Origin of the sequence: Nocardia yamanashiensis NBRC 100130, assembly GCF_001613325.1 — a bacterium.
Lineage (GTDB): Bacteria > Actinomycetota > Actinomycetes > Mycobacteriales > Mycobacteriaceae > Nocardia > Nocardia yamanashiensis.
This window is the reverse complement of sequence record NZ_BDCD01000013.1, coordinates 57672-288357: the sequence shown is the minus strand read 5'-3', so window position 1 is coordinate 288357 and position 230686 is coordinate 57672. Positions and strand designations below refer to the sequence as shown.

Annotated in this window: 162 protein-coding genes, 1 tRNA gene and 6 pseudogenes (1 of these 169 running past the window's edge); 113 read left to right on the top strand and 56 right to left on the bottom strand. The window is 68.1% G+C overall.

What is annotated here, in order from left to right; all coding sequences use genetic code 11:
* Positions 1 to 190: 190 nt before the first annotated feature.
* On the bottom strand, positions 191 to 1066 hold the full coding sequence (locus NY1_RS14210) for a LysR family transcriptional regulator (protein WP_067712300.1): 876 nt from the start codon (positions 1064 to 1066) through the stop codon (positions 191 to 193).
* Positions 1067 to 1418: 352 nt separating this feature from the next.
* Between NY1_RS14210 and NY1_RS14205 the strand changes: the two genes are divergently transcribed.
* The 4 genes from NY1_RS14205 (at position 1419) to NY1_RS14190 (ending at position 4576) form a co-directional block, all read left to right on the top strand.
* Positions 1419 to 1976, top strand: a complete 558-nt coding sequence (locus tag NY1_RS14205; RefSeq protein ID WP_067712298.1) for a dihydrofolate reductase family protein — start codon at positions 1419 to 1421, stop codon at positions 1974 to 1976.
* Between the two features lie 364 nt (positions 1977 to 2340).
* The gene (locus NY1_RS42895; RefSeq protein WP_157762229.1) at positions 2341 to 2877 is read left to right on the top strand and encodes a hypothetical protein; all 537 of its coding nucleotides are present in this window, start codon (positions 2341 to 2343) and stop codon (positions 2875 to 2877) included.
* A gap of 116 nt (positions 2878 to 2993) precedes the next feature.
* Positions 2994 to 3785 (top strand): ANTAR domain-containing protein, encoded by a 792-nt coding sequence (locus NY1_RS14195; RefSeq protein ID WP_067712292.1) that lies wholly within the window; start codon positions 2994 to 2996, stop codon positions 3783 to 3785.
* A gap of 50 nt (positions 3786 to 3835) precedes the next feature.
* The gene (locus NY1_RS14190; RefSeq protein WP_067712289.1) at positions 3836 to 4576 is read left to right on the top strand and encodes a GAF and ANTAR domain-containing protein; all 741 of its coding nucleotides are present in this window, start codon (positions 3836 to 3838) and stop codon (positions 4574 to 4576) included.
* Between the two features lie 79 nt (positions 4577 to 4655).
* Here NY1_RS14190 and NY1_RS14185 read toward each other — a convergent pair whose 3' ends face one another.
* Entirely contained in the window at positions 4656 to 5147 is a 492-nt protein-coding gene (locus NY1_RS14185) for a hypothetical protein (protein ID WP_067712286.1), read from the bottom strand.
* Between the two features lie 496 nt (positions 5148 to 5643).
* On the opposite strand from NY1_RS14185, the gene NY1_RS14180 reads away from it, so the two are divergent.
* From NY1_RS14180 to NY1_RS41990, 5 genes and pseudogenes are all read left to right on the top strand, one after another.
* Positions 5644 to 6447 carry a transglutaminase-like domain-containing protein gene (locus tag NY1_RS14180; RefSeq protein WP_174567187.1) on the top strand — a complete coding sequence of 268 codons (804 nt, stop codon included), beginning with the start codon at positions 5644 to 5646 and terminating at the stop codon, positions 6445 to 6447.
* 181 nt (positions 6448 to 6628) lie between these two features.
* A complete protein-coding gene (locus tag NY1_RS14175) occupies positions 6629 to 6964 on the top strand; it encodes a hypothetical protein (RefSeq protein ID WP_067712284.1) in 336 nt (111 codons plus the stop codon).
* An 11-nt stretch (positions 6965 to 6975) separates the two neighbouring features.
* Positions 6976 to 7326, top strand: a complete 351-nt coding sequence (locus NY1_RS45390; protein ID WP_369690436.1) for a DUF5994 family protein — start codon at positions 6976 to 6978, stop codon at positions 7324 to 7326.
* Positions 7327 to 7398: 72 nt separating this feature from the next.
* Positions 7399 to 7557, top strand: a complete 159-nt coding sequence (locus NY1_RS14170; RefSeq protein ID WP_157762228.1) for a hypothetical protein — start codon at positions 7399 to 7401, stop codon at positions 7555 to 7557.
* A 34-nt stretch (positions 7558 to 7591) separates the two neighbouring features.
* Positions 7592 to 7853: pseudogene (locus tag NY1_RS41990) on the top strand (response regulator transcription factor); the annotation flags it as partial.
* A 35-nt stretch (positions 7854 to 7888) separates the two neighbouring features.
* On the opposite strand, the gene NY1_RS14165 reads toward NY1_RS41990, so the two are convergent.
* The 3 genes and pseudogenes from NY1_RS14165 to NY1_RS14155 form a co-directional block, all read right to left on the bottom strand.
* On the bottom strand, positions 7889 to 9103 hold the full coding sequence (locus NY1_RS14165) for a fatty acid desaturase family protein (protein ID WP_067712279.1): 1215 nt from the start codon (positions 9101 to 9103) through the stop codon (positions 7889 to 7891).
* A gap of 279 nt (positions 9104 to 9382) precedes the next feature.
* Entirely contained in the window at positions 9383 to 9790 is a 408-nt protein-coding gene (locus NY1_RS44530; RefSeq protein WP_067712276.1) for a DUF5994 family protein, read from the bottom strand.
* Positions 9787 to 10113 (bottom strand): annotated as a pseudogene (locus NY1_RS14155) (SPFH domain-containing protein); the annotation flags it as partial. The pseudogene NY1_RS14155 and the gene NY1_RS44530, both read right to left, overlap by 4 nt.
* A gap of 349 nt (positions 10114 to 10462) precedes the next feature.
* Here NY1_RS14155 and NY1_RS14150 point away from each other — a divergent pair.
* From NY1_RS14150 to NY1_RS14140, 3 genes are all read left to right on the top strand, one after another.
* Positions 10463 to 10717, top strand: coding sequence for a hypothetical protein (locus NY1_RS14150; protein ID WP_067712273.1), 255 nt, complete (start codon positions 10463 to 10465; stop codon positions 10715 to 10717).
* Entirely contained in the window at positions 10714 to 10926 is a 213-nt protein-coding gene (locus tag NY1_RS14145; RefSeq protein WP_067712270.1) for a hypothetical protein, read from the top strand. The genes NY1_RS14150 and NY1_RS14145 overlap by 4 nt, the downstream gene beginning before the upstream one ends.
* Before the next feature lie 1483 nt (positions 10927 to 12409).
* On the top strand, positions 12410 to 13033 hold the full coding sequence (locus NY1_RS14140) for a hypothetical protein (RefSeq protein WP_157762226.1): 624 nt from the start codon (positions 12410 to 12412) through the stop codon (positions 13031 to 13033).
* Here NY1_RS14140 and NY1_RS42885 read toward each other — a convergent pair.
* Positions 12988 to 13512 (bottom strand): annotated as a pseudogene (locus NY1_RS42885) (glutamate-cysteine ligase family protein); the annotation flags it as partial. The gene NY1_RS14140 and the pseudogene NY1_RS42885 sit on opposite strands and share 46 nt — an antisense overlap.
* Positions 13513 to 13917: 405 nt before the next feature.
* Between NY1_RS42885 and NY1_RS14135 the strand changes: the two are divergent.
* The gene (locus NY1_RS14135; RefSeq protein WP_067712265.1) at positions 13918 to 14454 is read left to right on the top strand and encodes a sigma factor; all 537 of its coding nucleotides are present in this window, start codon (positions 13918 to 13920) and stop codon (positions 14452 to 14454) included.
* Between the two features lie 429 nt (positions 14455 to 14883).
* Here the strand turns inward: NY1_RS14135 and NY1_RS14130 are convergent, their stop codons facing one another.
* Positions 14884 to 15348, bottom strand: coding sequence for a DUF5994 family protein (locus NY1_RS14130; protein ID WP_067712263.1), 465 nt, complete (start codon positions 15346 to 15348; stop codon positions 14884 to 14886).
* A 204-nt stretch (positions 15349 to 15552) separates the two neighbouring features.
* Here NY1_RS14130 and NY1_RS14125 point away from each other — a divergent pair, with 204 nt between their 5' ends.
* The 3 genes and pseudogenes from NY1_RS14125 to NY1_RS43710 all read left to right on the top strand — a co-directional run bounded on the left by NY1_RS14125 (position 15553) and on the right by NY1_RS43710 (position 16255).
* Positions 15553 to 15867, top strand: coding sequence for a hypothetical protein (locus NY1_RS14125; RefSeq protein ID WP_067712260.1), 315 nt, complete (start codon positions 15553 to 15555; stop codon positions 15865 to 15867).
* A pseudogene (locus NY1_RS44195) lies at positions 15830 to 16051 on the top strand (RGCVC family protein); the annotation flags it as partial. The gene NY1_RS14125 and the pseudogene NY1_RS44195, both read left to right, overlap by 38 nt.
* A gap of 57 nt (positions 16052 to 16108) precedes the next feature.
* Positions 16109 to 16255 carry a DUF6307 family protein gene (locus tag NY1_RS43710; RefSeq protein WP_169815351.1) on the top strand — a complete coding sequence of 49 codons (147 nt, stop codon included), beginning with the start codon at positions 16109 to 16111 and terminating at the stop codon, positions 16253 to 16255.
* A 47-nt stretch (positions 16256 to 16302) separates the two neighbouring features.
* Here NY1_RS43710 and NY1_RS14120 read toward each other — a convergent pair whose 3' ends face one another.
* The 5 genes from NY1_RS14120 to NY1_RS41970 all read right to left on the bottom strand — a co-directional run bounded on the left by NY1_RS14120 (position 16303) and on the right by NY1_RS41970 (position 18221).
* A complete protein-coding gene (locus NY1_RS14120; protein WP_439956011.1) occupies positions 16303 to 16572 on the bottom strand; it encodes a hypothetical protein in 270 nt (89 codons plus the stop codon).
* The gene (locus NY1_RS42880; RefSeq protein ID WP_067712258.1) at positions 16569 to 17063 is read right to left on the bottom strand and encodes a hypothetical protein; all 495 of its coding nucleotides are present in this window, start codon (positions 17061 to 17063) and stop codon (positions 16569 to 16571) included. Before NY1_RS42880 ends, NY1_RS14120 begins: the two co-directional genes overlap by 4 nt.
* Positions 17060 to 17773: a TetR/AcrR family transcriptional regulator C-terminal domain-containing protein gene (locus NY1_RS14110; RefSeq protein WP_067712254.1), complete on the bottom strand. Its 714-nt coding sequence runs from the start codon at positions 17771 to 17773 to the stop codon at positions 17060 to 17062. Before NY1_RS14110 ends, NY1_RS42880 begins: the two co-directional genes overlap by 4 nt.
* 26 nt (positions 17774 to 17799) lie before the next feature.
* Positions 17800 to 17955 (bottom strand): DUF6131 family protein, encoded by a 156-nt coding sequence (locus tag NY1_RS43705; protein WP_169815350.1) that lies wholly within the window; start codon positions 17953 to 17955, stop codon positions 17800 to 17802.
* Between the two features lie 92 nt (positions 17956 to 18047).
* Positions 18048 to 18221, bottom strand: a complete 174-nt coding sequence (locus NY1_RS41970) for a CsbD family protein (RefSeq protein WP_084534958.1) — start codon at positions 18219 to 18221, stop codon at positions 18048 to 18050.
* Between the two features lie 456 nt (positions 18222 to 18677).
* Between NY1_RS41970 and NY1_RS14105 the strand changes: the two genes are divergently transcribed.
* Positions 18678 to 18893, top strand: coding sequence for a hypothetical protein (locus NY1_RS14105; RefSeq protein ID WP_067712252.1), 216 nt, complete (start codon positions 18678 to 18680; stop codon positions 18891 to 18893).
* Positions 18894 to 18984: 91 nt separating this feature from the next.
* Here NY1_RS14105 and NY1_RS14100 read toward each other — a convergent pair whose 3' ends face one another.
* Positions 18985 to 19725, bottom strand: coding sequence for a TetR/AcrR family transcriptional regulator C-terminal domain-containing protein (locus NY1_RS14100; RefSeq protein ID WP_084534957.1), 741 nt, complete (start codon positions 19723 to 19725; stop codon positions 18985 to 18987).
* A 149-nt stretch (positions 19726 to 19874) separates the two neighbouring features.
* Between NY1_RS14100 and NY1_RS14095 the strand changes: the two genes are divergently transcribed.
* The gene (locus NY1_RS14095; protein ID WP_067712249.1) at positions 19875 to 20294 is read left to right on the top strand and encodes a DUF5994 family protein; all 420 of its coding nucleotides are present in this window, start codon (positions 19875 to 19877) and stop codon (positions 20292 to 20294) included.
* Positions 20295 to 20373: 79 nt separating this feature from the next.
* On the opposite strand, the gene NY1_RS14090 is transcribed toward NY1_RS14095, so the two are convergent.
* From NY1_RS14090 to NY1_RS14080, 3 genes are all read right to left on the bottom strand, one after another.
* A tRNA-Arg gene (locus NY1_RS14090) sits at positions 20374 to 20446 on the bottom strand.
* Between the two features lie 191 nt (positions 20447 to 20637).
* Positions 20638 to 21471, bottom strand: coding sequence for a methyltransferase domain-containing protein (locus NY1_RS14085; protein ID WP_067712246.1), 834 nt, complete (start codon positions 21469 to 21471; stop codon positions 20638 to 20640).
* A gap of 59 nt (positions 21472 to 21530) precedes the next feature.
* A complete protein-coding gene (locus NY1_RS14080) occupies positions 21531 to 22994 on the bottom strand; it encodes a flavin-containing monooxygenase (RefSeq protein WP_067712493.1) in 1464 nt (487 codons plus the stop codon).
* 509 nt (positions 22995 to 23503) lie between these two features.
* On the opposite strand from NY1_RS14080, the gene NY1_RS14075 reads away from it, so the two are divergent.
* Positions 23504 to 25141, top strand: a complete 1638-nt coding sequence (locus NY1_RS14075; protein WP_067712243.1) for a long-chain fatty acid--CoA ligase — start codon at positions 23504 to 23506, stop codon at positions 25139 to 25141.
* A gap of 202 nt (positions 25142 to 25343) precedes the next feature.
* Complete coding sequence (locus NY1_RS14070; RefSeq protein WP_067712240.1) at positions 25344 to 26963, top strand: acyl-CoA synthetase; 1620 nt, start codon at positions 25344 to 25346, stop codon at positions 26961 to 26963.
* A gap of 17 nt (positions 26964 to 26980) precedes the next feature.
* On the opposite strand, the gene NY1_RS14065 is transcribed toward NY1_RS14070, so the two are convergent.
* Together NY1_RS14065 and NY1_RS14060 are read right to left on the bottom strand one after the other, a co-directional pair.
* On the bottom strand, positions 26981 to 27424 hold the full coding sequence (locus NY1_RS14065; RefSeq protein ID WP_067712237.1) for an EF-hand domain-containing protein: 444 nt from the start codon (positions 27422 to 27424) through the stop codon (positions 26981 to 26983).
* Positions 27425 to 27506: 82 nt separating this feature from the next.
* Positions 27507 to 29210 (bottom strand): metallophosphoesterase, encoded by a 1704-nt coding sequence (locus NY1_RS14060; protein ID WP_067712235.1) that lies wholly within the window; start codon positions 29208 to 29210, stop codon positions 27507 to 27509.
* Between the two features lie 110 nt (positions 29211 to 29320).
* Here NY1_RS14060 and NY1_RS14055 point away from each other — a divergent pair, with 110 nt between their 5' ends.
* On the top strand, positions 29321 to 30601 hold the full coding sequence (locus tag NY1_RS14055) for a serine/threonine-protein kinase (protein ID WP_067712232.1): 1281 nt from the start codon (positions 29321 to 29323) through the stop codon (positions 30599 to 30601).
* A gap of 54 nt (positions 30602 to 30655) precedes the next feature.
* Here NY1_RS14055 and NY1_RS14050 read toward each other — a convergent pair whose 3' ends face one another.
* Together NY1_RS14050 and NY1_RS14045 are read right to left on the bottom strand one after the other, a co-directional pair.
* Positions 30656 to 31048: an SCO5389 family protein gene (locus tag NY1_RS14050; RefSeq protein WP_067712229.1), complete on the bottom strand. Its 393-nt coding sequence runs from the start codon at positions 31046 to 31048 to the stop codon at positions 30656 to 30658.
* A gap of 67 nt (positions 31049 to 31115) precedes the next feature.
* Complete coding sequence (locus NY1_RS14045; protein WP_067712226.1) at positions 31116 to 32150, bottom strand: nitronate monooxygenase; 1035 nt, start codon at positions 32148 to 32150, stop codon at positions 31116 to 31118.
* 198 nt (positions 32151 to 32348) lie between these two features.
* Here NY1_RS14045 and NY1_RS14040 point away from each other — a divergent pair, with 198 nt between their 5' ends.
* From NY1_RS14040 to NY1_RS14010, 7 genes and pseudogenes are all read left to right on the top strand, one after another.
* Positions 32349 to 33188: a M23 family metallopeptidase gene (locus tag NY1_RS14040; RefSeq protein ID WP_067712223.1), complete on the top strand. Its 840-nt coding sequence runs from the start codon at positions 32349 to 32351 to the stop codon at positions 33186 to 33188.
* 62 nt (positions 33189 to 33250) lie between these two features.
* On the top strand, positions 33251 to 34231 hold the full coding sequence (locus NY1_RS14035; protein WP_067712219.1) for a helix-turn-helix transcriptional regulator: 981 nt from the start codon (positions 33251 to 33253) through the stop codon (positions 34229 to 34231).
* Between the two features lie 221 nt (positions 34232 to 34452).
* Positions 34453 to 43860 (top strand): non-ribosomal peptide synthetase, encoded by a 9408-nt coding sequence (locus NY1_RS44525; RefSeq protein WP_084534955.1) that lies wholly within the window; start codon positions 34453 to 34455, stop codon positions 43858 to 43860.
* Positions 43861 to 44387: 527 nt separating this feature from the next.
* A complete protein-coding gene (locus NY1_RS14025; protein ID WP_157762223.1) occupies positions 44388 to 63332 on the top strand; it encodes a non-ribosomal peptide synthetase in 18945 nt (6314 codons plus the stop codon).
* 247 nt (positions 63333 to 63579) lie between these two features.
* A pseudogene (locus NY1_RS14020) lies at positions 63580 to 77661 on the top strand (amino acid adenylation domain-containing protein); the annotation flags it as partial.
* 217 nt (positions 77662 to 77878) lie between these two features.
* Complete coding sequence (locus NY1_RS14015) at positions 77879 to 78871, top strand: alpha/beta hydrolase (RefSeq protein ID WP_067712490.1); 993 nt, start codon at positions 77879 to 77881, stop codon at positions 78869 to 78871.
* Positions 78872 to 79076: 205 nt separating this feature from the next.
* Positions 79077 to 80321, top strand: a complete 1245-nt coding sequence (locus NY1_RS14010; protein WP_157762221.1) for an Nramp family divalent metal transporter — start codon at positions 79077 to 79079, stop codon at positions 80319 to 80321.
* Between the two features lie 103 nt (positions 80322 to 80424).
* On the opposite strand, the gene NY1_RS14005 is transcribed toward NY1_RS14010, so the two are convergent.
* Complete coding sequence (locus NY1_RS14005) at positions 80425 to 81219, bottom strand: enoyl-CoA hydratase-related protein (RefSeq protein ID WP_067712211.1); 795 nt, start codon at positions 81217 to 81219, stop codon at positions 80425 to 80427.
* A gap of 126 nt (positions 81220 to 81345) precedes the next feature.
* Here NY1_RS14005 and NY1_RS14000 point away from each other — a divergent pair, with 126 nt between their 5' ends.
* Positions 81346 to 82605, top strand: a complete 1260-nt coding sequence (locus NY1_RS14000) for a TetR/AcrR family transcriptional regulator (protein ID WP_067712208.1) — start codon at positions 81346 to 81348, stop codon at positions 82603 to 82605.
* A gap of 1 nt (position 82606) precedes the next feature.
* Here the strand turns inward: NY1_RS14000 and NY1_RS13995 are convergent, their stop codons facing one another.
* Positions 82607 to 84103 (bottom strand): aldehyde dehydrogenase family protein, encoded by a 1497-nt coding sequence (locus tag NY1_RS13995; protein WP_084534952.1) that lies wholly within the window; start codon positions 84101 to 84103, stop codon positions 82607 to 82609.
* Between the two features lie 307 nt (positions 84104 to 84410).
* On the opposite strand from NY1_RS13995, the gene NY1_RS13990 reads away from it, so the two are divergent.
* Genes NY1_RS13990 through NY1_RS13980 form a run of 3 tightly spaced genes read left to right on the top strand, consistent with a single transcriptional unit; the run spans position 84411 to position 87096 of the window.
* Complete coding sequence (locus tag NY1_RS13990; protein WP_067712205.1) at positions 84411 to 85424, top strand: daunorubicin/doxorubicin resistance ABC transporter ATP-binding protein DrrA; 1014 nt, start codon at positions 84411 to 84413, stop codon at positions 85422 to 85424.
* Positions 85421 to 86233 (top strand): ABC transporter permease, encoded by an 813-nt coding sequence (locus tag NY1_RS13985; protein WP_067712202.1) that lies wholly within the window; start codon positions 85421 to 85423, stop codon positions 86231 to 86233. Before NY1_RS13990 ends, NY1_RS13985 begins: the two co-directional genes overlap by 4 nt.
* The gene (locus tag NY1_RS13980) at positions 86230 to 87096 is read left to right on the top strand and encodes an ABC transporter permease (RefSeq protein WP_067712198.1); all 867 of its coding nucleotides are present in this window, start codon (positions 86230 to 86232) and stop codon (positions 87094 to 87096) included. Before NY1_RS13985 ends, NY1_RS13980 begins: the two co-directional genes overlap by 4 nt.
* Positions 87097 to 87118: 22 nt before the next feature.
* Here the strand turns inward: NY1_RS13980 and NY1_RS13975 are convergent, their stop codons facing one another.
* Positions 87119 to 87817, bottom strand: coding sequence for a hypothetical protein (locus NY1_RS13975; protein WP_067712195.1), 699 nt, complete (start codon positions 87815 to 87817; stop codon positions 87119 to 87121).
* Positions 87818 to 87928: 111 nt separating this feature from the next.
* Here NY1_RS13975 and NY1_RS13970 point away from each other — a divergent pair, with 111 nt between their 5' ends.
* Positions 87929 to 88957, top strand: a complete 1029-nt coding sequence (locus NY1_RS13970) for an SDR family oxidoreductase (protein ID WP_084534951.1) — start codon at positions 87929 to 87931, stop codon at positions 88955 to 88957.
* Here NY1_RS13970 and NY1_RS13965 read toward each other — a convergent pair.
* Complete coding sequence (locus NY1_RS13965; protein ID WP_067712191.1) at positions 88954 to 90171, bottom strand: lycopene cyclase family protein; 1218 nt, start codon at positions 90169 to 90171, stop codon at positions 88954 to 88956. The two genes, NY1_RS13970 and NY1_RS13965, sit on opposite strands and share 4 nt — an antisense overlap.
* 103 nt (positions 90172 to 90274) lie before the next feature.
* Here NY1_RS13965 and NY1_RS13960 point away from each other — a divergent pair, with 103 nt between their 5' ends.
* The 4 genes from NY1_RS13960 to NY1_RS13945 all read left to right on the top strand — a co-directional run bounded on the left by NY1_RS13960 (position 90275) and on the right by NY1_RS13945 (position 93397).
* Positions 90275 to 90649: a hypothetical protein gene (locus tag NY1_RS13960; RefSeq protein WP_157762220.1), complete on the top strand. Its 375-nt coding sequence runs from the start codon at positions 90275 to 90277 to the stop codon at positions 90647 to 90649.
* 4 nt (positions 90650 to 90653) lie between these two features.
* A complete protein-coding gene (locus tag NY1_RS13955; RefSeq protein ID WP_067712186.1) occupies positions 90654 to 90995 on the top strand; it encodes a hypothetical protein in 342 nt (113 codons plus the stop codon).
* The gene (locus NY1_RS13950; protein ID WP_067712185.1) at positions 90992 to 92833 is read left to right on the top strand and encodes an alpha/beta hydrolase; all 1842 of its coding nucleotides are present in this window, start codon (positions 90992 to 90994) and stop codon (positions 92831 to 92833) included. Before NY1_RS13955 ends, NY1_RS13950 begins: the two co-directional genes overlap by 4 nt.
* Positions 92834 to 92932: 99 nt before the next feature.
* Positions 92933 to 93397, top strand: a complete 465-nt coding sequence (locus NY1_RS13945; protein ID WP_067712182.1) for a hypothetical protein — start codon at positions 92933 to 92935, stop codon at positions 93395 to 93397.
* A gap of 42 nt (positions 93398 to 93439) precedes the next feature.
* On the opposite strand, the gene NY1_RS13940 is transcribed toward NY1_RS13945, so the two are convergent.
* Entirely contained in the window at positions 93440 to 93916 is a 477-nt protein-coding gene (locus NY1_RS13940) for a hotdog fold domain-containing protein (RefSeq protein WP_067712179.1), read from the bottom strand.
* 196 nt (positions 93917 to 94112) lie between these two features.
* On the opposite strand from NY1_RS13940, the gene NY1_RS13935 reads away from it, so the two are divergent.
* From NY1_RS13935 to NY1_RS13875, 13 genes are all read left to right on the top strand, one after another.
* A complete protein-coding gene (locus NY1_RS13935; protein ID WP_157762219.1) occupies positions 94113 to 94487 on the top strand; it encodes a hypothetical protein in 375 nt (124 codons plus the stop codon).
* A gap of 489 nt (positions 94488 to 94976) precedes the next feature.
* Complete coding sequence (rpsJ, locus tag NY1_RS13930) at positions 94977 to 95282, top strand: 30S ribosomal protein S10 (protein WP_040804197.1); 306 nt, start codon at positions 94977 to 94979, stop codon at positions 95280 to 95282.
* 14 nt (positions 95283 to 95296) lie between these two features.
* Positions 95297 to 95962, top strand: a complete 666-nt coding sequence (gene rplC, locus NY1_RS13925) for a 50S ribosomal protein L3 (protein WP_067712173.1) — start codon at positions 95297 to 95299, stop codon at positions 95960 to 95962.
* Positions 95959 to 96630, top strand: a complete 672-nt coding sequence (gene rplD, locus NY1_RS13920) for a 50S ribosomal protein L4 (protein ID WP_067712171.1) — start codon at positions 95959 to 95961, stop codon at positions 96628 to 96630. The genes rplC and rplD overlap by 4 nt, the downstream gene beginning before the upstream one ends.
* A complete protein-coding gene (rplW, locus tag NY1_RS13915; protein ID WP_067712168.1) occupies positions 96627 to 96932 on the top strand; it encodes a 50S ribosomal protein L23 in 306 nt (101 codons plus the stop codon). The genes rplD and rplW overlap by 4 nt, the downstream gene beginning before the upstream one ends.
* A 33-nt stretch (positions 96933 to 96965) precedes the next feature.
* Positions 96966 to 97796, top strand: coding sequence for a 50S ribosomal protein L2 (gene rplB / locus NY1_RS13910; protein WP_067712165.1), 831 nt, complete (start codon positions 96966 to 96968; stop codon positions 97794 to 97796).
* Positions 97797 to 97810: 14 nt separating this feature from the next.
* Positions 97811 to 98092 (top strand): 30S ribosomal protein S19, encoded by a 282-nt coding sequence (gene rpsS, locus NY1_RS13905; RefSeq protein WP_067712162.1) that lies wholly within the window; start codon positions 97811 to 97813, stop codon positions 98090 to 98092.
* Entirely contained in the window at positions 98089 to 98487 is a 399-nt protein-coding gene (gene rplV, locus NY1_RS13900) for a 50S ribosomal protein L22 (RefSeq protein ID WP_067712156.1), read from the top strand. The genes rpsS and rplV overlap by 4 nt, the downstream gene beginning before the upstream one ends.
* Positions 98488 to 99291 (top strand): 30S ribosomal protein S3, encoded by an 804-nt coding sequence (gene rpsC, locus NY1_RS13895; RefSeq protein ID WP_067712152.1) that lies wholly within the window; start codon positions 98488 to 98490, stop codon positions 99289 to 99291.
* 3 nt (positions 99292 to 99294) lie between these two features.
* Positions 99295 to 99711 (top strand): 50S ribosomal protein L16, encoded by a 417-nt coding sequence (rplP, locus tag NY1_RS13890; protein ID WP_067519522.1) that lies wholly within the window; start codon positions 99295 to 99297, stop codon positions 99709 to 99711.
* Positions 99711 to 99950, top strand: coding sequence for a 50S ribosomal protein L29 (gene rpmC, locus NY1_RS13885; protein WP_040855205.1), 240 nt, complete (start codon positions 99711 to 99713; stop codon positions 99948 to 99950). Before rplP ends, rpmC begins: the two co-directional genes overlap by 1 nt.
* Entirely contained in the window at positions 99947 to 100243 is a 297-nt protein-coding gene (rpsQ, locus tag NY1_RS13880) for a 30S ribosomal protein S17 (RefSeq protein WP_067712149.1), read from the top strand. The genes rpmC and rpsQ overlap by 4 nt, the downstream gene beginning before the upstream one ends.
* A 465-nt stretch (positions 100244 to 100708) precedes the next feature.
* Positions 100709 to 101281, top strand: coding sequence for a hypothetical protein (locus NY1_RS13875; protein ID WP_067712146.1), 573 nt, complete (start codon positions 100709 to 100711; stop codon positions 101279 to 101281).
* Positions 101282 to 101351: 70 nt separating this feature from the next.
* On the opposite strand, the gene NY1_RS13870 is transcribed toward NY1_RS13875, so the two are convergent.
* Together NY1_RS13870 and NY1_RS13865 are read right to left on the bottom strand one after the other, a co-directional pair.
* On the bottom strand, positions 101352 to 101747 hold the full coding sequence (locus tag NY1_RS13870) for a VOC family protein (RefSeq protein WP_067712143.1): 396 nt from the start codon (positions 101745 to 101747) through the stop codon (positions 101352 to 101354).
* Between the two features lie 18 nt (positions 101748 to 101765).
* Positions 101766 to 102224 carry a MarR family winged helix-turn-helix transcriptional regulator gene (locus tag NY1_RS13865; protein ID WP_067712140.1) on the bottom strand — a complete coding sequence of 153 codons (459 nt, stop codon included), beginning with the start codon at positions 102222 to 102224 and terminating at the stop codon, positions 101766 to 101768.
* Positions 102225 to 102363: 139 nt separating this feature from the next.
* On the opposite strand from NY1_RS13865, the gene NY1_RS13860 reads away from it, so the two are divergent.
* The gene (locus tag NY1_RS13860; RefSeq protein ID WP_067712137.1) at positions 102364 to 103575 is read left to right on the top strand and encodes an MFS transporter; all 1212 of its coding nucleotides are present in this window, start codon (positions 102364 to 102366) and stop codon (positions 103573 to 103575) included.
* 98 nt (positions 103576 to 103673) lie between these two features.
* On the opposite strand, the gene NY1_RS41965 is transcribed toward NY1_RS13860, so the two are convergent.
* Complete coding sequence (locus NY1_RS41965) at positions 103674 to 104324, bottom strand: DUF4232 domain-containing protein (RefSeq protein WP_157762218.1); 651 nt, start codon at positions 104322 to 104324, stop codon at positions 103674 to 103676.
* A 172-nt stretch (positions 104325 to 104496) separates the two neighbouring features.
* Between NY1_RS41965 and NY1_RS44520 the strand changes: the two genes are divergently transcribed.
* Positions 104497 to 107820: an FAD/NAD(P)-binding protein gene (locus NY1_RS44520; RefSeq protein ID WP_084534949.1), complete on the top strand. Its 3324-nt coding sequence runs from the start codon at positions 104497 to 104499 to the stop codon at positions 107818 to 107820.
* Between the two features lie 188 nt (positions 107821 to 108008).
* On the opposite strand, the gene NY1_RS13840 is transcribed toward NY1_RS44520, so the two are convergent.
* On the bottom strand, positions 108009 to 108425 hold the full coding sequence (locus NY1_RS13840) for a DUF5997 family protein (protein WP_067712125.1): 417 nt from the start codon (positions 108423 to 108425) through the stop codon (positions 108009 to 108011).
* A gap of 79 nt (positions 108426 to 108504) precedes the next feature.
* Here NY1_RS13840 and NY1_RS13835 point away from each other — a divergent pair, with 79 nt between their 5' ends.
* The 4 genes from NY1_RS13835 (at position 108505) to NY1_RS13820 (ending at position 112989) form a co-directional block, all read left to right on the top strand.
* Positions 108505 to 109458 carry a LysR family transcriptional regulator gene (locus NY1_RS13835; RefSeq protein ID WP_067712122.1) on the top strand — a complete coding sequence of 318 codons (954 nt, stop codon included), beginning with the start codon at positions 108505 to 108507 and terminating at the stop codon, positions 109456 to 109458.
* 237 nt (positions 109459 to 109695) lie between these two features.
* The gene (locus NY1_RS13830) at positions 109696 to 110205 is read left to right on the top strand and encodes an EXLDI protein (RefSeq protein ID WP_169815349.1); all 510 of its coding nucleotides are present in this window, start codon (positions 109696 to 109698) and stop codon (positions 110203 to 110205) included.
* 37 nt (positions 110206 to 110242) lie between these two features.
* A complete protein-coding gene (locus tag NY1_RS13825; protein ID WP_067712116.1) occupies positions 110243 to 112402 on the top strand; it encodes an MMPL family transporter in 2160 nt (719 codons plus the stop codon).
* A 173-nt stretch (positions 112403 to 112575) separates the two neighbouring features.
* Positions 112576 to 112989, top strand: a complete 414-nt coding sequence (locus NY1_RS13820) for a hypothetical protein (RefSeq protein WP_067712113.1) — start codon at positions 112576 to 112578, stop codon at positions 112987 to 112989.
* A 117-nt stretch (positions 112990 to 113106) separates the two neighbouring features.
* On the opposite strand, the gene NY1_RS13815 is transcribed toward NY1_RS13820, so the two are convergent.
* The 3 genes from NY1_RS13815 to NY1_RS13805 form a co-directional block, all read right to left on the bottom strand.
* Entirely contained in the window at positions 113107 to 113871 is a 765-nt protein-coding gene (locus tag NY1_RS13815; RefSeq protein ID WP_067712110.1) for a CPBP family intramembrane glutamic endopeptidase, read from the bottom strand.
* 68 nt (positions 113872 to 113939) lie between these two features.
* Positions 113940 to 114875, bottom strand: a complete 936-nt coding sequence (locus NY1_RS13810; protein ID WP_067712481.1) for an RluA family pseudouridine synthase — start codon at positions 114873 to 114875, stop codon at positions 113940 to 113942.
* Positions 114876 to 114937: 62 nt separating this feature from the next.
* Entirely contained in the window at positions 114938 to 115417 is a 480-nt protein-coding gene (locus NY1_RS13805) for a TIGR03667 family PPOX class F420-dependent oxidoreductase (protein ID WP_233434327.1), read from the bottom strand.
* 103 nt (positions 115418 to 115520) lie between these two features.
* Between NY1_RS13805 and NY1_RS13800 the strand changes: the two genes are divergently transcribed.
* From NY1_RS13800 to NY1_RS13790, 3 genes are all read left to right on the top strand, one after another.
* Positions 115521 to 117398 (top strand): ABC transporter ATP-binding protein, encoded by a 1878-nt coding sequence (locus tag NY1_RS13800; protein WP_084534948.1) that lies wholly within the window; start codon positions 115521 to 115523, stop codon positions 117396 to 117398.
* Positions 117395 to 119137 (top strand): ABC transporter ATP-binding protein, encoded by a 1743-nt coding sequence (locus tag NY1_RS13795; protein ID WP_067712107.1) that lies wholly within the window; start codon positions 117395 to 117397, stop codon positions 119135 to 119137. The genes NY1_RS13800 and NY1_RS13795 overlap by 4 nt, the downstream gene beginning before the upstream one ends.
* Positions 119138 to 119474: 337 nt before the next feature.
* Entirely contained in the window at positions 119475 to 120761 is a 1287-nt protein-coding gene (locus tag NY1_RS13790; protein WP_067712104.1) for a SidA/IucD/PvdA family monooxygenase, read from the top strand.
* A gap of 4 nt (positions 120762 to 120765) precedes the next feature.
* Here the strand turns inward: NY1_RS13790 and NY1_RS13785 are convergent, their stop codons facing one another.
* A complete protein-coding gene (locus NY1_RS13785) occupies positions 120766 to 121422 on the bottom strand; it encodes a GNAT family N-acetyltransferase (protein WP_067712101.1) in 657 nt (218 codons plus the stop codon).
* A 158-nt stretch (positions 121423 to 121580) separates the two neighbouring features.
* On the opposite strand from NY1_RS13785, the gene NY1_RS13780 reads away from it, so the two are divergent.
* From NY1_RS13780 to NY1_RS13760, 5 genes are read left to right on the top strand one after another with little or no spacing between them, the layout of a single operon-like run.
* Positions 121581 to 122336 carry a thioesterase II family protein gene (locus tag NY1_RS13780; RefSeq protein ID WP_067712098.1) on the top strand — a complete coding sequence of 252 codons (756 nt, stop codon included), beginning with the start codon at positions 121581 to 121583 and terminating at the stop codon, positions 122334 to 122336.
* Positions 122333 to 123640 (top strand): beta-ketoacyl [acyl carrier protein] synthase domain-containing protein, encoded by a 1308-nt coding sequence (locus NY1_RS13775; RefSeq protein ID WP_084534947.1) that lies wholly within the window; start codon positions 122333 to 122335, stop codon positions 123638 to 123640. The genes NY1_RS13780 and NY1_RS13775 overlap by 4 nt, the downstream gene beginning before the upstream one ends.
* On the top strand, positions 123633 to 126857 hold the full coding sequence (gene nbtC, locus NY1_RS13770) for a nocobactin polyketide synthase NbtC (RefSeq protein ID WP_084534946.1): 3225 nt from the start codon (positions 123633 to 123635) through the stop codon (positions 126855 to 126857). The genes NY1_RS13775 and nbtC overlap by 8 nt, the downstream gene beginning before the upstream one ends.
* Before the next feature lie 18 nt (positions 126858 to 126875).
* Positions 126876 to 132080 carry a non-ribosomal peptide synthetase gene (locus NY1_RS13765; RefSeq protein WP_084534945.1) on the top strand — a complete coding sequence of 1735 codons (5205 nt, stop codon included), beginning with the start codon at positions 126876 to 126878 and terminating at the stop codon, positions 132078 to 132080.
* Positions 132077 to 136861 (top strand): non-ribosomal peptide synthetase, encoded by a 4785-nt coding sequence (locus NY1_RS13760; protein WP_067712095.1) that lies wholly within the window; start codon positions 132077 to 132079, stop codon positions 136859 to 136861. Before NY1_RS13765 ends, NY1_RS13760 begins: the two co-directional genes overlap by 4 nt.
* 95 nt (positions 136862 to 136956) lie before the next feature.
* On the opposite strand, the gene NY1_RS13755 is transcribed toward NY1_RS13760, so the two are convergent.
* Positions 136957 to 138327 (bottom strand): SagB family peptide dehydrogenase, encoded by a 1371-nt coding sequence (locus tag NY1_RS13755; protein ID WP_067712092.1) that lies wholly within the window; start codon positions 138325 to 138327, stop codon positions 136957 to 136959.
* Between the two features lie 33 nt (positions 138328 to 138360).
* A complete protein-coding gene (locus tag NY1_RS13750; protein ID WP_084534944.1) occupies positions 138361 to 139386 on the bottom strand; it encodes an ABC transporter substrate-binding protein in 1026 nt (341 codons plus the stop codon).
* A 195-nt stretch (positions 139387 to 139581) separates the two neighbouring features.
* Here NY1_RS13750 and NY1_RS13745 point away from each other — a divergent pair, with 195 nt between their 5' ends.
* The 4 genes and pseudogenes from NY1_RS13745 to NY1_RS13730 all read left to right on the top strand — a co-directional run bounded on the left by NY1_RS13745 (position 139582) and on the right by NY1_RS13730 (position 145175).
* Complete coding sequence (locus NY1_RS13745) at positions 139582 to 140631, top strand: AMP-binding protein (RefSeq protein ID WP_157762217.1); 1050 nt, start codon at positions 139582 to 139584, stop codon at positions 140629 to 140631.
* Positions 140632 to 141090: 459 nt separating this feature from the next.
* Positions 141091 to 142143: pseudogene (locus NY1_RS44190) on the top strand (glycosyltransferase family 4 protein); the annotation flags it as partial.
* Positions 142144 to 142664: 521 nt separating this feature from the next.
* Complete coding sequence (locus tag NY1_RS13735) at positions 142665 to 144791, top strand: amylo-alpha-1,6-glucosidase (protein WP_067712087.1); 2127 nt, start codon at positions 142665 to 142667, stop codon at positions 144789 to 144791.
* A gap of 48 nt (positions 144792 to 144839) precedes the next feature.
* Positions 144840 to 145175: an MmcQ/YjbR family DNA-binding protein gene (locus tag NY1_RS13730; RefSeq protein ID WP_067712081.1), complete on the top strand. Its 336-nt coding sequence runs from the start codon at positions 144840 to 144842 to the stop codon at positions 145173 to 145175.
* 3 nt (positions 145176 to 145178) lie between these two features.
* Here the strand turns inward: NY1_RS13730 and NY1_RS13725 are convergent, their stop codons facing one another.
* Positions 145179 to 147212: a M13 family metallopeptidase gene (locus NY1_RS13725; protein WP_067712079.1), complete on the bottom strand. Its 2034-nt coding sequence runs from the start codon at positions 147210 to 147212 to the stop codon at positions 145179 to 145181.
* A 73-nt stretch (positions 147213 to 147285) separates the two neighbouring features.
* On the bottom strand, positions 147286 to 149361 hold the full coding sequence (locus NY1_RS13720; RefSeq protein ID WP_084534943.1) for a M13 family metallopeptidase: 2076 nt from the start codon (positions 149359 to 149361) through the stop codon (positions 147286 to 147288).
* A 352-nt stretch (positions 149362 to 149713) separates the two neighbouring features.
* Between NY1_RS13720 and rplN the strand changes: the two genes are divergently transcribed.
* From rplN to NY1_RS13700, 4 genes are read left to right on the top strand one after another with little or no spacing between them, the layout of a single operon-like run.
* Positions 149714 to 150082 (top strand): 50S ribosomal protein L14, encoded by a 369-nt coding sequence (gene rplN, locus NY1_RS13715; protein WP_067712078.1) that lies wholly within the window; start codon positions 149714 to 149716, stop codon positions 150080 to 150082.
* Between the two features lie 2 nt (positions 150083 to 150084).
* Positions 150085 to 150399, top strand: coding sequence for a 50S ribosomal protein L24 (gene rplX / locus NY1_RS13710; RefSeq protein ID WP_067543788.1), 315 nt, complete (start codon positions 150085 to 150087; stop codon positions 150397 to 150399).
* 1 nt (position 150400) lies between these two features.
* Positions 150401 to 150967 (top strand): 50S ribosomal protein L5, encoded by a 567-nt coding sequence (gene rplE / locus NY1_RS13705; protein ID WP_067712077.1) that lies wholly within the window; start codon positions 150401 to 150403, stop codon positions 150965 to 150967.
* Positions 150968 to 150970: 3 nt separating this feature from the next.
* The gene (locus tag NY1_RS13700; RefSeq protein WP_029923637.1) at positions 150971 to 151156 is read left to right on the top strand and encodes a type Z 30S ribosomal protein S14; all 186 of its coding nucleotides are present in this window, start codon (positions 150971 to 150973) and stop codon (positions 151154 to 151156) included.
* Between the two features lie 74 nt (positions 151157 to 151230).
* On the opposite strand, the gene NY1_RS13695 is transcribed toward NY1_RS13700, so the two are convergent.
* A complete protein-coding gene (locus tag NY1_RS13695) occupies positions 151231 to 151848 on the bottom strand; it encodes a Uma2 family endonuclease (RefSeq protein ID WP_233434326.1) in 618 nt (205 codons plus the stop codon).
* Positions 151849 to 151910: 62 nt separating this feature from the next.
* On the opposite strand from NY1_RS13695, the gene NY1_RS43685 reads away from it, so the two are divergent.
* The 5 genes from NY1_RS43685 to NY1_RS13675 all read left to right on the top strand — a co-directional run bounded on the left by NY1_RS43685 (position 151911) and on the right by NY1_RS13675 (position 153946).
* Positions 151911 to 152069, top strand: a complete 159-nt coding sequence (locus tag NY1_RS43685) for a hypothetical protein (RefSeq protein WP_169815347.1) — start codon at positions 151911 to 151913, stop codon at positions 152067 to 152069.
* 56 nt (positions 152070 to 152125) lie between these two features.
* Positions 152126 to 152611: a DUF4232 domain-containing protein gene (locus tag NY1_RS43680; protein ID WP_067712073.1), complete on the top strand. Its 486-nt coding sequence runs from the start codon at positions 152126 to 152128 to the stop codon at positions 152609 to 152611.
* A 111-nt stretch (positions 152612 to 152722) separates the two neighbouring features.
* Positions 152723 to 153034, top strand: coding sequence for a hypothetical protein (locus NY1_RS13685; RefSeq protein ID WP_157762215.1), 312 nt, complete (start codon positions 152723 to 152725; stop codon positions 153032 to 153034).
* A 187-nt stretch (positions 153035 to 153221) separates the two neighbouring features.
* Positions 153222 to 153506: a helix-turn-helix domain-containing protein gene (locus NY1_RS13680; protein ID WP_067712069.1), complete on the top strand. Its 285-nt coding sequence runs from the start codon at positions 153222 to 153224 to the stop codon at positions 153504 to 153506.
* On the top strand, positions 153503 to 153946 hold the full coding sequence (locus tag NY1_RS13675; protein ID WP_067712063.1) for an MmyB family transcriptional regulator: 444 nt from the start codon (positions 153503 to 153505) through the stop codon (positions 153944 to 153946). The genes NY1_RS13680 and NY1_RS13675 overlap by 4 nt, the downstream gene beginning before the upstream one ends.
* Here the strand turns inward: NY1_RS13675 and NY1_RS13670 are convergent, their stop codons facing one another.
* The 3 genes from NY1_RS13670 to NY1_RS13660 all read right to left on the bottom strand — a co-directional run bounded on the left by NY1_RS13670 (position 153947) and on the right by NY1_RS13660 (position 155748).
* On the bottom strand, positions 153947 to 154756 hold the full coding sequence (locus NY1_RS13670) for an alpha/beta fold hydrolase (protein ID WP_067712061.1): 810 nt from the start codon (positions 154754 to 154756) through the stop codon (positions 153947 to 153949).
* A 33-nt stretch (positions 154757 to 154789) separates the two neighbouring features.
* Positions 154790 to 155170 carry a hypothetical protein gene (locus NY1_RS42860; protein ID WP_157762214.1) on the bottom strand — a complete coding sequence of 127 codons (381 nt, stop codon included), beginning with the start codon at positions 155168 to 155170 and terminating at the stop codon, positions 154790 to 154792.
* Between the two features lie 104 nt (positions 155171 to 155274).
* Positions 155275 to 155748 carry an SRPBCC domain-containing protein gene (locus NY1_RS13660; RefSeq protein WP_067712056.1) on the bottom strand — a complete coding sequence of 158 codons (474 nt, stop codon included), beginning with the start codon at positions 155746 to 155748 and terminating at the stop codon, positions 155275 to 155277.
* A 232-nt stretch (positions 155749 to 155980) separates the two neighbouring features.
* On the opposite strand from NY1_RS13660, the gene NY1_RS13655 reads away from it, so the two are divergent.
* The 15 genes from NY1_RS13655 (at position 155981) to NY1_RS13585 (ending at position 165494) form a co-directional block, all read left to right on the top strand.
* Positions 155981 to 156310 (top strand): WXG100 family type VII secretion target, encoded by a 330-nt coding sequence (locus tag NY1_RS13655; RefSeq protein ID WP_067712053.1) that lies wholly within the window; start codon positions 155981 to 155983, stop codon positions 156308 to 156310.
* The gene (locus NY1_RS13650; protein WP_067712051.1) at positions 156307 to 156609 is read left to right on the top strand and encodes a WXG100 family type VII secretion target; all 303 of its coding nucleotides are present in this window, start codon (positions 156307 to 156309) and stop codon (positions 156607 to 156609) included. Before NY1_RS13655 ends, NY1_RS13650 begins: the two co-directional genes overlap by 4 nt.
* 3 nt (positions 156610 to 156612) lie before the next feature.
* Positions 156613 to 158001, top strand: a complete 1389-nt coding sequence (locus NY1_RS13645; protein WP_067712048.1) for a WXG100-like domain-containing protein — start codon at positions 156613 to 156615, stop codon at positions 157999 to 158001.
* Positions 158001 to 158249 carry a hypothetical protein gene (locus NY1_RS13640; protein ID WP_067712046.1) on the top strand — a complete coding sequence of 83 codons (249 nt, stop codon included), beginning with the start codon at positions 158001 to 158003 and terminating at the stop codon, positions 158247 to 158249. The genes NY1_RS13645 and NY1_RS13640 overlap by 1 nt, the downstream gene beginning before the upstream one ends.
* Positions 158250 to 158492: 243 nt before the next feature.
* Entirely contained in the window at positions 158493 to 158891 is a 399-nt protein-coding gene (rpsH, locus tag NY1_RS13635; RefSeq protein ID WP_067712045.1) for a 30S ribosomal protein S8, read from the top strand.
* A gap of 14 nt (positions 158892 to 158905) precedes the next feature.
* Positions 158906 to 159445, top strand: coding sequence for a 50S ribosomal protein L6 (rplF, locus tag NY1_RS13630; RefSeq protein WP_067712042.1), 540 nt, complete (start codon positions 158906 to 158908; stop codon positions 159443 to 159445).
* Positions 159446 to 159448: 3 nt separating this feature from the next.
* Positions 159449 to 159856, top strand: a complete 408-nt coding sequence (gene rplR, locus NY1_RS13625; protein WP_067712040.1) for a 50S ribosomal protein L18 — start codon at positions 159449 to 159451, stop codon at positions 159854 to 159856.
* A 31-nt stretch (positions 159857 to 159887) separates the two neighbouring features.
* Positions 159888 to 160532, top strand: a complete 645-nt coding sequence (gene rpsE / locus NY1_RS13620) for a 30S ribosomal protein S5 (protein ID WP_067712037.1) — start codon at positions 159888 to 159890, stop codon at positions 160530 to 160532.
* A gap of 1 nt (position 160533) precedes the next feature.
* Positions 160534 to 160713 carry a 50S ribosomal protein L30 gene (gene rpmD, locus NY1_RS13615; RefSeq protein WP_067712035.1) on the top strand — a complete coding sequence of 60 codons (180 nt, stop codon included), beginning with the start codon at positions 160534 to 160536 and terminating at the stop codon, positions 160711 to 160713.
* Between the two features lie 3 nt (positions 160714 to 160716).
* Complete coding sequence (gene rplO / locus NY1_RS13610) at positions 160717 to 161160, top strand: 50S ribosomal protein L15 (protein WP_067712033.1); 444 nt, start codon at positions 160717 to 160719, stop codon at positions 161158 to 161160.
* A gap of 153 nt (positions 161161 to 161313) precedes the next feature.
* Positions 161314 to 162633, top strand: a complete 1320-nt coding sequence (gene secY, locus NY1_RS13605; protein WP_067712030.1) for a preprotein translocase subunit SecY — start codon at positions 161314 to 161316, stop codon at positions 162631 to 162633.
* Positions 162630 to 163175 (top strand): adenylate kinase, encoded by a 546-nt coding sequence (locus NY1_RS13600; RefSeq protein WP_067712028.1) that lies wholly within the window; start codon positions 162630 to 162632, stop codon positions 163173 to 163175. Before secY ends, NY1_RS13600 begins: the two co-directional genes overlap by 4 nt.
* Positions 163176 to 163976 (top strand): type I methionyl aminopeptidase, encoded by an 801-nt coding sequence (map, locus tag NY1_RS13595; RefSeq protein WP_067712025.1) that lies wholly within the window; start codon positions 163176 to 163178, stop codon positions 163974 to 163976.
* A gap of 79 nt (positions 163977 to 164055) precedes the next feature.
* Positions 164056 to 164874 (top strand): SDR family oxidoreductase, encoded by an 819-nt coding sequence (locus NY1_RS13590; RefSeq protein ID WP_218028355.1) that lies wholly within the window; start codon positions 164056 to 164058, stop codon positions 164872 to 164874.
* 95 nt (positions 164875 to 164969) lie between these two features.
* Entirely contained in the window at positions 164970 to 165494 is a 525-nt protein-coding gene (locus tag NY1_RS13585) for a hypothetical protein (RefSeq protein ID WP_067712017.1), read from the top strand.
* A gap of 16 nt (positions 165495 to 165510) precedes the next feature.
* Here the strand turns inward: NY1_RS13585 and NY1_RS13580 are convergent, their stop codons facing one another.
* Positions 165511 to 166425, bottom strand: a complete 915-nt coding sequence (locus tag NY1_RS13580) for a LysR family transcriptional regulator (RefSeq protein WP_067712014.1) — start codon at positions 166423 to 166425, stop codon at positions 165511 to 165513.
* Positions 166426 to 166496: 71 nt separating this feature from the next.
* Between NY1_RS13580 and NY1_RS13575 the strand changes: the two genes are divergently transcribed.
* A complete protein-coding gene (locus tag NY1_RS13575; RefSeq protein ID WP_067712011.1) occupies positions 166497 to 166916 on the top strand; it encodes a nuclear transport factor 2 family protein in 420 nt (139 codons plus the stop codon).
* A gap of 15 nt (positions 166917 to 166931) precedes the next feature.
* On the opposite strand, the gene dtd is transcribed toward NY1_RS13575, so the two are convergent.
* The gene (gene dtd, locus NY1_RS13570; RefSeq protein ID WP_067712008.1) at positions 166932 to 167375 is read right to left on the bottom strand and encodes a D-aminoacyl-tRNA deacylase; all 444 of its coding nucleotides are present in this window, start codon (positions 167373 to 167375) and stop codon (positions 166932 to 166934) included.
* A gap of 177 nt (positions 167376 to 167552) precedes the next feature.
* Here dtd and NY1_RS44185 point away from each other — a divergent pair, with 177 nt between their 5' ends.
* From NY1_RS44185 to NY1_RS13505, 13 genes are all read left to right on the top strand, one after another.
* The gene (locus tag NY1_RS44185; protein ID WP_218028354.1) at positions 167553 to 169475 is read left to right on the top strand and encodes a PPE domain-containing protein; all 1923 of its coding nucleotides are present in this window, start codon (positions 167553 to 167555) and stop codon (positions 169473 to 169475) included.
* Positions 169472 to 170257, top strand: a complete 786-nt coding sequence (locus NY1_RS13560; RefSeq protein ID WP_067712005.1) for an ESX secretion-associated protein EspG — start codon at positions 169472 to 169474, stop codon at positions 170255 to 170257. The genes NY1_RS44185 and NY1_RS13560 overlap by 4 nt, the downstream gene beginning before the upstream one ends.
* A gap of 92 nt (positions 170258 to 170349) precedes the next feature.
* The gene (locus NY1_RS13555; protein ID WP_157762212.1) at positions 170350 to 170673 is read left to right on the top strand and encodes a hypothetical protein; all 324 of its coding nucleotides are present in this window, start codon (positions 170350 to 170352) and stop codon (positions 170671 to 170673) included.
* Positions 170674 to 170683: 10 nt separating this feature from the next.
* Positions 170684 to 171175 carry a YbaB/EbfC family nucleoid-associated protein gene (locus NY1_RS13550; RefSeq protein ID WP_067711999.1) on the top strand — a complete coding sequence of 164 codons (492 nt, stop codon included), beginning with the start codon at positions 170684 to 170686 and terminating at the stop codon, positions 171173 to 171175.
* Positions 171176 to 171204: 29 nt separating this feature from the next.
* A complete protein-coding gene (locus NY1_RS13545; RefSeq protein WP_067711996.1) occupies positions 171205 to 204804 on the top strand; it encodes a WXG100-like domain-containing protein in 33600 nt (11199 codons plus the stop codon).
* A 98-nt stretch (positions 204805 to 204902) separates the two neighbouring features.
* Positions 204903 to 205175, top strand: coding sequence for a hypothetical protein (locus tag NY1_RS13540; protein WP_067711993.1), 273 nt, complete (start codon positions 204903 to 204905; stop codon positions 205173 to 205175).
* A 2-nt stretch (positions 205176 to 205177) separates the two neighbouring features.
* Complete coding sequence (locus tag NY1_RS13535; RefSeq protein WP_233434324.1) at positions 205178 to 206803, top strand: hypothetical protein; 1626 nt, start codon at positions 205178 to 205180, stop codon at positions 206801 to 206803.
* Between the two features lie 39 nt (positions 206804 to 206842).
* Positions 206843 to 208579, top strand: coding sequence for a hypothetical protein (locus NY1_RS43660; protein ID WP_067711990.1), 1737 nt, complete (start codon positions 206843 to 206845; stop codon positions 208577 to 208579).
* A 5-nt stretch (positions 208580 to 208584) separates the two neighbouring features.
* Positions 208585 to 209361, top strand: a complete 777-nt coding sequence (locus NY1_RS43655; RefSeq protein WP_067711988.1) for an ESX secretion-associated protein EspG — start codon at positions 208585 to 208587, stop codon at positions 209359 to 209361.
* A gap of 10 nt (positions 209362 to 209371) precedes the next feature.
* A complete protein-coding gene (locus tag NY1_RS13520; protein WP_067711985.1) occupies positions 209372 to 209716 on the top strand; it encodes a hypothetical protein in 345 nt (114 codons plus the stop codon).
* 173 nt (positions 209717 to 209889) lie between these two features.
* Entirely contained in the window at positions 209890 to 210195 is a 306-nt protein-coding gene (locus NY1_RS13515; protein ID WP_067711982.1) for a hypothetical protein, read from the top strand.
* Positions 210196 to 210203: 8 nt separating this feature from the next.
* Positions 210204 to 211424: a hypothetical protein gene (locus NY1_RS13510; RefSeq protein WP_067711979.1), complete on the top strand. Its 1221-nt coding sequence runs from the start codon at positions 210204 to 210206 to the stop codon at positions 211422 to 211424.
* Between the two features lie 39 nt (positions 211425 to 211463).
* Positions 211464 to 211772, top strand: coding sequence for a PE family protein (locus NY1_RS13505; protein ID WP_067711976.1), 309 nt, complete (start codon positions 211464 to 211466; stop codon positions 211770 to 211772).
* A gap of 40 nt (positions 211773 to 211812) precedes the next feature.
* Here NY1_RS13505 and NY1_RS13500 read toward each other — a convergent pair whose 3' ends face one another.
* Complete coding sequence (locus NY1_RS13500; RefSeq protein ID WP_157762211.1) at positions 211813 to 217200, bottom strand: WXG100-like domain-containing protein; 5388 nt, start codon at positions 217198 to 217200, stop codon at positions 211813 to 211815.
* A gap of 136 nt (positions 217201 to 217336) precedes the next feature.
* Here NY1_RS13500 and NY1_RS13495 point away from each other — a divergent pair, with 136 nt between their 5' ends.
* Positions 217337 to 217609: a hypothetical protein gene (locus NY1_RS13495; protein ID WP_067711970.1), complete on the top strand. Its 273-nt coding sequence runs from the start codon at positions 217337 to 217339 to the stop codon at positions 217607 to 217609.
* Position 217610: 1 nt separating this feature from the next.
* Here the strand turns inward: NY1_RS13495 and NY1_RS13490 are convergent, their stop codons facing one another.
* Together NY1_RS13490 and NY1_RS13485 are read right to left on the bottom strand one after the other, a co-directional pair.
* Entirely contained in the window at positions 217611 to 218114 is a 504-nt protein-coding gene (locus NY1_RS13490) for a YbaB/EbfC family nucleoid-associated protein (RefSeq protein WP_084534937.1), read from the bottom strand.
* Positions 218114 to 218434, bottom strand: a complete 321-nt coding sequence (locus NY1_RS13485; RefSeq protein ID WP_157762210.1) for a hypothetical protein — start codon at positions 218432 to 218434, stop codon at positions 218114 to 218116. Before NY1_RS13485 ends, NY1_RS13490 begins: the two co-directional genes overlap by 1 nt.
* A gap of 150 nt (positions 218435 to 218584) precedes the next feature.
* On the opposite strand from NY1_RS13485, the gene NY1_RS13480 reads away from it, so the two are divergent.
* The 3 genes from NY1_RS13480 (at position 218585) to NY1_RS13470 (ending at position 221315) form a co-directional block, all read left to right on the top strand.
* Positions 218585 to 219142 (top strand): hypothetical protein, encoded by a 558-nt coding sequence (locus NY1_RS13480; RefSeq protein WP_067711964.1) that lies wholly within the window; start codon positions 218585 to 218587, stop codon positions 219140 to 219142.
* 121 nt (positions 219143 to 219263) lie between these two features.
* A complete protein-coding gene (locus tag NY1_RS45090) occupies positions 219264 to 220910 on the top strand; it encodes a nucleic acid/nucleotide deaminase domain-containing protein (protein WP_067711961.1) in 1647 nt (548 codons plus the stop codon).
* Positions 220911 to 221315, top strand: a complete 405-nt coding sequence (locus NY1_RS13470; protein WP_067711958.1) for a hypothetical protein — start codon at positions 220911 to 220913, stop codon at positions 221313 to 221315.
* A gap of 24 nt (positions 221316 to 221339) precedes the next feature.
* Here the strand turns inward: NY1_RS13470 and NY1_RS13465 are convergent, their stop codons facing one another.
* The 4 genes from NY1_RS13465 to NY1_RS13455 form a co-directional block, all read right to left on the bottom strand.
* Complete coding sequence (locus NY1_RS13465) at positions 221340 to 221570, bottom strand: hypothetical protein (protein ID WP_067711955.1); 231 nt, start codon at positions 221568 to 221570, stop codon at positions 221340 to 221342.
* On the bottom strand, positions 221474 to 221923 hold the full coding sequence (locus tag NY1_RS45620) for a hypothetical protein (RefSeq protein WP_501193561.1): 450 nt from the start codon (positions 221921 to 221923) through the stop codon (positions 221474 to 221476). Before NY1_RS45620 ends, NY1_RS13465 begins: the two co-directional genes overlap by 97 nt.
* Before the next feature lie 138 nt (positions 221924 to 222061).
* On the bottom strand, positions 222062 to 222970 hold the full coding sequence (locus NY1_RS44180) for an SUKH-3 domain-containing protein (RefSeq protein ID WP_084534936.1): 909 nt from the start codon (positions 222968 to 222970) through the stop codon (positions 222062 to 222064).
* Positions 222971 to 223361: 391 nt separating this feature from the next.
* Positions 223362 to 223667: a hypothetical protein gene (locus tag NY1_RS13455; RefSeq protein ID WP_067711952.1), complete on the bottom strand. Its 306-nt coding sequence runs from the start codon at positions 223665 to 223667 to the stop codon at positions 223362 to 223364.
* Between the two features lie 382 nt (positions 223668 to 224049).
* On the opposite strand from NY1_RS13455, the gene NY1_RS13450 reads away from it, so the two are divergent.
* Both NY1_RS13450 and NY1_RS13445 read left to right on the top strand, forming a co-directional pair.
* The gene (locus tag NY1_RS13450; RefSeq protein WP_067712448.1) at positions 224050 to 224901 is read left to right on the top strand and encodes a helix-turn-helix domain-containing protein; all 852 of its coding nucleotides are present in this window, start codon (positions 224050 to 224052) and stop codon (positions 224899 to 224901) included.
* A 2-nt stretch (positions 224902 to 224903) separates the two neighbouring features.
* Positions 224904 to 225251 (top strand): DUF397 domain-containing protein, encoded by a 348-nt coding sequence (locus NY1_RS13445; protein ID WP_067711949.1) that lies wholly within the window; start codon positions 224904 to 224906, stop codon positions 225249 to 225251.
* Positions 225252 to 225342: 91 nt separating this feature from the next.
* On the opposite strand, the gene NY1_RS13440 is transcribed toward NY1_RS13445, so the two are convergent.
* From NY1_RS13440 to NY1_RS13425, 4 genes are read right to left on the bottom strand one after another with little or no spacing between them, the layout of a single operon-like run.
* The gene (locus NY1_RS13440; protein WP_157762209.1) at positions 225343 to 225924 is read right to left on the bottom strand and encodes a hypothetical protein; all 582 of its coding nucleotides are present in this window, start codon (positions 225922 to 225924) and stop codon (positions 225343 to 225345) included.
* A 31-nt stretch (positions 225925 to 225955) separates the two neighbouring features.
* Positions 225956 to 226516 carry an SUKH-4 family immunity protein gene (locus NY1_RS13435; protein WP_067711943.1) on the bottom strand — a complete coding sequence of 187 codons (561 nt, stop codon included), beginning with the start codon at positions 226514 to 226516 and terminating at the stop codon, positions 225956 to 225958.
* 15 nt (positions 226517 to 226531) lie between these two features.
* The gene (locus tag NY1_RS13430) at positions 226532 to 226909 is read right to left on the bottom strand and encodes a hypothetical protein (protein ID WP_157762208.1); all 378 of its coding nucleotides are present in this window, start codon (positions 226907 to 226909) and stop codon (positions 226532 to 226534) included.
* A 4-nt stretch (positions 226910 to 226913) separates the two neighbouring features.
* Positions 226914 to 228218: a hypothetical protein gene (locus tag NY1_RS13425; protein ID WP_157762207.1), complete on the bottom strand. Its 1305-nt coding sequence runs from the start codon at positions 228216 to 228218 to the stop codon at positions 226914 to 226916.
* A gap of 364 nt (positions 228219 to 228582) precedes the next feature.
* Between NY1_RS13425 and NY1_RS42840 the strand changes: the two genes are divergently transcribed.
* Positions 228583 to 228993, top strand: a complete 411-nt coding sequence (locus tag NY1_RS42840) for a hypothetical protein (protein WP_157762206.1) — start codon at positions 228583 to 228585, stop codon at positions 228991 to 228993.
* Here the strand turns inward: NY1_RS42840 and NY1_RS42835 are convergent.
* A complete protein-coding gene (locus NY1_RS42835; RefSeq protein ID WP_157762205.1) occupies positions 228990 to 229505 on the bottom strand; it encodes a hypothetical protein in 516 nt (171 codons plus the stop codon). The two genes, NY1_RS42840 and NY1_RS42835, sit on opposite strands and share 4 nt — an antisense overlap.
* A gap of 146 nt (positions 229506 to 229651) precedes the next feature.
* Positions 229652 to 230686: the end of a DUF8616 domain-containing protein gene (locus NY1_RS13420; protein ID WP_067711935.1), read on the bottom strand. 5124 nt of this gene lie beyond the right edge of the window; the window shows 1035 of its 6159 coding nt (coding positions 5125-6159); its start codon lies off the right edge, out of view; it ends in the stop codon at positions 229652 to 229654.

Below are 230686 nucleotides of genomic sequence, written 5' to 3'. Positions count from 1 at the left end.
GTGCACGACGACACCCGTGGTTGGCGAATCATTGCCGTGCACGCTTCCACGGCCGAGTGATCGGTTTGTGCCCTCGGGGTGGGGCTACTCGTCGGGGTGAGTCGATTTGTGGGTTCCGCTGTCGCCGAACACTTCTCGGTCCTCGGGCATGAGATCGTGGCGTTCGAGCGCCCCGCCGCACGGGTGAGGACTATGGAGCGTCGCTCAGATCACTGATCACTGTCGCGAGTGCGCGTACCGGCTCGCTCTCGGTCCGCCACACCAGCGCGTAGGGCAGCGGCGGCATATCGGTCACTGGAATCCAGCGGACGTGCGTCACCGCCCAGTGGTGCAGTACGTGGGCGGGGAAGGCGTGGACGATGTCGCCGTTGCCGACCCAGTCGATCAGGTCGTCGGGGTTGGTGATCTGCCGACCGCGGGTGATCGGGCGTCCGCTCGGGGTGAAGAACGGGAGGTAGGTCCCCTCCCAGCCGGGTGGCGCCTTCGGCGGCATGGCGTGGAGGTAATCGGCGAAGTCCTCGACCGATACCTCGGACCGGTCGGCCAGTGGGTGATCGTGGCTGACCGCCAGCACCCGGGAATCCCGGAACAGGACGGGCCCCATGGTGAGGTCGTCGTCGACCGGCCCCCACGTCACCAGGGCGTCGTACTGACCGTTGCGCAGGGTATTGAACGGATCGGTGAACGCGAGCCGGTGCAGCCGGAGCTCCCACTGCGGGTGCCGACGGCGAAACTCGGCCCAATACTTGTGCAGCCCTTCGAAGTTGAAGGGATGCAGGGCGACCCGCAGCACCGTCGTCTGCCCGCGGGCGGCCAGCTTGGCCCGCCGTACACTCTGCTCCAGACCTCGGTAGAGCGGTCGCAGGTCGGCGCGCAACTGTTCACCCACCGCGGTCAGCCGCACCACCCGATTGGTCCGTTCGAACAGCAGCGCTCCGATCTGGCGCTCCTGCTTCTTGATCGCCTGCGTGATCCGCGCCGGGGTGACATTGAGCCGCTCGGCGGTCCGCCCGAAATGCAGCTCTTCGGCCAGCGTCAAGAAAATCTCGATGTCGCGTAACTCCACGAAGTCCCTGTCTCGTTAACTCCGCGGTTAATGCGGCATTGCTTTCTTGATCGTTGTTCGGCGGTTGCCGGCCGCTCATTCTAGGACCCGGGCCCGGTGCGCGACTGCCGGCAAGGGCCTGATCACGGTGACCGGAAGGTCCCGATCTCAACCAAGGCGCGGCTATGGAGGTGAACAAATGACCTGGCGTTCCAAACCCTGTGGGTCCCAGCAACCAGAAAAGACTGTTTCCCAACGAATTTCCGAGGCAACAGGACCTCAAGGCTCCCCTGCCCCGCTACCTCAGGAGCTCGGCATGCGCACCACCACCGAGGTCATGGACCGATTCGACAGCCTCACCTAGGAGAACCGAATGACCTTCTCGGCCACCGTTTTCATCGGCACCAGTCTCGACGGCTACATAGCCCGCGTCGACGACGACATCGAATGGCTGACCTCACGCGGCGAGAAAGCCGGGGATCTCGGGTTTCTCGAGTTCCTCGACTCGGTCGACGCCGTGATCATGGGCCGCAACACCTACGACAAGGTCATCGGATTCGGTGCGGAGAACTGGCACTACGGCAACCGCCACGTCGGCGTGCTCAGCACCACCCTGCCCGCGGACGCCGATCCCCGCATCACCGTCTACCGCGACCTCGACAGCATGATCGCCGACCTCGAAGCACGCGAAGTCGCACACGTCTACCCCGACGGCGGCCGCCTGATCCAAAGCTTCCTGCGGGCCGGCCGCGTCGACAAATTCATCATCAGCGTCGCTCCGGTGCTGATCGGAGCCGGCTTCCGCCTCTTCGGCGAACTTCCCGAAGATGTCTCGCTGCACCTGGACTCGGCGGCGGACGTCGGTGGCGGCTTCGCGCAGCTGCGCTACACCGTGGAAAAGACCCATCGGAAACCTGAACCGGGCAAATGACACTCCCGGAAGTGCCCTCGGCGGGGCACTATATGGATGGGAACAGGACCGACCAGCATCTTCTTACTGGTCGACTGGTCATCGAAGCCGATTTCGACCTGAGCACCCTCAAAGCGCCAGGAGGCCAGCGGGGCTGAGACCAGCCGGTGACGACGGTTGGTCCGACCAGTTCGGGCGTGCTGTTGCTGCCGTGACGCCTGCCATTGGTAGAACGCTCCGACGCCACAGTTGGCGCAAACCTCCGAAGTTGCCCGCCCGATCCGGCTCGATACTAGCCAGACCGGTCGGAAATTCGCTTGCCTCAATGTTTTTCGGATCAAGGCATAACCATGCGAGTACACTTGGCGCGACGGCGGACGATCGCATGTCATTCGATATCGAAGCGCACGACCATCGTTCGAGTGCCGCTCCAGACCCCGGCGGATCGACCAGCGATCCGGACAGGGGCAGCATGAATTTCAATAATCACAACATCGGCCCTGACCACGGTCCGCAGCCGCGAACCCCACCTCCTGCCGGCGTTCAGCAATGGTCTGTCAAGGCGGTCACGCGAGGCCCGGAACACTTCGAGCGCATATTGCCGGACATCGTCATCGCGGCCGACGTGAACCTGGCCGCTGAGGCCCTGTGCGACCGGCTCGCCGCACCCGAGTCCCCGGCCGAACGCCGCTATCTGATCGCCACGGTCACCCCCGAGTTCGACGCTGCCGCCACCCGGGACCGCCTGGCGTGGTCGAATCTGCTGACATGGTGCGCAGACGGATGGGCCATGAGCCAATGGCTGCCGGATACATGGCGGCGATCGTGTTCGCCGCCACCGCTTCCCGATCAGGGTCTACCCCTCCTCGGTGACGACGCCCGGGCAGGCCGCATGACCCGGCTCGGTCGGCCAGGGGACTAGTCTGATGGTTCAGACCGCTTACCGACATCTCGCGGTCAGGCCGTGGCGACAGCCGACCACGCCGGACGGGAGCGAGCGATGACCACCGAGCCAGGGGACGACCCCGGCGGGATGTCGTGAACGCCGCACGCTCGGCGTCGGCGCGCTTTCTGTCCGCTCTGCACGATCTGGCCGGTAACGGCCACGACACGCCACTGCGAGGCGGCCGCCTGTGCGAGATCTGCGTGCAGGTGCTCCCGATCTCCGGGGCCACCATCGCCGCTGCGATGCCCGACGGCGGCTGGGATGTCCTCGGCTCGGTCGGCCCCGCCGCCGGATGGCTCGCCGACGCCGAAATCGCCACCGGCGAGGGCCCGGGACCCGACTGCCACCGCGACGGTGCTCCCGTGCGCGTCACGAATCCGGCTGCCACGCTCGCGAGCGGCCGCTGGCCTCTGCTCGCCCAGTGGGATCGGATGCCCACCCTCGGCGCGGTGTGCTCGATCCCGTTGCAGCTGGGAGCGATTCGCGTCGGCTTCCTGGATCTGCTCGACGCCGAGCAGGTACTGCGCAACCCCGCGACATACGCAGACGCGCTGAAGATCGCCGACGTCATCACCACCGCGCTGCTCTCGGCGCTCACTCCGCCTGCCCCACCCGTCGACGACGCGGCGGTGGGACCCTGGTGGGAGCCGACGGTTTCGACCCGAGAGATCCATCAGGCCACCGGCATGGTCGCGGTGCAGCTGGACACGAGCGCGGCGGTCGCCTACGCGCGGTTGATCGGACACGCCTTCACCACCGGCCGTCGACTCGACGAGATCGCAGGCGAGGTGGTGGCGCGGCGCTTGCGGTTCCGGCCCGAGCCCGACGGACGGGACCGCGACCCGGAACCCGGACCGGCACCGCAGCCAAAGCCGGAGCGTTGAGGCGGCCAGTGCGACTCAATAGAATTACCTACAGAAAAGGCGGTCCGAGGATGGCGCAGAACGATGGTGCACTGACAACGGCGCTCATGCGATTGGTGGACACCTTGGTCGTCGACTACGACCCGGTTGAGCTGACACAAGAGCTCGTGGACACGTGTGTCGATCTACTTCCCGCCGACGCCGCCGGACTGCTGCTGGCCGACACCCATGGCACTCTGCAGGTGCTCGCCTCCACCTCCGAGCAACTCCGGCTGCTGGAGTTGCTGCAGATCCAATCCGAGGCCGGGCCGTGTCTACAGGCCTATCGCACCGGCGAGCAGGTCTTGATCGGCGACCTGGCCACTGTCGCAGCCGACTGGCCGTTGTTCTCCGAAAGCGCCGTTGCCAACGGCTTCCACGGGGTCTGCGCGCTACCGCTGCGACTGCGCGAGGAACGCATCGGAGCACTCAATCTCTTCACCCGCACCGCCGATGTCCTCCGCGCCGAAGACCTGCGTGTCGGGCAGGCACTGGCCGACTTCGCCACCGTCGGCATCCTGCACGCCCGCATCCTCGCCGATACGCTGACCGTCAACGAACAGCTCAATACCGCCCTCAACAGCCGCGTCATCATCGAACAAGCCAAAGGCATGCTCGCCGAACGCGCCGACCTCGACATGGACACCGCGTTCCAGATCCTGCGTCGCCACGCCCGCAACCATAACCGCCACCTGTCCGACCTCGCCCGCGCCGTCGTCGACCGCACCATCGCCCTCGACACCCTGCTTACCGACCCGAAGCGCTACTGGTAGACCTCCGGCGCGCGATCGGAATGCGCCATGCCGATCGGCAGCTGCCTTCATGGCGGATTACTCGTCACGGCAACCGGATTCAGCCGAGGAAGACGAACTCGACCGCGGATGCGAGCACCGTGTCGGGGCAGAGTCGTCGACGGGTGGATCGGGGGGTGAGCGGATGTTCCGCGAGCAAGCGCCACCAGTCCAGACGATCGGCGAGTTCGTCGAAGTAGAGTTTGGCCGCCACCAACACCGGCGCGCCCGGGCAGTAGGTCGTCGGCTCACCCGTCTCGGCAGCGGCCGCACACCCCAGATCGATGCTGAACGAGTGTGCACGCCCGTCGGAATCGATCTGCTGGACCTCGCCGCCCGCGACCCCCTCGCGAATCGCGGACCGAGCATAGTGTATTCCGTTGGCGGACAACGGGATACCTGCAACGAACAGACGTGCGGGCAGGCCCGGCGGGCAACGATACGTACCCGTCAACCGCATCAGATACGGGGTGATCAGGCTCGCCCGCGAGTCGACACGGACTCGCGCCGGGCGCACGACGACGATGCCGGAAAGGAGAACACCTTCGCGCATCGGATCTCTCCGAATCAGTCGAGTTGTTGTGCGGCAGACACTTTCAGTTCACCACGAACCACCGGCCCGCGCACGCGACCCGCACCGCTCGAGCGGGTGCGCCGCCGATTCGATCAGGCGTATCGTTGCACTATCGGTGGCCTCTCGAATCCGGTCGCAACCAGACCGGTTCGTCACACGATTCTCGAGAAACCCGGCTGGTCTCGGCCGAGACAGGAGCGTCACCAATGACGCCGCAGCTCACTCGCGCCCGTCACCCGTCGCGCGCCGGCGTCGATCCTGGACTCCGCCACGGTGAACCCACGCCACGGGTCCTGTTGAAACCCCCGGCGTCCGCGGCCACCACGAACAACACCTCTACCGCCGCAGATCTCCTGCAGACCGGTATCCGCAGGCGTCGAGAGCGGAGGCGGCGAACCACCACGACCCGCCGGTGGGCCGGGCACCCGACATCACCCAACTGACCTGGCCGGCAACGATGGATCGCTTCGACTTCGTGAAGAGAGATGTTTCCGCGACTCTCGACATCACGGTCCACGCCGATACGGTGCTCGGATTCCAGATCGCGGTCGCCCACCAGGCCGGAATCGACCTGACCGAGTCGATGGACTTCATTGTCGACAGCCGCGGTCTCCAGCCACGCGAAATCCTGGGAGCGCATGGCACTCGTATTCACCAGGTGAGCTCCCCCGCGGGCGGCCTTCGAGTGTGCTATCGCGCCACGGCCCTGGGGTCGGCGACGGCCGAGCCGGTCTCGGACCATGACCTCTCGATGTACCTGCGGCCCAGCCGATTCGCCGAGTCCGACAAACTTCTCGGTTTCGCCCCAACCGAATTCGGCTGCGGAATAGGCGATCTCGGTATGCCCGCGCGGATCTCCACGTGGGTCGGCACCGGGATCTGCTACCTCGCGGGCTCCAGCGACCCCATCGACGGGGCCGTGGAGACACTGCTGTCCGGTGCGGGGGTGTGCCGCGACTTCACCCACCTCGTCGTCGCGCTGGCGCGGGCCGTCGGAGTGCCCGCGCGGGTAGCGGCCGTCTACACCCCGGGCTGCATGCCGATGGATTTCCATTCCGTCGCCGAGGCTTACGTGGATGGCGGGTGGCAGGCGTTCGACCCTACCTGCCTCGCCCCGCGCGCGGCCCTCCTGCGGATCGCCACCGGCCGCGACGCCTCCGATATCGCCTTCCTCGCCAATCACGGTGGCGACATCAGCATGAACAGCCTGTCCGTGCACGCCACCATCGACGGCCCACTGCCCATGGACGACCTCGGTCGATCCATCGCGATCCGCTGAGCGCGAGCCCCGTAACCGGCGGGGGTGTAGTGTCATTGGCACGGTGATCGCTCGCGCGCCGCCGACCCGGCAGCGTCATCGCCGAGAATCAGACCGCACACGGTCAGACGGGAGCGCCCACCGTGACGCTGCTCCAGCACGGTTCACCTGATCGCTCCGGCCCGGGCCAGGGCTGAGCGCTGTGACCATCCACTCCGGGCGCTTTGCCGCGACGCCCGCCGACGTGACCGATGACGACGTCGGCGTGAGCGCTTTCCTGGTACTCGGCGACGATCTGGTGCGCACCCTGACCGACGCGCTGCAGCGGCTGGACCTGCTTCGCGGCATCCTCGATGACGCTGAATCGACACTGCCGCAACAATATTCGGCCAGAGAAGAGGTTCGCGAGCTGTTCGCGGCCGTCGAGTTCGACGTCAGATCCGCCAAGAACGTCATGCTCTCGATCACCGGCGAGTGGCCGATGTCGGCGGCGGGGCGCTCCGGCCCGCTGGTCATCCGCTCCACGCCCATCCCTTGACCGGCGCATCAATGGCACACGGATGCAAGATAATTCATGGTCAGCCCGTTCTATCAGATCATGTTGTCGCGCCACCGCGACGGCGGCCGACCGAATCACGGAGAGCCGTCCGTCCACGCCGAAGCCTGCCGTGTCGGGCACAGGAGATCCAGTTCATGACACTTCCCTGGACGACCGTGTACGGACCGCGGCGCACCGGCCCACGCCCGCTCCGCCTCTCCCTGCGGGACCCGGCCGCCCCTACGGGGCCCGTCGATGGTGCCTGGTGGCCGAGGTCCAAGCAACCCGCCGCCGAACTGCACGAGTTGGTCGCGGCCGTCGCCGCCCGGCTCGGTTCCATGGTTCGCGTTGGATTCGATTGACGGACAACTGATCCCGATCGTTTCACGCGCCGTGGCACCGCAGCCGTGGCCACGACGAGCAGGGCCGGCATCATGTACCTGTTCGGAAGCAACGGCGCACGCCTCGACGTGCTGGTCATCCCCGCGGACACCCACCCGGACGCGGCCGCGGCCCAAATGCGCTGGGCCTCCGGCAAACCGCAGCCCGGTCCGACAGCCCGGCCGCGGGTGCCGGAGAACACTGTGAAGTGACGAAATCCCGCCACCGGGCACCGGGGATCGGCGCATGATCAAGGTCTTCCCGGCCGATGACCACGAGCTGGTACGCCGCGGGCGGTTCGGCCTGCTCGCCGCCGATCCCGAATCGAGGGTGGTCGGGCGAGGCCCGCACCGTCTCGCACGAGCTGGCTCGAATCCCGGTGCTGCGGCCCGATGTGGCCGTGGTGGATGTGATTCTGCCCGACGGCAACGGCATCGAATTGTGCCGGGACCTGTTGTCGCGCTCGGACGAACCGCGGTGCCCGATCCTGACCGCCCGCACCGCAGAGCTGCACCGCCGGTGGCGGCCGCCCCGGCGGTCACGTCAACGGCCCGAATGTCGGCGAGCCCGTTCCGCGAGTGCGGTGCGCAGGCCGTGACGGCCCGACGGCGAATCGACCGCGGTCCGCGGGTGCGGGCCGAACTTGTCTTCCGACGATGTCTCGGGGGCATCGTCGGAGGTCGCGATCAGCAAATCGTCGGGGAGCGCGAGTTTGCCGATCGTGCGCAGGGTGAGCAGGTATTGCCGGGGCAGCGGGCCGGTGGTGTAGGGCAGATCGTATTTGTCGCAGAGGGCGCGGACGCGCTCGGCGATCTCCGGGTAGCGGTTGCTGGGCAGATCGGGGAACAGGTGGTGTTCGATCTGGTGGGACAGGTGGCCGCTGAGGAAGGCCAGCACCGGGCCGGCGTCGAAGTTCGCGGTGCCGAGCATCTGCCGCAGATACCACTCCGGTTTGGACTCGTGCTCGATCGCGGCGGGCGTGAATTTCTCCGCGCCGTCGGGGAAATGGCCGCAGAAGATCACCACGTACGCCCACAGGTTGCGCAGCGCGTTGGCGGCCGCGTTCGCGGCGAGGGTGCGGCGCCAGCGGCGGCCGCTCAGGGCCGGGAGGAGTAGATAGTCCTTGCCGGTCTGGCGGGCGATCTTGCGCAGCAATGCCCTGGTGTGCGTGGATTTCTCGGCGGCGGTCGCGGCGCGCTCCTGTTCGGAGTACAGGCCGTGCAGCGCGATCCCCCACTCGAAAGTCACTGCCAGGAACAAGTTTTGCAACGGTTGCAGCAGCAGTCGCGGCCGCCACGGCTGATCACGTGTCACCCGCATGACGCCGAAGCCGATGTCGTCGTCGATGCCCAGCACATTGGTGAACACGTGATGGCGGTAGTTGTGCGAGTAACGCCACTGCGACGACACCCCGGCCATATCCCATTCCCAAGTGCTGGAATGGATTTCCGGATCGTTCATCCAGTCCCATTGGCCGTGGCAGACATTGTGGCCGATCTCCATGTTCTCGATGCTCTTCGCGCCCGCCAGCGCCACAGCGCCCAGCGCGACACCGAGTTTCGTTCCGCTGTAGGCGATGACCAGGCGTGAGGTCAGGTCGAGAAGGCGCTGGAAGGCGATCGTCCGGCGAATGTAGGCCGCATCCCGGGCGCCGAGCCGCTGGTCGATGTCACGACGTATCGCGTCGAGTTCACATCCCAGCGCCTCGACGTCCTCCGTGCTCAAATGCGCGTAGGCCGCGATCTGCGTAATCGCCATTCTCCCAGCTTAGATGACGACTACGCTCGATGTCTACGACGTAGATGTACGTTGTAGTGAAGGTTCCCATCGAGAGGCCGAGGAGACCGACGACGTCCTGCGCCTGGTCTTCTACCGTCTCCTGATCGGCGAGTTCCCGCTGCTGCGTGGCCTGGCGCCGCGCTCCCGCAGCAGCAGCCGTGGCGTGCGGGTCGGCGCTGGCAAGGGCCGGGTCCGATCGCAGGCGAACCCATATGGGGCATTCCCATGCGGAAGGCGAACATCTCAGGCCGCCGAGCCCTACAGGATCGCGCGGGCGGTGTCGTGGTCGGTGATCGAGGCGATGACGCGCAGGACGATCATGCCGCCGCCCCAGCCGAAGACGTAGAGGATGTTGCCCAGTTCGAACGGGTAGGCGTCGAGCTGTATCGTTCGCTCCCCGAGGACCAGCCGACCACGGGCCCGTGACCAGCTGGTGCGGTCGTAGACCACTCGTCGCGCCGGTCCCAGCCGACGTGCCAGCGCCATCAGCAAATTCGGCAATTCCGCAGCGAGATCATCGGATCGGGGCCACCAGACGCCGTCGATATAACCGACGTCCTCACCCCGCGGCGCCAACCGCAAGCGGGGCTCGAGGCCGGGCGGGCCCGAGCGTCCGACGGATCGGTCGTGCCACCACTTGCGAAGGACATCTTCGAAGATAATCATGAGCGACTGCCTGCTTTCGACATGTTGACGGCATGCGGTGCCGCGGCGGCGGTTTCGCGAGCCGGGAAGGCGCAGATCTCGCCGATCGCACTCATCAGCGGCGCCGGGAAGACCACGGTGGTGTTCTTGTCCACACCCGGTTCGATCAGGCTCTGCGGATTGCGCAGCCGCAGTGCCGGCGGGTGCGCCATCATGGTGTCCGAGGCGTCGCCGAGCGCCGCGGCGACAGGCGATTCGCCGTCGGCGGCAATGATTTTCGCTCGGTTCTTGCGCTCGTCCTCGGCTTGGCGGGCCATCGCGCGTTTCATGCTGTCGGGCAACTGGCACCCTGATCACGCGTCCGAGCTGGAACAGCACACCCCTCGCGTACTGTGTCACCACCCGAATCGACAGCGCCGACAGAAGCACGGCCACCACTGTGACGGCGATCGCGACACCTAGTTCATTCATGCGAGCTCGGAATGCTCCCGTACGACGTTGCGGACCCGGGCCACTCGCCGCTCGTATCGCGTTGTGATGGCCACTCTCATGCTCCCTCGTAGGCCGCTCTCCCATTCGGCAAATCCCCGGCCAGGCCGTAGACCTCTATTGTAGCTCTACATTGTTGACATCGACAACGCGCGGGCGTGTACTGAACAGACAACGGTCCAAGGCAAGGCATGGAGGATCGCCATGATCGTCATCGTCGGACTCGTCATCCTGGCCGCCTCCGCCGTGCTCATCGGACTGGCCATCCTGCTGGGTGGCGCTCGCCGCGCCGCCCGGCGGGGCGCGGCCGCCCGGGCCGAGCTCGTGGCGTCGCGCCGCGAACTCGCGGCTTCGGACCCGGGGACACCGGACACGCCCGCCCGCTACACCTACACCGGCACCACTGATGCCACGTTTCCCGGAAACCCGACTCGGAATCCCGACCAGGAGCCTCAATGATCAATTTCCTCGTCTTCGTGGCGGGAATCCTCGTCGGCGCGATCGTCGTCATGGCGCTGAACCGCCGGGCGCCCCACCGCCCACCCGGTCCGCGCGACCAACGACCTGAAGACACCGCGATGGGGCGCGACATCGACGAAAACGCCGGTGGCTCGAGGCATATCCGCACCTACCCGAGCTGGCGCGACCGATTCGAACGACGATCCTGATCCCGCCCCCACACGTTCGCGATTCGTGACGAAACGGAGTGAACACCAAGGGAATACGAGACTGGAACAGGGTCTCCTCCCGCGTCCCGATTGACCGCTGATCTCGAGTGCGGCCGCCAGGACCGCGGCCCGGGTGAGTGGGCTGTTGCGGGTGCGAGGGCTTTGCTCGACGGCCCGTCACGTGTTGCGTTCATTCGGCACCTCTCGGCCCGAGTCCTGAACGTCGGGCGACCTTTCGTGGTCGGCGCCCGAACCCGCGAGGCCATCGCGCGTTCGACGCGGTGGGCGGGTGTTGGTCACAGGAAATTGCCGAAGAAGAATCCGCTGCCCATGAGGAGACTTCGAGAACAATCATGACTGAGTACCTGATTTTGGGTGTCGCTGGCGCTGTGCGCGGCGAATGTGTGTGCGGCGCCGGCGATTACGGCGCAGTGCGCGCCTGTTGGGTCAGTGTTTGAACGCGTCGCCGAGGTTGTCGCCGGCCCGTTTGACGTTCCTTGTCTCCACTGGAACGTGGATGCACCTCCAGTAGACGCCACCCCAGGGCCAGTGTCAACGTCGTAGTTCTACATTGGTCGGCCCTGATGTGATGAGTCACCGGTGTTTCTGACTTCGGCCCCGGAACGGTTCGCTGGAAAGTGAGCATCAGCTTCGGCCGTTCTCCGTGACGTCGATGGCAAATTCGCTGTGCGAGATTTGGTTTGCGAATGACGTGGTGTCGAGGACGCGCTGGAGGAGCTATCCACGCGCGGGAGAATGTTGTAGACCTGGGCGGTCTAGGCGTCGTTTCGGAGCTGTGCGAACGTTCCGTTTGCTCTCCGCGCTTCCCGCCCCGGACCCCGGTGGATCAGATCGAGTCCGACCGTGGATCACCATGGGCAATTGGGATTGGATACGCAATGAGGGGTTCTCGAGGTCGAATCGCGTCGACAGTGCGCGCGCACGCGGGATCTGCTGTGGCACTGGACAACCGAACAGTCTGGGTTCGAATGTCCGCGCGATGGTCGCCCTGCCCATCGGGGGTCTTGTCCGGCCGGCGTACTCGACTCGGGGCGCAATGACCGTTGGTGATTCGACCGATCCGCGTGATCGGCTGCTGGGCGACATTCGGCTGGCCGGATACGCCTCACTTGCGCACTTCATCACCAGCGTGCGCGTCGCCCCTGCCGTAGGCCTGGCGATGCCGTCGCCGGCGAACGGTGGAGATACACGCCGGGGCGGTCAGCTCCGTGCTACTTCTCGTGTGATCGCGGACTGGCCTGACGGCACGGGATACGCAGATTCCCCTGGGGTGCTGCCAGATTGAGTCATCGGGGTTCGAGTGCGCGAATGTTCCTTGCGCAGTGGAGTATTCGTACGCACGAACATTCGGACAACGATGCCTGACGCCGAGTGAGGAAGTAGGCTCGCAGGTGTGCCGGGTTGTGCGGCGGCCGTTTCGATGCGGCAGTCGAGCGCGCGGTGGTCGAGTCGGATCCCGTACATGGACGTATGTGGTGCGCTGAATCGAAAGCGCTTGTTGCACAACCATATATCTCATCGAGGCGATTCCATGTCTGAAGATCTTCTCGGTGCTCGTGTCGGTGTGGTGGGCCCGGCGCGGGTCACCGTCGACTCACGGGCGAAACTGATCACCCCTTATCTGGTGCGGATAACCGGCACCTATCGTTGTCCGCCCGGGACGCCCGGGCGTCTGCTGGTGGCCTGTGTTCCGATTCGGCTTGCCGCCGGCCAGGGGGGTAGTGGCACCGGCGGCGGAACGATTGCGGGAGGTGAGGTCGGTCAGGTCGACGCTGACGGGTGCACTCATGCCTTCGTCATCGATCTCGGTCCCGCCGCCACCGACCAGGAAGAAGAGCCCGGGAGATACCGGCGCGGTGGGGTGATGCGCGTTGTGGCGAAGCTGTTCTACGACGAGCTTGCCGATCGATTGGACTGGGAGCGTTTCGTCGCGGATTTCGCGGGGGCAGTCCAGCCGGGAGGGGCAGTCGGGCCCGTTCGCGAGGCGTTGGATGCCCGATTGGCCGGCGCGAGTACGCGAGGTCCGCGGTGGCCTCGCTGTCAGCTGGTGCTCGCGGAGGTGGTCGAAATGGTCGTGGTCGGTTGAGTGCCACATGGATCACGGAGCTGCCTGTGCCAGATACTCGAGGCACCCTTCCGAAGTGGCGGTCGCCAGTTCCAATTCGACATCACCGACATCCCGATGCATGCGGAAGGCATTGAGCCGGCGCCGTTTCCGCGGGCAAGAACAACGGGAATCGTGTCGGTGACGAATGAGCGGTCGCCCAACTCCTCCAAGGCAGGCTCGAGATGGCGGACGAGTTCGGCGAGTAGCGCGGATACCGCCATGATGCGGGCGTTCACGGTATCGACACCGTCGCCGTCGATACCCGTACGTGCGGCCTTCCAGTACGCCGCGCGCAGTATCTCGTCCGATACCACTGGCGCAATTTCCCCTTGTTCCAACGGCATTCGCGCCGTCATCGCCGTGGCCCGCGTCAAGGTTGCCGGCAACGCTGTCTCTTCGACCGTGGCGGGCACATCGGCGACCCGGGTCTCCACGGTCGGAATGGTCAGTGACGGGTGGAAAGAGAAACCTTGTTGGTTACTATCGTAGACCTACGCTGTTGACATAGGTGTGTGAACGGCGTCTACTGAAGGGATCGAAAGGTCCGCGCGAAGACATCGAGGATCACTATGGTCGCCATGATCGAGCTGGTCGTGTTCCGAACCGGCTCGGGCCGCACCGTCGATCGCGCGGTGAGAGCACGTCGCACGCCCTATTTCACCCGCGAGCAGCTCTCGGCTCGCACGGCTCGACGCCGCTCGGTTGTCGGGCAGCGGTCGGTCCGTCGACACTGCGTGCGCCGATCAATGCCGGTTCGCGTGTCCTCGCGGCAGCCCGGCGCTCTCCCTTGGCCCTTCGTCTAACCGGCGCAGGCCCGCGCGGCAATTGAATTCGAGGCAGTACCGATGAGCATTCCATCGACAATGACGCCCACCAGAACGCTGCGTAGACGCCACGGCGGCGACAGCTACGACAATCTCGAGCAACTGTTCGCCCGCCTCGCCACCTGGGACCCCGCCGACCAACGCCGGATTGTCCTGCGGGACGACCTGATCGGGAGATGCCTGCCACTGGCGGAGCGGATCGCCCGCATGTTCGCCGAACGGGACGAGAATTTCGAGGACCTGCTGCGATGTGCTCGCGCCGGGGTGGTGCTCGCCGTCGATCGATTCGACCCCGCTTCCGGTGGTCCGTTCCTGGCTTTCGCGGCGCCGACGATCATTGGTGAGGTACGCCGTTACTCCCGCGACCACATCTCGGCGGTACGGATCCGGCGGCTCGCGGAGATCCACCGAGCCATCGGCCCCGCCGTCGAGACACTGCGCCCGCGCTTGGGGCGCATGCCCTCCGCCACGGAGATCGGCGTCGAACTCGGCCTCGATCGCGTCGAAGTCACCCGTGCGCTCATCGCTCGCACCGCCTTTGCTCTAGCCTGCACTCGCGGAGTCGATTCCGACTGACTTCGACCGCACGGCGAGCTCTGTTTCGAAGGGCGGACACCTGCGAATCAGGAACATAGCCTGACCTAGGCAAATGATGGTACTGCCGGTGCCCTCGGCCGGGGCACGATATGGATGGGAACAGGACCGACCAGCATCTTCTCGCTGGTCGGCTGGTCATAGAAGCTGAATTCGACCTCGGTAGCGGTCAGTGTTGTCAGGCATTTACGCGAGATGTCTCGCGGGCCGCCACCCGAGCCGGCATCGAACGTTTCCGATTGTCCAGCCCACTACGAGCGTCTACGGCTTCGGGCGCGACGCCGGCCGAAGGGGCCGGGTAGGTCCATGGAGGTGGTTTCACGGCCGGAGGTGCTGGTGGTGCGCCGCGGGCCGCCTCGTCCGCCGGTGGTGATCGACATGGAGCCGCGCTTCCGTGATAGTGCGGACTGATCAGCCTGCGATTGTTCGCTCATGCTGCATGTTGCGCTGACTGAATCTCACGTTTGCTCCCGCTCCGCCTTCGGAGTCCCAACGCTGCTGTGCGGCAGCCATTTCGGTGTCGGCGAGCGGTGTGATGATCTGGAGGGTCAGGTGGGTGTCGAAGCCGACTCCGAGGACTTCGAGGGTGCGGGCGGCCATGTGCCGGTAGCCGTCGAGCCGCACCCGGCGTCCACCGAAGTCGAGCTTCCGCGGCGCGGTGGCCCATTCGTCGAGGTGATAGATCACTCGGTGGATCGGGCCGAGTCGGGGTGTCAGCATCGCGAGCAGGTCGGGGAGTTCCGTGGCGAGGTCGCGGCTGTGTGGCCACCAGAACCCGTCGGCGGTTCCGGTGCCGCTGGCGTCGAGTTCGAGCCGCAGCTGGTGGGTGGGTGATGCTTGCCGACTCGGGTTCGTTCGGTTGGGTTGTGACGTCATGATCGACTCCCCTCTCTTGGGTTCTACAACGTTATTCTACGCCGTAGACATTCGTTCTCGCGTGGGTGTCGAGTTTGCGGCAGGCCTGTCAACAATGTAGGACTACACTTGGTGTCTACAGCTCCTTGTCGGTGGAAGAAGGCCGCCGCGCGGCTCTTCACCACCTGGTAACCGCACACCACCTCGAGATCGGACGCCAACATCATGAGGACCTATCTGGATTCCCCGAACTTTCCCTTCCGCCTGCAATTCCCTGCCACCGAATCCGCCGCGGTGGCCGCTGCGGCCCGCGTCTGGATCGCGCGTGGGCAGATCTTCACGGTTGCTCTCACCAGTGAGTCCGGTGCGGTCGAAAACCGGTACCTGCTGGTGAATTTCGGTGCTGTCACCTGTCTGACCGTGCACGATCAGGACACGCTCGACGAACCCGGTCGGCAACCCATCACCTACATCGCATCCCTCACCCAGAGCGGGGGCCTCGATGTCGAAACACACTCACTATCTGCGCACGCCGGCTGATGCCGGTGCGAGGTCCTTGGTCCCATCCGAGCGCTACGACGGCGTGGTGGTGGACTCCGCACGTGGAATCCATGGCGCACCGATCGAATTGCCCTGTGCGGCATGCTCGCACGCCTGGGAATCCCATGACCCGATCGGGGCCAGGTATTGCTCGGCGACGATGGCGCGCGGGCTGGATCGAGCATGCGCCTGCACCCGCCCGGCCGAGCACGAGAACCTACTACCGATAGGAAACAAAGCCATGGCAATCGAAACGCCCTACGAGCGTCGAGTGATCCGCGTCCGGGATGTCGTGCGGACATACTCGGGATTCGACGACAACGCCGCCACCGAACTGGCCGTGCAGGTGCTGCACGCCCTCGACACGATTCCAGAGAAAATTCGCTGAGCGTCGTGGGCGGGGAGAGTCGACCCGCCCAGGTGCGGCCCGGCGGTTCACGGACTGGGTCGCAGGTCCTCGACATCGCAACTGGCGACTGCCGGGTTCACGCCGAGGTAGTTCAGCGGACCGGCGGCGATGGTGACTGCGATCGTTCCGATGCTTGCACAGGTGTCGGGGATGTTCTGGTAGTAGTGGCGTTGCCCGCCGGCGACGGCGCCGATGAGCAGCCACGCGAACAGAATCAATGTGAGGACGCTGGTCCGTCCCGAATAGTAGCCGCGTCGGACGCGCATGTAGCCGTCTTCGTCTTCGTAGGCTCTCATTTCCTGTCTCCGGTGCGGTCGCCGTGTGGGATGGGTGCGGCGGTCGCGTCGTGGCCGGCGGAGCGCCGCAGGAATTGCGGTCTCGGACTGCTGTTTTCGGGTTGCGCGGCAGGTTCGCGACGCGTGGGTGTGATGACGGGGTCGGGTTGTGCGAGAGCGTCATCGCGGGTGCGGATGCGCTGTTGCCAGGTGGATTGATCGCGGCCCGAGCGGCTGACCGGGGCGGGTTTGTAGAACGCGAGTTCGCGGCGGGCCTCGACACCGCGGCGGGCGGTGCGGCGAGTCGCGAGCAGGACAGTGCTCAGCCCGGCCGCACCGAGGGCACCGACCACGATGCCGTAGAGGAACAACACGCCGGTCGAGCCGGTGACATGGTAGCCGAAGACGGCGAAGTTGTCGGTCAGTGCGTGTGTGCTGCCGCCGTTGGCCAGGACGCCGACGACGCCGAGGACGAACGCGACGAACACCACGGCGAGTCCGATGATGGTCATGGTGATTCCTTCGATGGTGGTGGCATATCCGTCGCGAGGCCGGTGAGCAGGATGTCGAGGCCGCGTTCGAGTTCTTCGACGCCGTCGTAGGCGGCCAGGTCCGAGGCGAGACCGCGCAGCAGCGGGAACTCGCCGATCGGCAGGCGGTGCAGGCCCAAACGCAGCAGATCGGTCGACTCCTCGGGGCGTTCGACGATTTCCTGCAGTTCGGTGAGCACGTGGCCGTACAGGAATCCGAACAGGGCGCGGTAGATGTGCAGGGCGTCGGCGCCGGTGTAGTCCGCTTTGGTGAGCAGGCTCAGGATGTGTTCCAGGGGCCGCAGTGTGCCGATCGGTCGCAGTCCGAGTGGGGTGGCCAGTGGATGGGTGACCAATAGCGGCACCACATTCGGGTGCTCGACGGCGATCCGGCGGAAGTCGCGTGCGATCACTCGCAGTTGGTGGCGCCAGTCCGGATCCGAGGCGTCGACGGTGAGCTGTCCGAGCACGATCTCGGCGACACCGTCGAGCACTGCGGCTTTGTTGACGGCGTGCCGGTAGAGCGCCATCGGATCGCGGCCCAGGACCTCGCCCAGGCGGCGCATGGACAGTCGATCGACACCCCCGTGGTCGATGATCTCGAGTGCGGCCGCCAGGACCGCGGCCCGGGTGAGTGGGCTGTTGCGGGTGCGGGGGCTTTTGCTCGACGGCCCGTCACGTGTTGCGTTCATTCGGTAGCTCTCGGCCCGAGTGTCGGTCAGTAGTAGTGGCGGCGGCCACCGACGAGGTGTCCCCTACTGCCCGCGAGCATGAGCACGCCGCCGGTGACCAGAACCAGCATTCCGGTGATATCGAAGAGGAGGTTGCCGAAGAGGAATCCGGCGCCCAGGAGAAGGACTCCGAGAACAATCATGAGTGAGTACCTGATTTCGGGTGTCGCTGGCGCTGTGCGCGGCGAATGTGTGTGCGGCGCCAGCGATTACGGCGCAGTGCGCGCCTGTTGGGTCAGTGTTTGAACGCGTCGCCGAGGTTGTCGCCGGCCCGTTTGACGTTCCCGGCGGCCTGGTCGCGTCGCCCCTCGCGTTGCATGCGCGGGTTTCCGGACGCGCGGCCGAACAGCTTCTTCATCGCGCCCATGGCGGTTTGGGAATGGTGGGACAGTCGTGCGCTGATGCTCATCGGAGCCTTCCTTACCCCCACTGGAACGTGGGTACACCTCCAGTAGACGCCGTCCAAGACCTGCCGTCAACGTTGTAGGTCTACAAAGTTGAACGTGTGGTCGAGACGCTGTGGCAAATCGATGTAGTTCTACAGTGTTGACAACACATTGCGGGCGGAGTCTACTTAGAGGACCAGCCGATCCGAGCGACGGTCTCGAGGAGCGCCATGGCCGGTCATCACCGGACTGTTCCGCCGCACCTCAGCCGCGTGACAATTCACGTACTCCCGAAGCCGGGTAACCGCTCATGATCGTTCTCCGGGTCGTCCTCCTTCTCGTTCGGCACGGCCCCTTGGTCGAGCGGCGGATCCATGGCCGAAACCCGTACCCGCACTGGGGTATTCACCTATACGGAGCAGAAAATGAGAACTTACGACAATGACGGTCCGAGAACGCGTGCAGGGAGGCGTCCGACAATGGGAATCGGCAGGCTGATGGGTGTGCTGTTGCTGGTGTGGCTGATCATCGGTGCCATCGCCGCGGGGCAGCGGGACTACTTCGGCAGCGCACCGACCAACTGCGCCGGCGCCGGAACCATCGCGCTCACCATCGTCGCCGGGCCGCTCAACTACCTGGGGATGAACCCGAAGGTCGATGATTGTCACGTCGACGTGCCGCAACCCAGTCCGTGATCTGCCGTTGAGACCGCTCACCCGCTGACCTCTGCCTTCGGCCTGTTCGGCGATACGTCGTCTGTCTACGCCGTAGAGTCGCGTAGTCGACTCAGTGCTGATCCGCGCCGTTGTCGCGGGGAAGGTTCGCGGCGAGGCCGGTCAGCAGGATGTCGAGGCCCCGTTCGAGTTCGGCCGCGCCGTCGTAGGCCGCCAGTACCGGCGCGAGTCCGCGCAGCAGTGGGAATTCTCCGATGGGCAGGCGGTGCAGGCCGAGTCGCAGCAGATCGTCGGTTTCCTCGGGGTTCTCCACGATTTCCTGTAGTTCGTTGAGCACGTGCCCGTGTAGGAATCCGAACAGGGCTCGATAGATGTGCAGCGCATCGGGTCCGGAGAATCCGGCGCGCGTCAGCAGGGTCAGTACATCCTCCAGCGGGCGCAGCACCGCCTGTGGACGCAAGCCCAGCGGCGTCGCCAGCGGCCGGGTCACCAGCAGCGGCACCACTCGCGGATGATCCAGCGCGAGCTGCCGGAAATCTCGTGCCACCGAACGTAATTGAGACATCCAATCCGAATCCGCGGCATCGACCGACAACTGCGCGAAGACGACCTCGGCTACGCCGTCGAGTACCGCGGCCTTGTTCGGCACATGCCGGTAGATCACCATCGGATCCCGCCCCACCGCCTCGGCCAGCCGCCGCATCGACAGCCCGTCCACCCCGTCCCGGTCGACGATCCGCAGCGCCGCCGCCAGCACCGCCGCTCGAGTGATCGGCCTCTCGCCCCGCCCGTCACCGGCGGGACCGGCGTCGGTGGAGCCGGATCGGGTACGGCTGGTCGGCTTGTCGGCCATGGTGACTACCTCCTCGAGTCGAAGTCGCCTACTGTACTTCAATAAGTAGACCTACAGTGTTGACGCGCTGTTGGCATGCGTGTCTGCTGAGAGGCACGTATAGAGCGGTCGGGTACTTCGGCCCGGCGGCCGATGGCAGGAGTTCCACCATGACACCGACGCGGCTGCACCACCGGCATTCCACGCGTATTCGTCTCCGGCCCGAGTACACGCCTCGACTGCGGCTACGCCCGAAGGGCCGGCCGAACGCCTACATCGACGGTGCCTGGTGGCCCCGATCGGACAACCTCGCCGCCGAACTGCCGGATCTGCTGGCGGTCTTGGGGATTCGGCTGGGGCACGTGCCGCGCGTTGTCTACGATCGGGCGAGCTGGCCGCCGGCGCCCAGGCAGATCACCGTGAACGACCGCCCGGTCCAACTCGACGCCTACCGCTTCGAACTCGGCAACACGATGTACATCCACGGCGGGACCGGCGAAATGATCGTGCTACAGGTCATCTCGTCGACCACCGACGACGACACCGCGCACACGGCCCTCATGGCCGCGGTCGCCCCCACCCCTCCGTAGCGTTCCCCGATGCTCGCAATGTCGTGGTTGTTTCGAAGGGTGGGCATTGCCTGACCTGGGAAAATGACGGTACCGCCTGTGCCCTCGGCAGGATTCGAACCTGCGACACCCGCTTTAGGAGAGCGGTGCTCTATCCCCTGAGCTACGAGGGCTGGACTGGTGGTGCGCTGGGGCGCGGCCAACCGGGACGCGGGGGAGTCTACCGGGTCGGGGGCGATTGAACAGCATGCACGGGGTGGAGGGTGGCGGGGAGGTGGGTCGTCCGGCAGCGGTCGGTCTGCCGGACGACCCCGGGGGCGGGCGCCCCGGACCGTGGAGGACGGGGCGGGGCAGCGCCGCGGGGTCAGGGTTTGGTGGCGGTGGCGATGATGTAGTCGGCCCAGGGGCCCCAGAGGGTGAGGCCGGGGCGGCTGAAGGTGGCGCGCAGGAGGGGGTTGACGCGGCGCATGTCGGGGGCGCGGAGGCGTTTGCCCAGGTGGCGGGCGAGGGAGGGGTAGACGTCGTCGCGGATGGAGTAGACGTCCACGTCTTGGAAACCGGCTTTGCGCAGGAGGTTTCGGTAGTAGGGGAGGTAGGCGCGGGGGGTGATGTCGGCGGTGACGAGTTTGCCGCCGGGTTGGAGGATGCGGTGGGCCTCGGCGAAAAACTTTGGGTAGGAGGGGAAGTGGAAGGCGGATTCGAGGGCGGTGACTTTGGTGCAGGAGGCGTCGTCCAGGGGGATGGCCACCGCGGAACCGTATTGGAAGCGGATGCGGTCGGCGAGGCCCAGTTCGGTGGCGCGCCGGGTGGCTATCGCTATCTGTTCGGTGGCGATATTGAGGCCGATGATTTCCTTGGGGGCGAATTCGCGGGCCCAGAGGAAATCCTGGTCGCCGTAACCGAATCCGACGTCGACTTGGATATCGGAGGGGTTGAGGTCGGCGGTGCGGGCCAGCAGGCGGGCCAGGTCGCGGCTCGCTTCGTCGAGGGTGGCGGGGCGGTCGTGCCAGTAGCCGAGGTTGATGAACAGGGAATCCTCGCCGAAGAGGTTCTGCGGGCCGACTATGTCGTACACGCGGCCGACGCGGCGGCCGGGCGGGAGGAACGGGACTTTCGCCCATTCGAGGCATTCTCGCGCCCAGCGGCCGGTGCGTTCGGGCAGGGTTTCGACGGGGATGGCGGCGGTGGTCTGCGTCATTGGGACCCTCCGATGGTTTTCGGATCTCCCACGAGGCTACCGCGCCTGTCTGAGACAGTCTAGGTGGGCTTGTCGGTGTCGTAGTGCGCCGGATCGAATCGCCTTGTCTTCCAGCGGAACAGGACCGTCGCGCCGGGCCAGTTGTTGGTGATGCGGCCCGAGGCATTGCGATACCAGCTGGAACAGAAGTTCCAAGGGGTGTCCTTCAGGCGGGCCTGCAACCAGTCGTCCCAGGACTGTTCGGCATCCGCCCGCGCGGCCAGCACGCGGCCGGGACGCGCGCCCAGATACTCGACCACCTGGCGGATGTAGCGGGCCTGCGCCTCCAGCATGTAGATGATGGAACCCGAACCCACATTGGTGTTCGGGCCGTACATCATGAACAGATTCGGGAACCCCGGCACCGACATGCCCAGGAACGCGCGCGCCCCCTCCGCGGACCATTCGTCGGCGAGCTTGCGCCCGTTCGATCCGTAGATGTTCATGGGCGCCAGGAATTCGGTGCCCTTGAACCCGGTGCCGTAGACGATGACGTCCACCGGATGCTCCACCCCGTCGGCGGTGCGAATCCCCTTGGGCGTCACCGCTTCGATGGCGGTGGTCTCCACGTGCACATTGGGCTGGGCCAGCGCCGGGAAGTACTCGTTGGAGAACAGCCCGCGCTTGCATCCCGCCGCGTAATCGGGAGTCAGCTTGGCGCGCAACGCCGGATCCGGCACCTGCTGCTGGCGATGCCGGTCCGCGATGGCGATCACCGGTGTCTTGATGGCGGGAATATCGGTGAGCGCCAACGCCATCACCTCGAAGAAGCTCCAGATGGCGAACCGTTCCGCCAGCCGCGTCACCGGCACGTGCTTGAACAGCGCGTGATGCAGCGCGGTGTATTCGGTATCGAATTTGGGCAGCACCCAGGCGGCCGAACGCTGGAACAGGGTCAGCTGCTCGACCTGCGGCTGAATCGCCGGAATGTATTGAATGGCACTGGCTCCCGTGCCGATGCAGGCCACCCGTTTACCGGTCAGCTCCACCGAGTGATCCCATTCGGCGGAGTGGAAGGCCGCGCCCTCGAAGCTGTCGATTCCGGGCAGATTCGGCAGCGCCGGCCGCGAGAGCTGCCCCACCGCCGGAATCAGGATATCGGCGGTGCGGACCTGCCCGTCGGCGCTGTGCACCCGCCAAACCCCTTCGCGTTCATCGAATTCCGCATCGGTCACCTCGACCCCGAATTCGATGGCGGCGGGCAGCTCGTACTTGTCCGCCACCGTCCGCATGTACGCGTGGATGTCGCGCTGCTGCGAGAACCGCCGCGGCCAATCCGATTTCGGCTCGAACGACCACGAGTACAGCGGCGACGGCACATCGCAGGCCGCGCCCGGATAGGTGTTCTCGCGCCAGACGCCGCCCAGATCGGCGGCCTTTTCCAGGATGGTGAAGTTCGTCAGTCCGTGCCGGCGCAATTCCAGCGCCATGCCGAGTCCGGCGAACCCGGCGCCGATGATCAGGATGGACGGCTCTCGCTGCATGCATCGACCGTAGAAGGCGTTCGCGCTGGTCAAGCAGAGAACGCCGGTCACCGAATTGGTATTTTCGGCCAAGTTTGGCGAAGCCGGGTATAGCAAGGTTTGCCGCGACCGCCGGAAATCCGCCTCACCGTCCGATGGCCGGACCGGTGAACCCCGCCTGACCTGCGCCGCTGTCCTCGACTGGACAGCCTCACGTCCCACTACATATATTCACGGAAGATATTGCTCCAATTTGCTTGTCCTGGTTAGTGATTGGCTATTCTGCGGCACCGCAGGGGGTGTCGTCGCAAGCCGACGCTGATCAGGACTTCGAAGCCGGCGGGTCATCGTGTTGGGCGGTGGCCGGTTGGCAACAGGCTGTGGGCGGCGAAGGTGGGGTTCGCCGCCCACAGCCTTTTCTTTAGCTCCGCTTTACCGCCCGTCCTCGGCGGATGTCCGGTTTCGGATATCCTGCCCGCAAGTGACTCAGTTCACTTACTCGTAGTTACATGCAAGGGAGCGGTTGGGAAATGTTGAGCACCATGCAGGACGAGCAGCTGTCACTGGCGACACTGCTGCGCTACGCGTCCACCTTCCAGGGCGACAGCACTGTCTCCACCTGGACCGGGGACGGGGTCCGGACCCAGACCTTCCGGGAAATCGGCCAGGATGCCGCCCGCCTTGCCAATGCCCTGCGTGACCTGGGCATCGGCGTCGGCGATCGGGTCGGCACCTTCATGTGGAACAACAACGAGCACATGGTCGCGTACGTGGCCGTGCCCGCCATGGGCGCCGTGCTGCACGCGCTGAACATCCGGTTGTTCCCGGAGCAGCTGGTCTACGTGGCCAACCACGCCGAGGACCAGGTCGTCATCGTCGACGGCACGCTGCTGCCCATGTTCGCCCAATACCTGCCGAACCTGAAGACCGTCCGCCACGTGATCGTCGCCAATGGCGACGCGGCCGCGCTCCAGGCTCCGGAGGGCGTCACCGTGCACTCCTACGCGGAACTGCTTGCCGCGCAGCCGGACAGCTACGACTACCCGGTCATCGACGAGCGTTCGGCGGCCGGCATGTGCTACACCTCCGGCACCACCGGCGATCCCAAGGGCGTCGTCTACTCGCACCGCTCCAACTGGCTGCACGCCATGCAGGTGTGCCAGCCCAACGGCATGGGCTTCACCGGCGCGGACAATGTCCTCGCCATCGTGCCGCTGTTCCACGCCAATGCCTGGGGTCTGCCGTACGCGGCGCTCATGTCCGGCGCGAATCTGCTGATGCCGGACCGTTTCCTGCAGCCCGCCCCGCTGCTGGAGATGATGGCCGCCGTCAAGCCGACCTTCGCGGCCGCGGTGCCGACCATCTGGGGCGGCGTGCTGGCCGGACTGCAGGCCGCGCCGCAGGACATCTCGCATCTGCGCACCTGCGTGGTGGGCGGCGCGGCCGTCCCGCCGTCGATGATGCGCGCCTTCGAGGAGCGGCACGGCGTCAAGCTGCTGCACGCGTGGGGCATGACCGAGACCTCCCCGCTGGGTTCGGTGGCGCACGCCCCGGCCGGTTCCGAAGGCGACGAGCAGTGGGCCTACCGCTACACGCAGGGCCGTTTCCCGGCCGGCGTGCAGGCGCGCCTGGTCGGCGACGACGGTTCGGTGGTGCCCAACGACGGTGTGGCACTGGGTGAGCTGGAAGTGAAGGGGCCGTGGATCACCGGGTCCTACTACTCGCCGCAGGGCGGGGTCATCGACGGCGACAAGTTCGACGACGGCTGGCTGCGCACCGGCGATGTCGGCAAGATCAGCCCGAACGGGTTCCTCACCCTGGTGGATCGCTCCAAGGACGTCATCAAGTCCGGTGGTGAATGGATCTCCTCGGTGGATCTGGAGAACGCGGTGGTGGGTCATCCGGCCGTGGCCGAGGCCGCCGTCATCGGCGTGCCGGACGAGAAGTGGGACGAGCGGCCGCTGGTGGCCGTGGTGCTCGCGGCGGGCGCGGAGGCCAAGCCGGAAGAGCTGCGCGACTTCCTGGCCGACAAGTTCGCCAAGTGGCAGCTGCCCGAGCACTGGGCGTTCATCGACGAGGTGCCCAAGACCAGCGTCGGCAAGTTCGACAAGAAGCGGCTGCGGGCGCAGTACGCGGATGGCGCGCTGACCGTCACCACGCTGTCCTGATGCTGTCCTGATTCGGAGGCTTGTCCGGCCCTGCTCCGCGTGTCGCGCGCGAGGAGGGCCGGATTCTTCCGCTCGCGTGGGCCGGGTCTTACCGTTAGTTTGAGGGCTGAGACCCAGCAGGGGTGGACAAGGAGGTCCGGGTGGAATCATCACGCGCGCAAGGGGAATCGATGTCCGATTCGAGCGGGTCGGGGGTGGGTGCATGACCCTCGGACTGCTGCGCACGCTGGGGGAGCGGGCCTATATCGAAGTCGAGTCGGCGCGGTTGTGCATGGACACCGGGCTGGTGCGCATGGAATCGCCGCTGCCGCTGCTCACCGCGGCGACCTCCATGCTGCGCTACGGGACCATTGCCGCGGGGCTGGGTTTGTCGGCCGCACGGTATCCGGACCGCACCGCGCTGATCGACGAACTCGGGTCGCTCACCTTCGCCGAACTGGAAGAGCGTTCCAACCGGCTCGCCAATGCCTGGCGCGAGCGCGGGCTGAAACCGCGTGAGGGCGTGGCTATTCTGGCGCGCAACCATCGCGGGCTGCTGGACGCGGTGTTCGCGGCCGCCAAGTGCGGTGCGCGAATCATCCTGCTCAATACCGATTTCGCCGGTCCGCAGATTCGCGACGTGGCCACCCGCGAGGGCACCGATCTGCTCGTCTACGACGACGAGTACGCCCACATGCTCGACGAGGTCACGCCCAAACGCGGCAGCTATCGGGCCTGGACGGCGGAGGAACGCCCGGACAGCCTGGAATCGCTGATCGCCGCGGGCTCGCCGCAGTCCCCGCCCGGTCCCGGTGTGGAACCCAAGATCATCCTGTTGACCAGCGGCACCACCGGCACCCCCAAGGGCGCGCCCCGTCCCGAACCGAAATCCCTCGCCGCCCTGGGCGGCCTGCTGTCCAAGGTCCCGTTCCGCGTGAACGAGGTGACCGAATGCTGCGCCCCCATGTTCCACACCCTCGGATTCGCCTGCGCCATCCTGACTCTCGGCTTCGGCTCCACCCTGGTCGTCCGTCGCCGCTTCGACCCCCAGGTGGCCATCGACAGCGCGGCCGAGCACAAAGCCACCACCATGATCGTCGTCCCGGTCATGCTGGCCCGCATGATGGACCTCGGCGGCAAGGCCCTCACCGGTCGCGACCTGTCCGCCCTGCGCATCATCTTCGTGGCCGGTTCCCAGCTCGGCGCCCAACTCTGCCGCGACGTCACCGCCGCCTTCGGTCCCGTCGTCTACAACCTCTACGGCTCCACCGAAGTCGCCTACGCCACCATCGCCACCCCCGAGGATCTGGCGAAAGAGCCGGGCTGCGTAGGCCGCCCGGTCCTCGGCGCCCGCGTGGAAATCCTCGACGAGGAAGGCCGCAAGGTCCCCGCCGGCGTCACCGGCCGCATCTTCGTAGGCAACGTGATCCAATTCGAGGGCTACACCGGCGGCGGCCACAAGGAAGTGATCCGCGGCCTGATGTCCTCCGGCGACGTCGGCCACTTCGACCGCGCCGGCCGCCTTTTCATCGACGGCCGCGACGACGACATGATCGTCTCCGGCGGTGAGAACGTCTTCCCCGTAGAAGTAGAAGAACTCCTCCACACCCACCCCGCGGTCCGCGAGGTAGCCGTAATCGGCGTAGCCGACGAACAATTCGGCGCCCGCCTCAAAGCCTTCGTCGTAGTCCACGAAGGCGAGTCCTTCACTGCCGAAGAACTCAAAGACTTCGTGAAGTCCAACCTGGCCCGCTACAAGGTCCCCCGCGAGGTCGTCTTCCTCGAAGAACTACCCCGCAACCCCACCGGCAAGGTCCTGAAACGCAAACTCCAGGAGGTCTAGCAGGCTCCCGCGGCGTCTCAGGATTGCTCGGATCCTTCCGCACCGGCCAGCCCGGCCAGCAGTGCGGCGAACTCGGCGCGAGACAGAAACCCGTCGCCGTCGGAATCGGCTGCCGCGAGCAGGCTTTCGGCGGATCGATCGGTCAGGTCCGGGCAGGTGCGCAGGAGGGATTCGAGTTCTTCGAGTTCGATCAGTTCGTTCTGGTTGGTGTCGAAGGTGTCGAAGGCGGCGTCGGGGTCGGTGATTTCGGGGTTGTGGCCGAGGCGGGCGGCTTCGAATTCGGCTCGGGAGATGAGGAAGTCGCCGTCGGTGTCGGCGGCGGCTACCAGGCGTTCCACGGCTTCGGCGTCTATTTCCAGGCCTAGGGCGGTGATGCCGAGGAGGATGTCCTCGGCGGAGATCTGGCCGTCGCCATCGCGGTCCCAGAGTGCGAAGGTGTCGGCGGGGTGGTCGGTCGCCACGGGAGGCTCCTCGGTGCTGGGAATGCGGTTGGTGCCAGGTGGATTCGACAGCACGGGGAGCGCCGGGGTCAAGAGGTGGGGGTCACACGCGGACTTGGCGGCGGTAGGTGAGTTTGTCGAATTCGGTGCCGTATTCGTCCACGGCGACCACGTCCATTTCGGAGGAGAAGAAGCCGGGGCGGACGTCCACTCGCAGGAAGGAGTAGTTGCGGAAGCGGACTCGGGACCAAGGGGCGGATTCGTCTTGTTTCTTGGCGCCGGATTGCCAGACGTAGCTGTTGGGGACGGCGGGGTCGGGGACTTCATGGCCGCGATAGGTTTCGGGGGAGCCGGGCTGGAAGCCGTAGCGGGGGCGGCCGCCGCCGCCGACCGTGTAGTAGACGGTGCCGTCGGATTCGGGGTAGACGATGGCGTTGTCGGTGGCGGCGCGGGTGGGGGAGCTGGCGCGGATGGGGTCGGTGCGTTCGAAGACGTGATTGTGGCCCTGTAGCACCAGATCGACTTGGTACCGGTCGAACAGCTCGCACCAGGCTGCGCGGACGCCGCCGTCGCTGGCATGTGAATCGGTGGTGGAGTACGCGCAGTGGTGGAAGAAGCAGACGATGAAGTCGATGTTCGGGTCGCTCCGGTAGGCGGCGAGAGTGCGCTCCACCCAAGTGTTTTGGGAGCCGCCGGAATAGCCGAAGTTGGCGCGGATCTCATAGGAGACGTCATTGGCGTCCAGTGAGAGGACCGCCAGGTTGCCGTAGGTGAAGGAGTAGGCCGACGGGCAGGCGGCGGGACCGTTGCCGGGGAAGTCCAGCCGGGCGAGATGGCCGCCGTAGCCGCGGGTGTCGTAGGCGGCTTCCATATCGTGATTGCCGGTGGCGAACATCCACGGGGTGGTGGAGGCGCTGGGTTCGATCGCGCCGAAATAGACGTCCCAGACGTAGGGGTTGTACTTGTCGAAGCCGCCCGCGAGAGTGCCGCCGGCGGAGACGAATTGGGGATTCTTGCCGCCGCCGGACGGGTCCGCGTAGGCGATGTCGCCCGCCAGCACATGGAAGTCGGGGCGGCTCGCCACGATCTGGCGCATCACATTGGTGGCGTGCGGGGCGTCCGGATCGTTGTCCGGTTTGTAGTAGCGGTCGTCGTAGTCGCCGCGGACCACCCCGGCGGGCTGGGTGGGGGTTTCGTCGGTGCCTTGATCGCCCATCATGGTGAAACGGAAGGGCAGCACGGCATTCCGCGCGGTGGGCATGGCCGGGGCGGCCGAGCGGACATCGCCCAGGAACCCGTCGGAGGTGCGCCAGCGGTAGAAGTGCGGCAGCCGACCGGCGAGACCGTCCACGGGCGCATGCACGTAGAACTGCTCCGCCGCCAGAATCCCGCCGTCACTGGACGGGATCTGTGTCACCAGGTTCCGCACCTCGGCCTCGATGGTGCCGCCCAGCGCGGGCGTCGGACCGTGGTCGAGAAAGACCTTGCCGTCGCGCGGATTCCGCGACAGCTGCGCCGCGAACCGCAACTGGCTCGACGCGTCGGGTCCGAAACCCACATGCCGCCCGCCGATCGCCAGCTGCCCCTCCTCGGCGTACGCGCCGATGGCGAACGGAGAACACCCGACAGCCGTCACGGCGGCGGTCACCGCCGAGCCGCGCAGGAAGTTACGCCTGGACACCGGATGACGCCGCAGGAAGCTGCGATGCCATTCGTACTGTTCGTCCATGGTGGTCTGGGCGGCGATCTCGGCCGGGATCCCGGTGTCGGGGATATCGCCGGCGTTGCTCAGGTGGTTCGACGGCATGCGAACGAATGCTGGTGCACCGAGGCGGCGCGATCAACCCGCCACCACGGCGTCGCCGCGAATTCTTGGTGAACTCTCGCCGAGCCCCGCCGCTGTCGGTGGTGAGACGTATGCTGACCTCCGCGAAAAGCGGTGAGATCTGGGGAGGGCGCGTGCCGGGTGACGGCGTACTCGGTCACTACCGGCTGCTGAGCCTGCTCGGCCGCGGCGGCATGGGACAGGTGTGGCTGGCCGAGGACACTCGCCTGGGCCGGGAAGTCGCATTGAAGGTATTGCCGCCGGAGTTGGCCCTGGACGACGATTACCGGCGGCGGTTCGAACGCGAGGCGCGGCTGGCGGTCAAACTGCGTGGGCCGCACGTGGTGCCGATCCACTCCTTCGGAGAGCTGGACGGACGGCTGTACATCGAGATGGAGCGGGTCGACGGCCACGATCTCGGGAAGATCCTGCACGAGCACGGCGCGCTCACGCCGGAACGGGCCGTCGATCTGGTGGCGCAGGTCGCCGAGGCGCTGGATGTGGCGCATGCGGCGGGTCTGGTGCATCGCGATGTGAAGCCCTCGAATGTGCTGACGCTGCCGAGTGGTTTCGCGTATCTCATCGATTTCGGGATCGCGCGCGGCGGTGGGCATGCGGCCATCACCTCCACGGGGGTGGCGGTGGGGACGTACGCGTACATGGCGCCGGAACGCTTCTCCGGCGAGGAGGATCTGCGGTCGGACATCTATTCACTGGCCTGCCTGCTCTTCGAATGCCTCACCGGTGAACTGCCTTTCGGACAGACGGGCCCCGCGCAGCAGATGGCCGCGCACCTGACGGCCCCGCCGCCGCGCCCGAGCCTCGGAAACCCGCAGGTGCCCGCCACTTTGGACGCGGTGATCGGCCGGGGCATGGCCAAGTATCCGGCGCACCGGTATGCCAGCGCCGGTGACCTCGCGACCGCGGCGCGAGCGGCACTGCACGGGCAGCGGCAGCCGGCCGCGTCCACCGCGCCGCCAACCGTGAAATGGGCAGCCGCGGACGAGCTTCCGAATCAGCCGTCGGGACCGCTGCGCTATCCGGCCACCGGCTATCCGACACCCCCGCCGGTCCCGTCCGGGCCCGTGCAGTTCGCGCCGAACTGGCACCCGATGCCGGGCGAGATCCGGGCATATCCCGGTCCGCGGCCGGGACAGGTGCGGTGGTGGCAACCGATTTGGTGGACCGTGCTGACCCTCCTGTTACTCCTGTTCGGGGCCTTGACCATCGGCGCCACCGCGGTCTCGCTGAGCGGCGGCTACCGGGTGCAGGACATGATCGTCGCGGCCGTCATCTTCCTGCTGCCGTTCGTCGGTCTCGTCTATCTGGCGATCCGGGAACGCCGGAAGTTCAAGGCGCGGAACCGGATCTGAGCACGGCAAACCGAACGGCGCGACCGGGTTGCGGTCGCGCCGTTTCAGCGTGCGTCAGCAGTTGCGGAGCTCGGGGCTCTGGTTGAGCAACTGGGCGCGGGTGGAGATGAAGGTGCTGTAGGTGTCACCGCCGACCGAGGAGAGCGGGAAGGCCGCTACCCGGTGGCAGTTCTGGAAGGCGAGCTTGATGCCGAAATGGCGTTCCAGGCCGCCGCGGATGGCGTCGGAGGCCATGGCGCGCAGCAGCTGGCCGCGGGCGGTCTCGTCCGGCGGGGCGACGAGATTGTCGGCGTATTCCTCTGTGCCGGAACGCAGGTCGGCGGCCACTCGGCTGACTACCTCGTAGGCGTAGGGCAGCGAGTTCTTCACACATTCGACGAATTCGTCGTCGCTGACTTCACCGCGTTCAGCACGTTCGAGCAAGGCGGTGGGGACGTCGAGTGACATATCGCTCTCCTCATGGGATGGCGGAATGATGTCTGCCGATTCTAGATGACAAAGGTTGTCAATAACACTAGATTCCCCATGAAAGTGCGCGGTTCAGAGCAGATTTCGCATCCTGGGACAGTTGGCGCACCAGCTCGCCGGCCGGTAACTCGGGTGCGAGCGAATGCGCCTGACCTGCCCAGAGATTCACCGCGTCGGCATTGCCCTCGGCCCGGGCGGCGGCGCGCAAAGGCCCGGTGGCGTAATGGATCTCGGGGTAGGCGGCCGGTGCGCCGGTGTGCTCGAGCATGAACTTGTTCACCAGCCCGCGGGCCCGGCGGCCGGTGAAGGCGCGGGTGAGCATGGTGGGGGTGTCGAGGGTGACGGCGGTGCGCACCAGCGGCGCGGTGCCGGCCTCGGGGCAGCGCAGGAACGCGGTGCCGATCTGTGCGGCGGCCGCGCCGGCGGCGAGGGCGGCCGCGAGCCCGGCCCCGGTGGCGATGCCGCCCGCCGCGATCAGCGGGACGTCGACGGCCGCGCGCAGCAGCTGCAAGAGCGCGAGCAATCCCAGCGGATCGGTGACGTCGTCCTCGACCCGATCCGCGAAATTGCCGCGATGCCCACCGGCTTCCGCGCCCTGGGCGATGAGCGCGTCGGCCCCCGCCTCGACGGCCAGCTGCGCCTCGGCCACCGATGTGACCGTCACCCACACCTCGGAACCGACCCCGTGCAGCCGCGCGATCTCCTCGGCCGACGGGCAGCCGAAGGTGCACGACACCACCGGCACCGGATCGGCGAGCAGCAGCGCGAGCTTCTCGTCCCACTCGTCGGTGTCGTGCCGCGCCTCGCCGATCGGGAACTCGCGCGCGATGTCCTCTATATAAGAGGCGAACCGGTCGGTCGGCGTCGGCGCGGACGGATAGAAGAGATTCACCCCGAACGCCTTGCCGGTCAAGGCCCGGGTCGCGGCGATCCGCTCGCCCAGCGCCCCGGTGCTCAGATAGCCGGCCGCCACGAACCCCAGCCCGCCGGCTTCGGAAACCGCCGCCGCGAGTTCCGGGGTGGACGGTCCGCCGGCCATGGGCGCGAGCACGACGGGGGTACCCAATTCGGTGAGAAGCATGCTCCCAGTTTGCCCCTCGGGGTTACCCTCTGTGATCAAGTGTTCGATTGCTCGACCTGGGCATTTCGCCGAAAAGGTTGCGGAATGGTCACAGGCGAGTACAGTTTCCGTCACAGCGATGCCGAATCGTTACCGGATCCCCGAACGCTAGGACGAGCTTTGCCGCACCACCGAGAGACCGCGAATTCCGTATCCGTTATGGACTTGCTTGGTGATTCCGGTGCCGGCCGTGCGGGCCGCCGTCGCCACCGGGCCGAACCCACCACCGTCGATCGCGTGAAGGTCGTCGCCGGAGTCGCGGTCGCCGCGGGCGCCATCATCGGCACCGGCGCCCAGCTGGTTCCCGCCCTCGCGCACGCCGCCCCGCTGCTCCCCGGCCACGACGAGAAGTCGATCGGTGAGGATGTGGCACAGGCGGATTCGGCCACCGAACTCCGCCAGGCCCGCTCCGCCACCGTCGAGGCCGCCGCCCCCGTCGCGGACAATGCCCCGGTCGCGCAGGCCGCCGCCATCGCCGATGCCGGCGCCGCAGCGCCTTTCGGCCTCCAGAACCTCCCCCCGGAGATCGCCAACCCCCTGGCTCAGGCCGAGGCCACGCTGAAGAGCCTGCAGCAGCAGTTCTCTCCGCAGGCCGCGGTCCGCCCGGTGGCCGGCGTGATCAGCTCCGGATACGGCGCCCGCTGGGGCGCCATGCACTACGGACTCGACTTCGCCGACACCATCGGCGCCCCCATCCACTCCGCCATGGGCGGCACGGTGGTCGAGGCGGGTCCCGCCAGCGGTTTCGGCCTATGGGTGCGCGTCCTACAGGACGACGGCACCACCGCTGTCTACGGTCACGTCAATGACATGCTGGTCTCGGCCGGACAGCGGGTCAACACCGGAGACGTGATCGCCACTGTCGGAAATCGCGGCAATTCCACCGGACCTCACCTGCACCTCGAGATCTGGGACGCCGCCGGAAACAAGATGGATCCGCTGCCATGGTTGGCCAGCAAGGGCGTCATCATGCAGCAGCAGTGGGGCCCGGCCCAGTAGACAGGTCACCGGCACCGGTGAACGGGCGGTTCCCCGCGGACCGTCGAGTTCCGGTAGGTGCGGTGACTACTCTCGACGATCTCTTCGACCCGAGTTCCCTGCACGGGCGCGCCTACGCGATTCTCGTGCAGCATCCGCGGTCGACGGCGATCGAAGTAGCCGAGCGCCTGAGCTGCCCTCCCCGCGTGGCCGAGGCCGCGCTGGAAGCACTCTGTCATCTCGAGGCCGCCGTGCGCCTCACCGAAGCCAACGGCACCGTGCGCTGGGACGCGCACGCGCCGGAAGCCCTGTCGGAGGCCGAATCCCGCCGCCGCAATCACGATCTGCTGCGCATGCAGTCGGCCGCCGCGCGCCTGGGCGAGACCTTCCGTTCGGTGCGCCGCACCACCGATGCCGACGGCGCGGTGGTGGCGGTCTACGAACGCCGCCAGCTGCTCGCCGATTTCGAGGATCTGCAGCACACCGCGCACCAGTGCGTGAAAGTGGTGGAGCGCGGCCCGTTCCTGTCCGATGTGGACACCGAGGAGCGGCTGTTCGAGCTCAAGTCCTCGCGCATCACCGCGGGCATCGACTACAAGACGCTGTATCAGGAGACCATCTATCAGGATCCGGAACGGCTGCGGCACGTGCTCGCCACCAATGCGGTGGGCGCGCTGGCCCGCACCCTGCCCGATCCGCCGCTGAAGCTGATCGTCGCCGACGATCGCCGCGCGGTGCTGGTGCTGCACACCGACGAACGCCGCGGCGATCCGATGGGCATCCGGGTCGGCCCGTCGCCCACCCTGGATCTGCTGGTGAAGACCTTCGACGCGCTGTGGTCCATGGCCACGCCCATCTCGGTGAACCCCACCGAGGCGCTGGACGAACGCGACCGGGCGATTCTGACGCTGATGAGCATGGGCGCCACCGACGACACCATCGCCCGCCGTCTGGGACTGTCCCGGCGCACCGTGGTGCGGCGCACCGCCAGTCTGCTGGAACGGCTGGGCGCGAGCACCCGATTCCAGGCGGGGGTGCAGGCCACCCGGCGGGGCTGGCTGTGAACTGTGGTGTATTTCACTCGTGTTCGTGAAGCTGCAACATCGCGGCCCTCTCGTTCCGATGGGTGAGTAGAACTCGGGCGGTCATGCCGCTCCGGTGAGCCCGTATAGGATTGCTCGGACCGCTCCCACTGCCGACGGCATGGCACGAACCGTTGGGCGGAGGCCGAATTCGCATCGGCGCTGGGCGGGACCTGATGAACGCGAGAGGTGAATACACTCGAATGGAAACTGCCCGCCGTTCCGCTCGTGGTAACCGTCGTCGGCGGTCCGGCAGCCAGCTTTTCGGGCAGCTTCTGACCGCTTCGGTCGAGTCGGCTGCCGACTCGGTGGCGATCCGGTTCAACCCGACCGGGGAACCCGCCGACCAGCGTGAACTCACCTACCGTGAACTCGACGAAGCCTCCTCGAGGCTGGCGCGCGAGCTCATCGAACGCGGTGTCGGACCCGGAGACGTGGTCGGCATCGGGATCAGCCGTTCCATCGAATCGGTACTGGCTGTCTGGGCCATTGCCAAGGCCGGTGCGGCCTATGTGCCGGTCGATCCGAAGTATCCGGCCGATCGCATCGAATACCTGCTGTCGGACTCGCGCGCGGTGCTGGGCGTCACCGTGGCCGAGCATCGCGCGGTGCTGGGCGACGGCGTCGAATGGCTGCAGCTCGACGATCCGGCCACCGCGGCCCGGATCGAGGCGCGGCCCGCGCACACCGTCTCCTACGCGGACCGGGTGCGGCCGCTGACCGAACAGCATCCGGCCTATCTCATCTACACCTCCGGCTCCACCGGCAAGCCCAAGGGCGTCGTGGTCACCCACACCGGCCTGGGCGGTCTGGTCGCGGCCGAGCGTGAGCACTACGCGGTCGAGCCCGGCTCCCGCGTACTGCACGTGTGCTCGCCGAACTTCGACGTCTCGGTGCTGGAACTGCTGCTCGCCTTCTCCTCCGGTTCGACCCTGGTGGTGTCGCCGCCGACCGTGTTCGGCGGTGCGGACCTGTCGGATCTGCTGCGGCGCGAACGTGTTTCGCACATGCTCATCACCCCGGCCGCGCTGGAGTCGGTCGACGCCGCGGATCTCGACGACCTGCAGGTCGTCGTGGTCGCCGGTGACAAGTTCGGCCCGGAGCTGGTGGCCCGCTGGGCGGCGCCGGGGCGGGCGTTCTACAACGGCTACGGTCCGACCGAGGCCACGATTCTCGCCACCAGCAGCGCGGCCATGGTGCCGGGCGAACCCATCACCATCGGGTCCGCGATTCCGGGCGTCGGGGCCTTCGTGCTGGACACCCGGCTGCGGCCGGTGCCCGCGGGCGTGATCGGCGAGCTGTACCTGTCCGGTCCCGCGCTCGCGCAGGGCTACCTCGGCCGGCCCGGCCTGACCGCGGAGCGTTTCGTGGCCAGCCCGTTCGGCGGCGAGGAGAATCCGGGCGCGCGGCTGTACCGGACCGGTGACCTGGTGCGGTACAACCGCGAGGACGGGGTCATCGAATACCTGGGCCGCTCGGACTTCCAGGTCAAGATCCGCGGCTTCCGCATCGAGCTGGGCGAGATCGACAATGCCCTGACCGCGCACCCGGACATCGATTTCGCGGCCACCATGGGCAAGACGCTGCCGTCGGGGGCGACCGCGCTGGTGGCGTACGTGCTGCCGGCCGCGGGCCGGTCCGTCGACACCGCCGCGCTGGCCGAGTTCGTCGGGCAGACCCTGCCGCCGCACATGGTGCCGTCGGCGATCATGGTGCTGAGCGAGCTGCCGCTGACCCCGAACGGCAAGCTCGATCGCGCCGCGCTACCCGAGCCGGTCTTCCCGGTCACCACTTCACGCGCGCCGTCCGGCCCGGTGGAAACCCAGCTGGCGGAACTGTTCGCGCAATTGCTGCGCACCGAAGAGGTCGGCGCGGACGACTCGTTCTTCGCCATCGGCGGCGATTCGATCATGTCGATCCAGCTGGTGTCGCGGGCACGGGCGCTGGGCATCGTGTTCACGCCGCAGGACGTGTTCGAGCAGCGCACCGTGGCCGGGCTGGCCAAGGTGGCCGTGGTCGGCGACGAGAACGTGATCGCGGCGCTCGAGGAGCTGCCGGGCGGCGGCACGGGCGAGATCCCGCTGACGCCGGTGCTGGCCGAATACCTGAAAGATGGTGTGTCGGACCGGTTCTCGCAGAGCATGGTGCTGACGCTGCCCGACGGCATCGACCGGGCCGGGATCGCGGACACGCTGACCGCCGTGCTGACCCACCACGATGTGCTGCGTGCGCGCTTGCAGCGCACCGCCGACGGCTGGACCCTGCAGGTGCCGCCCGCCGCCGAGATCGACGCCGGCGCGCTGATCGCCGAGACCGACTTCCCGGCCGGGGTGGAGGGCGCGGAGCTGGCCCGATTGGGCAGCGCCGCAATGGATTCCACCATGGCCGCGCTGGATCCGGTGGCCGGTCGCATGGTCACCGCCACCTGGGTGCGGCGGCCCGACGCGGCCGATCTGCTGCTGCTGGTCGCCCACCACTACGTGATCGACGGCGTCTCCTGGCGCATTCTCATCTCGGATCTGGTGCTGGCCTGGATGCAGCGTGCGGCCGGTCAGCGCCCGTCGCTGCCGGGCGTCGGCACCTCGTTCCGCCGCTGGGCACACGCGCTCACTGAGGCGGCCACCGACGATGCTCGCCGCGGCGAACTCGACTACTGGCGGCAGGCGCTCACCGCGCCCGACCCGCTGCTGGGCGCGCGCGCCCTGGACGCCGCCGTCGACACCTATGCGACGGTGCGCCGCTTCAACATTCAGGTGCCCGCCGAGGTCACCGAAGCCGTGCTCACCGAGGTCCCGGCGCTCTACCGCGGCGGCGTGAACGACGGCCTGCTGGCCGCGCTGGCGCTGGCGGTGCGCTCGTGGCGGGAACGCCGCGGCGTGGACGCGCCCGTCACCCGGGTGCGCATGGAGGGCCACGGTCGTGAGGAGAGCGTCGTTCCCGGCGCGGACATCACCCGCACCGTCGGCTGGTTCACCACCGTCTATCCGGTCGCGCTCGACCTGACCGGCGCGGACACCGCCGCCGCCCTGGAGGGCGGCGCGGCCACCGCGGGCGTGCTGCGCGCGATCAAGGAACAGCTGCTTTCCCTGCCGGACAAGGGGATCGGCTTCGGCCTGCTGCGGCATCTCGATCCGGCCGCGGCCGGCGAGCTGTCCGGACCGGTGGCGCAGATCGGCTTCAACTACCTGGGCCGCGTCTCCACCAGCGAGATCACCGAAGCGCCGGGCGGGGCCGCCTGGCTGCCGACCGACGCGCTCGGCGAGCTGGAGGTCGATCAGGACCTCGCCATGCCCGCGAGCACGGTGGTCGACATCAATGCCATCGTCACCGACGGCGAGAACGGACCCCGCATGTCGGTGTCGTTCCAGTACGCCGCCGAAATCCTCGACGAGGCCGCCGTACGCGAACTGGCACAGGACTGGGTCGCCGCGCTGACCGCGGTCGCCCAGCATGTGAAGGACCCGGCCGCAGGCGGTTTGACGCCGTCCGACGTACCGCTGGTGCGGGCCACCCAGCTCGAGCTGGACTCCTGGCGGCGGGCCTACCCGGGACTGTCGGATGTGCTGCCGCTCTCGCCGCTGGCCGAGGGGTTCTACTTCCACTCCCAGCTGACCGCCGGCGCCGCCGACGATTACGTGACCCAGTTCGCGCTGGAGCTCGCGGGCACCGTCGACCTGGAGCGCATGCGCCGCGCGGCGGGCGCCATCCTGGACCGGCACGCCGCCCTGCGCGCCGCCTTCGTCACCGCCGCCGACGGCACCCCGGTGCAGGTCGTGGTCGATGCCATCGAAACCCCGTGGCAGCTCGTGGAAAACGTTGCCGACGAGGACATTCCGGCCCTGCTGGAACAGGATCAGCGCACCCGTTTCGATCCGGCCGTGGCCCCGCTCATGCGATTCACGGTGTACCGCACCGTGACCGGGCGCATCCACTTCGTGCTCACCACGCACCACCTGCTCTTCGACGGCTGGTCGCTGCCGCTGTTGATGAAGGATCTGCTCATCTCCTACGCGACGCACGGTGACGCGTCGCTGCTGCCGCCGGTCCGGCCGTACCGTGACTACCTGGTCTGGCTCGCGCGCCAGGATCGGGAGGCGACGCTGGAGAAGTGGCGCACCACCCTGACCGGCGCGCAGCCGACCATGGTGGCGAGCGTGCTGGAGCGGCCCGCCGAACCCGAGATCGGTTACGGCGAAATCGAATTCGAGCTCACCGAGGCCGAGACCGCCGCCGTCACCGCCTTCGCCGCGAACGCCGAGGTCACCGTGAACACGGTGGTGCAGTCGGCCTGGGCGTTGCTGCTGGCCGCGCTCACCGACCGCGAGGACATCGTGTTCGGCGCGGTCGTCTCGGGTCGTCCGCCGCAGTTGGACGGCGTGGACGAGATGATCGGCCTGTTCGTCAACACCATCCCGGTGCGGGTGCGCTTCGATGCCGAATGGACCGTGCGGGAACTGCTGAACCGGGTGCAGTCCGAGCAGGCGGGCCTGCTCGAGCACCACTACCTCGGCCTGGCCGAGACCCAGAGCGCGGCCGGTACCGGCGGCGCCTTCGATTCGCTGGTCGCCTACGAGTCCTACCCGGTCGATGCCGAGGGTCTGCAGCAGGCCGGCAGCAATATCGACGGCCTGGAAGTGGCCGGGGTCAAGGGCGTCACCTTCACCCACTACCCGGTGACCGTGGTGGTGGAATCCGGTGCGCGCCTGCACTTCAAGGTCTGGCACCGCCGCGACACCGTCTCCGAACCGGCGGCGCGGGCCCTCGCGGACCTGCTGCGCTCGCTGGTCGGCCGGTTCGTCGGCTTGCAGTCGGATGCCGTTGCCCCGCAGGCGAACTGGTGGGTCGCCACCGCGCCCGCCGGACAGCTGGAACTGCCCGCCGATCGCCTGCGCCCGGCCGTGCCGTCGCGGCGCGGCAACGAACTGCACCTGGATCTCTACCCCGAGGTGCACTCGGCGCTGGATCGCCTGGCACGCCGCCATGATTCGAGCCTGTTCACCGTCGTGCGCGCGGCCTTCGCGGTCCTGCTCGCCCGGCTGTCGGGCGGCGTCCGCGAGATCCCGATGGGCGCCATCACCTCGGAAAGCGCTGCCGCACCGGGGGTTTCGATCGCCGACGCGGTCGTGCTGCGCACCGAGATCGACCCGGCGACGCCGTTCGCCGATCTGCTCGACGAGGTCGGCCGCGCCGACGCCGCGGCGCTGGGCCGCACCGGCGGCGCCGCCGAACGCCTGGCCGATGTGCTCGACTCCGTGCGCGGGGCAGCCGGTCAGCCGCCGTTCCAGGTGCTCATCACCGCCGGAAAAGCGGGCTACAGCAATGGCATCGCGCAGGTCGACCTGCAACTGGACGTGACCGAGCGGGCCGCCGCGACGGGTGTGGCGCTGACCTTCACCTACGCCACCGACCTGTTCGAACCGGCGACCGTGCAGGACTTCGCCGATCGCCTGGCCCGGCTGCTCACCGCGGTGGCCGAGAACGAGCGCGCGGTGGTCGGCGATATCGACCTGTATGCGCCGGGCGAGCGGGATCTCGTACTGCACGAATGGAATACGCCGGGCGCGCCCGTCCCGGACGTGACCCTGGTGGATCTCATCACCGCGCAGGCCCGGCAGCGTCCCGGCGCGCCGGCGGTGCGCTTCGGCGACGAGACGCTCAGCTTCGACGACCTGGTGCGCCGGGCGAATCGGGTGGCGCGGGCGCTCATCGCCTACGGAGCGGGCCCGGAATCGCTGGTGGCGGTGGCCGTTCCGCGAACCGAACAGCTGCCGGTGGCACTGCTGTCGGTGCTGGTCGCGGGCGCGGGCTACCTGCCCATCGATACCGCTTACCCGGCGCAGCGGCTGGAATTCATGCTGGGCGATGCCAAGCCCGCCTGCATCCTGACCACCACCGCCGAACGGGATGCCGTGCCCGCCGGTGATATTCCGGTGGTGCTGCTCGACGAACTCGCGGGCTTCTCCGACGCCCCGGTCACCGATGCCGACCGGCGCGCCCCGCTGCGCTCCGATCAGCTCGCCTACGTCATCTACACCTCCGGCTCCACCGGCGTACCCAAGGGCGTCGGCGTCACCCACCGCAATGTGGTGGAACTGTTCGCGAACACCCAGGCGCACTTCGATTTCGACGAGCACGACGTGTGGACGCTGTTCCACTCCTTCGCCTTCGACTTCTCGGTGTGGGAACTGTGGTGCGCGCTGGCCAACGGCGGCGCGGTGGTGGTGGTCGACCATCTCACCTCGCGGTCGCCGGAACAGTTCCGCGAGTTGCTGATTCGCGAACGGGTCACGGTGCTCAACCAGACCCCGTCCGCCTTCTACCAGCTCGCCGAGGCCGACCGGGCCGCCGCCGCGGAGGACCGCGACTACGCGCTGCGCTATGTCGTATTCGGCGGTGAGGCACTGGATCTGCGGCAGTTGCGCCGCTGGTACGACCGGCATCCGGCGGACGTACCGCGCCTGGTGAACATGTACGGCATCACCGAGACCACGGTGCACGTGTCGTTCCTGGCCCTGGACGAGGAATTCGCCGAGCAGCCGAGCAGCATCATCGGCCGGGCGCTGCCGGGCCTGAGCGCGCGCGTGCTGGATCAGCGCCTGCACCCGGCCCCGGTCGGCGTGGCCGGTGAGATCTACGTCGACGGCAAGCAGCTGTCCCGGGGTTACCTGGGCCGGCCGAGCCTGACCGCGTCGCGTTTCGTGGCCAACCCCTACGGCCCGCCCGGTTCGCGCATGTACCGCGCCGGTGACGTCGGGCGCTGGTGCGGTTTCGGCGGCGAGGCCAACCTCGAATACGCGGGCCGCAGCGATCAGCAGGTGCAGCTGCGCGGTTTCCGCATCGAACTCGGCGAGATCGAGTCGGCGCTGCTGCGGCTGCCCGGCATCAGCCAGGCGGTCGCCTTGGTGCGCACCGACAACGGCGTCGATCAGCTGGTCGGCTACGTGGTGCCGGAGGGCGAACTCGCCATCGATCAGGCCGCCATGAAGACCGCGCTGGGCGAATTCCTCACCGGCTACATGGTTCCCGATGCCCTGGTGGCCTTGGAGATGCTGCCGCTCACCCCGAACGGCAAACTGGACCGCAAGGCGCTGCCCGCACCGGAATTCGGCGGTTCGGCGGAATTCCGCGCCCCGCGCACCGAGACCGAACGGGTGGTGGCGGCCGAGTTCGCCGCGCTGCTCGGCGCGGCCGAGGTCGGTGTGGACGACGACTTCTTCAGTCTCGGCGGCAATTCGCTGCTCGCCACCCGCGCGGTGGCGCGCATCAACGAGGCCCTGGGCGCGAATCTCGCGGTGCGGGACCTGTTCGAGGTGTCCACCGTCGCCGGGCTGGCCGCCAAGGTGGTGGCCGGGGCGGCCGAGCACCGGCCCGCGCTGGTGCGCGGCGAGCGCCCGGAACGGGTGCCGCTGTCGCTGGCCCAGCAGCGCATGTGGATCCTGAACCAGCTCGATCCCGATTCGCCCGCCTACAACATCCCACTGGCGCTGCGGCTTTCGGGCACGCTCGATATCGAGGCGCTGCGTCAGGCCGTGCTGGACGTGCTGGAGCGGCACGAATCGCTGCGCACCCGCTACCCGGTGGACGCGGAAGGCATCGCCTACCAGGAGATTCTGCCGGTCGAGCAGGCGCTGCCCGGCGGTCTCGCGGTCGGCCCGCGCGCCGATGCGCTGCATCGCATGACCGCGGTGCTCTCCGGTGGTTTCGACGTCACCGCCGAGGTGCCGGTGCGGGCGCTGCTGTGCAGCGACGGCGCGGCCGGCACCGAGCACTACCTGGTCGTGGTGGTGCACCACATCACCGGCGACGGCGCCTCGCTGCCGCCGCTGGCCCGCGACCTGGTCACCGCGTATGTGGCGCGCACCCAGGGTGATTCGCCCGCCTGGTCGCCGCTCGCGGTGCAGTACGCGGACTTCGCGCTCTGGCAGCGCGAGGTCATCGGCACCGACGACGACGAGAACTCGGTGGCCGCGGCGCAGCTGGCGTTCTGGCGGGACCGGCTCGCCGGGGCCGGCGGCTCGCTCGACCTGCCGCTGGATCGCCCGCGGCCCGCGGTGCGGACCATGCAGGGCGGCGCGACCACCTTCACGGTGCCCGCCGAGGTGCACGAGGGCCTGCAGCGCATCGCCCGCGAGCACAATGCCTCGCTGTTCATGGTCGTGCACGCGGCGCTGGCCGCGCTGCTGTCGCGGCTGTCGGGCAGCCGGGACGTGGTCATCGGCACGCCCATCGCGGGCCGTGGCGAACGCGTCCTCGACGATGTGGTCGGCATGTTCGTGAACACGCTCGCGCTGCGCACCCCCGTCGATTCGGCGGCCGCCTTCGGCGATCTGGTGGCCGCGGCGCGCGAAACCGACCTGGCCGCCTTCGGCAATGCCGATATCCCGTTCGAGCGCGTGGTCGAGGCCGTCGCCCCGGATCGCGGTGCGCAGGGCCAGGATTCGCTGTTCCAGGTGGTCCTGTCGTTCCAGAACAACGAGCAGGCCAGCCTGGAACTGCCGGGGCTGAACATCACCGCACTCGATACCGGCGCGGTGGCGGCCAAGTTCGATCTGCAGGTGACCATCGATCCGCGGCAGTGGGAGGGCGGGCCGATCGGGGAGATCGCCGGCGCCATCACCTACGCGTCCGACATCTTCGACGAGGCCACCATCCGCACCTTCGGGGAGCGGTTGCAGCGCCTGCTGGCCGCGGTGGCCGCCGATCCGCGCCAGAGCGTCGGGGCCATCGAATTCGGTGGGACGCAGGCGCGTCCGCAGGCCGCCGCGCCGGTCGCCGAGACCGCCGCCGTCACCCGCGGCACCCAGTTGCCGCAGCTGCTGACCGCCGCGGTCGAGGACGATCCGGACGGCCCGGCGCTGGTGTGGGGCGAGGACGCGCTGTCCTACGCCGAACTCGACGCGCGCTCTTCGCGTTTGGCGCGGGTGCTGATCGGCCGTGGCTGCGGTCCGGGCACCGGCGTCGCGGTACGGCTGGATCGCGGGATCGATCTGGTGGTGGCCACCTGGGCGGTGCTGAAGTCGGGCGCCGCGCTGGTGCCGGTCGCGAACCTGGAGACCGAACTGCCGGCCGAGCTGTTGATCAAGGTCGGGCTGACGGCCGCGGCGGGCGCCGCGGCCGACGGTGTGGACTGGCTGTCGCTGGCGGATCCGGCGCTGGTCGCCGAAATCGCCGCCGCCTCACCGCGTCCGGTGACCTACGCCAACCGCACCCGGGCGCTGCAGGGCGCGGACATCGCGTTCGTGCACGGCGCGCGGACCCTCGGCTACGACGAGCTCGCCGAAACGGTGAGCCGGATCGGCGGCGCGACCGAGCTGACCTTCGAATCGCGCACGCTGCGGTCCGGGCGGCCCGATGCGCTGGCCGCCGTGGTCGAGGTGCTCGCGGCGGGCGCGGGCGGGGCGTCGGTGGTGGTCACCCAGATCGAGCCCGGGACCGAACTGGCCGACGTGCTCGCCGAGGAATGGGTGACCCACCTGTTCACGGACGCGGCCGGAGTCGGCGCGGTGGGCGCGGAACCCCTGGAGGATCTGCAGGCCGTCATCGTGGACGAGGGACCGGCGGAAACCGCCGCCGCCCGGGTGCCGTGGGTGGCGACCGTGGTGGCGCTCTGACGCCGCGCTGAACGACCGGCGGGGTATCCGCCATCGAACTTGGTTCTGTGCGATCGCCGATGGTGATCGCACAGAACCAAATTTGTTTAGGACAACATAATTCGGGCCAGTCTATGGAGTAATGGCGAGTATCCCGGTGAGTAAGTTACTCGGGCGGCCAATACCGTGACGGATACGGTGACCGATATAGAGACCTATACACCGGCCTGAAACACGACCGAAATAGTTACCCCTACATAGGAATCGGGGCCGATTCAGTACTCTCCCGAGCCGGATGTGCAGTGGGTCACTGCGATAGTTTTCCCTGATCATAGGCATCGCATCGATCGGCCGTTAAGTCATCGCATCGAGGCTGGTGGTGCGCGGTCGGCCTTTGTTACCGGCTGGAATTGTTTTCGCATTTGCCGGTTTTGGCGCAATAAGTCCCTGCCGTGACATGAATCGTCGTTTGGCGTGAACCGGAAGATTGCCGAAGAATGATGCGCGGTGCAGTATGCCGTGCGCGGCAAGGGACTTGGGGAGAGTTCATGGTTCGGCCAGTGGGTGAAGTGGATTCGATTTCCGGCGGGGGAGCGAAAACGATCCGCTCGGTTCGAACCCGTCCGGTGCGCGCCCGCGGACCCCGGATCCCCACCCTGCCGCGTTTGCTGGCGGCGGCCGTCGAAACCGATCCCGACGCGGTGGCTCTGATCCTCGCGGACGAAACGGCCACTCTCGCCACGCTGACCTACGCGGAGCTCGACGAGCGATCCACCCGCCTGGCGCGGCAGCTGATCGAACGCGGCGCCGGGCCGGGCGATCTGGTGGCCATCGGGATTCCGCGGTCCATCGAATCGCTGCTGGCGGTGTGGGCGGTGGCCAAGGCCGGCGCGGGCTTCGTGCCGGTGGACCCGAAGTACCCGGCCGACCGGATCGCGCACATGGTCGCCGATTCCGGTGCGGTGCTGGGGCTTACCGTCGAAGCCGCGCGACCGGAACTGCCCGGGTCGGTGGAATGGCTGGTCATCGATACCGAGGCAGCGCGGGCGCGGCTGGAATCCGGTTCGACCGAGCTGGTCACCAATGCCGACCGGGTGCGGCCGTTGCGGGCGCATCATCCCGCGTACGTCATCTACACCTCCGGCTCGACCGGCCTGCCCAAGGGCGTGGTGATCTCCCAGGCCGCCGTATCGGTGTACTGCGCGGTGCAGCGTGAGCGCCTGGCCGCCACTTCGGACGCGCGGGTGCTGCACGTGATCTCGCCGTCCTTCGACGTTTCGGTGGGCGAACTGCTGCTGGCGATCGGCGCGTCCGCGACCCTGGTGATCGCCGTGCCGGAGGTGTACGGCGGTACGGAACTGGCGGCCCTGCTGCGCCGGGAACGGGTCAGCCACATGATGATCACGCCGTCGGCGCTCACCTCGGTCGATCCGAGCGGGCTCGACGATCTGCGGGTGATCGTGGCCGCCGGTGAGGCCTGTCCGCCGGAGTTGGTGCGGCGCTGGGTGACCCCGCTCGCGGATGGTGCGGCGCGCCGGTTCGTGAACGGGTACGGGCCCACCGAGGCGACGATCCTGGCCAATACCGCCGATCTGACGCCGGACGGGCCGGTGACCATCGGCGGACCGCTGCGCAGCGTCACCGAATACGTGCTGGACGAGCGCTTGGCCCCGGCCCCCGCGGGTGTCGCGGGTGAGCTGTATCTGTCGGGTGATCAACTGGCTCGCGGGTATCACAACCGGCCGGGGCTCACCGCCGAACGGTTCGTGGCGAATCCGTTCGGCCCGCCCGGTTCGCGCGCCTACCGCACCGGTGACTTGGTGCGGCGGGCAGCCACCGCGGAGCTGGAGTACCTGGGGCGCAATGACTTCCAGGTCAAGATTCGCGGGTTCCGGATCGAGCTCGGCGAGATCGACGAGGTGCTGGCGGCGCATCCGAGCGTGGACTTCGCGGTCACCATCGGTCACGAACTCGCGGGCGGGGCCACCATTCTCGCGTCGTACGTGCACGCGCCCGGCGGGGCGGCGATCGAGGTGGACGAGCTGACGGACCTGGCCGCGCGCCGGCTGCCAGCCCATATGGTGCCCGCCGTGATCACGGTGCTCGACCGGATCCCGCTCACCCCGGTCGGCAAGCTGGACCGCCGGGCGCTGCCCGTACCGCAGCTGCGGGTCGCCGAGTTCCGGGCTCCGGCAGGGCGTTTGGAAGTGCTGGTCGCCGAGGTGCTGACCGAGTTGCTCGGGCCGGCGGATCCCATCGGCGCGGACGACAACTTCTTCGAACTCGGCGGCAACTCGCTGATCGCCGCCCGGGTCGCGGCGCGGCTGGGGGCGCTCATCTCCGCACGAGTGCCCGGCCGGTTGCTGTTCACCGCGCCGACCGTCGCCGCGCTGGCGGCCGAACTGGCCGGACTCGAAGGCGCGGGCGGGCGGGCCGAACTCGTGGCACGGCCACGCCCGGAACGCATTCCGCTGTCGCCCGCGCAGCAGCGCATGTGGTTCCTGAACCAGTTCGATCCGGCGTCGGCGGCGGAGAACCTTTCCTTCGCGCTGCGGCTCACCGGGCCCCTCGATATCGCGGCGCTGCGGGCCGCGTTCGGCGATGTGATCGAGCGGCACGAGGCATTGCGCACCGTGTATCCGGTCGTGGACGGTACCGGGCAGCAGATGATTCTTCCTGCCGTGCAAGTGATTCCGGTGCTCGCCCCACAATCGATCGGAGCCGGGGAACTCGCCGGCTGGCTGGCGGGACACGCGCTCGCCGGGTTCGATGTATCGGCCGCTGTGCCATTGCGCGTGGAACTGGCCCGGCTCGGCGCCGACGATCACGTCCTCGCGATCGTCGTGCACCACATCGCCGCCGACGGCTTCTCTACCGGGCCCTTCGCGCGAGATCTGCTGTCGGCCTTCCTGGCTCGTCGTGACGGCATGGCTCCGAACTGGGCTCCGCTGCCGATCCAATACGCCGACTACACGCTGTGGCAGCGCGCGCTGCTCGGCGACGAGCGGGAACCCGGATCGGTCGCGGCCACCCAGATCGCCTACTGGCGTGCGGTGCTGGCGGGAATTCCGGACCGGCTCGAGCTGCCCACCGTGGGTGTCCGGCCGACCGTGGCATCCGGACGGGGCGCGACCTACGGGTTCGAGATCGGCCCGGAACTGGTGGCGCGGATCGACGAGCTGGCCCATGCCGCTGGGGCATCGCCGTTCATGGTGTGGCACAGCGCTTTCGCCGCGCTGCTGGCCCGGCTGTCCGGCACCGGTGACATCGTGATCGGCACCCCCGTGGCGGGGCGCGGCGAAGCCGAACTGGACGACCTGATCGGCATGTTCGTCAACACCCTGGCGCTGCGCCTGCGCGTGGATGCCGGTGACTCGTTCGCCGAACTGCTCACCGCCGCGAAAGAGGTGGACCTGGCGGCGTTCTCGCACGCCGAGCTGCCCTTCGAACGACTCGTGGAAGTGCTGGACCCGGTCCGCACGCAGGCGCATCATCCGCTGTTCCAGGTGGCGTTGTTCTTCCAGAACCTGGACGCCCCGCGCGCCGAGCTGCCCGGGCTGACGGTGGAGGCCGTCGAACCCGACGGTGCGATAGCGAAATTCGACCTGCAACTGTCCCTGCTGCCACGGGATCACGATGGAATGGGCGGCGTATTCACCTACGCCACCGATCTTTTCGATGAACGCACGGTGGCCGGGTTGGCGGATCGGCTGGTGCGGCTGCTGTCCGCGGCGGTCGCCGACACCTCGGTGGCGATCGGCGATCTCGACTTGCTCGACGCCGCCGAGCGGACGCGAATCCTGCTGGACTGGAACGATACCCGGCATCGGGTGCGCGGGGGTTCATTGCTCGACGGCTACCGGCGCGCGGTGGCCGCCCACCCCGACGCGGTCGCCGTGCACTACGAAGGCGCGGAGCTGACCTACCGGGAGTTCGACTGGCGGGTCAACCGGCTCGCCCGGCTGCTGATCGCGCAGGGCGTCGGCACGGAATCGCTGGTGGGCCTGGCCGTGCGCCGCTCGCTGGACCTGGTGATCGGCATGTATGCCGTGGTCACGGCGGGCGGTGCGTACGTGCCGCTGGATCCCGACCATCCGGCCGAGCGGATCGCGCACATTCTCGGCACCGCGCGACCGGCCTGCGTATTGACCACCACGGCCGACAGCGTCCCGGTTCCGGCGGGCACCGATGTCGTGCTCCTGGACGCCGTGGACCTGAACGCCTACTCTCCGGCTCCGCTGCTGGACACCGAACTGGCGCGGCCGATCCGCCCGGACCATCCGGCCTATGTCATCTTCACCTCCGGATCCACCGGCCGTCCCAAGGGTGTCGCGGTCTCCCACGCGGCCATTCACAACCAGATCAGCTGGATGGTCGCCGAATACGGCATGACCCCCACCGACGTCTACCTGCAGAAGACCGCGACCACCTTCGACGTGTCGCTGTGGGGCTATTTCATGCCGCTGCGGGTGGGCGCGCTGCTGGTGGTCGCCACCCACGACGGGCACCGCGATCCGGCCTACGTGGCCGAAACCATTGCGCGGCAGCGCGTCACCATGACCGACTTCGTGCCGTCCATGCTGACCGTGTTCGCCGCGCACACCGCGCCGGGCGGGCTGGAGACGCTGCGCGAGGTCTTCGTGATCGGCGAGGCGCTGCCGCCGGAGACAGTGGCCGGGTTCGCGGAGATCTCCGCGGCGCGCGTGCACAACCTGTACGGGCCCACGGAAGCCGCGGTGTCGGTGACCGGATGGCAGGCGCGCGGTGACGAGCGGGGTTCGGTGCCGATCGGTTCGCCGCAATGGAATGTCCGGGTGTACGTGCTGGATTCGCGGCTGCGGCCGGTGCCGGCGGGTGTCGCCGGTGAGCTGTATCTGGCCGGTGATCAGCTGGCGCGCGGCTATGTGCGGCGTCCCGATCTGACCGCGGATCGCTTCGTGGCCAATCCGTTCGGATCCGGGGAGCGGATGTACCGCACCGGTGACCTGGTCGTCTGGCGTGCCGCGGGGGATGATCGCCCGGCTCGCCTGGATTACCTCGGCCGCACCGATTTCCAGGTGAAGTTCCGGGGCCAGCGCATCGAGCTGGGTGAGATCGAAACCGTACTGCTGGCGCAGGATTCGGTGAGTGCGGCCGTGGCATCGGTCATGGCCACAGAGACCGGTGATCAGCTGGTCGCGCACGTGGTCGCGGTACCCGGACGGAGCATCGAGAGCGCGGAACTGCTTGCCGCACTCGGTGATTCACTGCCCCGCTACATGATCCCGTCCGCCGTCCAGGTCATGGACGAGTTTCCGCTGAACGCCAGCGGCAAGCTCGATCGCAAGGCGCTGCCCGCGCCCACCTTCGGCGCGCGTGACTTCCGGGCTCCCGCGACACCGCTCCAGGAGATCATCGCGGGCGTCTTCGGCGAGGTGCTCGGTGTCGAACGCGTCGGCGCCGAAGACGATTTCTTCGCGCTCGGCGGTAATTCGCTGGTCGCGACCGCCGCGGCGGCACGGCTCGGCGCGGCCCTCGGCGATCGGGTGGCGGTGCGGGCGCTGTTCGAAGCTCCGACCGTCGCCGGGCTGGCCGCGGCCGTGCAATCGCGGACCCGCCTGGGGCGCGCCCTGGAACTGGGCAGTATCGAACGGCCCGAACAGCTTCCGCTGTCGCCCGCGCAGCAGCGCATGTGGTTCCTCAACCGCTTCGAGGATCACGGCGACGGTGTGGTTTCCGCCGGTTCGGCCGCCTACAACCTGCCGCTCGCGCTGCGGCTGACCGGCAGCCTCGACGTGGCCGCCCTGAGCGCCGCCCTGGACGACGTCGTGACGCGGCACGAAGTGCTGCGCACCGTCTACCCGGAGACGCCCCGGGGCCCGGTCCAGGTCGTGTCGTTCATCGGCGACGCCTCGCTTCCGCGCCTGACCACCGTGCGCCTGCCCGCGGCCGAAATGACAACGGTCGTACACGAACTCGCCATGACGGCCTTCGACGTCACCCGCGAGGTGCCCATCCGGGTGCGCCTGCTGGAGATCGCCGACGCGACCGAGCCGGAGTACGTGCTCGCGGTGGTCGCCCACCACATCGCCGCCGACGCCTCCTCCCTGGTGCCGCTGGTGCGCGACATCATGATTGCCTACACCGCCCGCAGTGCAGGCACCGCACCCGGTTGGACGCCCTTGCGGGTGCAATACGCCGACTATGCGCTGTGGCAGCGCGAACTGCTCGGGTCCGAATCCGACCCGGAATCGATTGCGGCACAGCAGCTCGCGTACTGGAAGCGCGAACTCGCCGACCTGCCCGACCTGCTGGAGTTGCCCGCCGACCGGCCGCGCCCGGCGGTGGCGTCCGCGCTCGGCGCCCGGGTGCCGGTGATGATCGACCCCGAAATCCATGCGGGTGTGGTGCGCCTCGCCCGCGAACACCACGCGACGGTCTTCATGGTCGTCCACGCCGCCTTCGCCGCCCTGCTCGCCCGCCTCTCCGGCTCCGGCGACATCGCCATCGGCACCCCCGTGGCGGGCCGCGGTGAACGCGAACTCGACGACCTCATCGGCATGTTCGTCAACACGGTCATCTTCCGCACCCGCGTGCACGCCGCCGACTCCTTCGCCGAACTGCTCACCGCCCAACGCGAAACCGACCTGCGCGCCTTCTCGCACAGCGACATCCCCTTCGAGCGCCTGGTCGAGGTCCTGAACCCGCCCCGCACCACCGCCCACCACCCCCTCTTCCAGGTCGGCCTGTCCTTCCAGAACATGGCCCGCTCGGCCCTCGAACTGCCCGGCCTGACCATCACCCCCGTCGAGTCGGACCTCGCGGTATCCCAATTCGACCTGCACCTCATCGTCTCCGACGAATACGACGAAACCGGCGCGCCGGTGGGCATCGGCGGCTACCTGACCTACGTCACCGACCTGTTCGACGCCGAAACAGCAGCCGGCTTCGCAGACCGGCTGAACCGCCTGCTTGCCGCCGCCATCGCCAATCCGTCGGTACCCGTGGGTGATATCGACCTGCTCACCCCGGCCGAAAGAGCCGACCTGCTCGAAGCCGAGTCCGCGCCCCCGCAGCCGATCGACCTGGCGGCGACACTGGGATCACTAGTGGACCGAACCGCCGAAACCCGCCCGGCCGCACTGGCGCTCACCGGTCCGGACGGCGAAACCCTCACCTACGCCGAACTGGCCGCCCGCGTCAACCGCCTGGCCCGCAAGCTGGTCGAAGCGGGCGTGGGTCCGGACACCCTGGTGGCCTTGGGCATTCGGCGCTCTGCCGACCTGGTGATCGCGATGTACGCGGTCCTGGCGGCTGGTGGCGCGTACGTGCCGCTGGATCTGGATCAGCCCGCCGACCGAATCGCCTACGTGGTGGAGACCGCGAACCCGGTGGTGGTGCTGACTACCGGGCGTGATGGTTTCGACTTCGCCGGTTCTTCGTCATCCGTTTCTGCCGACACGGAGACACTGCGCATCGATGAGCTGGACCTATCGGGTTACTCCGACGCGCCGCTGACTGACGCGGATCGTGTTGCGCCGCTGCGTGCCTCGAACGCCGCGTACGTGATCTTCACCTCCGGTTCGACCGGTCGCCCGAAGGGTGTGGCGGTTTCGCATGCCGCGGCGGTGAACCAGATTGCGTGGATCAGCAACGAGTACGGTCTCGATACCGACGATGTGGTGTTGTTCAAGACCCCGCAGACCTTCGATGTGTCGGTGTGGGAGTTGTTCGCGCCGATTGCCACCGCCGGCCGCATGGTCATCGCGACCCCGGACGGGCACCGCGACCCGCAGTACCTGGCGGATGTCATCGCGGCCGAGGGCGTCACGCTGACTTCGTTCGTGCCGTCGATGCTCAGCGTGTTCGCGAGCAGTGTGGATGCGGCTCAGCTGACGTCGTTGCGGGCTCTGCTCATCGCGGGTGAAGCGTTCACTTCCGATGTGGTGCAGGCGTTCCGCCGGGTCAGTGACGCGCCGTTGCACAACCTCTACGGTCCGACCGAATTCACCGTCCATGCCACCTACGCGCCGGTCGCGGAGGACGTGCAAGGTGCGGTCCCGATCGGCCGTCCGGTGTGGAATGCGCGTGCGTATGTGCTGGATTCGCGTCTGCACCCGGTCGCTCCGGGTGTGGCGGGTGAGCTGTACCTCGCGGGTGATCAGCTCGCGCGTGGTTACGTCGGCCGGGCGGATCTGACCGCGGATCGTTTCGTGGCCAACCCCCTGGGCAACGGTGAGCGCATGTATCGCACCGGTGACCTGGTGCGCCGTACCGCCGCTGGTGACATCGTCTATATGGGTCGTACCGACTTCCAGGTGAAGCTGCGTGGCCTGCGTATCGAACTCGGTGAGATCGAGTCGGCCTTGACGGCTTTCGATTCGGTCGGCCAGGCGGTCGTGGTCATGAATTCCGACCCGCGTACCGGTGATCGCCTCGTCGGTTACGTGGTGCCCACCGCTGTCGCAGCCGAATCGACCGATACGGCTGCGACGTTGGATATCGACGCGCTGCGGGCGCACCTGGCGTCGCGCCTGCCGTCGTACATGGTCCCGGCCGCGCTCGTGGTGCTCGATGCCATGCCGCTCAATGCGAACGGCAAATTGAATCGAAAGGCGCTGCCGGAGGCGGAGTTCGAAGCCACGGTCTTCCGGGTGCCGTCGACGCCGATCGAGGAGATCGTGGCGGGCGTCTTCGCCGAGTTGCTCGGGGTCGAGCGGGTGGGGGCGGATGACGACTTCTTCGCTCTGGGTGGGAACTCGCTGGTGGCTACGCGGGTTGCGGCGCGGCTGGGGGCGGCGCTGGATACCCGGGTTCCGGTGCGGGTGTTGTTCGAGGCGCCGACGGTTGCGGGGCTTGCGGTGATGGTGGAGCGGCAGGCGGGGCGGGGGCGGCGAGCCTTGACCGGCGGGGCGCGGCCGGAGGTGGTGCCGTTGTCGTTGGCGCAGCAGCGGATGTGGTTTCTCAATCGGTTCGAGCCGGGGTCGGCGGCTTACAACATTCCGGTCGCGGTGCGGTTGAGTGGTGAGCTGGATGTGGCGGCGTTGCGGGCGGCGGTGGGCGATACCGTCGGGCGGCACGAGTCGTTGCGGACGGTTTATCCGGAGGTGGATGGAGCGGCGCGGCAGGTGGTTCGGCCGGTTGCGGAGCTGACGTACGAGCTGGATCCGGTGGTCGTGACGGCGGATTCGGTGCGGGAGCGGATTGCCGGAGTGGTGTCGGAGGGGTTCGACGTGACCCGCGAAGTTCCGTGGCGGGCCGGGTTGTTCCGGGTCGAGGCGGAAGCGGACGCCGTCGGTGATGCCGCGGAATACGTGCTGGTGTTCGTGGTGCACCACATCAGCGCCGACGGCTGGTCGATGGGTCCGTTCACGCGCGACATCATGCTGGCCTATGCGGCGCGGGTGAACGGTGCTGCTCCGGCCTGGAGCCCGCTGCCGGTGCAGTACGCGGATTACACGCTGTGGCAGCGTGAAGTGCTCGGCTCCGAGGACGATCCGGGCAGCCTCCTCTCCGCGCAGGCCGGTTACTGGCGTGCCGCGCTGGCCGGGCTGCCGGACGAACTGAATCTGCCCGCGGATCGGCCGCGCCCGCCGGTGGCTTCGCTGCGTGGCGGCACGGTGAGTTTCGATATCGGCACCGAGGTGCAGCGCGGGCTGAATGCCATTGCGCGGGAACACAACGCGACGCCGTTCATGGTGATGCACACCGCGCTGGCGGTATTCCTCGCCCGGATGTCGGGCACAAGTGATATTGCGATCGGTACGCCGATCGCGGGGCGCGGCGAGGCCGAACTCGACGATGTGATCGGCATGTTCGTCAATACGCTGGTGCTGCGGACCCGCGTATCGGGGCGGCAGTCTTTCGCGGACCTGCTGGCAGAGGTCAAGGACGTGGATCTGGCGGCGTTCGCACATGCGGATATGCCGTTCGAGCGGCTGGTCGAACTGCTGGAGCCGGAGCGTTCCACGGCGCGGAATCCGTTGTTCCAGGTGGCCCTGTCGTTCGAGAACCTGCCCGACGCCGGGTTCGAGCTGCCCGGATTGCGGGTCGGCGCAGTGGATTTCGCCATCGACACCGCGAAATTCGATCTGGAGCTGCGGGTCGTCGGCGCCTCCGAGAACGGGGCGGTAGGCGTATTCACCTTCGCCCGGGATTTGTTCGACGAAGCGACCGTGGCGGTGTTCGCGCAGCGCTTCCTGCGCCTGCTGGCGGCCATCGCGGCGCGGCCGGAGATCGGTGTGGGTGCGATCGACATCCTCGACCACGATGAACGCGCCGATCTGGAAGCCCGATTCGGGCTGCCCGCCCTGCCGGCGCGCACCCTGCCTGACCTCATTGCCGACGCGGTGACGATCGATCCCGGAGCGCCCGCAGTGGTGTTCCAGGGGAGGAGTCTGTCCTACGCAGAATTGGACGCCCGGTCGAATCGATTGGCGCGCTTGCTGATCGAGCGCGGCATCGGAGCCGAAGACCTTGTCGCGGTCGCGGTACCGCGCTCCGACGATTCCTACCTCGCCGAGTGGGCGGTATCGAAGACCGGTGCGGCGTTCGTACCGGTGGACCCGAACTACCCGGCCGACCGTATCGCCCACATGATCACCGATTCCGGTGCGCAGGTCGGACTCACCGTGGCATCGGTGCGAGCCGATCTGCCGGACTCGGTGGCGTGGCTCGTACTCGATGAGCTCGAACTGAACACATTCGCGGACAACAGAATCGAGCCGGTTGATCGAGTTCGATCACTGCGTCCGGAACACCCGGCCTATGTCATCTACACCTCCGGTTCCACCGGCGTGCCCAAGGGCGTCGTCGTCACGCACCAGGGTCTGGTCAACTTCGCCGTGGAGCAGGTCGAGCGCTATGGACTCGATTCCGCCTCCCGGGCACTGCATTTCGCGTCTCCGTCATTCGACGCGTCGATCCTGGAATTCCTGCTGGCCGTCGGAGCCGGCGGCACCCTGGTCGTCGTCCCGCCGGGAACCTACGGCGGTGCGGAACTGGCCGAGCTGATCCGCGCTGAGCAGGTCACTCATGCCCTGATCACCCCGGCGGTCCTCGCCACCCTGGACCCGTCCGGGCTGGATAGCCTGCGGGTGCTCATCGCCGGTGGCGAAGCGCTGTCGGCGGACCTGGTGGGCAAGTGGGCGGTCCCGTTGGCGGACGGCACGATTCGCGCCTTCCACAATGCGTACGGCCCCACCGAAGCCACCATCATGACCAACCTCAGCAACCCCCTGGTGGCGCACGATCCGGTCACCATCGGCCGCCCGATCCGGGGCGTGCACTCGCTGATCCTCGACGACCAGCTCCAGCCGGTTCCCGTCGGCGTCGCGGGTGAGCTGTACCTGTCGGGCGTGCAGCTGGCGCGCGGCTATCACGCCCGCCCGGGCCTGAGCGCCGAACGGTTCGTCGCCAACCCGTACGTCGCAGGCGAACGTATGTACCGCACCGGAGATGTAGTGCGGTGGACCGGGAACGGCGAGGTCGAGTACGTCGGCCGCGCCGACTTCCAGGTCAAGATCCGCGGCTTCCGCATCGAACTCGGCGAGATCGACGCCGCCCTGACCGCACACGAAGCGGTCGGCTTCGGGGTGACGATCGGCCACCGCACGGCGGCCGGCGCCACGATGCTGGCCGCCTATGTCCTGCCCGCCGCCGGCCGGGAGATCGATCCCGCGGCACTCACCGAGCACCTCGCGGCCCGGCTGCCGGAATACATGGTGCCGGCCGCCATCACGATTCTCGATGCTGTTCCCTTGACGCCCGCCGGCAAGCTGGATCGGCGGGCACTGCCGGAACCCGTGCTCGTCCAGCGCGAATTCCTGGCCCCGCGAACGGCTTCGGAACAGGCGGTCGCCGAGGTGCTGGCGGCCGTACTCGGCCTGGAGCGGGTCGGCGTGCACGACGACTTCTTCGCCCTGGGCGGCAATTCGCTGCTCGCCACCCAGGTGGCGGGCCGCCTCGGCGCTGCCCTGGACACCCACGTACCCGTGCGCACCCTGTTCGAATCGCCCGGCGTCGCGGCGCTCGCCCGCGCGGTCGAACCACAGGCGGGGCGCGGCCGCAAGGCGCTGACCGCCGGGCCGCGCGCGCAGCTCGTGCCCCTGTCGTTGGCGCAGCAGCGGATGTGGTTCCTCAACCAGTTCGACACCGGCTCGGCGGCCTACAACATTCCGGCGGCCGTGCGCCTGACCGGCGAACTGGATGTGGCCGCATTGCAGCAGGCGGTGGCCGACACCATCGGCCGCCACGAATCGCTGCGCACGGTCTATCCGCAGCTCGACGGCGCGGCCCGGCAGGTGATCCGGTCCGCCGAGGAGGCGGTGCCCGACCTGACCCCGGTCCCGGTGTCCACCGACGCGCTGCGGGACAGCATCGCGGAGGTGCTGTCGACGGGATTCGATGTCGCGCAGGAGATTCCGCTGCGGGCCGGGCTGTTCCGGGTCGAGCCGTCACCGGAATCCCTGAACGAGGCCGCCGAGTACGTGCTGGTTTTCGTTGCCCACCACATCAGCGCCGACGGCTGGTCGATGGGCCCGTTCACCCGCGACATCATGCTGGCCTACGCGGCGCGCGCGAACGGTGCGGCTCCGGGCTGGCGCCCGCTGCCGGTCCAGTACGCGGATTACACGCTGTGGCAACGCGAAGTCCTGGGCTCCGAGGACGATCCGGACAGCCTCATCTCCGCGCAGGCCGGCTACTGGCGCGACGCCCTGGCCGGATTGCCGGACGAGCTGAACCTGCCGTCGGATCGCCCCCGCCCGCCGGTGGCGTCCCTGCGCGGCGGCACCGTGTCGTTCGAGATCGGCGACGAACTGCATCACGGGCTGCGCAGCCTGGCGCGGGAACACCATGCGACGCTGTTCATGGTCGTGCACGCCGCCCTCGCGGTATTCCTGTCACGCCTGTCGGGCAGCGCCGACCTGGCCATCGGAACCCCGATCGCGGGCCGCGGCGAGGCCGAACTCGACGACGTGATCGGCATGTTCGTCAACACCCTGGTGCTGCGTACCCGCGTCACCGGGCAGCAGACCTTCGAAGATCTGCTCACCGAGGTCAAGGACACCGATCTGGCGGCCTTCGCGCACGCGGATCTCCCGTTCGAACGGCTCGTCGAACTGCTGAACCCGGAGCGCTCCACCGCGCGGAACCCGCTGTTCCAGGTGGCCCTGTCGTTCGAGAACCTCCCCGAAGCCGGCTTCGAACTGCCCGGATTGCGGGTGGGCGCGGTCGATTTCGCGATCGACACCGCGAAATTCGATCTGCAGCTGTCCATCGCGGCAACCGCCGATTCCGGTGCGGCCGGCACCTTCACCTTCGCCCGAGACCTGTTCGACGAGACCACGGTGGCGGTCTTCGCGCAGCGGTTCCTGCGGCTGCTGGCCGAAATCGTCGCGCGGCCCGGCCATCCGGTCGGCGACCTGGAGCTGTTGTCGCCCAGCGAGTTCGAGGACCTCACCGATCGCCGGGGCGGCGCGACCGAACCGGCGCGCACCTGGCCCGACCTGATCGCCGATGCCGTCGCGATCGACCCGGACGCGCCCGCGGTGATGTTCCGGCACGCCGATACCACCCAACCGGCTACGAGTCTGTCCTACCGCGAACTCGACACCCGTTCGAATCGCCTGGCGCGCTTGCTGATCGCCCGCGGCATCGGCGCCGAGGATCTGGTGGCCGTCGCCGTCCCGCGCTCGGCCGACGCCTACTGCACCGCCTGGGCGGTGTCCAAGGCCGGTGCGGCCTTCGTGCCGGTGGACCCCAACTACCCGGCCGACCGCATCGCCCACATGATCACCGACTCCGGTTCGCCGATCGGGCTCACCGTGGCGGCGGCGCGCGCGAGCCTGCCCGACTCGGTCGAATGGCTCGTACTGGAGGACCTGGAGGACGCCGCCGGTGCGGCGAATACGTTCGCGGACACTGCGATAGCCGATACCGAGCGGGTGCGCCCATTGCGTCCCGAACACCCGGCCTATGTCGTCTACACCTCCGGTTCCACCGGCGTACCCAAGGGCGTCGTGGTCTCCCACGCGGGCCTGGCCAACTTCACCGCCGAGCAGGTGACCCGCTACCATCTCGATTCCACCACGCGCGCACTGCAATTCGCGTCGCCGTCCTTCGACGGATCGATGATGGAATACCTGATGGCCCTCGGCCGCGGCGGCGCTCTCGTGGTCGTTCCACCGGGCGTCTACGGCGGCGAGGAACTGGCCGAGGTCATGCGCGGCGGCGGCGTCACGCACGCGTTCATCACCACCGCCGCGCTCGCCACCTTCGGGCCGGAGGGCCTGGATACGCTGCGGGAGCTGGTGGTCGGCGGCGAGGCCGTCCCGGCCGAACTGATCGCCAAGTGGGCGACGCCCCTCGGTGCGGGCAGCACCGTGCGCGCCTTCCACGACGTCTACGGTCCGACCGAAACCACCATCGTCACCACCATCAGCGATCCCCTGATCGCGGGCGATCCGGTCAGCATCGGCGGCCCGATCCGGGGCACGCAGGCGCTGATCCTGGACAATCGCCTGCGTCCGGCTCCGGTCGGCGTGCCGGGCGAGCTGTACCTGGCGGGCATTCAACTGGCGCGCGGCTACCACCGGCGCGCGGGCCTGACCGCCGATCGATTCGTCGCCAACCCGTACGCGCCCGGCGAACGCATGTACCGCACCGGTGACGTGGTGCGCTGGACCGCCGCCCGCACCATCGAATACGTCGGCCGCTCCGACTTCCAGCTCAAGGTGCGCGGCTTCCGCATCGAGCTGGGCGAGATCGACGCCGCGCTGTCCGCGCACGACTCGGTGGACTACGCGGCCACCATCGGCCATCGCACCGACGCGGGCTCCACCATCCTGGCGGCCTACGTGGTGCCCGCGCCCGGCCGCGCCATCGACATCGCGGCCCTCACCGAGCATGTCGCGGCCCGGCTGCCGGAATACATGGTGCCGACGGCCATTACGGTCCTCGACGCCATTCCGCTGAACCCGGTCGGCAAGCTGGATCGGCGCGCGCTGCCGGAACCGGTGCTGACCCGGCGTGAATTCCAGGCCCCGAGAACGGCTTTGGAACGAACCGTCGCCGACGTGATGGCCGCGGTGCTCGGGCAGGAACGCGTCGGCGTGCACGACGACTTCTTCGCCCTGGGCGGCAATTCGCTGCTCGCCACCCAGGTGGTGGCGCGGCTGGGCGCGGCCCTGGATGCCCGGGTGCCCGTGCGCACGCTGTTCGAAGCGCCGACCGTCGGCGCGCTCGCGGCCGGCGTGGCAGCGCTCGCGGGAGCCGGTGGCCGTCCGGCCCTGACCGCGCGACAGCGTCCGGAGCGGATCCCCTTGTCGCTGGCACAGCAGCGCATGTGGTTCCTCAACCAGTTCGACACCGCGTCGGGCGCCTACAACATTCCCGTCGCGGTCCGGCTGTCCGGCGATCTGGAGGTGGCCGCGCTGCAACGGGCCGTCGCCGATCTGATCGAACGTCACGAGGTGCTGCGCACCATCTACCCGGAGCTCGACGGCGAACCCGTGCAGGTGATCCTGCCTGCGGCACAAGCGATTCCGGACCTGACTCCGGTTCCGGTCGATGCCGGGTCGGTGCACGAGCGGATCGCCGAATTCCTCGGCGCCGGCTTCGACGTGACCACCGAACTGCCGTTGCGCGCCCGGCTCTTCCGCGTCGAGGACGACGAGTACGTCCTGGCGTTCGTCGCGCATCACATCAGCGCCGACGGCTGGTCCATGGGCCCGCTCACCCGCGATGTGATGATCGCCTACGCGGCCCGGGGCGCGGGGAACGCGCCCTCGTGGCCGCCGCTGCCCGTGCAATACGCCGACTTCAGCCTCTGGCAGCGCGAGGTGCTCGGCGTTGCGGACGACCCCGCGAGCCTGCTTGCGGCGCAATCCGATTACTGGCGGAACCGATTGGCCGGATTGCCGGACGAGCTGAACCTCCCGGCGGACCGTCCGCGGCCGCCGGTGGCGTCCCTGCGCGGCGGCACGGTGACCTTCGAGATCGGCGCCGCATTGCAGGGCGGACTCAATGCCCTTGCGCAGGAACACAATGCGACCCTATTCATGGTCATGCACACCGCGCTGGCCGTCTTCCTGTCCCGCCTGTCGGGCACCGGTGACATCGCCGTCGGCACGCCCGTCGCCGGACGCGGCGCGGCCGAACTCGACGACGTGATCGGCATGTTCGTCAATACGCTCGTGCTGCGCACCCGGGTATCGGGCCGGCAGACCTTCGCGGACCTGCTGACCGACGTCAAGGACACCGATCTGGCCGCCTTCGCGCACGCGGACGTCCCGTTCGAGCGGCTCGTCGAGTTGCTGAATCCGGAGCGTTCCACCGCGCGGAACCCGCTGTTCCAGGTGGCGCTGTCGTTCGAGAACCTGTCGGACGCCGGCTTCGAACTGCCCGGATTACGCATCGGTGCAGTCGATTTCGATGCCGCTGTCGCGAAGTTCGATCTCCAGTTGACCATCGCCGGTGCGTCCGATTCCGGTGCGACCGGCATGTTCACCTTCGCCCGGGACCTGTTCGACGCGGCCACGGTCGAGCTGTTCGCGCAGCGATTCCTGCGCCTGCTCGCCGATATCGTGGCCCGGCCCGCGCGTCCAGTCGGTGAATTGACGCTGCTGTCGCCCGCCGAGCGCGCGGATCTCCTCGATCGGCGCGGCGGTGCGGCCGAGCCCGCGCGCACGCTGCCGGAGCTGCTGAGCGCCGCGGTCCAGGCGAATCCGTCCGGCCCGGCGGTGGTGTTCGGCGGGCGCAGCACGTCCTATCGGGCGCTGGACGCCCAGTCGAACCGATTGGCGCGCTTGCTCATCGAACGCGGCATCGGCGCCGAGGACGTGGTGGCGGTCGCCGTCCCGCGCTCGGACGATTCGTACCGCACCGCCTGGGCGGTGGCCAAGACCGGCGCCGCGTTCGTGCCGGTCGACCCGAACTACCCGGCCGATCGCATCGCGCACATGGTCACCGATTCCGGTGCGCTGATCGGCGTGACCGTCGCGGCCGTGCGGGCGGACCTGCCGGACTCGGTGACCTGGCTGGTGCTGGACGACCTGGACCAGGCGGTGAGCGGCGCGAATGCGTTCGCGGACACCGTGATCGCCGACGGCGAGCGGGTGCGCCCCTTGCGCCCGGAGCATCCCGCGTACGTCATCTACACCTCCGGCTCTACCGGACTGCCCAAGGGCGTCGTGGTCACCCACGCCGGTCTGGCCAATTTCACCGCCGAGCAGGCGGCGCGGTATCGACTCGATTCCGGTTCGCGCGCACTGCATTTCGCGTCGCCGTCCTTCGACGCGTCGATTCTGGAGTTCCTGCTGGCGATCGGCGGAGGCGGCACCCTGATCGTCGTCCCGCCGGATGTCTACGGCGGCGACGAGCTGGCCGAGCTGATCCACCGTGAGCAGGTCACCCATGCGCTGATCACCCCCGCCGTGCTGTCCACCCTGGATCCGGCCGGGCTCGACAGCCTGCGGGTACTGATCGCCGGTGGTGAGGCGCTATCCGCCGATCTGGTGGGCAAGTGGGCGGTTCCGTTGGCGGACGGCATGATTCGCGCCTTCCACAATGCCTACGGTCCGACCGAGGCCACCATCATGACCAACCTCAGCGACGCCCTGTCCGCGGGAGCGCCGGTCACCATCGGCGGCCCGATCCGGGGCGTACGGGCGCTGGTCCTCGACGACCACCTCCAGCCGGTTCCGGTCGGCGTGGCGGGTGAGCTGTACGTATCGGGTATCCAGCTGGCGCGCGGCTACCACGCGCGCCCGGGGCTGAGTGCCGAACGGTTCGTGGCGAATCCGTACGCCGATGGCGAGCGCATGTACCGCACCGGCGACGTCGCCCGGTGGACCGGCAGCGGCGGCATCGAGTACGTGGGCCGATCCGACTTCCAGGTGAAGATCCGCGGGTTCCGCATCGAACTCGGCGAGATCGACGCGGTGCTGGCCGCGCACGAGGACGTCGATCACGCCGTCACCCTCGGCCGGGCCACCCCCGCCGGGGAAACGGTGCTCGTCTCCTATGTGCTTGCCGCACCGGGACATACGGTCGACACCGAGCGCCTGGCCCGGCACGCCGCCACCCGCCTGCCCGCCCATATGGTCCCGGCGGCCATCGTCCGGCTGGACGAACTGCCCCTGACCCCGGTCGGCAAGCTGGATCGCGCCGCGCTGCCCGCGCCCGAACTGCGGCCGCGCGCCTACCGTGCACCGTCGACCCGGGCCGAGACGCTGGTGGCGGAAGCCTTCGCGGCGGCCCTCGGACTGGAAAGGGTCGGCGCGGAGGACGACTTCTTCGCCGTCGGCGGCACCTCGCTGCTGGCGACCCGGGTGGTGAGCCGGCTCCGGGAGCAGACCGGGGCGCGCCTGACCGTCGCCGACTTCTTCGGTGCTGCCACCGTCACCGGACTGGCCCGCCGCCTCGGCGATCTCGAGCCCGCCGCCGCACCCGATCCGGCGGCCGCGCTCGGCATCGTGCTGCCCATCCGGGCCGAGGGCGATGCCACCCCGCTGTTCTGTATTCATCCGATGGCCGGGCTGTCCTGGTGCTACTCCGGTTTGACCCGGGTGCTGCCGCCCGGCCAGCCGATCTACGGTCTGCAATCCCCGGCGCTGACGGAATCGGGTTTCGCGCCGGAGTCCCTCGCCGAGATCGCCGCGCGCTACGTCATCGAGTTGCGCGCGGTCCAGCCCGAGGGCCCGTACCGCCTGCTGGGCTGGTCGCTCGGCGGCAAACTGGCCCACGCCATCGCGGCGAACCTGCGGGAGCACGGCGAATCGGTCGAACTGCTGGCCCTGCTCGACGCGTACCCCTATCCCGTCCGGGCCGAAGCCCCGCTCCGGGACGCCCTGCGCGAGACCTTCGCCGGCCTCGGACTTCCCGATGCCATGGCCGAACTGGACGATCAGCTCGAACTGAGCGCGGCGGCCGTCGACAGCCTGCAGGAGTTCCTCGAACGGGACTTCGGTGACGTATCCCACGACCTGGTGCGCCGGATGTCCGACACGGTCATCCGCACCGTGGCCCTGGACCGCGACTTCCGGCCCACCCTGCATCGCGGCGAACTGCTGTTCTTCGGCGCGGGTGCAGCCGACCACGCCGAGGCCGGGCGCGGCGCCGCCGACTGGGCGCCCTTCGTCACCGGCGAGATCGTGAACCATCTCATCCCGTCCACCCACGAAGGAATGACCGAACCGGAAGCCCTCGACCGCATCGGCGCGGTACTCACCGCAGCGCTCGAACGCCTGGACCAGGCCCGGGCGGGCACACCGGACCGCACCCCGGTCCTGACACCGCGCGCCGAAGCGGCCTGGGCAACGGACGCCCTCGACCTCGCCGGCATCTCCGTCCGGAGCATCGGCCTCGATATCGCCGACGGGACCCCGGCCGAACGCATCGATTCCGCTGTCCGTTATCTGATGCACCGGCACCCGGGACTGCGCGTCCGCTTGCGATTCGCCGGGCACGACCCGGGCGACGAGGTCGATTACCGAGGTGACGACTGGCGCTGACGCTCGACCGCCGCGGGGAAGCTACCGTATGCAGCGAGACCGTTCCTTGTTGTTGGGTAACGGTTGGCGCAGCTTGATTCGATGGATCAGGATGTGTGCTTCAGCATGCGCGCAGGGTACGACGGCAAGGGATGAGGCAGCGGTTCATGGTTCGGGTGGCCGGGGAACAGTGGAACACGATGTACGCGGGAGCACCGGCATGACCCGCCCGGTTCGCCAGCGGCCCACCCGTACCCGCCGCCCCCGCGTCACCACCCTGCCCCAGCTCATGGCCACGGCCGTGGAAGCCAATCCGAGCGGACTCGCCGTCGTGTACGCCGACGCGGCCGCCACCCTGGGCACGCTGACCTACGCCGAGCTCGACGAGCGCTCCACCCGGCTGGCGCGGCTGCTCATCGATCGCGGCATCGGGCCCGAGGACCTGGTCGCCATCGGCATTCCGCGCTCGCTCGATTCCGTGGTCGCGGTGTGGGGCGTCGCCAAGACCGGCGCGGGCTATGTGCCGGTCGACCCGAACTACCCGGCCGACCGCGTCACCCACATGGTCACCGATTCGCGGGCCGTGCTCGGGCTCACCGTGGGCGCGGTGCGCGCGGACCTGGCCGACGATGTCGAATGGCTGAGCATCGACTCGGCCGAATTCGTGGCCGAGGTGGGGGAGTATCCGGACGAGGCCATCACCTCCGGGGACCGGGTGCGGCCGCTGCGCGCCGAACACCCCGCCTATGTCATCTACACCTCCGGTTCCACCGGCAAGCCCAAGGGCGTCGTGGTCACCCAGGCCGGGCTCTCCGGCTTCTGCGACGAACAGCGCGAGCGCTACCGCACCGGAACCGAATCGCGGGCACTGCATTTCGCCTCCCCGTCCTTCGACGCCTCGGTGCTGGAACTGCTGCTCGCCCTCGGCGGCGCGGGCGCGCTGGTGGTCGCCTCGCCCGACGTGCTCGGCGGTGACGAACTGGCCGCGCTGCTGCGCCGGGAACGGGTCACCCACGCCTTCATCACCCCGGCCGCGCTGGCCTCGGTCGATCCGGCCGGACTGGACGAACTGCGCGTAGTGGTCGCCGGCGGTGAAGCCTGCCCGCCGGATCTGGTGCGGCGCTGGGTACTTCCGCTCGCCGACGGCGGCACCCGCGAGTTCTACAACGGGTACGGCCCCACCGAGACCACCATCATGACCAATATCAGCGCGCCGCTGGTGCCGGGCGAACTGGTCACCATCGGCGGGCCGGTGCGCGGCATCACCGAATACGTGCTCGACGAGCGCCTGGTGCCGGTGGTGGACGGCGTGGTCGGCGAGTTGTACATCAGCGGTGCGCAAGTGGCGCGCGGCTACCACGAACGGGCCGCGCTGACCGCCGCGCGCTTCGTGGCGAATCCCCTGGACCCCAGCGGCGCCCGGCTCTACCGCACCGGCGACCTGGTGCGGCGCACGCCCTCCGGCGATGTGGAATACCTGGGCCGCAACGACTTCCAGGTCAAGATCCGCGGCTTCCGCATCGAACTCGGCGAGATCGACGCCGTGCTCGGCTCGCACGACAGCGTGGACTTCGCCGTCACCGTCGGCCACAAACTCGACACCGGCGCAACCATTCTGGCCGCCTACGTGCACGCCGCCCCGGGTTTCACCGTCGACGTGGACGAGCTGACCGCCTACGCCGAGCAGAGCCTGCCCGCGCACATGGTGCCCACCACCATCATGGTCCTGGACGTCATTCCGCTGACCCCGGTCGGCAAGCTGGATCGCCGCGCGCTGCCCGAACCGCAATTGCGCACCAAGGAATTCCGGGCCCCGGCGGGCAAACTGGAAGAACTGGTCGCGGGCGTCTTCGCGGACCTGCTGGACCCGGCCGACCCGATCGGCGCCGACGACGACTTCTTCGAACTGGGCGGCAACTCGCTCATCGCCACCCGGGTCGCGGCCCGGCTGGGCCAGGAGATCTCCGCGCGCGTACCCGCCCGCGTCATCTTCACCGCCTCCACCGTGGCCGCGCTGGCCGCACAGCTGGAACCCCTGGTCGGCGCGGGCGGGCGGCCCGCCCTCACCCCGCAGCCGCGGCCCGAACGCATTCCGCTGTCCCTGGCCCAGCAGCGCATGTGGTTCCTCAACCAGTTCGACACCGCCTCGGCGGCCAACAACATCCCGTTCGCCATCCGGCTGCGCGCCACCGAACCCGGCGCCGACGCACTGGATATCGCGGCGCTGCGGGCGGCCATCGCCGATCTGGTGGAACGGCACGAAACCCTGCGCACCGTGTACCCGGCCGTCGACGGCACCGGCTACCAGGTGATTCTGCCCGCCGCACAGGCGATTCCGGACCTGACGCCGAAACCGGTCGCGCCCGAGGAGATTCCGGGCTGGCTGACCGCGCTGGCCGTGCGCGGCTTCGACGTCGCCGCCGAGGTGCCGTTGCGCATCGAACTGGCCGAGGCCGGGCCGGGCGATTACGTGATCGCCGTGGTCGTGCACCACATCGCGGCCGACGGCGCGTCGGTCGGACCGTTCATGCGGGACCTGCTCACCGCCTACTTCGCGCACCACGCCGGCGCGGCCGTCAGCTGGGAACCGCTGGCGGTGCAGTACGCCGACTACACGCTGTGGCAGCGGGCGCTGCTCGGTGACGAGCACGAGGCCGGATCGCTGGCGGCCACCCAGATCGATTACTGGCGTACCGCTTTGGCGGGTATTCCGGACCGGCTCGACCTGCCCGCCGATCGCCCCCGGCCCTCGGTGGCCAGCGGCGCGGGCGCGGTGCACAAGTTCGAGATCGACGCGGCCCTGCACGCGCGGCTGGACGAACTCGCCCAGCGCAGCGGCGCTTCGCCGTTCATGGTCATGCACAGCGCGCTCGCGATCCTGCTGGCGCGGCTGTCCGGCGGCGACGACATCGTGATCGGCACCCCCGTCGCGGGGCGCGGTGAACGCGAACTCGACGACCTGATCGGCATGTTCGTCAACACCCTGGTGCTGCGCACCCGCATCGACCCCGCCGACACCTTCGCCAACCTCCTGGAAACCGCGAAAGAGACCGACCTGGGGGCGTTCTCGCACGCCGAACTGCCCTTCGAGCGCCTGGTGGAGATCCTCGACCCGGTCCGCTCGCAGGCCCACCACCCGTTGTTCCAGGTGGCGCTGTTCTTCCACAATATCGAGACCCCGCGCATGGACCTGCCGGGCTTGACCGCCGAAGCCGTCGAATTCGACGGCGCGGTGGCGAAATTCGATCTGCAGCTGTCGGTGCTGCCGCGTGAACGCGACGGCGCCGCCGACGGCATGACCGCCATGTTCACCTATGCCACCGAGCTTTTCGACGAAGCCACCGTGGCCGGGTTCGCCGATCGCCTGGTGCGGTTGCTCACCGGCATCGCCGACGCGCCCGACACCCGGCTCGGCGACTTCGAACTGCTCGACGGCGCGGAGCGGGATCGAATCCTGCTGGGCTGGAACGATACCCGGCATCCCGTCGCGCCGGAACTGCTGCTCGACGGGTATCGCCGGGCGGTCGCGGCACATCCGGACGCCGTCGCCCTGCACTACGAGGGCACCGAACTCACCTATCGCGAATTCGATCAGCGGGTGAACAAGCTGGCCCGGCTGCTCATCGCCTACGGCGTCGGACCGGAATCGCTGGTCGGGCTGTCGCTGCGGCGGTCGCCGGAACTGGTCATCGGCATGTACGCGGTCATCGCCGCGGGCGGCGCGTACGTGCCGCTGGACCCGGACCATCCGGCCGAGCGCATCGCGCACATTCTCGATACCGCGCAACCGGTCTGCGTGCTCACCACCATCGCCGACGCCGTCCCGGTGCCCGACGACACCGGCGTGGTGTTCCTCGACGTGCTCGACAACAGCGTGTTCAACGGTGCGCCGCTGGCCCCGTCCGAACTGCTCGGCAAGGTGCGGCCGGACCATCCCGCCTACGTCATCTTCACCTCCGGCTCCACCGGCCGCCCCAAGGGCGTCGCCGTCTCGCACGGGGCCATCCACAACCAGACCACCTGGATGCTGGCCGAGTACCCGATGGGACCGGGCGACGTCTACCTGCAGAAGACCGCCACCACCTTCGACGTGTCGCTGTGGGGCTACTTCATGCCGCTGCGCACCGGCGCGACACTCGTGGTCGCCACCCACGACGGGCACCGCGATCCGCAGTACGTGGCGGAAGCCATTGCGCGGCATCAGGTCACCGTCACCGACTTCGTGCCGTCCATGCTCACCGTCTTCGCCGCGCACACCGCGCCGGGCGGGCTCGGCAGCCTGCGCGATGTGTTCGTGATCGGCGAGGCGCTGCCGCCGGAGACCGTGGCCGCCTTCGCGGCGGTCTCGGATGCCAAGGTGCACAACCTGTACGGGCCCACCGAGGCCGCGGTCTCGGTGACCTACTGGCAGGCGCGCGGCGACGAACGGCCCACCGTGCCGATCGGCCTGCCGCAGTGGAACACTCGCGTCTACGTGCTGGACGCGGGCTTGCGGCCGGTGCCGCCCGGCGTGGCCGGTGAGCTGTACCTGGCCGGTGATCAGCTGGCGCGCGGCTACGTGCGCCGGCCGGACCTCACCGCGGATCGCTTCGTGGCCAACCCGTTCGGGGACGGCGAGCGCATGTACCGCACCGGCGACCTGGTGGTCTGGCGGAGCGAAGGGGCGGATCGGCCGCAGCGGCTGGACTACATCGGGCGCACCGACTTCCAGGTCAAGTTCCGTGGTCAGCGCATCGAACTGGGCGAGATCGAGACCGCGCTGCTGGCACAGCCTTCCGTCTCGGCGGCCGTCGCGCTGGTGATGGGCTCCGAGCTCGGTGATCAGCTGGTGGCGTACGCGGTGCCGAAGCCGGGGCAGACCATCGAACAGGGCGAACTGCTGGTCGCGCTCGCAGATCACCTGCCCGCGTACATGATTCCGGCGACCATCGTTGCGCTGGACGAATTCCCGCTGAACCCCAGCGGCAAACTGGATCGCAAGGCGCTGCCCGCGCCCACCTTCAGCGGCCGCGAATTCCGGGCTCCGGCAACGCCGGTCGAGGAAATCGTGGCCGGGGTGTTCGCCGAGGTGCTCGGCATCGAACGGGTCGGCGCGGACGACGACTTCTTCGAACTCGGCGGCAACTCCCTGGTCGCCACCCAGGTGGTGGCGCGACTGGGCGCGGCCGTCGGGGACCGGGTGCCGGTGCGCGCCCTGTTCGAGACGCCGACCGTGACCGCGCTCGCCACCGCCATCGAATCGCGGACGCGGCGCGGGCGGACGCACGAGCTGGGTTCGATCGCCCGGCCCGAACGGCTGCCGCTGTCCCTCGCGCAGCAGCGCATGTGGTTCCTCAACCGGTTCGAGGACCAGGGCGACGGCACCATCGGGGCCGGATCGGCCGCCTACAACCTGCCGTTCGGGCTGCGGCTCACCGGCAGCCTCGACGTCGCGGCGCTGACCGCGGCGCTCGACGACGTGGTGGCGCGGCACGAGGTGCTGCGCACCGTGTACCCGGAAACCCCCGAAGGCCCGGTGCAGGTCGTACTGCCCGCCGGCGCGGACACCGCGGCCGCGCGCCTGGAGACCCTGCGGGTCACCGAGGCCGAGATCGCCGCCACCGTGTACGAGCTCGCGGTGACCCCGTTCGACGTCACCCGCGAGGTGCCGATCCGGGTGCGGCTGCTCGAAATCGCCGACCGCGCAGCCGATTCCGCACCGGAATACGTGCTCGCCGTGGTCGCGCACCATATCGCCGCCGACGGCTCCTCCATGGCCCCGCTGGCCCGCGACCTCATGACCGCGTACGCGGCGCGGGCCGCCGGCTCCGAACCCGGCTGGGCGCCGCTGGCCGTGCAGTACGCCGACTACGCGCTGTGGCAGCGGGCCGTGCTCGGTGACGAGAACGATCCGGAATCCATTGCCGCCCAGCAGATCGGCTACTGGCGACAGGAACTCGACGGTCTGCCCGACCTGCTCGAACTGCCGACCGACCGGCCGCGGCCCGCCGTGGCCTCGCTGGCCGGCGCGCGCATGAACGTGGTTATCGACGCCGACACCCACGCCGGACTGGTGCGGCTGGCGCGCGAACACAACTCGACCCTGTTCATGGTGGTGCACACCGCGTACGCGCTGCTGCTCTCACGCCTGTCCGGAACCGGCGATATCGCCATCGGCACGCCGGTCGCGGGCCGTGGTGAACGCGAACTCGACTACCTCATCGGCATGTTCGTCAATACCGTGGTCTTCCACACCCGGGTCGACGGCAATGCCACCTTCGCCGAACTGCTCGCCCGCCAGCGGGAAACCGACCTGCAGGCGTTCTCGCACGCCGACATTCCGTTCGAACGCCTCGTCGAGGTGCTCAGCCCGCCGCGCTCCACCGCGCACCACCCGCTCTTCCAGGTCGGCCTGTCGTTCCAGAACATGGCGCAGCAGAGCCTGGAACTGCCGGGCCTGACCGTCGCCGGGCTCAGCGCGGAAGTCGAAGTCTCGCAGTTCGATCTGCACCTGATCGTCTCCGACACCTACGACGAAACCGGCGCTCCGGCGGGCATCGGCGGCTTCATCACCTACGCCTCCGACCTGTTCGACGCCGCCACCGTCGCGGGCATGCTGGAACGCCTCTCGCGCCTGCTCGCCGCCGTGGTCGCCGACAGCTCCGTGCGCGCCGGCGACATCGACCTGCTGGCCGAAGGCGAACGCGCCGAACTCCTCGAGGCGCGCAATGCGACCGCCCACCAGGTGGATTCGGCCGCGACCCTGGCATCGCTGCTCGACGCCACCGTGGCGAAGTCGCCGGAAGCGGTCGCACTCGTCGGCCCCGACGGCGAGATCCTGACCTACGCCGACCTGGCCCAGCGCGTGAATCCCCTGGCACGACACCTGATCTCGCTGGGCGTCGGCCCCGAGTCCCGGGTGGCGCTGGCGATCCGGCGCTCGGTGGATCTGGTCGTGGCCATGTACGCGGTATCCGTCGCGGGTGGCGCGTACGTACCCGTCGACCCGGATCAGCCGGCCGAGCGCACCGGCTACATTCTCGAGACGGCCGCGCCGGTGTGCGTACTGACCACGTCGCGCGATGGTTTCGAGCTGCCCGCCGGAATGACGGTGGGTGCTGCCGGGTTCGAGGGTGCCGCCGGTTCTGACGGTGCGGCCGCGTCGGACGGTGGGGCCGGGACAACGGTGCTCCGGATCGACGAGCTCGAGCTGTCGGCCCTGTCGGCGACGGTTGTTGCCGAAGCCGAGCGGGTGTCGCCGCTGCGGCCGGAGAACACGGCGTATGTGATCTTCACGTCGGGTTCGACCGGGCGGCCGAAGGGTGTGGCGTTGCCACATGCGGCGGTGTCTAACCAGTTGCAGTGGAAGACTGCGGAGTTCGGGCTGGGTGCGGATGATGCGGTGCTGTTGAAGACGGCCGCTACCTTCGACCTTTCGGTGTGGGAGTTCTGGTCGGCCGCCGTGTGCGGTGGGCGACTGGTGATCGCCAGTGCCGACGGGCATCGGGATCCGGTGTATCTGAACGAGCTCATGGCGCGCGAAGGCGTCAGCACGCTGCATGTGGTGCCGTCCATGCTGGCGGCGCTGATGACGGAAACCGGTGGGCGGCTGACGGATTCGCTGCGGCGGGTGCTGGCCATCGGCGAGGCGCTGCCCGCTTCGGTGGCGCAGAAGTTCCGGGGTGCGAATCCGGGTGCGACGCTGTTCAACCTGTACGGACCCACCGAGGCGGCGGTATCGATCACCACGCATACGGTGACCGATGCCGACCAGATCGGCGTGTCCATCGGTGCGCCGGAGTGGAACAGTCGGGTGTACGTGCTGGATTCGCGCCTGCGGCCGGTGCCGGTGGGTGTTTCCGGTGAGCTGTACCTGGCGGGCGATCAGCTGGCGCGCGGATACTTCGGCCGGCCGGACCTGACCGCGGATCGCTTCGTGGCCAACCCGTTCGGGCACGGCGAGCGCATGTACCGCACCGGTGACCTGGTGGCCTGGAACGCGGACGGCGAACTGGACTACCGGGGTCGCACCGACTTCCAGGTGAAGATCCGCGGGTTCCGCATCGAACTCGGTGAAATCGAGGCGGCGCTGCTGGCCCTGCCGGAGATCGCGAATGTCGCGGTGCTGGCCAAGTCGGATCAGCGCACCGGCGATCGCCTGGTGGCGTACCTGGTGCCCGCCGGCGCGGATATCGATGTGGCGCAGGTGAAGTCGGTGCTCGCCGCCGCACTGCCGTCCTACATGGTGCCGTCGGCCTTCGTGGTCCTCGACGCGCTGCCCTTGAACGTGAACGGCAAGCTGGATCGAAAGGCCCTGCCGGAACCCGAATTCGAGACCACCGCGTTCCGCGCGCCGTCCACTCCCATCGAAGAGATCGTGGCGAACGTGTTCGCCGAGGTGCTCGGGACCGAACGGGTCGGCGCGGACGACGACTTCTTCGCCCTGGGTGGCAACTCTCTGGTCGCCACCCAGGTCGCGGCCCGGCTGGGCGCGGCCCTCGATGCCCGCGTGCCGGTGCGCCTGCTGTTCGAGGCGTCCACCGTCGCCGCGCTCGCCATCAAGGTGGAGCAGCGGGCGGGGACCGGCCGCAAGGCGCTGGTCGCCGGACCGCGACCCGAGGTGCTGCCGCTGTCGCTGGCACAGCAGCGCATGTGGTTCCTCAACCAGTTCGATGTGGACTCGGCCGCCTACAACATTCCGGTGGCCGTGCGGCTCACCGGCGACCTGGATGTGGACGCGCTGCAGCAGGCCGTCGCCGACACCATCGGACGGCACGAATCGCTGCGCACCGTCTACCCGCAGATCGACGGGGCGGCCCGCCAGGTCGTGCGGCCCGCCGCGCAGGCCGTGCCGGACCTGACCCCGGTGCTGGTGACCGCCGGCACGCTGCCGCATCGCATCGCCGGGATTCTGTCCGCCGGCTTCGACGTCACCCGCGAAGTGCCGTTGCGCGCCAAGCTGTTCCGGGTCGAAGGCGCCGAGCACGAGCACGTGCTGGTGTTCGTGGCGCATCACATCAGCGCCGACGGCTGGTCCATGGGCCCGCTCACCCGCGACGTCATGCTCGCCTACGCCGCGCGCACCAACGGGGAAGCCCCGGCCTGGTCGCCGCTGCCGATCCAGTACGCGGACTACACGCTGTGGCAGCGCGAAGTGCTCGGCTCCGAGGACGACCCGGACAGCCTCATCACCGCGCAGACCGAGTTCTGGCGGACCACCCTCGCCGGCATTCCGGACGAGCTGAACCTGCCGTCGGATCGCCCGCGCCCGCCGGTCGCCTCCATGCGCGGCGGCACCGTCACCTTCGAGATCGGCGCCGAGTTGCAGCAGGCGCTGCAGCGCATCGCGCGGGAACGCAATGCCACCCAGTTCATGGTCATGCACACCGCGCTCGCGGTGTTCCTGGCCCGGCTCTCGGGCACCGCGGACATCGCCATCGGCACGCCCATCGCGGGTCGTGGCGAAGCCGAACTCGACGATGTGATCGGCATGTTCGTCAACACGCTGGTGCTGCGCACCGGGGTGCACGGACAGCAGACGTTCGAGGAACTCCTCGCGGCCGTCAAGGACACCGACCTGGCCGCGTTCGCGCACGCCGACGTGCCGTTCGAGCGGCTCGTCGAACTGCTCAACCCGGAACGCTCCACCTCGCGCAACCCGCTGTTCCAGGTGGCGCTGTCGTTCGAGAACCTGCCCGACGCGGGCTTCGAACTGCCCGGGCTGCGGGTCGGCGCGGTCGAATTCGACAGTGCCACCGCCAAATTCGATCTGCTGCTGACCATCGCGAGCCGCGCCGACGCGGGCGCGACCGCCATCTTCACCTACGCGCGTGACCTGTTCGACGAGGCCACCGTGGAAGTGTTCGCGCAGCGCTTCGTGCGACTGCTCGAGGACATCGTGGCGCGGCCCGAACTGCCGGTCGGCGATCTGGGCCTGCTCTCGGCCGCCGAACACGCCGATCTCGTCGATCGCACCGGCGGACCGGCCGTGCCGCCGCGCACCCTGCCCGATCTCATGCGCGAGGCGGTGCTGGCCAATCCGTCCGGACCCGCGGTCGTGCACCGGGGCCGGTCCTTCGACTACTCGGATCTGGACGCCGCCTCCTCCAAGCTGGCGCGCGCCCTCATCGCCGCCGGTGCGGGACCGGATGTGCCGGTGGCCGTGGCCATCCGGCGTTCCATCGAATCGGTGCTCACCACCTGGGCGGTCATCAAGACCGGCGCCATCTTCGTGCCGATCGACCCGGACTACCCGGCCGACCGGATCGCCCACATGCTCACCGATTCGGGGGTGCGACTGGGCCTTTCGCTGAGCCCGGACATTCCGGCGCTGCGCGCGGCCGCCGGCGGCACCGACTGGATCGCCCTCGACGAGCGGCGCTTCGTGCTCGACGTCGACCGGCATCCCGACACCCCGATCACCGACGCCGAGCGGGTGCGGCCGCTGCATCCGCAGCACGGGGCCTACGTGGTGTACACCTCCGGCTCCACCGGCGTGCCCAAGGGCGTGATCGTCACGCACGCCGGCCTGGCCAACTTCAATGCCGCCCAGATCGCGCGCTACGGGCTCGACTCGTCCACGCGCGCACTGCATTTCGCCACGCCGTCGTTCGACGGATCGATGATGGAACACCTGTTCGCGATCGCCGCGGGCGGCACCCTGGTCGTGGTGCCGCCGGGGATCTACGGCGGCGCCGAACTCGCCGAGGTGATCAAGCGCGAGCAGGTCACGCACGCGTTCATCACCACGGCCGCGCTGTCCACCCTCGACCCGGAGGGCCTGGACAGCCTGCGCATGCTGGCCGCCGGCGGTGAAGCGGTGCCCGCCGAACTCATCGACAAGTGGGCGCTGCCCTTGGCGGACGGCCGGATTCGCGCCTTCCACAATGTGTACGGTCCGACCGAGACCACCATCGTCACCACCATGAGCGAACCGCTGATGCCGGGCGATCGGCTCACCATCGGCGGTCCGATCCGCGGCGTGCAGGCGCTGGTGCTCGACGATCGCTTGCGGCCGGTGCCGGTCGGCGTCGCGGGCGAGCTGTACCTGGCGGGCATCCAGCTGGCGCGCGGCTACCACGAGCGTCCGGCGCTGAATGCCGAACGGTTCGTGGCGCATCCGTACGCCGCCGGGGAACGCATGTACCGGACCGGTGACGTGGTGCGGTGGACGCCGGAGCGGACCATCGAGTACATCGGGCGTTCCGACTTCCAGGTCAAGGTGCGCGGTTTCCGCATCGAACTCGGCGAGATCGACACCGCGCTGGCCTCGCACGAGAGTGTGGACTTCGCGGTCACCGTGGGGCACCGGACCGAGGCCGGGGCCACCATCCTGGCCGCCTACGTACTGCCGGTCGCCGGGCACGAAATCGACACCGCGGCGCTCACCGCGCATGTCGCGGGCCGGCTGCCGGAATACATGGTGCCGACGGCCATTACGGTCCTCGACGCCATCCCGCTGACCCCGGTCGGCAAGCTCGACCGCCGGGCGCTGCCGGAACCGGTGCTCACCCGCCGCGAATTCCAGGCGCCGCGAACGGAACTGGAGCAGACCGTCGCCGATGCCGTGGCGGAGGTGCTCGGCCTGGACCAGGTCGGCATTCACGACAGCTTCTTCGCGCTCGGCGGCAACTCGCTGCTGGCCACCCGGGTGGTCGGCGAGCTGCGCCGCCGGACCGGAGCGAATGTCGTTGTCGCGTGGTTCTTCACCGATCCGACCGTGGCGGGGCTGAGCGCCCGCATCGAAGCGGGGGACAGCCTCGACTCCGATGCCGACGCGAGCCTGCAGCCGGTGCTGCCGATCCGGGCGACCGGCACGCAGCCGCCGCTGTTCTGCGCCCCGCCGCTGTCCGGCCTGGCCTGGCCGTTCGCCGGACTCGCCGAGCACCTGCCGGCGGATCAGCCGATCTACGGTTTGCAGTCGCGGGCGCTGACCGACGACGACTACGACCCGGCCACCTTCGGCGATCTGGTCGCGCAGTACCTGGAGGCCATCCGCTCGGTGCGGCCGCACGGCCCGTACCGGGTCATCGGCTACTCGCTGGGCGGCATGATCGCCCACTCCATCGCCACCGAACTGCGGGCGGCGGGGGAGCGGGTGGAACTGCTCGGCATCCTCGACGCGTTCCCCGAAATCGACGTGGACTACTTCCGCAAGGCGGTCCGCGACGAATTCATGCAGCTCGGCGTCCCGGCCGACGCCTTCCCGGCGGACCTGCGCGAGATGGGCGACGACGCCCTCGCCGCCCTGACCGCCGCCCTGCCCACGGAACTCGCCTCCCTCACCTTCGAGCGTGTGCGCCGGGTCTACCGCGGCGCCATGCGCACCGTCGAACTCGCCGCCGCTTACCAGCCCGACCGCTTCGACGGCCGCCTCGAACTGTTCCGCGCTTCGATCCACAATCCGGGCGAACGCGTCGGCTCACCTGCCGAATGGGAACCGTTCGCCGCCGGAGTGTCCGATTACGTTCTGCCCCTGCGTCATCCGCAGATGACCAGCGCCGAGGCATTCGCCGAAATCGGGCCGCGCCTGGCGCAGCTGCTCGCGAACGGGGGCAGCGTCGAAACGGGCGAGACCACCGGAACGTCCGTGGTGGCACCGGCTGTGGCGAGCGGCCGCACGGAACCCATTGCGGGCGAGAGCGGCCCGGCCTCGGCCTTCGCCGCCGAGCGAGGTGCCGCCGAGCCGAGTTCGGACTCGGGTGCGGACTGGGCGATCACGCAGGTACTGCCGGTCATCAAGCCGGAGGATCTCGCGGCCGGGCTGAAGCCGCACGAGTCCGACGAACTCGATGCAGAGGACGATGAGCTCGAAGCCGACGCGCACGAATCCGTGGAGTCGGCAACGGACGACTCCTCGGAAGCGGCACCGGATCACTTCAGTCTCGGTGATTCTTCGCTGAGTGATCTGAAGGTTGGCGAACCGGCGGAATCCGCTGTGGACGAGCCGGATTCGACGCCGGAACCGGAAACCGAACCGGAACCCGAGCCGGTCGCCGCGCGGCCGGTCACGCCGCCGGTGCCGAATATGGGGCCGCGGTTGACCGCTGTCGGGCAGGTTTCGCCATTGCCCGCGGGGGCGGTCGGGCTGTTGGAGATCGAGCCTTCCGGGTTGTGGGTGCGGGCGATCACCCTGGATATCGCCGCCGATGTGTCCGGTTCGCGGGTGCGGCGGTCCGTCGCCACGCTGCTGGATCGGCATCCGGCGCTGTGGGGACGGTTGCGGCGCACGGGCGACGCGGTGGTGCTGGATATTCCGGGGCAGCCCGCTCCGGCGGCCGCCGCGGTCTGGCAGATCGATCCCAACGTGGAAGCCGTCGGCAATCCGATCGAGGCCGTTATCCAGGCCGCCGCCGCGGAACTGGATCCGGAGAAGGGCTACCACGTCCGGTTCGTGCTGCTCGAGAACCTGCCCGAGGACACGGCGGTGGAACCGGAACTGCGGCCCGCCGCGGTGCTGGTGGTGGTCGCCAACGGGCTCGTCGTGGACGACACCTCGTGGCGCACCATCATCGAGGACCTCACCGCCTCCTGGTCCGGCGGGCACGCCACGCCGCCCAGCGCGGACGCGCACCCGCTCGGCATCGCGCGCGGACTGGCCGAACAGGCCGCCGCGCCCGACACCGTCGGCGAATTGGGCTGGTGGCGCACCGCATTGGCCTCCGCCACCGCCGGCATCTCACCCGACGAGATCACCGCCGGCGGCCGCCCCACCGGGCGCGGCCGGGTGTCGGTGTCCATCACCGGGGAAGGTGCGGCGGCCGTGGACGCGGTGGCGCGCCGCCTGCACGCCGATATCGACGATGTGCTGCTGACCGCGCTCGCCGTCACCCTGCTCGATCGCGACAGCGAATCCGCCCGCAAGGCAACGGGTTCGGTGGTTCGGTTGATCGCCGACGGGCGACTGGCCGGCGATGCCGCGGCCCGGCGCACGGTCGGCGCGTTCAGCACCGCCTACCCGTTCCCGCTGCGGCTCGACGGCGTCGACCTCGACGAGGTGCGGCGCGGCGGACCGGACGCGGGCAAGGCCATCGGGCAGGTGCGGGACGCGGTGCGCGCGGTCCCGGCGCACGGCGTCGGATTCGGGCTGCTGCGGCACCTGAACCCGGCCACCGTCGCCGATATCGCGACACTCCCGGTGGGCCGCATCGGATTCCGGTACCGGGACCTGCGCCCCGCGCGGGTGTACCCGGAACCGGTGGCCGACGACCTCTACCTCGACCTGACCGTGGACACCAGCCAGGACGGCCTGATCGCCCGCTTCGACTTCGCGGGCGCGGTGCTGGAACTGGATGACGTCAAGAAGCTCGTCGAGGGCTGGGTGCAGGCGCTGGGCGGACTCGCCGAACACGGGCGCGCGACCAACCCGTAACATTCAGCGCTATCGCGGCGATGAGTCAGGCCGTATGGTCTGTCGGGGTGCGGCTACCGTCCGGAGAACCCGGTTAGTGCTCGTCAGCCAGTAAATCGACACGAGATGAAGGTGCGAAACATTGATTCGTCGACATGTCCGGAGTGGCGTCGCGAACCGCCGCCGCGGTGCGCGCGCCGCGGCCTTCGTAGCCGCCACAGCGGTGCTCGCCGGTCTGGTGTCCGGCGTCGGCGTGACCTCCGCGTCCGCTGACCCGATCATCGACAGCAAGAAGCTGCTGGCCGATCCCGTTGCCCCGGACGGGTCGAAGATCACCAAGGCCGAGATGAAGGACGGCCGGAACATCCGGCTCTACGTCTACTCCGCGGCCATGGACGCCACCTACCCGGTCGACGTGCAGCGTCCCGCCGACGCCTCGGTGCCGCGCCCGGTGCTGTACCTGCTCAACGGCGCGGGCGGCGGTCAAGACGACGCCTCCTGGGTGAAGAAGACCAATATCGTCAACGGCTTCCTCGCCGACAAAGACGTGAACGTCATTCAGCCCATCGGCGGTAAGTGGAGCTACTACACCGACTGGCAGAACGACGACCCGACGCTCGGCCGCAACAAGTGGACGACGTTCTTCACCGAGGAACTGCCGCCGCTGATCGAGGGCGCGCTCGGCACCAACGGCGTCAACGCCGTCGCCGGCATCTCCACCTCCGGCACCACCGTGCTGCAGCTGCCCGAGGTCAAGCCGGGCCTGTTCAAGGCCGCGGCCGCCTACTCCGGTTGCGCGCAGTTCGCCGACCCGGTCGGCCGTGAGTTCATGCGCCTCACGGTCGAGACCTGGGGCGGCGGCAAGCTGGAGAACATGTACGGCGAGGAGAACTCGCCCGAGTGGGCCGCGCACGATCCGGTCGTGAACGCCGAAAAGCTGCGTGGCACCGAGCTTTACATCTCCACCGGCAACGGGCTGCCCGGCCAGTACGACACCCTCAACGGTCAGTACGCGCTGCCCGGCGCCTACGGCCTGGCCAACCAGCTGATCATCGGCGGGGCCATCGAGGCGGGCACCAACTACTGCACCGCCAACCTGAAGTCGAAGCTGGATTCGCTGGGCATCCCCGCGACCTACAACTTCCGCTCCGGCGGCACCCACTCGTGGGGTTACTGGAACGACGAGTTCATGAACTCGTGGCCGGTGCTGGCCCGCGGGCTCGGGCTGTAGCGCCCGCGCTGTAAAAGCAAGACACGCCCCCGACCGCAAAAGCGGTCGGGGGCGTGGTCGTTGTTGGGGGAAGGCGCGCGGTGGAGAGGTTACGTAGCGGGGTCTTCGTACCGACCGATCGGATTGTGAAGGTTGTGTGGGTCCAGCGGTTTCGTTTTGGGGGGAGGGGCTGAACAAAAAGTTCGGTTAGCCGTAAACTATTGTTGTGACCACCTTGGCAGAACCCCGCGGCAAGTTTCAGCGCGCTAGAGCGGCTTCGGTTCTGCTCGGCCCAGCCTTCGTCGCCGCTATCGCGTACGTGGATCCGGGCAATGTCGCCTCGAATATCAGCGCCGGGGCGCAGTTCGGATATCTACTGGTCTGGGTCATCGTCATGGCGAATGTCATGGCGGGGCTCGTGCAGTTCCTGTCGGCCAAGCTGGGGCTGGTGACGGGTATGTCGCTACCCGAGGCGGTGCGGGACAAGGCGAGCCGGCCGATGCGGCTGGCGTACTGGGGGCAGGCCGAAACCGTCGCCATGGCAACGGATCTCGCCGAAGTGGTGGGCGGGGCCATCGCGCTGAACCTGCTGTTCGGGCTGCCTTTGCTGCTGGGCGGTGTGATCACCGGCGTGGTGTCGCTGTTCCTGCTGATGATCCAGAACCATCGCGGGCAGAAGCCGTTCGAACGGGTCATCGTCGGACTGCTCGGCATCATCGCCATCGGCTTCCTGGCCTCCGTGTTCATCTCGCCGCCCTCGGTGTCCGGCACCATCGGCGGGCTGGTGCCGCGCTTCGACGGCACCGAGAGCGTGCTGCTGGCCGCCGCCATGATCGGCGCGACCGTCATGCCGCACGCCGTCTACCTGCACTCCGGGCTGGCCCGCGACCGGCACGGCAGCCCGGAACCCGGACCGGCGCGCGCCCGGCTGCTGAAGATCACCCGCTACGACGTCGGGCTGGCCATGCTGCTGGCCGGCACGGTGAACCTGGCCATGCTGCTGATGGCGGCGAACACGCTGCGCGGGCGCGAGGATGTGGATTCGCTGGAATCCGCGCACGCCGCGGTGACCGATGTGCTCGGCCCGGCGGCCGGACTGCTGCTCGCGGTCGGCCTGCTCGCCTCCGGCCTGGCCTCCACCTCGGTCGGCGCGTACGCGGGGGCCATGATCATGCAGGGCCTGCTGCACCGGCACATTCCGCTGCTGTTCCGGCGGCTCATCACGCTGATCCCGGCGCTGGTGGTGCTCGCCGCGGGCATCGATCCCACGCGGGCGCTGATCATTTCGCAGGTGGTGCTGTCCTTCGGCATCCCGTTCGCGCTGATTCCGCTGGTGCGGTTCACCAGTGACCGCGTGCTCATGGGCAATGACGTGAACCACCGCGTCACCACCGGGCTGGCGTGGCTGGTCGCGGCCATCATCAGCGTGCTCAATGTCGCGCTGATCTACCTGACGGTGACCGGGAAGTGATTGCGCCGCACAGACTCTGAGAGAACCGGCGCAGGGGGCCGGTGCTCTCCGCGTACGACGAACGGGTCCGCGCCTTCAGGTGCGGGCCCGTTCCGTTTTCCGGCTATGCGGTGAAGACGGGCTTGCGTTTTTGGAGCATGGCCGCGGCGCCCTCGGCGAAATCGGGGTGGCGCAGGAGTTCCGCCTGGCCGTCGGCTTCGGCCGCGAGGACGCCGTCGAGGGCGGTGAGGGTGGCGAGGTTGAGGGCGCGCTTGGTGAGTTCGAGCGCGCGGCGCGGGCCATCGGCGATCTTGGCCGCGGCCGCTTCGACTTTCGCGTCGAGTTCCTCGGGCGTGTACACGCCGGTGATCAGGCCGTGCTCGACCGCCTTGGCCACGGGCAGGCGATCGCCCAGCAACGCCATTTCGGCGGCCAGCGGACGACCCGCCGCCGCGGCCACCAGGGCCGCCGCGCCGCCATCGGGCATCAGGCCGATATTGATGAAAGCCAGCAGCAGGTACGCCTCTTCGGACGCATAGGTGAGATCCGCGGCGAGCGCGAACGCCACGCCCACCCCGGCCGCCGCGCCGCGCACCCGGGCGATCACCGGAATGGGCGCCTCCACCACCGCTTTGATCATGCGATTGGCGCACGCCATGGTCATCTCCGGCGTGATGCCGCGCTCGGCCTCACCCGGACTCGCCGCCAGGTCCGCGCCGGTGCAGAAGTCCCCGCCCGCGCCGGTCAGCACGATGACCCGCACGTCCGGGTTCGCGGCCGCCGCGAGCACGGTATCGCCGAGCCCCCACATGGTGTCGTAATCGATGGCATTCTTACGCCGGGGGTTGGTGATGGTGATCCGGAGCACCCGGCCGTCCTGAATCGCGGTGTAGCCCGGCGTGGTCGCGGTATTGCTCATGGCTGCTCCCGGTGAATGCGCGGCGACAATGCCACGAATGTGTTCAACTGTGCGAATTGTGGTTAACTTAGGGGGATTCGTCCGGCACTGTCAACAGCCGGTGCCGCTCGGAGAAGGAGAAACCGCATGGTCGTCGATCGCAGCGAGGCCGCACTCGCTTCGGTGCGATCCAACAGCCCGGCGGGGCGATCGGACAGCGAACCCGGCCCGCGCCGGCGGCCCAAGAACCGCAAGGCGCAAATCGTCAGGGTAGCCGCTCGAGCCTTCGCCGAGCGGGGATATCACCCGGTCGGCGTGGACGAGATCGCCGCCGAGGTCGGCATTTCCGGGCCCGCGCTGTACCGGCACTTCCGCAATAAGTACGCGCTGCTGGTGGCCGCCGCCGAAGGGGGCGCACAGCAGCTGCTGGACGCCGCCCGCAGCGCCGACGATCCGAACCTGGAACCGGAACCGCGACTCACCACGCTGATCCGCGGCATCGCCGAGTACACGGTGGACGTGCGCCGCGAGGGCGGGCTGTACCGGTGGGAGCGGCGATACCTGGAACGCGAGGACCGGGCCCGCATCCGGGTGATCTACGCCGAACTGCACGAGACCGTCGCCGCGGCCATCGCCGCGCTGTACCCGGACGCGGATCCGGCCGATGTCATGTTGCGCGCGGCCGCGGTGCTCAGCGCCATCGGCTCCATCACCGCGCACCGGACCGCGCTGTCCACCACCCGGCTGCTGAATCTGATCGACGAGATCTGCTGGGATCTGCTGCGCACCGAGCTGCCGCCCGCCCCGCCGCCGGCCACCGGCGAACCCGATCTGCGTGGGCTGCCGGTCATTTCGAAACGCGAACAGCTGCTCACCGAGGCGATCCGGATCTTCGGGCGGCAGGGCTACCACGAGGCCAGCATCGAGGAGATCGGCGCGGCGGCGGGCATCAACGCCTCCAGCGTGTACCGGTACTTCAGCAGCAAGGCCGATCTGCTGGCGGCGGCGTTCCATCGCACGGGGGAGCGGGTGGCCATCGCCAATGCCGAGGCGCTCGCGGAATCCACCAGCCGGTCCGACGCGGCCGTGCACATTGCCGCCCGGTTCGCGCGCATGACCTTCGCCATGCCCGAGATCCTGCCGGTGTACTTCTCCGAATTCTCGAATCTGCCCGCCTCCGAACAGCATCGGCTGCGCTCCATCCAGCGGCAGAACGTCCTGGAATGGGCGAACCTGCTGGACGGCGACCAGGTGGAGGCGCGGTTCCGGGTGCACGCCGCCATCGCACAGGTCATCGATGTCGGCCGCCGCATCCGCTTCGACGGCCGCCGGGAGAACCTGGCCCGGGTGGCGGCGCTGATGAACGCGGTGCTGCTCGGCGCGCACGCCGAGCGCGCGGGGGACTAACTCATCGCCAGACTCGGTGCCGCATCCGGAACAGCGCCCGCGCCATCCGGAGCCGGCGGGGGTTGTTGTCGAAACTGCTGAACACCGGATCGCGATAGCGCCCGTCCGAAATGGCCTGGGCGCGAGCGAATTCCCGCAGCATGCGCGGATCGCGGATGCGGCCGGGCCCGGACACGCCGTACACGGGCGTGGCATTGACGGTCACCAGTTCGGTGCGCAACTGCTGGGCGAACTCGGGCACGCTGCGTACATCGCGGGTGAAAACCGCTACCGGAGCGGGCTTCTCGCCGGTTCGTTCGACGGCATTGACGCGCTCGGCGGCCTCGTCCATATCCGCCACCCGGCTCACGATCAGCACCGGGCCGGTCGGTTCGCCGGTCACCGCGGTGCTCACATCGGGCACATCGGTCAGCACGATCGGCTCGATATACGGCTCGCGAATCGATTCCAGGCTGCCGACCACGGCCCGCCCGCCCCGGCTCAGCGCATCGCGGACCTGGCGGCGGACCACGTCGATGCTGGTGTCCAGGGTCATCGGACCGTAGGTGGCGCGCCGGTCCGCGCCCGGGCGCAGGCGGCGGGCCTGCTCGGCGACCAGCGCCAGGAACGGTTCGTAGACCGAATCGGCGACATAGACGCGATGCACCCCGGCCGGCTGCTGCCCGGCATGGGCCATCGCACCGTAGACGGCCGCCGCGGCGGCGGTGTCGAGCCGCGCGTCCACCTGCACCACCATGGCCCCGCGCACGCTCTGTTCCAGGGTCACCGGGGTGCCGGCCTGCGCGCACAGCGCCGTCACCTCGCGGGCCCCGGCGGCCGAGCCGCTGTAGGAGATCCGGTCCACCCGGGTCTTGCAGAGCGCCGCCGCGGTCGAGCTGTCGCCGGTGACCACCTGCAGCACAGGCTGATTCGGCGACAGCCGGGTCCAGGCGTCGGCCAGCCAGACGCCGACGCCGGGAGTCAGCTCGCTCGGTTTGAACACCACCGCGTTCCCGGCGGCCATGGCGCCGGCGATCGAATTCATCGGGGTGAGAACGGGATTGTGCCAGGGGCCGAGCACGCCGACCACGCCCAGCGGCAGATATCCGATGGCCCCCTGCGGATTCCGGGCGAACCGCGGCGTGCGCGGCGACCGCTGCAGGACGCGCTCGGCGCGCCGGGCCGCCCAATCCAGCTGCTCCACAGCCAGAGTCACCTCGATGGCGGCGTCCATACGCGGTTTGCCGGTCTCGCTGCTGATCAGCTCCACCAGTTCCCGGGTGCCGCGCGCGATGCTGCGCTTCCAGTCCAGCAGCCAGCGTTTGCGGGCATCGAAACCGATTGTGGCCCACCATTGTTGGGCGGTGCGCGCGGAGCGCACGGTGCGGGTCAGTTCGCCCGCTCCCATCACCGCGTAATCGCCGACGGTTTCGCCGGTGCGCGGGTCGTAGGACGTCAAAACCTTGGGCCGGTGCGCGCCGGTGTGCGCCGCCGTTCGTCGCTGTGCTGACTCGGCCATGGGTCACCTCTCCAGGGCCAATCCGAATGTCTCCCCGTCCCGCCAGAGTAGGGTCCGGGTCACAGATGCGACAAGGTAGCGAAAATCTGGCATACCGCCCGGTCTGGCCCTGGATCTGCGGCTATTCACCTACCTATCGGTTTGTGACGAAGCACACATCTGAAATGCGGCCTATTCAGAGAAGGGGCGCCCCGGAACTGCCACGCCGGTAACATCACCGACGGTGGAGTGGATCATCCCGGCGGGGATGTGGGGATCCACCGACCGGGGCGTTGAGATCGCCCGCACAGCCGATAGTGGAGAGTTGATGCCGACCTTGGAACAACCGGATACGCAACCAGCGGAAACGCTGACTTCGAAGGGCGATCCGGCGGTGTACGTCGAAGACATCCGCAAGTCGTTCGGAGACGTGCACGCCCTGCAAGGGGTCAGCTTCACCGCCGCCCGCGGCCAGGTGCTCGGCATCCTCGGCCCCAATGGCGCGGGCAAGACCACCACGGTCAAGATCCTCTCCACGCTGCTGCGCGCCGACTCCGGCATCGCCCGCGTCGCCGGGCACGATGTCCGCACCGACGCCCCCGCCGTGCGCCGCTCCATCATGATGACCGGGCAGTACGCGGCCCTCGACGAAAACCTCTCGGGCCGCGAGAACCTGGAACTGTTCGGCCGCCTGATGGGCCTGCCCCGCAAGGCCGCCCGCCAGCGCGCCGACACCCTGCTCGAGGAATTCGACCTCACCAGCGCGGGCCGCCGCCCGGTGCGCGGCTACTCCGGCGGCATGCGCCGCCGCGTCGACATCGCCTGCGGTCTGGTGGTGCGCCCCGAGGTGGTGTTCCTCGACGAACCCACCACCGGCCTCGATCCGCGCAGCCGCCAGGGCGTGTGGGACCTGGTCAACGCGCTCAAGACCCAGGGCATCACCGTCCTGCTGACCACGCAGTACCTCGAAGAGGCCGACGTGCTCAGCGACAACATCATCGTCATCGACAAGGGCACCGTCATCGCCGAAGGCACCGCGGACGCCCTCAAGGAGAAGACCGGCGGCAGCTACTGCGAGGTGGTGCCGCTCGATCCCAGCCAGGTGCGCACGGCCGCCGACGCGCTCGGCGATCTCGTCCCCGCCGCGGTGCGCGCCGAGATCGGCACCGGTGACCGGCTCTCCATCCCGGCTCCCGACGGCGCGGTCACCCTGTCCGAGGCGCTGCGCCGGCTCGACAGCGCCGGGGTCAAGCTCGCCGACATCGGGCTGCGGCGGCCCTCGCTCGACGACGTATTCCTTTCCCTCACCGGGCATTCCGGCAGCAAGGAAGGCGAAGCGTGAGCGCCCCCGCCGTCGCCGGCGGCACCGATCTCTTCGCCGGCCTGCCCGCCGCCAAGCCGTCGAGCTTCGCGCAGTGGCGGGCCCTGACCGGGCGCATCGTCTGGGTGATGGCGACCAAGGGCGAGCTCATCGTCGCGGTCATCACCCCGCTGGTGTTCACGCTCGGGTTCTATCTGCCGCTGAAGTACGTCATGGCGTTCAAGGGCGTGAACTACGCGCAGTTCGTCATGCCCATCATCGTGCTGCAGACCATGTCCTTCACCATGATGTCGAACGCGCAGCTGTCGGCGTTCGAAGCGATGACCGGGCTCAACACCCGCATGCAGACCATGCCCATCGGGAAGCTGGTGCCGTTGCTGTCCCGGCTCAGCGCCGGCCTGGTGCGCTCGGTCGTCTCGCTCATCGCCGCCCTCGGCTGGGGGCACCTGATCGGATTCCGCTTTCACGCCGGCTGGGGACAGGCCATCCTGTTCTGCGGGTTCGCGCTGGTCGTCGGTACCGCGCTGTCCATCGGCGCGGATGCTCTGGGGTCGATCACCAAGAGCCCGGAATCGCTGAGCCAGGCGCTCACCCTGCCGACGCTCATCTTCGGCATGCTCTCCTGCGGGTTCGTGCCGGAATCCGGCTTCCCCGCGTGGATCCGGCCGTTCGTGCGTAATCAGCCCATCTCCCAGTTGTCCTATGCCATGCGCGATATGGCGGCGGACGGGGTGACGTGGGCGGTGTTCTGGGTGCCGCTGTTGTGGATCGTCGGCTTCGTCGTCGTGTTCACCCCGGTGGCCGTGTGGGCGAGTGTGAGGCGGTCATGACGGTTATCGACGCGGAGCCGAAGGAGACGGCCGCGAACGCGTGGGCGGGGCACGAGCCGCTGCCCGAGGTCGAGCAGCGGTCCGAACGCGCGCTCACGGTGTGGATCGAGCAGACCGGAATCCAGTGCAAGCGTTTGCTGCTCGGCTGGGCCCGCGATCCCGCGACCACCATCCAGTCGCTGGTCTACCCGGCCCTCACCCTGCTCATGTTCCGGATCGTGCTCGGCGACTCCATTACTTCGGTCACCGGTGTGCCCAGCGTCTACGGCACCGTGCCGATGATCATGCTGGTCGCCGCCATGTCCGGTTCGGTGATCAGCGCGCTCGGTTTCAAGACCGAGAAGGCGACCGGACTGCTCGGCCGCTTCCACACCATGCCGATCCATCGTGCCGCCGGGCTCACCGGGCGGCTGCTGGCCGAGGGCATCCGGGTGCTGATCACCTCGCTGTGCGTGGTGGCCGTCGGGCTCGTGCTGGGCTTCCGGTTCTGGTACGGGCCTTGGGCTTCCATCGCCATGTTCGGGATTCCGGTGCTGTTCGGCATGGCGTTCGCGGTGATGATCACGGCGCTGGCCACCTTCTCCGAGGGCATCCTGCTGGTGTCGATGGTCGGGCTGGTCACCAACCTGCTGATGTTCTTCAACTCCGGATTCGTGCCGGTGTACGCGTACCCGACGTGGCTGCAGAAGACCGTCGAGAACCAGCCCATGAGTACGGCCATCGACGCCATGCGCGGGCTGGCCTACGACGGGCCGATTCTGACGCCGCTGGTCAAGACGCTGGCGTGGACGCTCGGCATCATCGTGGTGTTCGCGTACCCGGCGGTGCGCGGGTACCGGCGGGCGGCCGAGACCGGGGCCTGAGCCCCGGCTCGACCGGGTGGGTCTACTTGGCGTCCTGGATCTTTCGCACGGCGTCGACGAAGAACCGTTCGGCCCGCTCGCGGTCGACCGGGCCGGACATCGACGCCACCCGCACCGCGACCGTGGTGTCGCGCAGGGTGGCCCAGCCCATGTACGCGGTGCTGGTGATGGGCTCGGTCACCCCGGGCGCGGTCGAGGAACTGTCCGACAGGTAGACCAGGGTGTCGACGCCCTTCAGGTCGCCGGGGGCGGGCAGATCGGCCAGCTCGATCTTGGTGTCGATCTTGTCGCCGTCGATGACATTGCTGCCCGTCAGCTGCTTGCACTTGTCGTTGTTCGCGGCGAGCTGCTTCAGATCCGCGGTGCGGCTCGCCACGAACTCGACGTAGACGGTCGCGTCCGCGGACGCGGCGGCCACCGACGAATCCTTCAGCGCCTGTTCGGTCAGCTTGGCCGCGTCGATCTGGGTGCCGCGGCAGGACTCGGGAGTGATGACCGCATCCGATTGCAGGCTCGCCACATCCGAGGCGGCGTCGCGCAGTTTGTCGGCCGGGATGTCCAGATGTTTCGTGCCCGCCGGGAATTCGCCGGCGGCGAGTAGTAGCTGTTCGCGCGGAGTGGCCGGGGTGCCGGTGGAAGCCGGGGAAGCGCCGTCGCCACAGCCTGTGATCAGCAGACAGGCGAGCACCGGCAGGGACGTCGCGAGCAGTCGAGGATTCACTGCGACAGCATGCCATCGGGTTGCCCTTCGGACGCTGTACGGATCGCCCGGTTTGTCGGCGCTGACCGATCCACGCGGCAGATGTGGCGCGCATCACGTTATGGTGGCGGCATGGCTTACCTGGTTACCGGGGCAACCGGGTTCATCGGTCGGTTCCTGCTTCCCGAACTGCTGAAACGCGACGGGGACATCCATGTGCTGGTGCGGCCCGGCGAGGATTCGGTGCTGCGGTTCAACCGGTGCATGCACGCCTGGGACGCGCGCGATCGGATCAAAGCGGTGCGGGGTGATCTGACCGCGCCGGGGCTCGGCATCGATCCGGGATGGGTTGCGGCGCAGCGCGGTTCCATCGACCACGTGTTCCATCTGGCCGGGGGATTCGACTCGGTCGCGCCCGGCGGCGGCACCCGGCGGGTGGTGGATTTCGCGGCCGAGGTGGAAGCCGGGCAATTGCACCATGTTTCGACGGTGCAGGTCGCCGGGTCCTGGGAGGGGCTTTTCACCGAGAACATGTTCGAGGTCGGGCAGGTACTGGCCACGCCCTATCAGCGGGCCATGCTGAAGGCCGAGCAGGCGGTGCGCGAGCAGGCGGCGGTGCCGTGGCGGATCTACCGGCCGGGCATCGTCATCGGGCATTCCCGGACCGGGGAGATCGATCGGATCGAAGGGCCGTACTACTTCTTCCGGCTGCTGCGCATGGCCGCGCAATTGCCGCGCATCCTGCCCGTTGTCGCGCCCCGGCTCGGTGAGACCAATATGGTCCCGGTCGATTTCGTGGCCCGGGCGCTGGATCACATCGCGCATCAGCCGCACGGCGAGGACACCACCTACCACCTGGTCGATCCGCGCCGGCAGAGCGTCGCCGACGTGTTCAACCTCTTCGCCGACGAGGCCGGGGCCCCGCATCTGGTCGAGGTCATGCCCAAACAGGCCCTGGACATGACCCTGCGGGTGCCCGGCATGGGCTGGGCGCTGCGGCAGGTCGGGGTGCCGATGGAGGTCATCGAGCACAGCGAGCTGAGCTGTTCCTTCGATTGCGGTCACGCCGAGGCCGCGCTGGCGGGCACCGATATCAAGGTGCCGCCGCTGGCCGGCTACGCACCGGTCATCTGGAAGTACTGGATCGAGAACTGGGTCTAGGAATGTTCCGGTAGCTCGTCGGCCAGGCGTTCGGCGAGGTCACGGGGATCGCCGAAATCCCAATCCACCCAGCGGTTCCGGTTGGTCCAGCCCACCAGGTCGTAGCGCCAGCGGAACGGCCAGGTGGTGGCCACGGTCATGAACAGCGCGGCCCCGAGCGCGGTGTAGTCGTCGTGCGCCGACAGCAGCGCCCGCTGCTGTCGCGGCGGCCGGGTGAAGAAGGCGTCGAACATGGCGATGGACTGCGGCGTGGTCAGCCGTCCCAGCCCGTACACGCCGCGCATCCGCATCCAATAGACCAGCCGTGCCTGCCAGGGCCACAGCGCCTGGATCGGATCCTCGCCGCGCAGCACGGCATCCACCGCCACATCGGCCAGCGCCAGCGAATCCGCCACGCAGTACCCCGTGATCGGATGCATCATGCCGCCCCGGGAACCGAACGGAATCACCTGCCCCCGACCGGCTTTCGGCGGGACCCAATCGAGCGGATAGTGCGCCGCCTCGGTCGGCTCGTCGCCGCGCAGCCGAATCCCGTGCGCCCGCAGCCGATTCAGCGTCCGCCGCCGCAACTCGTGCTGCGGCATCCCGCCCCGGAGGCCGAGGCTCGTCTCCTCGAAGATCACCGTGCCGTCGCCCAGCGGCACCGAATACAGGAACGACGGCGGCTCGTCCTTCCCCGCCCCGTTCTCGTCCCGCCAATCCAGCAGCAGCCCTTCCCCTTCGGCCACCATCGGAGCGGCCAGGTCCTCGTCCACGAAAATCCCGTGCGCACTGGCCAGCCGCCGTTTCCCCGGCGTGTGCTGCCCCCGCGTATCGATCACCGTCGCCGCCCGCACCTCGGTCCCGTCGGACAACTCCACCCGATGCGGCTGCACGATCCGGGCCCGCCCCGCGATCACCGTCGCATCGTCCAACGGCAAGGCATCGAACAACCCCTGCTTCGACAACACGCAATAAGCCCGCGGAATCCGATGCGCCGCATCCGTCCACACCGTCGGCTGCTCGATCCGGCTCCCGATCGCACTCCCCGGCAACCACCCCGGCAACTCATCCACCCAGCACGAATAGGTAGGCCCCCACAACCGCTCCGGCCGCGGATCCACCCCCACCACCCGCAACCCCGCCCGCATCGCCCGATGCGCCACCGCCCGCCCCGTAGGCCCGAGCCCCACCACACAAACGTCGGCAGCCCCGCCGACCTCCCGGCCACTCATACCCGCATTCAAACAGCCCCACCCGGCCCGAACCAGACCGCATCCCATCCCAACCGGTCCGAGTAATACCCGATTGATATCGTGCAAACTCTGAGCAATCGACTTGGCTGGGGGTTTGATGCGCAACGACGCCGATCCGCTACAGGCGAGCACACAACGCCTGACCGAGGCGCTCACAGCAGCCAGCGCCCGCGTCCGGTCCGCCGACGGACTGCTGACCATCGACGCGCACGCGGACGGCGAACTGCGATTCCACATCGCCGACGCGGCGCTGGCCTTCGGCGGTGACGAACTCGCCCGGCAGTTGACCGACCTCGCGGCACGGTCCTTGGCGGCCGCCCGATCGCAGGCAGCGGCGGCGCTGGCCGAATTCCGGGCCGATCCTCGCATCGAAGCGGCGGTATCGACGACCGTCTCGGCTATCGACCAGCCCCGGCCGGACTCCGCGCCGGCCGACCTCCCCGGCCGGAGCCGGTGAACCGATGGGCAGCCGACTGGCCGAATCCCTGCGCATCGATCAGGACGACGCGTTGTCCCTCGCGAACAGCGCCCGCGGCCACGGGCAGAGCCTGAACACGCTTGCGCCCGGCGGCAATCCCATCGGCTACGCGGCGGCGGCCGTCAGCGCGGGTTTCGCCGGATTCCGCCTCGGCACGGTCTGCACCGCCCGATCCCAGGACACCGGCGACGCCGTGCGATCTCTCGGCCAGGCGCTCGAACGCATCGGCAACAACACCGTCCGCTGCGTGGACGCCTACCACCACACGGACTTCGCCGTCCGCATGAACATCGTGAACGCCACGACCCACCTCCCGAACTCATGACCGCCGGCCCGGTCACCAAATCGCAGGTCTACGCGATCCAGCCGGAGGCACTGTCCGGGCAGATCACCGAGTGGACCACCGTCCGCGACACCACCCAGCTGCACCTGGACCAGGCGGCACGCGACTACGCCGCCTCCACCGACTACTGGATCGGCGCGGCGGGCGACCGTGCCCGCAGCGGAACCGCGGACACCGCCAGCGCCGGGCACAAGGTCGTCGACGCACTGACGAACGCCATCGCCGCGGCCACGTCCGGACAGTCCCGGATCGCCACCTCCAAACGCGTCACCATCGCCGCCATCGAGCTGACCGAGAAGAACAAATTCACGGTCGCAGAAGACGGCACCGTCACCGCCCCCGACGCGAAACTCTCGCTCCCGTCCGATGCCACCGCCGCCGACATCACCAAAGCTCAAGCGGCACTGGACTATACGGCCAAGCATATTTACGAGCCCGCGATCAAACAGGCCCTCGCCGGCCTCGGCCAGATCCTCGAGGACACCGCCACCGCCATCGACACCGCCTTCGAATCCATCGGCGACGCACAGGCATTGCCGCAAACTCTCCCCGTCCAGCTCGGCGAACGCAGCCGCCAGGTCCAGGACATCCTCGACGGAAAAGCCCAGCTTCCGGACGACCCCCGCGCGTTCCACGATTTCTGGACCGGCCTCGGCGAGGACGACAAGGACGCCCTCTGGCTCCACGATCAGTACCTCGGCAACCGCGACGGCATGCCCGCCGTTGATCGCGACCACTACAACCGGCTGAAGCTCGAGGACGAGATGACCAGGGCTGCCGCTGCCCACAACTCGGTCGAGCATTTGAAGGCGCAGCATCCGGACTGGGCGAAGTACACCGGAACCAGTAAGGAAGCCGAATCCTGGCTGGAGACCCGGCCCGGCTACACCGAATGGAAAGCCAAATGGGATGCGGCGCATCGCCCGTCCGCAGCCGAGCAGAGCAAGTCTTATGACGATCTCCGGCAGATCTACGAGATCACGCACGACCCGAAGCATCCGGGCCGGATGCTGTTGCAGCTGGACAGTCTGAGTGGCGACCGCGTGCACACCGTCATCGCGGACGGCAATCCGGATACCGCCAGCCATGTCACCACGTATGTGCCCGGGACGAGCTCTCGGCCCTCGGCCATGGGCCCCGACATGGGCCGGATCGGCACCATGACCGATGAGGCGAGGCTCGCCGGCGCGGCCAAACCGGTGAGCATCGCGTGGTTCGGATATGACGCGCCGCCGGAGATCCCGGACGCACGCCATCGCGACTACGCGGATGCCGCTGCCACCGACCTGGACCGATTCCAGGACGGACTGCGTGTCAGCCACGAAGGCGCGGCGTCACGGAATACCGTGCTGGGGCACAGCTACGGAACCACGCTCGTCGGCGACGCCGCTGCGCACGGACGGACCTTGAACGCCGATGCGGTCGTATTCGTCGCGAGCCCGGGGGTCACCGTGGATCACGTGAGCGAACTCAGCCTGACCGGAGTGCCGGACGGTCAGGAGTACCAGCATGTCTTCTCGACCAAAGCGGCGAACGATCCGGTTCCCCTGTACCCGCTGGTCTCCGGAATCGTGCCGACCACAGACGATTTCGGGCCGGATCCGACAGGCTCCGGGTTCGGCGGGCAGGTCTTCGCCTCTGCGCCCGGATCCGCGAGTCCCGTCGCACCCGTTCTCACCGGGGTGCTGATACCGCAGCCGTTCGGCTTGCTGGCCGCCCCGTTCGTCGATCCGTACAACACGTCGGCACACAGCCAGTACTGGGACGACGGCAATGTGTCCGCGCAGAACATGGGCCGGATCATCGCCGGCTCGAGGTGAAAGGACTTCGGAACCATGCTTCGACTTCGGGTTGCCGTCCTGCTCGTGGTCGCACTCGCTGCCACCGGTTGTGGATCGGGCGGATCGAAAGGAATTCATGTGGACGAGTCACTGACGGCGCTCGGTGCGCAGCGGCGCATCCACGAGCTGATGACAGACACGTTGCGCGGGCTGCCACCGGGGATCGAATTGTCCAAGACTCCGGCCAACCCGAATCTGGCTACCTTCGATCCGTATCCGGTGACGCCGCCTTGCTGGGAGGGCAACGTGCAGACCGAGGGGCCGCACTACGCCCGGGTCACCTACTGGGTGGCGGGGGTTCCGGCCGGCGCCACCAGGGAATATTTCGATCGGATCGCTGCGGTATGGCGCGAAAGGGGTTGGCAGCCAACCGATTCCGATCAGTGGTCGTACACGGTCAAGACTCCGGACGGGTACGGCCTCCGGATAAACGATGCCGGCAAGGGAGACGGGTCGTTGGGCATGCTCGGCATGTCGCCCTGCTTCCCGGAGGCGGCGCTGGAACCGATCGACCCGGATCCGCCGCGGATCACGGCGGGTTGAGGCGCGGCAAGTCCGTTGGGGGCAGCGGACTTGCCGGGGGCGCTACTTGGGGGTGATCCAGGTGGTGATGTCGGCGTGGACCACTTCGAGGCCGGACTTGTCGTAGATGGAGACGGGGACGACGAGGTCCTGGCCTTCGGTGATCTTGTCGAAGTCGGGGAGTTCGGGGAGTTTGGCGACCGCGCGGAGGCCGGAGTTGGCCTTGGCGAGGTATTGGACGTTCATGGCCTTGGGGATCCAGCGGTGGGTGCCGGGGACGGTGGCTTCGGAGAGCATGCCCATGGCGACCTCGGCCAGGTTGCAGGCGGCGATGGCGTGGAAGGTGCCCAGGTGGTTGTGGATGCCGAACCATTTGGGGGCGGTGACCTCGCAGAGGCCGGGTTCGAGGCGGACGACGCTGGGGAGCACGGTGCCGAAGTAGGGGACGCGCGCGACCATGCCGAGCGAGAAAAGGGTGTGGCCGATGCGGTTGTCGGGGAGCTTCTTCCAGCCGCGGTAGGTGGCGGTGTCTTTGGTCATGTCCGGTATCTTACTTCGGAGTAAGTTCTTGGGTAGGTTGCGGTCGCGCCAATCACGGGTGAAATGTGAACTATGACCGATTCACTGACCGATCCGGAATCGCCGGACCGTTGCTAGCTTGAGCCGCCGTGTCGCGGGACGCGGCTGGTCCCGGCGCCATCTCACCGGTCGGTTGGGGATGGGAGTTCTCGAAATCATGCGCATTCGTACCGTGGTCGCGGCGCTGGGCATCGCGCTCGGAGCGACGGTGGCCGGAGCCGGCTCCGCTTCGGCGATTCAGCCGATCATCAATCCGGGCAACGGCGTCTACGCCGGGTTCGCTCTTGATGAGGGCGAGACCGTCGCGCTGAACAACTCGCCGATCCCGGTCGTGCTCGACCGGATCGTGGGCGATCGCGCGATCTTCCGCTTCAGCAGCGAGACGCACCAGCCGTTCACCGACTACGAGATGTACCTTCCGGTCAGTGACGTGATCCGCGACGCCGCCGGGCGCGGCGGCCTGTTCGCGCTCGTCTGGATCGATCCCGCCCAGAACTTCGGCCAGCCGTTCCGGGTCATCGAATTGGTGTAGTCCGAATCTTTCGGGCCCAGGCCGGTGCGGAACTTTCCGCACCGGCCTTCACATTTCGGACATGGTGTGACCAGCGCCATCACCCATGGAAGTGGGGGAGGGGGCGATTTGAGATCGCCCCGGACCTCGAGGCATACTATTCGGGTTGCCCACACCGGGTTGCGTCTTTTCCGTTGGATCAGCGCAGGTGACAGGCAAGCAAGACCGAATTTTGCACCCCGCCTGAAAGCGGTGTGGGTGCGTCCGGGACACTGTTCCGAGGCTCGTATGAGATTTGCTCAGGGCTGAGGAATGTGCGGCGGAGCGACACGCCCGACCGCGTGGACCGGATGAACCATGACAGATGAACAGCGGCGATGGACGGGCCCCAGGGGCCGGTCGTGTGTGTTGTGGCTGATGCGTCTTCGTGTGTTCGGGCTGTGCAAATGAGGGTGGTTCGAGAGTGAAAGCTCTTGGATCACAACGTAAGCGGAGAAAAGGACACTCAGCGTGGCGGGACAGAAGATCCGCATCAGGCTCAAGGCCTACGACCATGAGGCGATCGACGCGTCTGCGCGCAAGATCGTCGAGACGGTGACCCGTACCGGCGCCCGTGTGGTCGGCCCGGTGCCGTTGCCCACCGAGAAGAACATCTACTGCGTCATCCGTTCGCCGCACAAGTACAAGGACTCGCGCGAGCACTTCGAGATGCGCACGCACAAGCGGCTTATCGACATCCTCGACCCGACGCCGAAGACGGTTGACGCTCTCATGCGCATCGACCTGCCGGCCAGCGTCGACGTCAACATTCAGTGACGGGGACTTCGAATATGACTGACAACAAGAGCCGTCCGGCCGCGGGCATCCTGGGCACCAAGCTCGGCATGACCCAGGTCTTCGACGAGAAGAACCGCGTCGTTCCCGTGACCGTCGTCAAGGCGGGCCCGAACGTCGTTACCCAGATCCGCACCGTTGAGCGCGACGGCTACTCCGCCGTCCAGGTCGCCTTCGGCGCCATCGACCCGCGCAAGGTGAACAAGCCGGTCTCCGGCCAGTTCTCCAAGGCCGGTGTCACCCCTCGCCGCCACATCGCCGAGCTCCGCGTCGCTGACGCCTCGGCCTTCGAGGTCGGCCAGGAAATCAACGCCGACGCCTTCGAAGAGGGCAGCTACGTCGACGTGACCGGCACCTCCAAGGGCAAGGGCTTCGCGGGCACCATGAAGCGCCACGGCTTCCGTGGCCAGGGCGCCTCGCACGGTGCGCAGGCCGTGCACCGTCGTCCGGGTTCCATCGGCGGTTGCTCCACCCCGGGTCGCGTGTTCAAGGGCATGCGCATGTCCGGCCGGATGGGTAACGACCGCGTCACCACGCAGAACCTCTCGGTCCACAAGGTGGATGCCGAGAACGGCCTGCTGCTGATCAAGGGCGCGATCCCGGGCCGCACCGGCGGCGTCGTGATCGTCAAGAGTGCAGTGAAGGGTGGTGCCCGGGCATGAGCACCGAGACCAAGACCAACCTGACCCTCACGGTCAAGGCCGCCGGCGGCAAGACCGAGGGCACCGTCGAGCTCCCCGCGGAGATCTTCGACGTGACCGCGAACATCGCGCTGATGCACCAGGTCGTCGTGGCCCAGCAGGCCGCGGCTCGCCAGGGCACGCACGCCACCAAGACCCGCGGCATGGTCCGCGGCGGTGGCAAGAAGCCGTACCGCCAGAAGGGCACCGGCCGTGCGCGCCAGGGTTCGACCCGTGCGCCGCAGTTCGCCGGCGGTGGCACCGTCCACGGCCCGCAGCCGCGCGACTACACCCAGCGCCTGCCCAAGAAGATGAAGGTCGCCGCGCTGCGTGGCGCCCTGTCGGATCGCGCCCGCAACGAGCGCATCCACGTCATCACCGAACTGGTCTCGGGTCAGACCCCGTCGACCAAGGCCGCCAAGAGCTTCCTGGCTGAGCTTTCGACCCGCAAGCAGCTCCTGGTTGTGGTGGGCCGCGAGGACGTCACCACGTGGAAGTCCGTGGCGAACCTGCAGAACGTGCACCCGATCGCTCCCGATCAGCTGAACACCTACGACGTGCTGAAGGCCGACGAGGTCATCTTCAGCGTCGAGGCGCTCAACGCCTTCGTGCACGGCCCTGCCGAAGCTGCACAGGAGGAGAGCAAGTGACCACCATCGCCGACCCCCGCGACATCCTGCTCGCGCCGGTGATCTCCGAGAAGTCCTACGGACTGATCGAAGAAGGCACCTACACCTTCATCGTGCACCCGGACTCGAACAAGACGCAGATCAAGATTGCCGTCGAGAAGGTTTTCGGCGTCAAGGTGACCTCCGTCAACACCGCCAACCGTCAGGGCAAGCGCAAGCGGACCCGCTTCGGTTACGGCACGCGCAAGAGCACCAAGCGCGCGCTCGTGACCATCTCGGCCGACAGCAAGCCCATCGAGATCTTCGGAGGCCCGGTCGCGTAAGCGGCGGGGACTTCAGAAAGTAGAGAAGAACTCATGGCAATCCGTAAATACAAGCCGACTACCCCGGGTCGCCGCGGTGCCTCGGTCTCGGACTTCGCCGAGATCACCCGCTCGACTCCCGAGAAGTCGCTGCTGCGTCCGCTCACCAAGACCGGTGGCCGTAACGCTCAGGGCCGCATCACCACTCGTCACAAGGGTGGCGGCCACAAGCGTGCCTACCGTCTGATCGACTTCCGTCGTTTGGACAAGGACGGCATCCCGGCCAAGGTCGCGCACATCGAGTACGACCCGAACCGCACCGCGAACATCGCGCTGCTGCACTTCGCGGACGGCGAGAAGCGCTACATCATCGCGCCCAAGGGCATCGCCCAGGGCACGAAGATCGAGTCCGGCCCCGGCGCCGACATCAAGCCCGGCAACAACCTGCCGCTGCGCTCGATCCCGACCGGTACCACGGTGCACGCCGTGGAGCTGCGTCCGGGTGGCGGCGCCAAGCTGGCTCGTGCCGCGGGCATGTCCATCCAGCTGCTGGGTAAGGAAGGCGCCTACGCCGTCCTGCGTATGCCCTCCGGTGAAATCCGCCGTGTCGATGTGCGCTGCCGCGCCACCATCGGCGAGGTCGGCAACGCCGAGCAGTCGAACATCAACTGGGGCAAGGCCGGCCGTATGCGGTGGAAGGGCGTTCGCCCGACCGTCCGTGGTGTCGTCATGAACCCGGTCGACCACCCGCACGGTGGTGGTGAAGGCAAGACCTCCGGTGGTCGCCACCCGGTCTCGCCGTGGGGCAAGCCGGAAGGCCGCACCCGTAAGCCCAACCGCCCGAGCGACAAGCTCATCGTCCGCCGCCGCGGCAAGAAGCGTTAAGGAGGAGGTTAGACATGCCACGCAGCCTGAAGAAGGGCCCGTTCGTCGACGAACACCTCCTCAAGAAGGTGGACGTCCAGAACGAGAAGAACACGAAGCAGGTCATCAAGACCTGGTCGCGTCGTTCGACCATCATCCCGGATTTCATCGGCCACACGTTCTCGGTCCACGACGGCCGCAAGCACGTGCCGGTGTTCGTGTCCGAGAACATGGTTGGACACAAGCTCGGTGAGTTCGCGCCGACTCGTACGTTCAAGAGCCACGTCAAGGAAGATCGGAAGAGCAAGCGGCGATGAGCACTGAAACTCAGAACCTGACCGCGCGCGCGACCGCCAAGCACGTTCGCGTGACGCCGATGAAGGCGCGCCGTGTCGTGGACCTGGTCCGCGGCCGCTCCGTCCAGGACGCGTTGAACATCCTGAAGTTCGCGCCGCAGGCCGCGAGCGAGCCGGTTGCGAAGGTCGTCGCCTCGGCGGCCGCCAACGCCGAGAACAACCTCGGCCTCAACCCGGCCACCCTGGTGATCTCGACGGCTTTCGTCGACGAGGGCGCCACCATGAAGCGTTTCCAGCCGCGTGCCCAGGGCCGTGCGTTCCGGATCCGCAAGCGCACCAGCCACATCACCATCGAGGTCGAGAGCGTGCCCACCGCCGGCGCCACTCGTAGCCGCCGGAAGGGAGGGGCAAAGTAAATGGGACAGAAGATCAATCCCCATGGCTTCCGCCTCGGTATCACCACCGACTGGAAGTCGCGTTGGTACGCGGACAAGCAGTACGCGGACTACGTGAAGGAAGACGTCGCGATCCGCAAGCTCCTCGCCACCGGCATGGAGCGGGCCGGCATCTCGAAGGTCGAGATCGAGCGCACCCGTGACCGCGTGCGGGTGGACATCCACACCGCGCGTCCGGGCATCGTGATCGGCCGTCGTGGCGCCGAAGCCGACCGCATCCGCGCCGAGCTGGAGAAGCTCACCAAGAAGCAGGTGCAGCTGAACATCCTCGAGGTCAAGAACCCCGAGTCGGATGCGCAGCTCGTCGCTCAGGGTGTGGCCGAGCAGCTGTCGAACCGTGTGGCGTTCCGTCGCGCGATGCGCAAGGCCATCCAGTCGGCCATGCGTTCGCCGAACGTCAAGGGCATCCGGGTGCAGTGCTCCGGCCGTCTCGGCGGTGCGGAAATGTCGCGCTCGGAGTTCTACCGCGAAGGTCGCGTGCCGCTGCACACCCTGCGTGCGGACATCGACTACGGCCTGTACGAGGCCAAGACCACCTTCGGCCGTATCGGCGTGAAGGTTTGGATCTACAAGGGTGACATCGTCGGTGGCAAGCGTGAGGTCACCGCGACCGCCGCTCCGTCGGGCGATCGTCGCGAGCGTCGTGAGCGGCCGAGCCGCCCGCGTCGTTCCGGTGCCCAGGGCACCACGGCTACCAGCACTGAGGCCGGCCGCGCCGCGACTGCCGTCGCGGACGCTCCGGCGGAAACGACCCAGGAGGGCTGACCTATGTTGATGCCTCGCAAGGTCAAGCACCGTAAGCAGCATCACCCGGGCCGTTCCGGTATGGCCAAGGGCGGCACCTCGGTGGCGTTCGGTGAGTACGGCATCCAGGCTCTGGAGCCGGCTTACGTGACCAACCGTCAGATCGAGTCGGCGCGTATCGCGATGACCCGCCACATCAAGCGTGGCGGCAAGATCTGGATCAACATCTACCCCGATCGCCCGCTCACCAAGAAGCCGGCCGAAACCCGCATGGGTTCTGGTAAGGGTTCGCCGGAGTGGTGGATCGCGAACGTGAAGCCCGGTCGGGTCATGTTCGAGATGTCTTACCCGAACGAGGAGACCGCTCGTGAGGCCCTGCGCCGCGCGATGCACAAGCTCCCGATGAAGTGCCGCATCGTGACCAGGGAGGAGCAGTTCTGATGGCTACCGCTAATCCGGCCGCAGAGCTCCGCGAGCTCGACAACGACGCGCTCGTGGCCAAACTGCGCGAAAGCAAGGAAGAGCTGTTCAACCTGCGCTTCCAGATGGCGACCGGCCAGTTGCAGAACAACCGGCGCCTCCGCGTGGTCCGTCACGAGATCGCGCGCATCTACACGGTCATGCGTGAGCGCGAGCTCGGCCTGGCCTCCGGTCCTGAAGGCAAGGGAGACGCGGCATGAGTGACGCCAAGGGCCCGGCCAAGACGCCGGCCAAGCAGGAGGAGCGGGGCCAGCGCAAGGTGCGCATCGGCTACGTCGTCTCCGACAAGATGACCAAGACCATCGTGGTCGAGCTGGAAGATCGCGTGAAGCACAAGCTTTACGGCAAGATCATCCGCACCACCTCGAAGGTGAAGGCCCACGACGAGAACGAGATCGCCGGCATCGGCGACCGCGTGCAGCTGATGGAGACCCGTCCGCTGTCCGCCACCAAGCGGTGGCGTCTGGTCGAGGTCCTGGAGAAGGCCAAGTAAGCCTCTCCACGACTCGACGGTCGCAAATACATTCGGCCCGCTTCCCTTTCGGGAAGCGGGCCGGTGTTTTTGGAACACAGGACCGGCCCGCTTCCTTGATGGAAGCGGTCCCGTCTGCTCTGGCCCGGGTTCGTCGCAACCTGCGATGAGGTCCGCCCGCTCGCCGTTTGGGCCGTGGGCCTGCGGCTTTACCACTTCCCGCGATGCGATTCGGCCCGTTTGCTGTTCGGGCGGTGTGCTTGCGGGTCTACCCGCTTCGCATTACGCGATCCGGCCCGCTGCCCGTCAGGGCGGCGGGCCGTTCCTGCTTTGTGGGCCTGCTCATGCCATCGGGCGTCTGGGACGCGAAATCCCAGAGTTTTACTGCGACACACCAGGATTCATCACATCCGAAACAGACCGCGTTGACTTTGGTATTAGGCTTCGAGTCGCTATCTTTGATGGGCTATGAGGGATGCTGCGACAATGACATCTGGGGCCTGGCGGACCGACGACCACACCGCGGTCACTTTCCGCGACGCATCGATCTCGTGGGCATTGGCCGCCCATGAGGTGCTCGTCGAAACCGCTTCCGGCTATGGCCATTTCATCACCGTGAACGAGCTTGCGGACCGCATCCAGGAGATGTCCGGCATCCGCACCGACGCCCCCACCCGCACCTGGATGGACGCCATCCTGCGCAAGGTGGCCCGCCGCGCCCACAATGCCGGCGAACCCCCGCTGACCTCGCTCTGCCTCAAGCAGAATCACAAGGTCACCGAAAGCTACAAGTACGTCCTGGAATTGAACGTCCTGCCCGTCCCCGAGGACCTGGAGATCCACGCGGCCTACGCCCGCTGGGCCTGCTACTCGGCCTACGCCACCGACGTTCCCCCCGGCATCCCCCCGCTCATCCCCAAGTCCGGCGGCAATATCCGCATCCAGTCGGCCCCCGCGGCCCCCGCCCCGGCCGAGATCAAGCCGGAACAGGTCCGCAAGGCCATGTGCGCCGAATGCTTCACCGAACTCCCCGCCAACGGCGTCTGCTACTACTGCTGACCGGCAATCCCTCGTAAGTCCAAGGCCCGCTTCCCATCCGGAAGCGGGCCTGTTTTTCGTCCGGGCGACCTCACGCCGGTTTGTGGCAGACGGCTTCCAGCATGATGCCGTCGAAGCCGGTCCAGAAGGTGGCGTAGTAGGGCGGCGGGTATTGGGGGAATTCCTGTGGTGGGTGCAGGATTTCGTCGCCTCGGTGCTGCGCCCAGTCGTGGACGGCGTTTACCGCCGCGTGGGTGGGGACCATGAAGGCCAGGTGCTGGAGTCCTGGCAGGGAGCGGGAGTAGCCGGGGGTTTTCGCGGGGTAGAAGAACACGTAGGTGCCGATTTTGCGGGCGGCGGGCCAGTAGGCGAATTGGGTGGCGTCGGCGAGCAGGGGTTCGTAGTCGAGCAGGGGCATGAGGTCGTCGTAGTAGGCGCGGGCGGCGGTGAGGTCGCTGACGTTGATGCCGAGGTGTCCTAGGGGCATGAGCGGAACCTAGGGGAATCAGGCTGGGACGGTGGCGGATTCGACTACGCGGACCAGGGGGGCGAGTTCGGGGTTCTGGGCGGCGGCGTCCAGGGCTTCGCGGAGGGCGGTGTCGTTGGTGGGGCGGGCGGCTTCGAGGAGGGCGTGGCCGGAATCAGTGACCTTGGTGTAGATGCCGCGGCGGTCGTGGGGGCAGAGGTAGCGCTCGCAGAGGCCGCGGTCTTCGAGGCGGGTCACCAGGCGGGTGGTGGCGGATTGGGAGAGGACGATGGCGTCGGCCACCTGCTTCATGTTGAGCATGCCGCCGTCGCCGTCGTGCTGGCGGGAGAGTACGTCGAGCAGGGAGTATTCGCGGACGCTGAGGTCGTGGCCGGCTTCCAGAGCGCGTTCGATATGCGATTCGATCCGCCCGTGCAGCAGGGCGAGCGCGCTCCAGCCCTGGGCCAGGGCGGTCATGGCGGGATCGGTGGCAGTCATCGGCGTTTCCTCTGGTCAGGGCGGCTGGCACCAGAATACCACTCGCTCGCAATAGCCAGCGCTTGCAATTAACCCGCGCCTGCAACTATTGTGAGTGCACGTAAAGCGCTCTTGCAATCGTTCGCGGAAGGATCGGCTCATGCCGCTCGCACTGATCGCCCTGGCCATCGGGGCCTTCGGAATCGGAACCACCGAGTTCATCGTCATGGGATTGCTGCCCGAGGTCGCCGGGGAATTCGGGGTGACCATCCCGACCGCCGGCTGGCTGGTGACCGGTTACGCGCTGGGCGTCGTGCTCGGCGCGCCGATCATGACCGTGCTGGGCACCAAGGTGCCGCGCAAGCGAATGCTCATGCTGCTCATGGGTTTGTTCATCGCCGGCAATCTGCTGTCGGCCGTCGCGCCCGCCTTCGGCATCATGCTGCTGGGCCGCATCGTCGCCTCGCTGACCCACGGCGCGTTCTTCGGCATCGGGGCCGTGGTCGCCGCCGAACTGGTCGCGCCGGACAAGAAGGCGGGCGCCATCGCCACCATGTTCACCGGCCTGACCCTCGCGAACGTGGTCGGCGTGCCGCTGGGCACCCTGATCGGCCAGCACGCGGGCTGGCGCATCACCTTCGCGATCGTCGCGCTGCTGGGCGTCGCCGGCCTGATCGGTATCGCCAAGCTGGTACCGGACCTGCCCAAGCCGGAAGGGGTGCGGGTGCGCCAGGAAGTCGCCGCCTTCCGCAATGTGCAGGTCCTGCTCGCCCTGGGCATGACCGTGCTCGGCTTCGGCGGGGTGTTCGCCGCCATCACCTACGTCACTCCGATGATGACCTCCGTGGCGGGCTTCGCCGACAGCTCGGTGAGCTGGCTGCTGGTGCTGCTGGGCCTGGGCATGGTGGTCGGAAACCTGGTGGGCGGCAAGTTCGCCGACCGCGCGCTGATGCCCATGCTGTACTCCTCGCTCGGTGCGCTCAGCCTGGTGCTGATGCTGTTCACCGTCACCGCGCACGTCAAGGTGCTGGCCGCGCTCACGCTGTTCCTGGTCGGCGCACTGGGTTTCGCGAGCGTGCCGTCGCTGCAGAAGCGGGTCCTCGACCACGCCCATGCCGCGCCGACGCTGGCCTCGGCCATGAATATCGGCGCCTTCAATCTCGGCAATGCCCTGGCCGCGTGGCTGGGCGGGCTGGTGCTCTCGGCCGGATTCGCCTACACCGCGCCCAACTGGGTGGGCGCCGCCATGGCCGCCGCCGCGCTGGGGTTGGCCGTGCTGTCCGCCGCCCTCGAACGCCGGGACGTGGCGACCGAAACGGAGTTCGCCGGAGCCGCCCCGGCCGTGGAGCGCCTCGCCGCCGCACGCGGCTGACACCCGTCGCCGCACAGCGAATCATGCAGGCCCGCTCGCCCTTTCATGGGCGGGCGGGCCGTTGCCTTCTCCGGCGCGATCCACGCCGCTGCCGCGCGCTATTTGTCGGCCGCCACCGGCTTCACGCTCATACCGCCGCCTCGGCTGCACCAGGTCCGCGCCTGGGCGATGAACACCGATTCGGTGTTGTTCGGCGGGTAGATCCGCAGGCCCGCGACCTGAACCGGCAGGCACTGGTCGACCGGGTACACATCGACGCTGGTGACGGTCTGCAGGGTCGCTGTCGCATGGCCGCCCGGATCGAGCCGCACGGCCGCGGTCTCGCCGCCTTCCCGGGTGGCCGGGTCGCCGACCGGAGCGCCGTCGGCGCCATTGGTGTAGGAGACGCCCGGGTAGCCCTGGATGGAACACGGTTCGGTCCCGGTATTGGTGAACACGACCGGGGTGTATTGATGCCCGGCCGCACCCTGGGCGCCGCCGAGCGTCACCGTCAATTGCTGTGTCCGGCAGGCGGATAGGCCGCCGGGCGTGGTGGTGACCGGTGACGTGGTGACCGGCGCGGTGGTGACGGTGGTCGTCGAGGTGGCCGGTGCGGTGGTCGGCGGTTCGGGCGTGCTCGAGCCGGTGACGGGTGGGGTGGGGAACTCGTTGGTGGTACCGGGCGGCCCGGCGCTGTTGTCGGGTGAGCATCCCGCGGCGAGCGCGCCAGCCGCGAGCAAGCACCAGAGCAGCTTCCCGGTCACCGTCATGTACCAATGGTAGTGCTGCCGCGCGACGGCCGAGAGCGTATGCGAATTGCCATTTTTCAGGACTATTCCGGCATTCCATACCACACGTTCTTGAGGGATATTTCGGGCACTGCTAGCCTCGGCGACGTGCCCGCTACCGGGCATGATTTCGAGCGTGAATCGGTGAGAGTGAATGCTCGACAACGCATTGCGTATAGCGATCGTAGGAATGGGACCGCGTGGTCTGAATGTCTTCGAACGAATTTGTGCTAATGCCCGGCAGCTAGGCAATTCCGCGGGCGTGGAACTGGTCTTGATCGACTCGGCGCGCGTCGGCACCGGCGCCGTGTGGCGCACCGGCCAGTCCGCTCACCTGCTGATGAACACGGTGGCGGAACAGGTTACGGCCTTCACCGACGACAGCGTCGATATGGCCGGCCCGGTCGACCGCGGCCCCAGCCTCTACGAATGGGCCAATTTCCTGGCCAAAATAGGCAATTTCGCGGGATTGCCCGCCGACGCCTATCGGGAAGCGCTGCGCATCCGCCCGGAAAGCTATCCGCCGCGCTACTTCTACGGCCATTATCTGCGCTGGGTTTTCGAACGCACCCGCGACCACTACGCGGAATGGGTGCACGTACGCGAAATCACGGCAACCGCCGTCGATCTGCGCGACGGACCCGGTGGTCTGCAAGAGGTGGAGCTGAGCACCGGCGAACGCCTGCGCGGCCTGCACGCCGTGGTGCTGGCCCAGGGACATCTGGCCGAACTCGGCGCGAACGAACCGGGCGCCCTGCCGGATTCGGCCCGCCGCCTCGGCCTCGGCCACATCCCGCCCGCCAATGCCGCCGATATCGACCTGGACCGGATTCCGGAACGCGAACCGCTGCTGGTGCGCGGCCTCGGGCTCACCTTCTTCGACTATCTGGTGCTGCTCACCGCCGGGCGCGGCGGCCGCTTCAAGGAATCCGATGCCGGACTGGAGTACATCCCGTCCGGCCGGGAGCCGCAGATCATCGCCGGTTGCCGGCGCGGCGTGCCGCATCACGCCCGCGGGGAGAATCAGAAGGGCGTGGACGAGCGCTACCTGCCCGTGCTGCTCGACTCCGACCGTATCGCCGAATTACGCAGGCGCGCCCGGCAATCCGGGGACGTGTCGTTCCGCCGGGACGTCTGGCCGCTGATCGCCCGCGAAGTGGAGTCGGTCTACTACGCGGGCCTGCTGGCCGACCGCCTCAGCCCGATGCGCCTGGAGTCCTTCCGCGCCCGCTATCTCGCCGCCGCGAACGACGAGGCCGCGTCGGAACTGCTGGCGCGCTTCGATATCCGGGACCGGCAGCGCTGGGACTGGTTCAGTCTCGTCGATCCCACCGGCGGCCGCCGCTTCGGCGCTCCGGCGGAATTCCAGCACTGGCTGCTGGCCTACCTGGATGCCGATGTGCGGCAGGCGAAGCTGGGGAATGTGCGCGGTCCGGTGAAGGCCGCCCTGGACGTGCTGCGGGATCTGCGCAACGAGGTCCGGTTGATCGTCGACTACGGCGGGATCGCGGGGTCGTCGTATCGGGACGACCTGGACCGCTGGTACACGCCGATGAACGCCTTCCTGTCCATCGGCCCGCCGGCCGCGCGCATCGCCGAGCTGGCGGCGCTCATCCGGGCCGGGGTGGTGCGGGTGGTCGGGCCCGGTATGCGGGTCGGCATCGACGGGCACGAATTCGTCGCGCGCTCACCGCAGGTCGCGGGTTCGGTGGCGGCCGGGCGCACGCTCATCGACGCCTGGCTGCCCGCCCCGGACCTGCGGCGCACCGCGGATCCCCTGCTGCGCAACCTGGTGCAGCGGGAGCAGGCGCGCGACTACGTGATCGGCTCGCCGGACGGCAGCGCCTACCGCACCGGCGGGCTGGCCGTCGCGCCCGGCTCGCATCACGTGGTGGAGGCGAGCGGGCGAATTCACCCGCGCCGCTTCGCCTTCGGGGTGCCGACCGAGGCGGTGCGCTGGGTGACGGCGGCCGGTGCGCGCCCCGGCGTCAATTCGGTGACCCTCGCCGACGGCGATGCCATCGCCCGCGAGATCCTCACCGCCCATCGATATCAGGAATCAGCGAATCACTGTGAAAGGCATGACGATATGACGGTCGAGTGCGGCCTGCTCGCCCCCGTGGGCGTGGGTACGCCGGTGGAATCCCTGCTGGGCGACGATGCCTGGATCGAGGCCATGCTGGAGGTGGAGCTGGCGCTCGCCCGGGCCCAGGCGCGCCTGGGCATGGTGCCGCCGACCGTCACCGAACATCTCGCCATCGCGGTGCGCGAGCACGAGTTCGATCCGCGCGAGATCGCGGAAGCCGCACGGGGCGCGGCGAATCCGGTGGTGTGCTTCGTGGAGCGGCTGCACCGCGCGGTCGCCGATGTGGATCCGGCCAGCGCCAACTATGTGCATTACGGCTCGACCAGTCAGGACATTCTCGATACCGCGACCATGCTGATCGCATCGCGGGTGCTCGCGGTCATCATCGCCGATATCGACTGTGTCCTGGTGTCGCTCGCAGATCTGGCGCGGGACCATCGCAGCACCCCGATCGCCGGGCGCACCCTCGCCATGCACGCGGTCCCCACCACTTTCGGCGCGAAGGTCGCGATCTGGATGCAGGGCCTGCTGGACGCTCGCGAACGCCTCACCCGCGTCCGCGCCTCGCTGCCGGTCCAATTGGGCGGGGCCGCAGGCACTCTCGCCTCCTATGTGGAGTGCGCCCGCTGCACCGATTCCGATCTCGCCCAGGCGCCCGCCGCCGAGATCGCGCAGCGCCTCACCGAGGCGTTCGCCGCCGAACTCTCCCTCACCATCAGCCCGATTCCCTGGCACACCGCCCGCACCCCGATCGCCGACCTGGCATCGGCGCTGGCGCTCACCTCCGGGGTGCTGGGCAAGCTCGCCGTCGACGTGATCTCGCAGTCCCGCAGCGAGATCGGCGAACTCGTCGAACCCGCCGCCGCCGGACGCGGTGAATCCTCGGCCATGCCGCAGAAGCGAAATCCGGTGCTCAGCACCATGATCCGCGCGGCCGCCCTGCAGGTCCCCGCACTGGCCTCCACCCTCTTCGGCGCGCTGCTGGCCGAGGACGAACGCCCGGCCGGCGCCTGGCACGCCGAATGGCGGCCGCTGCGCGACTGCCTGCTCCTGGTGGGCGGCGCGGCCCACACCGCCGTCGAACTCGCCAACGGCCTGACCGCCGACGCCGACCGCATGACCGCCAATCTCGCACTCAGCGAAGGCCAAATAGTCTCCGAGCGCCTCTCGATCCGCCTGGCCCCCCTGCTCGGCAAACCGGTCGCCAAGAAGACCCTGCAATCGGCGTCCTTCGAATCCCAGTCCACCGCCCGCCCCCTGGCCGACATCCTGGCCGAATCCCCGGATATCGCCTTCCACCTGTCCAAACCCGAACTGGCAGACCTGCTCCGCCCCGAAAACTACCTCGGCGCCGCCCCCGACCTCGTGGATCGGGTCCTCCGCCGTCTCTGACCGGGTAACCCTCAACCCGGCGGAGCGATCACCGGGAACTGGTTGCGGCATCCGCCGATGAACACCGCGACCAGTTCCCGACGATCACCCGGCGCCCCGGCTGGGCGGCAGCCGCTGAGAATTCGTTTCCGCGTCCTCCACCGAGGGGGTTCGGGGGCGTAAGCCCCTGAGAGTCCCGAGAGCCGGGCCTACCCGAACAGGCGCTTCGGCGGGCGGTTGGAGGCGGCGCGGCGGTCGGCTTCCTTGGTCTTGACGCGCTCGGCTTCCTTGCGGACCTCGATCAGGTTCTCGCGTTCGCGGAGCAGCCAGGCGGGGGGTTCGGCGAGCAGGGCGGCGATCTGTTCGGCGTCGAGGGCTTCCTCGATACCGGCGCGCACCAGGCCGGAATTGGATACCCCGAGTTTGCGGGCCACCACATCGCGGGGGAACGGACCGGTCTGTCGCAGATCGGTCAGCCACTGCGGCGGGTTGGTGCGGAGCTCTTCGAGCTGCGCGCGGGTGACCGGGTTGTTGCGGAACTCCTCAGGGGTCGCCGGCAGGTAGATACCGAGCTTGTTGGCCGCGGTCAGCGGCTTCATGGTCTGGGGGTTCTTGTCCGGGCTCACCGATCAAGGGTATCGGGCGGGCCGCGGCAACCGGGCGCGCGGTGCGGTGACGCCGCCGCCGTGCAATAGCCTGGGTGGAATGAGCCGGTTCGAGTCCATCGATGTGGAACGACTGCGGTGGTTCGTCGCGGTCGCGGAGGAGTTGCACTTCGCGCGTGCGGCCAAGGCGCTGGGCATCGCCCGGCAGCGCTTGAGCGGCACCGTGATCGAGCTGGAGCAGGAGCTCGGCACGAAGCTTTTCCTGCCCGGGGTGAGTCCGACCACGCTCAGCGACGACGGGCAGGAACTGCTCGACGCGGCGCGCCGGATACTCGCCGAAGCGGCGGCCGCCGCGCCCGAACCGGTGCCCGACGGCGTGCCGAGCCTGCGGGTCGGTTTCGTGCCCGGGGTCACGGTCACCAAATGGGAGCGGGTGTGGGCGGACCGGTTCCCGGACATTCCGTTGCGATTGCTCCCGGTGCCGATGAAGGAGCAGGAGTCGGCGCTGCGCGAGGGCGCGGTGGACATGTGCTTCGTCCGGCTGCCCATCGATCGTGACGGCATGAGCGCCATCCCGCTCTATCACGAACTGCCCGTGGTGGTCGTCCCCAAGGATCATCCGATCGCCGCCTTCGACGCGGTGAGCACCGCCGATCTCGCGGACGAGCGCATGCAGGACGCCTCGGACATCGACGATGCCGCCATGACCATGGAATTGGTCGCCGCGGTGAGCGGCGCGGCCATCGTCCCGCATTCGATCGCGCGCCTGCACCATCGCAAGGATCTGGTCTACCGCACCGTCACCGACGCACCGGACACCGAGGTCGCACTCGCCTGGCCGACCGCGCACACCGGGGAACTGGTGGAGGAATTCGTCGGCATCGTGCGCGGCCGGTCCGCCAACAGCTCGCGTTCGCCGTCGGGCCAGGAGCAGCCGAAGAAGCCGCCGGCCAAGAAGTCATCCTCGAGTGCGAAGAAGCCGCCCGCCGGAGGCAAGCCGAAGTCCGGATCCGCTCGCAAACCCGCCAAACCGTCGTCCCGTCGCGGTCGATAACTCCAGGTCGAAGGCCCGTCTCCGGTGGGAGACGGGCCTTTTCGCATCTCAGGGCAAAGTTCAGGGTCATCTCAGGGTTGCGCTATACGTATACGTCTACTTATAGTGATTGCACGAGCTCAGAAGCTCGGGGGTTGTACCGAGAACGCTTGCTACACAGTGTGTTTCGCCCAGTCGCGACACACTGTTCTATCTGAATGCTCATATGCGCATTCATGAATGAAATGGAGCCTGATCATGGCCATCGACATCCAGAAGACCGACGACGACACCCAGCCCGCCCTCCCGTCCGGCCTGCGCGAATTCGAACTGCGCGTCGGCCCCGGCGGCGGCCGCACCCAGAAGTTCACCGGCCGCCTGCTGGCCGAGGCCAACGAGGTCACCAAGGCCGGCACCGAGGTGGTCCGGGTCTACGTGAGCCGCAAGGGCAAGTTCGTCGTGCACCGCCACTACATCGAATGGCAGGACCTGCAGAACGCCACCAAGCACGCCTACCAGGAGAAGAAGCTCGAATTCGCCACCGCGCGACGGGTTTCCGATCAGTCCGACTTCTCCGCGCTGACCGACTGGGTCAAGGGCTTCAAGAACTGGCGCGAACTGCTCGGCCTCGGCGACGACGGCTACGGCGACTTCACCCTCGACATCTACGAGACCCTCGGTGAACTGCGGGATCGAGTGCCCGCCAAGGTCTTCCGCATCGTCGCCGATGTGACCGAGAACCCGTCCGAAACCGTCCTCGACATCTGACCTACAAGCGGCCGAACCCCGAAAGGACTTCTCCCGCATGTTCTCCCGCCTCGGACGATTCGTCGTCGACAAGCCCTGGCTGGTGATCGGCCTGTGGCTGATCGCCATCGTCGGAGTGGTGGCCGTAGCCCCCAAGCTCGCCGCCACCACCGATCAATCCGACTTCCTCCCTTCGCATTACGAGTCCATTCAGGCCGCGGAGGTGCAGAAGAAGGCCTTCCCGGACAGTGAACCGCCGGCCGCGCTCATCGTCTTCGAGCGTGCCGACGGCGCGCCGCTGAGCGAGATCGACGCGCAGGCCGTGCAGACGGCCGCGGCGCGGCTGACCGAGAAGAAGATCGAGAACATCACCGGCATCGTGGCGACGCCGCCGTCGGACAACCGCCTGGTGGATATCGTCGCGGTCGGCATGACCAAGATGGACAGCCAGACCGATACCCGGCAGGGGGACGCGGTCAAGGCATTGCGGGACGCGCTGAAGGAGCAGACCGCGGGCACCGACCTGAAGGCCGGTGTCACCGGTACGGCCGCGTCGAATCTGGATCAGACCGAATCCGGCAACAAGGGCCTGGCCATCATTCTGGTCGCCACCATCCTGTTGATCGTGGTGCTGCTGCTGGTCATCTTCCGCAGCCCGGTGATCGCGCTGCTGCCCATCCTGGTCATCATGGCGCTGTCCCCGATGGCCACCGGCCTGATCGGCATGGCGGCCGAGGCCTTCGACCTGAAGATCGACAATTCGGTGCAGGCGCTGCTGTCGATCGTCATGTTCGGCGTCGGCACCGACTACATCCTGTTCCTGATGTTCCGCTTCCGGGAACGGCTGCGGGCCGGCGACGACGCCAAGACCGCCGTGATCAATGCGGTGGAGCGGGTCGGCGAGGCCATCACCTCCGCCGCGGCCGCGGTCATCATCGCCTTCGGCGCGCTGACCCTGTCCTCCATGGGCATGTTCCGTTCCATGGGTTACGCCCTGGCCATCGCCGTCGCGGTGACCCTGGCCGCGGGTCTGACGCTGGTGCCCGCCATCGTCTCGCTGCTGGGCACCAAGGTGTTCTGGCCGTCCAAGGCGTGGCAGGTGGAGCCGAAGGGGGCGCGGTTCACCGCGATCGGCTCGGCCCTGGGTAAGCGGCCCGCCGTGTTCGCGGTGGCGTCCGGCGGCGTGCTGGTGGCGCTGGGCGTCTTCGCCGTCGGTTTCAATCCGACGTTCGATCTGAGCTCCGGCTCGACCTCGAACGCCGCGGAATCGGTGGTGTACCAGAAGGAGATGCTCAAGGGCATGCCCGCCGGCACCACGCAGCCGTCGCAGGTGTACCTGACCAGTGCGGGCGCCGGACAGTTGAACGATGCGCAGCTGAACGAATACCGCACGGCCCTGGCCGGAGTCGAGGGCGTCGGCCAGGTGTCGCCGCCGAAGTTGTCGCAGGACAAGACGATTGCCGAATACCAGGTCACGCTGAATTCCGCGCCGGAGTCCGATGCCGCGCTGGAGATCGTCGGCGGCCCGCTGCGGGATACCGCGCACAGTGCCGCGCCGACCGGTACCGAAGCCAAGGTGGGCGGTCTGACCTCGGTCTTCGTCGACTTCAAGGCGGCCATGAACCGGGACTACAAGGTGGTCTTCCCGGTGGCGGCGGTGCTGATCATGCTGGTGCTCGGACTGCTGCTGCGCTCGGTGGTGGCCCCCTGGTACCTGATGGCCTCGGTGTTCCTGGGCTTCGGCGCGACGCTCGGCGCGGCGGTGCTGATCTTCCAGCACGTGCAGGGCGATTCGGGCCTGATCTTCACGATGCCGATCATCATGTACCTGTTCGTGGTGGCGCTCGGGACGGACTACAACATCCTGATGGTGGCGCGACTGCGTGAGGAGGCCCGCGAGGGCAACGATCCGCACACCGCGGCGGCGCTGGCCGTGCGGCATACGGGTCCGACCATCGCGGCGGCCGGCTTGATCCTGGCGGGCAGTTTCGCCTCGATGATGCTGGCGGGCAATTCCATGCTCGAGCAGATGGGCTTCGCCATCTCGGTGGGCATCGCCATCGCGGCCTTCGTCATGGCGATGTTCTTCACCCCGGCGGTGACCGCGCTGATCGGCCGCAAGGCCTGGTGGCCCGGGCACGGCGGGGACGCCCGGCAGCCGATCGAGGAGGTCGGCTCGGATTGGACCGTCCACGACTACGATCCGGCCCGCCGGTAATCGCAGGTCAGCGAGCCCGCTTCCCTTCGGGGAGGCGGGTTTTCGCGTTTCCCGGACCTTCTGACAGAAACGTGTTTCAGTTTTTTCCCGAAAGTGCCCCGCACTGAACTGGACAGCCGATACAGTTCGCCCGGACCGCACACGAAGCGGCCGGTACCAAGGGAGTTACTTCGATGACCATGTCCGTGAACAACCACATCGCCCGCCGAATCGGCGTCGGGGCCACCGCCCTGGGCGTGCTGGCCTGTTCGGCGGCCCTGAGCGCGCCCTACGCCTCGGCCTCGCCCACCGGACTGTCGGTGAACGCCCGCAATATCTACGCGGCCTGCACCTACCAGATCACCGCCACCGTCGACCATTGGTTCCCGGTCTCGTTCTGGGACAACGGCGTCATCATCTCCGGCGGCGGCTCGGTCGATCCGGTCAACGGCAAGGCCACCGTGCAGTGGACCCCCAAGGGCGCCGGCACCCACACCCTGGCCGTGCTCCAGGGTTCGGCCTGGGAACTGCGCGTGAACGTCGCGCAGCCGACCCTGACCGGCAGCGCCACCTGCGGCGCGGGCCCGCTGGGCTTCCTGGGCTCGTAGCACCCGGTTCGAGAGAACCCACGAATTCGATTCGGCGCGACCCGATCACGCCGGATCGTCCCGGGCCTGGCCGGCCCACCATCCTCTGTTCCCTGGCCGGCCAGGCTCGCCCCTCCGCTAGCGCAGGGTCGTATGCCAGACCACGGCGGCGGCCAGCGCGCCCGCGCCGTTCACCGACCAGTGCAATGCGATAGGCGCGAGCAGGCTGCCGCTGCGGCGGCGCAACCAGGTGAACACCACGCCCGCACCCGCGGTGGCCAGCACGGCGAGCGCGATACCGGCGATCTGCCCGGCCACCCCGCCGCCGAGGAAACTGCTCAATCCCTTGTTGCCGCTGGTCAATCCCAGTGACGAGGCGATGTGCCAGAGCCCGAAAAGCATGGAACCGGCTGCGAATACGCCGCGCGCGCCGACCGCCCGATCCAGGGTCCCGTGCAGGACGCCCCGGAAGGCCAGCTCCTCGGGAATGGCGGTCTGCAGCGGGATCACGATCATGGAGGCGATGAGCGCGCCGGAAATGGTGGCGTAGCGATCGGCCAGGAAGAACGGCCGGGTGATGGGCAGCAGCGCCCCGATGGCCACCGCCGTCAGCACCACGCCGACCGCGGCCAGCGCCCACAGCGAACCCTTGCGCCAATGCCGCGGTGAGAGCCCGAGTTCGTGCCAGGCCAATCCGCGCCGCCGGACCATACCGACCAGCACCACCGCGGCGATCGGCACCGAGATGATGCTGGCCCACGGCGTGGTGAAGTGCGCGATGAGGTTCGTGCAGGTCAAGACGACGACAACGACGGCTACATCGATATAGGCGTGCAGCCGGTGACCGGGGGGAGCGGGCTGATCGGCGAGCACGGCGACCGCACCGTTATCGTTTCGAGACATCGGGGCCAGTGTACGGACGGATCCTTAGAACGGGCTTCGTTTGTGGTCGATACCCCGGATTCTCAGGTTCACACCCCGTGCGCCCAGCCCTCCGGATCGTCCCAAGCCTGCAGCGTGCGGCGGGTTTCGAAGCGGCGCGGCTGCCGGGTGATCGGATCGGTGAATTCCAGCACCGCGGCCAGCAATTGCAGTGGCCGGGTGTAGTCGTCGACCGGTTTGTCGGTGAGATCGGGATAGAAGTCGTCGCCCAGGATCGGCACCCCGAGGCTGTTCATGTGCAGCCGCAGCTGATGGGTGCGCCCGGTCCTGGGCCGCAGCCGGTACCGGCCCAGGCCGTCGCGGTGTTCGGCCAGCTCGATATCGGTCTCGGCATTCGGCTCGCCCGGCTCCTCGTAAGCCTTGAGCACCTGCCGTTCCTTGACGATCCGGCTCACCACGGTGCGCGGCAGTTCCAGTTCCGGATCGAAGCGCGCGATGGCCTCGTACTCCTTGTGCACCAGCCGTTTATGGAACATCGTCTGATACGCCCCGCGCCGCGCCGGATTCACCACGAACAGCACCAGCCCGGCGGTCACCCGATCCAGCCGATGCGCGGGAATCAGATCCGGCAGCTCCAGCTCCTGCCGAAGTCGCACCAGCGCGGTCTGCAGAATGTGCTGCCCGCGCGGAATGGTCGACAGGAAATGCGGCTTGTCGGCGATCAGGATGTCGTCGTCGCGATACACGATGCCGATCTCGAACGGCACCGTCTTCTCCTCGGGTAGATCGCGATGGAACCACACCGCCCCGCCCGGCACGTACGGCGCGTCCGGCGCGATCGGACCGTCCAGATCCACGATCCCGCCCTCGCGCAGCAGCTCGTCGATGCGGGCCGGATCCACCCGGGGCAGCCGCTCCACGAGATGATCGCGAATGGTCGCCCAGCCGCCGTCCTCGGGCAGCCGCAGCCGCGCCGGATCCAATCCGTGCCGCTTGGGTAGCGGCGGCTGCTGCCTGCGTCTCACCCGCACGACCCTAGTCGCGCCGGGTTTGCCGGAACGGCACGGTATGCCCGGCGCGAGCGTGGTCAGAAGCCGCGCAGGCGGTCCGGGGTGATGCGGATCGGGGTCGAGTAGGTGGCGTAGAACTTCTCGGCGGTCATCTCGATATCGACCAGGCCCTTGGCGTATTTCTCGGTGTAGCGGGCGATCTCGGCGGCGGTGGGCGGTTGCTCGTCGATGCGGGCGGTGCCGGTCAGGATGGCCACGTCGCCGCCGGTGGCGTCGGTGTTGAAGTGCAGGGCGACCCGGGGATTGCGGGCGATATTGCGGAGCTTGGCCTGTCCCGGTTCGCTGAACACCAGGAATTCGGCGCCGTCCCAGAGGAACCAGACCGGATTGGGAGAGGGGGTGCCGGAGGCGGCGACGGTGGTGAGCCAGATGATCGTGTCGCGGTCGAGTCGTTCGGCGACGCGGGCGCCGAATTTTGTGCCGGTGTCGACAAGGGTCATGGACTTGACCAACAGCGGGGGCGGGGACGGGATTCCGGTCCGGCGGGTTTCCGCCATCCGGGGGTCCCGCGCGCACGGCCTCGAAAGTTAGCCTAACCTATCTTCCTGTCGATTCTTGTGTGAGGATCGGGCGAACCGATCGGATCGAGAGGCAGGGCAGATGACGGTGGAGGTAGCGCCGCCCGAGGCGACGCAATCCGGGGCGGGGGCCGCCGGGACCACGGACCAGGCCGCCGAGAAGGCCGCCGCCAAGGCGCGCAAACAGCGGGAAGCCCAGGCGCGCAAGGAGATTCTTGCTCCGGTCGCGGGCACGCTGTCGCTCGCGAGTCTGGTCGTGGCCATCGCCTCGGTGTGCGCGGTGGTGCCGTTCCTGCTGATCGTCTCGGCCGCTCGTGAATTGCTCTCCGATGCCGTGGACACCGGCCGGGTCTGGCATCTGCTGCTGATCGCGGTGATCGTCCTGATCGTTCGCGCCGTGCTGCAAGCGGCCGCTCTGACCTGGTCGCACACCGTCGATGCCAAATATCAGCTGACCCTGCGCCGCCTGCTGGCCGACAAACTCACCCGCGTCCCGCTCGGCTGGTTCGGCGAACGCACCTCCTCCGAAGTCAAGAAGTACCTCCAGGACGACGTCGAGGCGCTGCACTACCTGGTCGCCCACGCCCGCCTGGATTTCATCGGCTCGGTGACCGTCCCGCTGGTCACGCTCATCTACCTGGCCACCGTCGACTGGCGGCTCACCCTGGTCCTCCTGCTGCCCTTGGTGATCTACGCCCTCTGCATGAAGCAGATGCTCGACGAGCCCGGCCGCGAACGCCTGGTCGCGTACAACGCATCCGAACTCCGCACCCGCGAAGCCACCGTCGAATTCGTCGACGGCATCCAGGTGGTGCGCGCCTTCGGCCGAGCGGGCAAGGCGTACAGCGAATTCCAGGCCGCCGTCGAGAACCAGACCGACCGCCTACGCAAACTCAAGCTGCCGGTCATGACCATCCAGTCGATCTCCGACACCGTGGTCGCCCCCGTCTTCGTCATGCTCCTCGTGGTCGTCGCGGGCCTCGCCGGCGTCGGCCTGAACTGGCTCGAGCCCCTGGACCTGCTCCCGTTCCTGCTGGTCGGATTGGGCCTGGGCAGCTCCCTTCTCGGCCTCGGCTACGGCGCCCAGGCCCTGCGCACCGCCGGCGACGCGGCCCTGCGCCTCCATGAGCTGATGCAAACCCCCGAACTACCGACAGCCGATCCGCGCACTGCCTCCGGAGACACCGGGCAAACCGAAGCCGCCGCGACCGCGGTGCGCTTCGAGGGCGTGACCTTCGGTTACCGCGATGACCATCAGGTGTTGCGCGGCGTCGATCTCGAGCTTGCGCCGGGCACCATCACCGCGCTCGTCGGTCCCAGTGGTTCCGGCAAGTCGACGCTCGCCAAGCTCCTGCCGCGGTTCTACGACGTGACCGGTGGCCGGATCACCATCGGCGGGCGCGATATTCGGGACTTCGGCACCGAAGAGCTGTATCGCACGGTCGGATTCGTGTTCCAGGACGTGCGCCTGATCCGCGGCACGGTCCGTGACAATCTGCTGCTGGCCAAGCCGGACGCCGACGCCGATGCGCTCGAGCGCGCCGCGCGGGCCGCCCAGATCCACGACCGCATCACCGCTCTGCCGCGCGGCTACGACTCGGAGATCGGCGTGGACGCCATTCTCTCCGGTGGTGAGGCGCAACGTCTTTCGATCGCCCGCGCGCTGCTGGCCGACACCCCGGTCCTGGTGCTGGACGAGGCCACCGCGTTCGCCGATCCGGAATCCGAGGCGGCGGTGCAGGACGCCCTCGCCGTGCTGGTCGCCGGCCGGACCGTGCTGGTGATCGCGCATCGCCTGCACACCATCACCGGCGTGGACCGAATCCTGGTGCTGGAGCACGGCTCCCTGGTCGAGCAGGGCGATCACGCCACCTTGAGCACGGCGGGCGGGACCTATCAGCGCCTGTGGGAAATCAACGAAGCGGCGCTGACCGCCGTCACCCTGGAGGAATCGCGGTGATCCGCAAGCTGTTCGCGCTGGTGCCGGGCGAATTCGCACCGCTCACACCGAAACTCGTCGCCGCGATCCTGGCGCAGGCGCTGAGCCAGGCCGCCGCCTATGTGCTGCTGGTTCCGGTGCTGCAGGCGCTGTTCCGCGATGAACTCGCCAGTGCTTGGGCCTGGACCGGCGGCTTGGCGTTGGCCGTCGCGGGTGTGGTCGTCTTCAGCTACCTGCAAGCGGTGCTCGGCCTGCGCATCGGCGTCGGCATGCAGCACGGCCTGCAGACCCGCATCGGCGATCACCTGAATGCCTTGCCGCTGGGCTGGTTCGACGGCCATAACGCGGGCGCGCTGTCCCGCGTCGTGGTCGAGAACGTGCGCGAAGTGCAGGGCTTGATCGCCTATCTGCTGGCCAAGATTCTCACCGGCATCGTGGTCCCGCTGGGCGTGGCAGTCGGCATGCTCTTCATCGATTGGCGCATCTCGCTCGCCATGCTGGTGGCCGCTCCGGTCCTGTATCTGGTGAACCGCTGGGCGGGCCGCTCCTATGTGGCCGCCGACGAGCAGCTGCACGAGGCCGCCTCCGAAGCCAATGCCCGCGTGCTGGAATTCGCTCAGGCGCAACCGGTCCTGCGTTCCTTCGGCGCGGTCGGCGCGGGCAATCGCGCCCTCGACACCGCTCTGGAACGCCAGCGCAAGGCCGCCTTCGGCATGATGTTCGCCGCCGTCCCCGGCCTGATCGTCTTCTCCCTGCTGGTCCAGGCGGTCTTCCTGGTGCTGGTCTACCTGGTGGTCGGCCGCGTCACCGGCGGGGCCATCTCGGCGGCCGCCGCCATCGCCTTGATCGCGGTCAGCTCCCGCTTCATCGAGCCCCTGAACCAGGCCGCTCAGCTGGGCGGGGCCCTACGCGCCGCCGCGTCGGCCGCCGACCGGGTGAGCGCGCTGCTCGCCGAACCCGTACTGCCGCAATGGGAATCGGACGAGGATGTCGTCCCCGGCGCGCCCGAGATCGTCTTCGACCAGGTCGCCTTTGGTTACCGCACCGGGGCCCAGGTCCTGTCCGACGTCTCCTTCACCGTCCCGGCGGGCACCACGACCGCGATCGTCGGCCCCAGCGGCGCAGGCAAATCCACGGTCCTGCGCCTGGCCGCCCGCTTCCACGACGCCGACTCCGGCAAGGTCACGGTCAGCGGCCACGAGGCGCGCAAGCAGCCCACCGAACTCCTGCTCAACCAGATGTCCCTGGTCTTCCAGAACGTCTACCTCTTCAATCGCTCCATCCTGGAGAACATCCGAGCCGGCCGCCCCGACGCCACCGACGAGGAAGTCCTGGCCGCCGCCCGCGCCGCCCGCGTGGACGAGATCGCCGCCCGCCTCCCCGAAGGTTTCGACACCCCCGTCGGCGAAGGCGGCACCGCCCTCTCCGGCGGTGAACGCCAACGAGTCTCGATCGCCCGCGCCCTCCTCAAGAACGCCCCGATAGTCCTCCTCGACGAGGCCACCAGCGCCCTCGACCCCCACAACGAAGCGGTGGTCGTGCGCGGCATCCACGAATTGACCAGGGGCAAAACCGTAATCGTCGTAGCCCACCGCCTCGCCACCATCGCCCACGCCGATCAAATCCTCTTCATGGAGCAGGGCCGCATCATCGAACGCGGCACCCACGACCAACTCCTCACCCTCCAAGGCCGCTACGCCGCCTTCTGGTTCGAACGCACCCGAGCCTCCGGCTGGCGCCTCGAAGGCGCCCCGGCCTGACGCCGTCACCCCTCGTCATTCCGGCATGCTTTCGGCCGGAATCTCACTGTGGGAAGTGAGATCCCGGCCAAACCCACGCCGGAATGACGGTGCGGCGCGCGGGGCTTGCGTGTCACCGGCCGCCGGGGGCCGCTCCGCCCTGAGAGTCGTCTCGCGCGGGACTCTCTCCGCCCGAGGGGGTTCGGGGGCGTCAGCCCCTGAGAGTTTCGAGAGTTGTCTCACCGCACTTCGCATACCGGGCAATTCCAGCTAAGGTAAGGCTATGCAAACCTAAACCGGGGAGGTGGGTTGTGCGATCGAGTCAACTGCGGGCAACCGCGACAGAGCAGGAGAACCGGTGGACACACTTCTGGTGGTCGGTGCGGGGCCGAAAGCCCTGGCGGTAGCGGCCAAATCGCATGTGCTGCGCCAACTCGGCCTCCCCGCCCCGCGGGTGATCGTGGTGGAACCCCATGCGGTGGGCGGCAACTGGCTCCCCAGCGGCGGCTGGACCGACGGCCAGCACCGCCTGGGCACCAGCCCGGAGAAGGACGTCGGCTTCCCGTACCACTCCACCTGGGCCCGCGGCCACAACCGCGCCATCGACGAAGCCATGCGCGGCTTCTCCTGGACCGCCTTCCTGGTCGAGCACGGCACCTACGCCGAATGGATCGACCGCGGCCGCCCCAGCCCGCAGCATCACGTCTGGGCCAAATACCTGCAGTGGGTCGCCCGCAAGACCGATATGGAACTGGTCCCCGGCGCCGTGCGCGGCATCTCCGCCGCCGCCGACGGCTGGCTGGTCACGGTGGCCGACGCCGACGGCGCGACCAGCGAAATCGACTGCGACGCCGTCATGATCACCGGCCCCGGCCGCAGCGACCGCGCCCTCACCGCGCATCCCGCCGTCCTCAGCATCGCCGAATTCTGGGATCTCGCGGGCCGCCGCAAACTCCCCGCGGCCTCCCGCGCCGCGGTCATCGGCGGCGGCGAGACCGCCGGTTCCGCCCTGGACGAGCTGGTCCGCCACGAAATGCTCACCATCTCGGTGATCTCCCCGAAGGCCACCCTCTACACCCGCGGCGAGAGCTTCTTCGAGAACTCCCTCTACAGCGACCCCACCAAGTGGTCCACGCTCGGCATGGACGAGCGCCGCGATGTCATCCGCCGCACCGACCGCGGCGTCTTCTCGGTCCGCGTGCAGGAAAGCCTGCTGGGCGACAACCGGGTTCACCATCTGCAGGGCCGCGTCGTGAACGTCGCCGACCAGGACGGCGACCGCGTCGCCCTCACCCTGCGCAACGAGATGCGCCCCGATCAGATCCACACCTTCGACCTGGTCGTCGATGCCACCGGCGGCCAGCCGCTGTGGTTCCTGGACCTGTTCGATTCCGCCGCCACCGATCTGCTGGAGCTCGCGGTCGGCGGCCCGCTGTCGCAGTCCCGCATCGAGAACGCCATCGGCTACGACCTGGCCGTCTCGGGCCTGGACGCCAAGCTGTATCTCCCGAACATGGCCGCCCTCGCGCAGGGTCCGGGTTTCCCGAATCTCAGCTGCCTGGGCGAACTCTCGGACCGCGTGCTGCGGTCCGAGCTGTCGCAGCGGAGGGGAGGTGCGCGGGAGCGAGTGGCCGCCGCGCGCTGACCTGTTAGCGGAGCACCGGCATATCGGACGGATCGCGGGGCAGCGTGTACAGCGAGATCCTGCGGTCCGGCCGAATGTCGAAGTCGCCCAGATGGAACCAGCCGTTCTTCTCCAGCGCCTTACGCATCGGAGTGTTGCGGTGATCGGGTTCGCACATCATCCGGCGGCATTCCACCTCGGTGGCGAACACCCGCTCGCCCAGCTCCCGGATCCAGCCCGAGATGATGCCCTTACCCAGCAATTCGGTTTCGGCGGTGGCGATATGGAATCCCATATCCCGCGCATCGGCGTGATAGAGCCGCGCGATCTCGTCCTTGGCAGGCCGGTACAGCTCGATGTAAGCGACATCACGCCGGCCCAGATCCGCCCGGTCCACGGCTTCGAAGTCGTAGCCGAGAACACAAGGCCGCGAGAAGGTTCCGGCCAGCTGGGTGGCGCAATCGAGCCGCCGCCGGTCCGCATCCCAGGTCTGCTCCCAGGTTTCCACCAGGTGCGGCCGGTGCATCCACTCGGTAATCGTCTCGGGGTCCGCGGATTCCGCGTCTACCAGGCGCAAGGTGAACGGCGCGGTGAACTCGGGCACTACCGGCCCGGGGGCGGTCCGGACCTCCTCGGGCAGGTCGGTCAGTTCGCGCGCGAGGACGTAGGGCGTCCGGTTCATCGGTGCGGGCTCCGTTCGGTTGTCAGCTTGATCAGCCAGCTTGGTAAGGCTAGCCTATACTAAGTTCGGGATAATACGGTCTCCTGGACTGCTCAGGGGGACAAGGTGAATCAACCGGCGCCAAGTGCCGTCGGCAGCGTGTAGGAGAGATACGAGAAATGCCACGGGAACTCGGATGGATCAGGCAATTTCAAACTCCGGTTTCCGCGGAAAATCCGCCGTTGCTGATCTTCCCGCACGCCGGTTCGGGCGCTTCCGCCTACCGGGTCTTCGCCAAAACCCTCGCCGCTGAATTCGACGCCGTGGTGTTCCAATACCCGGGCCGTCAGGATCGCGCCAAGGAACCCGCCGCCGAAACCCTGCCGGAAATCGCGGCCGGCGCTTTCGAAGCGTTCCGGAACTCCGCGCACGATACCGGCGCTCCGCTCACCATTTTCGGGCACAGCATGGGCGCGATCGTCGCCTTCGAATTCACCCGCCTGGCCGAAGCCGCGGGAATGACGGTGCGCCTGCTGGCCGCCTCTTCGGCCGCCGCCCCGGTCCGCATCGCCGACCTGCCCGGCCATCCCACCGAGGACGAGCAGCTGCTCGATCACATGAGCGCGCTCAACGGCACCGGCGCCGACGTCCTGGCCAGCCGCGATGTGCTGCGCATGGCGCTGCCGGTCATGAAGGCCGACTACCGCGCCTTCGACGCCTATTCCTGCGCCGCCGAAATCGCCGTGGCCGCCCCGATTCTGGTGCTCGGCGGTGACGAGGACGAATTCGTCGCGCCGAAGGATCTGTACGCCTGGGACGCGCACACGAGTGGCGGCAGCACCGTCACCTTGTTCGCGGGCGGGCATTTCTATCTCAACGATCATGTCGCCGGAATCGCCGAACTGCTGGTCGCGGAGAAGAGCGTGGCGGCGTGAATATCGACGACCCCATCGTGATCGTCGGGATGGGCGTCGAAGCCCCCGGCGGTATCGACTCCCTGCCGGAATTCTGGGCCGCACTGGCCGAATCCCGGGAATTGATCGGGCCTTTCCCGCGTGACCGGGAATGGCCGCTGGCCGAATTGTTCTCGCTCGGTGAGCGGGAAGGCTGGGCCCCGGTGCGCGATCGCGGCGGATTCCTTTCCAGCGCCACCGAATTCGATCCGCTGTTCTTCGGCATCACTCCGCGCGAAGCCGTGGCCATGGATCCGCAGCAGCGGGTGGGCATGCGGGTGGCGTGGCGGGCCCTCGAGCACGCGGGCCTGAATCCCGGCGCCCTCGAAGGCGATACCGCGGGCGTGTGGATGGGCGTCTCGCTGATGGAGTACGGCCCGCGCGCCGCCGAGGTCAACGAGTTCAACGGCTACCGGGCCACCGGTTCCGCGCTGGGCGCGGTCGCCGGTCGCATCTCGCACGGCCTCGGCCTCACCGGCCCGTCGGTCAGCGTCGATACCGCGTGCGCGTCCTCGCTGACCGCCCTGCACCAGGCCGCCGCCGCCATCCGGGCGGGCGAGTGCGACTGGGCGCTGGCGGGCGGCGTCTGCGTGATGGGTTCGCCCGGCGCGTTCTACGAGTTCTCCAAGAACAATGCCCTCGCCACCGACGGGCACTGCCGCTCCTACGCCGCCGACGCCACCGGCACCCTCTGGGGTGAGGGCGCGGGAGTCGTCGTGCTGGAACGGGAATCGCGCGCTCGTGAACTCGGGCACCGCGTCTACGGCCGCCTGCTGGGCTCGCGCGTGAACCACAACGGCAAGGGCGCGCCGCTGGCCGTGCCGAGCGCCGCCGCGCAGGAGCGCCTGATCCGCGCCACCCTGGCCGCCGCCGATCTGGACGCCGAACTGGTGGGCCTGATCGAAGGTCACGGCACCGGCACCGCGGTCGGCGATCCGCTCGAATTGAGCGCGCTGGCAGCCACTTACGGCGCCGCCCGCGAACACGGCCCGCGCCTGGGCTCGGTGAAGTCCAATGCCGGGCACGCCCAGGCCGCCGCCGGCATGCTCGGCCTGATCAAGACCCTGCTGTGCGGTGCGCACGGCCAGATCGCGCCGAGCCTGCACGCCGGCGGCCCGACCACCGAATTCGACTGGGCCGCAACCAGTATGCGCCTGGCCACCGAACTCGAACCCTGGCAGCCGATCGACGGGGTGCGCTATGCCGCCGTCTCCTCGTTCGGGGTCGCGGGCACCAATGCCCACGCCCTCATCGCCATGCCGGTCCTTCAGGAGAGCGATGTCTAGCCACCGCCTGCCCGACGGCAGCATTCCCGTCCCGCTGTCCTCCGATACCGCCGAGGGCCTGCGTGCCGAAGCGGCCGCCGTGCTCGGCTACCTGGAGGCGCATCCGGCGGTCACCCCGGAACGGGTGTCGGACATGCTGTTCCGCACCCGCACGCCCCGCCGCCATCGCGCGCTGGCCACCGTCACCACCCGTGACGAACTGGTGGGCGGTCTGCGCGCCGTCGCCGCCGGGGACTCCCATCCGGCCGTGGTGGTCGGCGACGGCCCGGCCACCGCGCGCCGCGTCGGTTTCGTCTTCCCCGGTCAGGGCAGTCAGCGTCCCGGCATGGGCAAGCTGTACTACGAACTGTCGACCGCCTACCGCGACACCGTGGACGCCTGCTCGGCCATTCACGCCGAACGTTTCGGTCACACCCAGCCGTTGCACTACCTGCGCGGCGACGAAGGCCAATACGAGGACACGGTCTGGGAAGTCCAGCCCGCCTTGATGTTCCACATGACCGGCCTGGCCGCCATGTGGCGCGCCGCGGGTGTGAACCCCGCCGCCACCATCGGCCACAGCCAGGGCGAATTGGCGGCCGGTGCGGTCTCGGGCGTCATGTCCCTGCACGATGCCGTCCTGGTGGTCACCCATCGCGCCAACCTGGTGCAGCGCATCTCCCCGCGCGGCTACTCCATGGCGGTGCTGGCCATGAACCGCGAGGACTGCGAAATGCTGCTGGCCCGCCACTCCGGCTGGGCCGAGCTGTCGGTGGTGAACGCCCCGCACATCATGGCGATCTCCGGTGACCGCCAGACCATCAAGGACATGGTCGAGATGGCCACCGCGCGTGGCCAGTTCGCCCGCGAGATCGGCGTCTCCTACCCCGCCCACACCTCTATCGTGGCCGAGGTGCGCGCCGACTTCGAAGGCTTCCTCGGCGGCGAAATGGACACCGAGACCTTCACCGAAACCGAAATCCCCAGCTACGGGGCGACGCTCGGTGCCGCCATCACCCCCGACCTGGCCCAGGAACAGTACTGGTACTGGAACCTGCGCAACCGGGTCCGCTTCGACCGCGCCATCGTCGCCGCCGCGACCGACGGCATCGACACCCTGATCGAGGTCGTCGAACACCCCGTCCTGCAGCTGGCCATCCAGGAAAACCTCACCCTCGTCCCGCGCGACCCGGCCCGCGGCAATCGCGATTTCAAGGTCCTCGGCACCTCCCTCCGCACCGCCGACTCCCTCCGCGATTTCACCCGCAACCTGGCCACCGTCGCCGTCCACGACCTCGGCTACGACTGGTCGGCCCTGCGCACCGAATCCGCGCCTTCGCTCCCGTTGCGAGATTTCCCGCACACCATCCAGCACAACAAGAAACTCTGGGCCCCAGCGGGTTACGCGCCCGCCGCCATCACCGCCCCGCTGCCGCCGGTCCCGGCTCCGCAGCGTCTGATCGAAGCCTGGGTCCCCTGGGAGCGCCGCGCCATGACGCCCCCGCGCACCCTCGCCTTCATCGACCCCACGGGCCGCAGCACCGACCTCGTCGCCGCTTTGGTCAAGGCGGCCGACCGCCACGGCGCGACCGCACTGCTGCTCGACGCGGCGGTTGCCGACAGCGATGCCGCGCAGCGTGACCCGGTTGCGGTTCCGGTGGCCGGAGCGAACGGGGTCGCGGCGCCCGGCGGTGTCGATGCGGTGGCGTTGGCCGCCGCGCCCGGGTCGGGTGCTGCGAGCAGTGGCTTCGATACGGCTGTCATCGTGTGGCCCGCGCTGCCGGATGCCGATGGTGAGGGCACCATCGACGAGCTGGTGGAGTTCTTCGCGGCCAGGCAGTGGCTGCCCGCGCTGGCCGGTTTGCGGCCGGGCGGTGAGTGCTGGCTGGTGACGACCGGCGGCGAGTCCGTGGTGCCGGGTGATGCTGTGCCGCAGCTGTTCCACAGCGCGGTGGCCGCCGGGTTCCGGAGTATCGGGATCGAGCACCCCGGGCTGGCGCTGCGGCATCTGGATCTGCCCGCCGGGGCGGGGGCGGAGCAAGCCGTGCGGATCATCGGCGCGCTGCACACCGCCGGGGAGCCGGAAGTCGCGTTGCGCGACGGCAAGGTGTTCGTGAAGCGGTTGCACGCGGACGAGTCGGAGCCGGGTGCGGCGGCCGATCTCGATCACGTGCTGATCATCGGCGGAACCGGGCAGCTGGGACTGTTGTTCTGTGATCACTTCGCGCGCTCCGGCGCGGGGCGGGTCACGCTGCTCAGCCGGTCAGGTGAAACTGCTTCCACCGCAGCCGAATTGGCTCGCTTGCGTGGGCTCGGCGCGACCGAGATCGCCGTGGTCGCCTGTGACGCCACCGATCCGGAAGCGGTCGGGCAGTTCGCGGCCGCGCAGGTCGGACGGCCGGTCAGCATGATCATCCACGCGGCGGTCAACTACGTGGACGCCGAACTGACCGACATCACCGAGGACATGGTGCGCACCGCCGCCGCGTCGAAGGTGGTCGGCCTGGAGACGGTCCTGTCGGCCGTCCCGCGCACCGCGAATGCCCGTGTGCTGCTGTGTTCTTCGATGGCGGCGACGCTCGGCGGTCGCGGCCAGATCCTGTACGCGGTCACCAACCGCATGCTCGACACTGTCGCCCGCCGCCTGCGCGCCGATGGCCTGGACTGCACCTCCCTCGAATGGGGGCTGTGGAGCGTGGCCGGACCCCTGGACGACGCCGGTATGGCGCGCGTCGAGGGCGCGGGCGTCTACCCGATGCGCCCGGAAGCGGCCATCGCCGCCGGATTCAGCGGCCAGCCGACCGACGCGGTGATCATCTCCGCCGATTGGCCTTTCCTGCGCGACATCCTGGGCACCTTCGGCCTGGATGCCGTCTTGCGCGAGGTCCCGGAACCTGTCGTCCCGGTCACCGTAGTGGAAACCCCCACGGCCGCACCGGAACCCGAGCCGGTCGCCGTCGCACCGCAGCCGGTCGCCGCCGCGGCCCCGCCGGCCGCCGCCGACGTCTCCCTGCCCGATCAATTGCTGATCGAGCTGGGCCGCGTCATGGGCGTGGACGGCACCGACGCACTCGACCGCTCCACCCCGCTGGTCGCCCTCGGCCTGGATTCCCTCCAGGCCCTGGACTTCCGCAAGCGAGTGCGGTCCGCGCTGGACCGGGATCTCCCGGTGGCGGCGATTCTGGGCGGCGCGACCTTCGACGATGTCGTGTTGCTCATGGCTGAGAACACCAACTAGGGCTAGGGGCCAGATTCCATGTCAGACACCGAAGCCACCGTGCTCGACACCACTTCCACCTCCGCCGTTGCCGAGGCGACCTCGGACGCCGCAGGTACGGCTTCGGCCGCGCAAGCGCCGACGTCCGGCACAACGACCGCTGTGGCGGGCGCTTCGTCCGCCGGCGCGGCGGGTGGTTCCCTCGCCGACCGGCGTCGTGAGCTGCTGCGCCGCCGGCTCGCTGAAAGCGGACTGGAGACAGCGGCTGCGGCCGTGCCGGTGCGCCGCACCACGGCGGGGGAGCGCCGCCCGCTCTCGGCCGGGCAGCGCCGGATGTGGTTCCTGCAGACCCGCGATCCGGAAGACACCACGCTGAACATCTGTGTGGCGTACCGGCTTTCGGGTCAGTTGGACGAGCAGCGCCTACGCGATGCGGTGGCCTCGGTGTTCTCCCGGCACGACATTCTGCGCACCACCTACGGCGTGGACGAGCAGGGCGAACCGTTCCAGGTGTTCGCCGACGACATCACGGTGCCGTGGCAGTTCCACGATCTGACCGACCTGCCCGAGGCGAGCCGTGGCGTGCGCGTGGAGGTGCTGGCCCGCCGCGAGTTCGGGCGCTCCTTCGATCTCGCCGCCGACCTGCCGCTGCGGATCACCCTGGCGCGCACCGCCGCCGACGAGCACGTGCTGCTGCTCGCCGTGCACCACATCTGCTGGGACGACGACGCCTGGGGCGTGTTCTTCACCGAACTCAACGCCGCCTACAACGGCGCCGAAAAGCCGCTGCCGCCCGCGCAGTTCGTGGACGTCGAGGTCCTCGACGCCCCCGCCGACGATGATCAGGCGGACATCGACTACTGGCGCGCCAACCTGCGCCCGCTGCCCGAACCCCTGGAGCTACCCGGCGCGGCCGCCACCGTCACCTCCAAGCAGGCCGACCGCCGCACCGTCGCCCTCCCTGCCGACCTGCTCGCCCGCGTCGACGTCTTCGCCCGCGAGCACGCCGCCTCCCCGTTCATGGTGCTGCTGGCCGGATTCGCCGCCCTGATCGAGCGCTACACCGCCGCAGGCGATTTCCTCGTCTCCATCCCGGTGACCAACCGCCGCTCGGCCGCCGCCGAACAGCTCATCGGCTACTTCGGCAACACCCTGCTGCTGCGCGAAACCCTGCGGGACGGCGAAACCTTCACGGGCTTGGTCGAATCCACCAAGCGGACCTGCCTCGACGGTTTCGCACACCAGGCCGTCGGCATCGATCGCGTGGTGCGCGAAGCCAATCCGGAGCGCGTGGCGGGCCGCGACGGCATGGATCAGCTGGTCCGCCTGGGCTTCAGCGTCCGCAAGAGCGCCGACGGTTTCGCCCTGAACGGCATCGCCTCCACTCAGCTGGACGAACTCGGCGCGCCCACCGCCCAGGTCCCCCTCGCCCTGGCCGTGGTCACCGAGTCCGCGCACGGCGCGCTGCTGGAAGCCGAATACCAGGTCGACGCCCTGGCCGGCCCGCTGGTGGATCGCCTGCTCGCGCACTACATCCGGCTGCTGGACAGCGCCCTGACCGCACCGGCCGCCCGCATCGCCGACCTGGACATGCTCGGCGCGGACGACCGCGACGAGATCCTGGCCCAGTCGCGCGGCGCCCACGCCGAGATCGCCCCCACCACCATGGTCGAGCTGTTCGAACGCCAGGTGGAGGCGAATCCGGACGCGCTCGCCCTGGTCTCCGACACCGAAGAACTCACCTACGCCCAGTTCGACGATCGCGTGAACCGCCTGGCGCACTGGCTGATTCGCGAGGGCGTCGGCGCGGAGGACATCGTCGGCCTGCGTATGACGACCTCCATCGAATTCCTGGTGGCCGTCTACGCGGTGCTGAAGGCGGGCGCGGCCTACCTGCCGATCGACCCGGCCTACCCGGACGACCGCATCGACTACCTGATCGAGGACGCCCGCCCCCGCCTGGTGCTGGGCCGCGTCGAATTCGATGCCGCCGAATCCGCCGCCGCCGACCTGCCCGACACCGCGCCCGACGACACCGATCGCCGCCGCCCGCTGCGCCCGGACAATCTGGCCTACGTCATCTACACCTCGGGCTCCACCGGCAAGCCCAAGGGCGTCCCGGTCGCGCACGCCGCCATTGCCGAGCACGTGGTCAGCTTCACCGCCGAATGGGGCATGACCTCGGAAGACCGCCTGCTGCAATCGTCCTCGGTGAGCTTCGACGCCTCCCTGCTCGACATCTTCGTCACCCTGGCCCTGGGCGCGCGCCTGATCGTGCCCAAGCCGGAGGCGTTCCGCGATATCCGCTACGTCGCCGACCTCATCACCCGCCGGGGCGTGACGGTGCTGCACATGGTGCCGTCCATGCTGAGCACCTTCCTGCTGCTGCCCGAGGTGAGCGAATGGCGCGCCCTGACCCAGGTCCCGGTCGGCGGTGAAGCGCTGCCCGGCGAGGTGGCCGACAAGTTCGCCGGGGTCTTCGACGCCGAACTGCGCAACCATTACGGCCCCACCGAGGCGGTCGTCTGCGCCACCCACATGCCGGTGGAAGGCCCGCAGGGCAATGGCATCGTGCCGATCGGCATCCCCAACCAGAACGTGCACGCCTATGTGCTGGACCGGGCGCTGAACCTGGTGCCCGCCGGTGTGGTCGGCGAAATCTATTTGGGCGGTGCGCAATTGGCGCGCGGCTACCTGGGCCGCGCGGACCTGTCCGCCGGCCGTTTCGTGGCCGACCCGTTCACCCCCGGCGCGCGCCTGTACCGCACCGGAGATCTGGCCCGCCGCAACGAATTCGGCGAACTCGACTTCGTGGGCCGCGCCGACGAACAGGTCAAGGTGCGTGGCTTCCGCATCGAACTCGGCGAGGTCGAAGCCGCGCTGGCCTCGCATCCGTCGGTCGCGCACTGCGTGGTCGTGGTGGTCGAGGATCCGGCCGTCGGCCCGCAGCTGGCCGCCTACCTGGTTCCGGCCGCCGGTCAGCAGATCGACCTGGAGCAGGTTCGCGCGCACGCCGGCGGCGCGCTGCCGGAATACATGGTGCCCAGCGCTTTCGCCGTCATCGACGAGATCCCGCTGACCGTCAACGGCAAGCTGGACAAGCGCGCCCTGCCCGCCGCCACCCCGGCCGTGGAGCGCACCCATCGCGCGCCCGCCACCGCCACCGAACGCCGCCTGTGCGCCATCTTCGGCGCGCTGTTCGGCATCGGGAAGGTCGGCGCCGAGGACTCCTTCTTCGAGCTCGGCGGGCATTCGCTGCTGGCGGCCCGCCTGGTCGCGCAGATCCGCGCCGAATTCGGCCTGGAACTCGACGTCCGCGTCATCTTCGACGCCCCGACCGCGGCCGGACTGGCCGAGATCCTGGTGGAGCGTTTCCGCACCGAGTTCGAGATCGACCTGGACGCCATGAACGACGATTTCGACGACGACGCCGAAATCGACCTGGTAGCAGGCGATTCCGTCACCAGCTCGGCTCCCGGCCGTCCGCAGCTGTCGGAAAAGGCCCGCCCCGAATACCTTCCGCTGTCCTACTCGCAGCTGGCCATGTGGTTCCAGTACCGCATGGAAGGCGCGAGCGCGGTCGGCAACCTGCCGTTCGCGGTGCGTCTGGACGGTGCCGTGGACACCGATGCGCTGACCGCCGCCCTGGGCGACGTGGTGGCCCGGCACGAGGCCCTGCGTACCACCTTCGTCGAACGTGAAGGCGTGCCGTACCAGGTGGTTCAGACCGCCGTGGACATCCCGTTCGAGATCGCCGAGATTCCGGCGGACGGCCTGGACGCCGCCCTGGCCGATATCGCCGGCTACCACTTCACCGTCGAATCCGAACCGCTGCTGCGCGCCCGCCTGCTGGTGCTCGGCGACGACGAACGGGTGCTGTCGCTGCTGGTGCACCACATCGTGGCCGACCACGCCTCGCTGGGCATCCTCCTGGAAGACCTGGTCACCGCCTACCGCGCCCGGGTCTCCGGACAGGCCGCGCAGTGGACGCCGCTGACCGTGCAGTACCCGGACTATGTGCTCTGGCAGCACGAAGCCTTCGACACCGGCGCGAACGGCAAGCCCAGCGAATACGGTCAGGCCGAACTCGACTTCTGGCGCACCAAGCTGGCCGGGCTGCCCGACGAGATCAATGTCGCGCACGACCGCCCGCGCCCGGGCGTGCTCGGCAAACGCGGTGAGGTGGCGTCGTTCTCGCTGTCCGCCGATCGCCGTGCCGGGCTGACCGCGCTCGCCGAGCACAGCGGCGCAACGGAATTCATGCTGTACGAGGCCATCGTCGCCACCCTGCTGCACAAGCTCGGCGGCGGTGACGACATCGCGCTCGGCACCCCGGTGGCCGCCCGCACCGAAGCCGCGGTGACCCCGCTCATCGGCTTGTTCGCGAATATGGCGGTGCTGCGCAACGACCTGTCCGGCAATCCGACCCTGCGCGAAACCGTCCGGCGCGGCCGCGATGTCGTGCTCGATGCGCACGCCCATCAGGAGCTGCCCATCGAACGCCTGGTGGAGGCGCTCAACCCGGCTCGTTCGCGGTCGCGCAATCCGCTGTTCCAGTCCATGCTGCACTTCCGCGGCGCGGACTGGGCCCCGGCCGCGCTGAGCCTGGGCGGCGACGCCACCGCCACCGTGCTGCCCGTCGAATTCGACGTGTCGTTCCTGGATCTGAACCTGAGCCTGAACGTCACCGCCGACGGTGGCCTGGACGTGCGCGTGGTCGCCAATGCCGATCTGTACGAGGCGAATACGGTCCGCGCCATCGCCGACGCGCTGGCTGCCACCCTCGATGCCTACGCCACCGCGCCCGACACCACGGTCGCCGACCTGACGGTGCTGCCCGCCGCCGAACTCGAACGCCTGCTCGCGGTTCCGGTCGCCGACGCGGCCGCGAATATCGGTGCGGCCGAAGCGAACCCGGAGACAGTCGCCACGCTCATCGCGATCCTCGAGGAACTCCTCGAAATCGATGACGTGGACGCCGAGGACAATTTCTTCGCCCTGGGCGGTGACAGCGTCATCTCCATCCAATGGTCGGCCCGCGCCACCGCGCTCGGCTTGAACGTCACCCCGCAGATGGTGTTCGAGCACATGACCATCACCGAACTCGCCGCCGCCGCGGACGCCGCCGGACCGGTGGCCGCCCAGGCGGATTCGGCCCCGCAGGAGGAATCCGCCCCCATGAGCGCATCCGGTCTGGACGACGCGGCCCTGGCCGCCCTCACCGCATCCTGGGCAGCCCAGTGACCGCGGCCGCGCCCCAGATCGAGGACGTCCTCGCGCTCAGCCCGCTGCAGGAGGGGCTGTTCTCGCTGTCCCGCCTGACCGGCGACGGAATCGACCTGTACACCATGCAATTCGTGGTGGACATCGACGGCCCGGTGAACCTGGACCTGCTGCGCCGCAGCGCCCAGGCCATGCTGGACCGGCACCCGAACCTGAAGGCCGCCTTCTGGGACAAGGACGTGCCGCGTCCCGTGCAGATCGTGCCCAAACAGGCCGAACTGCCGTGGACCGAAAAAGACGCCACCCCAGCCGAATTCGACGCAATCGCCGAATCGGAACGGCGGCGTCCCTTCGATCTCGGCCGCGGCCCGGCCCTGCGCATCCTCATCCTGCACGTCCCCGGCTCCGACACCCGCCGCCTTATCCTCACCGCCCACCACATCCTCATGGACGGCTGGGCGGTCGCGGTGTTCTTCACTGAACTCCTCGCCGTCTACCAGGCCGGCGGCTCCACCACGATCCTCCCGCCGGTCCGCAAGTACCGCGAATACATCGCGTGGCTGGCGGGCCAGGATCGTGCTGCGGCCCTGACCAAGTGGGCCGCCTACCTCGGCGATTTGACCGGCCCGATGGTGCTCGCCGACGGCGCGGCCCTCCGTCCCGGCGCGGTCCCGGAGAAGACGAAACTGGTCCTCCCCGCTGCCGAAACCGAACGCCTCCAGCAGTGGTCGCGCGCCAACGGCCTCACCCTCAATACCGCGGTCCAATTCGCCTGGACCGTCGTCCTCGGCCGCCTCACCGACCGCCGCGACGTCGTCTACGGAACCACCGTCTCCGGCCGCCCCGAAGGACTCCCCGGCGTCGAAGGCATGGTCGGCCTCTTCATCAACACCGTCCCCGTCACCCACCACCTCGAACGTGGCGTGAGCATCGTCGACCAGTGCGCCCGCCTGCAACGCGAGTGCGCCGCCATGCGCGACATCGGCTACCTCAGCCTCTCCGAAGTCCAGCGCGCCACCGGCCACGGCAGCCTCTTCGACACCCTCTTCGTCTTCGAGAACGCCCCCATCGACGACGCGATTCAAGAGGTGACCGCCCCCGACGGCGCCCGCTTCCGTCCGATCGAGATGGAATCCCTCGCCCACTACCCCCTCACCGTCGTCTCCCACCTCAGCGACGGCGACCTGATCGTCCTCGTAGAAGCGATTCCCGAAGCGCTGCCGTACATCTCGGCCTCCGCTTTGGCCGAACGCCTGGTAGAGGTCCTGCGCCGCCTCCCCGACGCCGGCGCTGCCACCCCGGACCAGTTGGACGTGCTCACCGCGGCGGAGCGGGCGGAGCTGGACGCCGCCGTCGATCATGCGTCTGCGGACCAACCCGCCGCCGATGCACTCGACATCGCCTCGGCGGTCACGCCGGAGACCACTGTCGCAGGTACGCGTGAGCCCCTGGCACCCGTCGCCGGGGCGGCCGTTCCGGGTCGTGCCGAGAGAACCGGTGTCGAGCCGGGCACTCGGTTCGAAGCGGCCGAACGTTCGGTGTGGGTGACCTTCGAGCGGCAGGCGGCCGCCACGCCGGATGCGGTGGCGCTCCAGACCAGCGCGGGCGAGCGATACACCTACGCCGAACTGCGCGACGCCGCCGCCCGCCTCGCGGGCGAGCTGGCCTCGCACGGCGTCGGACCGGAAACCGTGGTGGCGCTGGTGATGCCGCGCTCCACGCAGTCGATCATCGGCCTGCTGGCCGCGTTCGCGGCAGGGGCCGCCTACGTCCCGGTGGATACCACCCTGCCGGTGGCGCGCATCGAATCGATTCTGCGCCAGGCGCGGCCGACGCTGCTCCTCACGGTCACCGAATCCCGCGAGCTCGTCGCCGGTGAGTCGACTGCCGCTTTGGTGCTCGACGATCCCGCTGTCGCAGCACGCGTTTCGCGGCGGCCCGCCATCGCGCCCGAGGTGGTCCGGCACCCGGACCAGTGCGCTTATCTGATCTTCACCTCCGGTTCCACCGGTGAACCGAAGGGCGTCGCGGGCACGAATGCCGCGGTACTCGCCTACTTCGCGGACCACCGCGACCGCGTATATCGCCCCGCCATGGAGCGACTGGGCCGTCCGCTGCGCATCGCGCACGCCTGGTCGCTGAGCTTCGACGCTTCCTGGCAGCCCATGGTCGGTTTCCTGGCCGGGCAGACGCTGCATCTGTTCGATGCCGAGGAGATGCGAGACGCGAACCGCCTGGTGGCGGGGATGACCGGCCACGGCATCGACATGATCGACACCACGCCTTCGATGTTCGCGCAGCTCAATGCCGCCGGACTGGTGGACGGTGAGCTGCCGGTGCTGGCGCTGGGTGGCGAGGCCATCGACGCCGCGCTGTGGGCGCGGCTGCGGGCTTTGTCCACAAAGGGTTCCGGGACGGCTGTGTATAACTGCTACGGCCCTACCGAGACCACCGTGGAAGCGGTCGTCGCGCCGGTCGGTGCGTTCGACACCCCGACCATCGGCACCCCGAATGCCGGAATGTCCGGCTACATCCTGGATTCCATGCTGCGACCCGTTCCGCACGGCGTGGTCGGTGAGCTGTACCTGTCCGGACCGCAGCTGGCGCGCGGCTATATCGGCCGTCCCGCAACGACTTCCGATCGTTTCGTCGCCGACCCGTTCCGTCCCGGCCGCCGCATGTACCGCACCGGCGACCTGGTGCGCCGCCTGCCGCATCGCGGCATCGGTTATCTGGGCCGCGCCGACGCGCAGGTCAAGGTGCGCGGCTACCGCATCGAGATCGGCGAGATCGAAACCGCGCTGCGGCGCTTGCCGGGCGTGGACACCGCCGCCGTCACCGTGGTGCGCCGCGCGGGCGGCGCGAGCCTGGTCGGCTTCCTGGTGGGGGAGACCGGTCGCACGCTCGACCCGGCCCGCCTGCGCCTGGCCCTCGCGGATCGCTTGCCCTCCTACATGATCCCCGCCCGCCTGCTGGTCCGCCCGCAACTGCCGGTGAACTCCAATGGCAAACTCGACGGCCACGAACTGCTCCGCCAGGCCGAAGAAGCCTTGGCGGGCAGCGGTTCCGGCACCGCCCCGAGCACCGCGACGGAGAAGGAACTCGGCGCGGTCCTGGCCGAACTCTTCGACGGCCGCACCCCCGGCCTCGACGACGACTTCTTCGCCCTGGGCGTGGACAGCATCGTGGCGATCTCGCTGGTCAACAAGGCCCGTCGCCGCGGCCTCGCGCTCACCCCGCGCATGGTGCTGTCGGCTCCGACCATCCGGGAACTGGCCGCCGCCCTGGACGCAGCCCCCGCCGCCGCCCAGTCCGACGATGCCGCCTACGGCGAGATCCTGCCGCTCCCGGTGGTGTCGTGGATGTACGAGTACGGCAGCTACCGCCGCTTCACCCAGACCGCCCTGCTGCGCCTCCCGTCGGGAATGCAACTCCCGCAGCTGGAATCGGCCCTGCAATCGATCCTCGACGGCTACGCCACCCTGCGTTCCCGGCTCATCGACACCGCCGATGGCCCCCGCCTGGTGGCCGAGCCCGCCGGTGCCGTGCGCGCCGCCGACTTGATCACCACGATCGCCGCCGACGGCGACCTGGATGCCGTTGTGCACCGGGCCGCCCGCACCGCCAATGACGAAATCGACCCGCGCACCGGCGAGATGGTGCGTGCCGTGCTCTTCACCGGAACCGGCACCGGCACCGGCGTGGGCGTGGGCGTGGGCGAGGACGCGGGCACTAACGCGGGCGCGGGCACTGGCGCGCGCGTGGGCACTGGCGCGCGGGTGGGCACGGACGCGGGCGCGGGCGAGATCCTGCTCCTCACCATCCATCACCTGGCCGTGGATGTCGTCTCCTGGCACCTGCTGCTGTCCGCTTTCGCCGAGGCGTGGACCCGAATCGCTTCCGGCGCAGAGCCTTCCGCACTCCCGGAAGCCACCTCCTACCGCGAATGGTCCCGCCGCATCTGGGACCGCGCCGCCGAACCGGAAGTACTCGCCCAGCGCGACTACTGGACCGCCCAGCTCGCCACCCCGGACCCCGCTGTCGGGCAACGCATTCCGGACCCGCGCACCGACACCTGGTCCTCACTCCGCGTGTCCACGGCCGTCACCCCGGCCGACGTCACCGCCCGCATGCTCGCCGCCCTCACCCGCGAGGAAGGCGTCCGCGAATTCCTGCTCACGGCCTTGACCATGACCGTCGCGGCCTGGCGCAAGGAACGCGACCAGGACCCGGCCGCCGGCGCTCTCATCGCCCTGGAGGGCCACGGCCGCGCCGACGACCTGCTGTCCACCGACACCACCAATACCCTCGGCTGGTTCACCAGCGTCTTCCCGGTCCGTCTGGGAGCGGGTGACAATGCGGTGGATATCGAAGCGGCGCAAGCTAACCCCGCCGCGGCCCGAGCTCTCCTGGAATCGGTCACCACCCACGTGTCCGCCATTCCCAACCAGGGCCTGGACTACGGTCTGCTCCGCTACATCACCCGTACGCCCGACCTGGTCACGGCCCCGGAACCCCAGATCGAGTTCAACTATCTGGGCCGAGTCGACCTGAGCGGCCAGACCCCCGACTCGGTCTCCCTGCTGACGGGCCCGTTGAACGACGCTCTGCCCCTGGACCCCGAACCGGACCTGCCCCTGCGCTACGCCCTCGACGTCATCGCGGGCATCGGCACCACCCCGGACGGCCCCCAGCTGACCACCAATTGGCGCTGGAGCACCGCCCTGTTCACCGAGTCCGAGGCCACCCGCCTGACCGAACTCTGGCAGCAAGCGGTAGCCACCCTGGCCGCCGCTCTCTAGCGGCCGGGGCGGGAGCCCCCACCGAACGCATCAGGTCGGCGAGAACCTCTCGCCGACCTGATGTCGTTTCGTGCGCGGCGCTTCGGCCGCGGCGGTCACCGGCGAGCCGGCGTTCCGATGATCATGCTGCCCACATTGCATTCCTCGAGTTCGTCCACGCCGGTGGCCTCGGTGAAGGCAGCGGTGTCGCTGAAGCCCTGGGCTACCGCGCCCAGGCCCATGGCGGTGGCGGCGAGATAGACGGTCTGCATGAGGACGCCGACATGCTTGAGGATATTGGCGTAGGCGACCTGCTCGTAGCCCCACATCACGCGTCCGGCGCGGGCCGAGACCAGCAGCGCCAGTTGGGGTTCGGCGGCCTCGGCGAGCGTGGCCGACGTCGTCTTCAACAGGCGTTGCACGGCGGGGGAGTCCGCGGGAGCGACCGGGTACAGGGTGTGGTCGAACGAGTTGTAGTGGTACATACCGGGTTCCAGGCCGGCCACATGGCGAACCACCGGGTAAAGCTCGAGTTCGTGGACACTGCCGCCGGACGGGTAGGGGCGCGATGGCCGCTCCTGGCCGTCCGGGGTGGTCTCGACCGAACGGGTGCGGGCGGTGCGGTAGAGCAGTTCCGCCAGCTGGGCCAAGGTGATCGGGGCGGCATCGTCGAAGGCGCGGACCGATTTTCGATCCTCGAGCACCGTGGTGAAACTCGGATCGGCGATGCGCAGGCGCTCGAGGTCGGGGGTCGGCAGCGCGATGGGCGCGCCGTCGAATTCGGGGCGGCGGGCAGGCGGGGCGGGGAACGCGGCGGCTTCGGCCCACGCGGTCGGGCCGAAATGATCCCAGGTGACGACCCGCGGCCCCAGCGTGCTGCGCCGATGGAACCACAGATCGGGCGCGCTCCAGCTGCGGGTGGCGAAGGTCTGGGCCTCGGTGGCCGGATCGGCGGTGAACCCGCCCCAGCGCAGATCGCCGGCGAAGCGCGCCGAGACCGCTTCCGGCAGGCCGAGTTCGGTGGTTTTCGCGCCCGCGGCCAATGCCAGCAGGCGCGGATCGTGGATGCGCACATCGCACCAGGAGGTCGGGTGCTCGAGCACGATCCCGTCCGAATCCCGGTGGATCACCGCGAATTTCGACAGGGTCGCCCTGCCGTCGGCCTCGCGCACGGCGCCGCCGGGCGGCGCGGCGAACGGCTGCACCGTATACAGCTCGTTCTCGCCGTCGAGCACCGTCAACGCCAGCCACCCCTGCTCGGCCAATTGTTCGAGCAGGGCGGCGGTTTCGGCGGTCGGCCCCGCGTCACCGGTCAGTTCGGCGGCGGTCCCGGGCCCGCGGTTGAGCGACTTCAACGCCTGCCCCTGCGCCTTGCTCAACCCGGTGAGCTTCTGCTTGTGCGGCGGATTCAGCAGAATCGCGCCGCCGGGCACGGTGAGGCAGGTGACGCCCGTGCGCAGGGCATAGCGGGTGGTGAGTGTCGGCAACCGCGGATCCTTCGAATTACGTGGCGGGCGGGCTTATTTCGCGGCGTTGGCGAGCGCCGGTTCCAGCTTGTCCAGCAGGTAGGGCAGCGCCAGCGGGGTCGGCTGGTTGACGGCGCTGATCTCCTGCACGGTCAGGAACACGACGGCGTTCTTCTTCGTCGCGGGCAGATCGTTGTAACCCGGCAGCTGCCGGTACTTCTCGTCCTGGCCCGGCGAATAACCCGCCAGCAGCAGATCGGAATTCAGCTCGTCCAGCCGCTCCGGCGAGAGCGCCAGCCGCCCGCCATTGCCGCCCTGCTCCACCAGCTTCTGCGGAATCGTCATGCCCAGCTGGGTGAACAGCAGCGTGGACCCGTCCTTGGGATCGGTCAGCACCATCAGCTGCGACGGCCCGGCCAGCCAGCTGCTGACGAAGGTCTTGCCCTTCAGCCCCGGATTGCGTTGCGCGATACCGTCGATGCGCGCGTTCAGATCGCTGATCACCTGCTCGGCATCGGCGTCCTTGTGCAGGATCTTGCCCAGCGCCCGCACCTGATCCGGCCACGGCGTCACGGCTTCCTTGGTCAGCCCCGGCACGGTCGGCGCGACCTTGGACAGATCCTCGTAGGTCTTGGCGTCGGCGATGAACGGATCCACCAGGATCAGATCGGGATTCAGCGCCGCGATCTGCTCGGGCAGACTGCCGGTGGTCTGCAGCGCCTTCGACGATTCCAGCGACTTGGGCTCCCACGGCGGCGCGGTCTTGGAGAGCACGGCGATATTGTCGACGTAGCCGACCGGCGTCACGCCCAGCGCCTGCGCGGTGTCGAGCCACTGGTTGCCCAGCGTCACAATCCGTTTCGGGGTGCCGTTGACGGTGGTCGAACCCTTGGCGTGGGCGATGGTGACGGGCGCGCCGCTGTCGCCGGTCTCCTCGTCACCGCTGGACCCGCACGCGGTGAGGCCGAGCGTGAGCGTGGCCGCGAGCACCGCCACACCCGCGCGCCACGCGTGCGATCGCCGACCCGTCGTCGCGGCGCCGCCGCGGGCCTTCGGGAACTTCAGGCGCGCCGATTTCATCGTCGACTTCTCCTTATTTCTGCCGTCGCCCGGCGAAAACACCCGAGCAGTAGGTGAGCCTAGCCTAAGATGCGAGCTGGTTGCCGGAAGCCGTTGCCGGTTCGATCCCCGGTGGGCCTGCCTATCGTGTTCTTCGTGGTTTAAGTTAGGCTTGCATAAGTTGTGTAGTTCGAGGTGAGAGCAATGGAGCGTGCGGTGCCCGAGAGTTTGTCCGCGGTGGAACGTCACCGGCTCGTGGACGAATGGGCCAATGGCGTCGAACTGTACGACGTGCCGTCGGTTTCCAGCCTGATCGAATGCGGTCGCCGTGTCCCCGCGCTGCGGACCGCGGTGCGCTGCGGCGGGCACATCCTCACCTACGCCGAACTCTACGAACGCCTCGACGGCGGCGTCACCGGCACCGCCGGACCCACCCTCGACGATCTGGCCCGGCTGCTCTGTGAGGTCGCCGCGGCCGCCGCCACCGGTGCGATGCTCGCCGAACTCGGCCCCGACGGCACCGGCCTGAAACCGGTCGCCATCTCCGCCGCCGCCGACGACCGCCGCGCGGTGGCCGCCGATCTGCGCGCCTGCCGCCTGGACCGCGCCTTCGGTTCCGCCGATGTGCGGGTGCTGGCCACCGACTGGAACACCTCCGACGCGGCCGTCGAACTCCTCGCCGCCCTCGCCGACGGCGCCACCCTGGTGCTCACCACCGCCGCGCAGCGCGCCGACGCCACCGCGCTGGCCGTCCTGCTCGCGGGCTGCGCCGCCACCCACGTGGTCGCCGACGCCGCCACCCTGGCCCGGTTCGCGCACGTGCCGGCCCCGGAACTGCCGACGGTGCGCCGCTGGGATGTGCTCGGAACCGAGTGCCCGGCAATGCTGTCCGGCCTGCTGCGCACCATCGCGCCCGGCTCCTGCGCCGGATTCGCCTACACCGCAATCGAATACGCGGGCGTGGCGGCGCGCGGTCCGCTCGATGGCTCCGGCCGCCTGCGTCCCATCCCGGGCGCACGGCTGCTGGTGCTGGACGAGGCCATGCGCCCGGTCGCGCCGGGCGGCAGCGGCGAGGTGTATCTGGGCGGCGCGGCGCTGGCGCTGGAGACCGACGCCGAGGTGCCCGGCTTCTTCGATGATCCGTTCGTGCCGGGCGGCCGGTTGGTTCGTACCGGTGCGCGCGGCGGCTGGACCGCGGACGGCTGGCTGGTCTTCGATACCGTGCCCGCCGTCATCGCCGATGCCGAAATCGATTACGCCGCCTGACGAACCGGTCATTCTGGGGTAACGGATTGTTGTCCGGTTCCCGAATGCCGCGCTAGCGACGGCCGAACTTTCTACGGATAAACCACCGAACACCACCGATCCGTGGTGAGGATGAGATCTCCGGCGATATCGTGGAACTCACCTAATGGCCGTAGAGCGCGACGTTGCGCCGACCGGCGCGACGATCACCGGCGTTCATCCCCTGCAGCGCCATCGAAACCCCCCGCGCGATTCCGGCCTGCCCGGGTACTCATCCCGGCCTGCCGACCCGGGGCAGTGCACTGCGGCACATTCGTTTTCGATCTCTCCCGCCGATCACGGCCGCCCCGTCGATGCCACTCCGGCATCGGCACCGTGTTCCGGAAAGGAGAGGCCATGAGCGCGCAATTCCCGGCGCCCGGCCCGGCGTCTGCCCCCTACGAGTTCCCACCCGCCGATCGCGGCAAACTACGCATCGCGATGGTGGTGCCACCGTATTTCGACATCCCGCCCAAGGCATACGGCGGCGTCGAATCGGTGGTGGCCGATCTGGTGGACGCGCTGGTCGAGCGCGGCCACGAGGTCACCCTGCTGGGCGCCGGCGAGAACGGAACCAAGGGCCGCTTCCTGTCGCTGTGGGATCGCGCGCAATCCGAACGGCTCGGCGATCCCTTCCCGGAAGTGGTGCACGCCTTGAAGGTCCGGCGCGCGCTGGAACGCCTCGCGGTCGGCGGCGGCCTGGACCTGGTGCACGATCACACCTTCGCCGGACCGCTCAATATGCCGACATACCGCGATCTGGGGCTGCCCACCGTGGTGACCGTGCACGGCCCGGTGTACGGCGACCCGTACACCTACTACCGCGAACTCGGCGAGGAAGCGCACCTGGTGGCCATCAGTGATCGGCAGCGCGCCCTGGCCCCCGACCTGAATTGGGCCGGGCGCGTGCACAATGCGATCCGGGTCGAGGACTGGCCGTTCGTCACCGAGAAGCGGGACTACGCGCTGTTCCTGGGCCGCTTCACCGCCGACAAGGCCCCGCACCTGGCCCTGGAGGCCGCGCACGCCGCCGGCCTGCCGCTCATCCTGGCCGGAAAGTGCGCCGAGCCACCGGAACTCGACTACTTCCACGCCCAGGTCGAACACCTGCTCACCCCGCAGGACACCATGTTCGGCATGGCCGACGCGCGCGCCAAACGCGAACTGCTCGCACACGCGCGCTGCCTGCTCTTCCCCATCCGCTGGGAGGAACCCTTCGGCATGGTCATGATCGAGGCGATGGTCTGCGGCACCCCCGTCGTCGCCCTGCGCGGCGGCGCGGTCGCCGAGGTCGTGGTCGACGGCGTCACCGGCCGCATCTGCGACGATCCCGCCGAAATACCCGCCGCCATCAAGGAAGTCGCCGGCTACGACCCGCAGGTCATGCGCGACCACGTCACGGCCAAGTTCGGCAGCGACACCCTCGGCCGCGGCTACGAGGACATCTACCGCGCCGTCGTCCGCGACCACAAACCCCGTCGCCCCGGCCGCGTCACCATCCACACCTGGTCCACCGCGCCCTCGCACCAATCCATTCCGCAATCCGGGCGGGCCGCCGGCACCGGCCCGGGCCGCGGCGGCGCCGTACCGTCCGGCCGCACGCCCGGCTCCGCCGGTTCGGGAAGAAGCGCCACGACGGGTCGTCCCGGCCTCACCGGTCGCGGTACGCGCGGAAAGCTCGATCGTGGTCCGGGACCCGCACCGGGCGGACCGGGCACGCCGGGCCCGGCTACGGGGGCGGTGGCCGGATTGCCGGTAGATTCGGCGCTGCCGGTCCCGGGCGAGCTCGGGGCGCGGCCGTCGAATCCGATTCCCACACCGGGCAATTCGCCCCTCGGGCCGCTTCCGCCCGAGGTCGTCGCCGAGCTGGTCGCCGATCCACCCCTCTTGACCGGCGGCGGCTTCGTCACGGGCCGTAGAACGGTTCCGGAAACGATCAGCCATGCAACAGGTTCCGCGTCCGGAGCCGAGCCCGGCGCAGTGCCGGATCCGGGTGCTTTGGAGGAAGGTTCCGTATGAACGGAGAGGCTCCGGCCGCGCTGAACACCGGTGAGCCCTCGACCCTGGGTGGGGCCGGCGGTGCGGTGACATTGGTGGAGGGCAGCACGTTCTGCCTGTCGGACCGGCTCGGCGATGTCGAGCTGGGCACCCCGTACGGTCTGTTCTACCGGGACGCCCGCGTGCTGTCCCGGTGGGAACTGCGATTGGACGGGCAGCGGCCGGAGCCGCTGTCGGTATTGAGTCCGGAGGCGTTCACCGCCCGGTTCATACTGCGCCGGCCTCCCCGGGCCGGCGCCGCTGACAGCACAGTATTGATAGTCCGGGAACGGCTCGTGGCCGATGGCCTGCGCGAGACCATCACCGTGGAGAACCTGGGCCGCGAGACCACCGCCCTGGACCTGACCCTGCACATCGACGCCGATTTCGTGGACCTGTTCGCGGTCAAGGAGGGCCGCGGCGGCAATGCCCGCGCCGAGGTCCTGGTGGCGGATGTGGAATTACTGCTCAACGACCGTTCCGACCGCTCGCGCGGGCTGGCGGTGTCGTCCTCGGAAACGCCGGTGGTGCTGCCGGGTTCGCTGTCCTGGCGGGCGGTGGTCCCGGCGGGCGGGCGCTGGCAGACCGAGATCGTGGCCCAGCCGACCATGGGCAATCAGCCCATTCATTCGCCGCTGCGGCCCGGCGAGCACTACGAGACCAGCGAACCCAGCCGCAAGATCGCCGCCTGGCGCGACACCGCCGCCAACATCACCGCCGCGGACCCGCAACTGGCCTGGATCCTGCGGCGCACCGAAAGCGATCTGGGCGCCTTGCAGATTCACGACGACGCGCGCGGTGGCCGGCCGTTCGTGGCGGCGGGCGCGCCCTGGTTCATGACCCTGTTCGGCCGCGATTCCCTGCTCACCGCCTGGATGGCGCTGCCCCTGGACGTCGGCCTGGCCGTGGGCACGCTGCAGCAGCTGGCCGAGATGCAGGGCCAGCGCGTCGATCCCATGACCGAGGAGGAACCCGGGCGCATCATGCACGAGATGCGGCGCGGCCCGGCCAGCGGCGCGGTGCTGGGCGGTGAGACCTATTACGGAACCGTCGACGCCACACCGCTTTTCGTCATGCTGCTGGCGCAGGCCCGGGCGTGGGGCGCCGATGTCGAGGCGGTGCGGGCGCTGCTGCCCGCCGCCGATGCCGCGCTGGCCTGGATGGCCGACTTCGGCGATCGCGACGGCGACGGTTTCGTCGAATACCGTCGCGCCACCGATCGCGGTCTGATCAATCAGGGCTGGAAGGACAGTTTCGACGGCATCAACGATGCGGCGGGCCATCTGCCGGAACCGCCGATCGCGCTGTGCGAGGTGCAGGGCTACGTGTACGCCGCGCTGCGCGCCCGCGCCGATCTGGCCGAGGAATTCGGCGACGGCACCACCGCCGGGCACCTGCGCGATCGCGCCGCCGAACTCCGCACCAAATTCGCCGAAGCCTTCTGGCTGCCCGAAAAGGGCTGGTTCGCGGTCGGTTTGGATCGGGACAAACGCCGCCTCGACGCCCTGACCAGCAATATCGGGCACTGCCTGTGGTCGGGCATCATCACCGACGAGCACGCCGCGCTGGTCATCGGCAAACTCGCGAGTTCCGATATGGACACCGGATTCGGTTTGCGCACACTGGCTTCCAATATGGGCGCCTACAACCCGATGAGCTATCACAACGGCTCGGTCTGGCCGCACGACACCGCGATCACCGTCGCCGGCCTGCTGCGCTACCGGCACCTGCCCGGCGCCGTCGAACTCGCCACCCGCCTGGCCGAGGGCCTGCTGGACGCGGCCGGGGCGTTCGGCGGGCGGCTCCCGGAGCTGTTCTGCGGCTTCCCGCGCGCCAAATTCGCCGCCCCCGTGCCCTATCCGACCTCCTGCTCCCCGCAGGCCTGGGCCAGCGCCGCCCCGCTGCTGCTGGTCCGGTCCTTCCTCGGCCTGGATCCCGATGTCCCGCACCGCACCCTCACGGTGCTGCCGCATCTGCCCGCGCGCTGGGGCCGGGTGGAACTCACCGATCTGCGCCTGGGCGGCACCGTGGTCGACCTGGCCGTGGAAGGCGACCGCGTCACCGCCAGCAACCTGCCCGACAATTGGCGGCTGGTCACGCACTGAGCCCGGCCGCGTCGCCGGTTGTCGTACCCGCCTGGGAACATCGGGAACATGACGGCAACCGGCGATGACGTTCGCGCTGCGGCACTTTCACTGCCCGAGACCAAGGAACTCTTCGAGTGGCAGATGCCGACCTTCCGGGTGTCCGGGAAGCTGTTCCTGACCCTGCCGGAGCAGGAGACCTCGATGGCCGTGCGCTGCCCCATGGCCGACCGTGACGAACTGGTGCAGGCCGAACCGGACAAGTTCTGGATCGCCCCGCACGAGGCCTACAACGCCTGGATCCGGGTTCGCCTGGCCGCCATCGACGACCAGGACGAACTCGAGGCCATCATCGCCGATTCGTGGCGGCAGGCGGCCCCGCGCCAGCTACTCGAGGAGCAGTGACGCTCAGAAGGTGACGCGCTGGTCCTGTGCCAGGAACAGCTTGTCGCCTTCTTTCACCCCGAACGCGCTGTAGAACTCGGGCAGATTCCGCACCGTGATGTTGCAGCGGAACTCGTCGGGGGAGTGGGTGTCGTTGAGCTGGTCGGCGGTCAGCTCCGGGGTCTGCTTGGAGCGCCAGGACCGCGCATAGCCCAGGAACATGCTCTTGTAGTCCGGATTCTCGTTGCCCGCGCGCTTTTCCGCGGTCCGGTAGGCGGCCAGCGCGATCTGCAACCCGCGCAGGTCGGCCAGGTTCTCGCCGAGGGTGAGCTTGCCGTTCACCTTGTTCTCGGCCGAGAGCCCGGTGGGCACCAGCCCGTCGTACTGCGCCACCACCTTGGCGGCTTTGGCCTCGAACGCCGCCTTGTCCTCCGGCGTCCACCAATCGCGCAGATTGCCCTCGCCGTCGTATTTGCGGCCCTGATCGTCGAAGCCGTGCCCGATCTCGTGCCCGATGGTGGCCCCGACCGCGCCGAAATTCACCGCCGGCTGCGCGTCCTTGTCGAAGTACGGCGGTTGCAAATAGGCGGCGGGGAAGACGATTTCGTTATTGCTGGCCGAGTAGTAGGCATTGACGGTCTGCGGGCTCATGCCCCATTCGGTCTTGTCGACCGGCGTGCCGAGCCGGTCCCAATCCTTCTTGTTGCTGAAAGCATTGGCGGCGAGCAGGGATTCGACCAGCTTGCCGCGGGTGACGGTGAGCTTCGAATAGTCGTCCCACTTGTCCGGGTAACCGATCTTGACGGTGATCTTGTCCAGTTTGGCGATCGCCGCGTCCCGGGTGGGCTGGGTCATCCAATCGGAATTGCGGAAGTTCTCCCGGTAGGCGGTCATCAGATCGTCCACCATCCGCTTGACCTCGTCCTTCGCCGCGGCCGGGAAGTACTTGTCCACGTACAGTTTTCCGAGCGCCTCGGGCAGGGTGCCGTTGACGATGTCGACGCCGTACTTCCAGCGCTCGGCCCGCTCCTGCTGGCCGCGCATGGTCCGGCCCCAGAATTCGAAGTAGGCGTCGTTGATGGCGATCGGCAGGTACCGGGCGAAGGCGGCCACCAGCTGCAGCTTCATGTAGTCCCGCAGCACCGCCATATCGGTCTCGGCCCACAGCTGCCCGGCCGCGGTGACATACGACGGCTGCCGGACGATCACCTCCGCGAACAGGTCCTTGGACCGGTCCGTGCAGCCCGCCAGCCACGGCTCGAAATCGAAACCCTTGCCCAGTTCGGTCAATTGGGCCCAGCTCATGCGGTTGTAGGTGGCGTCGGTATCGCGCTGGCGCACCTTGTCCCAGAACGCGGCCGCCATCCGCTTCTCCAGATCGAAGACGCGCTGCGCCATCCCGCCCGGATCGGGGAAACCCGCGCCCTTGGCGATCGCCTCCAGGAAGACCCGGTAGGCCGCCAGCTTCTCGGCGTACTGCGGCTTGCTGTAGTAGTCCTCGTCCAGGCCGATGCCGGTCTGCCCGACCGTCGGAATGTAGGCGGTGGAGTTCTTGCGATCGATGCCCACGCCGATCCCGAGGATCCCGCTGATCGGCAGCGCGCCCATCACCTTCGCCAGCTCGGCCTTGGTCGCGGCCTTGTCGACCTGGTCGAACAGGCCTTGCAGCGGGGTCATGCCGAGCTTCTCGACGGTGTCCCAATCCACGCGCGCGTCGTAGAGATCCCGGATCTTCTGCGCGTCGGTGCCCGGCTTCGGGTCCTCGAGGCCGTCGATGATCTCGCGCAATTGATTCTGCGTGCGCTCGATGGCCTCGCTGATCGCGCCCACCGACACCTTGTCCGGCGGCAGCTGATACTCCTTCAGCCACTTGCCGTTGACGTAGCGATACAGATCGTCCTGCACCCGCACCGACTCGTCGGACCCGGAAAGATCCGGCCCGGCAAGCGATTTCGCGTCATCTTTGGTGCAGGCGGCCAGCGCCGCGGCCGCGGGCACCGCGCCCAGGGCGATCAGAAACGTGCGGCGGCCAAGGCGCACCGGACCCGACGATGTCACCAGTAACCCTCTCGTTGGCGGACGTGCTCCGCTGCGAGGCTACCGGTGCGACGCCGGGTCCGGGCGGAGAGCGTTACAGGGTGACCCGCTGATCCGGTGGCAGGTACTCCTTGTCGCCCTCCTTGACCCCGTAGGTGTCGTAGAACTCCTTCAGGTTGCGAACCACCTGGTTGCAACGGAATTCGGCGGGGGAGTGGGGATCCTCGGCGAGCTGCTGCTCCAGCGCCTGATCGGTCTGCTTGGTCCGCCAGGTGCGGCCCCAGGATTCGAACATGGGCTTGAAATCGGGATCGCCGCTGCCGCCCTTGCGCTTCTCCACGATCCGGTAGGCGGCCAGCGAGATCTCCAGTCCGCGCAGGTCGGCCAGGTTCTCGCCCACGGTCAGTTCACCGTTCACGTGCTGATCCGCGGGTAGGCCCTCCGGCACCAGCGCGTTGTACTGCTCGATGACCTGTTTGGTCTTGGCCTCGAACGCGGCCTTGTCCTCCGGGGTCCACCAATCCTTCAGATTGCCGTCGCCGTCGTACTTGGAGCCCTGATCATCGAAGCCGTGCCCGATCTCGTGGCCGATGACCGCGCCGCCCGCGCCGTAGTTCACCGCGGCCTCGGCCTCGGGATCGAAGAACGGCGGCTGCAGGAAGGCGGCCGGGAAGACGATCTCGTTGGCGGCCGGGTTGTAGTAGGCGTTCACGGTCTGCGGCGGCATGCCCCATTCCGACTTGTCCACCTTGGTGCCGAGGCGGTCGAACATCCGCTTGGCGTCGAATTCGCCCGAGGCGCGCAGGGATTGGACGAGCTTGCCGCGGGTCACGGTGAGCTTGGAGTAGTCCTCCCACTTGTCCGGATAGCCGATCTTGGCATTGATCTTGTCCAGTTTGACGATGGCGGCCTCCCGGGTGGGCGGGGACATCCAGCTGGAATCGGTGAAGTTCTGCTTGTACGCCGCGCGCAGATCGCTGACCATATCGAGGGCCTGTTGCTTGGCCGATGGCGGAAAGTGCTTGTCCACGTACAGTTTTCCGAGCGCCTCGCCGACCGTGCCGTTGACGGTGGAGATGGCCGCCTTCCACAGCTCGGGGCGCTCCTTGAGCCCCTGCATCTCCTTGCCGAAGAAATCGAAGTTCGGATCGGCGATCGCCTTGGGCAGATAGCTCGCGAACTCGCGCACCAGCCCCAGCTTCAGATATTCCTTCCAGGCATTGATATCCACCTCGCCCCACAGCTGCGCGGCGCCGGTGATGAACGACGGCTCACCGACATTCAGCTTGTCGAACAGTTCCTTGGGCCGGTCGGTATTGCCGCTCAGCCACGGATCCCAGTCGAATTGCGGTCCCAGCGCGACCAATTCGGCCCAGCTGCGCAGGTTGTAGGTGGCGTCGGTGTCGCGGGTCCGCACATTGTCCCAATGGAATCCGGCGATCCGGGTCTCCAGATCCACCACCCGGTCCGCCATCGCGGTCGGATCCGGGAAGCCCGCACCGGCCGCGATCTGCTGCATGTACTTCCGGTACGCGGCCAGCTTGTCGGCGTTCTCCGGCTTGCGGTAGTACTGCTCGCCCAGCCCGAGCCCCGCCTGCCCGACCCCTGCCAGATAGGCGTTCGAATCCTTGGGATCGCTGCCCACGCCCAGCCCGATCAGCCCGACGCCTGGCAGCGCCCCCATCACATGCGCCAGGTCCGCCTTGTTCCCGGCCTGATCGACCTTGTCGAAGAGATCCCGCAACGGCGTCATGCCGAGCTTCTCGATCTCCTCCTTGTCCATCCGCCCGTCGTACAGATCCCGGATCCGCTGCTCGTCGGTCCCCGGCTTCGGATTGTGAATCCCCTCCACAATCTCCTTCAGCTGCTTCTCGACCCGATCATTGACCTCGTCGAACGTCCCGAAACTCACCTTGTCCCCGGGCAGCTGATACTCCTTCAGCCACTTCCCGTTGACGAACCGATACAAATCGTCCTGCGGCCGGACACTCGGATCCGACCCCGACATATCCGGCCCGATCAACCCCTTCGAAGCATCCGAACTCTTCGAACAGGCGGGCAACACGGCCACCGCCGGCACCACACCCAACGCGACCAGAAACTTGCGGCGATTCAGACCCAGCGGACGCTCGGACGTCAACGCGATCTCCTCTTCCGGATAATCGAACATTGCTCGGACGTAGCTTCGGGCCGACGCTAACCCCTCACCCTGAGGAAGACCTGAACCCTCCAATGCCTCGGCGGGCCGGGCGGCCACCCCGCGGGCACGGGGTGTAAACCCCCGGATCTCCTTCTCCGGGGGTTCGGGGGCTTGCCCCCGATTTCTCCCCGAACAGGGACTTGGCTACACTGGTCCGGTTGCCTGCGGGAGCTATGCCCGCACTTCGGCCGCGAACCCACAGCGGTTCGGTCTTTCCAGATCGGTGATAACCGCTGGCAGGCGCGCGTGCGAAGGGCAACTGACCATGCCCGTCGGGTCGGCAATCCGGCGTGCATTTCGTCCAGGTCTAGGAGGAGCTGAAGTGATTCAGCAGGAGTCGCGACTGCGCGTCGCCGACAACACGGGTGCCAAGGAGATCCTCTGCATCCGCGTTCTCGGTGGTTCGTCGCGTCGCTATGCCGGCATCGGTGACATCATCGTCGCCACTGTCAAGGACGCCATCCCCGGTGGCAACGTCAAGAAGGGCGAGGTCGTCAAGGCCGTCGTCGTGCGCACCGTCAAGGAGCGTCGTCGCCCGGACGGCTCGTACATCAAGTTCGACGAGAACGCGGCCGTCATCATCAAGGCGGACAACGATCCGCGCGGCACCCGCATCTTCGGCCCGGTCGGCCGTGAGCTGCGTGAGAAGCGCTTCATGAAGATCGTCTCGCTGGCCCCGGAGGTGCTGTAACCATGAAGGTGCACAAGGGCGACACGGTCATCGTCATCTCGGGCAAGGACAAGGGCGCGAAGGGCAAGGTCATCCAGGCTTTCCCCGCGACCGGCAAGGTCCTCGTCGAGGGCGTGAACCGCATCAAGAAGCACGTCGCGAATTCCGCGAACCAGCGTGGCGCCAGCTCGGGCGGCATCGTCACCCAGGAAGCGCCGATCCAGGCCTCCAACGTGATGGTCGTCGACTCCGATGGCCAGCCGACCCGCGTGGGCTACCGCACCGATGAGAACGGCAAGCGCGTTCGCATCTCCCGTCGCAACGGGAAGGACATCTGAGATGACTTCGACCGAGAACAAGGTGCAGCCGCGCCTGAAGACCCGCTACCGCGAAGAGATCCGCCCGGCGCTGAACGAAGAGTTCAACTTCGCCAACGTCATGCAGATCCCCGGTGTCGTGAAGGTCGTCGTGAACATGGGTGTCGGCGACGCCGCCCGTGACGCGAAGCTGATCAACGGTGCGGTCGCCGACCTCACCCTGATCACCGGCCAGAAGCCCGAGATCCGTAAGGCCACCAAGTCCATCGCGCAGTTCAAGCTGCGTGAGGGCATGCCGATCGGCGCGAAGGTCACCCTGCGCGGCGACCGCATGTGGGAGTTCCTGGATCGTCTGATCTCCATCGCTCTTCCGCGTATCCGCGACTTCCGCGGTCTCTCGCCGAAGCAGTTCGACGGCCACGGCAACTACACCTTCGGTCTCTCCGAGCAGTCCATGTTCCACGAGATCGACGTCGACAAGATCGACCGTCCCCGTGGTATGGACATCACCGTGGTGACCACGGCCACCAACAACGAAGAAGGCCGTGCCCTGCTCAAGCACCTCGGCTTCCCGTTCAAGGAGAACTGATCCATGGCTAAGAAGGCTCTGATCAACAAGGCCAACGCCAAGCCGAAGTTCGCGGTGCGCGCCTACACCCGCTGCCAGCGCTGCGGTCGCCCGCACGCCGTCTACCGCAAGTTCGGCCTGTGCCGCGTCTGCCTGCGCGAGATGGCCCACCGCGGCGAACTCCCGGGCGTCCACAAGTCGTCCTGGTGATCACCTGTCGGTGACACCGGACCACTGAGTCCACGAAGGCCCCCCGAATCCTTTCGGGGGGCCTTCGTCGTTCCTCAGTACCGACGTGGCGGCAACCGGCTCTGGAGTTCGGCGAAGGTGACCGCCAAGTTCACGGGCTCGGTGAGAACCAATGCGTCCGTATGGGTATGCCTGGTGACATACCTTCGGCCCGACCAGTCGAGCCGGCATTCCTCGATCTCCGTGATCTGCTGCCAATCCTTCGCGAAGTGCACGATCAAATAGACCGGAATTCCTTCGCGCGCATACAGTTCCCGTTTGATGCCGATATCGGCGTCTACGGTGTCCTCGGACGTGATCTCGACGATCAGGAGTGTCTGGCGAGCGACCTGTTGCACGTCGTACGGGCCATCGCTGCAATCGCGCAGGAGGAGGTCCGGGTATCGCACCCGGAGCCGCCGAGCGGATTCGTTCGACTCGGCATCGGCCAATCGAACCGGCGTGTCACTGTGGACCTCTCGGCACGGCCCCTGCGGATCGATCGCGTATTCCACGGCCGTAGCCAGCCTCCGAACGACCAGATCATGCGCGGGCGACTGCGCCATCGCGGTGATCAGCACGCCATCGTGGATCTCAGCGAACGCTTCTGCGGGCCCCGCCAAGAATTCCTCCACCGAAACGAGGCGAGGCAGCTCGTCCTGCGGTGTAGACATGACCATCACCCTACTCACGGCCGGACCGAGTCGCCGCGCTGTCGATCGAACCGGAGGTCACGATGTCCGAACCACCGATCGACAGCGACAACGCAGCGCGCGTGGCGAAGCGAGCCGAGGCCCTCGCCGAACTGGCCCGGATGGGAGAACGGGGCGACTTCGTCATCCTGCTCCAAAAGGACAACTATCGCCGATGTCGTTGGAATCTCGTTGGTGGGTGATTAGTGGCGGCCGCGATGCTCGATTCCGATTCGGAGTTCGAACGGAAGGCGGAGCAATGCGATATCGCGCGGGAATCCTGGGGATGGCGGCGGTGGCGCTGGCGGCATCGACGATCGCGGTGGCGGGTGGGGCGCAGGCGCGTACGCCCTGGTGCAGTACCTCGCAACTGCGGCTCGACGTGACCTCGGGGGAGGAGCTGGCGTCGAACCTGCGCACGGCGCTGATCACGCTGCGGAACGAATCGTCGGAAACGTGTGCGACCCAGGGGTATCCGGGTGTCGACATGTCCGCCTCTTCCGGCGGCGTCCAGCACATTCCGCGCAATGGAGCCGTCGGTAAACCCATTCAGCTCGCGCCGCACCAGTCGGCCACCGCGACATTGACCTACATGTTCGGTGCCACCGACTGGATCGTGGACGAAATCATCGTCACCCCGCCGGACAACACCGTCTCGCTCCGCGCCGTCTGGGATTGGCGTCGTCTCGGCGCCGTCACCTTCGCTCAGCCCGGCGCGGTCGAAATCAGCCCGCTGCGTACCTGATTCGCCGCCGATGGCCGATACGCTGCCCGATACGGCCGCCCATTCCAATTGCTACCGTTCGGCGGATCGGCGGGGATCCGCCGAATTGGTTGCAATGAAAAGGAATTCGATTTGAAGCGCCTCATCACCGTCGCCGCCGCCGGTATCGCCATTTCCGGCTTCGCGGCGGGCACCGCGATGGCCGCCACCGTGGACGGCGGTTCGTACTCCTCGCGCGCCGCCTGCGAAAGCGCCGGGAAGGCCCGGCTGGGCGGCAGCATTCTCGGCTACCGATGCAGCGCCACCTCCCCGAATTCGGCCACGGGCGACTACAACTACGCGCTCTACCTCGAATCCAAGGACGCGAACCGTCCCTGCCAGACCGGCGGGACCGGCTCCGCCGCGGCCTCTTCCGAATTGTTCTGCCTGTTCCAGAACAAGTAATCCGCGAGCGCGGGCGAAACCTGGCCGTCCCCTCCGAAGCGCGGCCAGGGCATCGCCGCGCACCGATCCTGTCAATGGCGGGCCGGTGGCGGCAAGAGGCCGGGCTGGCCCAAGCTGGTGGTAGCGTCGGGCACTCTGCCCCCGGCGCGGGGTAGTCGAATTTTCCACTGGCGCAAAGGGTTCGTTGATGCAGGTCGGCACCGAGATCGACGTCGAAATGCCGACGCTCGCCGCGTATGTGAAGCGGCTGCGGTTGCGGCGGGGCTGGACGCAAAGGCAATTGGCGCAGCAGGCGTATCTCGGGCTCGGCACGGTGCAGAAGCTCGAGCAGGGGGACAAGGTCAATGTCGGTGATCGGGCGCTGACCGGATTGGCCGATGCGGTGTGCGATGACGAGCACGAGCAGGCGCATCTGCGGGCGCTGGCGGGCGGCCCGATGTGCTCGGTGACGCGGCTTCCGCGGAGGATATGACCACCCTTCTCGACCGGCTCACCTCGATTCCCGCTGCGTGGCTGGTGAATTGGCGGGTCGCCGCCTCGAACGAGCGTTATCGCGACATGCTTCCGGGTCTGGCCGAGGCGAAAACCCAGCCGCACTGGATGTTCGGGGATCCGCGCGCCAAAATGGTGCTGCCGGGCTGGCAGTTCGAAGCCACCGTCATCGTGGGCTTGCTACGTCATCACCACGGCGCCGCTCCGGGGCATGAGGGCAGTGCCGAGATCGTGCGTGAATTGGCCGCGCAATCGGGTGAATTCCGCCGGATCTGGGATTCCGGTGTCGTCTTCGTGCGTAAACCCGACGGTGACCGCCGGGTCTGGTCGCCGCGCACGGGCGCCATGACCGTGGTGCGCGAATCGCTCATACCCGCGGCCTCGGGCTGGCTGGTTCTCGCTTTCCCGAGCGCCGGCTGATCAGTCCGGGAGACCGTCCAGGAATTCCCGGATCAGCGGTGTCACGACCTCGGGATGGGTCAGGTTGCAGATATGCGCCGCGGTATCGGCCGAAATCGTCTCGAACCGCGCCGGACCACCCAACCCGGCCGCGAGCTCCCGCATCTGCCCCTGACTGAACGCCTGATCGCCGATGCCGCGCATCAGCAGCGCCGGAACCGAAATCTCCCCGAGCAGTTCGCTGACATCCTCGCGATCGATGAGACACCGCGCCGCCAGCGCCAGCCGGCCGCGATCGCTCGCCCGCCACTTGTCCACCCACGGCCGCTGATGCCGGTCCCGGTCGCCGCCGATCATCACCGCCGCCATCGGCAGCGCGATGTCGTCGATCGGCACCGCCCCGCCGACCCAGCTCTTCACGATGACCCGCTCGTACCCCTCCCGCTCCTGTTCGGTGTACGCCGCCCCGGTAGTGCCGATCAGCACCAGCCCCCGCGTCCGAGCCGGCTGCAGCAACGCCATCCGCAACGCCGTGAACCCGCCCTGCGACAGCCCGCCGACCACCACCCGATCCAGCCCGAGCGCATCGGCCACCCGCCACGAATCCCACGCGAGATCCCAATAGGTGAAAGGGTTCCCGGCATCTTCGGTACGCCCGTGCCCCCGCGAGTCCACCGCGATCACCCGATACCGATCCGCCAGCTCCGCCAACTGCGGCTGCCACATCTCGGCATCCATGAAGAACCCGTGCCCCAGCAGCAGCGCCGGCCCCTCGGTCCCGGTATCCAGGTAGTGCACCTTGGTGCCGTCGTCACTGTTCACATAGGGCACGGCCCCAACTCCCTTGCTGATCCATCGAATTCACTAGCTGCCACCGCTGTCGGACCCGCCGCCCAGCCCGCCGCGCTCGATCCCGCCGCCGCTCGGAGCCTTCTCGCCCGTCGACGGGTTACCGCCGCTCCCGCTGCCGGGCGCATTACTGGTTCCGGGCACGCCGCCCGTATTCGGCCGACCGCCCGCGCCGGGTGTGGTGGTCAGAACTTTCGGCGCCGCCGTCGAAGTCGTAGTCCGCGGCGCGGCCGGACTGCTGGTCACCGCGGTCTTGGAAACAGTGGCGCTGACCGGCGCCTTCGGCTTGGGCGTCTTCCCCACGGCCCCGCACCCGCTAGCGAGCAGCGATGCCGCCACCGCGGCGGGCAACGCATACGCCACCCGCCGCGACATCCGCCGTTTCCCGCCATCCATCGCCCCGAATGCTTTGCCGCGCACAGACTTCCCCCGAACCGCCGATCAGAAAGCCCGATCCTAACAACCGAATGCGTTCCAGCAGCGGCAACTTCCACCCACCCTCACAACCCGGCAGCCACTTCCTGCAACTGCGCCATCCCGATCGGCGCGAACTCCGCCATCCCCGAAGCCGCCATCCCATCCCGGTCTTCCACGGACTGGAACACCGACACCGAACTCACTCGGGTCTTCCCGTCCACTTCCTCGAACGTGACGGTTTCCATCGACACATGCCCCGGCATGCCATCGAACTCGAAGGTGTTCACGATCCGGTCAGCGCTCACCTCGTGATAAACCCCGCCGAACCCGTATTCCCCACCCGCCGGATCGACATGCACAATCCGCCAAGACCCACCCGTAACCGCCTCGAACCGCTCCACCTTGCTCGTCAACTCCCGCGGCCCCCACCACCGCACCAACAGATCGATCTCGGTGTAGGCCCGGTACACGGCCTCCTTCGGCGCGTCGATGACCGCGACGGTGGTCGCCGCCAGGCTGCCCGGCTCAGCAGTGAAAGTGGTTTCCGGAGTGCTCATCGTCCTGTCCTCTCGTCATTGGCCACCGATCCGCGGCCTCGAAAATGTGGACGCCGTTCGCCCCCGGAACTCATCGCAGACGGCTGCAAACGGCAGTAGCCAGTCCGGCGATACCGCGACGCCTGTTCTTTGCCGTGTGCGAAGTAGTGCCTTCCGCCCTGCTGGGGATTCTCGAGTGATCGCAGTTCAGGTACGGTGTGCCGGAAGATCGCTGGGATGAAGGGGGCGCGGGGTGGCTGGGGATGTATCGACGCTGGCGGTGCCGCCTGACGAGGTGCGGGCATTGGGACGGTTGGCCTATGACGTCGCCTGTCAGTGCCGAGACGGCTATGCCTCGCTCGACTCCGACGTCCAGGACATGCTCGGCCGCTGGGTGGGCAATAACGCGAAGGTTTTCGCCGCAGGCTGGGGTGAGTTCCATGAAGGCGCGGTCCAGGTCTGGGACGCCCTGTTCGAGCTGGCTGCCGGCCTAGGCGTCACCGCCGAAACCGTCCGCGACACCGATCAGGCGTTCGCCGACGGCGTGACCTCGCTGGACTTGCCGACCGGAAATCTCCGATGACAGCGGACGCCACGGCCTTCTCGGTCGATCTGGAAAAACTGGATAACCTCGCCGCCCGCATCGGCAGCCTCGCAGGCTTCATCTCCGATCAACTCGCGGCCATCGACCGAAAAGCCACCGAGGTCGGCGCGACCTGGACCGGCGGCGCGGCCGCCGCCTACGCGGAAGCGCACACCAAATGGCTGGCCGGCGCGACCGATGTCCAAGACGGCCTCGCCGAAGTCCGCACCGCGGTGAAAACGGCCCACGAGGCCTACACCGGCGCCGTCGCCGCCAACCTCCGCATCCTGGGCGTCTGAGCCATGGCGTTGGACGTCGACCCCAAGGGCTACTACCAAGCCGCCACCAACTGCTTCGATGCCGCCGAAGCCCTCCGCGACAGCTTCCTCTACATCTTCCGCGAGCTTTCGGGTTGCGGAGCCATGGCAGGCGTAGACGAAGACGGCAAGGCGTGGGCCACCTCCTACGACACCGCCGCCTACCAAATGGTGTCCTTCTTCGCCGAAGTCCACTCCACCCTCAACGCCTACGGCACCGCCCTCAACGACCTCGGCTTCAACCACGCCCAAGCCGACTCCGCCTTGCAAGGCACCCCGCAACCCCAACGCCCCGCGGACCGCGGCACCCCCGTCTTCGGCCCCTACTCCGTCCCCGCCTCGGCGGGCGGCACCGGCAAGGGCATCATCGACGAAAGCATCGGCCTCCTGAGCGAAATCGGCGTCCCCGTCCCCGACGGCGACACCGACAAACTGCTGAAAGCCGCCGACGCCTGGGACCGCCTCGGCACCACATACCAAAACACCAACGCCAAAGACAAAATCACCATCGCCGCCGGCCTTTTCGACAACATGACCGCCCCCGACGCGATCCAAGCCGGCCAAGACCTGAAGTCCCTCGAATCCGCCATCGCCCAACTCCTCAACTCCTGCAAGGACATAGCCAAGTCCTGCACCGACTACCGCGACGCCCTCAACGAGCTTCGCGATGAGATCAAAGGCTTTCTGTCCGATCTGGCCAAGGAACTCGCCATCGATGCCGCGATAACCATCGTGGCTGCGGCCGTGAGCTTCGGCGCCGGTGCAATTACCGCGATCAAGAGCCTCGAAACCCTGCGGAAGTGGGCGGGGAAAATCAAGGATGCCGTGCGTCTGTGGAAGGCGCGCAAGGTGTCTCAGATCAAGGGGCTCACGGAGGGTGCCCGGGCTGGATTGGCCAACGCGAGGCAAGCGGTCAGGGACTTGCTGGTGCGACTGCGAGGAAAGCTGCCCAGCTCTATGCCAGCGAGGCCAGGGCTGTTTTCCAGGATCGGGAACCGTACGAATCGGGAGGTGCTGGACAGCGGTGATCATCTTCCGATGACGCGTGAGACCATTCAGCAGTACGCCGACGAGTTGGGTGTCGACTTGGAGGGGATCGAGATCAATATCGCGAGCTCGCCTGAGGACGTTCGGTATTACGACTACCAGCAAGCCAGCGCCAGTACTCAGTCCGGGTCTATCAACTTTGCACCCGCAACATTTGCGGACGAAGAATCGTTGGTCAGGAACATCATTCACGAGCGCGTTCACATCGACCAATACCGGGAAGGTCGAGTGGTCGGATCGGGTGTGACCAAAGCCTTGGAAGACGAAGCCTATGCCGCTGACCAAGCGTTCTGGGAGAAGTATCTCGCACGAAAGGGTGGCCGGTAATGAGTGAATTCCATGTCCTGCATATCTTTCCGGTCAGCTTCATGCCCCGGCCTTTCGTGGTCGGGCGTGCGATCGGTGACTTCGAGATCGGGCAGGCCGTCCGGCTGCACAAGTCCGGTGGCGTGGTGATCGAGGGACGGCTCGAATCCATGGATTTGCATCAGCGGGAGCCGGGGGAGTTCTCGTTCGTGTTCTCCGAGGAGATCTCGGGGCGCGTCGAGCCGGGGGATGTCATCTACGGCGGCTGAGTCGGTCCGGGTGTGGAGTCGCTCACCCCGATTTGGTGAGCTCAGAGGGCTTGTCTACACTAGACCGGTTGCTTGGGCACACCTATGTCCGCTGGCGTCCGCCCGCGTGACGTGCTCCACGCACGCGCGAATCATCCGGTCGGGCAACCCCGGCTGGACCGCCCCGAATTGTCGTAGGCCCACTGCCGCCGAATGTTTGACGGTGCTGTATGGGAACCGCGGCGAGAAAGGTAACGGTCAAACATGACCATGACTGATCCGATCGCAGACTTCTTGACCCGTCTGCGCAACGCCAACTCGGCGTACCACGATCAGGTGAAGGCTCCGCACTCGAAGATCAAGGTGAACATCGCCGAGATCCTGAAGCGTGAGGGCTACATCGCCGACTACCGCACCGAAGACGCGAACGTCGGCAAGACCCTGATCGTCGACCTGAAGTACGGCCCGTCCCGCGAGCGCTCCCTGCAGGGTGTCCGCCGCGTGTCCAAGCCGGGCCTGCGGGTCTACGCGAAGTCCACCAACCTGCCCAAGGTGCTTGGCGGCCTCGGCGTGGCGATCATCTCCACGTCCTCCGGTCTGCTCACTGACCGTCAGGCCAAGCAGCAGGGTGTAGGCGGGGAAGTCCTCGCCTACGTCTGGTAAGGGAGGTAGGAACAATGTCGCGTATCGGTAAGAAGCCGATCCCGGTTCCCGCCGGCGTCGAGGTGACCATCGACGGCCAGAACGTGACGGTCAAGGGTTCCAAGGGCACCCTGTCCCACGTTGTCGCCGAGCCGATCACCGTCGCCCGCGCGGAGTCCGGTGAGCTCGAGGTCGTTCGTCCGAACGACGAGCGCCAGAACCGCGCTCTGCACGGCCTGACCCGCACTCTGATCGCCAACATGATCGAGGGCGTCACCAAGGGCTACGAGAAGAAGATGGAAATCTTCGGCGTCGGTTACCGCGTGCAGGCCAAGGGCTCGAACCTCGAGTTCGCCCTGGGCTACAGCCACCCGGTCCCGGTCGACGCCCCCGAGGGCATCACTTTCGCGGTGGAGTCCCCGACCAAGTTCTCGGTGTCGGGTATCGACAAGCAGAAGGTCGGCCAGATCGCCGCGGTGATCCACGGCCTGCGTAAGCCCGACCCGTACAAGGGCAAGGGCATCCGCTACGCCGGCGAGGTCGTTCGCCGCAAGGTCGGAAAGACGGGTAAGTAAGCCATGGCACAGACTGAAAACCAGAAGGCCAAGCGCCTGCCGATCGGCAAGGATGCTTCGACCAAGCGTCGTCTGTCCAAGACGCGCCGCCACTTCCGTCTGCGGAAGAAGGTCGTCGGAACCACCGAGCGTCCGCGCCTCGTCGTGAACCGCTCGTCGCGTCACCTGCACGCTCAGCTGATCGACGACTCCGCCGGCAAGACCATTGCCGCCGCGTCGTCCATCGAGGCCGATGTGCGTGCCTTCGAGGGTGACAAGTCCGCCAAGGGCGCCAAGGTCGGCGAGCTGCTCGCCGCCCGCGCCAAGGCTGCCGGTATCGAGGCGGTCGTGTTCGACCGTGGTGGTCACGACTACCACGGCCGCATCGCGGCGCTCGCCGATGCCGCCCGTGAAGGTGGGCTGAAGTTCTGATGATCAACACTGCGAACGAAGGGAACGTCTGATGCCGGGACGTCAGCGGCGCGACGGCGGAAACAACGGTCCCGCCGGACAGAATGGTGGCAATGACCGCGATCAGCGTGGTGGCGGTCGCGACCGCCGCGGCGGCAACGATCGCCGGGACAACGCTGCCGAGAAGAACCAGCTCGAGCGCGTAGTCGCGATCAACCGCGTCTCCAAGGTCGTGAAGGGTGGTCGTCGCTTCAGCTTCACCGCCCTCGTGATCGTCGGTGACGGCAACGGTCTGGTCGGCGTCGGCTACGGCAAGGCCAAGGAAGTTCCCGCGGCCATCCAGAAGGGTGTCGAGGAGGCTCGCAAGGGCTTCTTCCGCGTTCCGATGATCGGCTCCACCATCACCCACCCGGTTCAGGGTGAGGCGGCTGCCGGTGTCGTCATGCTGCGTCCGGCTTCGCCCGGTACCGGTGTGATCGCCGGTGGCGCCGCGCGTGCCGTTCTCGAGTGCGCCGGCATCCACGACATTCTGGCCAAGTCGCTCGGTAGCGACAACGCCATCAACGTCGTGCACGCCACGGTGGCTGCCCTCAAGCAGCTGCAGCGTCCCGAAGAGGTCGCGGCCCGTCGTGGCCTGCCGATCGAGGACGTGGCCCCGGCCGGCATGCTGCGTGCACGCGCGGGACAGGGAGTCTGACATGGCAGATCTGAAAGTTACCCAGGTCAAGTCCAGCATCGGCGCCAAGGCGAACCAGCGGGAATCCCTGCGCACCCTCGGGCTGCGCGGCATCCGCCAGACCGTGGTGCGTGCGGACAACGCGCAGAACCGCGGCCTGATCAACGTCGTGCGCCACCTCGTAGTCGTTGAGGAGGTCTAAAGCATGACCATCAAGTTGCATCACCTGCGTCCTGCCCCGGGCGCCAAGACCGAGAAGACCCGTGTGGGTCGCGGTGAAGGCTCCAAGGGCAAGACCGCGGGCCGCGGTACCAAGGGTACGAAGGCTCGCAAGAACGTCCCGGTCCGCTTCGAGGGCGGTCAGATGCCGATTCACATGCGTCTGCCCAAGCTCAAGGGCTTCACCAACCCGTTCCGCACCGAATACCAGGTCGTGAACGTGGGCGATATCGCCCGGGTGTTCCCCGAGGGCGGCACCGTTGGCAAGGCCGAACTGGTCGCCAAGGGTCTCGTTCGCAAGAACGAGCTCGTGAAGGTGCTCGCGGAGGGCGAAATCGCTGTGGCCGTTCAGGTCTCGGCGGACAAGTTCTCCGGCTCCGCCAAGGAGAAGATCACCGCGGCCGGTGGCACCGCCACCGAACTGGCCTGACGGTAACCTGAATACACGGAGACACCGGGCGAGTCGAGAGCTCGCCCGGTGTCGCTGTTAAAGTTCAAGTGTTGTCTGCCAACACCGTCATGGTTATCGGGCTTTCCCCCGCTTAATCCATGGCCTGACCCATGTCGTTCGCCAGGAGGATCTGTGCTTTCCGCCTTCGTGTCGGCTTTCCGGACCCCGGACTTACGGCGGAAGATTCTCTTCACGCTGGGGCTCATCGCGCTGTACCGGCTCGGTGCCTCCCTGCCGTCCCCGGGCGTGGATTACAAAGCTGTCCAGGACTGCGTCAAGCTGGTCAACGGCGGTGATTCCGCCGGTATCTACCAGCTCATCAATCTTTTCTCCGGCGGTGCGCTGCTGCAGCTTTCGGTGTTCGCGATCGGCATCATGCCGTACATCACCGCGAGCATCATCATCCAGCTGCTGACCGTCGTGATTCCGCGGTTCGAGGAACTGCGCAAGGAAGGCCAGGCGGGTCAGGCCAAAATGACCCAGTACACCCGTTATCTGTCGGTCGCGCTGGCGATCCTGCAGGCGACGGGTCTGGTGGCGCTCGCTGCGCGCGGTCAGCTGCTGCGCGGGTGCCAGAAGGACATCCTGTCCGACAATTCGGTTTTCGGAATGATCATCATCGTGCTGGTCATGACGGCCGGCGCGGCCCTGGTCATGTGGTTCGGTGAGCAGATCACCGAGCGCGGCATCGGCAACGGCATGTCGCTGCTGATCTTCGCCGGCATCGCGGCGCGCATCCCGTCCGAAGGCAAGATGATCTGGGATACCAAGAGCCACCTGACCTTCAGCCTGGTGCTGGTCGCGGCGCTCGCGGTGATCGTGGCCGTCATCTTCGTCGAGCAGGGCCAGCGCCGGATCCCGGTGCAGTACGCCAAGCGCGTGGTCGGCCGCAAGATGTACGGCGGTTCCTCGACCTACCTGCCGCTGAAGGTGAACCAGGCCGGCGTCATCCCGGTGATCTTCGCGTCCTCGCTGCTGTATCTGCCGAACCTGCTGGCGCAGTTGACCCAGAAGAGCACCGGCGACCCCGCCGCGTGGCAGGAGTTCATCTCGAAGTACCTGGTCAATCCGACCAACTGGGTTTATGTCTCGGTCTACTTCGCTTTGATCGTCTTCTTCACCTACTTCTATGTCGCGATCACCTTCAATCCCGAAGAGCGCGCGGACGAGATGAAGAAGTTCGGTGGCTTCATCCCGGGCTATCGCCCCGGTAAGCCGACCGCCGACTACCTGAACTACGTGCTCAGCCGCATCACCCTGCCGGGTTCGCTCTACCTCGGCGCGGTGGCCGTGCTCCCGAACCTGTTCCTCAATATGGGCAATGCGGGTGGCGTGCAGAACCTGCCGTTCGGCGGTACCGCGGTGCTGATCATGGTGAGCGTCGGCCTCGATACGGTGAAGCAGATCGAGAGCCAGTTGATGAACCGAAACTACGAAGGGTTCCTGAAGTGAGAGTTGTTCTGCTCGGACCGCCCGGTGCCGGCAAGGGCACGCAGGCCGTGCTGCTGTCGGAAAAGCTTGGTGTTCCGCACATCTCGACGGGTGACCTGTTTCGGGCGAACATCGGCCAGCAGACTCCGCTCGGCCGCGAGGCCCAGAAGTACATCGACGCCGGTGACCTGGTCCCCAGCGATGTGACCAACCGGATGGTCGAGTCCCGCATCGCCGAGCCCGACGCCACCAACGGCTTCGTGCTCGACGGCTACCCGCGCACCGTCGACCAGGCCGAGGCCCTGGAGAAGATGCTCAAGGAGTCGGGTCACGATCTCGACGCCGTGCTCTGCTTCGTGGTGGACGAGGACGTGGTGGTGGGCCGCATGCTGGCGCGCGGTCGCGCCGACGACACCGAGGAGACCATCCGCAACCGGATGCGCGTCTACCGCGAGGAGACCGAACCGCTGCTCGAGCACTATGACGGCCTGGTCGTCACGGTCGAGGGCGTCGGCGAGATCGACGACGTGAACGCGCGTGCGCTGAAGGCGCTGGGTCGCTGAATGGTCTTCGGCCGCAAGCAGAAAAAGGTGGTGCCTTTCCGCACCTCCGGTGAACTGGACGCCATGGCGGCGGCCGGTGCCGTGGTCGGGCGTGCGCTGGTGGCGGTTCGTGCCGCCGCCAAGCCCGGCGTTTCCACCCTGGAGCTGGACGAGGTCGCCGAATCGGTCATCCGCGAGGCCGGGGCCATCCCGTCCTTCCTGGGCTACCACGGTTTCCCCGGCTCCATCTGCTCGTCGGTGAACGATCGTGTCGTCCACGGGATCCCGTCCAAGGACGACATCCTCGCCGAGGGCGACCTGGTGTCGATCGACTGCGGTGCGATTCTCGAAGGCTGGCACGGTGATTCCGCCTGGACCTTCGGCGTAGGCACCATTATCGAAGCCGATCGCCTGCTGTCGGAGGCCACGCGTTTGTCGATGGAGGCCGGCATCGCCGCCATGCTTCCCGGCAACCGCCTCACCGATGTCTCGCACGCCATCGAGCTGGGCACTCGCGCCGCCGAGGCCGAGCACGGTCGCGCCTATGGCATCGTCGACGGTTACGGCGGGCACGCCATCGGCCGTGAGATGCACATGGATCCGTTCCTTCCCAACGAGGGCAAGCCCGGCAAGGGCCCGCAGCTCGTGGTCGGTTCGGTGCTGGCCATCGAGCCGATGCTGACCCTCGGCACCACGGAAACCGAAACCTTGGAAGACGATTGGACAGTCGTCACCATAGACGGTTCCCGCGCCGCCCACTGGGAGCACACGGTCGCCGTCACCGAGGACGGCCCGCGCATCCTGACCCTCCGCCCGGAGTAGTCACCTTTCCTTCCGACGCCGCGCCCGCCTTTCCGGCGGGTGCGGCGTTCGGCGTTTCCGGGCTGGTTTGATGAACCGCATGGGCGACAAGGTTGTTCTCATCACCGGCACTTCGACCGGTATCGGACTGGCCGCGACCTGGGCGGCGATGGAAGCCGACTACACCACCGTGGCGACGCTGCGGAATCTCGATCGCGCCGATCCGGTGCGCGAGACCGGCGCGGACGTGCGGCGGCTGGATGTCACCGACGGGGAGTCGATCCGCGAGTGCGTGGCCGGTGTGATCGCCCACTACGGACGGCTGGACGCGGTGGTCAACAACGCGGGCGCCTCGGTCCTGGGCACCGTCGAGAACCTGTCCATGGACGACTTCCGCCGCGCGCTGGAGGTGAACTTCTTCGGTGTGGTCGAGGTGACCAAGGCCGCGATGCCGCACCTGCGCGCGAGCCAGGGGCGCGTGGTGACGGTGACCAGCGTCGGCGGCGCGATCGGCCAGCCGTTCAACGAGGCCTATTGCGCGGCGAAGTTCGCGGTGGAGGGCTTCATGCAGAGCCTGGCGCCGGTGGCAGCGACGGTAGGTGTAGGAGTCAGCGTCATCGAACCCGGCGCGGTGGCAACGGAATTCGTAGCGAACGCGGGTGTCGATCCAGAGGCGGCGGTCGGTGCGGCCGGACCCTACGCACCCGCGCTGCGCAACTACATCGATCGCACGCTCGGCGCCTACTCCAGCAGCCAGAGCGCCGACGAGGTCGCCGACGTCATACTGCAAGCGCTGGCCGCCGAACCCCCCGTCTTCCGCTGGCAAACTTCTGCCGCCGCAAGGGATTTCGTGGCGTCGTCCCTCGCCGACCTGAACGGTTCGGCGGTGCTGTCGATGACCTCGGGCTGGGTGCTCTGACGGTAGCCGGGGAGGTGGCGGGTTATCGAATGGCGGGGTGGCGGCGACTCCGCTAGGGTCCCTGCGAAACGGTAGATCGACATGGGGGGAATCCGTTGCTGCAGTTGCCGATCGAGAAGTCTGTCGTCGCCACGCCCGACCTGGGCCGGCGGCTGACCCGCGCGACCATACCCATGACCCTGCGCTCACCGCTGACCTGGGGATTCATCCTGATCGTGCCTTTGATCCTGATGTTCCAGCACATCATCGACGTCTTCAGCAATACCAGCAAGAACGGTTCCGGCCTGGCCGGGATCGTCGGCATCTACTTCGGCCTGTTGCTCGTGACGGTCGTGATGTTCGCGTTGGTCACCGCGCTGCGCGTGGTGCGCCCGCCCAAGCAGATCACCGCCTACGCCGGATCCGGGCGCACCATATCGGCACGCTACCAACAGGATTCGGTGGATTTCGTCCTCGCCACCGGCACCACCCACCTGTCCTATGCCGAGATCGACGAACTGATCGACCTCGGCGACGTGGTGTACGTCCGCTACGGAACGCTCAAGGGCATCGCCCTGCCGCGCGAACTCTTCTCATCCGACGCCCTCGCCGCCATGAGGCGAGAACTCAGCCCCCGCTGACAGCGGGACCGTTCCCTCAATCCCGCAGGCGGAGCCGCACTTCGGTGGAGAGCGCTGCGGCGGTGTCGCGCAGGGCCATGGCGAACGGGTGATGACTGTCGATGTCGCTGTCGGCACGGTAGGCGAGGACGATGGGGCGGAAGGCGGTGGAGCCCTGCACCTTGAGGATGGAAACCGTTGCGGGGAGCGCGGTTACGGCCAGACCCGGCACAACCGTGACGCCCAGTCCGGCCGCGACCAGACCCAGCTTTGCGACCCAGTCGCGGGCGACGTGACCGATGGCAGGTCGCCAGGCGACTTCGCTCCACACGCCGAGCAGGCCCGAACCGTCCTCCTCGCTGCCGGTGATCCAGCGTTCCTTGCGCAGGAGCCCGACGGGCACGCTACCCCGACCGGCCAGCGGGTGCGTGGCGGCGACGGCGACGTACAGCGAATCATCCAGTAGGGGAGTGGTTTCCACGCCTTCCGGCAGCGCTTCGGGTTGTGACAGCACGGCGAGATCGACCCGGCGGCGCACCAGCCCGTTCAGCAATACCTGGCTCGTTCCTTCCCGCAGCCGCACCCTGATCTCCGGATGGTGTTGTGCCGCAGCGGCAATGGCGCGCGGAACCAGCGCCGCGGTGGCGGTGGAGAACGCCCCGACCCGCAACCGCACCGGCGCCCGCTTCAGGTCCCGCAATTCATCCCGCGCATTGTCGAGCGCGTCGAGTACCGCATCCGCGTGCCGCAGCACGATCAACCCGGCCTCGGTCGGCCGCACCCCGCGCGGCAACCGCTCGAACAGCGCCCGCCCCGCCGCCTGCTCCATCAAGGTGATCTGCCGCGACACCGCCGACTGCGTGTAATCCAACCGCTCCGCCGCCCGCGAGAACGACCCGGTCCGCGCCGCTTCCCGCACCACCCGCAGCCCGGCGACGGTGAACTCTCCCATGCGAATACGTAATACCACCCATGCGAGACTCTCGCTGGTCGCATGCCTCGCACCCCCGTAGCTTTCGAAGCATGACCACCGCGCAACAGAACAAAACCCTCATCCGCGCCGTCTTCGACGACCTCTCCGCAGGCCGCACCGCCGCCCTCCCCGAAGCCATGTCCGACGACGTCCGCTGGACCTTCGCCGGTAACTGGTCCTGGTCGGGCACCTGGTCCCTGAAGCCCACCGTTCTGCACCAGCTCCTGGGCCCGCTCATGGCCCAATTCGACGGCGGCTACCGCATCCACGCCGACCTGATCATCGCCGAGGACGACCGCGTGGTCGTGCAGGCCCAGGGCAACGGCACCACCGTGGAAGGCGACCCCTACAACCAGACCTACTGCTTCATCTTCACCCTCGCCGACGGCCGCATCACCGAGGTCATCGAGCACTGCGACACCGCCCTGGTGGAGCGCGTCCTGCGCCCGCTGACCCCGGTGAATCCCTGAAAGCGACCGGTATCGTCAGCCCTCCAGCAGGATGGTCACCGGCCCATCATTGATCAACTCCACCTGCATGTGCGCACCGAACCGCCCGGTGGCCACCGTCGCGCCCAGCTCGCGCAACGTGGCGGCGAACGCATCGACCAGCGGTTCGGCGACCGCCCCCGGCGCGGCATTGTTCCAGGACGGGCGGCGCCCCTTCGCGGTATCGGCGTAGAGGGTGAACTGGCTGATCACCAGAATCGGCGCGCCGAGATCGGCGGCGGAGCGTTCACCGTCCAGGATGCGCAGGCGGAAGAGTTTGTCGGCGAGGGCTTTAGCGGTCGCCTCGGTATCGGTGTGGGTGACGCCGACGAGGGCGACCAGGCCGTGGGGTGCGCCGTGAGCGGCCGGATCGATGCGGCCGACCACCTCGTCGTCGACGGTGACCTGGGCGGAACTCACACGCTGGACCAGTACTCGCACCCATCGATCTTGGCAGCGGGCCGATCGAAGCACTGTCCGGGGGTCGGCGCAACCCCCAATTTCTTTGCGCGCCATCGGGAGTTCATGAAAGTACGCTGTGCTGGCATGCACAACTGAACCCGACGCGGAGCGACGTAGTTACCGATGGCACCTCAGAACAAAGACCAAACGGCTTGGGTGGGACTCAGGCAGCAGGCTGAAGCGCAGACGCTGGAGTTCGACCCGAGTACGGCGCAGAAGGCGATGTCGGCGTGCGCCGACCTGATCAGGCTGATGCGCGGGTACAAGAACGCTGCGGACCCCGAGCTCACCAATCTGCCCAAGATCGGCAGTTTGTCGGATGGCGACGCGATGGCGGCCAAACTGAATCGCCGTGGGCTCGAACTGGTGAACGCGTTCGACACCCACATCGACATCGTCACCGACATGCTCGAAACCTTCCGGGCGGCGGGTCAGGCGTACAAGCACAGCGAGGAATTGTCGCGGGACGAGTTCGTGCCGCTGAACAAGATCAAGGAAGGGCTGGGGACCTACAAGATCCCCGACGGGGCAGCCGATATCGGGGCGGGCCCGAAGCATCGAGATGCGAAAGACGCCGTGGGGGTGTCCTTGCCGGGCACATTGAAGAAGTGGAAGGACGACAAGGGCAAGTCCAAGGAGCCGACCAGCATCATCTTCCGGCCCAAGGATCAGATGAACATGCCCGATCTGTACCAGCTCGGGCAGGCGCTCAATCCCGGCCCGTTCGTCGCCGCGTCGGATCTGTGGACGAACCTGTCCGGCAAAGTGAATGGCAAGGTCACCGACTTCACCAATACGATTCAGGGCCTCAGCAATGCCTGGCGGGGCGCGGGAGCGTCGGCGGCGCAGCAGGCCGTCATCACCTACGCCAATGATCTGAAGCCGCTGATCGACACCATGAACGAGATGGGCGAGCTGCTCGATTACACCGCGCATTGGATGAAGGTCACCAAGGACTTCATGCCGGACAGCCCGGATGAGCCGGGTTGTATGGAAACCGGGGTCAGCTACTACCGCGATTCCTACGAGTCCAAATACCTGAAGCCCGCGAAGGATACGGAAGCGGCGATGCCGATCGTGCCGTGCCCGACGACCGTCAAGGGTGCGACGCCTACGTCGCCGACCTCGCCGACTTCGCCCACGTCTCCGACTTCGCCTACGTCACCGACGTCGCCTACGTCTCCGACGTCGCCCACTTCGCCTACCTCCCCGACGTCGCCTACGTCACCGACGTCGCCCACTTCGCCCACGTCTCCGACTTCGCCTACGTCACCGACGTCTCCGACTTCGCCTACGTCTCCGACGTCCCCTACCTCCCCGACGTCCCCAACCACGCCGACGCCGACAACTCCGACGGCGCCGACAACTCCGACCCCGACCACGCCGACAACTCCGACGACCCCCACTCCGACCAAGCCCACCACCCCGACGACACCGACCCCCACCACCCCGACCCCGACCACGCCGACCTCCCCGTCCGCGAGCGGCACCAGATCCACCGGATCGACGGGTTCGAGCGACCTGTCTCAGTTCGCCTCGGTGCTGAGCACCCTGGCCACCGCCGGTACGACCGCGCTGCAACAGCTGCCGACCATCCTCGAAGAGTTCCAGAAGCTCTTCCAGACCAACGACACCGGCAGCATCGCGTCTCTGCTCGGCATCTCCGAAGACCAGGTCACCAAGGCCATCGCGACCATCCAATCCTCTCCGGACAAGGTCGCGGCCCTGGCCGAGGTGCTGGGCCTCGGCACCACCGGCACCACGGGTGCGACCGTCGTGCCCGTGGAAAACGCGGGCACTGCGGCCGGAGCCTCGGCCGCGGGTGCGGCGGGCGGCGGGGGTGAGGGCCACACCAATCTGGTTCCGCGCGCGGGTGTCTCGGAGGAGCCGTCGCAAGGCCAAGGCCCCGGCGTGGCGGCCGGTCCCGGCGGCGGCGAAGCGCCCGCTCCGGCCGCGCCCGCTCCCCAGGAGGCCGCGCCCGTGCCCGCCACCGACCCGGGTTCGGTCATCCTCGACGTCGATTTCTTCCGCGGCATGGGATTCGACACCGGTGACTCGAAGTCGGTGATCGAGGCGTGAAATGGGAGTTCACCGATCTCGAGTTCCGGGCGCTGACCAATCGCTACCTGGAGGGGTGGATACCCACCCCGCTCACGTACACCTGCCGCACCGACGACAGCGACGAATACGACCGGCAGCTGTTCGAAACCGATGAGCTGCTGCGGGATCGGCTCGGTCCGAGCGTCGGCGCGCTCTTCGACACCATCCACCGCCCGGAGGTGATCATCGTCTCGCACACCTGGTGCGACGACGATATGACCAACCCGGAGAAGCGGATTCGCGTGCACGGCGCGGTGCGAGACCGGCGGGCCTGCATGATCACCCAGAAACCGGCCGAAACCATCTATCACAGCGGCGGTTTCACCATCACCGAATGCGATCCGCAGGAACTGCCGCGTCTGATGGTCGCCCAGCTGCCCGACGCCGGCACGGGCCGGGAAGCGGTGGTGCCGATCGTGCTCGAACCGCAGCGCGAGGCCCAATACGGTTCGCGTTCTCTGGCTTTCGACTCCTTCGACGACTCTATGGAGACGCGAAGCCTGGCCTTCCTGGGCCGCCGGGCCGACTGGACCGGCACCATCCGGGTGCTGCAGAGCCGTTCCAAGTACGGCCCCAGCGGCGTGATGGAAACCACCATGCTGTGGCGCGACGTCACCGACGACGGGCGCTATCTCATCGAACTGGGTGAGCCCGAGTTGCGGGCCGTCGGCATCGGTTCCGGCCAGCTCGTGCGCCGGATCGAGGCGCGGGTGGAGAAGGTGCGCAAGCATATGGAAGCCCGGGGCGAGGACGAGTACTGAGCACTCGCGCGGGTGAGTGCCCGCGCGAATCGGCACTCGCCGTTAAGGTTCCGGCAACTAAGCGGTTGCCGGAACCTGCCAAGGTCATCGACATGAGTGGTGGTGACGGTCGACTCGAGTCCTATATTGATCTGCTGACCACGGCTTCCCGCAAGACCGGGAAGGTCCGGGACAATATCGAGAAGATCATGGACACGCTCGAGGCCAGCACCAGCGGCCGCGGTGAGCCGTGGGGCAACGACACCCTGGGCAAGGGTTTCGCCGACGGCCCGCAGGGCTATATCGCCAGCCGGACGAACATGATCGAAGGCGGCGGCAATATGGCCGGCACCTTCGGGAATTTCTCCAAGGGCCAAGCCGATTCCGCCGCGAAGCTGCAGCGGATGGAAGACGGCAACCGCGACAGCTTCAAGTGATGCGGCTGCCATGACCAACGAACGCGCGAAATCCGATCTGGCCGCGATTCTGGACGACTTCCGGAATCAGATGACCACCATTACCGAATTGCAGCGGGAACGTGCCGCGCTGACCGCGTCCGCGACCGTGCGCGGCAAACGGGTCACGGTGACCGTGAACGCCGACGGCACCGTCATCGAGACCCGATTCGGTTCGGGCATCGAGGATCTCGACTATCACGAGATCGCGCGGGCGGTCACCGAGGCCGCGCAGCAGGCGTCGGCGGAGGTGGCGCGGCGCAGCCAGGAGCTGATGGCCCCGGTCTCGCAGAACCGCAATCGCATGCCGAAGCTGACCGACCTGATCCCCGGCATGCCGGATCTGAGCCGTGAACTGGCCGTACCCGACCTGCCGGTGGTCTCCACCGCCCCGCCGGGATCGCCGGAACGCGCTGCGGCGCACCCCGAGCCGGACGAGCAGGCCCCCAAGCCGCGAGGAACGGCCACCGATTCCGGATGGTGAGACGCCACTTCCGGGTGGGGTAACCGCGCATGATCGAATTCCCCTCCGAACTCGAATGGCTGGGCATCCTCGCGGGCATGGAATGGCCCCACGGCAACGAGGACGAGATGTGGAATCTCGCCCAGGACTGGCGGACCGCCGCCGAAGGACTGCGGGGGCAGATCTCGGCCATCGACGATGCCAAGTACGCGACCCTCGCCGCCTATGTGGACGGCGAGGGCCGCGACCCGATGCTGGCCATCTTCGATTCGCTGGCCGGGCGCGGCAGCGGGACGGTGGTCGGGCCGGACGGCAAGGAGCAGAAGAGCACCTCGATCCTCGATCTGGCCAAATACTTCGATCAGCTCGGGGAATCGGCGTATTCGACCGGCACCGAGATCGAGTACTCGAAGCTCATGTTCATCTCGTCGCTGGTGCTGTTCGCGGCGGAAATGGTCGCGGCGTGGATCTTTCCGCCCGCGGGACCGGCGCTGGAGGCGGCGGCGATCGCGGTCACCCGCATCGCGGTGCGGATCATCGGCGAGCGTGCCCTCGCGGCGATTCTGCGTGCGGCGGCGAAGGCCGGTCTCACCGCGTTCGTGAAGTTCGCGCTGCGGCACTTCGTCATGGACACCGCGCTGGGCACCCTGCAGGACTACGGGATTCAGCAGTACCAGGTCGACAAGGGCCACCGTAAGGCTGTCGACTGGGGGCAGGTCGGGGTCACGGCCGTCAGCTCCGCCATCGGCGGCGCGGTCGCGGGCCCGCTGGGCGGCAAGATCAGCAAGGGCCTCGCCAACCGAGGCATAGACGGCGCGCTGAACTCGGCCATCACCAGCGTCGGCGCCGGACTCGTCGGCGCGGGCGCGGGCCTCGTCGGCAGCATGGGCGCGCAATTCGCCCTCGACGCCCACCGCTACGGGCTCGACAAAGCCTGGGAGAACCTGAAGAACACGCCCCTCGACTACCGCATGTTCACCGCGGGCGCACTCAACGGCCTCGGCTCCGGACTGAATCACCATGCCGCACACCGAGTCTGGGAACCCACCGTAACCCGGATGCGAGCAGGCATCCCGACCATGCCGAATATCGGATCCCTCCCACCCGGCATGATCGGCGACCCCGGAACCCGCCTCGGCAACAACGGCACCGGAGGCAGCCCCACCGGAACCAACGGCGCCGGCGAAAGCCCGCGCACCAACCCGGCGGGATCCACCAGCGCAGGCGACCAATCCGGCACCGGCGCCCGCCCCATCGGCGACGGCAGCACCTCACGCCCGGAAACCAACGGCCAAACCAACGGCGCGGCAGCGTATTCCGGCGGCGACAACCGCCCCGGAGCCCGCGGCGAGGACCCGAGCGGCATGAACGGCTCCGGCCACTCGCCCTCCGCCCCAACCTCCGGCTCATCCGGAACCCACGATGGCAGCGCAGCGGCGGCAACCGGACCGTCGGCGACATCGAACGGAAGCCCCTCCGGCGCAGGGGCTCCCACGTCCGTAAGCCCAGCGGCCACCGGTGGCGGCGTCTCGGCGAGTTCGACCGGAGTTCCCGCCTCCAGCGGGGGTTCGTCCCCGGCTGCAACGGGTGGTTCTTCCTCGGCCGCCGGTGGTTCTTCCTCGGCCTCAACTGGTGGTTCTTCCTCGACCTCGACTGGTGGTTCGTCCCCGGCCTCAACTGGTGGTTCATCCCCGGCCTTGACTGGTGGTTCATCACCGGCTTCAACTGGCGGGTCGTCCCCGGCTTCGACAGGCGGCGGATCGCCGAGCTCCTCCGGTGGTAGTCCGTCAACCACGTCGAGCGGTGGTCCCTCGGGCAGCGGATCTGCCGGAAGTTCCATTGGCGCTGGTTCGGCGGCCGCATCGAACGCCGGTTCTGCGGCGGCATCCGGTGGCGGGTCCGCATCCGGTCCCAGCGGCACTTCCGCATCCGGTTCGAGCGGCGGCGCCGGGCCTGCCGCCGGTGCCGGATCGAGCGGCGGGCCGAGCGCCACCTCCGCAACCGGCTCCAGCACGGGCCCCGCCGCCGGCCCGTCAGCATCACCTAGCGCGCCCACCACCGGCGCGGGTCCCGCCGCCGGTTCGTCCGGTCCATCCACGTCGCCCGCCTCCACTGCGGCGAGTGGTGCCTCAGCGACGGGAGCGCCCAGCTCTCCCGCCGCAAGCGGTGCAGCTGCCTCCACCGCGAGTCCCGCCGGAGTGAGCTCCACCGCAACGAGTTCCTCTCAACACGGCGTCAACGCGGCCCCGAACTCCGCCCCGGCCCCCGGCCAGTCGGCGACAGGCGCATCCGACCGAGGCAATCACGACGCCCGCACAGCCGAAACACGTGCCACAGCAGCACCTTCCAATGCCGATCCGCGCGCGAACGCCCCTCGTGCCGCCGAGGTCGGCGCACCGCGCGCCGGTGAGGGAGCAGCGCCCCGCACGGACACTCCTCGCCCCCAGCCGAACTCGGCCGAAGGCTCCCGCCCGCAACCGGGCCCAGAGGTCCGCCCGGATACAACCTCTCCCGGGTCCACCTCGCACACCCAGGACTCGGAAACCCCCCACGAACCGGCCTCTCCGGACGGCGGCGACGCATCCGAAAACCGCTCGAATGCTGCTGATTCCACCCGGGCCGACGCCAGTGACGCCGACGCGCCTGCGAACCGACCCGACGCTGATGCCACCGCCGACCGTCCTGACGACGGAGCCGCCCAGCATCCCGACGAGTCGGGCGACCGGAACACCCAGCGCGCCGATGCGCCGCCCAGCCGCGATGGGGAGACCCCGTCGCAGCCGGACGGTGCATCGCCGCAAGCGGACGAAACACCTTCGCGTAGTCATGAATCGGGCGCGGATCGGGATGCGGCGGGGAATCGCGACGGGGTCGGATCCGGCCGGGATCGGGACGGTAGTCCCGGCGGAGACGAAACGCAGCGTCGGGATGCCGATTCCGGACCCGAGGACCGTTCCGGTGACCGCCCGGAGAGCGCTCGGCGGAGTGAGGACGAGGCACCCGCGGATGCCGATTCGCGTCCGGATGGTGTGCGTGGGCGCGATGACGCTGCTCCGCACCGGGATGAGGCGACGCGTCGGACCGGTGAAAGTCCCTCGGATGCAGAGGGAATGCCGCGTCGTGAGCCAGACAACGCGTCGCCCAGGGATGAATCGTCCATGGCCGAGTCCGGTATACGGCCGGAAGGTGATCGTACGGAGGGTTCGCCGACGCGCGACCGGGATGGCGAATCGCCGGACCGGAATCCGGATCGCGAGGCCGCGCGGCCGCGGGATGACGCACAGCCCGATCGCGCCGATTCGGCTGGGCGGCGGCCGGATGAATCGCCTGATTCCGACGGACGCAGGCAATCGGGCGACGATGTGTCGGGGCGGCCCGATCATGATGCGCCGGAGGGTGATTCGCGGCCACGGCGAGATTCCGAGGACGCTGCACGCACCCGGCTGACCGGTGACCCCGACGATTCGACCCCGCCGCGAGGAGACGACGACTCGGCCGGTCGCCGCCGCGACGATTCGTCCGATCCTGCTCCCGATGCCGGCCTGCTCGTCGGCCCGCCGCTCGCGGGCGACGGGCCGCATCCGCGTGGTGACGGCGGGGAGCGGCGGGCGGATGGTTCACGCCGGTCCGATGAGTCGTCCCGAACGGATGACGACACCCGGCCCGCACCCGGCGACGACACCCGTCCGGCGCCCGGCGACGACACGCCTCCTGACACGAACACCCCTCGGCGACCCGATCTCGCCGACACCGGTGATGGCGCGACGCCCCACCCGGGCAGTCTGGACGAGCCGGGATCTGCTCCACGCCGACAGGATTCGGGCGGCGACCCGCTGCGCGGCCGCTGCGGCGAACTGTCCCTGCGGTTGCTGCGCGCCATCACCGGCAATGAATCGATTCGTATCCCCGAAGGTCCGGTCGGGCCCGAAGGCATGTCGGCCGAGGAACTGGTGGGCAGTGCCGGCGGCCGGTTGAGCCGGTTCGCCGACCATGACGCCATCGCGCGCCGACTCGAGCGGCTGGGCCCGGGCTCGGCGGCGCTGGTGGTGGATCGCTACGCGGGAGCCGTCGACGAGCATGGTGTCGGCGCGCACGCCTACCTCATGGTCAACGAGGGCGGCTCCATCGTCGTCAAGGACCTCGCGGCAGGCCCCGACCACGGCTACCCGCCGGTCGTCCCCCGCGAAACCCGGGGCACCCGCGCCATCCTCTTCAAACCGGACGGCCAGCCTCTCACCCCCCTGAACGCCGAGACCCGCCACACCCTCCTCCGCATGGCCGGCGTCGAGGACGCCCGCGACCGCACCCCGAACCAGACCGACAACGAAGACGACGACGAGCCCATCCCGGACCCCGACGACCTCACCCCGGACTCCGACGACGAATCAGCCACCCGCCAACCGGATTCCGACGATGAGCCGGGCGCTCGCACCCCCGACTCCGACGATGAGTCGGGCACTCGTACTCCTGGCTCGGATGATGAGCCGGATACCCGTAGCTCTGGTCCCGACGACGAATCAGGCAGTCGCCGACCAGATTCCGACGACGACTCGGGCGATCGCACTCCCGACTCCGACGAGTCGGCCCGTCGACCCGCGGACACGGACGAGGAAGAGGCGCGCAAGCCGGCCGATACGGACGAGGGCGAGGCACGCAGACCGGCCGACACGGACGAGGGCGAGGCACGCAGACCGGCCGACACGGACGAGGAGGAGGCACGCAGACCGGCTGACGAAGACGAGCGGGAGGCGCGCAAGCCTGTCGGCGAGGACGATCCCGATACCCCGGTTCGCCCGGACGACGAGACGCGCACGCCCGCACCGCGCGATGACGACGACTTCCGCCGGACCAGGCCGGAACAGCGGCAGGAAGGCGAACTCCAGCCTGCCGCTTCGGAACCCGCGTCACGTGCCGTCCCCCGTCCGGCCGAGCCCGCCGGTGACGATGCCCCACAGCCGAAGGACGCCGCCGACGCTCCGGACGACGCCGCCTCGCACGACGTGCCCGACTCCACCGACTTCTCACCCCGCCCGGACGACGAATGGTCGCAGCTGGACCGCGAGGGCATCGAGGAACGGTTGTGGGCGCACTGGAACTTCGAGGAGATCATCGGTTTCGACCGGGTCGCCGATGTAGAGGTGTTGCGCGAGTTCGCGCGTGCCATCGACGACATGATGACCAGGCACGGCGATCTCGTCGATGTGCGGCGGCTGGAGGTCGGTCCGACCCAGCATCTCAACGCTTATGCCGAGGCGGTCCCGGGGACCGATGCGAACGGACGGCACTTCACCGAGAAGATCGTGCTCAGCGAGGCGTGGGCCAATGATCCCGAAACCTTCCGCCTGTCCACGCTGCGGGACCAGGACGAGGGCTTCCATGTCCCGAATTCCGGTGCGCGACCGATTTATTCGACGATCGTGCACGAGTTCGGGCACGCGGTGGACTTCCAGGGTCAGCTGCGCGGGCGGGACGATCTCGACGACGCGCTGCTGGCACGCTACAAGGAGCTGTACGGCGAGAATCCGGTGCTGTCGGAGTACGACGCATGGATCCAGCGGATGTCGGACTACAGCTTCGAAGAAGGCACCCCGTGGGTCGACGCCCCGGAGGCACTGGCCGAGGCGTTCGCCGATGTGATCCTCAACGGGGAGAACGCGACCGAGCCGGCTCGTGCGCTGTACGACCTGCTGACGGGGCGGGCACGGGAAGAGCAAGGCCTCGGCGCGACGCCGGACCATTCCCCACCGGACCCGCATGCGCAGCCGAACAGCGCAGGGGCGCAGCAAGATTCGAATGGCGCGCACCCGCACGGATCAATGCCGTCCGAACCTGGCACCGAGCGCCCGGCGCCCACCATCGATGACCACCTGCCCGCAACCGGCGACGAGTCGCCGCGCTCGCTGACCGAAATGCTTGCCCGCGCAGACGATCTGCTGCGCGAATCCAACGCTCGCTTGGACGAGATGCAGCGCCGCATCGACGCCGGTTTCGAAGCCCTCGACCGCATGGTCGAACAGGGCCTGGACGGCGCGGCCGACCGCACCGAACCCACGGTCCCCGAAGCGATCGCCCGCGCCAACGACGTGATCGACGAGTCCCAGGCCCGGCTGCGCGAGATGGACCGCCGCATCGCCGCAAGCCTGGACGATATCGACCGTCTCGTCCGCGACGGCCTGGAGCGCCCGATCGAGCCGGGTACGCACCCGGACGATTCCCGTACTCCGCACGAACCCGACGGCCCCGCCGACCACGACCGGGAACGCCTGACCGCGGAAACCCGTCCCGATGGCATCGACGCGGATGCCTTGGACCCCAGCCGAACTCGCGCCGACGACGACACCCGCCCCGACCTGCCCGCCGCCGAACACACCCGTACCGATGACCCGCGTACCGACATCCCGGTGGCCGAGCGGACCCGCACGGATGACACGCGCACGGATATCCCGGTGTCTGAGCGCACTCGCACCGATGACACGCGTTCGGATTTGCCGGTGTCGGGGCGGACTCGCACTGACGACACGCGTTCGGATTTGCCGACGTCGGAGCGGACCCGTACCGACGACACCCGCACGGATTTGCCCGCGTCGGAGCGCACTCGCACCGACGACACCCGCACGGACATCCCGGTTTCTGAGGCGGCCGCCGCCGAGCAGACCCGGGCAGACACCACCCGCACGGATCTCGCTGGTGCGCAACAGCATCGGGGTTCGGAATCCGAGGCGACCCGTCCCGACATCCCGGTCCGCAGGGAGACCCCGGCGCAACGCATGCTGGAGCGATTGCGCCAGCTGGGCAGCGAGATTCGTGACCTGTTCGGCAGCCACGACGCGATTCCGAAGCATCCGTCGGGTTCGGGACTGGACGGGCACGGGCAGTCGGTGGCCGTCGATGCCGCCATCGAAGTGGCGACCGGTCATGCCCCACACGACAAGTCCCCCAACGCGGTCCGGCTGATCAAGGAGATCGTCGAGCTCTATCGCAAGCGCGGGCGGATCAAGGAGTTCTTCCTCGGTATTCGCGCCGACCGTGCCGACGATTTCGTCATCGACCGCAATGCCGACGGCTCCGAGAACCGGTACTGGGAAACCGAAGCCGATCCGGATCTGCTCGCCCAGGTCGACGTCCCGGAGCGATTGCGCGAGCACGCCGCCCACCTGGATACGCAACTCCCCGCCCCGGATCCGGCCGCCCGCGCCGCGAACACCGACACCCGCCCCGATATCGCCCTGCCCCCGGCCGATACCACCGCGGATCGCGCCGCGTCCGCTGCCGAACTCTCGCGCCTGGCCGGCAATGCCGATGTCGCACTGCCGGATCACAGCCCGCTCTCCCTGCGCCTCGCCGAAGTCGAGCTGCACGAGCGTGCCCGGGAACGTCTGGCGGCGGTCGAACGGCTCGCGGCGGTGGCCGAGGCGTACAACGAAGAGCACCAACGAGTCCCGTTCCGTGACGAGCTGCCGCTCAACTTGAAGGGTGAGCTGGCCGAGGACCCCGGTCACGAATTCCTGACCGATATCTTCGGCGCCGGCGAACTGCCGCTGCACAATTTCCCGGCGGTGAACAACGGCGCGGAGCTGCCCGCCGAACCGCTGCCGCGGGAACTGCACGAGCAGGGTGAACGTCGGCGCGAACTCCGCACCGAGCGAGTGGAACTCGCCGACGAACTCGGTGTCCGGCTCGCGGATCTGGACCCCGAGCGACTACCGGAAACCCTGCGTCGCCTGGCCATGGACGCCGCCCGGCAGCAGCTACTGGCCGATGCCTTCTCCGAGCAGGCGCACCAGCACAACCTGCTCGCCGCCGACCAGCGTGCCCGCGATGCCGCCGCGCACGCCGACCCCTCCGGTGCACCCGAGCGCGGAGCCGAGGCCGAGGTCCCGCGCGATCGCCGGGAGCAGTCGCTGCCGAACGAATCGGATCCGAACGCCACCCGTGCCGACCCGCTGCCCACCCGCCCCGATCCCGACGCACCCGACCGATCGGGCGCCGAGGCCCGCAGACCGCTGGCGGACACCCGCCCCGACCTCCGGCTGCCCGACACCGCCGACCCGAACGCCACCCGCGTGGACCTGCCGCGCCCCGATCAGCCGCGTGGTGACGAAGCCGCCGCCGAGGCCACCCCGCCGGCCGCCGAAACCCGCCGGGACATCCCCGTGCAGGAGCGCACCCGCGCCGACGAGACCCGCACCGAACAGAACCAGCAGGAAGAGCAGCGCCCCCGCCGCAAACCGCAACAGCGCGCCCGCGAGATTCCACCCCCGTCGCCGTCGGGCCCGGCTCCGCACCCGGAACACACAGCCCAGGAACCGGACCCGCACGCGCGCCGCGATCCCACCGAGCCGGAAACGGAAGTCCCAGAGCCCCTCGACGGTCAGGACCGGCGGCCCGACGATGCCATCCGTCCGGAACCAGGTGAGGCGCCGGAGCTTTCCGATGGTGAGGGCAGGCGGCCCGAGGGCGAGACCGATGAAGGCCCGGAGTTCTTCGACGGCAGCGACTGGAAGACCGAGCCCGGCGACGGCCCCGAGTTCTTCGACGGCGACGACTGGCATTCCGAGACGCCGGAAACTCCGCCCGCGCAACCGGATTGGTCGCCGCGCCCCGACGATTCCTGGTCGCGGCTGGACGCGGACGGCATCGTCGACCGGCTGAGGACCGAGTTCGGTTTCCAGGACGTGATCGGTTTCGATCCCGCCCGCATCGACCCCGAGGTCATGCGCGAATTCGCCCGCGCGGTGGAGGATGTGCTCGCCGAGCACGGCGGTCATATCGATCGCGGAATTCTCGAGATCGGCGAGACCGTCAACCCCGGCGCGTATGCCGAGGCCGTGCCGGCGCGGGACGAGAACGGCAACCTGACCGCGCACCGGATCGTCCTGAGCGCGAGCTGGGCCGCGAATCCGGAAGGCTTCCACGCCAGCACCCAGCACGACCAGCACGCGCACTTCCACGTCCCGAACTCGAGCCTGCGTCCGATCTACGCGACCATGGTGCACGAACTCGGCCACGCGGTGGATTTCGCCGGTCAGCTGCACGCCCACGGCGATATCGAGTCCGCGCTCAGCAAGTACTTCGCGAAGACGCACCAGGACGAGAACACGACCCTGCTCGACTACCTCATGTGGGTGTCGGACGGCATGTCGAACTACAGCTTCCGCAGCGACGGCAGCATCAACAGAATCGAAGCCCTGGCCGAGGCTTTCACCGACGTCCTGCTGAACCGCGACAATGCCAGCGAACCGTCCCGCGTCCTCTACGACCTGATGACCGAACGCGCACAAGCCGCCCGCACCGCCGACGCGGAACCGGTCGCCCCGCACGATCCGGCTGACTCCACCGCTTCCAAGAAGGAATCTGAACTCGGCGCGGAAGATCCGGCCGATCCGGCTGCGCCCAAGGAAGATCCGGCCCCGCAACCGCACGACCCCGATGCGGAACTCCGCCCATCGCCGTCGATGCCGATGGTCCCGCCGTCGGTCCCGGACGGCCCTTCCGACCACGACCCGAACCAGCGGCCGTGGTCGTCGCCGGACGAACGCCTGACGCCGGAACAACGGCCGGTTCGCGAACACGTATACGGCCCGACCGAAACCGCAGACGGCTGGGTGCCGCGTGTCCCTGATCCCGACACCGTGCGCGTGCTGGAAGTGCTGTCGCAGACTGAATCCGGACGCAATGTTCTCACTTCCCTGCGTGACGCGGGGATCACCCTGCGCCTGGTCGATTCCGGCGGCGATACCCCCATCCGCGATTCCTACGACCCGGCCACCCGTGAGCTGGTCATCGACATGCACAACCGCGGCCAGCTCGAGCAAGCCGCCGCGATCGTCGCCGCAACCCCACATATCGACGTCCCGCCGGAATTCGCACCAACACAGAACGCTGGCGAAAACCCGACGCAGCGAACGGAATCGGAATCGGCCTCACGCCCGCAGGACGAACTGCCGCCAGGTCCGCTGGAGGAGGGGGCGCGTCCGCAGGACGAATTGCTGCCACGTCCGCACGAAGAATCGGGTGCGCGTTCGGAACGCGAACCGGCCGAGTCGGCCGACCATCTGCGCCGTGCGGCCGAATCCTTCGGCCGCGAAGCGGAATTCACGCGCGAGCTGCGTGACGCTGGGTATGACGACACCCGTAGTGCGCTGCGTGACCCGGTGGAATCCAGGTTCGAGGATTCGGTTCGCGAGACGTATCTGCGCGCTGCTGAAGCGGCTCGCGACGAAGCGCGCACGCGCACGCCCGAACTGTCCGAATCTGATTTGCGCGCGCTCGCGCACCAGGCCGGTCTCGAGGCCCTGCTCGCCGACCCGCGGTTCGCCGGGGGAGACGCTGAGGACAATCGCCCGAACCCACTGGCGGAGCGGCGTGCCGAGCTGTCCCGGCCCGAAGCACCCGAGGAAGCGGTTGATCCGCTGTACGACTCGCCCTTGCGGGAAGAACTCGACGCGCTCCCGGTCGCAGAGGACACGGAATCATCCGCCCCGCAGCGCATCGGCGACTTCGACGACCCCGGCCCCGTACGTTACGACCAGGACCGGGCTCGCGACCTCGTCCGCTACCACGCCCTGCAATGGCCGACGCGCACCAGCATCAGCGAGTGGGCCGTCAACACCCTCGACCGCCACGGCGTGGACATCCGCTTCACCGCCGATCCGGCCGCCGAGCTCACCCAGGCCCCGGATGGCCGCGTGGTCCGTGGCCCCGCCCTCGGCTACGACCCGGCCACGAATTCGCTGACCCTGCCGTGGAGTTCGAGCGGCAACACCGACCACACACCCGAATTGATCCGCGCCGCATCCATGATCGATGCCGCCCGCGCCCTCCCGGACGGCCCGCTGCAGCGCTTCGCGATGACCCGCGACGAGTACGTGAGCGCCATGACCGACCGCGACGCGCAAAGCCTCGCAATCGGATTCGAGAGCCGCCGCATGGGCGAGGTGGAAACCCGCGCCCTCACCGATCCGCTGGAGCGCGTATATCGCGATGCGCACGAGCGGGCGCTGAACACCGCCGAGCGCGCGTACAAGGGCGACGGGTCCGTAAGCCGTCGCATGCTGGAGGCCGCTGCCTACCGGGAGGCGGTGCGTGACGTCGCCGCACATCTCGCCACCAATGGCCCGCTGGTGGGCGGTACGGACCTAGCGCGGTCGCACGGCGCGGATTGGGATCGCGCGCACGGCATCCGGCCGATCGGCAGCGATGCCTCGGCGCGTCCCGAATCCGCGGACCGCGCTCGCCCCGGCGATGCCGATCACTCCCAGCCGAGACGCGGTAAGCCCGGCGCCCCCGAACGCGTCCAGCCGCCCCGGGATACCGATCAGGCCCGGACGAGCCGGGCCCGCGCCTACGCGGAGGAGATCGCCCAGCTGCGCACCTTGCGCGAGGTCGGCAACCCGTTCCCGGTTGGTCCGGCCGAACGTGCCTACACCGAGGCGTACAACGAGGCCCACGAGAAGGCCACCCGCCGTCCCGACCGCTACGGTGATCCGGAAACAGCCGCGCACCGGGCTGGTCTCGAACGTCTCGAGCGCTACCTGAAGCGGACCGGCCTGCGCGACGCCGAGATCGCCTTCGATGTGGTGCGCAGCTTCGGCGACGCCGACCATGCCCGCCTGGGTCAGCCGTCGCCGGAACTCACCAGCGGTGATCACTCGTCCACCGTCGCCGAACCGCCTGCCCCGCCGCGTATTTCGGAAGCCGAGAATCGCGAGCTGGCACGGCGGGCCTCCGAGACGGAGCTGCGCCGCTACCGCGAGGGCGTCGCGACCCGCCTCACCGATCACGTGATCCGGGTGCCGCATTCTTCCAGCGTCAGTTCGCATCTGCTGGTGTTCGCCGCCGAGGGACAGCACACAGCGGCCCTGCAGGAATTGATCAACGAGCATCCCCGCATGGCCGCTTCTCTCTGGGAGGGCCCGAGCCGGCTGCAGTACCGCACGGTCATGCCGGACGGGGACGACCTGCGGGTCACACCGCTGCACGCACACGAGGCCGAGGGCAGCATGCGCCGCCCGTCCTTCGCGGAGGGTCTGGGCGAAATGCTCGACCACTACCTCCGCTTCCGCGAAAACGGCTGGGTCACCACCGGTTTCGCGGACTGGATGGGCCAGCTCGGCCCCGACGCGTTCAACAACGCCACCCGCCCGCGCTTGTCCTTGCGCCGGGACGGCATGCACGAACAGGTCCCGGTCCAGCTGGCCAACCGATTCATGGAGGCCGGCAATCGCCTGGCGGTCCGCGGCGATTACACGATTCCGCATCCGGCCGCGGTCGCCCACGACCTGGTGCATCGCCGCATTCCCATGCCGACCTGGGAGGGCGAGCACCCGGACGCCCACCGCGTCGACAACCCCGACCGCTACGCCCGCCACCTCCTCGAAGCGGGCCCGATGCGGATGAACGTCTGGCTGGAGCGCGACGGTCAGGGCGGCTGGCGGATACCGCCGCCGAACGGTGCGGGCGGTCCATCTGATGTGATCGCCGCGCGCTACCGGGGTTTCACCGACACCGACCCGCAGCGCCTGCTGCACCGCATCGCGGAGAACCTGTCCGATCCGACCCGGCCGATCGCCGTGGAGCCGGAGCAGCGCGGCCGATTCCGGCGGCTGCTCGATCGTTTCGGCGGCCGCGAGACGGACACCGGCGCACTGCCGCCGCCCGCGGAGGAACCCGGTCGCCGCCCGATCGCGGACGAGAACGAGCACTACTCGATGCCGCGTGAGCGTCCCGTAGCGCAGTCCGACGAGCGCGCGATGCAGTTGAGCCCGCCCGACCCGGTCGAACCCTACGAGCCGCCGCCGTCGCCGTACGGTGACAACCTGCCGGTGGACGAGTGGTCGACGATGGGCGCCCGGCAGATCGCCGAAACCATCACGGAGCGTTGGGGAATCAAGGTCGAGGGCTTCGACAACCTCGTGCATCCGGATGTGATGCGCGAATACGCCCGGGCCTTGCAGGACGTCTTCGCCCGTTTCCCGCACCTTGCCGCGAGCATCGACACGGTGGCGATCGCGCCGATCATCGATCCGGCGTCCGCCATGGGCAGGACCCAGGGCGTGAGGTACGTCGGCGAGGACTGGAAAACCGATCGGATCGTGCTGAATTCGCTGCACCTGATCGATGACCTGGCTCTCGGCGAGATCATGTACAGCGACGTGTCCAGCGGTTTCCATGTGCCGCGCGCCGACGAACGCCCCGTGTACTCGATCATCGTCCACGAACTCGGCCACGCGCTCGACAACTTCGGGCAGTTGCAGGCCCGAGAGGGACTACTCGACGCCCTCGCCGATCACTTCGCCGAAACCACCGGCACGCACGACGTCAACCAGTTCATCGACTGGATGGACTACCTGGCGGGTTACAGCTACGACCAGGACACCGGCCGCCTGGTCCCACCCGAGGCGCTCGCCGAAGCGTTCACCGACGTCATCCTCAATCGCGACAATGCCAGCGCCCCCGCGAAACTGCTCTACGAGCGCCTGGTCACGAACGCCGAACCCCCGGCCACCCCCGACCACCCCACCCCTCAACCCCGCGACCCCAGACTGCCCCCGGAAACCCAAACCCAGCAGCACGACCAGCAACCCGGCGACCGAACCCCCCGCCCGGGTCCCGGAGGTGACGGCCAACCCCCGCATGAACCGCCCCGCACACCCGGCAACTCCGAACCCGCCGACGGCGGCAGCGAATGGTACCGCCGCCAGCGCGCCATCCAGGCCGACTGGAACGCCCGCATGCGAGACGAGCACGCCCAATTCCTCCGCGAGATAGCCGAACGCCTTCCGGAAGGCAGCCTCGAACGCCGCCTCGCCGACCTCGACGCCGAAACCGCCGAATCCATCGCCCGCATGGAATGGATGCTCGCCGACTTCCGCTGGGAAGGCCTCGGCGGCCGCCCCGACGAATCCACACCCCTCCACGACCCGAACGCCACCACGGCCCCCGTCAACCGCGACCCACAACCCGGCGGCAGCGGTCCCGTACACGATCCGAACGCGACGACGGTCCCGCTGAACGTCGACCCCAACGCCGGTGGCGCTGGGACGGTGCATGATCCGAACGCGGATACCCAGCCGTTGCCGGTGCAGTCGGACGGGGACACGTTGCCGCTGCCGGTGCAGGGGGACGGGGATGCGCTGCCGGTGCCCGCGGAGGGGGCGGATACGCCCGAGCCCGGTCCGGCGCAGCCCGCGCTGGCGTCGGATGCGCTGTTCGCGGTCGCCAATTTCCTTCGGGTGCACGAGTTCTCGGGTGCGGCTCCGCTGACTCCCGAATTGCGCGCTCATGCGCGTGCGCTGACGGACGCGCTCGGACTCGATCCGGTGCTGGGCCGCAAGCAGGACCCCCTCGTCGCGCTGCGTGAGGTCGCCGAGATCGCGCGTGCGCGGGGCGCTTTCGGAGACCCGGAGCAGAACCGTGCGCCGCGCGCCATGAGTGCGGACGAGATGCGCCCGCTGACCGCGGAGGAGCGCTACGGCAACGAGGAGTTCTGGCGGACAGAGGTTGGTCCGGAACAGTTGCGCGCGATCGACGCCGAGCATCGCGCTGCCGGTCTCGACGAGCGGCTGGCGCGGGCGGAGCTGGAGGAACAGCGCGCACGGAGCGAGGAAACCACCCGGGAGCTGGACGGTTCTGAACCCCAGCGCGAACTGGAGGGCTCTGAAACTCGGCACGAGCCCGAAGCATCCGAGCCTCGGCGCGGCATGGAACCTTGGTCGGATCCGGATCCGCGGGCGGCGCGGCAGGAGCGGCGCGTGCTCGGCTTGGATGAGCTGCGGCAGGAGATCGCCGATCGGCTCGGCTTGCGTCCTGAGGAGCTCACCCGGGACCGGCTGCCGGAGATCGCGGGTGACCTGCAGTATCGGAATACGTTGCGCGCCGGTGCGATCGAAGCGCTCGCTGATGCTCTTGCCCGGCACGAGCAGGCCGGTGATCCCGCCCGCCTGGCCCGCGATCCCGAAGCTCAGCAGCGCGCGGCCCGCGATCGCGACGATTGGGCACGCCTCCTCGGCATCGACCCGGACCTGGTGCGGCCCGGCGCCGATCACGAATCGCTGTTGCGCGAGCTGCGTGCCGAAACGGTCCGCCGTGCATCGGATATCGCGGATCTGGTCGCCGCCACTTTCCACGATCCGGCCGCGGACAAGGGGCACCGCGTGGTGCTGGAAGGCGACGGCCGCCGCGTGCACGTCCTCGTCTCCACCGACGCCGACGGCCGCCCGCGCGCGCAGGTGGCGACCCGCCCGGATCTGCCCGTGCCCGCGGTTCCCGACTCCACCAACCGCCCCGGCCTGCTGAAACGCGCCCTGAACCGAATGCTGAACGCGGTGCCCGGCTTCCACCCGTTCACCCCCAAGTACCCCTCGGGTTCGGGTAAGGACCGTGAAGGCCAGGTCGAACTCACCCGCCTGTTCGGCGATGTCTCCCATATCGACCTGCTCGCGAATATCGGCGACGATTTCAACCCGGTCCGCATCCTCAAGGAAGTCGCAGGCATCCTCCAGGTCCGCGAACGAATGCCGGTGCTGCGCTGGATGACCGGCCGCATCGCCGATATCTCGCCCGACGTGCTGCCCATGCGCACCCGCGACGGCGGCGAATACCAGCCCTGGTACACCGAAGCCGATCCGTTCCTGCGCGCCGAGGTCGAGGAATCCATGCGGCTCGGCGGCTTCAAGACCGAAGCCGACTACGCCGCCGAACTGCCGCCCAAGCCGGAGCCGAGTACGCCCGCGGAGACACCCGCGCACCGATTCGGCCCGGACGTGCCGGAGTCCCTGGTGGACGCACTCACCGCCCGCGACGCGGCGATGGACGAACTGGTCCGGCTGGCGCTGCGCGACGGCATCCAGCTGCGCGACGACAGCCCGGCGACCCTGCGGCGCGCGGTCGACGAAGCCGTCTACCGGCTCATGCGCCGCGCGGGCGCGATCGAGGCGCTCAACGATGTCGCACAGCGCTACAACGTGGAGGACGGCCGGGTGCCTTACCGCCCGGTCGCCATCAATGACAAGAGCCCGCTGGGCCGCTACGCCCGCGCGGCCTACGAGGTCGAACAGGCCCGGATCGAGCAGCTCAAGGCCGACCGCCGCCGCGAATTGGCCGGCGCCGCACCCGATGACCCGGGCTTGGAGTTCCGTCCCCGCGAAATCCGGCCCACCACCATGGATTTCGAGGGCGTCAACAATGGCGGCGAATCAGCGCGCCATTTCGACGATTCGGACCTGTCCGCCGAGGAACGCCTGGAAGGCCAGTTCTTCCACGACGCCCTGCGCCGCGATCAGATTCTCGAGGAGCGCTCCAACTGGGCGCAGCTGCTCGGTGTGGACCTCGCCGATCTGAGCCCGGAGGACCTCCGCCACACCATCGGCGATCTGCGCATGGAGGTGCGCGACAGCGCCGACCGCCTCGCCGAGTTCTCCGACGCCGTGGACGAATTCCTGCGCCGCCAGGACGAAGCGCAGGCCCGCACCGCCGACTTCGACGAGATCGCCGCGCGCAATTGGCTCACCGAGCAGGGCGGCGTCCTGGTCGAACCCGGTGTCGGCGTTCGACCCGGCGAAAGCCCCGGCGACCCCAATCATCTGGTGGTGATTCGCGGCAATACCGACCACGATCAGGTGCTCGCCGACACTTTGGCGCGACGTCCGGATCTCGCCGAACTGGTGAACAACGGTGCGCTGCGGGTCGATTACCGCGTCATGCTGCTGCAGCCCGACGGCGTCACCGTGGTCGCGGTGGATTCCCCGCACGCGCGCCTGGAGCGCCCGGTGGTCGACGGGCGGGAGACCCCGCTGCTCATGGCGCGCAATGGCGAGGAGCCGTGGCGAGTCGTGGCGGCGCATCCGGAAACCGGAGTCCCGCACGTGGAACCGGAGTCGAGTCCGGAACCGGCGACGCCGCGCGATCCCGATGTGGTGCGCGCCGAACGGAACGAGGCCGCAGCCCGGCTCACCACCTATCTGATGGACCTCGGTCCCGATCTGCTGCCCGCCACCATCGCGGCCCTGCGTCACGACAACGCCCTGCGGGCCGCACAGCTCGAGGGCATGGCGGATTTCATTCGCAGCAGCGACGCCATCGACAATTTCCACGATCTGGACCGGGTGCTGCAGAACCTCGCGCACCGGTTGGAACTCGACCCGCACAGCTTGACGCCGGAGAAGCTGGCCAAGGCCATGGCCGATCCTGACGTTCGGCTGGCACGGCGCGCGCAGGCCGTCGACGATCTGCTCGCATACGCGAAGTTGCTGCGCGACAACGACAATGTCGACAGCGCGGCGGTGCTGCGGGCACGCGATCAGCTGGCCGAACGGTTGGGGGTGCGGCCGGAGGACCTGTACGCGGACAAACACGTCCAGAACAAGGAAAAGACCGAGGTCGTCGACTACCGGCCGGACCCGGAAAGCACCGACCCCAAGGCGGTGCTGGATGCGATCAACAATCTGCTGTATCGCGCGATGGAACGCCCCGAACTCATTGCGGCACTGGCTGAATACGCCGCAGCACTGTCCGGGCTGGATCCGTTCCGCGAGGGGCTGCGCCTGGACATGGACCGGGATCCGCGGGCCGCCGACGGCGAACTGCCCATCCATGATCGCCGCGGCCCGAATGTGCTGCGGGCGCTGATGAGCGAATCCATCGGCGAGCCACCGATTTCCGATATTCCGCCGCAGTCCTCCAGCATCTGGACCCGGCTGCTCGGCATGGACCTCGAGGACATCGACCGGAACGTCAAGATCTATCGCGAGCAGGCGAAGGATCTGCACAACCGGATGACGCCCGCGCAATTCGAGCAGGTATTGCGCACATTGCGAGACGGCGACCCGCGCACCGCCTACGCCGAATACCGGGCCGCGCGCGAACCCGATCAGCCCTCCTTGAGCCCCGACGAGCTGCTCCGGGTCGTCGACCGGGTGGGCGAGCGGCGGTATTCCGAGGTCTACGAGGTCTACCGCGACGGCAAGGTCGAGAAGCACGAGCGGCTCAAGGCCAAGGACCTGGCCGCGGCGATCGACGGCATGCGGGAGGAGATCGCGCAGCGTGAGCGCGATATCGACGCGCTGGAAAAGCTGGCGGCCGAACACAATCGGCTCACCGCAGTGCCGGAGCCGGAGACCCCGCCGCGCACCCGCGAACAATTGCTCACCGATCTCGCGGCCGCCCGGCACGAACTGGAACTGGCCCGCGACGGTCGCGAGCACGCCATCGGGCGGATGTATCTGGAGCACAACCGGCCCATCCAGGACGGCGATCTCACCCCGCAACGGATGCCCGGCACCGCCGACTATCTGGAGACCCGCAGCGACCGCGAGGCGGGCAGCCTGCCCGGTAACGAGCAGCGCATCCAGGACCTGCGGGACGCGGCGGCCGAATACACGCGGGCCCAGGAGCGAGTGGCGGAACTGGATGCCGCGCTGCGCGCCGACCTCGCCGCGGCGGCCGCGCCCGATGAGACGCCGGTGGATGTTATGCGGCGCGAAGTCGACAGCGCGCGAACCGATCTCGAAGCGCTGCTGGCGGCGGAGCCGGGCCGCTGGCCCAGCGATGTGGACCGGGTCATCGCCGCCGTGGACCGGATGGCGGCCATGCCGCTGGACCAGGGGGAGGTGTGGACGCCCGAACTCGTTCCGGTGCGCGACGCGGTCGCCCGGCTGCACCTCGCCGAGGAATTCCTGGCCCGCTTCCAGGGCGAGGAACTGGCGGCGGTCCGGGACGCGGAACCTGCGAGTGCCCGCCTGGAACGCGAAATCCGTTACACCCGAGAGAATCTCGCCCTACTGCAAGCCGCCCGGGACGCCGCCGCGACGGGTCTGCCGGTCTCCCGCGATCAGCTGACCCGGGACTGGATCGCCGCCACCCGCGCGGAGATCGGCGACCCGTACCGCCCGCTGCTGTCGCCCACCGACCGCGGCCGCCTCGACCTGGCCACCGCCGCCGAACGTCACCTCGACGCCCAGGATCGTCTCGCCCGCCTGGAAGCCGATCAGCGCCAGCTCGCCGATCTCGCCGAAGCCGCCGCCGACACCCCGATCGCCGCCGCAGACCGCGTGATCGCCGCGGCCCGCGACGCGCTCGACGCGGCTCTCGCCGACCTGGCCGATCACACCGGAATCCGCCTAACCCCAGCGGATTTCGAGCCGGCCAACTATGGCGACACCCTGCTCGACCTGTCGAACCGCCTGGTTCCGGACCCGTCGCAAGCACCCACCCTCCGCGTCGACCCGGTCGACCCCGCCCAGGCCCCGACCGTCCACCTCGATCCGTCGGAAGCCCCCACGGTCCGCCTCGACCCCGTCGACCCCGCCGAGGCCCCCACCGTCCGCCTGAACCCCGACGGCACCCCGCTGGACCTGACCCTCCCGCACGAACCCACCGTCAACGCGACCCCGACCCTCCGCGTCCCCGAAGGCTCGGAAGCGCCGACCGTCGAACTCGACAACGCCCGCCCCGCCCGCCTCCTCCACAACCTCCGCGATGCCGCCGAAAACCTGCACCGCGCACAGGACTTCGCCGACTGGATCGGCGAACACCTGCCCGCCGACCCGAACCGCCCGGGCTCGAACCCCGACGGCACCGACCCCGGCGACCCCACCGCAGGAACCCCCGCCACCCCACCCACACCCAAAACCCCCGGCTCACCCGCCGGCGCCGCAGTTCCGCCTGGCGACACATCGAACACGGGCGCGCACCAACAGCCATCCGGTGTCAGTGGCGACGAAGGAGGAAAGCCCCAACAACAGTCGGGTTCGAGCGGTGACGAGGCAGGAAAGTCTCAGCAACCCAACGCAACCGGCGAACCAACCGAATCCGCTGCGCAGCAACAGCATGCGTCCACCGAGCCGCCCGCGAACGGCGGTTGGACCCGGGTGGGCCCGCCCGACGTGCATGTCCCGGCGAATCCGGCCGACGCGCAGCGCATTACCGACCTGGCCCGCCAGGGACACGAGGCCAGGGAGTCGATGCGCGCGGCCCGCACGCGCATGGACGACCTCGCCCGCAATGTCGGCGTAGACCCGACCGGCCTCGACACCCGCACCCTCCGCACCCGCTACCTCGAGGCGTATTCCGCCGAACTGCAACGAGTGCACGAGGTCGTGAACCGGACCAACATCCCCCCGGAGGAAATGGTCCGCTACTTCGACGAAAAGAAGGCCGCCGAGACCCGCAATGTCGAACTGCTGCGCCAGAACATCGAAGCCGGAACCGAACACCAGCGCTACTACGAACAGCGCAACACCGCCGAATCCGCCGAGTCCCAAGCCCATCGCCTAGCCACCGAATCGGCCCTCACCACCGCCTCCGACCAGCTGATCCGCCCCGGCGTCGGCGTAAGCACCGACCCCCGAGCCATCCACGTCATCACCCCCCTCGCCGACCCCTCCAACGTCCTCACCCCCGCCGAACGCACAAACCTGACCGCCCAGGGCATCCCGATCGACTACCGCCAGGTCGAAGTGGCCCCAGACGGCACCGTCCTAGTCCACACCCTGCTCCCGCCCACAACCCCGGGCGCTCCCACGCCCCCTGTCACCCCTCCGCGTACCCCCGGAGGCCCAGGCGGTGTACCCCCGGCCGCGCCCCAAAGCAACTCCGGCACCCCCACATCCGGCAGCACATCCACCCCCCACCCGATCGCCGGCGATCCGACCGACCCCGGCGCACCCCGCCGTGGCCCAGAACTGGTCGGCAACGGCGAAACCGACGGCAGCCGACTCCCGGCCGAGGGTGAGTCGGCTCCAGGGCCGACGGCTGGTGGCGCGGGTAAGCCCCCGCGCGATGGCGGTCCGCCCGCCCCGCCGTCCTCGGACCCGGATGATCCGACCGGCTCCGGGCCGCGCGATCCGAACGAGCCCGAGCAGCCCTCGGGTACGCCCGATGCCGAAACGCCGCCTCCGCCCGGCGTCGAACCGGACTCGAACACCACTCCGCAGCAGCCGATTTCACCGGACGACGTTGTTACGCAGCCGGTGCCGGTATCGCCGGACGACGTCGCGACACGGCCGGTGCCTGTGTCGCCGGATGACGTCGCTACGCAACCATTGCCGACGTCGCCGGATGACGTGGTGACTCAGCCGGTTGCCGTGTCGCCGGATGAGGTTGCCACGCAGCCATTGCCGGTGTCTTCGGAGGCGGAGACGGTGGAGCTCGGTGGGGCGGAGGCCGGGTCGGGGGAGCGGGTGCCGTATCTGGGTGACGGGGATCCGCTGCCGGAGGCGTTGCGGCCGGTGCGGGAGTTCGTGCAGGGGCTGGAGCCGCAGGCGGGGGAGGTGCGGAGTCCGGAGGAGCAGGCTCGGGCGCGGCGGTTACTGGATGCGCTCGGGTTGGGGGAGGCGTTCGCGCGGCATCCGGATCCGATCGGGGTGGTGCGCGAGATCGCCGAGATGGCGCGGGCGCGTGGGCATTTCGGAGATCCCGAGGCGGGGAAGCCGGTTCGGCCGATGGCGCGGCCCGAGGACTTCGCTCCGCTCACCGCGGAGGAACGCTATGGGCAGGAGGAGTACTGGCGGACCGAGGCCGATCCGGAGCAGGTTCGGGCGATGGAGGCCGAGCTCGAGCGGCTCGGAATCGCCGACCGTTTGGAGCGGGCGGCGGAAATCGAGGCCGCGCGTCGTGCCGAACTGGACGCCGCGCGGCAACGGCCGGCACTTGCTTCCGAACCTCATGAGGCGGGAACGCCCCGGCCCGAGGGCGCGGCCTCGCCGCACGAAGCGGGCACCACGCGACCGGAGCACGCGGCCTCGCCGCACGAAGCGGGCGCCTCGCGGCCGGAGCATGCGGTCCCGCCGCACGAGGCGAATGCCTCGCGGCCGGAGCATGCGGCCCAGCCGCACGAGGCGAATACCCCACGGCCGGAGAGCGATCCGGCGGAGCGAAAGCCGCGGGCGATTCCGCTCGAGGAGTTGCGGGAGCGCTTGGCGGACCGGCTCGGCCTGCCCGAAGGGGATCGGTCGCCGGAGCGGGTCGCGGAGGCGGCCGGGCGGCGGAACTTCGAGAACCTGTTGCGCGCCGGGGCCATCGAAGCCATGGCCGAGGCCGCTGCGCGGCACGATGCGGCCACCGATCCCGAGCATCGGGCGCAGCATGCGGCGCAGCGCGATGACTGGGCGCGGCTGCTGGGTGTGGATCCGGAACGGTTGACCGCCGCGGACCGGGAGGCCACGCTGGCGGAGCTGCGCGGGGAGAATCTCCGTAGTGCGGAGGACGTCGCGGATCTGCTGGCGCTGGACCGCCGCGACCCGAACGCTCCGGAACGGCGCATGGCGCTGGAGGCCGATGGCGAACGCGTGCACGTCCGCCTCGTCGAAGGCGCGGACGGCACCTGGCGCGCCGAACCGGTGAACCGGCCGGATCCCGCGCCGCCGGCCGCGTCCGCCGAATCGGCGGCTCCGCGGGCCTCGCTCGCCAAACGCCTGTGGCAGGCGCTGAAGTCCGGTTTCACCGGGCACACGCCGAAGTACCCGTCCGGTTCCGGCAATGACAGCAAGGGCCAGACCGAACTGGTGCACGGCCTCGGCGAGCTCCTGCACGACCCGGATCTGACCGGTGTGGACAGCATCAATCCGGCGCGCATCCTCAAGGAGACCGCGACCCTGTGGAAGGCCCGCCATCGCCTGCCGCTGGTCCGCTTCCTCACTCGCCGCATCGACGACCCGTCCTCGCCCGCCGTGCCCATGCACACCCGCGACGGCAGCGAATACCAGCCGTGGCGCAGCGAGGTCCCGCCCGCCCAGTTGGCCGCTATGGACGAGATGCTGCGCCGCGCCGGCCTGGCCGAGAGCAACGACATCCCCGAACTGCCTGCCGGGCAGGCGGATCCGGCCAGGGGCCTGCCGTCCTCGCATCCGGATCCGGTGACCCGTGGACTCCCGTCCGCGCAGGACCCGGCAGCCGGGGGAGCGCCACTCACCCACAGTGACGAGTCCACCACCCATCCCGACTCCGATTCCGCCCAACCGGATTCGGACGCGAACGGACGCCCGCCCGCGCCGGAACCGGTCGTACACGGCGATGCCGCCGACTCCGTCCTGCCGCAGGATGTGACGGACGCGCTCGGCCATCGCGACCAGGCTCTGCAGGATCTCCTGGAAGTCGCGCGCCGCCAGGGTATTTCGATACCTGACGCCGACCCCGCGACCCTGCGCCGCCTGGTCGACGAACAGAGCTACCTCAACCTGCGCCGCGCAGGCGTCATCGAAGCACTGCAATTGGCGGCGCAGCGCTACAACGAAGAGCACGCCCTCATCCCGTACAGCGACGAAGTCAGCTTCTTCGACAACGACCCGCTGGGCCGCTTCCTCAAGGAGGTGGCGCGCGCCCAGGGTGACAGCACCACCCTCCTCGATTGGGAGGGCGTCAACAATGGCGGCGAGCCGGGCCGGGACTGGGGCGATCTCAGCTACACCGATCAGCCCGGCCGCGACGATGGCCTGAAGTCGTTCCTGGAGAACGCACTCCGCCGCGACCAGATTCGCGACGAACGCTCTGGCTGGGCGCAGATGCTCGGCGTCGATCTTGCCGACCTGAGTCCCGAGCGCCTGGCGCACACGCTCTCGGAGCTGCGCATGGGCGTCCGCGACGGCGCCGACGAGGTGGCCGAATTCCGGAACGCGGTCGACGACTATCTGCGCGCCGATGACGAAGCGCACACCCGTGCCCACGACTACACCCTGGGCCTGGGCAAGGATTGGGTGCTGGCGCACGGCGGCACCATGATCGAGCCTGGGGTCGGCATTCGCCCGGGTGAAAATCCCGGCGACGCACCACATCTGGTGATCATCGACGGTCAAGCCGATCACTACGCCACGCTCGCCCGCACCCTGGCGGCCCATCCGGCGCTGGGCGAACTGCTGAATTCCGGTGCCCTGCACCTGGATCTGCGCCTGGTCGAAGTGGACGAGCACGGCCGCCCACAGGTGCACGAGCTGGAAATCCCGCGCGTCCGCCAGATCGACGAGGTAGTGGACGGCCGCCGCCTCACGGTCACCCTGCTCAGCGACGACGGCGAACGCTGGCGCGTACTCCAGGATCCGGGTGCCCCGCCGACGTCTGAAATTGACGCTCTCACAGCCGAACTCGCCGACCGCAGCCCGGACGAACTGCTGACCGCCCGCGACGAGCTGGCCGCCCGCCTCACCGTCTACCAGATGGATCTCGGCCCGGACCAGCTCGCCGACACCGTCGCCCAGTTGCGGCACGAGAACGCTTTGCGGGCCGCCCAGATCGAGGGCATGACGGATTTCATCCGCACCAGCGACGCCATCGACAATTTCCACGACCTCGACCGCCTGCGCAATCGCCTGGCCAACCAGCTCGGCCTCGACCCGGGCGAGCTGACCTCGCAGCGGGTAGCCGAGGTACTGAGCGATCCGTCGGTGCCGAAGGTGCGCCGCCTGGATCAGCTGAAAGCCCTGGCCGACTACGCGAATCAGCTCGGGGGTCTGGACAAGAACGCCACCGACGCAGCCCGCGACCTCCTCGCACAACGCCTGGACCTCGATACCGAGCAGCTGTGGCCGAACCGCTACAACAAGCAGCTCACCGGTTTCGGCCCGCAGGACAAGGGCATCTCGGGCTCGTCGATGCTGTCCGCGCTCGCCGATATCGTCTACCGCCCGGGCGAGACGGCGAACCTGCGCACCGCGCTCACCGAATACCTGGACACTCTCGGCGGCCTCGATCCCTTCACCGACGGCCTGCGCTACGACCCCGCCACCGACCCACGCGCCGCCGATGGCGAACTAGCCGTGCACGATCCGTCCGGCCCGGCCTTCCTGCGCGGTTTCGCCGCCGCCGACGACCTGATCGGCGCGGCGCACAGCATCGACGATCCGGCGCATTCGGCGAGCGTGTGGTCGCGCCTGCTCGGCCTGGACCTCAGCGATGCCACGCCCGAGCAGTGGGCCGACATCTACGAGAAGTACCGCGACGGCAAGATCGAAAAGCACGAGACACTCACCCCCGAGCAACTCGCCGCCGAGGTCACCCGGATGCGCGAGGAAGTGCTGAACCGGGCCGCCGATATCGAAACCCTGGCGCGCATCGCCGACGCCTACAACCAGCGCCTCGCGCCCCCGCCCGCCCCGCCGGTCGACCCCCGCACCGCCGCCGCCGAACTCGACGCCGCCCGAAGAGATCTCGCGACCGCCCGCACCCGCGCCGACATCGCCCTGGCCAACCTGCCGGTCGCACCGGACCGCCCGGCCCCCGGCACCGGCGCCGAGCCCGGCCACCCGATCACGCACAGCGATCTCACCCCGCGCCGCCTGCCGGGCACCCTCGATCACCTGACGAATCTGCCGATGGCCGATGGCTTGTCGTCCGCACAACAGGCCCGGGTAGATGCGATACGCACCGCCGCCGAACAGCTGCACGCCGCCGAGAACCGCCTCCGGGCCGCCGAATCCGGCTTCGAGGCCGCCTTGCTCGCCGACGGGTCTACACCCAACCCACACCGCAGCCCGGACGAGACCCCAGCATCCCCTGCAGGCGAACCCCCAATCGATAGCACGGGTGACACCCCCGCGGCCGGTGCCGCCGAACCTCCACTCGACACCCTGCGGCGGGGACGGGCGGAAGCGCTCGCGGCACTGGACGAAGCCATGCGCGGACTGCCAGTCGATCACTCCGATCTCACTCCGCAGCGACTGCGCGAGACGATTGGCGAATTGTCTTCGCGTGCATTGCCACTGGATCAGCAGCAGCCATGGCACGACCGCGTCGAGCACCTGCGCGAAGCCGCCACCCGCGTCCACCTGACGGATGAACTCATCGCCCGCCACGAGTCCGACCAGACCGCCGCGGCCCGCGCCGCCGAGGCCCCACTGGACCGTGTCCGACGCGAATCCGCTGCCGCGCAAGCCGAATTGGATGCAGCACGATTGGCCCTGCGCGAAGCCATGCGCGGCCTGCCGGTCGAAGAATCCGAGCTGACCGCTGGTCGGCTGAACGAGACCCTCGACCGGCTCGCCGCGCGCACCATCCGCGTCGACGAGGCCGAGGCTCATGTTCAGCGGATCAGCGCCCTCGGCGAAGCAGCGGAACGGGTGCATCAGGCGGAAGCCGCCGCGCAACGCCGGACCGACGAAGTGGCGCGCCTGGAAGCCGCCGCGGTCTCCGAATCCCCGCACGCCGGAGCCGAAAGCGCACGCGACGCCGCCCGCGCGGAACTGCGCCAGGCCATCCGGAACCTGCGCGAGGTCACCGGTCTGCTGACCGACGAGTCGGCGCTCACCCCGGACCTGCTCGCCGACACCATGGAATACCTGGAGTCGCGCACCATCCGCATGGGCCAGGGCGACCCCGGCGCAGCCTTCGAAGCCCTGCGCGCCGCAGCCGAAAACCTGCACCGCACCCAAGCCTTCGCCGACTGGGTCGACCAGCACATCCCCCGCGACTCCCAGCACCGCGACCTCGAAGACCCGGGCCCCGCCGACCCCGACGGGTCAACCCCGAACGACCCGAACGACCCGAAGAACCCCAACTCGGGCCCAGGATCGCCACGCCGACCGGACGGAGATTCAGGAGACTCCGGTTCGGCTCGCCACGTGCCGACCGAGAACGACGAAGACAAGCCCGCTGTCGGCAACGGCGGCGAGGGTCGTCCGCCGCGCGGTCCCGAGGCTCCGCCGTCGTCCGATCCGGGTGATCCGGACCCGAACACACCGCCAGGAGGCCAGCATCCGCCGGTTCAGCCGGGATCCGAATCCGGTCTGGCAACCGGCGGTGAGCGGACGTCGACGCTTGTGGAGCGGACGTCGACGCTGGTCGAACAGACCCCGACGTTGGTCGAGCAGACGCCTGACGCCGGTGCGACGGCGAATGTGCATGAGGCGGAGACGGTTACGGTTCAGCCGCCGGTGGCGGAGACTCCTGCTGCGATCGGTGACGGGGATCCGCTGCCGGAGCACTTGCGTTCGATACGGGAGTTCGTTCGGAACCTGTTGCCGGAGAACGGTGTCCCATGTAGTGCCGAGGAGCTGGTGTACGCACGGCGGTTGGTGGAGGCGCTCGGGCTGACCGATGCCATGGCGCGCCACGCTGATCCGATCTCGGTACTGCGCGAGGTCGCTGAAATCGCGCGTGCTCGTGGATATTTCGGGGATGCGGACCGTGGTGAGCGCGCCCGGCCCATGCGGTATCCGGCGGACTTCGAACCGCTCAGTGTCGCGGAACGTTATGGCGACGAGGAATTCTGGCGGACCGAGGCCGATCCCGAGCACGTTCGCGCCATGGAAGCCGAGCTGGAACGTCTCGGGATCGCCGACCGGCTCGCGGCCGCGGCCGTCGAGGAAGCGGCTCGCACCGCCCTCGAAGCCGGCCGACCGGATCCGGCGCACCGCAGTCGGAGTGAATCCGAGCCGACCGAAGAGCCCGACGGTCCGCCGCGCGCCCGTAACCTCGATGACCTGCGCAAGGCTCTGGCCAACCGTCTGGGTCTGCCCGAATCGGACCGTTCACCGCAGCGCGTCGCCGAGGAGGGCGGGCTGCGGCAGTTGGAGCATCTGTTGCGCGCCGGTGCGATCGAGGCGATGGCCGAGGCTGCCGTCCGGCACGATGCCGCCACCGAACCCGACCTCGCCGCTCAGCACGCGGCGGTGCGCGACGAATGGGCGCGTCTGCTCGGCGTGGATTCGGATTCGCTGACCGCCGAGCACCGCGAAGCGACGCTTGCCGAACTGCGTGGCGAAACCGTGCGTGGCGCTGAGGAAGTCGCGGATCTGCTGGCCTTGGATCGCCGCGATCCGAACCTGCCGCAGCACCGGGCCGTCATCGAGGCGGACGGCGATCGCTTGCACGTGAACCTGACAGAGGGCCCCGACGGTGTGTGGCGCGCCGAGCTCACCGGCCGCCCGGAGCCGGCCGAACCCGCGCCGGCGCCCAAGGCCGAGGAGCCGCGCGGCCCGCTGCTGAAACGCCTGTGGACGGCATTACGCGACGGGTTCACCGGGTACATCCCGAAGTATCCGTCCGGTTCCACCATCGACAGCAAGAACATGTCGATGATGGTGTGGCAGGCCGGATTCGTCTTCCACCTCGACAACCTGACCCACATCGGGGATAAGTTCAATCCGCCGCGCATCCTCAAGGAGCTGGCGACCCTGTGGAAGGACCGGCAACGCCTGCCGGGCTTCAACAGATTCACGCGCCGCGTCCGCGAGGGTATGAGCGACGACATCGCCATGCTCACCCCGGACGGCGAGGAATACGCCCCGTGGCGTTCCGAAGTCGATCCGCACACGCTGGCCCAATGGGATGCCGAGCTGCGGTTCGCCGGGCTGGACGAGATGAACGGCGTACCGCCGGAAGCCACGGAATCGGCTGCGGGACAGCCGGATCCGGTCAAGCGCCTGCCCGCCGGCGCACCGGAGCCCGATCCGACCCCGGAATCCATGTTCGAGGGCGGCGCGGACGAGCATCTGCCGCAGGATGTCGCCGCCGCCCTGGCCGATCGCGACCGGGCGCTCGGCGAGGTGCTGGACGCCGCGCGCCAGGCAGGCATCCGAGTTCCCGACGCCGACCCGGACGCCCTGACCCGGCAGGCCGACCGCAACAACTACCTGACCATGCGCCAGGCGGCCGTCATCGAAGCCTTGGCGGATGCCGCGCGCCGCTACAACGAGGAAGACGCCCGTTTCCCCTACAGCCCCGAGGTCAGCTTCTTCGACAACGACCCGCTGGGCCGGCTGGCGCGGGAAGTGGCGGACGGGTCCGGCGAGTCAACCCATGTCCGGCGCATGCTCGAATGGCAGGGCATCAACAATGGCGGCGAGCCGGGCCGAGCATTCGGCGATCTGAGCGACAGCGACGAGCCCGGCCGGGACCAGGGCCGCAAGGAGTACCTGGAAGGCGCATTGCGTCGCGAGCAGATCCGCGACGAGCGTGCGGGCTGGGCGCAGTTCCTCGACATCGACCTCGCGGACCTGAGCGCCGACCGCCTGGAACACACGCTGGGCGACCTGCGCATGGGTATGCGCGATGCGGCCGACCACGCGGCCGAATTCACCCGCGCGGTCGAGGAGTACGTGCGCGCGGACGGCGAAGCCCGCACGCGGACAGCCGATTTCGCGGCCGGCCTGGCACGCGATTGGGTGCACGAGCACGGCGGCGCGATGATCGACCGCGGTATCGCGCTCCTGCCGGGCGAGCCCGGGGCCGCACCGCGCCTGCTCGTCATCGACGGTCAGCTCGACCACCGCCAGCTGCTCACGCGCGCGCTGACCGAACACCCCGAACTGGCCGCGCTGCTGAATTCCGGTGCGCTGCAACCGGACTTCCGCCTGGTCGGAATGGACGAGCACGGCGGCACCGTGGTGCGCGAACTGGACACCCCGCAGGTTCGCCACGTCGACGAGCTGGTCGACGGCCGCCGCCTCACCGCCACCCTGTTCCACACCGATGGCGTCTGGGAGGTCCGGCAGGAACTGAGCCCGCCGCCGTCCGCACTCGACGAGCTCGCCGCCGAGCTCGCGGAACGGGGCACCGACGACCTGCGGGCCGATCGCGAGGAACTGGCCGAGCGGTTGTCGGTCTATCTGGTGGATCTCGATCCCGCCCAGTTCGCCGGCACCATCGAGGTGCTGTGTCACGAGAACGCCTTGCGCGCCGCGCAGATCGAGGCGATGGCCGACTATGTGAAGACCGTTGACGACCTCGACAACTTCAACGGCCTCAACCGCATGCGCGGGCGGCTCGCCACCCAGCTCGGCCTGGAACCCGGTGCGCTCACCCAGGAGAACGTCGCCGCGGCCCTGACCGACCCGAAGGTCGCCGAGGTTCGCCGCCTGGATCAGCTGAAAGCGCTGGCCGACTACGCCAAGCTGCTCCGCGGAATCGACGAGCAGGCGACCGATGCCGCGCGGGACCTGCTGGCGCAACGCCTGGGCCTGCCCAGCGAAGACCTGTGGCCGCGCCAGTACGACAAGAACCTCGAATTCGGCCCGCAGGACAAGGGCATTTCGGGTTCGGCCATGCGATCCGCCCTCGCCGACATCGTCTACCGCCCCGGTGAAGCCGAGCCCCTGCGCGCCGCCCTCACCGAATACCTCACCACCCTCGGTGATCTCGACCCGTTCACCAACGGCCTGCAACACAACCCCGCCGCCGACCCCCGCGTACTCACCGGCGAACTGCGCATCCACGACCCGTCCGCCCCCGCCTTCCTACGCGGCTTCATCGAAGCCGACCGATTGATCGGCGAACCCCACACCTCCGACGACCCGTCCCGCTCCGCCAGCGTCTGGACCCGCTTGCTCGGCGTCGACCTCACCGACGCCGGCCCCGACCGCTACGCCGAGGTCTACGAGAAATACCGCGACGGCAAACTCGACCCCCACGAACGCCTCACCCCCGCCCTCATCGACGCCGAAATCGCCCGCCTACGCGAGGAAGTCCTGAACCGCGCCGCCGACATCGAGGCGCTCTCCCTCATCGGCGAGGAATACAACCGACGGCAAGGCGAGGCCACGGCGCTGCCACCGGGCACGGAGCACGGCGGCCGGTTCGGGGGAGAGGCCGCCACGCCGGTGTCGCCGAGTGCGGCGGCGCGTGAACTCGATTCGGCGCGTGCTGATCTCGCGGCGGCGCGGACGCGTGTGGAGATCGCGCTGTCGAATCTGCCGGTTGCGCCGGAACGGCCCGCGCCGGGCTCATATGCCGAGCCGAGCCGGGCTGTCACTGCTGCGGATCTCGGTCCGCGGCGCTTGCCTGCCACTCTCGACTATTTGCGCAATCTGCCGATGAGCGAGGGGTTGATGCCCGCGCAGCAGGCGCAGGTGGAGGCGGTGCGCGCGGCTGCGGAGGATTTGACTGCGGCCGAATTGCGGGCTCGGGCAGCGGAATCCGGGCTTGCAGGGGCGATGCTGGGTGATGCGCGGCCGGGGGAGACTCCGGTGGACGCTATGGAGCGGGCGCGGGTGGAAGCTAGAGCCGAACTCGATGCGGCCTTGCTGGGGATGCCTGTGGATCGTTCCGAGCTGACTGCGGAACGGGTCCGTGAAACCACCGATGACTTGGCCACCCGTACGTTGCCGCTGGATCAGCAGCAGGCGTGGCAGGACCGTGTGGAGCGGCTGCGTGAGGCGGCTGTGCGCACCCATCTGGTGGATGAGGCGATCGCCGGTTATCAAGCCGCACAGGCCGATACTGTCCGCGCGGAGGAATCCCCACTCGACCGTGCGCGGCGCGAATCGACTTCCGCGCAAGAGGAATTGACCGCCGCTCACGCCGCAGTGGACGCGGCGGTAACCGACCTCCCGCTGCAGAAATCGCAACTGAGCAGGGACGAGTATCGAGGCATCCTCGACGACTATGCCGCCCGCACCCGTCCCGTGGAACAGGGCGAGATCGTCGCCCGTCGCGTGATCGCTCTCGGCGACGCACTCGACCGCATGTACCGCGCCGAGACCGCCGCCGAACGCTGGGGTGCGGAAGTCACCCGGCTCGAAACGGCCGCAGCGACATCCGACAATCCGCACGCCGATGCCGAACGCGTCCGCGACGCCGCCCGCGAGGAATTGCGCGCGGCCATCCGCACCCTGCGCGAGGTCACAGGCCTGCGCACCGATGAATCCTCGCTCACCCGGGACCTGCTCGACGAAACCATGGACTACCTGCAGTCCAGGACCATTCGTATGGGCCAGGGGGATCCGGGCGCAGCCTTCGAGGGTCTGCGCATCGCCGCCGAAAACCTCTACCACGCACAAGAGTTCGTCGACTGGGTGGACCAGAACATCCCACGTACCGGCGAACGCCCGGAAGGCCCCGAGGAATCCGGCCCCGCAGCACCGGCCCGGCCAGATGACCCGGTCAGCCCGAACGCGGGCCCGACGGCCGCTCCGACTCCGGAGGCCGGTCATCCGGCCGACCCCAACACACAACCGGGTCGACCGGAGCAGGGGTTCGAGGGTACGCGAGAAGCGGATCACGATGGGCCACCGGCGGATCCGAATCCGATCGTTCCGGAACCGAACTCGACGGAACATGCGATCCGTGACCACAGCGGTCAGGTCATGCATGAGGGCAACGCGCCCGATAGTAAGGCGCCTACTACCCCTGACACTACAGAGCCGATCGTCAGCGGACCGGTCAGCGAGCCGGACAACGTTGCTCCCGGCACCGATCACTCGGATCCCGACGAACTAAGTGGCGGCGATCCGGGTACGAGTGAACCCGAGGGCGATCGACCGGACACAAGGGAGCCTGAGAGCGATCGACCGGGTGCGGGTGAGCCCGACGGTGATCGACCGGACGCTGGTGAGCCCGACGGTGATGAACCGGACGCTGGTGAGCCCGACGGTGATGGTCCCGACGACAGGGATCAGTCCGCGCCGCGCCGCGAGCTGCCGCAGTGGCGGCCGAATTGGCGGTCGCATGTGCCGCATCTGCCGCACGAATTCGATCCGGAGTTCCCGGATTACGTGCCGGAGCCGTCGAAACAGCCTGCGCCGTGGACGTTGCCGCCGGAGCAGCAGCATCCTCCGCAGCCGCAGCCGCAGCCGCAGCCGCAGCCGCAGCCGCAGCCGCAGCCGCAGCCGCAGCCGCAGCCGCACGTGCCGCAGCCCTCGATGCCGTCTGTTCCGTCGGTGCCCTCGGTTCCGACTGTTCCGTCGGTGCCGTCAGTTCCTTCCGTCCCATCTGTTCCTTCGGTCCCGACGATCCCGTCGCTGCCGTCTATTCCTTCTCTGCCCGAGGGGAATTGGCCGCCCAGCATTCCGCAGCTCCCGGACTGGTCGAATATCCCTGGAGTACCGGGCGGGTCGTCGCAACCTGGTGGGCCTGCGCAGAGCTGGCCGAGTTTGCCGACGGTGCCCGACGGCTATCAGCAGGGCTATAACCCGGCGAATGGCGGTGCTGGGCATGATGGTTCGTCGGCTCCGGGTACAGCCGCCGGGGCAGGTGCGGGCAATGGTGCGGCGCAGCCTGCGTCGCCGCAGCCGTATACGCCGTGGGAACAGACGCCCGCGCCGTATACGCCGTGGGAGCGCCCCGGTGGCGGGGGTGGAGCAGCCACTCCGCCCGGTGGAGCACCGAATGGCTACGCGCCGAACGGGACTCAGCCGTCTGCGCCGGTCGAATCACCTACCGCTGTTCCCTCTACCAATGGTTCCGGCAATGGCACCGCCGGAACCGGCGCGAACAACGGCTACCCCGGCGGTTCCCCGATGATGGGTTCACCCGGCGCCCCCGGAGCCAACGGAAACGGCAATGGCAACACCGCACGCGGCGGTTCCCGCTTCCCCCGCGCCGCCGCACCCTCGAACACCGGCCGCCTGCTGCTGCGTTCGCATTCCGGCTACGGCGAGTTCGCGACGCTGGATCCCTCCACCGGCGACCTGTCCTCCGCACCGCACGGTATGGGCAATATGGCTGGCGTCTACGACCAGATCGACGGTGTGCGGGTGCTGTTCTATCGCGATCGCCAGCTGGGCCTGGTGTTGCGGATCGAGGACATAGTCCTGCATGTGGACCGGCTGGGCGCCGACGCGTACTGGGAGCGCAACGGTCAGGGCCTGCACCGATTGCTGGTGAGCGCGGCCGGCACGCCGCAGTGCGAGCTGCGCTATCGCGCGCTTCCGGCGGACGCCGATCTCGGTCTGCTGATCCGCGACGTGTTGTCCGATCCGGTGCGGCGGGGCAGCATTTTCGGGTGAGCGCCCCGATGTGAATTCGCCGATTCTTACGATTTCGGCCACCGCACGGTCGCGCGGGATATGTGATGCTGACAGTTGGTTCCGGTGAGACGAGGAGGATGCACGTGCAGGGTGGCCGCCCCGGCGAGGAGCAGTTGCGCCGCAATTTCGACAATGCGCTGGCCGCCGCCTCGGCCGGGCACGGGGTGCGTTCGGAGTCCGGACTCGACGAGCCGACGCAGCGCGCGCTCTTCGCCGTCGCCGGTGCTTACCCGGAGATTCCCCAGGAATTGACCGATGCCGCCCGGGCCGCGTTCGCCGGTCAGCTGGACGGCAGCAATGCCGCCGGGCGCCGCGCGGAATTCGAGCGCAAGTTCTCCGGCCTGGAGTGACCGTGTCCGAACGATTCAGTGAAAGCGGCTCCACCACAGTGCAATCCGAGCAGAACCTAGACGGTGCGGGGCTGGTTGCCCCGGATCGAGAGCTGGAACACCCCTTCGATGCGCTCGCCCCGGTGGTCGGCGCGGAGTCCGAAACCGAGGGGGGCGCGGCGGAATCCGCCGGCACCACACCGGCCGAACCCGAGCCCACGGACGAAACCCCCGACCCCGATGTCGGTTTCAGCATCGACCCGGCCCCGGTCCTGGACCTACCCGCCCAAGCGCGCAAACTCGCCCACCGGCTCGCCGTCGAACTGAGCGACTTCGGCCCGGAAGGCTGGCACCGCCTGTCGGCCGCCTTCGCGCTCACCACCACCTCGCACCGCTCCCGCCTGGTCTATTTCAATGCGGAGGGCCGCCAGCTCGCCCTGACCCCGCCGGTGGAGGCGCTGAGCCTGGTCACCGCCCACCGCGAACTCTCCGCCGAACTCGGCGACGGCCCATGGTGGCGACTGGAACTCGAGCTCACCGCCATCGGCGAGCTCACCGTCGATCACGACTACGGCGACGAACCGTTCCCCGACGATCAACTGCTGACGCCCGAGGACTACCGCGCCGACCTCGAGCGCTACCCGCGCTCCACCGTGCCCACCTGGCTGGCCGCGTACGCCAACCACGGCAATCGCCAGTCGCGCACCCCGCAGCAGGCCGCCGCGGCCGCCCGTGCCGACGCCGAATCCGGCTATCTGCCAACGGTTTCCGAAGGCGACTTCCCGGATTTCCCGGTGCTCTGGTCACGCTGGGCCGCCATCTCCGCCGCTTTCGTGGCGATCGGCTCCGATTGGGGCCCGCGCATGCTGCCCTCCTTCGGCTGGTTCGAAGGGTCCCGCCGCTCCGGCTCCTCGCTCTATGTCCTGCCCGGCGGCCGCGCCGTGCTCTCCGGCGGCGTCTGGAACGCGCCGGAACTCGAAGCCGCCTACAACGGGAAAGCCGAACTGCCGCAACTGTATGCGGGCGCCCCGGACTGGATCGCCAACCCGGTGCTGAACACGCGCGCCGCCGGCGGCCTGCTCAGCTTCTGCTACTGGTGGGAGCGCGGCCGCTGGTTCCGCGGCGATTCCCCGGACGCCGCCGAACTGGCCGCCGCCGTCCCCGGCATCTGGACCACCGGCACCGTCACCGACGTGATCGCCGGTCTGGCCGCCGAAGCGCCTTCCGACGAATTGCGCGCCACCGTAGCCGATTTCGTCGCCGCCGCCGAACGCCGCGATGTCACCCGATCCGCCCTGGCCGAAGTCTTCGGTCCCGCAGCCGATCTCGACGCCGCGCACTACCAGCTCACCCTCGCGGGCGTGGCGCGCACCGGCCCGGAACCGCTGTCCGCCGAGGACGCCATCGCGGCGGTGCGCTATCACCTGGAAGGCAGTGACACCACCGCCTATCCGCTCGATCGCCTGGTGGCGGAACGGCTTTCGGTAGGCTGGCTGGTCTTCGTGCCGACCGGCCCGGAAGAGATCGCCATCGCCCGCGCGTTGTATTACGTCGCGGACGACGGCGTGGTGGAGTCGGCGACCTCGACGACCCCGCCCTCGATTTACGCGTCCGGCTTCGAAGAGCGCTTCCGGCAGCGACATTCGTAGGAACCCGCTCGCTCGAATGAACAAGGTAGGGAGTCCGGCATGGTAGACAACCCCTGGCTGGAACTGCGGCAGCAGGCCCGCAACGGCGGTCTGGTGGTGGCTTCGGGCGCCGCCCAGAACGCCATCAACAATGCGGCCGAGGTGGCGTACCGGCTCGGCTTCGTCAAGGATCTGACCGGCCCGCTGGCCAGCCATATCGGTTTCAGCGACAACGGCGTCCTGCAGTCCGCGCTCACCATGGCCGAGCGCTGCAATCACGAGGGCGGGCGGCTGAACGGCATCATCGATCACTACATCGATCTCGTGAATGCCATGGGCGAGACGCTGATCGACGCCGACAACAAGTACCAGGACGCCGAAGGGGACTCCCGGTCCCAGTTCGACAAGGTCAAGAAGACCATGGGCCCGAACAATGTCTCGATGCCCACCGACGGCCTCGGCACGGGCACGGCGCCGGTCTGGACCGAGGGCAGCCTCGAGGAGCACGATGCCAAGGCCGGTGCGACCGGTCTGCCCAAGGTCGGCGGCAACCACTACGCCGACGCCATCGGCGCTGAGAACCCGTATGCCCAGCGCGGCAAATGGTTCTGGGAAGTCGGCCAGGGCATCCACCACGACAAGGTCGCCGAGAAGAGCTCGATCTGGAAGTGGGTGGCCAATCGCGTCGACGAGGGTTTCACCAATCTGGTGAACGGCCTGGAGCAGTTGGAGACGAAGGGCCTGTGGCAGGGCGACGGCGCGGACGCCGCCATCGCCGCCGCCAAGAAGTTCAAGACCCAGGCCGGCGATTTCACCGGTGACCTGCGGGTCATGGCGGGCACCCTGTATTACTTCTCGGGCGTGCTGGAGTTCATCAAGCGGGTCTCGCCCGACGACTGGCGTGACGAATGGAACGGCACCAAGACCGAGACGGAGATCGCCGCCACCCAGGCCAAATGGTTCGCCGGCTGGTACACCCCGGGTCTCGCGAAGGCCAGCGCCAATATCCCGATCCTGCAGGATCCCACCGTACCCGCGCCGAAAACGACGACCACCACGTCCACGACCCGTGGCGGCGGTGGCATCACCCCGAATACGAAGAACCAGTTCGGTTTGGGCACGCTGCCGAATCCGAACAACACGAACCCGAACAATACGAAGCCCAACGGGACCGACCCCAACAATACGAAGCCGAACGGCACCGACCCGAATGGGACGAAACCGAATGGCACCGACCCCAACGGCAAAGATCCGAACGGCACCAACCCCAACGGCACCAATCCCAATGGGACCGGTAACGGCGGCAACAGCGGCACCTCGAACTCGGGCGACAGCTCGGGGTTGACCAGCGCTCTGTCCGGTCTGCAATCGGCCGCGCAGCAGGCTTCCTCGGCGGCCTCCACCAAGAAGGCTTCGACCGACGGCTCCGATCTCACCGGCCTGTCCAGCCTGCTCGGCCAGGCCAAACAGGCCGCCGGCAAGGGCGGCGGTGGCGGTGGCGGCGCGGGCGGCGGTGGCGCGGCCACCAATCCGGCCGCGCTCAGCCAGCGCCTGTTCCCGCGCGCCGCGGTCAGCGCCGAGGGCGCGATGACGGTGTCCGCCAGCGCTTCCCGCGCCGGGATCGCCGCGTCGGGCGCCGGTATGCCGATGGGCGGCATGCCCATGGGCGGTCACGGCGCACAGGGCGGTCAGCAGGGCAAGGAGCACAAGCGCCCCGACTTCCTGGATTCCACCGAATACCTGGAGGAGGCCATGGGCGCCCCGCCGGTCGTGGCCAAGCCGGTGGTGGAGGGCTGATCCCGGTGTTTCGCAGCTGGTCGTTCACCGACCTGGAGCTACTGGTGCTGTGGGAGCAGCTCGGCGTCGAAACCCTGCCCTGGCCATTGGATTTCATTGCCCGGGAGCAGTGGTGGGACGACCACCTGGTGGCGCTGGCGGACGCCCGCGGCGCGCTGCGCGAGCGCGAGGAGAACATGGTCGAGGTGCTCGCGCCGATGGGTGCGCCCGATGTGAAGGTCGAGGTGCACGGCTGGGACGGCCGCGACCGGGAGGACCCGGCGGGCAGTATCCGCATCCTCGGCCTGCGCCGCGACGACCTCGGCTATCTGATCGTGCAGCAGCCCGGCGAAACCGTTAGGCACAGTGCCGGTTTCACCGTCACCGAGTGCTACGGCCCGGAACTGGCCACGGAATTGATTCGCGCCCTGCCGGATTCGGAAGCCGGGCGCGGACGCGACGTGGTGCTGGCCGAGCCGGAGCACACCGACGAATTCGACTACGGCTACGGCCTGTCCCCGGCGCACGAGACCATGGACGGCACCGTGGTCGACCAGGCCGCGGACTTCCTGGCCGCGGACGCGCTGCGGCTGGGCGTGATCGAAGTGGTGCAGGGCCGTTCGCGTTTCGGCCCGCGCGGCATCACCCGGCAGAAGCTGGAATGGCGCGATGTGGCCGAGGACGGCCGCTATATCGTGACCGGCGATTTCCCGCCGGTGGCGGCCGCGGCCGATCGCCGGCGCATGGCCGCCACCTTGGACAGCTATATCACCGAAGTGCTGATGACACTGGCGGACGAATGAGAGGGCGTCGATGACCGTCGAGCAACCCAGATTCCCCACCGAGTTCACCGTCTCCTCGCGGACCGGCGCGATCGTGGTGACCACGACGGAAGAGGGCCTGCCGGTGGGCCTTTCGGTGGCATCCGATCAGCTGCGTGGCGCACCTGAGCCATTGGCCGCGGAGATCCTGCGGCTGTGCCGGCAGGCCGCGACCCGCGCCGGTATGCAGCGCCGCGCCCAATTGCAGGCCGCCGGGCTGGCGCCCGAACTGCTGGCGCTGACGGGTTTGCCCACCGTGGAACAGGTTTCGCGACAGGAGATCGTCGAGGAGCAGGACTACGACACCGAACCCGACAGCTGGTTGCGGCCGATCTGAGGGTTTGTCCCGAAACACCCGGTGCGCCAGAATAATCCGCATCACCAGCTGATCATTTATGGATCACCCGGCGTTCATGCCCATTGTGTGAAGTATGTGAAGACTGCTATGCCGGGCGAAGCCTCGCTCTGTATAGTTCGATACGAGTTGATCTTCTTGATGGAGGGGCTCCGATGGACAAGCTCGTCGCTTCGACGGACGCGATCCGCGCCTACGGTGAGGCCAATGCCGCGCTGGCGACCACGGTCGCATCCGCGGCGGCGGTGGACCAAAGCGCCACCCTCGCCGCCGTGATCCCGGTGTTCGGCCTGATCGGCCAGGAATTCCTGGTGAGTTTCGCGGGCGCGCAAGCCAATCACTTCGCCTCGACCGCGGAGCTGGCGCACGTCTACGCGGGCACCGCGCTGGCCGCGCACGAGGCCGCCGCGATCCACGACACCACCGAAGCCGTCTCCGGCCACGATTTCCTATCGCTGTAGCCGCGACCATGACCACGCCCTCCGATCCGAGGCTGTCGGAAGTGCTGCGCGGCACCGCCCTCGGCCCCATGCTGGATCGCCCGGTCAACAGCATCCTGCGCGATATGGGCCTGCCGACGCTGCCCGAGATCCCGGCCGTATCGGTCTCGCTGGAGCTGCCGCCGCTGCCGACGCTGGACCTGTCGGTGCTGACCCGCCCGCTCACCGATCTGGCCTCGTCCTTCGGCACCGGGCAATTGAACACCTCCGATGCCACCACGGCGCTGTCGAACGTCTCCAGCGCCCTGCAGACCGTCCTGTCCCTGGTGAGCTCGCTGGCGTCGATGGCCTCCAGCGACTGGTCCGGCGACGGCGCCACCTCGGCCGCCGCGAAGGGCACCGAGGCCGCCGCCAATACCGCGGAGCTGGAAACCCAGAACGTGCAGCAGAAGACCGTGCTCACCGGCGCGGCGGGCACGGTGGCGGTCGGCAATGCCAGCATGGCGGCGATCATCACCAAGTTCGTGACCGGCCTGACCATCGCGGCCCCGTTCCTGGTCACCCCGGCCGGGCAGGTGTTCGTGCTGTCGCTGGCGAGCGAAACCGCCGCGGAGGCAACGGCGGTGGTGGCCTCGACCAAGGCGCAGCTCGGCGTGCACAGCGCGAATATGACGGCCGCGGGGCAGAAGGTGGCGGTGACCAAGGCCCCGTCCTCGTCTTCCTCGGGCTCGATGTCGCAGCTGACGCAGCTGCTGAGCCTGCTCTCGACGGGTGCGAGCACGGTGTCCAGCGGGGTGCAGTCGGCGCAGCAGAGTTTGCAGTCCATCGCCAAGACCGAAGCGGTCGAACCGGTGGCGAGCGAGGCGGCGTCGGCGGGCACGGGCGGATCCGCAGGTGGCGCAGCGGTTTCGGGTGCGATCGGTGCGCTCGCGGGCGCGGGCGCGAGCACCCCGCTCAGCCAGCTGCACAACACGCGTTCGGCGGCCACCGCCGCACCGGCCGCGCCGGCTTCGGAGTCCGGCGCGGCCCCGGTGCGCGGCAATACCGCCATGACTCCGGGCATGGTGCCGCCGATGTCCGCGGCCCACGGCGCCGGTCCGGCCGCGCGCGGCGGCGACGCCGGTGACGACGAGGTGCACTCCAACCTGGTCACGGGCGAGCACGGCGACGAGGTGGTCGGCGAACTCGGCAATACCGGGGTGCCGGTGGTGGGCGCGGTGGGGACCACCACGCCACGGGTCGCGCCGTGACACGATAGGATGCGCTGAACAAGGGAGGGATGGTCCGAAATGACTACGGGGAACGTAAGTTTCGACAAGAAGGCGGCGCTCGCGGCGGCCGCCGACCTGGACGCGCTGGCAGATCGCCTGGAAGCGGCCGTCGGCGCGGACTCGGCGGCGCTGTCCATTCCCGCGGCCGGCGCCGACGAGGTGTCGGTGCGCGCGGCCGGCACGCTGACCGCGGTCGGCGCGTCCTTCGTGCAGCAGTCCGCGCCCGGCGTGGACGAACTGCGCAAGCTGGCCACCGCGATCCGCGCCCAGGCCGATAACTTCGGCCAGGTCGAAGACGCGTCCGTGGTGGACTTCGTCTCGCTCTGACCCGTGTCCTAGCGGTGCCGGCTTGCGGCCGGCACCCCGTTCAGGCGTCCGAGTCGGATTCGGGCGCAGCGGTATCGGCGTCGAGCATGGCCAGGATGTCGGACGGGTCCGTGCCCGCCAGCGCCGCCAGCTTCATGATCGCGATCTGATGCGCGGGTGAGCCGACGTCGGCGGGCGGGACCTCCGGATTGCTCAACCAGGCCCGGTACGCGGCATGATCGAAGTCCGGGTGATTGGCGAGTTCGTAGGCCCGCCTGCGCAATTCGTCCAGATCGGCTTCCCGGCGCGGGGTCATCCCGCTCAGATTCGATTCCAGATGCCACGGCGTCATCTCGCGGTCGATGGCTTCGAGATCCAGATCGGCCCACACCACCTCCGGATCGCCGCCGGGCCGGAAACGAATGAGCGGCTCATTGCCCGAATCCGGTTCGGTGGGCGGCTGATGCTCGTTGATGATCTTCTCGAAGTTCCGGACCCGCTGATACTCGCCGGCGGGCTCCCAGTACACGTGCGGACCGTGCTGGATGCCCGCGTTCAAGCCCATCAGATTGGTCTCGTGCTCGGCCAGTTCCTCCGGCGTGAGCCGGGTGCCGTCCGCGTGACGCATGTCGAACAGATCGTGATCGCCGGTGACGGGCCGGTATTCGTCGCCGACCCGGCCTTCGAGCACGCCTTCCTCGGTCACCCGGAAATCGCCCCGCGCGATCAGGTCGGCCATGTACTTCTCGTAGGCCCGATAGTCGTTCTCGCGATCGGTGAGCCGCTTCTGCAACGCCTGCAGCTGCTCGGCGGTCAGCGTTTCGGGGTCGGGCAATTGCAGCTGCCCCGGCGCGAACCGCCCGACCAGACCCTTGGCCTCCGCCGGTGCGCCCAGCGCGATATCGGCGTCGTTGACGGTCTTGTCCTTGACCGCCATCGGTTTGGGCATGGCCCCGTCCTGCAGATGCCCCACCGCGTCGGGATTCGTCGGCCGGACATCGATGACCAGGTCGTGCTGGTCGGCGTAGGTCTGGATCTTGTCCTGGTTCTGCTCGGGTATCCCGTAGGTGGACTGGATCTCCTGCGCGTCCGGTCCCGGCTCGTAGACCAGCACCATGCGATGCTCGGGCAGCGGCGGATTGAAGGCCGCCATGCGCGCGGTGTTCAGGTTGTTGCTCGCGCCCGCGTCGATCGTGTAGTCGTAGTCGTTGTTGCCCGGATACGGGAAGACGCGGTGCTCGTCGATCCGGAACGGGTTGGGCTCGTTGCGATCCCGGTATACGGCCTCGATCGCGTCCCACAGCTTGGTGCCCAGGATGTGGTTCCGGTCGCCCGGCTCGCCGCCCTCCCGTTCGGGCTTCATATCCCACTGCACTTCGACCCGGCCGCCGGGCGCGAGCGTCTCCGCCAGTCTTTCGGCAATGGCGCGGTAGACGAAGTCGGGCAGGTCGGCGCTGACATTGTTGATGAAGATCCGCGCCACCTCGCCCGCGGGCGCATCGGTGAGCAGATGCCCGCCGGTCAGCAGATCGCCGAACACCATGACCGTGCCGGCCTGGGTCAGCGGTCCCGGATCCAGGATGCCGAGATCGCGGCGACGCTGGCCGGCGACCGCGAAATCGGAGGCCAGTTCGGTCTTGATGACCAGGCCGCCGCCTTCGCGATCCGCGGTCGGGGTCATCTCCACCGCGAAGGCGCTGCGTCCGACGCCGACGTCGATGGTGTGGCCGCCCGTGACGCGCGACACCGGCGGGCGCGGCTGGTGCGGGATGCGGGTGTTGTCCGGGCCGAATGCGTTCTGCGTCAGCGGAAGCCGATGCTGCGGGCGCGGGCGGGGAAGTATCTCGACGCTCGATTTCCCGTTCGCGCCGTCATGCACGACCACCGTGTACTCGATGTTGAGGCCCTGGGCCGTGGCGGCGCGATTGGCGCGATCCACCTCGCGCAGGAAGTCGCTCAGCGACACGGGCGAGGTGGTCCCCGCGACGTGTAGTCGCCCGCTCTCGTGATCTAGTACCGCGGTGATCCGGTTCGGCGCTGCGGCGAAAGCGTCTGCCGCGGCACCCATCCGGGCGAACACCTCGGGATCGATGGCCGCGTGGAACGCCTCCGGCATGGCGTTGCGGAACTCGTTGATGGCATCGCGCAACGCCACGGCACGCTCCTGCGGCGTCAATGCCGGATCGTTGAGCGCGGCATTGATGGGATCCAGCGACTCCAGCAGGAAATCGACCTTGACGGTGCCGCGTGCGGGCTTCGTGCTCGGCTCGAACAGCGGATCGAAAATGCGCCGCGCCAGCTCCTCGCGCATCCGCCCGTCGAGGGACCGCTGCTCGGCACGCACGAGGTCCTCCGCGAATTCGCCGGAAACCTCCTGCCGCAACCGATTCAGATGCTCCTCGACGGCCTGGTCGTAGTCGGCATCGCTCAACTGCGGCCCGAACCGGGGACGGAACTCGAGCAGGTTGCGCTCCTCGAGCGCCACCCGCCGTGCGAGCGCCGATTCCGGTGCGGTGTGGTCGGCCGTATCATGCTCCGCCAGCAGCCGTTCGACGATCGGCCCGTGCGCCGGATCGCGCAATCCGAGCCGATTCACCAGATCGTCGAAGTCTTTCCGCAATCGCGGCAGCTCCTGCGCCCGAGCCGGATCCACCGCCGCCTGATCGATCTGCGCGGTCAGCACCCGCAGCTCGGCGAACCGCCCGCCCAGGTGCGGGGTCAAGGTGGTCGGCCGGTCCTCCTGCGAATCGACCGGAAGCACCGGATCCTGATCCTGCAAGAGCCGGATCTCCGCCAGCTCGTGCGCGATGGCCCGCACCACATCCGCATCCCGCGCCCGCGGCGACAACTCGACGTCGTATCCGCCCGGCCGCGCCCGGAATTGCGCCACCGGCGCCTCGTCCGCCGCACCGCCCGGTGACTCGGCGATGGAAATCGTGACGGTATCGCCATTGTCGAGCAGGAAGTGCTGCTGATCCCGGTTCCACGAAACACCCTCGGGCGTGACCAGTCCCAGATTCTTGCTGATCTGATCCGCCACGAACTCCGGCGAGAGATCCGGTGCGCCGGTGGGCCGCGCATTACCGTGGAAATCCCCGACAGCCTTGGCCGTCCCGCTGTCCCGGGAATCGGACGGCGTGGTGGGGGAGCGGGTCCCGTCACCGGCATGATGCGGGGCCGAGCCATCCACGGGTACCGGGACCGGTACGAGACCATCGGCATCCGGCGTTGCCGGCGACCCGGTGTCGCGGGACGGCTCCCGTGCGGGGTGCGCTCCGTCAGCCTGGTCCGAGGCGTCATGAGTGCGGGGCGAACCCGCATCCGGGTGTTGCCCGGTGACCTGGCCGGGCATCGACGAACCCGGGTGATCCGCGCGGGGCGGTACCGAATCAGGTTGCGGTGCTACTGGTTCGGTTGCGGTGGGCGCCGCTTGAATGGGCGAGGCCGCCATGGGTTTCGCGGTGGTGCCGTCCATGTCGGACGACAGGCGGATATCCCGGCCGGGCGTGCCGGAACCCGGGGAGTTCGCCGAGGCAGGTGCGGCACCAGCGTGATTCGAGCCGGGGCCGCCAGGCTGACCTGAGGTAGGTGCGGATCCGGCCGGATTCGTGGTGCTCGGCGAACCTGCGGCCGGGGGAGTCTGTGTGTTGGCGCGGGCGTCGGTGGCCGGGCCGGATGCGGCGGTCGGTTGCGTGGAAGTCGACGAGGTCGGGGTGCCCGGGGTCGCGGTGGACGCCGGGTTGGTGGGTGTCGATGAGGGGCTCCCCGTGGTTGCGGAGGGTGCCGTTGTGGGTGTCGTTCCGCTCGCGGAGACGTTCGATGCCGGAGCATTCACGGCGGTCGATGCCGGAGGCCCGGAGGCAGCGACCACACCCGAGTTCTGGTCTGCCTGGCCGTTGTTCGCTTGGTGTGAGCCGTCGTTCGTGTCCGAGCCGCCGCTGTAGCCGCCGGAATGCGCACCGCCCGAGGTCCGTTGCGTGACCTCGGATCCCTCGCCCTTGTCCTGCGGGTCGGCCTCGGGCCGGTCGCGGCGGCCGTCCACCGCCACCGCCCCGCTGTTGTCGCCGGTGTGTTCGGGTTTGTGCTCCTGAGCCGGCGCCTCCTGGCGCGCCCCGGTGCTGGTATCGGTATCGCCCGCACTGGAACTGGCGGCGTGCGTGCGCGTGCCTTCGGATTCGCCGGTGCCCGAGGGCTCCTGCTGCGCCCCCGATCCGTTCTGCCCGCTCGGCGCATCCGTGCCCGCTTCGGGCGCGTGCTGCGCGCCGGCTCCGTTCTGTGCGCTCGGTGGTTCGGTCCGGTTCTCGGGTGCTTGTTGTGTGCCCGCACCGTTTTGGGCGGCCGGTGCTTCGGTTCTGGACTCGGGTGCCTGCTGTGCGCCGGATTCGTTCTGCGCGCCCGGAGCTTCCGTTCTGCCTTCGGGTGCTTCCCGCGTCCCGCTGCCGTTCTGCGTGGCATTGGGTTGACCGAGATTCGATCCGATCGGCGCACCCGAGTGATCGGATTGCCCGGCGAACCCGTGCAGCGCGCTCGGCCCGGCCCCCGACAACGCCCCGCCGGTCAGCGACCGCGGATCGAAATCCCAGTTCCCGTTGAGCATTCCGCCCGCCAGCCAGGCCGCTCCGGCCCCGGCCGCGCCCGCCGTCGCCCCTGTGATACCGCCCTTGAGCGCCCCTTTCCAGCCGCCCACATCCGCCGGCAGGAAGTGATTCATCCCGTACCCGGCGGCGCCGCCCGTCGCACCCGCGACAGCGGAGATGATCGCGTTGTCCCGCATCGCGCCCCAGTCGTACCCATCGGTATGACCGGTCTGCTGCTGAATGGTCTGCACCAGGAATTCCTGCGAGAGCCCCTGGAACGTTTCGACCAGCGCTTCTTGGGTGACCTCGTAGATCAGCTTGGGAAGAATCTGCCGCAGTAGGGGATTGGTGATCCGCCGCCCGATCAGCGACATGATCCGGCTGGCGAACTGCTCGCCGAGCAATCGGAAGAAGGTTCGTCCCGCCGCGAATGTGGTCGCCTCCAGGAACGGTGCGAGCGGTCCCGATGCCAGGGCAATGGCCAGTTCGGCGACCAGCCATGCCCCTCCGATATAGAAGTTCAGCTTCGCCGACTGCAACTGATCGCCCATATCGTCGGCGGCTTTGGCCAGCGCCCGATAGTGGTCGCCCAGCTCGGTGATCGACCCGTGCCCCTGCTCGTTCCCGTTCCGCAGCGGCTTCAACCAGGCCAGGATCTGTTCCCCGCCATCACCTTCCGGATAGGCGTCGCCGAGCTTGGAGATCAGCGCGTCGAGTTCGCCGACGAGATCATCGACCTGCCCCGCAACGGCTTCGAGATCCTGGGCCATCCGCCACATGCGGTCCTCATTGCCGTGTGGCCAGTCGGATCCGACCAGCCACTCCAGCCATTCCAGCCACGACGGAAACTCCAGCGCCACAAAGCCCCTCACGCCCGTCGCATCTGATCTCGGCGAGTCCGACTGTGCCACAACGTTGCCGGTGAACTCAACATTTACGGAAAACCAACGGTGCGGGACCGGGAGATGTCGCCCGCCGGTGATAGGGTCCGCCGGAAAGGAGGCGAGCATGGCCGAGTTCGAATGGCCGGACCCGGTGCGCACCCCGGAGACCGTCACGCCCGGTTACGTGCTCTGCTACGAGTGCGAGGGTTTGGGCTGGTGCCCGAGCTGCGGCGGCCGCGGCTGGCTCGACGACGGCGCGGGCGGGCGCAAGCGCTGCCCCGAATGCCACACGACCGGCAGCTGCCCGATCTGCCAGCGCGCGGGTCAACTGGCCATCTCACAGCTCTCGCCGTATCAGCGCGGCTACTACCCCGAATTGCCGGAAACCGGCGAGTGATTCACCACCCCGGGTTGGTGGCTCCGCCCTCGTTGTCCCGCCGCCACTTGTCGTAATCCACCGCATTGCGGAATTCCGGCCCGAGCTCCACCGACTCGGTCACCCGCCGCGACTTGGGCGGTGCGAGCGAGGCGGGCGGAATGACCGGCGCCTGCGTCTGCAGATCCGGCATCCCGTCGAACAGTTCCGACAGTTTCGGCATGCGCGACCGCTCGTCCCGCAACGGCCGCAACAGCTCCTGCGCCTGCCGGCCTACGTCGGCGGCGGCCTTCTGCGCCGCCGAAGTCACCGCGGCCGCGATCTCGTCCAGCGTCAGCGAGTCGGCGTCGGCGCTCAACCGCGTCGCGATCACGATCCCGTCCGCGTTCACGGTCACCGTGATCCGCCCGTTCGCCGCGCTGGCACTGGCTGTCAACTGCGCCCGTTTGCGCGAAGCCTCCGCGATCGCCCGCATCTGCTCCTGGAAGCCCTCCAGAATCGATGCCGCGTCTCCTGATTCCCGCACTACCGGTACCGGAAGTTCTCTTTGTTCTTGTGCTCCATGTTCCGCAGCGTGGTCGCGGCCGTCCCCAATCCGGTGGCCAGATTCTCGAACGAAGTCCCCAGATTGTCCGTCCCGGTGGTGATGTTGTCGGTTCCGGTGACGAAACCCTTCTCCCCGTCGGCGAACTTGGCTCCGAATTCGTCGTCACCCCAGGCCGATTGCCCCGCCGCGACCGCCGCCCGGCCATCCCCGGCAATGGCGTTCAGCCGCGCCCGGATCTCGCCCGCGATGGTCGCCGCGTCACCGACGAGTTTCGAGGTGGCCCGCACTGTTCCCGACATGGAGATCCCCAATCCGACGATCACGATCCTGCACTCAGCACAGCGAAATCGACTCTGCCACAGCACATCGGTGAACTCAATATGAACAACGCCGGGTTCCGGCCGCCCCCGGGATGGCTCCGGCGCCCGATCTGAGGCAAGGTAGGCGGCATGCCCGACACCCTCCCGCTCGCCCGCACCAATGCGGAAGCTCGCCTGTACGTGAGCCTGCAGCCCTGCCCGGCCTGCGGTGGGACGGACTGTGCCTTCCGCAGTGCGGTGGTCACCGTCGACGGCGTGCTGTGCAGCCGGTATTCGGGTGAATGCGCCCGCTGCGGCACCCCGCGTGACTACACCTTCCGCCTCCCCGACGAGGTCCTCCCGCCCCCAGCTCGCGCCGTCCAATTCGGCCTCGACAACCCGTCCGAACTGCTGGATCCCGGTGTCTGGCTCTGGTATTCGGATGTCGCCGCCCGTCAGGTGCCGGCCGACCCCGCCGCGCTCGACGATCGCGCCCGCCGAGCGGGCCGCCACGCCCTGGCCACCGCCGTCGCCGCGGTATCGGAAGTACTGAAGTTCATCCCCGCCGATTCCGACCGAATCCCCGCCTCGGCCTTCACCTCCGAGCGCGGCCGCAGCGTGTACTCGGCCGAACCCGGCCGCTTCACCGAGCCGCGCCTGCAAGCCCTGCACGACCACTACGCCGTGACCCTCACCACCTGGGGATAGGTCCGCGCGGGTCCGTTTGCCACCCCGACCGGTTGGCATTAGCGTCCTTTTCGACGCATTCAGGGCGAAGTTGGGGGGTGCGGTGAGCGTGCACCGCAGGCGAATTGGGCTGATCGGATCGATGCTGGTCACGGCTTTGATCGCAACCGGATGCGCGACCGTCCCGGGCCATCCGGTAGCCGCGCCGAACACCTCCCCGTTCTATGCCGCGCTGGTGGATCTGCTGACCCAGCCGGTCGCTCACTACACCGGTTCGAGTTCCCAAGGCGGTGCGTGGGACCTGCGCGCCACCTCCGGGGGTGACATGGTCGGGTCAGTCACCGCTGCCGGTCAGCAGAAGACCGATGTGCTCACGGTGGACGGCAAGACCTATCTGAAGCCGCCCAAGAACGCGCTGGCTTCCAACCTCCCGCGGGGGATGACGAGCGCCTCTCTCGAAGGTAAATGGGTCACCGGTTCGGACGATCTGGCTGCCGTTGTTCCCACCGGTGCCTGGTCCCCGCGGGAACTGGCCCTCACGCTGCTTCGCGGACTTGACCAGGCCACGGCCTTTCCCCGAGTCGGCGCACCGACCGTTCGGGTCGGTTCCGACGAGGCCATCGAAGTGGCAACGCCGACCGGAACTCTCGCGGTGTCCGCGTCCGCTCCCCACCGCCTGCTGCGCTGGATCCCCGACGCCTCGGGTTCGCATACCTCCACCACTGCCAAGTCAGGCAATGGCGGCGGAAGTGCCGGCGGCAATAGCGGTGGCGGCGGCATCGCCACGTACGGCGCAGACGGCCAACTCGGACCCATCCTGTTCCCGATCGTGACTCCCGCCGATCGCGAACAGACCTACAACGACCTCGCCTCCCAAACCCAAACCCTCTCCAACGCAGTGAATCTGGGCATCTCCTTCGACTTCGACTCGAAGGGCAGCCTGAAATGCGACAACTCCAGCTGCACGGTCACCTCCACCGTCACCACCAAAACCACCGCCACCGCCGGCGCCCGCCTCTCCGGCAATATCTCCGCCGTAATGAAGGCCTCCATCACCGTCGACGGCACCCCCAGCACCGGCTGCACCACCACCCAAACCCTCCCCATCAACGGCAGCGGCGTAATGACCTGCGTAGACACCGGCGTAGCCGCCCTCGTCTCCGCCATCCGCGCCCGCAAACAAGCCGAAGCCGACGCCAAAGCCCGAGCCCAAAACCGCGACGTCACAGTCGAATACACCATCAACTACGCCGGCTCCGTCGACATCCAAGCCACCGCCATGGTCCAAGCCGAAATCGACCGCGTAGTAAACACCATCCGCACCGCCCAAGACGGCGCCCGCACCCGCTCCTCCTGCGGCACCAACTGCACCTACCAACAGGCCCCCTACAACAAGGACCGCGCCAGCCAAGCCGCCTACAACGCCCGCCAATCCAGCGGCACCTCCCCCTCCCGCAACTTCATGGTCGCCATCGTCCCCGGCTTCAACGACCCCAAAACCGGCGACCTCGTAATCGGCTCCGGCGACGGCCAATCCGACAACCCCACCGCCCGCTCCGAAGAAGACCTCCTAACTCAGCTGAACGCCAAGGGCTTCAAACCAGACCAGATCACAGGCTTGTACAGCGAACGCCAACCCTGCTTCGCCTCCTGCGGTTCGAAACTCCAGGGACTCCGCTCGGAAACCCCCGTCTCCTACAGCGTCCCATGGGTAGCGAACGACGCAGCGGCATTAAGCGCCGGAAACGACCTGCTGCAGAAGCTGATAGCCGAGGCGGGCGGCAAATAGGTGCTGTACTACCAAGCGGTCTGCCGCGGCGACTTCGGAACAACACCGCCCTTCACCATCTTCGTGAGCAAACGCAAGTCCCACGACGCCCTCGTCTGGAACCAGGGAATCCAGACCTGGCAGTACGACCCCGAACGCGTCGTCAGATTCACCGGCGACTACAGGAACGACGATCGCTGGCAAATCGTCGATCGCACCGCCGCAGAGGATTTCGCCCGCGAGCTCGCCGCCGATGGCTCCAGCGAACTCCCCACCGAAGACTGGATCGAATGGTTCTTCTCCTGGAAAGGCGATCCGCCTGACCACGAGGACACATCCTGGGACGACGACGAGTACGTCCGCCAGATCAAGACCAAGCGAGCGCTGGAGACCACCGACTCGGATGGGTGTCTTTCCCCTTCATAAGACTCGAGCTGGGCTGGATTGCCGCTAGGAAGCGCGCACTCCGAACCCAGGCCAGCGCCCTTCCCGAGCGGCCTGACTCACGATCTTGGCTGCGGCCGCAACCATGAGATGGTTGCTCACCTGATCCGAACGCAGCCTTCGGCTCCCCTTCTCGATGATCAGCACATCCTGCAGCGCGTCTTTGTCGCCACCGTAGAGGTACTCCACCTCGGCATCGTTCTCACGAATTCGCTTGTAGTACACAAGCAAAGCCATCGAATCTCCTCGGCTCCGTTCTGGGTGATGTTCCAAGCAGTATGCGGTCCGACAGAGAGCTGGTTGATCACTGCGCGCACGCCCTCGCCGGAAAGTATGCGCGGAATGACATACGGCACCCCCGGACCAGGCTGACACCAGAACTTCGCGAACGCTATCGGTTCGTGCAGGCGCACTGCGCCACACATCGTCAACCAGGTCGACGGCATCGGTGCATGCTCCCGCCAGGAGTTGTCGTAGTCCCAGAACCATCCGTCGAAGTCGCCGGTATCGATCGGGTAGTGCGCTAGCACGCCGGTATCCGGGCATCTGGCGACTGCGACAACGGGCAGGGTCTTCGTGTACTGCCGCATCAGGGCTTCGCGCCGGCGGTGCGCTTCCATTTCGCCGGGAAAATCCCCGGCGGCCTTGAACTTCCGTGCCTCGCCGCGGAGTTCCTCGCCTTGCCGCAACAACTCCGCGCGTGAATCCACGCCTGGCTATTCACGGTTTCAGCGTATCGTTCGGTGCTCGTCGATCACCGGCACAGGCGCTCTACCGAGGATGACGGCTTCGAGAGCCTCCGGGAGCCTGCCGAACGATCCGAGCCAATCGGCTACCAGATAAAGCTCACTCGACTCGGCGACTCCGAGAAAGTAACGGCCGGAGTCGAGTTCACCGACGGGCGTGATCGATTCCCCGATCACCTCCGCCCATCCAGCGAACCTGTCGTCCTCGCCCTCGGCCAGCAGAGGATCCAGCTCGAAAGGTTCCCGAGCGGAGGTGATCCCAGGACCGGAGCCGGCGACAACCAATCCTCCGAACTCCGCGAGAAAGCGATCCGCCGCCCCACTCCACCGAAACCCGCTGCCCTCCAGCCGCTGTCTCCAGACACCGGTGTCGATCTGCCTGCCAGGCGACCATCCCGCAGTGCGAAGGACCCGTTCGACGTGACCGCAGAAGTAGTCCTCGGCCACGGGAAGAACCTTGCCGAAAAATGCTGCGGCGAAGGCATCTTGCGCGTTGCCGCCGAGAAAGTAGTTTCCTGTGTGATGGTGAAGGAAGAACCGGCCGTCTTCGTCGATCAGCCATATGCCGAACTCGTCGGTCTCCACGCCAACCGGAAACACTCGCCTGCCGAGCCCCGCCGCGAGCTCCTCGAAATCCTCGACGTCCCCGTCATACCCCGCCGTGGGATCCAGTATCAGCACAGCCCCTGCGGAACCCCTGGGCAACGGCAGCTCTAGTTCCCCAAAGGTGCGAATGAACTGAACGGCCTTATCGGACACGGCAAGTCGTCGACCCTGTAACACCGCATCGTCGCTTCGGATCCGGACGAGTTCCGCGACGTGTTGACCGATATCCCGGTCCGGAGACCAACCGTTCGCCCTGAGCCACATCGTGACATCGTCGACAGTCAACGTTCAGTGCCAATCTTCGGCTGCACGGCGTTCGATCCGGTCGATCTCCGCTGGGTCGGATACGACCACACGATTCGCAGAGATCGCAGGTCTGTCCTCGCTGTCCATGCCGTCGAAAGGTCCTGCAAATCTCACTCTTCGCCCCCACACATGAACTCGATGACACACCGTCGGCCTGTAGGCAACGCGATCCGTGTCTCGGGTGTCTTCCTCACTTAACGCTACCGCGTGCAGCGCTGCTATTGCCTCCCGATATTTCTCTACGATGTCCAATGCGCTCGTAGAACAGCGCGCCGTGGGCGTTCCAATGCGAGCGAAATCTCTTGGGACGACGACGAGTACGTCCGCCGCATCAAGGGAGAACGGGTTCGCGAAGAGGACTCCGGCGGGGTCAGTTGAGGTTCACGATGTGGCCTTCGATGGCACTGTCGATCGGTGTCGCGTTGCCGCCCGGTCCGTCCGGCTCGGCACCGTCGAGGATCGTGTCGAGAACGGCAGCGCGGTCCAACGTCGGCGGGAAGATACAGGTACTGCGGGCGCTGAGGATGACCGCGTGCAACACGGCCGCGTAGATCCGGGTTCGCGCCACGGTCAGCCGCCATCCGCATCGCTCGTGCTCACGCAGCTTGGCTTCGACCGCGTCGAGCACGTCCACGATGACCTGCAATTCGATCTGCTCACCGTCATCGCACGGCATGGCGACCTCCGGGGAGCAATGTGCCGACGGTGAATCCTGTTGTGGCGGAAAGGTTCCGGTGCGGTGTGGCCTCGTGGCCGCGCTCGCACTCCACCCGCTCGCGAATCGATCGGACCGTCCACCGGTCGCCGCCGTGCCGGCCCTCGGCTCCGGCTAGCACGCGACGGCATCGATCCATGACAAGGCTTCCCGCGCAACCGAGTACGAGAGCAGCGAGGAGGTTGAGCATTGCGACCATCACGACGACCACCCGATTCGATCAGCGATGTGAATGACCACTCGATAGTCGCAGCTCATCATGCACCTGTGCAATATGTACACGTGCAACATGTGTGCGACTATTGCGAACACAGTGCACCCTCAGCAACATAGGATTCAACTCATGGCCGACCGGAGACATGTTGCGACCCTGCGCTCTCAGTGGCTCGGCCAACGGCTTCGAGAGCAGCGCGAAGCGGCGGGGATCACCGTGGCCGAGGCCGCGGAATACCTGGGCGTCAAAGGCAACTCGACCATGAGCCGCTACGAAACCGGTGCTGTGCCGCTGCGCTGGACAGACGTGGACGCGCTACTGACGATGTACGGGGTGGCCGACGCGGAGCAGCGGGAGGAACTCATCGCGCTCGCCAAAGAGGCGTGGCGCAAGGGCTGGTGGGACGAGTATCGGGATGTTGTCGGCAGCAAGCGGTATCTGGACGTCTTCTGGCTGGAAAGCCGTGCCGCACACATCCGAATCTTCAGCCTCGGCCTGCTGAACGGCCTGCTGCAGAGCCCGGCCTATATGAACGAGTTGTTCCGGGAGGATCCCGCGCTGGATGACGCTAGCGCTGCCCGCGCGGCTGAGCTGCGCCTCGCCCGCCAACGGATGGTCAGCGACGCTGCGACCACGGTAACCGCGATCGTGCACGAGACGGTGCTGCGTCAGCGAACAAGTAACCCCGAAGCGATGCGGGAACAGCTGAACCATCTTCTCGAAATCGGTAAGAACCCTCGGATAGTGCTGCGGGTCCTGCCATTCGACAGATTCTTGCCGCGCGCCCTTGCCAGCTCCTTCGCGCTGTTCGACCTCGGCGAACAATTCGGCCCCGTTGGCTACGTCGAGAACTTGGCTGGGTGCCTCTGCGTAGAAACGCCTGTCGTGGATCGTTACCTCGACACGTACGCTGAACTCGAGGAAGCCGCACTCTCCCAAGGCGATTCGGCAACCCTCATCGAGCAGGCAATCGAGGTATAGATATGACGGTCTACTGGCGCAAAAGCTCCTTCAGCCAGGGCAGCGACCACTGCGTCGAAGTATGCGACGCCGGAGACAGCATCCTCGTCCGGGACAGCAAGTATCTTCGTAACCCTGCGAACGACCCTGCCCGCCAACCGATCATCGCGATCCCATCCCCGAACTGGCCCAAGTTCCTCGACCTGGCCCTCGGCCGTCCCACCGTTCACCCGGACGGCGTCCCCACCCTGAATCGGCATCTCGATGGCACCATCACACTCCGCGACACCGCCGGCGTAACCCTCGTCTACACGCCCGAGGAATGGGAAGCCTTCACCGCCGGTATCGCAGTCGGCGAGTTCGCCGCCTGAGCACGCGACATCGTGCGCTTACCCGCACCCTGTGGGACGCTGAATTTCCGCCCGGCAGCGGGGAATCGGCGTGCGGTGAGGCATTCTCGGTCTAGGTGGCGCGGCGCACGAATTCTTCGGCCTGCCGCCGCAGTTCAGGCGGTGCGGGCTTCCAGGTCGGACTGGCCATGAATGCCACCAGCTTGTCCCGCTTCTCCGCCTCGGGTGCGGATGGACCGACACCGATCACCCACCAGAGTTCCTTGAGGTTCTGCGCAGGCAAGTCCCAGTACATGGTGCGCAGCCAATTCTCGTTCTCCCACCTCGTTTGGTAGCTCTCGCGATGCGGCGGGGGAAACACCTTGAACCCGAGCATCTCCAGCTCGGCTTCCCGCGCAGCAGCCGTGAAAACCGCCTGCCAGTGCGCGATCTCCTCATCACTGAAGTCAACGTCATCTTCGGCGGAAATCGAAAGACTCCACTTGATATCCTCGACCCGCCAAAGATCGAGACTTACCGAGCGATCCCGATTCGCGCTGACATCCCTGAACCCGAAGTGCTCATCTTCTCTATCGGTCAGCCTGCCCATGCGTGTGAGTCCGAGTACCTCGCGCAACCGTTCGAGCCGGGCCTGATCCAGTCGACCACCAAGTGTCATCCGCATCCGAGGCATTTGTGGCTTCAGTCGTCTCATCCGTGGCCAATCCTCACGTGATCTCAGGTCTCTAGTAGTCGAGTGTCCCCCGCTCCGGCCAGCCCTGCCCGCTACGCCGCCGCATGTCTACCCAGGCAATCGCTCGCGCGCACGACTCGGTCACGACTCCGGGGGCATCCGTTTGGTAGTCGAACGGGAATTTCGTAATAGTCAGGATGTGTTCCGGAACCGGCTCCGCGTCCGCGGCCAACGGTTCCGTGCTCACCTGGTAGCGGATCATGTTCTCGTCCTGCGAGATTCGTTGGACTTTCACCCGCCACCGGAGCGGATAGACCTGGTTCCCCAGGACGGGCCGCCCGTCCCGGATCGCCTGGTCGTACATCTGCCCGATCGTCCGCAGCGGCAAGCTCGGGTGCGTTGTCACCACACCGGTCCGGGCGTCCAGCACGAACCTCACCTGGCCGGGATGCGGGCGACGCCGATCCTGCTGTGCCGGTCCCGCCTGAAACGGGATCCGCTGGAAGACCCAGCCGTACTCGCTCCGATAGAGATTGAATGTTGTGCCGGCCGGGAAGAGCGGCGTGAGGTATCGCTTCACCTCTTCTGGTGTGCGGTACCGCTCCGGCACCATTGGCCCTCCAGGTCTTCAGAAGTATCGGGCAATCGCCTCGTTGACCGCCGAGGTGAACTCGATGGATGCGGGCGGGGAATACTCGCTTCGTCGAACATGGTGCAGGAAGTCCGCTGGAATCTCGAGGTCGTACTTGCCGAGGTAGTGAATGGAATCGACCCGCCAGATCCACGTTCCATCCGAGACCAGCGACGAAGCGCTCATGATCTGATCGATGTTGTCGACCAGATCCGTCACCACATCGAGCACATCGAAGATTCCGGGCGCTGCTCGCATGTAGTCGAGCACCCGCTCGCGGTCCGCGATCTCGAAACCGGCGACAGCATCCGATAGCGCGGGCAACTCACTGCGCCGACCTTCGTACATCTCGCGATAGATCCCAACAGGTCTCACCAGTTCATCCCCTCAGCTCCGCCGACTGTTCGATCAATGCGACGGCGGCTTGCGCGGCGGCTGCATCGATGGCCGGGAACCGATGCCCGAGAGTTCTCATGTGCTCGACGAACTGCCGTTGCGGCGCGCGTTTGTGTTCGCGCACATAGTAATTGACGTCCTCCGGCCAGACCCAGGTGCCGTCGGTGCGAAATTGTCGGGGAATGGCATCGGGGTGATCGTGCACGAGCCGGTCGGGTTCGCTTCCCGCCCAGGTCGACACCACGGGCGCTTGCTCGAGATACGAGAGCACGGCGGCGTGTTCCTCATCGGTAAGGCGTGGGCGAAGGTCGAAGCGGGCCAGGCCATTCAGATAGTTGGGTACGGTCATCACGCTGTCGTACGGCTTGGCAAAACGCAGCACCGGACCGGTCTGTGCGCTCTTCTCCGCCAGCCAGGCGGGGACGGCGCTCTGATCACGCGGAAAACGCTCGAGCTCCTGCTGGTAAGCGGACCGCGGCGGAGCCGTCGGACCTTCCCATTCCGGCTCATCGAGCCAATTGAGTTGGATATCCAGATGAGTCATGTAGTCGAGCCGAAGATAAGCGCCGAACCAGGTACCCATGCCCGGCCGGTACATGCCCTCACGCAGCGTGTTCATCAATTCGAGAAGTTCTGCGGGCGGTGCCCAATCGGTTGTGCGGCCCAAGATGTCGCGCACGCCGGAGCGGATATCGATGCCGTAGCCGAGCGAGTTGTAATAGAGGCTGTACATGCTGTAGCCGGGCGGCAGGGTGTCGACCAGCAGGGCGCAGACCACATCGAGAAGTCGGCTCTGGTCGGCAACGTCCATGGGGCCCTCGACAACGGCGCTGCCGATCTGCCGACCCGGTTGCGCCGCTTCGAGATGGTTGCGTAGCCAGGCCGGCAGGTGGAAGACATCACGGGGAAACGCCTCGAAGTCGCGCAGCCAGACATCGGCGGACAGCGGAGGGCGCCATTCGGGCTCGCAATGAAAGTTGTATCCGACCGAATAGCCGCCCCGCGAGTTCAGACCTAGTCGGAGAGAAAACCAAGTGCCCTGGTCATCGGAGTACATGACTTGCCTCAACTGAGCGAGTTCCTGCCCCAGATTCCATAGGACATCTGGATCCAAAGCATCCGGGTCGGGAGTGACTGTGGTGCGGTCCTTCATGAGGCATGTGAGCCGCAGCTGGTGCCCATCGACCGTGACAGCCGCATGCAGTTCTACTCGCGCCCAATCACCTTCGGGCGCCAGTTCGGTCAGTGCCGACGCGATCCGGGCCTCCAGCTCTCCTCGTCGGGCCATTCGGACCTCATCTTTCCTTTGCGAGCACAGGTGATTCACCGAGAATGACAGCCTCGAGAAAGCATCGGCCGGAGTTAAGCTCCTCTCCCGGTGTGACCGACTCACCGACGACATCGGACCATCCAGCAAACCGGTCGGCCTCGCTCTCGGCGAGCACCGGATCAAGCTCGAAAGGCTCACCAGCGGGGGTGATCCCCGGTCCAGCGGCGTCAATTACCAATCCTCCGAACTCCCCGAGGGAGACCGTTGCCCTTGAGCGGTTTTCGCCGTCGAGTCGGTGAGTTCGGTCGCCGGGACGAGCCCATCTTGGCGATACACGTCAGCCCGTTGATAGGGTTGGTTCGGATGGTTGCGTCGACGGCGCATGAACGAGTGGGAGTGTGACGTGTTCTTGTATCGTGCAGTTTGCGTCGGAGATTTTGGCGAGACCCCGCCGTTGACAATTTTTGTGACCAAGCTCGGCACGACAAATGCTCTTGCCTGGAATCAGGGTATTCAGGCATGGCAGTACGATCCTAACCGGGTGTTTGCATTCACTTCTGACTTCAATAACGATGATCGCTGGAAGTTCGTCGAGCGTGAGGAGGCGGAGGAATTCTCCCGTCAACTAGCGGTTAACGATTCATCGGCAAGTGAGTTGCCGAATGAAGATTGGATTGAGTGGTTCTTCTCTTGGGAGGGTGATCCGCCGGAGCATGAGGATGTATCTTGGGATGATGATCTACACGTTCGGCAGATGAAAGCTGAACGCGTAGAGCGAGAAGGTCAGGATTAGAAAGTATTGTCTTGAACACTCTCGCGGTACTCTTCCCAAGTGGGCAGTTTGAAGACCGGTTCTCCCGGTCCGACTGGGCCGGTTTCGAATTCGGCAGCTACGGCCATTGAGTTCAATAGGTCAAAGGCTGTTGTCACAGTCTCGATGAACTCTTGGCGGCTTGCATAGTTTCGGCCGTCGATTGCAAATGCTGCGAACCATTCATTGCCTTTCTTTGTTCGAACGATGCAAGCCTCTGGGTCTGAGCGCCATTCGCGTAGGCTCTCTTCTCGACTTTCGTTCGTAATTACCGCCAGTGCAGTTTCTATTTGCTTTTCATTAGGGGTGGCTGCGAGATAATTCTTGCTACGGATATAATTGAGAAAGTCGGTCTCGATCGGAATATTGTGTTCGGTCAGATAGTAGGCAATTGCGTCTGGCCATATCCATTCCCCGTCTGTCATGTAGAACATCGGCACAACATGCCCGCGGCCCGGATCCACGACGTCGGCACTGCGACTGCTGGTGCCCATAACAATTCCGCCGCCGTTCAAGAATTGCCCTACTTTTTCGCGTTCGTCGGTGTCTTGTACAACGGAACGGCCTGGGGAGGACGGAGACGCTCCATTCAGGTCGTTATCGTCGAATGGGCTAGCTATGTGCACTGCGATACCTCCGGTTACTTTTTCGGTCTGAACAGCAACATCTTACCGTCGTGCGGGGTGGTGAAGTAGCCCTTGCGACTTGACGCGGAGGAAACGACTGTAGTGCCGTCCCCCTGGCCCCAGACAAGGGTTGTCGCGCCCTTGACCTTTACGCCCAGGTTGTTTGCCACAAGCTGCGCAAGCGGATTATCGCCTTTTCCAGCCTCGCATACGTTCATCCATACCGGTTGGCCCTTCCAGTTCGGGTCGGCACGGATCAGCTTCGCGAGTTCCGCAGCATACAAATCCTCTCTTCCGAAATATGCCTTGAGGCTGCTTCCATGCATGTCCAACATGTAATATCCCTGTACCGGCTTGGCAACCTTGGCCAACGCCAGAGATTTCGGATCTCCATCGTAGTAGGCGCGACCCCCAGCAATATCTACGCCGCCGTCGTAGACCCGTTGCAAGTATTTGGGTAAAGGCGGATGTGAGGTACTAGGATCGGTCGTCTGCTCGTCGTTGTCACGGCGGCCCTGTTGTTCGTCTCGCCGAGGCCCATCGTCCTCCGCCTGCTTCTGGCGTGGGCGCGGTTCCAGCTCTTCAGTACCTGTTTCCCCGCGGCGAGTGCCTGCTGACGATTCCTCGCGGCCAGCGCTTTCTCTGCCGAGTGTGAAGCTCTTATCGACGGGAGACTGCCGCGGTTCGGAGGCACGTGCTTCGCGCTGATCGAGCGCGGCCGCCTCGGCGAACATCTTATTGATCTTGGCAAGCTGTTCCGGCGTTGTCTCGACATAGGGCTTGTAGATCGTATTGTGGTTGATATCAGCCGCGATCGACGCTCGCTGAGTCGTCAACTGGAGTTCGTATGTGTGTGGGATACCGTCGATATCGATACGGACAACCAAAGGGATTACCCGATATTCTGGGTTACGTCCCTTGGGGGTGGCGTACATATTCTCGATCTCGAGAATCCGACTGTGCTCACCCACTCCGAAATGCTCTTGGATTCGTTCGAGTAGTATCGCGAGATCGTGCGTATTTTTGACGGTGATTCGAGCGCCGACGGC

Coding starts and splice junctions, on each gene's coding strand:
- NY1_RS14205 (WP_067712298.1), top strand. CDS start 1,419: ATGACCTTCTCGGCCACCGTTTTCATCGGCACCAGTCTCGACGGCTAC.
- NY1_RS42895 (WP_157762229.1), top strand. CDS start 2,341: ATGTCATTCGATATCGAAGCGCACGACCATCGTTCGAGTGCCGCTCCA.
- NY1_RS14190 (WP_067712289.1), top strand. CDS start 3,836: ATGGCGCAGAACGATGGTGCACTGACAACGGCGCTCATGCGATTGGTG.
- NY1_RS14185 (WP_067712286.1), bottom strand. CDS start 5,147: ATGCGCGAAGGTGTTCTCCTTTCCGGCATCGTCGTCGTGCGCCCGGCG.
- NY1_RS45390 (WP_369690436.1), top strand. CDS start 6,976: ATGGCACACGGATGCAAGATAATTCATGGTCAGCCCGTTCTATCAGAT.
- NY1_RS14170 (WP_157762228.1), top strand. CDS start 7,399: ATGTACCTGTTCGGAAGCAACGGCGCACGCCTCGACGTGCTGGTCATC.
- NY1_RS14165 (WP_067712279.1), bottom strand. CDS start 9,103: ATGGCGATTACGCAGATCGCGGCCTACGCGCATTTGAGCACGGAGGAC.
- NY1_RS44530 (WP_067712276.1), bottom strand. CDS start 9,790: ATGATTATCTTCGAAGATGTCCTTCGCAAGTGGTGGCACGACCGATCC.
- NY1_RS14150 (WP_067712273.1), top strand. CDS start 10,463: ATGATCGTCATCGTCGGACTCGTCATCCTGGCCGCCTCCGCCGTGCTC.
- NY1_RS14145 (WP_067712270.1), top strand. CDS start 10,714: ATGATCAATTTCCTCGTCTTCGTGGCGGGAATCCTCGTCGGCGCGATC.
- NY1_RS14140 (WP_157762226.1), top strand. CDS start 12,410: ATGGACGTATGTGGTGCGCTGAATCGAAAGCGCTTGTTGCACAACCAT.
- NY1_RS14135 (WP_067712265.1), top strand. CDS start 13,918: ATGACGCCCACCAGAACGCTGCGTAGACGCCACGGCGGCGACAGCTAC.
- NY1_RS14130 (WP_067712263.1), bottom strand. CDS start 15,348: ATGACGTCACAACCCAACCGAACGAACCCGAGTCGGCAAGCATCACCC.
- NY1_RS14125 (WP_067712260.1), top strand. CDS start 15,553: ATGAGGACCTATCTGGATTCCCCGAACTTTCCCTTCCGCCTGCAATTC.
- NY1_RS43710 (WP_169815351.1), top strand. CDS start 16,109: ATGGCAATCGAAACGCCCTACGAGCGTCGAGTGATCCGCGTCCGGGAT.
- NY1_RS14120 (WP_439956011.1), bottom strand. CDS start 16,572: ATGAGAGCCTACGAAGACGAAGACGGCTACATGCGCGTCCGACGCGGC.
- NY1_RS42880 (WP_067712258.1), bottom strand. CDS start 17,063: ATGACCATCATCGGACTCGCCGTGGTGTTCGTCGCGTTCGTCCTCGGC.
- NY1_RS14110 (WP_067712254.1), bottom strand. CDS start 17,773: ATGAACGCAACACGTGACGGGCCGTCGAGCAAAAGCCCCCGCACCCGC.
- NY1_RS43705 (WP_169815350.1), bottom strand. CDS start 17,955: ATGATTGTTCTCGGAGTCCTTCTCCTGGGCGCCGGATTCCTCTTCGGC.
- NY1_RS41970 (WP_084534958.1), bottom strand. CDS start 18,221: ATGAGCATCAGCGCACGACTGTCCCACCATTCCCAAACCGCCATGGGC.
- NY1_RS14105 (WP_067712252.1), top strand. CDS start 18,678: ATGGGAATCGGCAGGCTGATGGGTGTGCTGTTGCTGGTGTGGCTGATC.
- NY1_RS14100 (WP_084534957.1), bottom strand. CDS start 19,725: ATGGCCGACAAGCCGACCAGCCGTACCCGATCCGGCTCCACCGACGCC.
- NY1_RS14095 (WP_067712249.1), top strand. CDS start 19,875: ATGACACCGACGCGGCTGCACCACCGGCATTCCACGCGTATTCGTCTC.
- NY1_RS14085 (WP_067712246.1), bottom strand. CDS start 21,471: ATGACGCAGACCACCGCCGCCATCCCCGTCGAAACCCTGCCCGAACGC.
- NY1_RS14080 (WP_067712493.1), bottom strand. CDS start 22,994: ATGCAGCGAGAGCCGTCCATCCTGATCATCGGCGCCGGGTTCGCCGGA.
- NY1_RS14075 (WP_067712243.1), top strand. CDS start 23,504: ATGTTGAGCACCATGCAGGACGAGCAGCTGTCACTGGCGACACTGCTG.
- NY1_RS14070 (WP_067712240.1), top strand. CDS start 25,344: ATGACCCTCGGACTGCTGCGCACGCTGGGGGAGCGGGCCTATATCGAA.
- NY1_RS14060 (WP_067712235.1), bottom strand. CDS start 29,210: ATGCCGTCGAACCACCTGAGCAACGCCGGCGATATCCCCGACACCGGG.
- NY1_RS14055 (WP_067712232.1), top strand. CDS start 29,321: ATGCTGACCTCCGCGAAAAGCGGTGAGATCTGGGGAGGGCGCGTGCCG.
- NY1_RS14050 (WP_067712229.1), bottom strand. CDS start 31,048: ATGTCACTCGACGTCCCCACCGCCTTGCTCGAACGTGCTGAACGCGGT.
- NY1_RS14045 (WP_067712226.1), bottom strand. CDS start 32,150: ATGCTTCTCACCGAATTGGGTACCCCCGTCGTGCTCGCGCCCATGGCC.
- NY1_RS14040 (WP_067712223.1), top strand. CDS start 32,349: ATGGACTTGCTTGGTGATTCCGGTGCCGGCCGTGCGGGCCGCCGTCGC.
- NY1_RS44525 (WP_084534955.1), top strand. CDS start 34,453: ATGGAAACTGCCCGCCGTTCCGCTCGTGGTAACCGTCGTCGGCGGTCC.
- NY1_RS14025 (WP_157762223.1), top strand. CDS start 44,388: ATGGTTCGGCCAGTGGGTGAAGTGGATTCGATTTCCGGCGGGGGAGCG.
- NY1_RS14005 (WP_067712211.1), bottom strand. CDS start 81,219: ATGAGCAATACCGCGACCACGCCGGGCTACACCGCGATTCAGGACGGC.
- NY1_RS14000 (WP_067712208.1), top strand. CDS start 81,346: ATGGTCGTCGATCGCAGCGAGGCCGCACTCGCTTCGGTGCGATCCAAC.
- NY1_RS13995 (WP_084534952.1), bottom strand. CDS start 84,103: ATGGCCGAGTCAGCACAGCGACGAACGGCGGCGCACACCGGCGCGCAC.
- NY1_RS13990 (WP_067712205.1), top strand. CDS start 84,411: ATGCCGACCTTGGAACAACCGGATACGCAACCAGCGGAAACGCTGACT.
- NY1_RS13980 (WP_067712198.1), top strand. CDS start 86,230: ATGACGGTTATCGACGCGGAGCCGAAGGAGACGGCCGCGAACGCGTGG.
- NY1_RS13970 (WP_084534951.1), top strand. CDS start 87,929: ATGGCTTACCTGGTTACCGGGGCAACCGGGTTCATCGGTCGGTTCCTG.
- NY1_RS13965 (WP_067712191.1), bottom strand. CDS start 90,171: ATGAGTGGCCGGGAGGTCGGCGGGGCTGCCGACGTTTGTGTGGTGGGG.
- NY1_RS13955 (WP_067712186.1), top strand. CDS start 90,654: ATGGGCAGCCGACTGGCCGAATCCCTGCGCATCGATCAGGACGACGCG.
- NY1_RS13950 (WP_067712185.1), top strand. CDS start 90,992: ATGACCGCCGGCCCGGTCACCAAATCGCAGGTCTACGCGATCCAGCCG.
- NY1_RS13940 (WP_067712179.1), bottom strand. CDS start 93,916: ATGACCAAAGACACCGCCACCTACCGCGGCTGGAAGAAGCTCCCCGAC.
- NY1_RS13935 (WP_157762219.1), top strand. CDS start 94,113: ATGCGCATTCGTACCGTGGTCGCGGCGCTGGGCATCGCGCTCGGAGCG.
- rplC (WP_067712173.1), top strand. CDS start 95,297: ATGACTGACAACAAGAGCCGTCCGGCCGCGGGCATCCTGGGCACCAAG.
- rplD (WP_067712171.1), top strand. CDS start 95,959: ATGAGCACCGAGACCAAGACCAACCTGACCCTCACGGTCAAGGCCGCC.
- rplB (WP_067712165.1), top strand. CDS start 96,966: ATGGCAATCCGTAAATACAAGCCGACTACCCCGGGTCGCCGCGGTGCC.
- rpsS (WP_067712162.1), top strand. CDS start 97,811: ATGCCACGCAGCCTGAAGAAGGGCCCGTTCGTCGACGAACACCTCCTC.
- rplV (WP_067712156.1), top strand. CDS start 98,089: ATGAGCACTGAAACTCAGAACCTGACCGCGCGCGCGACCGCCAAGCAC.
- rpsC (WP_067712152.1), top strand. CDS start 98,488: ATGGGACAGAAGATCAATCCCCATGGCTTCCGCCTCGGTATCACCACC.
- rplP (WP_067519522.1), top strand. CDS start 99,295: ATGTTGATGCCTCGCAAGGTCAAGCACCGTAAGCAGCATCACCCGGGC.
- rpmC (WP_040855205.1), top strand. CDS start 99,711: ATGGCTACCGCTAATCCGGCCGCAGAGCTCCGCGAGCTCGACAACGAC.
- rpsQ (WP_067712149.1), top strand. CDS start 99,947: ATGAGTGACGCCAAGGGCCCGGCCAAGACGCCGGCCAAGCAGGAGGAG.
- NY1_RS13875 (WP_067712146.1), top strand. CDS start 100,709: ATGACATCTGGGGCCTGGCGGACCGACGACCACACCGCGGTCACTTTC.
- NY1_RS13870 (WP_067712143.1), bottom strand. CDS start 101,747: ATGCCCCTAGGACACCTCGGCATCAACGTCAGCGACCTCACCGCCGCC.
- NY1_RS13865 (WP_067712140.1), bottom strand. CDS start 102,224: ATGACTGCCACCGATCCCGCCATGACCGCCCTGGCCCAGGGCTGGAGC.
- NY1_RS13860 (WP_067712137.1), top strand. CDS start 102,364: ATGCCGCTCGCACTGATCGCCCTGGCCATCGGGGCCTTCGGAATCGGA.
- NY1_RS41965 (WP_157762218.1), bottom strand. CDS start 104,324: ATGACGGTGACCGGGAAGCTGCTCTGGTGCTTGCTCGCGGCTGGCGCG.
- NY1_RS44520 (WP_084534949.1), top strand. CDS start 104,497: ATGCTCGACAACGCATTGCGTATAGCGATCGTAGGAATGGGACCGCGT.
- NY1_RS13835 (WP_067712122.1), top strand. CDS start 108,505: ATGAGCCGGTTCGAGTCCATCGATGTGGAACGACTGCGGTGGTTCGTC.
- NY1_RS13830 (WP_169815349.1), top strand. CDS start 109,696: ATGGCCATCGACATCCAGAAGACCGACGACGACACCCAGCCCGCCCTC.
- NY1_RS13825 (WP_067712116.1), top strand. CDS start 110,243: ATGTTCTCCCGCCTCGGACGATTCGTCGTCGACAAGCCCTGGCTGGTG.
- NY1_RS13820 (WP_067712113.1), top strand. CDS start 112,576: ATGACCATGTCCGTGAACAACCACATCGCCCGCCGAATCGGCGTCGGG.
- NY1_RS13815 (WP_067712110.1), bottom strand. CDS start 113,871: ATGTCTCGAAACGATAACGGTGCGGTCGCCGTGCTCGCCGATCAGCCC.
- NY1_RS13805 (WP_233434327.1), bottom strand. CDS start 115,417: ATGGCGGAAACCCGCCGGACCGGAATCCCGTCCCCGCCCCCGCTGTTG.
- NY1_RS13800 (WP_084534948.1), top strand. CDS start 115,521: ATGACGGTGGAGGTAGCGCCGCCCGAGGCGACGCAATCCGGGGCGGGG.
- NY1_RS13785 (WP_067712101.1), bottom strand. CDS start 121,422: ATGAACCGGACGCCCTACGTCCTCGCGCGCGAACTGACCGACCTGCCC.
- NY1_RS13780 (WP_067712098.1), top strand. CDS start 121,581: ATGCCACGGGAACTCGGATGGATCAGGCAATTTCAAACTCCGGTTTCC.
- nbtC (WP_084534946.1), top strand. CDS start 123,633: ATGTCTAGCCACCGCCTGCCCGACGGCAGCATTCCCGTCCCGCTGTCC.
- NY1_RS13765 (WP_084534945.1), top strand. CDS start 126,876: ATGTCAGACACCGAAGCCACCGTGCTCGACACCACTTCCACCTCCGCC.
- NY1_RS13750 (WP_084534944.1), bottom strand. CDS start 139,386: ATGAAATCGGCGCGCCTGAAGTTCCCGAAGGCCCGCGGCGGCGCCGCG.
- NY1_RS13735 (WP_067712087.1), top strand. CDS start 142,665: ATGAACGGAGAGGCTCCGGCCGCGCTGAACACCGGTGAGCCCTCGACC.
- NY1_RS13730 (WP_067712081.1), top strand. CDS start 144,840: ATGACGGCAACCGGCGATGACGTTCGCGCTGCGGCACTTTCACTGCCC.
- NY1_RS13720 (WP_084534943.1), bottom strand. CDS start 149,361: ATGTTCGATTATCCGGAAGAGGAGATCGCGTTGACGTCCGAGCGTCCG.
- rplX (WP_067543788.1), top strand. CDS start 150,085: ATGAAGGTGCACAAGGGCGACACGGTCATCGTCATCTCGGGCAAGGAC.
- rplE (WP_067712077.1), top strand. CDS start 150,401: ATGACTTCGACCGAGAACAAGGTGCAGCCGCGCCTGAAGACCCGCTAC.
- NY1_RS13700 (WP_029923637.1), top strand. CDS start 150,971: ATGGCTAAGAAGGCTCTGATCAACAAGGCCAACGCCAAGCCGAAGTTC.
- NY1_RS13695 (WP_233434326.1), bottom strand. CDS start 151,848: ATGTCTACACCGCAGGACGAGCTGCCTCGCCTCGTTTCGGTGGAGGAA.
- NY1_RS43685 (WP_169815347.1), top strand. CDS start 151,911: ATGTCCGAACCACCGATCGACAGCGACAACGCAGCGCGCGTGGCGAAG.
- NY1_RS43680 (WP_067712073.1), top strand. CDS start 152,126: ATGCGATATCGCGCGGGAATCCTGGGGATGGCGGCGGTGGCGCTGGCG.
- NY1_RS13680 (WP_067712069.1), top strand. CDS start 153,222: ATGCAGGTCGGCACCGAGATCGACGTCGAAATGCCGACGCTCGCCGCG.
- NY1_RS13675 (WP_067712063.1), top strand. CDS start 153,503: ATGACCACCCTTCTCGACCGGCTCACCTCGATTCCCGCTGCGTGGCTG.
- NY1_RS42860 (WP_157762214.1), bottom strand. CDS start 155,170: ATGGATGGCGGGAAACGGCGGATGTCGCGGCGGGTGGCGTATGCGTTG.
- NY1_RS13660 (WP_067712056.1), bottom strand. CDS start 155,748: ATGAGCACTCCGGAAACCACTTTCACTGCTGAGCCGGGCAGCCTGGCG.
- NY1_RS13650 (WP_067712051.1), top strand. CDS start 156,307: ATGACAGCGGACGCCACGGCCTTCTCGGTCGATCTGGAAAAACTGGAT.
- NY1_RS13645 (WP_067712048.1), top strand. CDS start 156,613: ATGGCGTTGGACGTCGACCCCAAGGGCTACTACCAAGCCGCCACCAAC.
- NY1_RS13640 (WP_067712046.1), top strand. CDS start 158,001: ATGAGTGAATTCCATGTCCTGCATATCTTTCCGGTCAGCTTCATGCCC.
- rpsH (WP_067712045.1), top strand. CDS start 158,493: ATGACCATGACTGATCCGATCGCAGACTTCTTGACCCGTCTGCGCAAC.
- rplF (WP_067712042.1), top strand. CDS start 158,906: ATGTCGCGTATCGGTAAGAAGCCGATCCCGGTTCCCGCCGGCGTCGAG.
- rplR (WP_067712040.1), top strand. CDS start 159,449: ATGGCACAGACTGAAAACCAGAAGGCCAAGCGCCTGCCGATCGGCAAG.
- rpsE (WP_067712037.1), top strand. CDS start 159,888: ATGCCGGGACGTCAGCGGCGCGACGGCGGAAACAACGGTCCCGCCGGA.
- rpmD (WP_067712035.1), top strand. CDS start 160,534: ATGGCAGATCTGAAAGTTACCCAGGTCAAGTCCAGCATCGGCGCCAAG.
- rplO (WP_067712033.1), top strand. CDS start 160,717: ATGACCATCAAGTTGCATCACCTGCGTCCTGCCCCGGGCGCCAAGACC.
- map (WP_067712025.1), top strand. CDS start 163,176: ATGGTCTTCGGCCGCAAGCAGAAAAAGGTGGTGCCTTTCCGCACCTCC.
- NY1_RS13590 (WP_218028355.1), top strand. CDS start 164,056: ATGGGCGACAAGGTTGTTCTCATCACCGGCACTTCGACCGGTATCGGA.
- NY1_RS13580 (WP_067712014.1), bottom strand. CDS start 166,425: ATGGGAGAGTTCACCGTCGCCGGGCTGCGGGTGGTGCGGGAAGCGGCG.
- NY1_RS13575 (WP_067712011.1), top strand. CDS start 166,497: ATGACCACCGCGCAACAGAACAAAACCCTCATCCGCGCCGTCTTCGAC.
- NY1_RS13555 (WP_157762212.1), top strand. CDS start 170,350: ATGAGTGGTGGTGACGGTCGACTCGAGTCCTATATTGATCTGCTGACC.
- NY1_RS13550 (WP_067711999.1), top strand. CDS start 170,684: ATGACCAACGAACGCGCGAAATCCGATCTGGCCGCGATTCTGGACGAC.
- NY1_RS13545 (WP_067711996.1), top strand. CDS start 171,205: ATGATCGAATTCCCCTCCGAACTCGAATGGCTGGGCATCCTCGCGGGC.
- NY1_RS13540 (WP_067711993.1), top strand. CDS start 204,903: ATGCACGTGCAGGGTGGCCGCCCCGGCGAGGAGCAGTTGCGCCGCAAT.
- NY1_RS43660 (WP_067711990.1), top strand. CDS start 206,843: ATGGTAGACAACCCCTGGCTGGAACTGCGGCAGCAGGCCCGCAACGGC.
- NY1_RS13520 (WP_067711985.1), top strand. CDS start 209,372: ATGACCGTCGAGCAACCCAGATTCCCCACCGAGTTCACCGTCTCCTCG.
- NY1_RS13515 (WP_067711982.1), top strand. CDS start 209,890: ATGGACAAGCTCGTCGCTTCGACGGACGCGATCCGCGCCTACGGTGAG.
- NY1_RS13510 (WP_067711979.1), top strand. CDS start 210,204: ATGACCACGCCCTCCGATCCGAGGCTGTCGGAAGTGCTGCGCGGCACC.
- NY1_RS13505 (WP_067711976.1), top strand. CDS start 211,464: ATGACTACGGGGAACGTAAGTTTCGACAAGAAGGCGGCGCTCGCGGCG.
- NY1_RS13495 (WP_067711970.1), top strand. CDS start 217,337: ATGGCCGAGTTCGAATGGCCGGACCCGGTGCGCACCCCGGAGACCGTC.
- NY1_RS13485 (WP_157762210.1), bottom strand. CDS start 218,434: ATGTCGGGAACAGTGCGGGCCACCTCGAAACTCGTCGGTGACGCGGCG.
- NY1_RS13480 (WP_067711964.1), top strand. CDS start 218,585: ATGCCCGACACCCTCCCGCTCGCCCGCACCAATGCGGAAGCTCGCCTG.
- NY1_RS45090 (WP_067711961.1), top strand. CDS start 219,264: ATGCTGGTCACGGCTTTGATCGCAACCGGATGCGCGACCGTCCCGGGC.
- NY1_RS13465 (WP_067711955.1), bottom strand. CDS start 221,570: ATGGCTTTGCTTGTGTACTACAAGCGAATTCGTGAGAACGATGCCGAG.
- NY1_RS45620 (WP_501193561.1), bottom strand. CDS start 221,923: ATGCGGCAGTACACGAAGACCCTGCCCGTTGTCGCAGTCGCCAGATGC.
- NY1_RS13455 (WP_067711952.1), bottom strand. CDS start 223,667: ATGCCGTGCGATGACGGTGAGCAGATCGAATTGCAGGTCATCGTGGAC.
- NY1_RS13450 (WP_067712448.1), top strand. CDS start 224,050: ATGGCCGACCGGAGACATGTTGCGACCCTGCGCTCTCAGTGGCTCGGC.
- NY1_RS13445 (WP_067711949.1), top strand. CDS start 224,904: ATGACGGTCTACTGGCGCAAAAGCTCCTTCAGCCAGGGCAGCGACCAC.
- NY1_RS13440 (WP_157762209.1), bottom strand. CDS start 225,924: ATGAGACGACTGAAGCCACAAATGCCTCGGATGCGGATGACACTTGGT.
- NY1_RS13435 (WP_067711943.1), bottom strand. CDS start 226,516: ATGGTGCCGGAGCGGTACCGCACACCAGAAGAGGTGAAGCGATACCTC.
- NY1_RS13425 (WP_157762207.1), bottom strand. CDS start 228,218: ATGGCCCGACGAGGAGAGCTGGAGGCCCGGATCGCGTCGGCACTGACC.
- NY1_RS42840 (WP_157762206.1), top strand. CDS start 228,583: ATGAACGAGTGGGAGTGTGACGTGTTCTTGTATCGTGCAGTTTGCGTC.
- NY1_RS42835 (WP_157762205.1), bottom strand. CDS start 229,505: ATGGGCACCAGCAGTCGCAGTGCCGACGTCGTGGATCCGGGCCGCGGG.